Annotated in this window: 183 protein-coding genes, 1 tRNA gene and 2 pseudogenes (2 of these 186 cut by a window edge); 108 read left to right on the top strand and 78 right to left on the bottom strand. The window is 71.7% G+C overall.

Translation table 11 applies throughout. The features are described from left to right. A protein-coding gene (locus MB828_RS01760; protein ID WP_133026253.1) for an adenylosuccinate lyase crosses the window boundary here: on the top strand, positions 1–388 show its 3' portion. It extends 188 nt beyond the left edge of the window; the window shows 388 of its 576 coding nt (coding positions 189–576); its start codon lies beyond the left edge, outside the window; it ends in the stop codon at positions 386–388. Between the two features lie 13 nt (positions 389–401). Here the strand turns inward: MB828_RS01760 and MB828_RS01755 are convergent, their stop codons facing one another. From MB828_RS01755 to MB828_RS01745, 3 genes are all read right to left on the bottom strand, one after another. After that, positions 402–800, bottom strand: coding sequence for a RidA family protein (locus MB828_RS01755; protein WP_301646629.1), 399 nt, complete (start codon positions 798–800; stop codon positions 402–404). 65 nt (positions 801–865) lie between these two features. Beyond that, entirely contained in the window at positions 866–2,431 is a 1,566-nt protein-coding gene (locus MB828_RS01750) for an alpha/beta hydrolase (RefSeq protein ID WP_301646628.1), read from the bottom strand. A gap of 175 nt (positions 2,432–2,606) precedes the next feature. Further along, a complete protein-coding gene (locus MB828_RS01745; RefSeq protein WP_301646627.1) occupies positions 2,607–3,653 on the bottom strand; it encodes an Rv2578c family radical SAM protein in 1,047 nt (348 codons plus the stop codon). Between the two features lie 180 nt (positions 3,654–3,833). On the opposite strand from MB828_RS01745, the gene MB828_RS01740 reads away from it, so the two are divergent. The 10 genes from MB828_RS01740 (at position 3,834) to MB828_RS01695 (ending at position 18,193) form a co-directional block, all read left to right on the top strand. Continuing rightward, positions 3,834–4,277, top strand: coding sequence for an SRPBCC family protein (locus tag MB828_RS01740; protein WP_133026249.1), 444 nt, complete (start codon positions 3,834–3,836; stop codon positions 4,275–4,277). 148 nt (positions 4,278–4,425) lie between these two features. Beyond that, a complete protein-coding gene (locus MB828_RS01735; RefSeq protein ID WP_301646626.1) occupies positions 4,426–6,855 on the top strand; it encodes an MFS transporter in 2,430 nt (809 codons plus the stop codon). Between the two features lie 198 nt (positions 6,856–7,053). Next, positions 7,054–9,540, top strand: a complete 2,487-nt coding sequence (locus MB828_RS01730) for a SpoIIE family protein phosphatase (RefSeq protein WP_301646625.1) — start codon at positions 7,054–7,056, stop codon at positions 9,538–9,540. Between the two features lie 135 nt (positions 9,541–9,675). Then, positions 9,676–10,401, top strand: a complete 726-nt coding sequence (locus MB828_RS01725) for a class I SAM-dependent methyltransferase (protein ID WP_301646624.1) — start codon at positions 9,676–9,678, stop codon at positions 10,399–10,401. A 92-nt stretch (positions 10,402–10,493) separates the two neighbouring features. Then, on the top strand, positions 10,494–11,327 hold the full coding sequence (locus MB828_RS01720) for a M55 family metallopeptidase (RefSeq protein ID WP_301646623.1): 834 nt from the start codon (positions 10,494–10,496) through the stop codon (positions 11,325–11,327). Then, positions 11,320–12,624, top strand: coding sequence for a M20/M25/M40 family metallo-hydrolase (locus MB828_RS01715; protein ID WP_301646622.1), 1,305 nt, complete (start codon positions 11,320–11,322; stop codon positions 12,622–12,624). Before MB828_RS01720 ends, MB828_RS01715 begins: the two co-directional genes overlap by 8 nt. Before the next feature lie 16 nt (positions 12,625–12,640). Next, on the top strand, positions 12,641–14,614 hold the full coding sequence (locus MB828_RS01710) for a prolyl oligopeptidase family serine peptidase (RefSeq protein ID WP_301646621.1): 1,974 nt from the start codon (positions 12,641–12,643) through the stop codon (positions 14,612–14,614). 50 nt (positions 14,615–14,664) lie between these two features. Beyond that, entirely contained in the window at positions 14,665–15,588 is a 924-nt protein-coding gene (locus MB828_RS01705; RefSeq protein ID WP_301646620.1) for a S66 peptidase family protein, read from the top strand. A gap of 40 nt (positions 15,589–15,628) precedes the next feature. Beyond that, entirely contained in the window at positions 15,629–16,183 is a 555-nt protein-coding gene (locus tag MB828_RS01700) for a GNAT family N-acetyltransferase (protein WP_301646619.1), read from the top strand. 60 nt (positions 16,184–16,243) lie between these two features. Continuing rightward, positions 16,244–18,193: a DUF5107 domain-containing protein gene (locus MB828_RS01695; RefSeq protein WP_301646618.1), complete on the top strand. Its 1,950-nt coding sequence runs from the start codon at positions 16,244–16,246 to the stop codon at positions 18,191–18,193. Here the strand turns inward: MB828_RS01695 and MB828_RS01690 are convergent, their stop codons facing one another. Continuing rightward, a complete protein-coding gene (locus tag MB828_RS01690) occupies positions 18,194–18,544 on the bottom strand; it encodes a VOC family protein (protein ID WP_301646617.1) in 351 nt (116 codons plus the stop codon). An 87-nt stretch (positions 18,545–18,631) separates the two neighbouring features. On the opposite strand from MB828_RS01690, the gene MB828_RS01685 reads away from it, so the two are divergent. The 13 genes from MB828_RS01685 (at position 18,632) to MB828_RS01625 (ending at position 27,455) form a co-directional block, all read left to right on the top strand. Further along, positions 18,632–19,066, top strand: a complete 435-nt coding sequence (locus MB828_RS01685; protein WP_301646616.1) for a phage holin family protein — start codon at positions 18,632–18,634, stop codon at positions 19,064–19,066. A 257-nt stretch (positions 19,067–19,323) separates the two neighbouring features. After that, complete coding sequence (locus MB828_RS01680) at positions 19,324–21,171, top strand: transketolase (protein ID WP_301646615.1); 1,848 nt, start codon at positions 19,324–19,326, stop codon at positions 21,169–21,171. Next, positions 21,168–22,124: a non-homologous end-joining DNA ligase gene (ligD, locus tag MB828_RS01675; RefSeq protein ID WP_301646614.1), complete on the top strand. Its 957-nt coding sequence runs from the start codon at positions 21,168–21,170 to the stop codon at positions 22,122–22,124. The genes MB828_RS01680 and ligD overlap by 4 nt, the downstream gene beginning before the upstream one ends. A gap of 51 nt (positions 22,125–22,175) precedes the next feature. Next, positions 22,176–22,532: a gas vesicle protein gene (locus MB828_RS01670; RefSeq protein ID WP_301646613.1), complete on the top strand. Its 357-nt coding sequence runs from the start codon at positions 22,176–22,178 to the stop codon at positions 22,530–22,532. A gap of 53 nt (positions 22,533–22,585) precedes the next feature. Beyond that, positions 22,586–23,014 carry a gas vesicle structural protein GvpA gene (locus tag MB828_RS01665; protein ID WP_046730139.1) on the top strand — a complete coding sequence of 143 codons (429 nt, stop codon included), beginning with the start codon at positions 22,586–22,588 and terminating at the stop codon, positions 23,012–23,014. After that, the gene (locus MB828_RS01660) at positions 23,011–23,784 is read left to right on the top strand and encodes a GvpL/GvpF family gas vesicle protein (protein WP_301646612.1); all 774 of its coding nucleotides are present in this window, start codon (positions 23,011–23,013) and stop codon (positions 23,782–23,784) included. Before MB828_RS01665 ends, MB828_RS01660 begins: the two co-directional genes overlap by 4 nt. A gap of 5 nt (positions 23,785–23,789) precedes the next feature. Continuing rightward, complete coding sequence (locus MB828_RS01655; protein ID WP_133026234.1) at positions 23,790–24,053, top strand: gas vesicle protein GvpG; 264 nt, start codon at positions 23,790–23,792, stop codon at positions 24,051–24,053. Beyond that, a complete protein-coding gene (locus tag MB828_RS01650; protein ID WP_301646611.1) occupies positions 24,050–24,772 on the top strand; it encodes a hypothetical protein in 723 nt (240 codons plus the stop codon). The genes MB828_RS01655 and MB828_RS01650 overlap by 4 nt, the downstream gene beginning before the upstream one ends. Continuing rightward, a complete protein-coding gene (locus tag MB828_RS01645) occupies positions 24,769–25,860 on the top strand; it encodes an SRPBCC family protein (RefSeq protein WP_301646610.1) in 1,092 nt (363 codons plus the stop codon). Before MB828_RS01650 ends, MB828_RS01645 begins: the two co-directional genes overlap by 4 nt. Then, on the top strand, positions 25,857–26,201 hold the full coding sequence (locus MB828_RS01640) for a gas vesicle protein (protein WP_046730144.1): 345 nt from the start codon (positions 25,857–25,859) through the stop codon (positions 26,199–26,201). Before MB828_RS01645 ends, MB828_RS01640 begins: the two co-directional genes overlap by 4 nt. Beyond that, the gene (locus MB828_RS01635; RefSeq protein WP_301646609.1) at positions 26,198–26,989 is read left to right on the top strand and encodes a GvpL/GvpF family gas vesicle protein; all 792 of its coding nucleotides are present in this window, start codon (positions 26,198–26,200) and stop codon (positions 26,987–26,989) included. Before MB828_RS01640 ends, MB828_RS01635 begins: the two co-directional genes overlap by 4 nt. After that, positions 26,986–27,174 carry a gas vesicle protein gene (locus tag MB828_RS01630; RefSeq protein ID WP_046730146.1) on the top strand — a complete coding sequence of 63 codons (189 nt, stop codon included), beginning with the start codon at positions 26,986–26,988 and terminating at the stop codon, positions 27,172–27,174. The genes MB828_RS01635 and MB828_RS01630 overlap by 4 nt, the downstream gene beginning before the upstream one ends. A 17-nt stretch (positions 27,175–27,191) precedes the next feature. Further along, positions 27,192–27,455, top strand: coding sequence for a gas vesicle protein K (locus tag MB828_RS01625; RefSeq protein ID WP_079178772.1), 264 nt, complete (start codon positions 27,192–27,194; stop codon positions 27,453–27,455). Between the two features lie 20 nt (positions 27,456–27,475). Here the strand turns inward: MB828_RS01625 and MB828_RS01620 are convergent, their stop codons facing one another. From MB828_RS01620 to MB828_RS01610, 3 genes are all read right to left on the bottom strand, one after another. After that, positions 27,476–27,646: a hypothetical protein gene (locus MB828_RS01620; protein ID WP_046730148.1), complete on the bottom strand. Its 171-nt coding sequence runs from the start codon at positions 27,644–27,646 to the stop codon at positions 27,476–27,478. A 48-nt stretch (positions 27,647–27,694) separates the two neighbouring features. Continuing rightward, positions 27,695–28,510 (bottom strand): class I SAM-dependent methyltransferase, encoded by an 816-nt coding sequence (locus tag MB828_RS01615; protein WP_301646608.1) that lies wholly within the window; start codon positions 28,508–28,510, stop codon positions 27,695–27,697. Positions 28,511–28,651: 141 nt separating this feature from the next. Beyond that, positions 28,652–30,139 carry a bifunctional phosphatase PAP2/diacylglycerol kinase family protein gene (locus tag MB828_RS01610; RefSeq protein WP_301646607.1) on the bottom strand — a complete coding sequence of 496 codons (1,488 nt, stop codon included), beginning with the start codon at positions 30,137–30,139 and terminating at the stop codon, positions 28,652–28,654. Positions 30,140–30,217: 78 nt separating this feature from the next. Between MB828_RS01610 and MB828_RS01605 the strand changes: the two genes are divergently transcribed. From MB828_RS01605 to MB828_RS01595, 3 genes are all read left to right on the top strand, one after another. Further along, entirely contained in the window at positions 30,218–30,877 is a 660-nt protein-coding gene (locus tag MB828_RS01605) for a histidine phosphatase family protein (RefSeq protein ID WP_301646606.1), read from the top strand. 182 nt (positions 30,878–31,059) lie between these two features. Then, complete coding sequence (locus MB828_RS01600) at positions 31,060–32,679, top strand: ABC-F family ATP-binding cassette domain-containing protein (protein WP_301646605.1); 1,620 nt, start codon at positions 31,060–31,062, stop codon at positions 32,677–32,679. An 81-nt stretch (positions 32,680–32,760) separates the two neighbouring features. After that, entirely contained in the window at positions 32,761–33,018 is a 258-nt protein-coding gene (locus tag MB828_RS01595) for a DUF6158 family protein (protein ID WP_133026226.1), read from the top strand. Between the two features lie 27 nt (positions 33,019–33,045). Here the strand turns inward: MB828_RS01595 and MB828_RS01590 are convergent, their stop codons facing one another. Continuing rightward, positions 33,046–33,597, bottom strand: a complete 552-nt coding sequence (locus tag MB828_RS01590) for a type 1 glutamine amidotransferase domain-containing protein (RefSeq protein ID WP_301646604.1) — start codon at positions 33,595–33,597, stop codon at positions 33,046–33,048. Positions 33,598–33,835: 238 nt separating this feature from the next. Between MB828_RS01590 and MB828_RS01585 the strand changes: the two genes are divergently transcribed. The 3 genes from MB828_RS01585 (at position 33,836) to MB828_RS01575 (ending at position 37,366) form a co-directional block, all read left to right on the top strand. Continuing rightward, positions 33,836–34,693, top strand: coding sequence for a hypothetical protein (locus MB828_RS01585; RefSeq protein WP_301646603.1), 858 nt, complete (start codon positions 33,836–33,838; stop codon positions 34,691–34,693). Between the two features lie 118 nt (positions 34,694–34,811). Beyond that, positions 34,812–36,149, top strand: a complete 1,338-nt coding sequence (locus tag MB828_RS01580) for an aminotransferase class I/II-fold pyridoxal phosphate-dependent enzyme (RefSeq protein WP_301646602.1) — start codon at positions 34,812–34,814, stop codon at positions 36,147–36,149. After that, positions 36,146–37,366: an MBL fold metallo-hydrolase gene (locus MB828_RS01575; RefSeq protein WP_301646601.1), complete on the top strand. Its 1,221-nt coding sequence runs from the start codon at positions 36,146–36,148 to the stop codon at positions 37,364–37,366. Before MB828_RS01580 ends, MB828_RS01575 begins: the two co-directional genes overlap by 4 nt. An 84-nt stretch (positions 37,367–37,450) precedes the next feature. Here the strand turns inward: MB828_RS01575 and MB828_RS01570 are convergent, their stop codons facing one another. Then, the gene (locus MB828_RS01570; protein ID WP_133026497.1) at positions 37,451–38,074 is read right to left on the bottom strand and encodes a DedA family protein; all 624 of its coding nucleotides are present in this window, start codon (positions 38,072–38,074) and stop codon (positions 37,451–37,453) included. A gap of 14 nt (positions 38,075–38,088) precedes the next feature. Continuing rightward, the gene (locus MB828_RS01565; protein ID WP_133026222.1) at positions 38,089–38,862 is read right to left on the bottom strand and encodes an MBL fold metallo-hydrolase; all 774 of its coding nucleotides are present in this window, start codon (positions 38,860–38,862) and stop codon (positions 38,089–38,091) included. An 84-nt stretch (positions 38,863–38,946) separates the two neighbouring features. Between MB828_RS01565 and MB828_RS01560 the strand changes: the two genes are divergently transcribed. Then, positions 38,947–39,378, top strand: a complete 432-nt coding sequence (locus MB828_RS01560) for a hypothetical protein (RefSeq protein WP_133026221.1) — start codon at positions 38,947–38,949, stop codon at positions 39,376–39,378. Positions 39,379–39,418: 40 nt separating this feature from the next. Beyond that, a complete protein-coding gene (locus tag MB828_RS01555) occupies positions 39,419–41,509 on the top strand; it encodes an alkaline phosphatase family protein (protein ID WP_301646600.1) in 2,091 nt (696 codons plus the stop codon). Between the two features lie 33 nt (positions 41,510–41,542). Here MB828_RS01555 and MB828_RS01550 read toward each other — a convergent pair whose 3' ends face one another. Beyond that, the gene (locus MB828_RS01550) at positions 41,543–41,896 is read right to left on the bottom strand and encodes a VOC family protein (protein WP_301646599.1); all 354 of its coding nucleotides are present in this window, start codon (positions 41,894–41,896) and stop codon (positions 41,543–41,545) included. 157 nt (positions 41,897–42,053) lie between these two features. Here MB828_RS01550 and MB828_RS01545 point away from each other — a divergent pair, with 157 nt between their 5' ends. The 4 genes from MB828_RS01545 to dnaK all read left to right on the top strand — a co-directional run bounded on the left by MB828_RS01545 (position 42,054) and on the right by dnaK (position 47,393). Then, complete coding sequence (locus tag MB828_RS01545) at positions 42,054–43,115, top strand: ATP-binding protein (RefSeq protein WP_133026218.1); 1,062 nt, start codon at positions 42,054–42,056, stop codon at positions 43,113–43,115. Further along, positions 43,112–44,926, top strand: coding sequence for a vWA domain-containing protein (locus tag MB828_RS01540; protein WP_301646598.1), 1,815 nt, complete (start codon positions 43,112–43,114; stop codon positions 44,924–44,926). Before MB828_RS01545 ends, MB828_RS01540 begins: the two co-directional genes overlap by 4 nt. Before the next feature lie 57 nt (positions 44,927–44,983). Next, on the top strand, positions 44,984–45,409 hold the full coding sequence (locus MB828_RS01535; protein ID WP_301646597.1) for an OsmC family protein: 426 nt from the start codon (positions 44,984–44,986) through the stop codon (positions 45,407–45,409). A gap of 133 nt (positions 45,410–45,542) precedes the next feature. Continuing rightward, positions 45,543–47,393 (top strand): molecular chaperone DnaK, encoded by a 1,851-nt coding sequence (gene dnaK / locus MB828_RS01530; RefSeq protein ID WP_301646596.1) that lies wholly within the window; start codon positions 45,543–45,545, stop codon positions 47,391–47,393. Positions 47,394–47,475: 82 nt separating this feature from the next. On the opposite strand, the gene MB828_RS01525 is transcribed toward dnaK, so the two are convergent. The 6 genes from MB828_RS01525 to MB828_RS01500 all read right to left on the bottom strand — a co-directional run bounded on the left by MB828_RS01525 (position 47,476) and on the right by MB828_RS01500 (position 55,698). Continuing rightward, positions 47,476–47,973, bottom strand: a complete 498-nt coding sequence (locus tag MB828_RS01525; RefSeq protein WP_301646595.1) for a respiratory nitrate reductase subunit gamma — start codon at positions 47,971–47,973, stop codon at positions 47,476–47,478. Next, complete coding sequence (narJ, locus tag MB828_RS01520) at positions 47,970–48,464, bottom strand: nitrate reductase molybdenum cofactor assembly chaperone (RefSeq protein ID WP_133026214.1); 495 nt, start codon at positions 48,462–48,464, stop codon at positions 47,970–47,972. The genes MB828_RS01525 and narJ overlap by 4 nt, the downstream gene beginning before the upstream one ends. After that, the gene (gene narH / locus MB828_RS01515) at positions 48,464–50,068 is read right to left on the bottom strand and encodes a nitrate reductase subunit beta (protein ID WP_301646594.1); all 1,605 of its coding nucleotides are present in this window, start codon (positions 50,066–50,068) and stop codon (positions 48,464–48,466) included. The genes narJ and narH overlap by 1 nt, the downstream gene beginning before the upstream one ends. Further along, positions 50,068–53,751 carry a nitrate reductase subunit alpha gene (locus tag MB828_RS01510; RefSeq protein ID WP_301646593.1) on the bottom strand — a complete coding sequence of 1,228 codons (3,684 nt, stop codon included), beginning with the start codon at positions 53,749–53,751 and terminating at the stop codon, positions 50,068–50,070. The genes narH and MB828_RS01510 overlap by 1 nt, the downstream gene beginning before the upstream one ends. A 104-nt stretch (positions 53,752–53,855) precedes the next feature. Then, positions 53,856–54,671 (bottom strand): SAM-dependent methyltransferase, encoded by an 816-nt coding sequence (locus MB828_RS01505; protein WP_133026211.1) that lies wholly within the window; start codon positions 54,669–54,671, stop codon positions 53,856–53,858. Positions 54,672–54,834: 163 nt separating this feature from the next. Further along, entirely contained in the window at positions 54,835–55,698 is an 864-nt protein-coding gene (locus tag MB828_RS01500; protein WP_133026210.1) for a helix-turn-helix domain-containing protein, read from the bottom strand. A 267-nt stretch (positions 55,699–55,965) separates the two neighbouring features. Between MB828_RS01500 and MB828_RS01495 the strand changes: the two genes are divergently transcribed. The 3 genes from MB828_RS01495 (at position 55,966) to MB828_RS01485 (ending at position 59,006) form a co-directional block, all read left to right on the top strand. Next, entirely contained in the window at positions 55,966–56,271 is a 306-nt protein-coding gene (locus MB828_RS01495; RefSeq protein ID WP_301646592.1) for a 4a-hydroxytetrahydrobiopterin dehydratase, read from the top strand. A 5-nt stretch (positions 56,272–56,276) separates the two neighbouring features. Then, positions 56,277–57,017: a class I SAM-dependent methyltransferase gene (locus MB828_RS01490; protein ID WP_301646591.1), complete on the top strand. Its 741-nt coding sequence runs from the start codon at positions 56,277–56,279 to the stop codon at positions 57,015–57,017. Positions 57,018–57,131: 114 nt separating this feature from the next. After that, positions 57,132–59,006: a rhamnogalacturonan lyase gene (locus MB828_RS01485; RefSeq protein WP_301646590.1), complete on the top strand. Its 1,875-nt coding sequence runs from the start codon at positions 57,132–57,134 to the stop codon at positions 59,004–59,006. A 56-nt stretch (positions 59,007–59,062) separates the two neighbouring features. Here MB828_RS01485 and MB828_RS01480 read toward each other — a convergent pair whose 3' ends face one another. Both MB828_RS01480 and MB828_RS01475 read right to left on the bottom strand, forming a co-directional pair. Then, entirely contained in the window at positions 59,063–61,726 is a 2,664-nt protein-coding gene (locus tag MB828_RS01480; RefSeq protein ID WP_301646589.1) for a cellulose binding domain-containing protein, read from the bottom strand. Positions 61,727–61,864: 138 nt separating this feature from the next. Then, complete coding sequence (locus tag MB828_RS01475) at positions 61,865–64,807, bottom strand: glycoside hydrolase family 48 protein (RefSeq protein WP_301646588.1); 2,943 nt, start codon at positions 64,805–64,807, stop codon at positions 61,865–61,867. A 261-nt stretch (positions 64,808–65,068) separates the two neighbouring features. Here MB828_RS01475 and MB828_RS01470 point away from each other — a divergent pair, with 261 nt between their 5' ends. Beyond that, positions 65,069–66,544, top strand: coding sequence for a cellulose binding domain-containing protein (locus MB828_RS01470; protein ID WP_301646587.1), 1,476 nt, complete (start codon positions 65,069–65,071; stop codon positions 66,542–66,544). A 101-nt stretch (positions 66,545–66,645) separates the two neighbouring features. Then, on the top strand, positions 66,646–68,367 hold the full coding sequence (locus tag MB828_RS01465; RefSeq protein ID WP_301646586.1) for a glycoside hydrolase family 6 protein: 1,722 nt from the start codon (positions 66,646–66,648) through the stop codon (positions 68,365–68,367). 61 nt (positions 68,368–68,428) lie between these two features. On the opposite strand, the gene MB828_RS01460 is transcribed toward MB828_RS01465, so the two are convergent. After that, on the bottom strand, positions 68,429–69,268 hold the full coding sequence (locus MB828_RS01460; protein WP_301646585.1) for a phytanoyl-CoA dioxygenase family protein: 840 nt from the start codon (positions 69,266–69,268) through the stop codon (positions 68,429–68,431). 87 nt (positions 69,269–69,355) lie between these two features. On the opposite strand from MB828_RS01460, the gene MB828_RS01455 reads away from it, so the two are divergent. After that, positions 69,356–70,285: a class I SAM-dependent methyltransferase gene (locus MB828_RS01455; protein ID WP_301646584.1), complete on the top strand. Its 930-nt coding sequence runs from the start codon at positions 69,356–69,358 to the stop codon at positions 70,283–70,285. An 81-nt stretch (positions 70,286–70,366) separates the two neighbouring features. Here the strand turns inward: MB828_RS01455 and MB828_RS01450 are convergent, their stop codons facing one another. Next, positions 70,367–71,059, bottom strand: coding sequence for a glycoside hydrolase family 75 protein (locus MB828_RS01450; RefSeq protein WP_301646583.1), 693 nt, complete (start codon positions 71,057–71,059; stop codon positions 70,367–70,369). Between the two features lie 226 nt (positions 71,060–71,285). Between MB828_RS01450 and MB828_RS01445 the strand changes: the two genes are divergently transcribed. Continuing rightward, positions 71,286–71,897, top strand: a complete 612-nt coding sequence (locus tag MB828_RS01445; RefSeq protein WP_301646582.1) for a hypothetical protein — start codon at positions 71,286–71,288, stop codon at positions 71,895–71,897. 163 nt (positions 71,898–72,060) lie between these two features. On the opposite strand, the gene MB828_RS01440 is transcribed toward MB828_RS01445, so the two are convergent. Further along, a complete protein-coding gene (locus tag MB828_RS01440; protein WP_301646581.1) occupies positions 72,061–72,897 on the bottom strand; it encodes an aldo/keto reductase in 837 nt (278 codons plus the stop codon). A gap of 623 nt (positions 72,898–73,520) precedes the next feature. Between MB828_RS01440 and MB828_RS01435 the strand changes: the two genes are divergently transcribed. Genes MB828_RS01435 through MB828_RS01415 form a run of 5 tightly spaced genes read left to right on the top strand, consistent with a single transcriptional unit; the run spans position 73,521 to position 82,148 of the window. Beyond that, positions 73,521–74,729, top strand: coding sequence for a glycoside hydrolase family 88/105 protein (locus MB828_RS01435; protein WP_301646580.1), 1,209 nt, complete (start codon positions 73,521–73,523; stop codon positions 74,727–74,729). Beyond that, a complete protein-coding gene (locus MB828_RS01430) occupies positions 74,726–75,514 on the top strand; it encodes a heparin lyase I family protein (RefSeq protein WP_301646579.1) in 789 nt (262 codons plus the stop codon). The genes MB828_RS01435 and MB828_RS01430 overlap by 4 nt, the downstream gene beginning before the upstream one ends. A gap of 12 nt (positions 75,515–75,526) precedes the next feature. Continuing rightward, a complete protein-coding gene (locus MB828_RS01425; RefSeq protein WP_301646578.1) occupies positions 75,527–78,766 on the top strand; it encodes a glycosyl hydrolase family 28 protein in 3,240 nt (1,079 codons plus the stop codon). Then, the gene (locus MB828_RS01420) at positions 78,763–80,121 is read left to right on the top strand and encodes a glycoside hydrolase family 27 protein (protein WP_301646577.1); all 1,359 of its coding nucleotides are present in this window, start codon (positions 78,763–78,765) and stop codon (positions 80,119–80,121) included. The genes MB828_RS01425 and MB828_RS01420 overlap by 4 nt, the downstream gene beginning before the upstream one ends. Further along, on the top strand, positions 80,118–82,148 hold the full coding sequence (locus MB828_RS01415) for a PQQ-dependent sugar dehydrogenase (RefSeq protein WP_301646576.1): 2,031 nt from the start codon (positions 80,118–80,120) through the stop codon (positions 82,146–82,148). Before MB828_RS01420 ends, MB828_RS01415 begins: the two co-directional genes overlap by 4 nt. A gap of 7 nt (positions 82,149–82,155) precedes the next feature. Here the strand turns inward: MB828_RS01415 and MB828_RS01410 are convergent, their stop codons facing one another. Continuing rightward, positions 82,156–83,982: an AMP-dependent synthetase/ligase gene (locus MB828_RS01410; protein ID WP_301646575.1), complete on the bottom strand. Its 1,827-nt coding sequence runs from the start codon at positions 83,980–83,982 to the stop codon at positions 82,156–82,158. Positions 83,983–84,361: 379 nt separating this feature from the next. Here MB828_RS01410 and MB828_RS01405 point away from each other — a divergent pair, with 379 nt between their 5' ends. After that, a complete protein-coding gene (locus tag MB828_RS01405; protein ID WP_301646574.1) occupies positions 84,362–85,342 on the top strand; it encodes an Lrp/AsnC family transcriptional regulator in 981 nt (326 codons plus the stop codon). Positions 85,343–85,387: 45 nt separating this feature from the next. Here MB828_RS01405 and MB828_RS01400 read toward each other — a convergent pair whose 3' ends face one another. Next, the gene (locus tag MB828_RS01400) at positions 85,388–86,251 is read right to left on the bottom strand and encodes a LysR substrate-binding domain-containing protein (RefSeq protein ID WP_133026190.1); all 864 of its coding nucleotides are present in this window, start codon (positions 86,249–86,251) and stop codon (positions 85,388–85,390) included. 185 nt (positions 86,252–86,436) lie between these two features. Here MB828_RS01400 and MB828_RS01395 point away from each other — a divergent pair, with 185 nt between their 5' ends. Further along, positions 86,437–87,459 (top strand): bile acid:sodium symporter family protein, encoded by a 1,023-nt coding sequence (locus MB828_RS01395; protein ID WP_301646687.1) that lies wholly within the window; start codon positions 86,437–86,439, stop codon positions 87,457–87,459. 33 nt (positions 87,460–87,492) lie between these two features. Here the strand turns inward: MB828_RS01395 and MB828_RS01390 are convergent, their stop codons facing one another. After that, positions 87,493–88,410, bottom strand: coding sequence for a quinone oxidoreductase family protein (locus MB828_RS01390; RefSeq protein ID WP_301646573.1), 918 nt, complete (start codon positions 88,408–88,410; stop codon positions 87,493–87,495). A 114-nt stretch (positions 88,411–88,524) separates the two neighbouring features. On the opposite strand from MB828_RS01390, the gene MB828_RS01385 reads away from it, so the two are divergent. Beyond that, a complete protein-coding gene (locus tag MB828_RS01385) occupies positions 88,525–88,965 on the top strand; it encodes a MarR family winged helix-turn-helix transcriptional regulator (protein WP_301646572.1) in 441 nt (146 codons plus the stop codon). Positions 88,966–88,981: 16 nt separating this feature from the next. Continuing rightward, positions 88,982–89,509, top strand: a complete 528-nt coding sequence (locus MB828_RS01380; protein ID WP_301646571.1) for an isochorismatase family protein — start codon at positions 88,982–88,984, stop codon at positions 89,507–89,509. A 4-nt stretch (positions 89,510–89,513) separates the two neighbouring features. Here MB828_RS01380 and MB828_RS01375 read toward each other — a convergent pair whose 3' ends face one another. Continuing rightward, positions 89,514–90,233: an SDR family oxidoreductase gene (locus MB828_RS01375; RefSeq protein WP_301646570.1), complete on the bottom strand. Its 720-nt coding sequence runs from the start codon at positions 90,231–90,233 to the stop codon at positions 89,514–89,516. Positions 90,234–90,437: 204 nt separating this feature from the next. On the opposite strand from MB828_RS01375, the gene MB828_RS01370 reads away from it, so the two are divergent. Next, complete coding sequence (locus MB828_RS01370) at positions 90,438–91,262, top strand: LysR family transcriptional regulator (RefSeq protein WP_301646569.1); 825 nt, start codon at positions 90,438–90,440, stop codon at positions 91,260–91,262. A gap of 71 nt (positions 91,263–91,333) precedes the next feature. Here MB828_RS01370 and fdhD read toward each other — a convergent pair whose 3' ends face one another. Genes fdhD through MB828_RS01345 form a run of 5 tightly spaced genes read right to left on the bottom strand, consistent with a single transcriptional unit; the run spans position 91,334 to position 97,823 of the window. Then, complete coding sequence (fdhD, locus tag MB828_RS01365; RefSeq protein WP_301646568.1) at positions 91,334–92,182, bottom strand: formate dehydrogenase accessory sulfurtransferase FdhD; 849 nt, start codon at positions 92,180–92,182, stop codon at positions 91,334–91,336. A 7-nt stretch (positions 92,183–92,189) separates the two neighbouring features. Then, complete coding sequence (locus MB828_RS01360; protein ID WP_301646567.1) at positions 92,190–93,050, bottom strand: 2Fe-2S iron-sulfur cluster-binding protein; 861 nt, start codon at positions 93,048–93,050, stop codon at positions 92,190–92,192. Continuing rightward, positions 93,047–94,930, bottom strand: a complete 1,884-nt coding sequence (locus MB828_RS01355; protein ID WP_301646686.1) for an NADH-ubiquinone oxidoreductase-F iron-sulfur binding region domain-containing protein — start codon at positions 94,928–94,930, stop codon at positions 93,047–93,049. The genes MB828_RS01360 and MB828_RS01355 overlap by 4 nt, the downstream gene beginning before the upstream one ends. Positions 94,931–94,935: 5 nt before the next feature. Beyond that, positions 94,936–96,855, bottom strand: a complete 1,920-nt coding sequence (locus tag MB828_RS01350; protein WP_301646566.1) for a molybdopterin oxidoreductase family protein — start codon at positions 96,853–96,855, stop codon at positions 94,936–94,938. After that, on the bottom strand, positions 96,852–97,823 hold the full coding sequence (locus MB828_RS01345) for a 2-dehydropantoate 2-reductase (protein ID WP_301646565.1): 972 nt from the start codon (positions 97,821–97,823) through the stop codon (positions 96,852–96,854). The genes MB828_RS01350 and MB828_RS01345 overlap by 4 nt, the downstream gene beginning before the upstream one ends. Positions 97,824–98,028: 205 nt before the next feature. Here MB828_RS01345 and MB828_RS01340 point away from each other — a divergent pair, with 205 nt between their 5' ends. From MB828_RS01340 to MB828_RS01325, 4 genes are all read left to right on the top strand, one after another. After that, positions 98,029–99,357, top strand: a complete 1,329-nt coding sequence (locus tag MB828_RS01340) for an OFA family MFS transporter (protein WP_133026179.1) — start codon at positions 98,029–98,031, stop codon at positions 99,355–99,357. Then, complete coding sequence (locus MB828_RS01335) at positions 99,332–99,466, top strand: MFS transporter small subunit (protein ID WP_268239940.1); 135 nt, start codon at positions 99,332–99,334, stop codon at positions 99,464–99,466. Before MB828_RS01340 ends, MB828_RS01335 begins: the two co-directional genes overlap by 26 nt. A gap of 147 nt (positions 99,467–99,613) precedes the next feature. Next, positions 99,614–100,561 carry a beta-ketoacyl-ACP synthase III gene (locus MB828_RS01330; RefSeq protein WP_301646564.1) on the top strand — a complete coding sequence of 316 codons (948 nt, stop codon included), beginning with the start codon at positions 99,614–99,616 and terminating at the stop codon, positions 100,559–100,561. Positions 100,562–100,700: 139 nt separating this feature from the next. Continuing rightward, positions 100,701–101,378, top strand: a complete 678-nt coding sequence (locus tag MB828_RS01325; protein ID WP_301646563.1) for a GntR family transcriptional regulator — start codon at positions 100,701–100,703, stop codon at positions 101,376–101,378. Positions 101,379–101,462: 84 nt separating this feature from the next. Here MB828_RS01325 and MB828_RS01320 read toward each other — a convergent pair whose 3' ends face one another. The 5 genes from MB828_RS01320 to MB828_RS01300 all read right to left on the bottom strand — a co-directional run bounded on the left by MB828_RS01320 (position 101,463) and on the right by MB828_RS01300 (position 109,458). Next, positions 101,463–102,866 carry an OFA family MFS transporter gene (locus tag MB828_RS01320; protein ID WP_301646562.1) on the bottom strand — a complete coding sequence of 468 codons (1,404 nt, stop codon included), beginning with the start codon at positions 102,864–102,866 and terminating at the stop codon, positions 101,463–101,465. Between the two features lies 1 nt (position 102,867). Next, a complete protein-coding gene (locus tag MB828_RS01315) occupies positions 102,868–104,256 on the bottom strand; it encodes an OFA family MFS transporter (protein ID WP_301646561.1) in 1,389 nt (462 codons plus the stop codon). A gap of 126 nt (positions 104,257–104,382) precedes the next feature. Further along, positions 104,383–106,527 carry an acetate--CoA ligase family protein gene (locus MB828_RS01310; RefSeq protein WP_301646560.1) on the bottom strand — a complete coding sequence of 715 codons (2,145 nt, stop codon included), beginning with the start codon at positions 106,525–106,527 and terminating at the stop codon, positions 104,383–104,385. A gap of 4 nt (positions 106,528–106,531) precedes the next feature. Next, the gene (gene frc / locus MB828_RS01305) at positions 106,532–107,764 is read right to left on the bottom strand and encodes a formyl-CoA transferase (protein WP_301646559.1); all 1,233 of its coding nucleotides are present in this window, start codon (positions 107,762–107,764) and stop codon (positions 106,532–106,534) included. A gap of 11 nt (positions 107,765–107,775) precedes the next feature. Further along, complete coding sequence (locus tag MB828_RS01300; RefSeq protein WP_301646558.1) at positions 107,776–109,458, bottom strand: thiamine pyrophosphate-binding protein; 1,683 nt, start codon at positions 109,456–109,458, stop codon at positions 107,776–107,778. A 143-nt stretch (positions 109,459–109,601) separates the two neighbouring features. Between MB828_RS01300 and sucC the strand changes: the two genes are divergently transcribed. From sucC to MB828_RS01255, 9 genes are all read left to right on the top strand, one after another. Continuing rightward, entirely contained in the window at positions 109,602–110,732 is a 1,131-nt protein-coding gene (sucC, locus tag MB828_RS01295; RefSeq protein WP_301646557.1) for an ADP-forming succinate--CoA ligase subunit beta, read from the top strand. 11 nt (positions 110,733–110,743) lie between these two features. Beyond that, the gene (sucD, locus tag MB828_RS01290; RefSeq protein WP_301646556.1) at positions 110,744–111,634 is read left to right on the top strand and encodes a succinate--CoA ligase subunit alpha; all 891 of its coding nucleotides are present in this window, start codon (positions 110,744–110,746) and stop codon (positions 111,632–111,634) included. After that, positions 111,631–113,166 carry an aldehyde dehydrogenase family protein gene (locus tag MB828_RS01285; RefSeq protein ID WP_301646555.1) on the top strand — a complete coding sequence of 512 codons (1,536 nt, stop codon included), beginning with the start codon at positions 111,631–111,633 and terminating at the stop codon, positions 113,164–113,166. Before sucD ends, MB828_RS01285 begins: the two co-directional genes overlap by 4 nt. A gap of 256 nt (positions 113,167–113,422) precedes the next feature. Further along, positions 113,423–113,507 (top strand) — tRNA-Leu (locus tag MB828_RS01280). A gap of 452 nt (positions 113,508–113,959) precedes the next feature. Beyond that, the gene (locus tag MB828_RS01275) at positions 113,960–115,888 is read left to right on the top strand and encodes a maleylacetate reductase and hydroxyquinol 1,2-dioxygenase domain-containing protein (protein WP_301646554.1); all 1,929 of its coding nucleotides are present in this window, start codon (positions 113,960–113,962) and stop codon (positions 115,886–115,888) included. 17 nt (positions 115,889–115,905) lie between these two features. Beyond that, entirely contained in the window at positions 115,906–117,678 is a 1,773-nt protein-coding gene (locus MB828_RS01270) for an FAD-dependent oxidoreductase (protein ID WP_301646553.1), read from the top strand. Positions 117,679–117,689: 11 nt separating this feature from the next. After that, complete coding sequence (locus tag MB828_RS01265; protein WP_301646552.1) at positions 117,690–118,448, top strand: CoA transferase subunit A; 759 nt, start codon at positions 117,690–117,692, stop codon at positions 118,446–118,448. Continuing rightward, positions 118,445–119,092: a CoA transferase subunit B gene (locus MB828_RS01260; RefSeq protein ID WP_301646551.1), complete on the top strand. Its 648-nt coding sequence runs from the start codon at positions 118,445–118,447 to the stop codon at positions 119,090–119,092. The genes MB828_RS01265 and MB828_RS01260 overlap by 4 nt, the downstream gene beginning before the upstream one ends. Continuing rightward, positions 119,092–120,282: a thiolase family protein gene (locus MB828_RS01255; RefSeq protein WP_301646550.1), complete on the top strand. Its 1,191-nt coding sequence runs from the start codon at positions 119,092–119,094 to the stop codon at positions 120,280–120,282. The genes MB828_RS01260 and MB828_RS01255 overlap by 1 nt, the downstream gene beginning before the upstream one ends. Positions 120,283–120,319: 37 nt before the next feature. Here the strand turns inward: MB828_RS01255 and MB828_RS01250 are convergent, their stop codons facing one another. Together MB828_RS01250 and MB828_RS01245 are read right to left on the bottom strand one after the other, a co-directional pair. Continuing rightward, complete coding sequence (locus tag MB828_RS01250) at positions 120,320–121,189, bottom strand: helix-turn-helix domain-containing protein (RefSeq protein ID WP_301646549.1); 870 nt, start codon at positions 121,187–121,189, stop codon at positions 120,320–120,322. 99 nt (positions 121,190–121,288) lie between these two features. After that, entirely contained in the window at positions 121,289–121,849 is a 561-nt protein-coding gene (locus MB828_RS01245) for a TetR/AcrR family transcriptional regulator (RefSeq protein WP_301646548.1), read from the bottom strand. A gap of 37 nt (positions 121,850–121,886) precedes the next feature. On the opposite strand from MB828_RS01245, the gene MB828_RS01240 reads away from it, so the two are divergent. Beyond that, complete coding sequence (locus MB828_RS01240) at positions 121,887–122,927, top strand: epoxide hydrolase family protein (RefSeq protein ID WP_301646547.1); 1,041 nt, start codon at positions 121,887–121,889, stop codon at positions 122,925–122,927. Between the two features lie 69 nt (positions 122,928–122,996). Here the strand turns inward: MB828_RS01240 and MB828_RS01235 are convergent, their stop codons facing one another. The 7 genes from MB828_RS01235 to MB828_RS01205 all read right to left on the bottom strand — a co-directional run bounded on the left by MB828_RS01235 (position 122,997) and on the right by MB828_RS01205 (position 129,709). Further along, complete coding sequence (locus tag MB828_RS01235) at positions 122,997–123,500, bottom strand: hypothetical protein (RefSeq protein ID WP_301646546.1); 504 nt, start codon at positions 123,498–123,500, stop codon at positions 122,997–122,999. 106 nt (positions 123,501–123,606) lie between these two features. Then, a complete protein-coding gene (locus MB828_RS01230) occupies positions 123,607–124,362 on the bottom strand; it encodes a hypothetical protein (RefSeq protein WP_301646545.1) in 756 nt (251 codons plus the stop codon). Between the two features lie 402 nt (positions 124,363–124,764). Then, positions 124,765–126,006: a cytochrome P450 family protein gene (locus MB828_RS01225; protein ID WP_301646544.1), complete on the bottom strand. Its 1,242-nt coding sequence runs from the start codon at positions 126,004–126,006 to the stop codon at positions 124,765–124,767. Further along, the gene (locus MB828_RS01220) at positions 126,003–126,986 is read right to left on the bottom strand and encodes an amidohydrolase family protein (RefSeq protein ID WP_301646543.1); all 984 of its coding nucleotides are present in this window, start codon (positions 126,984–126,986) and stop codon (positions 126,003–126,005) included. Before MB828_RS01220 ends, MB828_RS01225 begins: the two co-directional genes overlap by 4 nt. Beyond that, positions 126,983–127,870 (bottom strand): NAD(P)-dependent oxidoreductase, encoded by an 888-nt coding sequence (locus MB828_RS01215; RefSeq protein WP_301646542.1) that lies wholly within the window; start codon positions 127,868–127,870, stop codon positions 126,983–126,985. Before MB828_RS01215 ends, MB828_RS01220 begins: the two co-directional genes overlap by 4 nt. Then, a complete protein-coding gene (locus MB828_RS01210; protein WP_301646541.1) occupies positions 127,867–128,205 on the bottom strand; it encodes an antibiotic biosynthesis monooxygenase family protein in 339 nt (112 codons plus the stop codon). Before MB828_RS01210 ends, MB828_RS01215 begins: the two co-directional genes overlap by 4 nt. A gap of 286 nt (positions 128,206–128,491) precedes the next feature. After that, a complete protein-coding gene (locus MB828_RS01205) occupies positions 128,492–129,709 on the bottom strand; it encodes a L,D-transpeptidase (RefSeq protein ID WP_301646685.1) in 1,218 nt (405 codons plus the stop codon). Between the two features lie 465 nt (positions 129,710–130,174). Between MB828_RS01205 and MB828_RS01200 the strand changes: the two genes are divergently transcribed. Further along, on the top strand, positions 130,175–130,810 hold the full coding sequence (locus MB828_RS01200; protein WP_301646540.1) for a ParA family protein: 636 nt from the start codon (positions 130,175–130,177) through the stop codon (positions 130,808–130,810). Then, positions 130,807–131,031: a hypothetical protein gene (locus tag MB828_RS01195; protein ID WP_301646539.1), complete on the top strand. Its 225-nt coding sequence runs from the start codon at positions 130,807–130,809 to the stop codon at positions 131,029–131,031. Before MB828_RS01200 ends, MB828_RS01195 begins: the two co-directional genes overlap by 4 nt. Positions 131,032–131,120: 89 nt before the next feature. On the opposite strand, the gene MB828_RS01190 is transcribed toward MB828_RS01195, so the two are convergent. After that, positions 131,121–131,954 carry a PIG-L family deacetylase gene (locus MB828_RS01190; protein WP_301646538.1) on the bottom strand — a complete coding sequence of 278 codons (834 nt, stop codon included), beginning with the start codon at positions 131,952–131,954 and terminating at the stop codon, positions 131,121–131,123. 317 nt (positions 131,955–132,271) lie between these two features. Here MB828_RS01190 and MB828_RS01185 point away from each other — a divergent pair, with 317 nt between their 5' ends. From MB828_RS01185 to MB828_RS01155, 7 genes are all read left to right on the top strand, one after another. Continuing rightward, positions 132,272–135,832 carry a choice-of-anchor D domain-containing protein gene (locus MB828_RS01185; RefSeq protein WP_301646537.1) on the top strand — a complete coding sequence of 1,187 codons (3,561 nt, stop codon included), beginning with the start codon at positions 132,272–132,274 and terminating at the stop codon, positions 135,830–135,832. A gap of 76 nt (positions 135,833–135,908) precedes the next feature. Continuing rightward, positions 135,909–137,606 carry a discoidin domain-containing protein gene (locus MB828_RS01180; protein WP_301646536.1) on the top strand — a complete coding sequence of 566 codons (1,698 nt, stop codon included), beginning with the start codon at positions 135,909–135,911 and terminating at the stop codon, positions 137,604–137,606. Positions 137,607–137,659: 53 nt separating this feature from the next. Next, entirely contained in the window at positions 137,660–138,265 is a 606-nt protein-coding gene (locus tag MB828_RS01175; protein WP_301646535.1) for a class I SAM-dependent methyltransferase, read from the top strand. Between the two features lie 141 nt (positions 138,266–138,406). After that, positions 138,407–139,390, top strand: a complete 984-nt coding sequence (locus MB828_RS01170; RefSeq protein ID WP_301646534.1) for a hypothetical protein — start codon at positions 138,407–138,409, stop codon at positions 139,388–139,390. Between the two features lie 258 nt (positions 139,391–139,648). Further along, positions 139,649–141,493, top strand: coding sequence for an HSP90 family protein (locus MB828_RS01165; protein WP_301646533.1), 1,845 nt, complete (start codon positions 139,649–139,651; stop codon positions 141,491–141,493). A gap of 2 nt (positions 141,494–141,495) precedes the next feature. After that, complete coding sequence (locus MB828_RS01160; protein ID WP_301646532.1) at positions 141,496–144,432, top strand: hypothetical protein; 2,937 nt, start codon at positions 141,496–141,498, stop codon at positions 144,430–144,432. A 355-nt stretch (positions 144,433–144,787) separates the two neighbouring features. After that, positions 144,788–148,090 carry a lectin gene (locus MB828_RS01155; protein ID WP_301646531.1) on the top strand — a complete coding sequence of 1,101 codons (3,303 nt, stop codon included), beginning with the start codon at positions 144,788–144,790 and terminating at the stop codon, positions 148,088–148,090. A gap of 72 nt (positions 148,091–148,162) precedes the next feature. Here MB828_RS01155 and MB828_RS01150 read toward each other — a convergent pair whose 3' ends face one another. Together MB828_RS01150 and MB828_RS01145 are read right to left on the bottom strand one after the other, a co-directional pair. Next, on the bottom strand, positions 148,163–149,860 hold the full coding sequence (locus MB828_RS01150; RefSeq protein WP_301646530.1) for a carbohydrate binding domain-containing protein: 1,698 nt from the start codon (positions 149,858–149,860) through the stop codon (positions 148,163–148,165). 151 nt (positions 149,861–150,011) lie between these two features. Further along, complete coding sequence (locus MB828_RS01145; protein ID WP_301646529.1) at positions 150,012–151,190, bottom strand: MFS transporter; 1,179 nt, start codon at positions 151,188–151,190, stop codon at positions 150,012–150,014. Between the two features lie 1,007 nt (positions 151,191–152,197). Here MB828_RS01145 and fusA point away from each other — a divergent pair. From fusA to MB828_RS01095, 10 genes are all read left to right on the top strand, one after another. Next, the gene (fusA, locus tag MB828_RS01140; RefSeq protein WP_301646528.1) at positions 152,198–154,252 is read left to right on the top strand and encodes an elongation factor G; all 2,055 of its coding nucleotides are present in this window, start codon (positions 152,198–152,200) and stop codon (positions 154,250–154,252) included. Between the two features lie 586 nt (positions 154,253–154,838). Then, the gene (locus MB828_RS01135) at positions 154,839–156,155 is read left to right on the top strand and encodes an ABC transporter substrate-binding protein (protein WP_301646527.1); all 1,317 of its coding nucleotides are present in this window, start codon (positions 154,839–154,841) and stop codon (positions 156,153–156,155) included. Between the two features lie 5 nt (positions 156,156–156,160). Next, the gene (locus MB828_RS01130) at positions 156,161–157,153 is read left to right on the top strand and encodes a carbohydrate ABC transporter permease (protein ID WP_301646526.1); all 993 of its coding nucleotides are present in this window, start codon (positions 156,161–156,163) and stop codon (positions 157,151–157,153) included. 16 nt (positions 157,154–157,169) lie between these two features. Next, the gene (locus tag MB828_RS01125; protein ID WP_301646684.1) at positions 157,170–158,009 is read left to right on the top strand and encodes a carbohydrate ABC transporter permease; all 840 of its coding nucleotides are present in this window, start codon (positions 157,170–157,172) and stop codon (positions 158,007–158,009) included. A gap of 35 nt (positions 158,010–158,044) precedes the next feature. Further along, entirely contained in the window at positions 158,045–159,403 is a 1,359-nt protein-coding gene (locus MB828_RS01120; protein ID WP_301646525.1) for a GH1 family beta-glucosidase, read from the top strand. Positions 159,404–159,571: 168 nt separating this feature from the next. Next, positions 159,572–161,446 (top strand): discoidin domain-containing protein, encoded by a 1,875-nt coding sequence (locus MB828_RS01115; protein WP_301646524.1) that lies wholly within the window; start codon positions 159,572–159,574, stop codon positions 161,444–161,446. Positions 161,447–161,503: 57 nt separating this feature from the next. Next, complete coding sequence (locus MB828_RS01110) at positions 161,504–162,055, top strand: GNAT family N-acetyltransferase (protein WP_430381314.1); 552 nt, start codon at positions 161,504–161,506, stop codon at positions 162,053–162,055. A gap of 3 nt (positions 162,056–162,058) precedes the next feature. Beyond that, positions 162,059–163,768, top strand: a complete 1,710-nt coding sequence (locus MB828_RS01105) for an ABC transporter permease subunit (protein ID WP_301646522.1) — start codon at positions 162,059–162,061, stop codon at positions 163,766–163,768. 140 nt (positions 163,769–163,908) lie between these two features. Beyond that, positions 163,909–164,529 (top strand): hypothetical protein, encoded by a 621-nt coding sequence (locus MB828_RS01100; RefSeq protein WP_301646521.1) that lies wholly within the window; start codon positions 163,909–163,911, stop codon positions 164,527–164,529. A gap of 60 nt (positions 164,530–164,589) precedes the next feature. Then, on the top strand, positions 164,590–165,315 hold the full coding sequence (locus tag MB828_RS01095; RefSeq protein WP_301646520.1) for a YcnI family protein: 726 nt from the start codon (positions 164,590–164,592) through the stop codon (positions 165,313–165,315). 59 nt (positions 165,316–165,374) lie between these two features. On the opposite strand, the gene MB828_RS01090 is transcribed toward MB828_RS01095, so the two are convergent. Beyond that, positions 165,375–166,229: a CDP-alcohol phosphatidyltransferase family protein gene (locus tag MB828_RS01090; RefSeq protein ID WP_301646519.1), complete on the bottom strand. Its 855-nt coding sequence runs from the start codon at positions 166,227–166,229 to the stop codon at positions 165,375–165,377. A 121-nt stretch (positions 166,230–166,350) separates the two neighbouring features. Between MB828_RS01090 and MB828_RS01085 the strand changes: the two genes are divergently transcribed. The 5 genes and pseudogenes from MB828_RS01085 to MB828_RS01065 form a co-directional block, all read left to right on the top strand. Further along, on the top strand, positions 166,351–167,334 hold the full coding sequence (locus MB828_RS01085) for a zinc-dependent alcohol dehydrogenase (protein ID WP_301646518.1): 984 nt from the start codon (positions 166,351–166,353) through the stop codon (positions 167,332–167,334). 150 nt (positions 167,335–167,484) lie between these two features. After that, a complete protein-coding gene (locus tag MB828_RS01080) occupies positions 167,485–167,883 on the top strand; it encodes a 6-pyruvoyl trahydropterin synthase family protein (RefSeq protein ID WP_046728401.1) in 399 nt (132 codons plus the stop codon). Positions 167,884–167,888: 5 nt separating this feature from the next. Then, a complete protein-coding gene (locus tag MB828_RS01075; protein WP_430381316.1) occupies positions 167,889–169,091 on the top strand; it encodes a glycosyltransferase family 4 protein in 1,203 nt (400 codons plus the stop codon). A 98-nt stretch (positions 169,092–169,189) separates the two neighbouring features. Continuing rightward, positions 169,190–170,137 (top strand): SAM-dependent methyltransferase, encoded by a 948-nt coding sequence (locus MB828_RS01070; protein ID WP_301646516.1) that lies wholly within the window; start codon positions 169,190–169,192, stop codon positions 170,135–170,137. Beyond that, positions 170,134–171,063: pseudogene (locus tag MB828_RS01065) on the top strand (lysylphosphatidylglycerol synthase transmembrane domain-containing protein); the annotation flags it as partial. The gene MB828_RS01070 and the pseudogene MB828_RS01065, both read left to right, overlap by 4 nt. Before the next feature lie 50 nt (positions 171,064–171,113). Here MB828_RS01065 and MB828_RS01060 read toward each other — a convergent pair. Next, on the bottom strand, positions 171,114–171,872 hold the full coding sequence (locus MB828_RS01060; RefSeq protein ID WP_133028450.1) for a creatininase family protein: 759 nt from the start codon (positions 171,870–171,872) through the stop codon (positions 171,114–171,116). A 38-nt stretch (positions 171,873–171,910) separates the two neighbouring features. On the opposite strand from MB828_RS01060, the gene ribA reads away from it, so the two are divergent. Both ribA and MB828_RS01050 read left to right on the top strand, forming a co-directional pair. Beyond that, a complete protein-coding gene (gene ribA, locus MB828_RS01055) occupies positions 171,911–172,570 on the top strand; it encodes a GTP cyclohydrolase II (RefSeq protein ID WP_133028451.1) in 660 nt (219 codons plus the stop codon). 55 nt (positions 172,571–172,625) lie between these two features. Next, a complete protein-coding gene (locus MB828_RS01050; protein ID WP_301646515.1) occupies positions 172,626–173,771 on the top strand; it encodes an NAD(P)/FAD-dependent oxidoreductase in 1,146 nt (381 codons plus the stop codon). A 7-nt stretch (positions 173,772–173,778) separates the two neighbouring features. Here MB828_RS01050 and MB828_RS01045 read toward each other — a convergent pair whose 3' ends face one another. Continuing rightward, positions 173,779–175,002, bottom strand: coding sequence for a serine hydrolase domain-containing protein (locus tag MB828_RS01045; RefSeq protein WP_133028453.1), 1,224 nt, complete (start codon positions 175,000–175,002; stop codon positions 173,779–173,781). A gap of 221 nt (positions 175,003–175,223) precedes the next feature. On the opposite strand from MB828_RS01045, the gene MB828_RS01040 reads away from it, so the two are divergent. Beyond that, positions 175,224–175,649: a PPOX class F420-dependent oxidoreductase gene (locus tag MB828_RS01040; RefSeq protein WP_133028454.1), complete on the top strand. Its 426-nt coding sequence runs from the start codon at positions 175,224–175,226 to the stop codon at positions 175,647–175,649. Between the two features lie 171 nt (positions 175,650–175,820). Beyond that, entirely contained in the window at positions 175,821–176,231 is a 411-nt protein-coding gene (locus MB828_RS01035; protein ID WP_133028455.1) for a VOC family protein, read from the top strand. Here the strand turns inward: MB828_RS01035 and MB828_RS01030 are convergent. From MB828_RS01030 to MB828_RS01020, 3 genes are all read right to left on the bottom strand, one after another. Continuing rightward, positions 176,167–177,372, bottom strand: a complete 1,206-nt coding sequence (locus tag MB828_RS01030) for a glycosyltransferase (RefSeq protein ID WP_301646514.1) — start codon at positions 177,370–177,372, stop codon at positions 176,167–176,169. The two genes, MB828_RS01035 and MB828_RS01030, sit on opposite strands and share 65 nt — an antisense overlap. A gap of 101 nt (positions 177,373–177,473) precedes the next feature. Continuing rightward, on the bottom strand, positions 177,474–178,796 hold the full coding sequence (locus MB828_RS01025; protein WP_133028457.1) for a nucleotide sugar dehydrogenase: 1,323 nt from the start codon (positions 178,794–178,796) through the stop codon (positions 177,474–177,476). A 29-nt stretch (positions 178,797–178,825) separates the two neighbouring features. Beyond that, the gene (locus MB828_RS01020) at positions 178,826–180,247 is read right to left on the bottom strand and encodes a glycosyltransferase family 4 protein (RefSeq protein WP_301646513.1); all 1,422 of its coding nucleotides are present in this window, start codon (positions 180,245–180,247) and stop codon (positions 178,826–178,828) included. Positions 180,248–180,348: 101 nt separating this feature from the next. Here MB828_RS01020 and wecB point away from each other — a divergent pair, with 101 nt between their 5' ends. Genes wecB through MB828_RS01000 form a run of 4 tightly spaced genes read left to right on the top strand, consistent with a single transcriptional unit; the run spans position 180,349 to position 186,167 of the window. Beyond that, positions 180,349–181,437 carry a non-hydrolyzing UDP-N-acetylglucosamine 2-epimerase gene (wecB, locus tag MB828_RS01015; RefSeq protein WP_301646512.1) on the top strand — a complete coding sequence of 363 codons (1,089 nt, stop codon included), beginning with the start codon at positions 180,349–180,351 and terminating at the stop codon, positions 181,435–181,437. Further along, a complete protein-coding gene (locus tag MB828_RS01010; RefSeq protein WP_301646511.1) occupies positions 181,430–182,176 on the top strand; it encodes a class I SAM-dependent methyltransferase in 747 nt (248 codons plus the stop codon). The genes wecB and MB828_RS01010 overlap by 8 nt, the downstream gene beginning before the upstream one ends. Then, complete coding sequence (locus MB828_RS01005; protein WP_301646510.1) at positions 182,176–183,984, top strand: hypothetical protein; 1,809 nt, start codon at positions 182,176–182,178, stop codon at positions 183,982–183,984. Before MB828_RS01010 ends, MB828_RS01005 begins: the two co-directional genes overlap by 1 nt. Beyond that, the gene (locus MB828_RS01000) at positions 183,981–186,167 is read left to right on the top strand and encodes a glycosyltransferase family 1 protein (RefSeq protein ID WP_301646509.1); all 2,187 of its coding nucleotides are present in this window, start codon (positions 183,981–183,983) and stop codon (positions 186,165–186,167) included. Before MB828_RS01005 ends, MB828_RS01000 begins: the two co-directional genes overlap by 4 nt. A 52-nt stretch (positions 186,168–186,219) precedes the next feature. Here the strand turns inward: MB828_RS01000 and MB828_RS00995 are convergent, their stop codons facing one another. Further along, the gene (locus tag MB828_RS00995) at positions 186,220–187,581 is read right to left on the bottom strand and encodes an MFS transporter (RefSeq protein WP_301646508.1); all 1,362 of its coding nucleotides are present in this window, start codon (positions 187,579–187,581) and stop codon (positions 186,220–186,222) included. Between the two features lie 198 nt (positions 187,582–187,779). Continuing rightward, the gene (locus MB828_RS00990; RefSeq protein WP_301646507.1) at positions 187,780–188,445 is read right to left on the bottom strand and encodes a TetR/AcrR family transcriptional regulator; all 666 of its coding nucleotides are present in this window, start codon (positions 188,443–188,445) and stop codon (positions 187,780–187,782) included. 157 nt (positions 188,446–188,602) lie between these two features. Between MB828_RS00990 and MB828_RS00985 the strand changes: the two genes are divergently transcribed. The 3 genes from MB828_RS00985 (at position 188,603) to MB828_RS00975 (ending at position 193,378) form a co-directional block, all read left to right on the top strand. After that, positions 188,603–189,493 (top strand): shikimate dehydrogenase, encoded by an 891-nt coding sequence (locus MB828_RS00985; protein WP_301646506.1) that lies wholly within the window; start codon positions 188,603–188,605, stop codon positions 189,491–189,493. 42 nt (positions 189,494–189,535) lie between these two features. Then, on the top strand, positions 189,536–191,326 hold the full coding sequence (locus tag MB828_RS00980) for a bifunctional sugar phosphate isomerase/epimerase/4-hydroxyphenylpyruvate dioxygenase family protein (RefSeq protein ID WP_301646505.1): 1,791 nt from the start codon (positions 189,536–189,538) through the stop codon (positions 191,324–191,326). A 174-nt stretch (positions 191,327–191,500) separates the two neighbouring features. After that, complete coding sequence (locus MB828_RS00975) at positions 191,501–193,378, top strand: ArnT family glycosyltransferase (protein ID WP_301646504.1); 1,878 nt, start codon at positions 191,501–191,503, stop codon at positions 193,376–193,378. A 61-nt stretch (positions 193,379–193,439) separates the two neighbouring features. On the opposite strand, the gene MB828_RS00970 is transcribed toward MB828_RS00975, so the two are convergent. From MB828_RS00970 to tkt, 13 genes are all read right to left on the bottom strand, one after another. After that, a complete protein-coding gene (locus MB828_RS00970) occupies positions 193,440–196,292 on the bottom strand; it encodes a glycoside hydrolase family 2 TIM barrel-domain containing protein (RefSeq protein ID WP_301646503.1) in 2,853 nt (950 codons plus the stop codon). A 27-nt stretch (positions 196,293–196,319) separates the two neighbouring features. After that, positions 196,320–197,204: a carbohydrate ABC transporter permease gene (locus MB828_RS00965; RefSeq protein ID WP_430381313.1), complete on the bottom strand. Its 885-nt coding sequence runs from the start codon at positions 197,202–197,204 to the stop codon at positions 196,320–196,322. Further along, complete coding sequence (locus MB828_RS00960) at positions 197,201–198,166, bottom strand: carbohydrate ABC transporter permease (protein ID WP_301646502.1); 966 nt, start codon at positions 198,164–198,166, stop codon at positions 197,201–197,203. Before MB828_RS00960 ends, MB828_RS00965 begins: the two co-directional genes overlap by 4 nt. A gap of 20 nt (positions 198,167–198,186) precedes the next feature. Continuing rightward, on the bottom strand, positions 198,187–199,452 hold the full coding sequence (locus MB828_RS00955) for an ABC transporter substrate-binding protein (protein ID WP_301646501.1): 1,266 nt from the start codon (positions 199,450–199,452) through the stop codon (positions 198,187–198,189). Between the two features lie 261 nt (positions 199,453–199,713). After that, on the bottom strand, positions 199,714–201,552 hold the full coding sequence (locus tag MB828_RS00950) for a glycoside hydrolase (RefSeq protein WP_301646500.1): 1,839 nt from the start codon (positions 201,550–201,552) through the stop codon (positions 199,714–199,716). Positions 201,553–201,571: 19 nt separating this feature from the next. After that, complete coding sequence (locus tag MB828_RS00945) at positions 201,572–202,816, bottom strand: ROK family protein (RefSeq protein ID WP_301646499.1); 1,245 nt, start codon at positions 202,814–202,816, stop codon at positions 201,572–201,574. Positions 202,817–203,055: 239 nt separating this feature from the next. After that, a complete protein-coding gene (locus MB828_RS00940; RefSeq protein WP_301646498.1) occupies positions 203,056–203,649 on the bottom strand; it encodes a histidine phosphatase family protein in 594 nt (197 codons plus the stop codon). A gap of 6 nt (positions 203,650–203,655) precedes the next feature. After that, the gene (gene gnd, locus MB828_RS00935) at positions 203,656–204,534 is read right to left on the bottom strand and encodes a phosphogluconate dehydrogenase (NAD(+)-dependent, decarboxylating) (protein ID WP_301646682.1); all 879 of its coding nucleotides are present in this window, start codon (positions 204,532–204,534) and stop codon (positions 203,656–203,658) included. A 14-nt stretch (positions 204,535–204,548) separates the two neighbouring features. Beyond that, positions 204,549–206,189 (bottom strand): glucose-6-phosphate isomerase, encoded by a 1,641-nt coding sequence (pgi, locus tag MB828_RS00930; protein ID WP_301646497.1) that lies wholly within the window; start codon positions 206,187–206,189, stop codon positions 204,549–204,551. Continuing rightward, on the bottom strand, positions 206,182–207,117 hold the full coding sequence (gene opcA / locus MB828_RS00925; protein ID WP_301646496.1) for a glucose-6-phosphate dehydrogenase assembly protein OpcA: 936 nt from the start codon (positions 207,115–207,117) through the stop codon (positions 206,182–206,184). The genes pgi and opcA overlap by 8 nt, the downstream gene beginning before the upstream one ends. Further along, positions 207,114–208,682 (bottom strand): glucose-6-phosphate dehydrogenase, encoded by a 1,569-nt coding sequence (gene zwf, locus MB828_RS00920; protein WP_301646495.1) that lies wholly within the window; start codon positions 208,680–208,682, stop codon positions 207,114–207,116. The genes opcA and zwf overlap by 4 nt, the downstream gene beginning before the upstream one ends. Further along, positions 208,682–209,824 carry a transaldolase gene (gene tal, locus MB828_RS00915; protein WP_301646494.1) on the bottom strand — a complete coding sequence of 381 codons (1,143 nt, stop codon included), beginning with the start codon at positions 209,822–209,824 and terminating at the stop codon, positions 208,682–208,684. The genes zwf and tal overlap by 1 nt, the downstream gene beginning before the upstream one ends. A gap of 32 nt (positions 209,825–209,856) precedes the next feature. Next, on the bottom strand, positions 209,857–211,935 hold the full coding sequence (gene tkt, locus MB828_RS00910; RefSeq protein WP_301646493.1) for a transketolase: 2,079 nt from the start codon (positions 211,933–211,935) through the stop codon (positions 209,857–209,859). Positions 211,936–212,080: 145 nt separating this feature from the next. Here tkt and MB828_RS00905 point away from each other — a divergent pair, with 145 nt between their 5' ends. Beyond that, complete coding sequence (locus MB828_RS00905; protein ID WP_133028480.1) at positions 212,081–212,977, top strand: helix-turn-helix transcriptional regulator; 897 nt, start codon at positions 212,081–212,083, stop codon at positions 212,975–212,977. A 72-nt stretch (positions 212,978–213,049) separates the two neighbouring features. On the opposite strand, the gene MB828_RS00900 is transcribed toward MB828_RS00905, so the two are convergent. Then, on the bottom strand, positions 213,050–214,459 hold the full coding sequence (locus tag MB828_RS00900; protein ID WP_301646492.1) for a glycoside hydrolase family 16 protein: 1,410 nt from the start codon (positions 214,457–214,459) through the stop codon (positions 213,050–213,052). Positions 214,460–214,658: 199 nt separating this feature from the next. Then, positions 214,659–215,906 (bottom strand): L,D-transpeptidase, encoded by a 1,248-nt coding sequence (locus MB828_RS00895; RefSeq protein WP_301646491.1) that lies wholly within the window; start codon positions 215,904–215,906, stop codon positions 214,659–214,661. A 269-nt stretch (positions 215,907–216,175) separates the two neighbouring features. Between MB828_RS00895 and MB828_RS00890 the strand changes: the two genes are divergently transcribed. Beyond that, positions 216,176–218,845, top strand: a complete 2,670-nt coding sequence (locus MB828_RS00890; protein ID WP_301646490.1) for an FAD/NAD(P)-binding protein — start codon at positions 216,176–216,178, stop codon at positions 218,843–218,845. A 312-nt stretch (positions 218,846–219,157) separates the two neighbouring features. Here MB828_RS00890 and MB828_RS00885 read toward each other — a convergent pair whose 3' ends face one another. Together MB828_RS00885 and MB828_RS00880 are read right to left on the bottom strand one after the other, a co-directional pair. Then, positions 219,158–219,928 (bottom strand): IclR family transcriptional regulator, encoded by a 771-nt coding sequence (locus MB828_RS00885; RefSeq protein ID WP_301646489.1) that lies wholly within the window; start codon positions 219,926–219,928, stop codon positions 219,158–219,160. Then, positions 219,925–220,344, bottom strand: coding sequence for a MarR family winged helix-turn-helix transcriptional regulator (locus MB828_RS00880; protein WP_046728547.1), 420 nt, complete (start codon positions 220,342–220,344; stop codon positions 219,925–219,927). Before MB828_RS00880 ends, MB828_RS00885 begins: the two co-directional genes overlap by 4 nt. Positions 220,345–220,558: 214 nt before the next feature. On the opposite strand from MB828_RS00880, the gene MB828_RS00875 reads away from it, so the two are divergent. Genes MB828_RS00875 through MB828_RS00860 form a run of 4 tightly spaced genes read left to right on the top strand, consistent with a single transcriptional unit; the run spans position 220,559 to position 224,337 of the window. Further along, positions 220,559–221,476: an SDR family NAD(P)-dependent oxidoreductase gene (locus tag MB828_RS00875; protein ID WP_301646488.1), complete on the top strand. Its 918-nt coding sequence runs from the start codon at positions 220,559–220,561 to the stop codon at positions 221,474–221,476. Beyond that, on the top strand, positions 221,476–222,351 hold the full coding sequence (locus MB828_RS00870) for an amidohydrolase family protein (RefSeq protein ID WP_301646487.1): 876 nt from the start codon (positions 221,476–221,478) through the stop codon (positions 222,349–222,351). The genes MB828_RS00875 and MB828_RS00870 overlap by 1 nt, the downstream gene beginning before the upstream one ends. 10 nt (positions 222,352–222,361) lie before the next feature. Next, on the top strand, positions 222,362–223,867 hold the full coding sequence (locus MB828_RS00865) for an acyl-CoA synthetase (protein ID WP_301646486.1): 1,506 nt from the start codon (positions 222,362–222,364) through the stop codon (positions 223,865–223,867). A 14-nt stretch (positions 223,868–223,881) separates the two neighbouring features. After that, positions 223,882–224,337: a MaoC family dehydratase gene (locus MB828_RS00860; protein ID WP_301646485.1), complete on the top strand. Its 456-nt coding sequence runs from the start codon at positions 223,882–223,884 to the stop codon at positions 224,335–224,337. Between the two features lie 92 nt (positions 224,338–224,429). Here the strand turns inward: MB828_RS00860 and MB828_RS00855 are convergent. The 5 genes and pseudogenes from MB828_RS00855 to MB828_RS00835 all read right to left on the bottom strand — a co-directional run. After that, a pseudogene (locus tag MB828_RS00855) lies at positions 224,430–224,603 on the bottom strand (histidinol-phosphatase); the annotation flags it as partial. A gap of 120 nt (positions 224,604–224,723) precedes the next feature. Next, positions 224,724–226,574: a LamG-like jellyroll fold domain-containing protein gene (locus MB828_RS00850; RefSeq protein WP_301646484.1), complete on the bottom strand. Its 1,851-nt coding sequence runs from the start codon at positions 226,572–226,574 to the stop codon at positions 224,724–224,726. A 49-nt stretch (positions 226,575–226,623) separates the two neighbouring features. Beyond that, positions 226,624–229,563, bottom strand: a complete 2,940-nt coding sequence (locus MB828_RS00845; RefSeq protein WP_301646483.1) for a glycoside hydrolase family 2 TIM barrel-domain containing protein — start codon at positions 229,561–229,563, stop codon at positions 226,624–226,626. Next, a complete protein-coding gene (locus tag MB828_RS00840) occupies positions 229,560–230,480 on the bottom strand; it encodes an alkaline phosphatase family protein (RefSeq protein ID WP_301646482.1) in 921 nt (306 codons plus the stop codon). The genes MB828_RS00845 and MB828_RS00840 overlap by 4 nt, the downstream gene beginning before the upstream one ends. A 28-nt stretch (positions 230,481–230,508) precedes the next feature. Continuing rightward, on the bottom strand, positions 230,509–230,686 hold the end of the coding sequence (locus MB828_RS00835) for a carbohydrate ABC transporter permease (protein WP_133028491.1). 692 nt of this gene lie beyond the right edge of the window; 178 of the gene's 870 nt are visible here — the last part of the coding sequence; the start codon falls outside the window, past its right edge — the gene reads right to left on this strand; it ends in the stop codon at positions 230,509–230,511.

Raw genomic sequence — 230,686 nt, 5'->3', positions numbered from 1 at the left:
CTTCGAGACCCTGGTCCTCCTCCTCAACCACCGCGACCCGCCCCGCTGCGCCTCCGCCGCGCACGCCCTCGCCCGCCTCCAGGACCCGCGCACCGCCCGCGCGGCCGCCGCCCTCGCCACCAACGAACTGCGCGTGGCCTACGCCCTGCACCCGGTCCGCCTCCTGGTCGAACTGCGCGCCCCGGAGTCGGTCCCCGCTCTCATCACCACCCTGGAGCGCCGGCTGCGCCCCCACGACCCCTACCGCAAGATCGCCCTCGCCTGCGTGGACGGCCTCGGCACCCTCGCCGACCCCCGGGCCGGCCGGGTCCTCAAGGAGGCCCTGGCCCATCCCACCCTCGCCGAGGCGGCGGTCCGGGCCCTGGCCCACATCCCGCGGCCGAGATGACGGCCTCCGCCGGTCAGCCGGCGACCACCGCCAGCGCCTCGACCTCCATCAGGAACTGCGGCGCGACCAGGGCGGCCACCTGTACGGCGGAGGACGCCGGGAGGCGGTCCTCCGGTATGTGGGCGGCGCGGGCCGCGCGGAGGGCCGGCAGGTGGGCCATGTCCGTGACGAAGTAGGTGAGTTTGACGACGTCGTCGAAGCCGGCGCCGGCCGCGGCCAGGCACCGGCGCAGGTTCTCGAAGACCTGCCTCGCCTGGGCGGCCGGGTCGCCCTCGCCGACCAGCTCGCCGTGCTCGTCCAGCGGGAGCTGCCCGGAGACGGCCACGAACCGGCCGGTGCCCGCCACCACGTGCGTGTACTGGGCGGCGGGGGCGACTCCGGCGGGGGCGGGGATGCGGGTCAGATCACTCATGCGTCCATGGTGGACCACGGGTGTGACAACAGCCCCGCCGGACCGGTGCGTTCGGCTCGGCCGGCTCAGCGGCGGAAGCCCAGCAGGCCGTGCAGGGTCGAGCCGCGGGAGGTCGTGGAGGCCGTCTTGGTGGTGAGCGGCTTCGGGTCGGGACTCCTGCGGCAGACCGCGTCGGCCGTCCCGGCGCCGCGCGGGACCGTGCCGTCCGTCAGGTAGGCGGCGAGGTGCTCGTCCAGGCAGGCGTTGCCGCTGAGGCTGATGCCGTGGTTGCCGCCGCCCTCTTCGACCACCAGGCTGGAGCCGGCGAGGAGCCGGTGGGCGGTGACACCGCCCTGGTAGGGGGTGGCCGCGTCGTCCGTGGCCTGGAAGAGGAGCGCCGGCGGGAGCCCGGTGTTGGCGATGTCCGCCGGCTTCAGCGTCTTCGTCGGCCAGTAGGCGCACGTCGCGTTGTACCAGGCGTTGTTCCAGACCATGAACGGCGCCTTCTCGTAGGCCGCCCAGTTGTCCTTGCGCCACTGGTTCCAGTCCCGCGGCCAGGACGAGTCCCGGCACTGGACGGCCGCGTAGACGCTGTAGCCGTTGTCGCCGGACGCGTCGACCGCGCCGAAGTCGTCGTACGCCTCGACCAGCGCGGCCGTCTTCTTCCCGTTGACGTACGCCGAGAACGCCTCGGCCAGGTAGGGCCAGTAGCCGTTGTAGTAGCCGCCGGGGATGAAGGTGTCCTCCAGTTCGGAGGCGCCCACCCTGCCGGCCGCCGGCTTCTTCGCCAGCGCCGCCCGCATGGCGTACCACTTGGCCTCGACCCGCTTCGGGTCGGTGCCGAGCCGGTAGACCTGGTCGTACTTCGCGATCCACGCCATCAGGGCGCGGTGCCGGTCGTCGAACGCCCGGTCCTGGCCGAGGTTGTCGTCGTACCAGACGCCGGTGGGGTCGACGATCGAGTCCAGGACCAGGCGGCGGATCCGGTCCGGGTGCAGCTTGGCGTAGACCGCGCCGAGGTACGTGCCGTACGAGTAGCCGAAGTAGCTGACCTGACGGGCGCCCAGGGCCTGCCGGACCAGGTCCAGGTCCTGCGCGGCGCTGACCGTGTCCAGGTACGGCAGCACGCTCGCGTACTTCCTGCCGCAGGCCGCCGCGAACGACCGCACCCGGTCGAGGTTCGCCCGCTCCAGCGCCGGGGTGGCCGGGACCGAGTCGGGGCGCACCGGCTTGAAGTAGCCGGGCGCGCAGTCGACCGCCGGGCCGCTCCTGCCGACCCCGCGCGGGTCGAAGCCGATGACGTCGTACCGGGCCGCCACCTTCTTCGGCAGTGCGGACGCCACGAAACCCGCCAGGGCCAGCCCGCTGCCGCCGGGGCCGCCGGGGTTGACCAGCAGCGGGCCGAGCGGGGCGGACGCGGTGTGCGGGACCCGGGAGAGGGCGAGCGTGATCTTCTTCCCACCGGGGTTCCGGTGGTCGAGCGGCACCTCGACCGTGCCGCACTCCAGGGTGGGGTAGTCGGTGGTGCCGCACTTCTTCCAGGTCACCGGGGACGTCTGGACGGCGGCCCGGGTGGTGGCGCTCGCGGGCGGGGCGGTGAACGACCCGGCCACGACGGCGGCGGCGCACAGCACGGCTGCGCGTGTTCGCATGGAGCCTCCCAGGACGGAGGGATCGCGGACCGCGCGTGTCACGGCCCTCGCCGCATCGTCCCGGGGCCGGGGCCCGGAAGAACCTGTTCAGATGAGTAATGACCCGATTGGGCCGAGGGTTGCGCTCGAACGCCCTGGGGCTTGACGGGTGCTCACGACAGGGTCGGACGGGTGTTCACAGCAGGGTCAGTTGGGTCGGCTCGGACGGCTCGGCCGCGCCCGTGGGGCCGGCCGCCGGTACCGGCAGCCGGCGGGGCGCGCCCGCGCGGGCCGGGCCGATGCCGTACTCCCGGGCCAGTTCGTGCACCTGACGGGTGATCCGACGCTGGTACCACTTGGGGGCGTAGGCGCCCTCCGCGTACAGCCGCTCGTAGCGCCGCACCAGGTGCGGGTGGTGGACGGCCAGCCAGCTCATGAACCACTCGCGGGCCCCCGGGCGCAGATGCAGCACCAGGGGGGTCACGGAGGTGGCCCCGGCGGCGGCGATGGCCCCTACGGTGGCCCGCAGCTGGGCCGGGTGGTCGCCGAGGAAGGGGATCACCGGCGCCATGAGGACCCCGCAGCCGATGCCCGCCCCGGCCAGGGCGCGTACGACGTCCAGGCGTCGCTCGGGTGCCGGGGTGCCCGGTTCCACGGTCCGCCACAGCTCGGGGTCGACGAAGCCGACGGACACCGATATGCCGACGTCGGTGACGTCCGCCGCCCGGCGCAGCAGGTCGAGGTCGCGCAGGATGAGGGTGCCCTTGGTGAGGATCGAGAACGGGTTCGCGTGCTCGGTGAGGGCCGAGATGATCCCCGGCATCAGCCGGTAGCGGCCCTCGGCGCGCTGGTAGCAGTCGACATTGGTGCCCATGGCGATGTGGTCGCCGAGCCAGCGGCGCGAGCCCAGCTGGCGGCGGAGCAGGTCGGGCGCGTTCACCTTGACCACGATCTGGGTGTCGAAGCCGATCCCGGTGTCGAGGTCCAGGTAGCTGTGGGTCTTGCGGGCGAAGCAGTACACGCACGCGTGCGAGCAGCCCCGGTAGGGGTTCACCGTCCATTCGAACGGCATTCGCGAGGCGCCCGGCACCCGGTTGATGATCGACCGCGCCCGTACCTCGTGGAACGTGATCCCTCTGAACTCGGGTGTGTCGAACGTGCGCGTCGTGACCGCGTCCGCGCCGAACAGCGCGGTGCCGGCCCGGTCGTGTCCGGCCTCCTCGGTGAGGTTCTCCCAGCGCATGACGCCTCCTCGGTAGCACTGGGCACAGAATAGAACATCTGTTCCCATGATCGTGCGGACGATCCGTGAAGACCGTGCGGGTGCCGTTTCCGACCGCTTACGGCCCCCCGATTTGGGCGGCCGGGCGCCGGGGTGGTTGGCTTGGCGCGACCCCGAGAACCCAGGTGCTGGAGGAACGCAATGGCGCAGGTCGAGGCCACCACGGAGCGGATCGTCGCCGCGGACCCGGAGACGGTGTTCGACACCCTCGCCGACTACAGCGGCACGCGCGCGAACCTGCTGACGGAGCACTACAGCGAGTACGAGGTGCGCGAGGGCGGCGACGGCGAGGGCACCCTCGTCCACTGGAAGCTCCAGGCGACCAGCAAGCGCGTCCGCGACTGCCTCCTGGAGGTCACCGAGCCCACCGACGGCGAGCTCGTCGAGAAGGACCGCAACTCCTCCATGGTCACCACCTGGCGCGTCACCCCCGCCGGGGAGGGGAAGTCCAGGGTCGTCGTCCACACCACCTGGCAGGGCGCCGGCGGCATCGGCGGGTTCTTCGAGAAGACCTTCGCCCCCAAGGGCCTCGGCCGGATCTACGACGGGGTCCTCGACCGGCTCGCCGCCCAGGTCGAGAAGTAACCTCCCGGCGGACGGGGGGCGTTGGCCCCCCTCACCGGTTCGAGTGGATCTCCGTGTCCACCCGCTCCGTACCGTAACTCGTCGCGCTTGTTCGTAGTTGTCGCCTTACGGCGGGAATTGCACGCAGGTGCGACGAGGGGAGCGGTACGTGGGCGGAACGACACTGGTGCAGTACGAGGAACCGGCCATGGCGCCTTCGGACGCCCCCGCGCCGGAACCCGCTCCGGCACCCGGACTCGGGCCGCGCCGCACCTGGCTGGTGTTCTGCGGGCTGATGCTCGCCCTGCTCCTCGCCGCGCTGGACCAGATGATCGTCGCCACCGCGCTGCCGAAGATCGTCGGCGAACTGCACGGCCTCGACCGGATGTCCTGGGCGATCACCGCCTATCTGCTCACCGCCACCATCGGACTGCCCGTCTACGGCAAGCTCGGCGACCTCATCGGCCGCAAGGGCGTCTTCCAGTTCGCGATCCTCGTCTTCGCCGTCGGCTCCGCGCTCGCCGGACGGGCCCAGAGCATGGACCAGTTGATCGCCTTCCGGGCCGTACAGGGCGTCGGCGCGGGCGGGTTGATGATCGGCGTACAGGCGATCATCGCGGACATCGTGCCACCCCGGCAGCGCGGCCGGTTCATGGGCCTGATCGGCGCCGCCTTCGGACTCGCCTCCGTCGCGGGGCCGTTGCTCGGCGGCTACTTCACCGACCACCTCTCCTGGCGCTGGTGCTTCTACGTCAACGTCCCCTTCGGGCTGGTCACCCTGGCCGTCGTCACCGCCGTCCTGAAACTGCCGAAGCCCCGCGCCCGGGCCCGTTTCGACGTGCTGGGCGCCCTGTTGCTCGCCGCCGCCTCCACCTGCCTCGTCCTGCTGACCAGTTGGGGCGGGACCGAGTACGCGTGGGGCTCGCGCGTCATCCTCGGGCTGGGCGCCGGTGCGGTGGCCGCCACCGTGCTGTTCCTCGTCGTCGAGCACCACGCCGTCGAACCCCTCATCCCGCTGCGGCTGTTCCGCGACTCCGTCTTCAACGTGTCCGGGCTGGTGGGGCTCGTCGTCGGCGTCGCCCTGTTCGGTGCCGCCAGCTACCTGCCGACCTTCCTGCAGATGGTCGACGGCGCCTCGGCGACCGAGTCCGGACTGCTGATGCTGCCCATGATGGGCGGGATCGTCGGCGCCTCGATCATCACAGGACAGCTCATCAGCCACACCGGGCGCTACCGGATCCACCCGGTCCTGGGCGGCGGCCTGTCGGTCCTCGGGATGTGGCTGCTCTCCCGGCTCGAGGTCGGCACCCCGCGCTGGCAGTACAGCATCTGGATGGCCGTACTCGGCGCGGGCATCGGCATGGTGATGCCGGTCCTCGTGCTCGCCGTGCAGAACTCGGTGCGCCCCACCGACCTGGGCACCGCCACCAGCGCCAACAACTACTTCCGGCAGATCGGCGGCAGCGTCGGCGCCGCCGTCTTCGGCACCCTCTTCGCCGACCGGCTCACCGACGCCCTGCGGCACCGCCTGCCGGCCCGCGCGGGCGCCCGGCTCCCCGACCCCGAGGGACTCACCCCGCAGCTCGTCCACGCGCTGCCCCCGGCGCTGCGCGACGCCTACGTCCGCGCGTACGCCGACGCGATGCCCCGGATCTTCCTGTATCTGGTCCCGGTGCTCGCTCTGGGCCTGCTCATCGCCTGCTTCCTCAAGGAGAAACCGCTGGTGTCCCACCCCACCGCCGAAACGGACCCCCTGACCGTGACCACCTCGATCCCGCAGGCACGCCCCCAGCCCCCGGCCGGAGAGACCCCCACCCCGCTCCGCCCGCCGCACACCGGAGCCGGGATCCCGGTCTGCGGCACGGTCCAGCACCCCGACGGGACCGTGGTGCCCCGCGCGGCCCTGACCCTCATCGACGCCGTCGGCCGGCAGGTCGGCCGCGGCGCCAGCGGCGCGGACGGCCGGTACGCGCTGGCCACCCCCGGCTCCGGGTCGTACGTCCTGATCGCCGCCGCCGGCGGACACCAGCCGCAGGCCGTCACCGTGACCGTCGGCGAGCGGCCCGTCGAACTCGACGTGGTCCTCGGCGGCGCCGGGCGCCTCGCGGGCAGCGTCCTCACCGCCGACGGCACCCCCGTACGGGACGCCACCGTCACCCTCACCAACGTGCACGGCGAGGTGGTCGCCAGCGTCCGCAGCGGCCGTGAGGGCGGCTACGTCATCACCGAGCTGGTGGCCGGCGAGTACACCCTCGCCGGCAGCGCCCCCGCCTTCCGCCCGGCCGCCCTCCCGGTCACCGTGCAGGCCGCCCGGGAGACCCGGCAGGACGTCGAACTCGCCGGCGGCGCCGTCCTGCGGGGCACGGTCCGCGCCGGGGGCGGGCGGCCGGTGGAGGACGCGCGGGTGACCCTGCTCGACGCCGCGGGGAACGTCGTCGACACCCTCACCACCGGAGCCGACGGCACGTTCCGGTTCGTCGACCTGTCCTCGGGCGAGTACACCGTCATCGCCGCCGGCTACCCGCCGGTCGCCACGGTCCTCCAGGTCGCGGGCGGTGGCCGCACCGAACGCGACCTCCAGCTCGGCCACGAGGACTGAGCGGCGGCCCGGCCGCGGGCCCGGCGAGCGGCGCGGTGAAAGCGGTTCGCGCACCGCACGGGGGCGCGGACCTGCGCGCCGGTGCGATCAGGTGGAACCAATTCCAGGATTGCCACACATCGCAACCGCCCGCCACCGTACGGTAGTGGCGGGCGGCACAGATCTTTTGCGGAGCCGTGGGGAGAGAGGGCCTGGTTCATGGACCGTGGCAGCGAGCGGGACGCACCTGCCGGCCTCGGTGCCGGGGACCCGGTGGCGGGCCGCGTCCCGCTGGCCGTGGTCGTCGTCGACCGCGCCGGCCGGGTCTCCCACTGGAGCTCCGGTGCCCGGCGGCTCTTCGGCGCCGCCCGGGAGGACGCGATCGGCCGCTCCGCCCTCGACCTGCTGCCGGTCTCCGGCGCCCTCCCCGAGGACGACGAGCTCACCCCGTACGGCGCCTACGCGGCGTACGACGGACTCGGCCCCGACCTGGAGTCGTCCCTCGACGGACGGCTGAACTTCCCGGCGGCGGGCCGCGCCCGCATCACCGTGTCCGGGCGCGGCGAGACCGGGGAGCCCCCGCCCGCCGGGTGGCGGCCCGACCGCGCCGACGTGCTCTGGTGGGCGTATCCGCTGGTCGGCCCCGGCGAGGAGCGACTGCTCGTCCTGGCCGCCGACGCCGAGGGGCTGCGCCGGGCCGAGCGGGACGAGGGCATCGCCTTCGAGCGGATCGCACCCGGCTTCGCCCTGCACACCGACTTCCCCGGCGCGGAGGAACTCGCCCGCAGGCTCCCCGACATCCTGCCCAGCATGAGCGTCGACGAGAGCGCCCGCATCGTCGCCCAGGTCCTCGAACTCGGCTATCCCATACTCGAGTTCAGTCAGAACGACCGGGTGCCGGTGACCCCTGACTGGGGTGTCGCCCGGCGCACCGAGCGCCAGGCCCGTCGGGAGCGCGCCGCACACGTGGCGGCCCAGGGCCTGCCCGTGCCCGCTGAACTCGCCGACGACGACGGCGATGACCTCGAGTACGCGGCCGTCCGGGAACGCCTCGAGTTCCTCAACGAGGTCAGCGGCAGGATCGGCACCTCACTCGACCTGTCCCGCACCATCGTCGAGGTCAGCAGAGCCGTCGTACCGCGCTTCACCGACGTCGCCGGCACCTATCTGCGCGAACAGGTCGTCGCCGGCGAGGGGTTCCCGGACGGCGTGCCCGACACCACCACCATGTGGCACCGGGTCGCCCTCGAACACACCGACGAACCCGGCCGCTGGGACGACGTCGTACCCGTCGGCGAGGCCATGCCGTTCCCGGCGCACACCCCGTTCTTCCAGTGCATGACCAGCGGCGAACCGGTCCTCGTGCCGCGGATCAGCGAGGAGATGGGCCACGCCATCGCCTCCCAGTTCGAGAAGCGCGACATCCGGCCGCTGATCACCGGCCGTTCGATGCTGGTGGTCCCGCTGAAGGCACGCAACGTGGTGCTCGGCTTCATGATCCTGCTGCGCCACCCCGAGCGCGAGATCTTCAACGACATGGACCGGGTCACCGGCGCCGAACTCGCCGCCCGCGCGGGCCTCGTGCTCGACAACGCCCGCATGTACACCTTCCAGGAGAGCGTCGCGGAGACCCTCCAGGACAGCATGCTGCCGCACATCCCGCCGCGGATGGCGGGCTGCGACATCGCCACCCGCTACCTGCCCGGCACCCTGCTCGGACGGGTCGGCGGCGACTGGTTCGACTCCGTGAAGCTCCCCGGCGCCCGCACCGCCCTGGTCGTCGGCGACGTCATGGGCCACGGTCTCAACTCGGCCGCGATGATGGGTCAGTTGCGCACCGCGGTGCAGACGATGGCGGCGCTCGACCTGCCGCCCGCCCAACTCCTGCGCAACCTCGACGACCTGGCGCAACGCCTCGGCGACAGCTACCTCGCGACCTGCCTCTACGCCGTCTACGACCCGATCGAGGGCGAACTGCACCTCGCCAACGCGGGCCACATCCCGCCGGTGCTGGTCCGCGCCGTCGACGGCCGCAGTGAACTCCTCGACCTGCCCACCGGCGCGCCCATAGGCGTCGGCGGGGTCGCCTTCGAGTCGCTGCGGGTGCGCGTGGAGCCCGGCGACCGGCTGGTGATGTGCACCGACGGGCTCGTCGAGATGCGCGGCGAGGACATCGGCGTCGGCCTCGCCACCCTGTGCGAGTCCGCCGCCCACCCGGCCGCCTCGATGGACGACGCCTGCGACACCATCATCCGTGCCCTCAACACCCGCGGCGGCCGCAAGGACGACGTCGCCCTGCTGATGGCCCGCCTCAACGGCATCGAGCCCGACGACGTCGCCGAATGGCGGTTCGCCCTGGACCCCGCCGAGGTCCCCCGGGCCCGCGCCGCCGTCCGCGAACAACTCCACGACTGGGGCCTCGGACGCCTCGCCGACCAGGCCGAACTCATGGTCAGCGAACTCGTGACCAACGCCGTACGGCACTCCCACAGCCGCCCGGTGCTGCTCCGGCTGGTGCGCGGCGAGACCCTGCTGTGCGAGATCGAGGACGACGACCACACCCTGCCGACCCTGCTCAACGCGCGCCCCGACGCCGACGCCGGACGCGGACTGCGGGTGGTCAGCACCCTGGCCCGGGAGTGGGGCACCAGCCGTACCGCCGCCGGGAAGACCGTCTGGTTCGAACTCACCTCGCGGCGCCGCTGACCCAGGGGGCGCACGTTCGCCGAACGTGTGGTGAAGGAACGCGCCGGGCGCTTGTGGCTGAAACCCGCGCAGGGTAAACCGTACTGGCCCGTCGGTGACGGCGGTCATCTGTGGTTTCACCCTGGGGAGTTGACCATGAGCGTGACGAGTCGGTACCGGCATGCCTGGGAAGGTTTCTGGCGAGAGGCATCCGACGAACCCGGGGCGGTGTTCTGGGACGCCGAACCGGACGTGACCGCCGCGGTCCACGTCGCCCTCCTCGAACCGCACCTCACCGACCCGGGGCTGCCCCTGGTCGACCTCGGCTGCGGCAACGGCACCCAGACCCGTTTCCTCGCCCAGCGCTTCCCGCGCGTCCTGGGCACCGACATATCCGAGGCCGCCCTGGACCACGCCCGGCACGCCGACCCCGCGGGACAGGCCGCCTACCGGCTCCTCGACGCGGTCGAGAAGACCGAGGCACAGGCCCTGCACCACGAGCTGAGCGACGCCAACGTCTACATGAGGGGTGTCCTGCACCAGTGCGAACCGGACGACCGGCAGCCGCTGGCCGACACCATCGCCACCCTCGTCGGCAGCCGCGGCCGGGCCTTCGTCGTGGAACTCTCCGAGGCCGCCCGCCCCGTCCTCGGCGGCCTCGCCCAGAGCCCGGCGGGGCCGCCGCCCAAGCTCGCCCCGATCTTCCGGCACGGGATCGCCCCCGGGGAGGTCGCCGACGCCGCGGTCCCCGGATACCTGCGCAGCGCCGGCCTCACCGTCCTGGCGAGCGGTGAACTTCCGCTGACGACGACCGAGTTCACCCCCGAGGGCGAGCGGATAGTGCTGCCGTCGAAGTGGCTGGTGGCCGGGCGGGAGGGCTGACGGACCACGCGGCGGACCACACACGGCGCGAGGCGGGCGGCAACCCCCCGCCTCCTGGCCCGGCCCCCTCGCGGCGCGTAACGTGACGGACCATGAAGATCCTCATCAGCGCCGACATGGAGGGCGCCACCGGGGTGACCTGGCCCGGGGACGTGCTGCCCGGGACCCCGCAGTGGGAGCGGTGCCGGTCGTTGTTCACCTCCGACGTCAACGCCGCCGTCCTCGGGTTCCACGACGGCGGTGCCGACGAGGTCCTCATCAACGAGGCCCACTGGAGCATGCGCAACCTGCTGCTTGAGCAGCTGGACGAACGCGCCGAGATGATCACCGGCCGTCACAAGACGCTCTCCATGGTCGAGGGCGTCCAGCACGGCGACGTCGACGGCGTCGCCTTCGTCGGCTACCACACCGGCGCCGGCATGGAGGGCGTCCTCGCCCACACCTACCTCGCCAACTCCATCACCGGCGTCTGGCTGAACGACGTCCGCGCCAGCGAGGGCCTGCTCAACGCACACGTGGTCGCCGAGTACGGCGTCCCCGTCATCCTCGTCACCGGCGACGACCTGGCCTGCGAGGACGCCCTCGGCTACGCGCCGGAGGCCCGCAAGGTCGCCGTCAAGGACCACGTGTCCCGGTACGCGGCGGTGTGCCGGACCCCGGCCAGGACCGCCGCCGACATCCGGGCCGCCGCCAAGGACGCGACCCGCCTCGCGGTGCGGCACGGACCGGTGACCGGCGGACCGTTCACGATCGCCCTGGAGTTCGACGCGGAACACCTCGCCCTGTCCGCCACCGTCGTCCCCGGCGTCGAGCGGATCGGCGAGCGCAAGGTGGCGTACACCGAAGGGACCATGTACGACGGCATCCGTACCTTCAAGGCGGTCACCACGATCGTCTCGGCCGCGGTGGAGGAGCAGTATGGCTGACCAGCAGGCACTGGACGAGGTCGTCCGGTTCACCTCCGAGCTGATCCGGATCGACACCAGCAACTTCGGCGGCGGCGACTGCCGGGAGCGGCCCGCCGCCGAGTACGCGGCCGAGCAGCTCGCCGGAGCGGGCCTGGAGCCGATCCTCCTGGAGCGCACCGAGGGCCGTACCAACGTCGTCGCCCGGGTCGAGGGCAGCGACCCGGCCGCCGACGCGCTGCTCGTCCACGGCCACCTCGACGTGGTGCCCGCGCAGGCCGCCGACTGGAGCGTCGACCCCTTCTCCGGAGAGGTCCGCGACGGGGTGGTGTGGGGGCGGGGCGCCGTCGACATGAAGAACATGGACGCGATGATCCTGGCGGTGGTGCGCGGCTGGGCCCGCGAGGGCGTACGGCCCCGCCGGGACATCGTGGTCGCCTTCACCGCCGACGAGGAGGCCAGCGCCGTCGACGGCTCCGGGTTCCTCGCCGACCACCACCCCGAACTGTTCGAGGGCTGCACCGAGGGCGTCGGCGAGTCCGGTGCCTTCACCTTCCACGACGGCGGCGGGCGGCAGCTCTACCCCGTCGCCGCCGGGGAGCGCGGCACCGCCTGGCTCAAGCTCACCGCGCGCGGCCGGGCCGGACACGGTTCCAAGGTGAACAAGGAGAACGCGGTCACCCGGCTCGCCGCCGCCATCGCCCGCATCGGCGAGCACACCTGGCCGCCCCGGCTCACCCCCACGGTCAGCGCGGCCCTCACCGAGATCGCCGCGCTCTACGGCATCGAGCCCGACCTGCACGAGGTCGACCTGCTCCTCGACAAGCTCGGCCCCGCCGCCAAGCTGGTCGAGGCCACCGTCCGCAACAGCGCCAACCCGACCATGCTGAACGCCGGTTACAAGGTCAACGTCATCCCCGGGGAGGCCGTCGCCTTCGTCGACGGACGCTATCTGTACGGCACCGAGGACGAGTTCCGCGCCACCCTCGACAGGCTCACGGGACCCGACGTCGACTGGGAGTTCGAGCACCGCGAGGTCGCCCTCCAGGCGCCGCTGGACGCGCCGGTCTACGCCCGGATGCGGGCCGCCGTCGAGGAGTTCGCGCCCGAGGGGCACGTGGTGCCGTACTGCATGTCCGGCGGCACCGACGCGAAGCAGTTCTCCCGGCTGGGCATCGCCGGCTACGGCTTCGCCCCGCTCAGGCTGCCCGAGGGCCTCGACTACCAGGCCCTCTTCCACGGCGTCGACGAACGCGTGCCCGTCGAGGCCCTGCACTTCGGCGTCCAGGTCCTGGACCGCTTCCTGCGCACGGCCTGACCGCGGAGGAGACAGCGTGGAGACGAAGGCGTACGGCTCATGGAGCTCGCCGGTCGACGCGGCCCTGGCCGCGGCGCACGACGGCACCCCCGACTGGGTCGGGTTCGTCGGCGGCGAACCCTGGTGGACCGAACCCCGGCCGGCCGAGGGCGGCCGCCGGACCCTGGTCCGTGGCGACACCCGGGAGTCCGTGCTGCCCGCGCCGTGGAACGTGCGCAGCCGGGTCATCGAGTACGGCGGACACCCCTGGGACGGTGCCGTACCCGTCGACGGCGGCGGGCCGCTGCTGGTCTTCGTGCACTTCGACGACCAGCGCCTGTACCGCTACGAGCCCGGCGGCGAGCCCCGCCCGCTGACCCCGCCGGGGCCCCGCTGGGCCGAACCGCGGCTGCTCCTGGACCGGGGTGAGGTGTGGTGCGTGCTGGAGGAGTCCACCGGCGACGGCCCCTCCGACGTACGGCGGGTGCCCGCCGCCGTACCCCTGGACGGCTCGGCCGCCGACGACCGGGCCGCGGTACGCGAACTCACCGTCGAACGGCACCGGTTCGTGACCGGGCCGCGGCTCTCGCCCGACGGGCGGCGGGCCGCCTGGCTGGCCTGGGACCACCCGCGGATGCCCTGGGACGGCACCGAACTGCTGGTCGGCGAGGTCGGCGACGACGGCCGGCTGCACGCGGTCCGCACGGTCGCGGGCGGACCGCGGGAGTCCGTCGCCCAGGTGGAGTGGGCGGCGGACGGCCGGCTGCTGTACGCGAGCGACCGCGACGGCTGGTGGAACCTCTACCGGGACGGCGTCTCTCCCCGGCCCTCCGGGCGGGAGGACCCCCGACTCGCTTCGCTCTGCCCGCGTGCGGAGGAGTTCGCCGGACCGCTCTGGAGGCTCGGATCCCGCTGGTTCGCGCCGCTGGCCGACGGGCTGATCGCCGTCGTGCACGGCCGCGGACCGACCGTGCTCGGCGTGCTGGACCCGGAGACCGGCGAGGTGGCCGACACCGCGGGACCCTGGGCCGAGTTCGCGCCCACCCTCGCCGTGCACGGCACCCGGGTCGTCGCGGTCGGCGCCGGGCCGCGCACCGCGCCCGAGGTCGTCGAACTCGACACCGCCTCCGGCCGCGCCCGGGTCGTCGGCACCCCGCACCACGACCCCGTCGACCCGGCCTACTACTCCGAGCCACAGGTCCGCACCTTCGCCGGACCGGGCGGCCGCGAGGTGCACGCCTACGTCCACCCGCCCCGCAACCCCGGCCACACCGCACCCGAGGGCGAGCTGCCCCCGTACGTCATCTGGGCGCACGGCGGGCCGACCAGCAGGGCGCCCCTCGTCCTCGACCTCGCGATCGCCTACTTCACCTCCCGGGGCATCGGGGTCGCCGAGGTCGACTACGGCGGCTCCACCGGGTACGGGCGGGAGTACCGGGAGCGGCTGCGCGAACAGTGGGGCGTGGTCGACGTCGAGGACTGCGCGGCCGTCGCGCTCGCCCTCGCCGAGGAGGGCAGCGCCGACCGCGCCCGGCTCGCGATCCGCGGCGGCAGCGCGGGCGGCTGGACCACCGCCGCCTCCCTGACCGGCACCGGCGTCTATGCCTGCGGCACCATCGCCTACCCGGTCCTCGACCTCGTCGGCTGGGGCGCGGGGGAGACCCACGACTTCGAGTCCCAGTACCTGGAGTCCCTGATCGGGCCGCGGGCCGAGGTGCCCGAGCGCTACGCCGAACGGTCGCCCAGCGAGCAGGTGGACCGGCTCACCGCGCCCTTCCTGCTGCTCCAGGGCCTGGACGACGTGATCTGCCCGCCCGCGCAGTGCGAACGCTTCCTGGCCCGGCTGGACGGCCGGGCGGTGCCGCACGCCTACCTCACCTTCGCGGGCGAGGGCCACGGCTTCCGCCGCGCCGAAACCCTGGTCCGCGCCCTGGAGGCCGAACTCGCCCTCTACGCGCAGGTGTTCGGCCTCGACGTGTCGGGGATCCCCGCACTGGAGCTGGTGAAGTGAGCGACGTGATCGCGGCAACCGCATCGAGGTCAGCGGCCGGAGCGGCCTCGGTGAGCGCCTTGACCAGGCCGCCGCGGCTGACCGCCGGTTCACGGGTCGCGGTCGTGGCGCCCAGCGGGCCGGTCGTGGAGGAGCGGCTCCAGGCCGGGCTCGACATCCTGCGCGGCTGGGACCTCGACCCGGTGGTGGCCCCCCATGTCCTGGCGAAGGACGGGGAGTTGGGGTACCTGGCGGGCACGGACGCCGACCGCGCGGCCGACCTCCAGCGGGCCTGGTGCGACCCGTCCGTCTCCGCCGTGCTCTCGGCACGCGGCGGCTACGGCGCCCAGCGCGTCGTCGACCTGCTCGACTGGGAGGCGATGCGGGCCGCCGGGCCGAAGGTGTTCGTCGGCTTCAGCGACGGGACGGTCCTGCACGATGCGTTCGCCACCCGGCTGGGGCTCGCCACCCTGTACGGGCCGGTGGCCGCGGGCGTGGACTTCGTCAAGAGCACCGGGGCCCAGGAGCATCTGCGGGCCACCCTGTTCGCCCCGGAGACGGTCCGCACGATCACCTCCCGGGGCACCACGCTGGTCCCCGGCCGGGCCACGGGCGTCACCGTCGGCGGCTGCCTGCGGATGCTCGCCACCGGTCTCGGCACCCCGGGCACCCACCCCGGCGTGCGCGGCGGGCTGCTCCTCCTGGAGGACGTGGGCGAGCAGCCGTACAGCCTCGACCGCAGCCTCACCCAGCTGCTGCGGTCCGGCTGGCTCGACGGCGTCGCCGGGATCCTGCTCGGGTCCTGGGACCGCTGCGGGCCGTACGAGAGGGTACGGGCGACACTCGCCGACCGGCTCGGCGGGCTCGGGGTGCCGGTGGCGGAGGAGTTCGGGTTCGGGCACTGCGCGGCCGCCCTGACGGTCCCGCTGGGGGTGACCGCGGAACTCGACGCCGACGCGGGCACCCTGACCCTGGCCGGGCCGGCGCTGTGCTGACCGCCCACCGGACGGCCGGGGCGGCGCGTAGGGTGACGGGATGCCGCACACCGCTTCCCGCTATCTCGCCGAGGGCCCCCGCGTGGGCATCCGCCACTTCAGCTACGAGGACGGCGCCGAGTTCATCGCCCGGGCCCGGGAGAGCAAGGATCTGCACCAGCCCTGGCTGTTCCCGCCCACCACGGACGCCGCCTACGCCGGTTACGCGGGGCGGCTGATCGAGGACCGCACCAAGGCCGGTTTCCTGGTGTGCGAGAAGGACGCCGACGGTGCCATCGCCGGGTTCATCAACATCAACAACATCGTCGAGGGCGGATTCCAGTGCGGTGCCCTCGGCTACGGCGTGTTCGCGCACGCGGCCGGGCGCGGACTGATGCGGGAGGCCATGGGGCTGGTCGTCGACCACGCCTTCGGGGCGATGCGCCTGCACCGCCTCGAGATCAACGCCCAGCCCGGCAACGCCGCGTCCATCGCGCTCGCGCGCGGTGCCGGCTTCCGCCTGGAGGGCTTCTCCCCGAACATGATCTACATCGACGGCGCCTGGCGCGACCACGAACGGTGGGCGATCACGGCGGAGATGCGCACGGACGGCTGACGGCCTTTGCGCAATCCTGACCCGTAGCTCCCCTGGCCGACTCACCGCGGGCCGGGTTCCATGGTGATCGTGACGAGGATCCGACGTGAGGTACTGACCCTGCCGGCGGCGGAGCTGGGCCCGGACAACCCGCTGCCCCCGCTCCGCCTCCTCGAAGACGGGGGCACCGCCCACGCCCTTCAGGCGGTGGGGGACCTCGGCGTCGACGAGCGCGAACCCGACGGCCTGCCAAGGGAGATGGCCCGGGGGATCGGCTACGGACAGCTGCGCAGCCTCCTGCCGGTCCGGATCCGCGACGGCTACGGCAGGACCCGCGAGCCCCGTGCCCTGGACGCCCTCGTGATCGAGAACGACCGGCTGCGCGCCACCGTCCTGCCCGGTCTCGGCGGCCGGGTCGGCTCCCTCGTCCACCTCCCCACGGGCCGCGAACTCCTCTACCGCAACCCGGTGTTCCAGCCCGCCAACCTGGCCCTCAACGGCGCCTGGTACGCCGGCGGGATCGAGTGGAACATCGGCGCCACCGGCCACACCACCCTCTCCTGCGCGCCCCTGCACGCGGCCCGTGTCCCAGCCCCCGACGGCGGTGAGATGCTGCGTCTGTGGGAATGGGAGCGGCTGCGTGACCTGCCCTTCCAGGTCGACCTCTGGCTGCCGGACGGCTCCGACTTCCTGTACGCCGGGGTCCGCGTGCGCAACCCGCACGAGCACCCCGTGCCGCTCTACTGGTGGTCCAGCACGGCCGTCCCCGAGGACCGCCGGATCGCCGTACCGGCCAAGGAGGCCTGGGAGTTCGGACCCGAGCGGCGGCTGCGCCGGGTGCCCGTCCCGTCGTACGACGCCCGGCACCCCTGGGCCACCGACTGGTTCTACGACATCCCGCAGGAGCGGCGCCGCTGGATCGCCGCGCTGGACGCGGACGGACACGGACTGGTGCAGACCTCCACCGACGAACTGCGCGGCCGGAAACAGTTCGTGTGGGGCTCCGGGCCCGGCGGCCGGCGCTGGCAGGAGTGGCTCGGCGCGTCCGGCACCGGCGGCTACCAGGAGATCCAGGCCGGGCTCGCCCGCACCCAGCTGGAACACGTCCGGCTCGACGCGGGCGACGAGGTGTCCTGGCTGGAGGCCTACGGGCCGCTGACGGCCCGCCCCGAGAAAGCCGGGGAGGCGCTGGAGGCCGTCCTGCCGCGCGCCGCACTCGACGCCGCCCGTGCCGCCTGGCAGCCGTACGCCGACGCCGAACCCGGCGAACTCCTCGCCACCGGCTCCGGCTGGGGCGCCCTCGAAGTGCTGCGCGCGGACCGGAAGCTGCCCGGCACGCCGTTCGCCGAGTCGACGCTGGGCGAGGAACAGGAGCCCTGGCACGAGCTGTTGCGCACCGGCACGCTGCCCGAACCCCGCCGGGTACGGCCGCCGGGGCCGACGCTGGTCGCCCCGCACTGGCGGGACATGCTGGAGACGGCCCCCGCCACCCCGCACACCGAGTACCACCTCGGCGTGGCCCAGTGGCACGCCGGGGACCGCGCCCAGGCCGTCCGCAGCTGGGAACGCGGCCTCCAGCTCGCGCCGTCCCTGTGGCCGTTGCTGCGCTGTCTCGCCGTCGCGGACCAGGAGTACGGGCATCACGAGCGGGCCGCCGAGCGGTACGCCGACGCCTTCGACGACCTGTGCCGGGAACGCCGTGACGACGGCGAGACCTGGACGGCGGCCTGCGCGGCGCTCGGCCGCGAGGCCCTGGAAGCGCTGCTGCGGGTACGGCGGGTCGCGGACGCCCGCGCCGTGTGGGAGGCGCTGCTGCCCGCGACCCGGGAGCGGGGCCGGTTCCGGCTCCTGGAGGCGGAGCTGCTGCTCGCGGAGGGACGGCCGCGGGCCGCCCGGGCCGTGTTCGACAGCGGCTTCGAGGTCGCCGACCTGCGGGAGGGCGCGGACGTCGTCGACCGGTTGTGGGCGCGGCTCGGCGACGAGCCGCTGCCCGGCCGGTACGACTTCCGCCTGCGGCCGCCCGGCCCCTGATCAGGCCTGGTGCTGGTCGACGTACTCGAAGATCGAGCCGTCCGGGTGCATCGCGAGCAGGTTGCGGCCGGCCGGTGTCGGCACCGGTCCCGCGATGATCTGCGCGCCGAGGCCGCTGAGCAGCCGGTGCGCCTCCGTGACGTCCTTGACCGCGATGGTCGCGGACACCTTGCGCAGCACCTCCAGCTCCGCCTCCGGGCCGCTCATCAGAAGGAACGAGCCGACCGCGGCGACCTGGACGCCGCCGCGTTCGAACCGGCTGGCCCTGCCGCCGGAGAGACGTTCGTAGAACGGGATCGCGGTATCGAGGTCGTCGACGCAGATGCGCAGGGAGGCGCCCAGAATCTCCATGCGACGAGCCTAGTTGGCGTCGGGCGCGATGGTGCCACCTCCGGTGGTCCCCTGTTACTGCGATTCGGGTCCGGGTACCCGCCCCCCATGGACCACATCGACCATCTGGACCATCTGGACAAGGAGCTCGTCGACGAACTGGCGCAGGTCGCACGCGAGACCGTCCGCGACGAACTGCGCGAACAGGGCCGCAAGCGGCGGCGCACGGCGGCCCTGTACGCGGCCTCCGGCGCGGTCGCCCTGTACGCGGGGGCCGCGGTCGCGCTGGCCGTGGGGCTGGCACTGGCGATCGTGCTGCCCGGCTGGGCCGCGGCGCTGGTCACCGCGGTGCTCCTCGGCGCGGTCGCCGCTCTGCTGCGGGAGGCGGGCCGCCCCAAGGGCCCGCGGGCCCCGCACCCGATGGCGGGCGCCACGACACCCGGGGACCCGCGGAGCGGCACCGGACTGCCGTACCCGCCGATGCCGACCGAGCCGCCGGCCACACCCGGCACGGACGGCGGCACACCGCCGCGGCGCGTCTGACCCGCGCCCGACCCGCCCTGACACAGTGAGCCCGCCCTGACCCAGTGAGACAGGGGGCCGCGGGCCGTTCGGCGGGCGCGGTACGACCGCCCCGCCTACGGTTACGTGGGAGGCCTCGGACCCGGCCCGCACCCCGGGCTGCGCGCCGTGAGCGGCCGGCACCGGACGGTGACCGCCGGGCCGGTTCCGCGCGGGGAGTGCGGACCCGCGGGGGACGGGTACCCGGGTCCGTGCCGGACACCCCCGGAAGGAGCCCCATGAACACCGCCGAACTCGTAGAACTCGCCCAGCAGTTGCGCGTGGACAGCGTACGGGCGGCCGCCGCTGCCGAGTCCGGGCATCCGACCTCGTCGATGTCCGCCGCCGATGTGATGGCGGTCCTGCTCGCCCGCCATCTGCGCTACGACTTCGACCAGCCCACCCACCCCGGCAACGACCGCTTCATCCTCTCCAAGGGACACGCCTCCCCACTGCTCTACGCCGCGTACAAGGCGGCCGGCGCCATCGACGACGCCGAACTGCTCACCTTCCGCAAGCTCGGCAGCCACCTGGAGGGGCACCCCACACCGCGCCGGCTGCCCTGGGTCGAGACGGCCACCGGCTCCCTCGGCCAGGGCCTGCCCGTCGGCGTCGGCATCGCCCTCTCCGGGAAGCGGCTGGAACACGGCCGCTACCGGGTCTGGGTGCTGTGCGGGGACAGCGAGCTGGCGGAGGGCTCCGTCTGGGAGGCCGCCGAGCACGCCGGGTACGAGCATCTCGACAACCTCACCGTGATCGTGGACGTCAACCGGCTCGGCCAGCGCGGCCCCACCCGGCACGGCCACGACCTCGACGCCTACGCGCGCCGCTTCCAGGCCTTCGGCTGGCACACCGTGGAGATCGACGGCCACGACGTGGACGCCGTCGACCGCGCCTGCGGCGAGGCCGCGTCCACCGCGGGCCAGCCCACCGTGATCCTCGCCCGCACCCGCAAGGGCCGGGGGGTCGCCGCCGTCGAGGACCGCGAGGGCATGCACGGCAAGCCGCTGCCGGACGCCGAGGAGGCCATCGCCGAACTGGGCGGTCAGCGTGACCTGCGCGTCCACGTGAAGGAGCCCCCGGCGGCCCGCGCGCCGCACTCCGCGTCCACCGGACCGCTGGAACTGCCGCGCTACGACAAGGGGGACGAGGTCCCCACCCGTGACGCCTTCGGCAAGGCACTCGTCGCGCTCGGCCGCGCCCGCGCCGACGTCGTCGCACTGGACGGCGAGGTCGGCGACTCCACCAGGACCGAGCTCTTCGGCAAGGAACACCCCGACCGCTACTTCGAGTTCTACATCGCCGAACAGCAACTCGTCGCAGGCGCCGTCGGCATGGCCACCCGCGGCTGGGTGCCGTACGCCTCGACCTTCGCCGCCTTCCTCACCCGCGCCCACGACTTCGTGCGGATGGCCTCGATCAGCGGCAGCGGCATCAACCTGGTCGGCTCGCACGCGGGCTCGGCGATCGGGCAGGACGGGCCCTCGCAGATGGGCCTGGAGGACCTGGCGATGTTCCGCTCGGTGTACGGCTCGACCGTGCTGTACCCGTGCGACGCCAACCAGACCGCCAAGCTCGTCGCGACCATGGCGGATCTCGACGGCATCCGCTACCTGCGCACCTCGCGCGGCGCCGCCCCGGTGATCTACGGCCCGGACGAGGAGTTCCCGGTCGGCGGCAGCAAGGTGCTGCGCTCCTCCGACGAGGACCGGCTGACCGTGGTCGCCGCCGGGGTCACCCTGCACGAGGCACTGAAGGCCGCCGACGCGCTCGCCGAGGACGGCATCCGGATCCGGGTCGTCGACCTGTACTCCGTCAAGCCCGTCGACCGGCGCACCCTGTACCGCGCGGCCGAGGAGACCGGCTGTCTGCTCACCGTCGAGGACCACCACGAGGAGGGCGGGCTCGGCGACGCGGTCGCGGAGGCGTTCGGGGACGGCAGGCCGGTGCCGCGCCTGGTCCGGCTCGCCGTACGGACCATGCCGGGGTCGGCCGCGCCCGACCAGCAGCTGCACGCCGCCGGCATCGACGCCGAGGCGATCGCGGCGGCCGGGCGGCTGCTCGTCGAGGAGGCGGTCGTGCGGTGACCGGCGGCGAGCGGCGGCCGGTACGGGCCGGCCGCCGCACCGTGGAGGTGCACCGCCCCGGCAAGGTCCTGTTCCCCGGCGGTGACGGGGCGCCCGAGTACACGAAGGCCGACCTGGTGGAGTACTACAGGTCGGTCGCGCCCTTCCTGCTGCCGCAGCTGCGCGGCCGCCCGCTGATGCTGGAGCGGTACCCGGACGGCCTGGACGGGCCCCGGTTCATGCAGAAGAACACCCCGGACCACTACCCGGAGTGGATCGAGCGGGCCGAGGTCGCCAAGGAGGGCGGCACGGTCACCCATGTGGTCTGCGACGACACCGCCACCCTCGTCTACCTCGCCGACCAGGCCTGTCTCACCCTGCACCGCTGGCTGTCGCGGGCCACGGCACCCGACCGCCCCGACCGCCTGGTGCTGGACCTGGACCCGGCCGGCGAGGACTTCGCCGCGGTACGGGAGACCGCCGGCTGGGCCCGCGACCTGCTGGACCGGCTGGGGCTGCCGTCGGCACCGATGACCACCGGCTCCCGCGGGGTCCACCTCGTCGTGCCGCTGAACGGCCGGCACCACTTCGACGAGGTCCGCGCCTTCGCCCGCGACCTCGCCGAACTGCTCGCCGCCGAGCACCCCGACCGGCTCACCACCGCCGTCCGCAAGGAGGAACGCGGTGACCGGCTCTTCCTGGACATGGGGCGCAACGCCTACGCGCAGACCGCCGTGGCCCCCTACACGGTGCGGGCCAGGCCCGGAGCCCCCGTCGCCGTACCCCTCACCTGGGACCAGCTCGCCGATCCCGCCGTCGACGCCCGCCGCTGGACGATCGCCGACGCCGCCGACCAGGCCCGGACCGGCCCCTGGGCCGAGGTGCCCGGCCGGGGCAGGGCGCTGGGTCCGGCCCGGCGCAGGCTGGACGCGCTACGGAAAGAGGCCGTCCGACCGCGCAGCGTGTCCGGGTGAATGTGAAGGTTTGAGCGGGGTACCTCCGGCCACTCGGACAGAGAGGTGGCCATGACGAACACACACGACACGTCAGAGACACACGATTCACGCCAGGAACGCAACCACGACAAGGAACCCCACGCGGCCGCGCAGAACCGGCCGGGCCCCATGGACGTACTGCGTCAGGCACGCTCCCAGCTCACCGAACTCACCGGCATGGTCGCCGAGTCGGTGTCGTCCTTCGAACAGACGGAGGACGGCTGGGCGTTGGAGGTCGAGGTGCTCGAGCTCCAGAGGGTGCCCGACACGATGAGCCTGATGGCGAGCTACCAGGTCGAACTCGACCCGCAGGGGCAGCTCACCGGGTACCGGCGGGTCCGCCGCTACGAGCGCGGACGTGCCGACGCCAGGCCGGGCGGCCGTTAGGCCGCTTCACCCGCGACCACGGACGGTTCCCACGACAAGGAGGTCGGACAGGCATGACCGTAGTACCCGCACAGCAGACCGGCGGAGGCGGCTCCAGCGGCCTCTACGACGTGCTCGAACTCGTTCTCGACCGAGGACTGGTCATCGACGCGTTCGTGCGGGTCTCTCTCGTCGGCATCGAGATCCTGAAGATCGACGTGCGGGTCGTCGTCGCCAGCGTGGACACCTATCTGCGCTTCGCCGAGGCCTGCAACCGGCTCGACCTGGAGTCGGGCCCCAACAAGAGCCCCGGGCTGCCCGAGATCGTCGGTGAGGTCACCGAGTCCGGCGCCCGCGGAAAGTCCAAGGGCGCGCTGTCCGGCGCCGCGCAGACCATCTCCGACGCCTTCCAGCAGGCCCGCGACGAGCACTCGGGTGAGACCGAGTCCCGGCCGCGTGCGCGCAAGTCGACCGCGTCCCGCCGGAAGGAGGAGCAGGAGTGAGTACGTACGTCTACGGCATCACGGCCGCGGCACACCCCTCCCTGCCCGAGGGCATGGGCGGGGTGGGCGACCCGCCGTGCCCGGTCCGAGTGATCACCGAGGGTGAGCTGTCCGCGGTGGTCAGTGAGGCCCCCGAAGGGCTGCGGCCCAAGCGCCGGGACCTCCTCGCCCATCAGAACGTGCTGGCCGAGGCGGGTGGCGGGGGCTGCGTGCTGCCGATGCGGTTCGGCAGCGTCGCCCCGGACGACCAGACCGTCGCGGGCGTGCTCGCCGAACGCGCCGACCACTATCTGGAACGGCTGCGCACGCTCGACGGCAGGGTCGAGTACAACGTCAAGGCCAGCCACATCGAGGACGCCGTGCTGCATCGCGTGATGTCCGAGAACGCGGACCTGCGCGCCCTCGCCGAGTCCAACCGGCGGTCCGGCGGCGGAAGCTACGAGAGCCGGCTCCAGCTCGGCGAGATGGTGGCGGCCGCCGTCCAGGCCCGGGAGGCCGAGGACGCGGGGGAGCTGGAGCGGGCACTGGCGCCCAAGGCCGCGGCCGTGAGCGTGGGCCCCGAGTCGACGGGCTGGCTCGCCAACCTGTCGTTCCTGGTGGACCGGGACGAGGCCGAGAAGTTCATCGCCGAGGTCGACCGGCTGCGCAGCAGCCATCCGCACCTCGACGTGCGGATCAACGGCCCGCTGCCGCCGTACAGCTTTGTCGAACCCGGGCCCTCCGAGCCCGCGGGCACCATCGCCGGCGGTGCGGAGGGCGGTCAGGAGTAAGGCTCATGGGACTCGTCACGGAGCTGCTGCTCCTGCCGTTCGCGCCGGTGCGGGGCAGCGCCTGGGTCATCGAGCAGGTGGTGAACGAGGCGGAGCGGATCTACTACGACCCCGCAACCGTCCGGGCCGAACTGGGCCGGCTGGAAGAGCGGCTGGAGGCCGGCGAGATCGACGAGGAGGAGTTCGACCGGGCCGAGGACGAACTCCTCGACCGGCTGGAGACCGCCCTGCGCACTGACGCGGGGCACGGCAATGGGACGCATATATGAATCGCATGGGACTGGGCCTCGCGATCGGGGCCGGATATCTCCTGGGCAGGACCAAGAAGCTCAAAATGGCCGTCGCCGTGGGTTCGGTGGTGGCGGGCAAGCGGCTGAACCTGGGCCCGAAGGCCCTGCTGGACCTCGCCAACCAGCAACTGCGGGCCAACCCGCAGTTCAAGGAGATAGGCGACCAGTTGCGCCAGGACCTGCGCGGGGTCGGCAAGGCCGCCTCCGGCGCCATGGTCGAACGCCAGCTGGACGCCTTCACCAACCGGCTGCACGGCCGTACGGAACAGGTGCGCGACCAGCTGGCCGGCGTCGTACCGGACGCCGGTGACGTCGGCCTCGGCGGCGGCCGGTCCGACAAGGACGCCGAGGACGCCGAGGACACCACGGACGAGGACGCCACGGACGCCACGGACGAGGACACCTCGGACGAGGACACCGAGGCGGAGAACGGCAGGTCCGAGGACGACGAGTCCGAGGACGACGGGTCCGAGGACGACGCCGGGGACGGGCGCGGCCGCCAGGACAAGGCGCCCGCGAAGAAGGCGGCGAAGAAGGCTCCGGCCAAGCAGGCCGCGGCGAAGAAGGCGCCCGCCAAGAAGGCGCCCGCCAAGAAGGCTCCGGCCAGGAAGGCGCCCGCCAAGAAGGCCGCACAGGGCCGCGCCGCCGCCAAGAAGACGGCCGGCCGTGCCCGGCCGAAGGGAGGCGGTGACCGATGAACACCGGACCGATCGGCGACACGGCCCGCTCCGAGGCCGTCGAACGCCTGAAGGCGGAAGTGCAGGAGTACCTCGCCGCCCAGGCCCAGCGCCTGCTGGTGGGCGCGGGGACCAAGCTCGGCGAGGCCACGGGCAAGCTCACCGACATCGCCGAGGGCAACAGCCCCGGCTTCGGCAAGCTCGCCCTCGACGCAGGCCGCAAGGTCGCCGAGGGCAAGGGGCCGGTGCGTTCCGCCCTGGAACTCGGCCTCTCCCACGCCAAGGACACCGTCATGGACAAGGTGAAGAACCTGGGGGGCGGTAAGGGCAAGGGGAAGGGCAAGGGCTCGGGGCAGAAGCCGACCGTCATCATCGAATCCGTCGACGTCGGCGTCCCGGTGCGCACGGCCTACGACCAGTGGACCCGCTACCAGGACTTCAGCACCTTCGCCAAGGGCGTCAAGAGCGCCGGCCGGGCCGACGACACCACGTCGGACTGGCAGGGGAAGATCTGGTGGTCCAGCCGCAGCTGGAAGGGGAAGACGCTCGAGCAGGTCCCCGACTACCGCATCCAGTGGTCGTCGGAGGGCGCCAAGGGCACCCACAAGGGCGTCGTGACCTTCCACCGGCTCGACGACAACCTCACCCGCATCCTGCTGGTGATCGAGTACTACCCCAGCGGCTTCTTCGAGAAGACCGCCAACATCTGGCGCGCCTCCGGCCGCCGAGCCCGGCTCGACCTCAAGCACTACGCCCGCCACATCTCCATGAAGGGAGAGGTGGACGACGGCTGGCGCGGCGAGATCCGCGACGGCGAGGTCGTCGTGAGCCACGAGGACGCCCTGGCCGAGGAGGAGAACGCCGAGGACGAGAACGCCGAGGGGCAGGACGAGGAGTCCTACGAGGGCGAGGAACCCTACGACGAGGCGGAGGAGGGCCCGGAGGAGGACGATGAGGAGGAGACCGAAGAGTCCGACGAGTCCGGGGAGCCCGAGGAGTACGAGGCCGAGGACGACGAGGACTACGAGGAGGACGAGGAGGGCGAGGAGGAACCCGAGGACGAGCTGGAGGACGAGGAGGAGTACGCCGAGTCCGGGAGCCGTCGATGACGATGGCCGGTCGGCTGCCCGAGCCGTACGGACGTGACGGCGGCGGGGCGAACCTCGCCGACATCCTGGAGCGCGTCCTCGACAAGGGCATCGTGATCGCCGGCGACATCAGGATCAACCTGCTCGACATCGAACTGCTCACCATCAAGCTTCGCCTGGTCGTCGCCTCCGTCGACCGGGCGAAGGAGATGGGCATCGACTGGTGGGAGCACGACCCGGAGCTGTCCACCCGGGCCCGGAGCGACCAGCTCACCAGGGAGAACCACGAGCTGCGGGAGCGGCTCGCGGCCCTGGAGGCGCTGGAGGCGGGCCGCGGACAGCACCAGAAGGAGGACGGATGACCGCTCAGGGCGGACTCCGCTACGTCTACGCCGTCTGCCGGCCCTTCGAGGCGGCCCTTCAGGCCCAGCTCACCGGCGTGGGCGGCACCCCGCCGGGGCTGCTCAGGCACCACGGCCTGGTCGCCGTCGTCAGTACGGTCCCCGAACGGGACTTCTCCGAGGCGTCGCTGCGCGACCATCTGGAGGACCTGGACTGGCTCGCCGCGACCGCCCGGGCCCACCAGGGCGTGATCGACGCGCTCACCACGGTGACCACCCCGCTGCCGCTCCGGCTCGCCACCGTCTTCCGGGACGACAGCGGCGTACGGACCATGATGGAGAGCCGCGAGGAGGACTTCCTGCATACCCTCGACCGGCTCGAAGGCCGCGTCGAGTGGGGTGTGAAGCTGTACGCCGAGGCGTCGGAGCCCGAGCGGCCGCCGACGCCCGCCGGGCGGCCCGCCAGCGGTCGTGACTACCTGCGGCAGCGGCGGTCACGGACCCGTGAGCACGAGGAGAAATGGCAGGCCGCCGAGGAATTCGCCCGTTCGCTGCACGAGCGTCTCTCCGAGCGTGCCGAGGACTCCCGGCTGCATCCGCCGCAGAACGCCACGCTGTCCGGGGTCTCCGGGCAGAACCTGCTCAACGCCGCTTATCTGGTGCGGCGCGCGGATTCCGAGGAATTCGTGGAACTGGTCGACCGTACGAAGGACGAGGCGCCGGGAATGCGCGTGGAACTCACCGGGCCCTGGGCCGCCTACTCCTTCACCGAACCCGTGGAGGCGACGCGGCGGGAGGAGTCCCGGTGACCGTCGTCGAACGCCGTGAGGTCGCCCTGGTCGACCTGCTCGACCGGCTGCTGGCCGGCGGGGTCGTCATCACCGGCGACATCACCCTGCGCATCGCGGACGTCGACCTCGTCCGCATCGACCTCAACGCGCTGATCAGCTCGGTCAACGCCCAAGTGCCCGCACCCTGGGGGGAGCCGACGTGAGCGAGCAGCGCAACCGGATGGACCTCGACCCGGACACGGTCGAGCGCGATCTGGTGAAACTCGTGCTGACGGTCGTGGAACTGCTGCGCCAGCTGATGGAACGGCAGGCGCTGCGCCGCTTCGACACCGGGGACCTCACCGAGCAGCAGGAGGAGCGGATCGGTCTCACCCTGATGCTCCTGGAGGACCGCATGGCCGAGCTGCGGGACCGGTACGGGCTGCGGCCCGAGGACCTGAATCTGGACCTCGGGCCGCTGGGACCACTACTGCCGCGCCGGTGACCCGGCCGCCGTCGGCGGCATCACCACCTGTACCAGCGGCCCCTGCCGCCGGCGCCGGTGGTGCCACGTACCAGGAATCCGAGCAGCCACACCACCAGGACGGCCAGCGCGATCCACCAGAGCACTTTCACCGCGAATCCGGCGCCGAAGAGAATCAGCACCAGAAGCAGGACCAGCAGAATGGGAACCATAGTCTGAACCTCCTGCGACCCGGGTTTCCGGAAATGCCGGAATCAGGCTCACTTACGGCAGAGAATCTCTCCGTGCAGGACGGCGAACCAGCCGTCCTCCTGTTCCGCCCACTCCCGCCAGGCCGCCGAGATCGCCCGCAGTTCCGCGGTGGTCGCGTGACCGCCCTCCGTGGCCCGCTCCGCATAGGCCGAGGCGACCGTACGGTCCGCCCACAGCCCGCCCCACCACTGCCGTTCCTCCGTCGTGCTGTACGTCCAGGTGCCGGAGGTGGCCGTGATGCCGGTGAGTCCCGCCGCCAGCGCCCACGACTTCAGCCGCCGCCCGGCGTCCGGCTCGCCCCCGTTGGCCCGCGCCACCCGCCGGTACAGGGCCAGCCAGTCGTCCAGGCCGGGTACCGGCGGGTACCAGGTCATCGCCGCGTAGTCCGAGTCGCGTACGGCGATGAGACCGCCCGGCTTGGTGACCCGGCGCATCTCGCGCAGCGCCTGCACCGGGTCACCCACGTGCTGGAGCACCTGGTGGGCGTGGACCACGCAGAAGGTGTCGTCCGGGTAGTCCAGCGCGTGCACGTCGGCTACCGCGAAGTCCACGTTCGCCAGGCCGCGCGCGGCGGCGGTCGCCCGGGCCTGCTCCAGGATGTCCGGCGCCCGGTCGACACCGGTGACCTGCCCGTCCGGGACCAGCTCCGCCAGGTCGGCGGTGATCGTCCCGGGACCGCAGCCGATGTCCAGGATCCGCATGTGCGGCTTCAGTGAGCCGAGCAGGTAGCCGGCGGAGTTGGCGGCGGTGCGCCAGGTGTGGGAACGCAGCACCGACTCGTGGTGCCCGTGCGTGTAGACAGCGGTCTCCTGCGGCTTCGACATGGCCCAACCCCTTCGCGTCACACCGGCGGACGGGGCCGGACGACCCCGTCCCGCGGTGTTCATGACGCTACGCCCGCATGCCGAATGATGAGACCCGCGTTTTACTATGTGGACTGACGGTCCATCAGGACTGCTCGCGGATCAGGGCAGGGGCCGGTACACGGTCAGCGCCTCCGGCAGCTTCTCCACGGTCATCTCGCCGGACACGTCGATCACCTCGCCGTCGTAGGCGAGCGGGGTACCGGCCGCGATGCCGGTCAGGCTCAGCCGCCTGACCCGGGCCTCGGCATGCGCGGGGGAGCGGGTCAGCGGGCCGGCGAGGGCGGCGGAGAGCAGCCGCAGCGCGGGGTGCCGGCCGCCGTGCACCACCCGCACGTCGAGCTGCCCGTCGGCCAGGTCGGTGCGGCGGCCCGGGGCCAGCCCCATCCGGCGGTAGTGACAGTTGCCGACGAACAGCAGCCACAACGGATGTGTCTCGCCGCGCAGTTCGACCTTCAGCGGATGCCGGTCCGTGCGCAGCACCCGCACCGCGGCCAGCACCTCGGCGGGCCAGCTGCCGATCCGGTGCGCCCACAGCTCCCGCTCCCGGACCAGCTCCGGATAGACGCCCAGGCTCAGGGTGTTCAGGAAGATGCCCCGACGCTCACCGGCGGTGAAACGGCCCACGTCCACCCGGACCGCCGCGCCCTCGCGCACCGCCCGGGCGAGACCCCGGCCGTCCTCCACGCTCAGGTCGTAGGCGAAGTGGTTGAGGGTGCCGCCGGGCAGCACCGCGAGCGGCAGTCCGTGGCGCAGGGCGGTGGCGGCGGCCGCGTTCACCGTACCGTCGCCTCCGCACACCCCGAGCGCGCTGGCCCGTACCGCTGCCTTCTCCAACTCGGCCTTCACATCGGCGGGTTCGCACTCCACCAGCTCCGCGTCCGGCAGCTCGTCGCGCAGTGCCTGCACCCGGTCGGAGCTGCCCGAGGCCCGGTTGGCGACGACCACCAGACCCTCCCCGCCGGGCAGCGCCGGGGCCTTCGCGAGCGGCCGGGGCGGCGGGCCGGTCTGCGCCCGGGTCGGCACCAGCGCACGGACGGCGAACGCGGCACCCACACCGAGCGCGGCGCCCGCGAGCACATCGCTCGGGAAGTGCACGCCCGTGTACACCCGGGACATGGCGACGGAGAACGCCACCGGCGCCACCACCGCGCCCCAGCCCGGGGACTCCAGGGCCACACCGGCCGCGAAGGCCGCCGCCGACGCGGCGTGCCCGGACGGGAACGAGGTGGTGATGGGCTGCCGCTTCAGCTGCCGGGCCGCCGGGACCGGGTCGAGCCGCGGCCGCGGCCGGCGCACCGAGCGCTTGCCCAGCGTGTTGATGGTGAGCGAGGCCAGGGAGAGCGAGGCCAGGCCGCGGGCGGCCGCCCGGCGGGCCCGCGGAGTGCGGGACGCGGCCACCGCGGCGGCCGCCGCGAACCACAGCACCCCGTGGTTGGCGCTGCGGCTCAGCCGGGGGAGCACCGGCTCGGCGAACGGCCAGTTCCGCTCGGCGGCCACCTCGAACAGCCGGGAGTCGAGGGCGAGCAGCCGGTCACGCAGCGCGTGCCGGCCGGGCTTCGGGACGGTCAGGTCGACATCTGGGCTCATGGGGGTCCGGTTACCCTGAAGTGGCTGTTTCCTGCCCGCACGCGGTGCGGTCGAGTGAGAAGTGAGAGGAAACCCCGGATGCGCCTGCTCCTCATACGCCACGGGCAGACCCCGGCCAACGTCGACTACCTGCTCGACACCGCGGTTCCGGGGCCCGGTCTGACCGCCCTCGGCGAACGGCAGGCGGCGGCCCTTCCCGCGGCCCTCGCCGACGAGGACATCGAGGCGCTCTACGTCTCCACCCTGACCCGCACCCGGCTCACCGCGGCCCCGCTGGCCGCCGCCCGCGGTCTCGAACCGATCGTCCGCGACGGGATCCGCGAGGTGTCCGCCGGTGACCTGGAGATGCTGCCCGGCCACTCCGGGGCTGGCGAGGAGTACATGCGGACCGTGTTCGCGTGGGCGGCCGGCGACACGGGGCTGCGCATGCCGGGCGGCGAGACCGGCACGGAGGCGCTGGGCCGCTACGACGCGGTGGTCGCGGAGGCGTTCGCGAGCGGGGCCGGTACGGTCGCGATGATCAGCCACGGCGCCGCGATCCGCCTGTGGACGGCGGCCCGCGCGGTCAACGTCGACGTCCCCTACGCCGCGTCCCGGCCCCTCGACAACACCGGCGTGGTGATCCTGGAGGGCTCCCCGGCGGACGGCTGGAAGGCGCTGTCCTGGGAGGGGGCCGTGGTGGAACCGACAGGGGCGAGCGGGCCGACGGGCGAGGTGGTGGGGGGCGTCGCCGAGTGACCCAGGGTGCGGCCCGGTGGGGGCTGGTCGCGCAGTTCCCCGCGCCCCTGAAGGGGCGCCGAGTGGACGCCCCTGAAAGGGGCGCGGGGAACTGCGCGGGCAACCACCGCGCACCCGCACTCGAAGAACCGCCCGGATAACGGTTTGCCCCGCCCCCGGTGGGCCCCGCAGAATCCCTGACCATGGGACATCTGGAAGCCGCGCACCTCGAGTACTACCTCCCCGACGGGAGGGCGCTGCTCGGCGACGTCTCCTTCCGGGTCGGTGAGGGCACCGCCGTCGCCCTGGTCGGCCCCAACGGCGCCGGCAAGACCACCCTGCTCCGGCTGATCTCCGGCGAGCTGAAGCCGCACGCCGGCACGGTCACCGTGAGCGGCGGCCTCGGCGTGATGCGCCAGTTCGTGGGCTCCGTACGCGACGAGACGACTGTGCGCGACCTCCTCGTGTCGGTCGCGCCGCTCGGCATCCAGCAGGCTGCGCGGGCCGTCGACAAGGCCGAGCACGCCATCATGACCGTCGACGACGAGGCCGCCCAGCTGCACTACGCGCAGGCCCTCGCCGACTGGGCCGAGGTACGCGGCTACGAGCACGAGACGCTGTGGGACATGTGCACCACGGCCGCGCTCGGGGTGCCGTACGAGAAGGCGCAGTGGCGGCAGGTCCGTACGCTCTCCGGCGGCGAGCAGAAGCGGCTGGTGCTGGAGGCGCTGTTCCGGGGCGCCGACGAGGTGCTGCTCCTCGACGAACCGGACAACTACCTGGACGTCCCCGGCAAGCGCTGGCTGGAGCAGCAGCTGAAGGAGACCCGCAAGACGGTCCTGTTCGTCTCCCACGACCGCGAACTCCTCTCCCTGGCCGCCGAGAAGATCGTCTCCGTGGAGCCCTCGCCCACCGGAGCCGACGCCTGGGTGCACGGCGCCGGGTTCGCCACCTACCACGAGGCGCGCCGCGAACGCTTCGCCCGTTTCGAGGAGTTGCGCCGCCGCTGGGACGAGAAGCACGCCCAGCTGAAGAAGCTGGTCCTGACCCTCCGTCAGGCGGCCGCGGTCTCCCACGAGATGGCGTCCCGGTACGCGGCGGCGCAGACCCGGCTCCGCAAGTTCGAAGAGGCCGGACCGCCCCCGGAGCCGCCGCGCGAGCAGGACATCAGGATGCGCATCAAGGGCGGCCGTACCGGCGTCCGCGCCGTCACCTGTGAACAGCTCGAACTCACCGGCCTGATGAAGCCGTTCGACCTGGAGGTCTTCTACGGCGAACGGGTCGCCGTGCTCGGTTCCAACGGCTCCGGCAAGTCGCACTTCCTGCGGCTGCTGGCCGGCGAGGACGTGGCGCACACGGGACAGTGGAAGCTGGGCGCCAGGGTGGTGCCCGGTCACTTCGCCCAGACCCACGCCCATCCCGAGCTGGAGGGCCGCACCCTCCTGGACATCCTGTGGACGGAACACTCCCAGGACCGCGGTGCCGCCATGTCCCGGCTGCGCCGCTACGAGCTCACCCAGCAGGCCGAGCAGACCTTCGAGCGCCTGTCGGGCGGCCAGCAGGCCCGGTTCCAGATCCTGCTGCTGGAACTTCAGGGCGTGACCGCGCTGCTCCTCGACGAGCCGACCGACAACCTCGACCTGGAGTCCGCCGAAGCCCTCCAGGAAGGGCTCGAGGCCTTCGACGGCACGGTCCTCGCCGTCACCCACGACCGCTGGTTCGCCCGCTCCTTCGACCGCTACCTGGTCTTCGGCAGCGACGGCCGGGTCCGGGAGGCCACCGAGCCGGTGTGGGACGAGCGCCGGGTGGAGCGCGTGCGGTAGGAGGCCCGCGGGCCCGGATGTTCGTACAGTGGAGGCAGGAATCCGGACCGCCGGGACCCACACGACGAGCGGGGTACCACCATGACCGGAGTCGACCCCAGCCGGCTGGACGACCAGCAGCTCATGAAGGAGCTGGAGACCATCCACCGGACGCGCCACGACACCCTGCTGTACGGCTCCAACGACGCGCTGCGCGCCCACAACGAGCGCATGGCCCAGCTGGAGGGCGAGTACCTGCGCCGCAATCCGCGCCGCCCCGTCGCCGCGGGCCGCACCCGGGAAGGCGCCCGGGAGCGCAGCTGCGCCGAGGCCGCGTCGCCACGGACCCCGGCGAGCTGAGCCCCGCCGCGCCGCCGGGTCCCCGGCTCAGCCGCCGGCCTGGCCGGTCTCGGCGAACACGTCGAGGAAGGCCTCGCAGAACGCCTTGAGGTCGTCCGGCTTACGGCTGGTGACCAGCTTGTTCGGGCCGCCGTCGCAGACCTTGACCTGCTCGTCCACCCAGGTGCCGCCCGCGTTGCGGATGTCGGTCCGCAGGCTCGGCCAGGACGTCAGGGTCCGGCCGCGCACCACGTCGGCCTCGATGAGCGTCCACGGCGCGTGGCAGATGGCGGCGACCGGCCGGCCCGCGTCGAAGAAGCCCTTCACGAACGCGACGGCCTTCTCGTCCGTCCGCAGGAAGTCCGGGTTGGCGACCCCGCCCGGCAGCACGAGCGCCCCGAACGACTCCGCCGACGTCTCACCGACCACCTCGTCCACCGGGAACGTGTCGCCCTTGTCGAGATGCTCGAAGCCCTGGATCGTCCCCGGTGCCGTCGAGACCAGCACCGGCTCGTGCCCGGCGTCGGACGCCGCCTTCCACGGCTCGGTCAGCTCCACCTGCTCGACGCCCTCGGGCGCGGCCAGAAACGCGATCCGCATGATGCTCACTACCTTCCACATGGGGGTGCCGCACGCGTACCCGAGGACAGGGCACCGACACGGGGATTCGGCCGCCGGCTGGTGACCTGCCGGTTCCGGGCGGTCAGGTCACCCGAAAGAGTGCGGGTGTCCCGCGAATGGGGTCCGGCCGCGCGCGGCGCCGGGCGGGGCGGGCTGTGATGGCTGCGGGGGTACGGGCCCCGTGCCCCCGGAGTCGCACGTGCGAGGAGTCACACCCATGCGCCGCACCGCTCGGGCCCTGTCCGTCGCCGTCCTGGCGGGTGCCGCGTTCGGCGTCGCCGGTACGGCCGCAGCCGTGTCCTCCGCCGCCGGGGCGAGCCCCGTGAGCTGCCAGAGCTATACGGAGGGCGCCGGCCCGGCGGGCACCGGCGGCGACGGCGCCCGTACCGCCGACGGGGCCTGCCCGGCGGCCGGCGTCGGCCGGCAGCCGTCCTGGACCCCACCGGCCGCAGCCGACCCGGGCGTCCCCGGTATCCCACCGGCCGACGACGGCACGGGACCGGGAAGCGCCGCGGGCCTGGTCCCGCCCGGGGACGACACCATGGATCCGCAGGGCGGCGAGGCCCTGGTCCCGCCCGGAGCCGACGCCACGGATCCCCAGGGCGGCGGGGGCCGGGTCCCGCCCGGGAAGGAGGCCCCGGCCCCTCACGGGGACGGCGGCGCCGCGGACCCCGGCGGCGACGGCGGAACGGCCGTGCACGGTGACGGCGGTACGGATGGGCACGGCGACGGCGGGACGGCCGTGCACGGTGACGGCGGCACGGGCGGCTGGGAGCAGGGCGGGGAGCGGCCCTGTTCCGGTGGTACGCGGCAGCCGTGCGGAGGCGACGGGCAGGAGTGCGGTGGCGCTCGGGGAGATGACACGGCCTGTGCCCCGGCCGGCGTGCAGCACGGTGTGCAGGCCGGGGACGGCGGCGCCTACAACGGTTCCGTGCCCGCCCTGGCCGCGGGCGCGCTGCTGATCGCGGCCGCCTGCTGCGGCGCGGTGTACCGGGTGTGGGGCGACGGGCCCGGTCGGCTGTGGGGCGCACGGTCCGGTCGGCTGTGGGGTGGACGGTCCGGCGCGGACGGGTGACACGGCCGGAGCCGGGTACCCCGGAGCGACCACTCCGGCACCGTACGCCCCGCCCCGATGGGCGGGGCACGGCCCGGACCGGACAGCACACGGCACCACGGACTGCGCGGAGGCGGACATGCGGCGGACGGACCCCGAGGGCCAGGGACCGGCGCACGGCACGGCCGCCGGGAGCCGGGCGCGGGCGCACGAGCCGGCCGCCGGGGAGGACCTGCCGTCGTCGGCCGTGGGACACGGTCCGGTCCGTTACGGTCCGCCCCTGCCCGACGACGGGCTGCCCGTCCTGCCCGACCTGTCCGCCGTGCTGGCCGCCGCCGCGAGCCGGGGCGCGGAGGAACCCGTCGGCGGCGGACCGGCGCTGCTGGACGCGGCCCGCGGATACTGGGAGCGGCGCGGGCTGCCCGTGACGGCCGGCCGGGTCACCGCCGGGCCGGGTGCCCCCGCCCTGCTGCTCGCGCTCACCGCAGCCCTGGGCGGCGACGTCCTGGTGCCGCGCCCCTGCGCCGCCTGGTGGGCGCCGTACGCCCGGCTGCTCGGCCGGCCCGTCTTCCACGTGGCGACCCCGGCCGAGTCCGGGGGCGCGCCCGACCCCTACGCGCTGCTGGAGACCGTGCGCCGGGTCCGCGACGAGGGCGGCGACCCGCGGCTGCTCGTCCTCTCCGTCGCCGACGACCCGACCGCCACCGTCGCCCCGCCCGAGCTGCTGCACGAGACCGTCGAGGCGGCGGCCGCCGAAGGGCTGCACCTGGTCAGCGACGAGACCTGGCGCGACACCGTGCACGCCCCGGACGCCACCGTGCTGCTCAGCCCCGCCGAGATGCTCCCGGACCGGGTCACCGTCGTGACGGACCTGGCGGGCGCGCTGCTGCCGGCGGGCTGGCCCGCCGCCGTCGCCCGGTTCCCGGCGGGCGACACCGGGGCCGCCCTGCACGCGCGCGTGCTCGACGTCCTCACCGCGATGGGCGCCCGCCTCGCCCGCCCGGTCGCGTTCGCCGCGGGGCACGCGCTGGACGAACCCGAGGCCGTGGTCGTACGCCGGGCGGCCGCCGTACGACTGCACGCGCGCCTGGCCGCCGCCGCGCACACCGCGGTCGTCGCCTGCGGAGCCCTGGCCAGGCCCCCGCAGGCCGGCCGGCACCTGTACGCCGACCTGGAGCCGCTGCGCGCCGGGCTCGCCGGCCAAGGAGTGGGGGACGCACAGGAGTTGGAGGACTTCCTCACCGCGCGGCTCGGCATGCCGGCCCCCGGCGGCCACCGCTTCGGCGACGATCTCGGCGCGCTGCGCGTGCGGTTGGCGACCGGCCCGCTGCTGGGCGGGACGGACGCGGAACGCCTGGAATGCCTCACGTCCCCCGCGCCGTTGGAACTGTCACACGTGCAACGCGCGTTGATGTCCTTGAGGTCGGTACTCGACGATCTCCGCGACGACGCTCAGCGATGGGAGCCTCCTCGATGACGCAGCAGACGCAAGAGTCAGGGTCCGCCACGACGACCGCTGCCACGACAACCGCCGCCACGACGACCGCCGACACGCCGCCTGCCGGCCCGCTCACCGCCACATCGACGACCGCCGTCACAGCGACCAGCGCCGTCACACCGATCACCGCCGCACCGGCCGCCGTGCCGACCCGGAGCTCCGCCGGCCCTACGGCCCCGACGCCCGTCACGCCTCCGTTCCCGCCGCTCGCCGAACCCCGTGCGCTGGGTGAACTCCGGGTCTGGCCGCGGACGTTCCACGACCGCCTGACCGCCCCGCTGCCCGGCCTCAAGGCCATGGCCCGGTTCGCCCGCGAGGGCTCGGTCCGCCCCGGCCGCCAAGGGCTCGCCGACATCCCCCGGCTGCCCTACGAACCCGGCCCGCTGCCCCGGGCCGACGTCGGCACGGTCGCCGTCACCTGGGCGGGACACGCCAGTTGGGTCGTCCGGATCGGCGGCCTCACCGTCCTCACCGACCCCGTCTGGTCCCGCCGGATCCTCGGTACCCCGGCCCGGGTGACCCCGGTCGGCGTCCCCTGGGAGACGCTGCCGCCGGTCGACGCGGTCGTCATCAGCCACAACCACTACGACCACCTGGACGCCCCCACCCTGCGCCGGCTGCCGCGCGACACCCCCGTCTTCGTGCCCGCGGGCCTCGGCGGCTGGTTCCGCCGCCGCCGATTCACCACCGTCACCGAGCTGGACTGGTGGGAGGCGGCCCAACTGTCCGGTGTCCGCTTCGACTTCGTGCCGGCCCACCACTGGTCCAAGCGCACCCTCACCGACGCCTGTCACAGCCTCTGGGGCGGCTGGGTCCTCACCGGCCCCGACGGGCAGCGCGTCTACTTCGCCGGCGACACCGGTTACGGCCACTGGTTCGAGCGCATCGGCCGCCGTTACCCCGGCATCGACCTCGCCCTGATGCCGATCGGCGCCTACGACCCCCGCTGGTGGCTCAGTGACGTCCACCTCGACCCGGAGGAGGCGGTCCAGGCCACGCAGGACGTAGGGGCGCGACGGATGGCCCCCATGCACTGGGGCACGTTCATCCTGTCGGCAGAACCGGTCCTGGAGCCACTGACCCGGGTACGGGCGGCCTGGGAGAAGGCCGAACTGGCCCGGGAGAACCTGTGGGACCTGCCGGTGGGCGGATCGAGGATTCTGGAACCGACCTCACTCCGGAGCACCGTCGACTAGGGCGTCTTGGGGGCATCCCCGGCCGAAGGCTGGGGGAGGAACCGCGCGAGCGACCACGACGCGCCCGCGCCCCGCGGCGCACCGTCACACCCCGGATCGGACCCGCCGCCACACCCCCGGCGCCACACTGAGCACCACCGTCAGCGCGACCGCCACCACGACTCCCTCCCACGGCTCCGGGAACAACGACCCGCCCAGAATCCCGATCACCTGATACGTCGCCGCCCACGCCAGGCAGGCGGGCGCGTTGCCCCGCGCGAACCGCCTCAGCGGCCACTCGGCCAGCAGACACGCCAGCATCACCGGTATTCGCCCGGCCGGCACCAGCCGGGACAGCACCAGGACCGCCACCCCGTGCTCGGCCAGCTTCGACTGCGCCTGCTCCAGCCGCTCCTCCGGCGCCCGCGACCGTATCGCCTCCAGCCACCGCGACCCGTTCTTCGACCGCAGCCCGCGCCGCCCCAGCCAGTACAGTGCCGCGTCCCCGAGGAAGGCCGCGAGCGACGCCGTCACGAACACCAGCGCCAGCGCGAACGGTGCCGTCTGGTGGAACGCCACCACCGCCGCCGAACTCACCAATGCCCCCGTCGGCACCACCGGCACCAGCGCCCCGACCAGCACCAGCAGGAACAGCGTCGGATACCCGATCGCCTGCTGTGCGGACTCCACGGACGAGGTGGTCGCCGTGGACCCGGCCGCGGCCGTCACGACCAGCAGCAGTCTCACCGTGCGACCTCCAGCCGCACGCCTTCCCCGTGGCCGAGCTTGTGCACCGCCACCGCCGGCGCGTACTCGGCCGCGAGGCGCACGAACTCGTCACCGGGCGCATGGAACTCATGGGGGCGCACGGCGTCCATGCCGATCGGCCAGTACGTGCCGTAGTGCACCGGCACCGCGCTCCGTGGCGCCAGCCGGGCCAGCGCGCGCGCCGCCCGTCCGGCGTCGAGGTGCCCCTCCCCGAGGTACGGCCCCCAGCCGCCGACCGGCAGCAGCGCCACGTCCACCGGGCCCACCGTCTCGGCCATCTCGTCGAACAGCCCGGTGTCCCCGGCGAAGTACGTCCGGGCCGCGCCCTCGACGACGTACCCGAGGGCCGGCGAGCGGTGCGGGCCGACCGGCAGCCGACGGCCGTCGTGCAGCGCGGGCACGGCCCGCACCACGAGCCGGCCGACGTGTATCTCGTCGCCGACACCGACCTCGGTGACGCGCAGCTGCCGGAGCCGACGGAGCGCGGGCACCGCACGTCGTGCGCCCCGGGGCACAAGCAGGCGCGTGCCCGGGGCGAGCCCGGCGAGCGAGGGGACGTGCAGATGGTCGGCGTGCAGGTGGGAGACGAGCGCGAGGTCCGCGCGGCGGGCCTCGGGCGGGGGCGGGGCGCCCCGGCGCCGGCGCAGATGGGCGAGCCGGCGCGCGAACAGAGGATCGGTGAGCAGTCGTACGCCCGAATCCTCGATCGTGCAGGTGGCGTGGCCCCACCAGGTGATCTCCACCGGCACCCTCTTTGCCTCCTTCGTGCGACTCCCCGAAGCCTACGTGCAGGAGTAGGGTCGGCCGCGAAACCCGGAGGTGAGGGGGACGCCATGGGACAGGTGCGGGGTGCCTCCGGCGGGCTCGCACGGGTGCGGGTGACCGCCATCGCGAGTCTGACACCCCTGGAGGAACTGGAGATCGACCCGTTTCTGGTCGACTCCCGCAGCCAGCACGCGATGTGCGCGCGCTGGGCGGTGGAACACGGGTACGTCATCGCCCGCGAACTCCTGGTCCGCGGTCTGCGGCACGACCACAGCGCCCTGTGGACGGGCGTCCGTCCCGGCCTCGACGTCTTCGTCGCCCCGAGCAGACGGGTCCTGGAGAGCGCGCTGTCGTCGGTCGAGGCCTTCACGGCGGAGTGCGCGCGCCGCGGGGTGCGGGTGGAGACGGTGGGCCGCGCCGAGCCCTGCTACGACGCCCAGATGAAGGCGCACGTCCACCGGCGGCTCTCGATGCCGACGGCGGGGTACGACGGGCGGTAGGGCCGGGGACCGCGGCCCGTATGACAGTCTGGGCCGCAGAATGATCCGCGGCCGGCGCGGGTCTCGGAGCCGAGGTCGGTGGGGCGTGCGGTGGCGGCGGGTCGTCAGTCAGCTCGGACGGAGTGTGGCGGTGTGGGCGGTCTCCACCGTCACCATGCTGGTGCTCGCCGGGATCCTGCCCGACTTCCAGCTGCAGTCCGCGGACGGTGACAGCGCCACCCGGATCGCCGTCACCGCCGCCCTCGGCGCCGGCGCCTTCGGTGTGCTGTCGGCCGTCGTGTGGCCCCTGCTCGTACGACTGCTGCTGCTGGTGCCCGCCCTCGTCCTCGGCCTGCTGGTCTTCTTCCTGAACGGCTCCCTGCTCCTCGTCGCCCTGCGCATCAACCCCTCCGGGCAGAGCGAGGCCGCCCCGGAGACCGCCGTGATCGTGGCCGCCGTGATGTCCGCCGTGGCCTCCGCCACCGGCGGTGCCCTCGCCGTCCGCGACGACGACGCCTACCGGCACCGGCTGTCCCGGCTGGCCACCCGCCGCCGCAGATCCCACCCACCCTGCGCGACCGCCCCGGGCACCGTCTTCCTCCAGCTCGACGGCGTCGGCCACGACGTCCTCACCGCCGCCGTCGCCAAGGGCCTGATGCCCACGGTGGCCGACTGGCTGGGGACCAGCCACCGGCTCACCCCCTGGCGCACCGACTGGTCCAGCCAGACCGGCGCCAGCCAGCTCGGCATCCTGCACGGCTCGAACTTCGACATCCCCGCCTTCCGCTGGTACGAGAAGGACAGCCGGGAGGTGATGGTCTGCAACCGGCCGACCAGTGCCGCCGAGCTCCAGCGCCGCGCCGTCGAGCGCACCGCCGACGGGGGACTGCTCGCCGTCGACGGCGCCAGCCGCGGCAACCTCTTCAGCGGCGGCGCCGAGGAACAGGCCCTGGTGCTGTCCATAGCGACCCGCCGCCGGGGCCGCAAGAACCGCTCCCGCGCCGGATACTTCGCGTACTTCGCCGACCCGGCCAACGCCGTCCGCACCGCGCTCTCCTTCTTCGCCGAGGTCGGCCGGGAGGTGGGCCAGTCCGTCACGGCCCGGCTGCACCGGCGGCGCCCGCGCGTGGGGCGCGGCGGCCTCTACCCCCTCGTCCGCGCCTTCGCGACGGTCGTCGAACGGGACGTCGTGGTCGCCGCGGTCATCGGCGACCTGCTCGGCGGCCGCAGCGCCGTCTACGCCGACCTGGTCGCCTACGACGAGGTCGCCCATCACTCCGGTCCGCACAGCCGGGACGCCGAGAAGGTCCTGCAACGCCTGGACCGCGCCGTCGCCCTGATCGGCAAGGCCGCCGAGCACGCTCCGCGGCCCTACCGGATCGTCGTCCTCTCCGACCACGGGCAGAGCCCAGGTGAGACCTTCCGCACCCGCTACGGGCTCACCCTCGGCGACCTGGTCCGGGCCGGCTGCGGACTGCCCGTGCCGAGACGCGCCGAGCGCACCCACAGCGGCACCGAGGCCCGCGCCGCCGTCCGCGCGGCCCTGCGCAGGCCGGTCGAGGAGGGCGGCGAGAAGCACCGGCCGACCCGGCACTCGGAACCGGTCGTGCTCGCCTCCGGCAACCTCGGCCTGGTCTCCTTCCCGGACGTGCCGCACCGGATGACCAAGGAGGAACTGGACGCCCGCCACCCGGCGCTGCTCACCACCCTCGCCAACCACCCCGGCATCGGGTTCCTGCTGGTCCGCAGCGAGGAACACGGCGGGGTCGTGCTCGGCGCCCACGGCGCGGAGATTCCGCTGGACCGGCTGGACACCCGGCCGGGACCGCTGGCCGCCTTCGGGCCGGGCGCCGCGGACGCCGTCCGGCGGACCCACTCCTTCCCGCACACCGCCGACATCATGGTCAACTCCTGGTACGACCCGGAGGACGGCGAGGTCCTGGCGTTCGAGGAGCAGATCGGCTCGCACGGCGGACTGGGCGGCGCGCAGGGCAGGCCGTTCCTGCTGTCACCGCTCGCCGTGTCCGCGCCGGTGGCCGACGGCGAGGAACTCGTCGGCGCCGAGTCCGTGCACCGGGTGCTGCGGCGCTGGCTCCAGGAGGCGGACGGACCGCAGGTGCCGCTGCCCGAGGAGCAGGAGAAGGCCGCCTGACGCGCCGCGTTCACCGGCCGCCCGGGCACATCCTCAGGCGGGCTGCCACAGTTCGATCCGGTTGCCCTCGGGATCGGTGACCCAGCCGAACCGGCCGACGCCCGCCATCTCCTGCGTCTCCTCGGCCACGTCCGCACCCCTGGCGCGCAGCTGCGCGAGCATCGCGTCCAGGTCGCGGACCCGGAAGTTCAGCATGGTCCGCTGGGACGGGGACCCGAAGTAGTCGGTGCCGGACTCGAAGGTCGCGAACACCGTCGGCCCGGTCTCCTGCCGCCACAGTCCGTGGTCGTCGGCGTCCAGGCCGAGACAGTCGCGGTACCACGCGTTCAGGGCCGCCGGGTCGGCGGCCCGCAGGAAGTACCCGCCGATGCCAAGCACACGTTCCATGCCGCCATCCTGCCAGGGCACCGGCCGGCGGCACCGCCGCCACCGCGGCCGGACCGCCGATAAATCAGCTGCGTCCGGCGCGCTCCCGAACCACACTGTTCCGGAACCACACTGTTCGAGTCGCGGAACCCCTCGAAGCACCCCAAGGAGCAGCCTCTTGCAGGCAGCCGTCACCGTCACGCCCTCCCGTGTCCCCGAACTCCTCCTCGGTCTCGCCACCGTCCGGCCCGTCTTCCTCTGGGGCGCGCCCGGCATCGGGAAGTCCTCCCTGGTACGGGAGTTCGCCGAATCGCTGGGTCTGGAGTGCGTGAGCCTGCTGGGTACGCAGCTCGCCCCCGAGGACCTGATCGGGGTCCCGCAGATCCGCGACGGCCGGTCGGTCTTCTGCCCGCCCGAGGCCATCGCCCGCGACGAGCCGTACTGCCTCTTCCTGGACGAGCTGAACGCGGCCACCCCCGACGTGCAGAAGGCGTTCTACTCGCTGATCCTGGACCGCCGGATCGGGAACTACGAACTGCCCAAGGGGTCGATCGTGATCGGCGCGGGCAACCGGGCCACCGACAACGCCCTCGCCCGGCCCATCGCCTCCGCCCTGGTCAACCGCCTGGCCCACGTCCACCTGGAGGCCTCCGCGCACGACTGGCTGGCCTGGGCCGCCGGGAACGGCATCCACCCGTGGATCCTGGACCACCTCACCGACCGGCCCGACCACCTGTGGTCCAAGCCGCCGAAGACCGAGGAGCCGTTCTCCACCCCCCGCTCCTGGCACATGCTCTCCGACGCCCTGCACTCCTTCGGCCGCGACCTCGACGAGACCACGCTGCGGATCCTCGCCCACGGCACGCTCACCCCCGCGCACGCGACCGCCTTCTGCGGCTACGTCAAGATCGTGCGCAGCCGGTTCGGGATCGAGGCGATCCTCAAGGGCGACGCCGGCTGGCCGCACCGCGTCGAGGACCGCGACCTGCTGTACTACCTCGCCGAGTCCTTCCGCGGCCGGCTGGTGAAGGAACTCCCCGCCGCCAAGGAGCACATGTCGGCGAACGGCCGACAGACCGCCTACCGCGCCAAGTCGCTGCTGGTGCAGCTCGCCGAGATCTCCGTCGAGGTCGCCCAGACCGTCATCGCCTCCGACGCCGACGGCAACCCCGTGCTGCCCGCCTGGTTCCTGATCGAAGCGGCCCGTGACATGCCCCGGCTGGTGGAGGCCCGGCGATGAGCCGGCCCACCGCCCGCAAGGAGCAGCAGAAGCAACAGAAGAAGGACCCGGCGGCGGAGAACTTCGCCGCCGGGGTCGAGCTGCTGCGCGCCAACCCCGCACTGCGCGCGGTGGAGTTCACCATCTGCCGGCACGAGAAGTGCGAACTCGCCCCCCGCGAAGGGCTGGTACGGGCCGACTCCGACGGCGTGCTGCACGCGCACGCCACCCGGCGAGCCGAACCCGAGGCCTGGGCCTGGGCGCTGGCACACTGCACCATCCACCTCGGCTTCGGCCACCTGCCCGCCGCCACCGGCCCGCGCACCCAGCCCGACCGCTACGACCTCGCCGCCCGCTGCACCGTCGTCAACCGTTTCCTGGAGACCTTCCCGGTCGGCGAGGCGCCGGACCACCTGCCGCCGTCGTACCCGGACGGCGACGAGGAGCAGCTGGCCGCCCGCTGGCGTCGCGCGGGCGGTGTCCCGGCCGCCTACGAGCGCGGCGGGACCAACGGCGGCGAACCCGACCAGCTGCTGCTCACCTGGAACCAGTGGGCCGGCCAAGTGCCGGACTGGCAGCTCGGGTTCGCGCACGCGCTGACCCGCACGATGTCCCGTGCGATGGACCTGGCCGGCGGCCGCCGCACCACCATGACCGGCCCGCCGACCCCGCTGCGCCCCTGGGAGCGGGCGCTGAGCTGGTTCGTCTCCTCCTATCCGCTGCTCGGCGGCATCGCGGCCGGGATCAGACTGGTCGCGGACGCCGAACTGGCCCGCGCCCACGACATCGCCGTCGCCGCCGTCGACCCCGGGGCCGGCGAGATCTACGTGAACCCGCTGCGCACGATGGACGACGAGGAGTGGCGGTTCGTCCTCGCCCACGAGATGCTGCACGCCGCCCTGCGCCACGGCGACCGCCAGGGCGGCCGCGACCCGTACCTCTTCAACGTCGCCTGCGACTACGTCATCAACGGCTGGCTGGCCGAGATGCAGGTCGGCACCATGCCCGAGGGGCTGCTGTACGACCCCGCGCTCAAGGACCTCTCGGCGGAGGAGGTGTACGACCGGATCGCCGGCGACCTGCGGCGGCTGCGCCGGCTGGCCACCCTGCGCGGCAAGGGGCGCGGCGACGTGCTGGGCGCGCCCCTCGGGCCGCCCGGCCCCGGTGTCGACCTCGACGAGTTCTACCGCCGGGGCCTCGGCCAGGGCCTCGACCTGCACCGGGCGCAGGGCCGCGGCCTCCTGCCCGGCGGCCTGGTCGAGGAGATCCGCGCGCTCAGCCACCCGCCGCTGCCCTGGGACGCCCGACTCGCCCGCTGGTTCGACGAGTTCGTGCCACGGCCGGTGCCCGTACGGTCGTACGCCCGGCCCTCGCGCCGGCAGTCGTCCACCCCCGACATCCCGCGCGCCGGCCGGTACTTCCCGCCTGAGGAGGTGGCCCGCTGCACCTTCGGCGTGGTCCTCGACACCTCCGGTTCCATGGACCGCACCCTGCTCGGCAAGGCCCTCGGCGCTATCGCCTCCTACGCCGAGTCCCGTGACGTCCCGGCCGCCCGGGTCGTCTTCTGCGACGTGGTGCCCCATGACGCCGGGTACCTCCCGGTCACCGAGATCGCGGGCCGGGTCCGGGTGCACGGGCGCGGCGGCACCGTCCTCCAGCCCGGCATCGACCTGCTGCACCGCGCCGAGGACTTCCCTCCCACCGCCCCGGTCCTCGTCATCACCGACGGCTGGTGCGACGTGCTGCGGGTCCGCCGCGAGCACGCCTACCTGATCCCGCAGGGCGCCCGCCTGCCCTTCGATGCAAGGGGGCCGGTCTTCCGCGTGCGCTGAGCCGGGATGTGATCGGATGGGGTCCCCGAAACCGGTCCACCCCCGAAAGGAACAACCGTGGCTACCACGCGTACCGCACACACCGTCTGGGAAGGCAGCCTCACCGAGGGCAGCGGTGTCATCACCTTCGACTCCTCCAACATCGGCGAGCAGCCGGTGACGTGGGCCGCCCGCTCGCAGGAGGCGAACGGGAAGACCAGCCCGGAGGAGCTGATCGCGGCCGCCCACTCCAGCTGCTTCTCCATGGCCCTGTCGCACGCCCTGACCGGTGCCGGCACCCCGCCCACCAAGCTGGTCACCAACGCCGACGTCACCTTCCAGCCGGGCACCGGCATCACCGGCATCCACCTGACCGTGGAGGGCACCGTCCCCGGGCTCGACGCGGACGGCTTCACCGCCGCCGCCGAGGACGCCAAGAAGAACTGCCCGGTCAGCCAGGCCCTCGCCGGCACCACGATCACCCTGGACGCGAAGCTCGCCTGATCTCCGCCTCCCCTGGATGCCGCGTCCCGCTCCGGGGCGCGGCATCCGTGTTCCCGGGGTACCCGGCATTGACAACGGCCCGCTCAAGTTTTGTGCTGGAGTCGGGGAAGCGCCCGGTTGGAAGGGGACGGACATGGCACGTGCGGTCGGGATCGACCTCGGTACGACGAACTCGGTGGTGGCCCTGCTGGAGGGCGGTGAACCCACCGTCGTCGCCAACGCCGAGGGGGCGCGCACCACCCCGTCGGTCGTGGCCTTCGCGAAGAACGGCGAGGTGCTGGTCGGCGAGGTGGCCAAGCGGCAGGCGGTGACCAACGTGGACCGCACCGCGCGCTCGGTGAAGCGGCACATGGGCGCCGCGGACTGGCGGTTCCCGGAGAGCGGGTCCGTGGACGGCACCCGCTACCGGGCCCAGGAGCTGTCCGCGCGGGTGCTCCAGAAGCTCAAGCGGGACACCGAGGCCTACCTCGGCGAGGACGTCACCGACGCGGTGATCACCGTACCCGCCTACTTCGACGACTCGCAGCGGCAGGCCACCAAGGAGGCCGGGGAGATCGCCGGCCTGAAGGTGCTCAGGATCATCAACGAGCCGACCGCCGCCGCGCTCGCCTACGGCCTCGACCGCGGCGAGGAGCAGACCGTCCTCGTCTTCGACCTCGGGGGCGGCACGTTCGACGTGTCGCTCCTGGAGATCGGCGACGGCGTGATCGAGGTCAAGGCCACCAACGGCGACACGCACCTCGGCGGCGACGACTGGGACCAGCGGGTCGTCGAGCATCTCGTGAAGCGGTTCAAGGGGCAGCAGGGCATCGACCTCGGCAACGACAAGATGGCGTTGCAGCGGCTTCGGGAGGCCGCCGAGAAGGCGAAGATCGAGCTGTCGTCGGCCACCGAGACCTCGATCAACCTGCCGTACGTCACCGCGTCCGAGCAGGGCCCGCTGCACCTGGAGGAGAAGCTCACGCGAGCCCAGTTCCAGGAGCTGACGGCCGACCTGCTTGACCGCTGCAAGAAGCCGTTCCACCAGGCCGTGAAGGACGCGGGCGTGCAGCTGTCCGCGATCGACCACGTCATCCTGGTCGGCGGCTCGACCCGGATGCCCGCCGTCACCGACCTGGTCAAGGAACTCACCGGCAAGGATCCGCACAAGGGCGTCAACCCCGACGAGGTCGTCGCGGTCGGGGCGGCCCTCCAGGCGGGCGTCATCCGCGGTGACGTGAAGGACGTCCTGCTGCTCGACGTCACCCCGCTGTCCCTGGGCATCGAGACCAAGGGCGGCATCATGACCAGGCTCATCGAGCGCAACACGACGATTCCGACGCGCCGTTCGGAGATCTTCACCACCGCCGCCGACAACCAGCCCTCCGTCGGCATCCAGGTCTACCAGGGTGAGCGGGAGATCGCCGCGTACAACAAGAAGCTGGGCGTCTTCGACCTCACGGGTCTGCCACCGGCGCCGCGGGGTGTGCCGCAGATCGAGGTGGCGTTCGACATCGACGCGAACGGGATCATGCACGTCTCGGCGAAGGACCTGGCCACCGGGCGCGAGCAGAAGATGACGGTGACCGGCGGATCGGCCCTTCCCAAGGACGACATCGACCGGATGATGCGGGAGGCCGAGCAGTACGCCGAGGAGGACCGCGGCCGCCGGGAGGCGGCGGAGACCCGGAACCAGGCGGAGCAACTCGTCTACCAGACCGAGAACTTCCTGCGGGAGAACGCGGAACGGGTGCCGGCCGACACGAAGGCCGACGTGGAGGCCGCGATCACCGAGCTGAAGGCACTGCTGGAGCGGGACGCCGGCACGGCGGAGCTGAGGCAGGGCGTGGAGAAGCTGGCGACGGTCAGCCAGCGGGTGGGGCAGGCCATGTACGCGGGTGCCTCCGGCGGTTCGGCCGAGGAGCGGCGGGCGCCGGAAGCCGACGACGAGGAGGGTGTGGTGGACGCGGAGATCGTGGACGACGAGCGGGGCACGGCCGGCTAGGCACCGCCGAAATCCGCCATCGTGGCCGATCACCGCCGCGGCGGGAAGAGGTGCGGGTGATCGTCGTTGCGGCGGGGAGGGGTCAGTGGCGGGGCGATTCCCAAGCGCGGTGGTTCGGGCGGGGGTCCAGTTGTTCTGGGGGCCTGCTGCGGTAGACCACGTACGGGCGGAAGAGGTACTGGAGCGGTGCGCTGAACATGTGGACCAGGCGGGTGCAGGGGACCAGGGCGATCAGGACCATGCCGACGACCGCGTGGACCTGGTAGAGGACCGGGACCCCGGTCATCAGGTCCGTCCTCGGACGCAGCGTGAACAGGCTGCGGGCCCAGGGCGCGATCGTCTGCCGGTAGTCGTAGCCGTCACCGGAGGCATGGGTGAACAGGCCGACGACATGGCCGGCCAGGACGCACAGGATGCCGTAGTGGAAGGCGGGCGAGGCGACGTTCAGCAGCTTCGCCTCGTAGACCTGGGACGAGCGGGTCGTCCAGCCGTACTTGTCGTAGCGGTACCGCCAGACCAGTCCCGTCACCAGGAGCGCGCAGGCGACGTAGGGCAGGGCGCCCCACAGGAGCGTGGTCATCGGCGCGCTCCGGCGGGCGTGGGCGGCAGCGCGGCGCAGACCGCGTCCAGGACACACGCGTAGGGCGTGCCGAAGTCGGTGAGCCGGCACCGGAGCTGGTCCAGGCAGGCACGGTGCTCGGTGAGCAGGTCCGTGTTGCCGGTGCGGGCCGTGAACTCCAGCACCGCGGGCAGGAAGTCCGGCAGTTCCTCGCCCGTGAACTCCATGCCGTACGCCTTGTAGACGTCCTTGAACCGCACCAGGGACATGCCACGGCGGCGGGTGTCGCCGTCCTGCCACCAGCTGAGGTAGAGGCTGTGCCGGTTCTTGAAGTCGAAGACCTGTACGTAGTGCGCGGCCAGCTCCTGCCGTGAGGTCACCGTCGCGTGGTCGGTGAACTCCCGCAGCTGCGGGGCGGCTTCGCGCAGCAGCGGCAGCCGGGCGATGAAGTCGTCGTCCGGGTAGGTCAGACAGAGCGCCGCCGCCTGGTAGAACACCGCGTCCGAGGGCATCAGTCCTCCTTCGCCTCGTCGGGAGTGTCGGCGGTCTGCCGTCTGCGCAGGATGTGGAAGTTCTCCACCGACACCAGAGGGAGCAGTTTGCGTCCCGAGTCCTGGCCGAAGGGCCCGTCGCCGCCCATGCCGGGGCCGCCGTCGTAGTCGAGGCTGCACCCCTGGGGCAGCGCGGACTCCTCCAGGCGGCGGGCGTCGCCGACGGCCGCTGTCGGGATCACGTACCGGTCCTCGTACTTGGCGATCGCCAGCAGCCGGTACATCGTCTCGATCTCCTCCGGGGACATCCCGACGGCCGCGGGGATCCGCGTGTCGGGCTCCTCACCGAGGTTGAGCGAGCGCATGTGGGAGCGCATCGCCGCGAGCCTCTCCAGCGACGCCCGGACCGGGCCGGTGTCACCGGCCGTGAACATCTCGGCCAGGTACTCGAGGGGGATGCGCAGCGTGTCGATCGCGGCGAACAGGTTGCCGGCGTCCTCGCCGTCGTGACCGGTCTCCGACAGCGCGTCCACGACGGGGGACAGCGGCGGGATGTACCAGACCATCGGCATGGTGCGGTACTCCGGGTGCAGGGGCAGGGCGACCCGGTACTCGCTGATCAGCGCGTGGACGGGGGAGCGGCGGGCCGCCTCCATCCAGTCGTACGGGATGCCCGCCGCCTCGCAGGCATGCTGCACGCCGGGATCGTGCGGGTCGAGGAACACCCCCAACTGGGCCTCGTACAGGTCCTTCTCGTCCCTGGTCTCGGCGGCCGCCGTCACCCGGTCCGCGTCGTAGAGGACGACCCCGAGATAGCGCAGCCGCCCCACGCAGGTCTCCGAGCAGACCGTCGGCAGACCGGCCTCGATCCGCGGACAGCACAGCGTGCACTTCTCGGCCTTGCCGGTGGCGTGGTTGAAGTAGACCTTCTTGTAGGGGCATCCGGTCACGCACATCCGCCAGCCCCGGCAGTGGTCCTGGTCGACCAGGACGATGCCGTCCTCGGCCCGCTTGTACATCGCCCCGGACGGGCAGGAGGCCACGCACGACGGGTTGAGGCAGTGCTCGCAGATCCGCGGCAGGTAGAACATGAAGGTCTGCTCGAACTCGAACCGCACCTTGTCGGCGGCCTGCCGGCGGGTGCGTTCGACCATCGGGTCCAGGTCGCCGTGGGCAGGGGCCCCGGCCAGGTCGTCGTCCCAGTTCGAGGACCACTCGATCTTCATCGGTCTGCCGTCGAGCTGCGAGACCGGGCGGGCCACCGGGTAGTCGTCGCCGAGCGGGGCGTCGGTGAGGTTTCGGTACTCGTACGTCCAGGGCTCGTCGTAGTCCTTGATCTCCGGGAGCCTCGGGTCGGAGAAGATCCCGGCGAGCTTGCGCAGCCGCCCGCCCGCCTTCAGCCGCAGCGCCCCGCGCCGGTTCAGCTCCCAGCCACCGCGCCAGGTCTCCTGGTCCTCGTACCGGCGCGGATACCCCTGGCCCGGGCGCGTCTCGACGTTGTTGAACCAGACGTACTCCATGCCCCGCCGGTTGGTCCACGCCTGTTTGCAGGTGACCGAACAGGTGTGACAGCCGATGCACTTGTCGAGGTTCATGACCATCGCGATCTGGGCCATCGGACGCATCAGTACTCGACCTCCTGGGCGCGGCGCCGGATCACCGTCACCTCGTCACGCTGGTTGCCCGTCGGGCCCAGGTAGTTGAAGGCCCAGGACAGCTGGGCGTAGCCGCCGATCAGGTGCGAGGGCTTGAGGATCAGCCGGGTCGGCGAGTTGTGGACGCCGCCCCCCATGCCGGTGGTCTCCGACTTCGGGACGCCCACCGTGCGCTCCTGCGCGTGGTGCATGTAGACCGTGCCGGCCGGCATCCGGTGCGAGACGACCGCCCGGGCCACCACCACGCCGTTGCGGTTGACCGCCTCGACCCAGTCGTCGTCCGCGACCCCGATGGCGTCGGCGTCCTGCGGGGACATCCAGATGTTCTGACCGCCCCGGGAGAGCGCCAGCATGAACAGGTTGTCCTGGTACTCGGAATGGATCGACCACTTGTTGTGCGGGGTGAGGTGACGGACCGTCACCTCCCGCTGCCCGTCCGGGCCGAGCCGTGGCTCGCCGAAGAGCCGGTGCATGTCGAGCGGCGGCCGGTACACCGGCAGCGCCTCGCCCAGCTCGTGCATCCAGTCGTGGTCGAGGAAGAACTGCTGGCGGCCGGTGAGCGTGTGCCAGGGCTTGAGGTGCTCGGTGTTCAGGACAAACGCCGTGTACCTGCGGCCGCCGGACTCGCTGCCGGACCACTCCGGCGAGGTGATCACCGGCACCGGGGCCGCCTGGGTGTCCGCGTAGGTGACCCGCCGGCCCTCGTGCTCGGCGGCCAGGTGCGCCATCTCCTCCCCGGTGCGCTGCTCCAGGGTGCGGAAACCCTGGGTGGCGAGACGGCCGTTGGTGGTGCCGGACAGCGCCAGGATGGCGTTCGCGGCCTTCACCGCGGTGTCGAGCGAGGGACGGCCCTGATGTCCTACGCCGTTCGACTCCCGCAGCCGGTCCACCTCTTGGCCCGGCCGCAGCACGATCCCCTTGGCGGGCAGCCCCAGTTCCTCCACCAGGGGACCGAGCGCCGCGAACCTGGCGCCGATCGCCGTGTAGTCCCGCTCCACCACCGTCAGGCTCGGCATGGTCTCCCCGGGAACCGGCTCGCACTCCCCGCGCTTCCAGTCCCGCACCACCCCGCCGGGCTGGGCGGTCTCGCCCGGCGTGTCGTGCTGGAGCGGTGCGGCCACCAGGTCCCGGCGCACCCCGAGATGTCCCACCGCCAGCTCGCTCAGCCGCTCCGCCAGCGCCTTGAAGGTGTCGAAGTCGGTGCGCGCCTGCCAGGGCGGGTCCACGGCCGGGGTGAAGGCGTGCACGTAGGGATGCATGTCCGTGGACGACAGGTCGTGCTTCTCGTACCAGGTGGCGGCGGGCAGCACGACGTCCGACAGCAGGGTGGAGGTGGTCTGCCGGAAGTCCAGGGAGAGCAGCAGGTCGAGCTTGCCCTCGGGCGCCTCGTCCCGCCACCTCACGTCACGGGGACGCTGGTCCGGGGCCGCCTCCTCGGCGCGCAGCGAGGAGTGCGTGCCGAGGAGGTGCTTGGTGAAGTACTCGGCGCCCTTCGCCGACGAACCGAGGAGATTGGCCCGCCACAGGGTCAGCACCCGCGGCCAGTTCTCCGGCGCGTCCGGGTCCTCGCAGGCGAACTTCAGCGTCCCCGACCGGAGTTCGGCCACCGCTCCGGCCACGGGATCGCCGGACGCCCCGCCCAGTTCCAGAGGATTGCGGTCGAAGGTCGGGTACGACGGCATCCAGCCCACACGGGCCGACAGCGCCAGGCAGTCGGCGCCCGTCACGCCCGCGAACCTGCCCTCACCCAGCGGCGAGGCCAGCACGTCGGCGCCGAACCGGTCGTAGCGCCACTGGTCGGTGTTGAGGAACCAGTACGCGGTGCCGATCATCTGGCGCGGCGGCCGGGACCAGTCGTCGGCCGAGGCCGGCGACGCCCAGCCGGTCACCGGACGGCACTTCTCCTGGCCGACGTAGTGCGCCCAGCCGCCCCCGTTGCGGCCCTGGCAGCCGGTCAGCTGGAGCAGGGCCAGGAAGGCCCGGTAGATGGTCTCGGAGTGGAACCAGTGGTTGGTGCCCGCGCCCATCAGGATCATGCAGCGGCCCTTGGAACGCTCCGCTGTCCGCGCGAACTCCCGGGCGATCCTGACGCACTTGGCGGCCGGGACCGAGGTGTGCCGCACCTGCCAGGCCGGGGTGCCCGGGGTACGGGCGTCCTCGTAGTGGGTGGGCCAGCTGCCGGGCAGACCGGTCCGCCACACCCCGTACTGCGCCAGCAGCAGATCGAAGACGGTGGTCACGAGGGGGCCGCCGGGACCGCCCAGCCGGGTCGCCGGCACCCCGCGGCGCAGCACTTCGCCGCGGCCCTGGCCGTGCTCGCCGCCGTCCGTGTCGAAACGCGGCAGCAGCACCTCGACCCCGGCCGCCACCTCACTGCCGTGCATGGTCAACTGGGGTTCGATCGAGCCCAGTTCGAGATTCCAGCGGCCTTCGCCCGACTCGGTCCAGCGGAAGCCGAGGGAACCGTTCGGGACGACCGCGCGGCCGGCCGCCGCGTCCAGGACGACCGTCTTCCACTCGGCCCCCTCGCCCGCCTGCCCCAGGTCGGTGGCGCGCAGGAACTTGCCCGGCACGTACGCGCCGTCCCGCTCGGTGAGCGTCACCAGGAACGGCAGGTCGGTGAAACGCCGTACGTAGTCCACGAAGAACGGCGTCTCGCGGTCGACGAAGAACTCCTTCAGGATGACGTGGCCCATCGCCAGGGCCAGCGCGCCGTCCGTGCCGGGGTGCGGATGCAGCCACTCGTCCGCGAACTTCGCGTTGTCCGCGTAGTCGGGGGAGACCACCACCACCTTCTGACCCCGGTAGCGGGCCTCCGCCATCCAGTGCGCGTCCGGGGTCCGGGTCACCGGGACGTTCGAACCCCACATCATCAGATAGGCCGCGTCCCACCAGTCACCCGACTCCGGGACGTCCCTCTGGTCGCCGAAGACCTGCGGCGAGGCCACCGGCAGGTCGGCGTACCAGTCGTAGAAGGAGAGCATCGGGGCGCCGATGAGGGAGTGGTACCGGGCGCCGGCCGCGTGCGACACCATCGACATCGCCGGGATGGGGGAGAAACCGGCGATCCGGTCCGGGCCGTACGTCCTGATGGTGTGCACCTGGGCGGCGGCGACGATCTCCACCGCCTCGTCCCAGGTCGCCCGGACGAGACCGCCCTTGCCGCGCGCCCGCTGGTAGCGGCGGCGGCGCTCGGGGTCGCTCTGGATGTCCGCCCAGGCGTCCACCGGATCCGGGAGCCGGGTCTTCGCCTCCCGGTACATCTCGAGGAGCACGCCCCGGACGTACGGGTACCGCACCCGGGTCGGCGAGTACGTGTACCAGGAGAACGCGGCCCCGCGCGGGCAGCTCCGCGGCTCGTACTCGGGGCGGTCGGGACCGGCCGACGGGTAGTCCGTCTCCTGGGTCTCCCAGGTGATGATGCCGTCCTTGACGTACACCTTCCAGCGGCAGGAGCCCGTGCAGTTCACGCCGTGCGTGGAGGTCACGACCTTGTCGTGGCTCCAGCGGTCCCGGTAGAAGGCGTCCGCCTCCCGGCCGCCCGTCAGCGCCACGCTGTGCAGGTCGGGTGCGGGCGTGCCGGGCCGGAAGAACCGGGCGACGCCCAGCAGCGCCGCGCCGGGCTCCTTCGGGGGTGTCTGCGTGTCGGTCACCTGCGCTCCCTTGCCGGCCCCCCGGTCCGACGCTAGGGGCAGGCACGGGAACGCACCCGTTCAGGGCGCCCGGACGGGTCACCGGAGCAGGACGCCCCGACGGGTCAGGCCTTGCGGGCGACCCCGCCGTACACCGGCACGATGCCCTCCTCCTGGAGCGCCACGTCCTCGGGGTCCGGGCGCCAGCCGGAGACCGGGATCACGCCGGGGCCGAGCAGCTCCAGGCCGTCGAAGAAACGCGAGAACTCGGGCAGCGAACGCGGGTGGAAGGGCGTCCCGCTGCGCCGGAAGTTCGCCGCCGCCTGCTCGATGGCCGCCGGGCTGAGGTCCGGGGTGACCTGGGAGAGGATCAGATGGCTGCCCGGGGCGAGCGCGTCGACGTACCGCTTCAGCAGACCGTGCACGTCGTCGCCGTCCGGGTCGTCGCCCAGGTAGTGGGTCAGCGCCACCAGCGACAGCGCGATCGGCTGCCCGAAGTCCAGGGTCTCGGCGGCCTCGGCCAGCAGGGTGTCAGGGTCGCGGACGTCGGCGTGCACGTAGGCGGTGGCACCCTCGGGGGTGCCGCGCAGCAGGGCCTCCGCGTGGCGCAGCACGATCGGGTCGTTGTCGGCGTACACCACCCTCGACTCGGCTGCGACGCCCTGCGCGACCTGGTGCAGGTTGGGTTCGGTGGGGATGCCCGTGCCGATGTCCAGGAACTGGCGGGTGCCCGACTCGGCGACGGTCCGCACCGCCCGCTGCATGAACCGGCGGTTGGCGCGCGCCCCGCGCAGCACGGTGCCGTCCACCGCCAGGATCTTCCGGGCGAGTTCCTCGTCCACCGGGTAGTTGTCCTTGCCGCCCAGCCACCAGTCGTACACCCGCGCCGGATGCGGCCGGCTGGTGTCGACGGCGGGGGGCGCGGGCTCGGATGCGGTCACGGTGTCTGCTCCTCGGAGTTCTTCGCGGTGCTTCGCTCGGGGTGGTGCGCGGTGCTTCGCTCGGGGTGGTGCGCGGTGCTTCGCTCGGGGTGGTGCGCGGTGCTTCGCTCGGGGTCGTGCGCGGTGGGCACGCCGGGGGTGGTGCGCGGTACGTCGGGTCTGCTCAGATCTCGTCGCGGTACTTGCGCAGCAGTTCCTCGGTCCGCTGCGCCGAGGCGGCCCGGGCCGTCATGTGGTCCAGCACCTCCAGGTGCGCCCCGACCTCGTCCCGTGAGTCCAGGTACAGGGCGCCGGTCAGGTACTCGGTGAACACCATGTCCGGCAGTTCGGGCTCGGCGAACCGGAACAGCGTGAACGGCGCGTACGTCCCCGGGTGCGGGCCACTGGCGAACTCGGCGAGCTGAAGGGTGATCCGGTCCCGTTCGACGAGGGCCAGCAGCTTGTCGACCTGCTCGCGCATCACCCCGCGGTCGAAGCTCACCGGGCGGCGCAGCACGGTCTCGTCCATGATCACCCACAGGTGGGGCGGATCGTCCTGCTCCAGCAGCCGCTGCCTGGTCATGCGCAGCGCCACGTGCCGTTCCACGGCCGCGGGGTCGGCATGGCCGATCGTCCCGGCCTCCATCACGGCCCGCGCGTACGCCTCGGTCTGCAACAGGCCGGGGAAGAAGTGCGGTTCGTAGGAGCGGATGACCCGGGCGGCGCCCTCCAGGCTCACGTACAGGCTGAACCAGTCCGGCAGCACGTCGTGGAACCGCTGCCACCAGCCCGGCTGGTTGGCCTCCTCGGCCAGCCGCACGAACGCGCCCTGTTCCTCCTCGGGCACCCCGTACGTCTCCAGCAGCACCTGGACGTACGGGATCTTCAGCGAGACCTCGGCCATCTCCATCCGCCGCACGGTGGCCTGCGCCACCCGCAGTACCCGCGCCGCTTCGTCCCGGCCCAGGCCCGCCGCCTCCCGCAGCTCCTGAAGCCGTTTGCCGAGCACGACCTGACCGACCGTGGGCGCAGCACGCCGCTCACTCACGCCACGCCTCCCCTACGTGCACAAGTACGCGTGCAGTGTGCCACGCGATGCCGCTCTCGCACATGTTGTCGAGGCAGACTCCTGTATCTACGCGCGGAGCCGCCCGTGCGTCAACCCGTCGGCAGACAGCGCCAGTTGACGGCCGGGCCGTCCGGCAGCGGGAACCCGGGGGCGATCACGGTCGCGTCGCGCCCCCCGGCCGTGCCGCCGGCCCGTACGCTCGGGAACCGCGCAAGCCGCCGCAGTCCCAGGGAAGGAAGCCCCACCATGGCCGTCGAACCGCTGTCCCAGCAGGAGATCGAGGACCGGCTGACGGAGCTGCCGGGCTGGTCGGCGGACGACGACCGGCTCGTCCGCGCCTACCGCCTCGACTCGCACTTCGCCGCCGCCGCGCTGGTCGTGCACATCGCCCGCATCCAGGACGAACTCGACCACCACTCCGACCTGACCCTCGGCTACCACACGGTCACCCTCGCGGTGAACACCCACAGCGTGGGCGGCGCGGTCACCGCCAAGGACTTCGAACTCGCCCGCAGGGTGGAGGACATCGCTCCCGGTCACGGCGCACACTGAGCGATGTGCTGGACTACGACAAGGAAGCCGGGGTCTACGACGCGACGCGCGGCGGCGAGCCCCGCGCCGAGGCGGCGGCCGGTGCCGTCCTCGGGCTGATACCCGACCGCCCCGGCCGGCTCCTCGACCTCGCCTGCGGCACCGGCATCGTCACCCGCCGGCTGGCCGCCGCCCGTCCCGCGCTCCGCGTCACCGGCGCCGACCGCGCACCCGGCATGGCACGGATGGCGGCGGCCCGGCTGCCGGGGGCGGTCGTGCTCGCCGACAGCCGCCGCCTCCCCTTCCCGGACGCCACGTTCGACGCGGTCACCACGGTCTGGCTGCTCCACCTCGCACCGGGCCCCGCCGAGGTCCGGGCGATCGTCGCGGAGTGCGCGCGGGTGCTGCGCCCCGGCGGGGTGTACGTCACCACCGTCGACAAGGCCGCCGCGCACGACGTCGGCAGCGACATCGACGCGGTGCTCGCCGACCGCCCGCGCCGCCCGGCCCCGGACGCGGCCGCCGACGTCACGGCGCACGCCCGGGACAGCGGGCTGTCTCCCGCCGGACAGGCCGCCTTCGTCGGCCGCGGCCAGGGCCGCAGTCCCCGCTCCACCATCGCCGACCTGCGCCGCGGCTGGTTCACCCTGCTGCGCGCCGGCGACCCCCGGATCGAGGAGTTAAGCGGCCGGCTGGCGGCCCTGCCCGACCAGGACCGCCCGCGCCCCGACCCGCGCTTCGGCGTCCTGGCGTTCAGCAAGCCCTGAACCGGCCGACCGGCACACCAAGTTGGCGCAAAGCAACGGCAACGAGACGGCAGCCGACGGCGACTGACGGTGCGCGACCACGCAACCCGTCCGTCCTCATCGGAGGTTCGTCCCGTGCAGCACCCGCGCCCGCACCGCAGACACCGCTTCCTGCTCCCGGCGGTCGCCGCCACCGCGGCACTGATCGCCGCCGGTCTCACCGCTCTCTCTCCCACCCCGGCCGCGGCGGCCACCGCCCGTCAGGTCGAAGCGCTCGACCGGGGTGTGGTCAGCGTCCACACCGACGCAGGCAACCTGGTCAGCTGGCGCTGGCTGGGCACCGACCCCGACGACGTCTCCTTCAACGTCTACCGCGCCGGTACGAAGGTCAACCCGGCCCCGGTCACCGGCTCCACGAACTACTTCCACTCCGGCGCCCCGGCCCAGGCCGACTACACGGTCCGCGCCGTCGTGAACGGCGTCGAACAGGCCGACTCGGTGCACGCGATCCAGTTCCGCGCCGGCTACCAGGACGTCCCGATCACCCCGCCCGCCGGCGGTACCACCCCCGACGGCGTCTCCTACACCTACGAGGCGAACGACGCGTCCGTCGGCGACCTCGACGGTGACGGCCGGCTGGACTTCGTCCTCAAGTGGCAGCCGACGAACGCCAAGGACAACTCCCAGTCCGGCTACACCGGCGACACGATCCTGGACGGCATCACCCTCGACGGCACCCGCCTGTGGCGCATCGACCTGGGGAGGAACATCCGCTCCGGCGCCCACTACACCCAGTTCCAGGTGTACGACTACGACGGTGACGGCAAGGCCGAGGTCGCCGTGAAGACGGCGGACGGCACGGTCGACGGCACCGGTACGGTGATCGGCAGCGCCACCGCCGACTACCGCAACTCCAGCGGCTACGTGCTGTCCGGCCCGGAGTACCTGACCATGTTCAACGGGCAGACCGGCAAGGCGATGGGCACGGCCGACTACGTCCCGGCCCGCGGCACGGTCTCCTCGTGGGGCGACTCCTACGGCAACCGGGTCGACCGCTTCCTCGCCGGCACCGCCTACCTGGACGGCTCCCGTCCTTCCCTGATCGAGGCGCGCGGTTACTACACCCGCACGGTGATCGCCGCCTGGGACTGGCGGAACGGCGCCTTCACCCGCCGCTGGACCTTCGACACCAACTCCTCCACCAACTCCGGCAAGGGCTACGACGCCCAGGGCAACCACCAGCTGTCCGTCGCGGACGTCGACGGGGACGGCAAGGACGAGATCGTGTACGGCTCGATGGCCGTCGACGACAACGGCTACGGCCTGTGGACCACGAAGAACGGCCACGGCGACGCCCTGCACGTCGGCGACCTCGACCCGTCCCGTCCCGGTCTGGAGGAGTTCAAGGTGGACGAGGACGGCTCCAAGCCCTCCTCCTGGATGGCCGACGCCAAGACCGGCGAGATCCTCTGGTCCACCGACCCCGACGGGGACAACGGCCGGGGCGTCTCCGGGGACGTCTGGGCGGGCAGCGCGGGCGCCGAGTCCTGGTCGTCCCACGCCGACGGCGTACGCAACCCGCAGGGCACGATCGTCGCCACCCGCAAGCCCTCCAGCACCAACTTCCTCTCCTGGTGGGACGGCGACCCGGTGCGCGAACTCCTCGACGACACCCACATCGACAAGTACGGCACGTCCTCCGACACCCGTCTCCTGACCGGCGCCGGTGTCCACTCGAACAACACCACCAAGGCCACTCCGTCGCTCTCCGGCGACATCCTCGGCGACTGGCGCGAGGAGGTCGTCTGGCCGACGACGGACAACACGGCCCTGCGCATCTACTCCACCCCGTACGAGACGAGCACCCGCATCACCACCCTCCTCCACGACACCCAGTACCGCTCGGCCCTGGCCTGGCAGAACACCGCGTACAACCAACCCCCGCACCCGAGCTTCTTCATCGGCGACAAAATGCCCACGGCACCCCGGCCGTCGGTGTACACGCCCTGAGAACAAGACCTGAGCAAAGAGAGCGCGCGCCCGGTGCGGCGCGCGCCCTCGGTCGGTCAGGCGGCCGTGCAGGGCTGCTCGCCCAGTCGGAAGGCCGTGGGTCCCTCGTTGGAGCCGGTCCAGGTGCCCGTGAAGCCGAAGGACACCGACGAGCCCGCCGCCACCGTGCCGTTCCAGCTGACGTTCCTGGCCGTCACGGCCGCTCCCGACTGACTCCAGTCGGCGTTCCACAGCTGGCCTATGGTCTGGCCGTTCGGGAAGGACCAGCCGAGGGACCAGCCGCTCCAGGCCGCCGAACCGGTGTTGGTGAGCTGGACGTCCGCCTGGAAGCCGCCCGCCCACTGGTTGGTGATCTTGTAGGTGACCGTGCAGGCGCCGGCCGGCGTCGGGCCGGTGCCGCCTCCGCCGTCCCCGCCTCCGCCGGTGTCCGAGGTGTCGCCGTAGATCACACCCCGGCCGTTGGTCGAGACGTAGACCCGGCCGTAGACCCGCGGGTCACCGGTGATGGCCGCACCCGTCCAACCCCATTGGTGGGCGTCGTCGTTGACACGGGTCCAGGTCGCGCCCCGGTCCGTGGAGCGGAAGATGCCGCGGACGCCGCCGATCTTCGCGCTGGTGTAGAGGGTCTGGTACGAGGCTCCGGTCGCCGCCTTCCCGAAGCCGATCGTGTCGGCCTGGTCGACGTTCGAGAGCTTCGTGAAGGCCGCGCCGCCGTCCGTCGAGTGCCACAGACCGTACGCGCCGTCCGTCGCGCCCCCGGCCAGCCACACGTCGCCCTTCGTCCCCGGCAGCGCCTTGAACCGCACGCTGTCCCCGCTCGGCAACCCGGTCGCGGCGGACGCCGTGAAGGTCGCGCCGCCGTCCGTACTGACGTAGAACCTCCCGGACTTGAAGCCGTAGAAGGTCTTCGGGTCGACGCGGTCGGATTCCACGGCCGCGCCCGCCGGGATGCCGCTCGACGCCGACCAGGACGATCCGAAACCCGTCGTGTACTGGACGCCGGTGCCGGCCGGACTCCAGACGAACCGGCTGCCGTCCGGGGCGGCCGCCACCGTGCCGCCGCCGCTCACCCCCGAAGGGTCCGTCCCCGCGAACCAGTTCGCCCCGTTGTCCGTCGAGAACGCGATGTGCGGACCGGAGTCCAGGTCGCCCACGCGGACCACCGTGTCCGGGTTCGACTCGGCGAAGTCCAGGCTCGTGGTCGTCGTGAACGTCGGGGACGTGTACATCATCGAGGGGACCTTGGTGAGGTCCGTGTGCCGGAACCCGCCGATGTCACCGAGCGCGCTGAAGAGCTGGGCGCCGCCCGACGGGGGAGCGGCGAGGTCGTCGACGGCTGTCTCCTCCAGCCCCTGCACCATGGGCTTCACGGTGAACTGGCCCCCGCTGTCCCACCGGGTGAGATTCTCGGTGCCGTAGAGCGTGGCGCCCGTCCCGTACATCATCCGGTCGGAGTCGAACGGGTCGATCTCCAGCGACTCCGTCATCCACCCGAGTTTCGGGCTCTGTTCGGGGGGCGAGGGGTTCGCGCCGAAGGTCAGCCAGGGGGAGGACGACACGTCGATGGTGTAGCGGTTCGAGCGGTTCGGGTACGACGTGTAGTCCCACGCCCTGGTCCAGGTCGCCCCGCTGTCCGTGGAGCGGAAGATCTGGGTGTCCGGCCACCAGGAGCTGTAGGCGGTCGCCATGACGGTGCCGGGGTGCTGCCGGTCGACCGTCAGGCCGCCGAACCCGTAGTAGGTGTCCGCCTCCGCGACCGGGCTGATGTCCGTCCAGGTGCCGGTCGCCGTCGCGTACCGCCAGAGCCGACCCTTGCCGCCGTCGTAGGGGCCGCCCTTGTCGCTGTAGGCGACGTAGAGGTAGCTGTTCTTCGCGTCCAGGACACCCTTGTGGGCGAGGTATCCGGTGGGCTGCCCGGCCAGCCGGGTCCAGGTCGCACCCGCGTCCGTCGAGCGGTACACCGCGTTGTCCTTGTCGGCGACCCCGACGTAGATCGTCTTCGTCGCCGAACCGGCGGTCCCCGTCGACTCGTCGAAGGTGACCCACACGATGCCCTGGTTGTCGGAGGCGTACCCGGTGGTGTCGGTCGGGTCCTGCACGTAGGTGCCGACATCGGGGAAGTCCGTCACCTGCGACCAGGTCACGCCCGAGTCCGTCGACCGCCACAGGCCCTTGCCGCTGGGCGCGCCCAGATACAGCACGCTGTCCTTGTTCGGGTCGATCGCCAGCCGCTCGCCCATGCCCCGGCCGGGCATGTTGCCGCCCAGTTTGAACGGCAGGTCGGTCTTCTGCCAGCTCGCACCCCGGTCGGAGGAGCGCAGCACCGCGCCGTCGGTCGGGTCCCAGCTGTTGGTGTACGTCCCGACGGCCGCGTACACCCTGTCCGGATCGACGGAGTCGGAGGCCAGACTGACCACACCGGTGTGCCCCCACTCGTTCCAGCCGACCGAGTCCAGCAACGGGGTCCAGCTCTTCGTCGACTCCGACCAGCGGTAGGCCCCGCCGATGTCGGTACGGGCGTAGGCGAGGTTCTTCTCGGTGCGGTTGAAGACGATCCCGGGCACGAAACCACCGCCGTCGATACGGGCGTTGTGCCAGGTGTAGCTGTCGGCCGCGAGGGTGACCTGCGAGGTGTCGTGCGCGGCGAGTGCGGGCGGGGTGCCGACGAGTAAGCCGGCGGCGAGGGCGAGCACAGCGGTGAGGATGCGGGTTCTTCGCACGCGAGAAGTCCTCTCCATAAAGGGGAAGGGCGGCCCCCGGCGTGGAGGGGCCGCCCACTGGAGCGCCCCTTCAGGGGCGCGGGGAACTGCGCGACCAGCCACGACGCGGCCGCAGCCGAAGCCACAGCCGCAGCCGAACTACTCCAGCAGCTCCGCGTACGACCCCATCGCCAGCGCGATGTCCGCCTGGGCCCAGAACCGGTGGTACGTGAACACAGGCGCGGCCCCGCCTGCCAAGTAGCTCTGGATCTTCGACCACGCGGGGTCGTCCTTGTAGAAGCTCCGCAGCGACGCGAACGTGGACGAAGAGTTGACCGCGTCCCCGTTCGGCATCTTCCCGGTCCACCCGCTCGGCACGTACACCGTGTCGTCGAACCGGTTGTAGTCGGCCCGCGTCTCCGGCACCGCGATCCCCAGGCTGTCCTGGTAGTTGCCCCACATGCCGTCGAGCAGCGCCTTGGCCGTCGACTTCGCCGTCGCGTCACCGGACCTGGCGGCGTAGTACGTCAACGTCTTGGCGTACGCGGCCGCCACGCCCACGTCGTTCGTGTAGTCGGCGACCGTGACGTGGAGTCCGCTGTTGGAGCCGGGACTCGACGCGTTCCAGGTGTCGGGCTGCCCCGACCACTGGAGCGTCGACGGGATGAGATACGTGCCGTCCGGATTGACCGTGGTCTTGGACAGCGCCCACGCCACCCACTTGTCGAGGACCGCCTTGGCGCTCGCGTTGCCGGTCTGCTGGTAGTACTCGGCGACCCGCTCCATCGACCAGGCCTGGAAACCGAACCACTGGTTGGACGGCGGGTCGTGGTAGACCGGCTCCCAGTCGTAGTACATGCCGTAGAACGTCGGCGTACCCGACGGCGGGCTCGCGTACCGCCCCTGCCAGCTGTTGGTCGCGCCACCGGCGATGGCCCCCTCCGACGACTGCAGCCAGCGGTAGAACTCCAGCTGCCTGGTCAGGGACGTACCCCAGTCCGCCGCTCCCGTCGCCGACTTGGGCTTCAGGTCGGCGTACGAGCTCAGCGCGTACGCGGCCAGCGGGTTCTGGTAACCCCCGTGCACATGGCTCGACCCGATCCGCCAGGCCCAGCCCGCGCTGGTGTCGGTCGCCCCGCCCCACGCGTAGTACCAGGACAGCAGATAGTCCGAGGCGTCCTTGCCGGTGCCGGCCGCGCACGTCGTCGGCCCCACACAGTTGCCGATCTTCTTGAAGTACTTGTCGTACATGGCGTAGCGCAGGTAGTCGCCCATCTTCGCCGCCTTGCCCACGGTGGCGGAGACGTCACCGCCCTTGCCCTGCTCCTTCGCCCACACGTCAGCCCAGTACGCGGCCTGCACGGCACGCGCGTCGGCGTCCGGGGCGTCCGTGTACTTCCACTGCCTGGCGTAGGACGAGTCACCGGTGAACAGGTCCAGGTAGCCGTTGGTCCCGCCGTACTTGAAGGCGTCGCAGGTCGGCTGCGGAACCGTCTCCCAGACCGACTCCTGCGCCCCGCGCTGGAAGGTGTTGATGTACGACGGGCCGTCCGCGGCCGGACCCGCCTCGCACCCGCCGCCCGGGGTGTCACCGTAGCCGTAGACGTTGTCGACGTCCTGGAGCCAGTGCATGCCGTACACGTCGTCCGTGCCGTACGCGCTCTTCAGCTCCGAGGCGATCGGGTCCGAGCCCACCGACACCGTGGTGTCCAGCTTCGCCGGGTACTCGTTCGGGGTGTCCAGCTCGGGTGCGTAGGTGGCCGGTTTGGACGCGTTGTAGAAGGAGTTCGTCGGCTGGTCGGCGTGGGTGGGGATCATGTACTTCTCCATGAGCGCCCACGCGCCGTTGAACTTGGACCAGTCGCCGGTGACCTTGCCGTACATGGCCTGAAGCCAGAGAAGGTAGCTGTACGCCTCGGACGTGGTCTCGTGCCCCTGGTCCGGTGCCTCGACGATCAGCGTCTCGACCGAGTGGTAGGGGATGCCCTCGGGGGAGAAGTAGCCGTTCGCCGGGTTGGTGATCTTCCCGTACAGGTCCAGGAAGCGTGCGTCGTACGCCTTCGAGGCGGCCAGTTCCGTCACCGTCACCGTGGCCCCGGTGTAGCCGGCCGCGGACGCGGTGAAGGTCGCGGTACCGGTGCCGGCGGAGTCCGCGGCCACGGTCACGTTCTGCGCGGTGCTCCAGTTGGACGGCGTGAACGTCAGCGAGGAACCGGCGCTCACCGACAGCCCGGTGTTGCCGGCCGTGCGGGCCACCGCGACCGTCACGCTGGTGCTCGGCTGCTTCGACAGGCTGACCCCGAAGGTGCCGGTCGCGCCCTGCTGGACACCCAGCTGGGTGGGCGAGGCGACCACCGCGGGACCCGAGGCGACCGTGATGCCGACCGGCGTGGAGGAGGCGGACGCGCCGAGGCTGTCGTACGCCTTCGCCACCAGCGAATGACTGCCCACGGTCAAACTTGGGACCGAGAGCGAGTAGGGCGACGAGGTGTCCGTGCCCAGCAGCGTGGTGTCGTCATAGAACTCGATCTTGCTGATCGTCGCGCCGTCGGCCGCCGCCGCGGTCGCCGCCAGCGGGACCGCGTCGCCCTGCGTGTACACCGCGCCGGCGGTGGGGCTGGTCAGCACGGTGACCGGCGGCTGGTGCGCACCGGCGCAGGTGGTGCCGTTGATCGCGAAGCTCGTCGGGGCCGCGTTGCCGCCGGTGTAGGAGAACTGGGCGCCGGTCGACACCGCCGCGCCCGCCGCGATGGTGCCGTTGTACGACGCGTTCTGCACGGTGACCGAGGTGCCGGACTGGGACCAGGTGCCGTTCCAGCCGTTCGACAGCTTCTGGTTGCCCGTGTACGCGTACGTCAGGGTCCAGCCGTTGATCGCGTCCGTACCGCGGTTGGTGATCGTGAGGTCCGCGGTGAAGCCGGTGCCCCAGTCGTTGGTCTTGTAGTCGACGCTGCACTGGACGGTCGCCGCGTGCGCGGGGGTCGTCCCGGTGGCGAGCATCGACAGCGGGAGGGCGAGGGCCGCGGCGACGGCGGTCCACAACCGCCGTACGGCTCTGCGCCGCCTCCCGGGGGCGGGGCCTGAGGGGTGTGCGGGATGCATGTGCTGGTTCCTCCTTGCGCTTGCGGCTCGGGGAGAAGTCAAGGCTTGAACCAGTGGGAGCGCTCCCATAGTGGAGACGTGGCATGGTTCGGTCAAGGCGGTTGAAGAGTCGAAATGATTCGACGGACCACGTTGGCGAAAAGTCAGGCAACTTCTCTGTTCTTCGCCGTCACTTGCCGCTAGCTTCCTTCGCACCAGTGGGAGCGATTCCGTTCAGTCGACGCGTCCGTCACGACGCGCCCGAGCTGCAAGGAGTCGCTCATGCGACACCCCCCGCGTTCAGTTCTTTTAACCGTCACCGGTGCGGCCGCCCTCGTCGGGTCCGCGCTGGTGCCGGTGGTGTCGGCGTCCGGCGCGACACCCGCGTGCACCGTGCAGTACGCGGTCACCGGCCAGTGGGACACCGGCTTCCAGGGCTCCGTGACCATCACCAACAACCATGCCGCCGTCAGCAGTTGGAGCCTGACTTTCGACTTCGCGGGCGGCCAGAAGGTCACCGAGGGCTGGAACGCCAAGTGGTCCCAGGCCGGTACGACGGTCACCGCCGCGAACGAGAGCTGGAACGGCTCCCTCGGCACCGGCGCGAGCGTCAGCGCCGGCTTCCTCGGCTCCTGGTCGGGGAGCAACGCCGTACCGACGGCCTTCAAGCTCAACGGCACGACCTGCAACGTGGATCCGGAACCGACCCCGACTCCGACCCCGACCGAGCCGCCCGCCACCGGGTCGGCCCCGGCTCTGCACGTCTCCGGCAGCAGGCTCGTGGACGCCGCCGGCACGGCCCACCGTCTCCTCGGCGTGAACCGCTCCGGCGGCGAGTTCATGTGCGTGCAGGGCTACGGGATATGGGACGGGCCCGTGGACGACGCGGCGATCAAGGCGATCGCCGACTGGAAGGCCGACGCGGTCCGCATCCCGCTCAACGAGGAGTGCTGGCTGGGCCTGTCCGACATCAAGCCCGAGTACGCGGGCGCCAACTACATCGCCGCGGTCAAGGACCTGGTGGCCCGCGTCGAGTCGTACGGCATGACCCCGATCCTCGAGATGCACTGGTCCTACGGTCAGTACACCGGCAACTCGGCTGGCTGCTCCGACGTCCACGCCACCTGCCAGAAGCCGATGCCGGACGCCCAGTACGCGCCGTCCTTCTGGTCCTCGGTGGCCGGGACCTTCAAGGACGACCCAGCGGCCGTGTTCGACCTGTTCAACGAGCCGTACCCGGACCGGGCGACCTCGACGGCCACCCAGGCCTGGGAGTGCTGGCGGGACGGCGGCACCTGCTCGGGGATCGGCTACCAGGTGGCCGGCATGCAGGACCTGGTGGACGCGGTCCGGGGCGCCGGGGCCGGGAACGTCATCATGATCGGCGGGCTCGCCTACTCCAACGACCTCAGCCAGTGGCTGACGTACAGGCCCACCGACCCGGCCGGCAATCTCGTCGCCGCCTACCACGTCTACAACTTCAACACCTGCTCCACCGAGAGCTGCTGGAACTCCACCCTCGCCCCGGTCGCCGCCCAGGTACCGCTGGTCGCCGGGGAGATCGGTGAGGACACCTGCTCGCACGCCTTCGTCGACCAGGTCATGAAGTGGTTCGACGACCGCGGCCTCTCCTACCTGGGCTGGACCTGGAACACCTGGGACTGCTCCTCCGGGCCGTCCCTGATCTCCGACTACAACGGCACGCCGACCGCGTACGGCGCCGGGCTGCGCGACCACCTCCAGGCCGTCAACCCGTAGGCGCACTGCCGGAGAAGTCCCACCAGGAACCTCCACCGAAGAAGTCCCACCAGTGAAATCCCACCAGTGAAATCCCATTCAAGAAGAAGGAACCCGCACTCATGAGTCGTACCAGAACAGCGGTGTTCGCCGCCCTGGCGCTGGTCGCCGGGGTCTCGGGGCCGGCGGTCGCCGCGGCCCCGGCCGCCCAGGCGGCGATCTCCGCGATCCCCTGCACCGTCGACTACAAGATCCAGAACGACTGGGGCTCCGGCTTCACCGCGGCCGTCACCGTCACCAACAACTCCGCCGCGAAGTCGAGTTGGGCGGTGAAGTGGTCATACGCCGGCAACCAGAAGGTGAGCAGCTACTGGAACGCCAAGGTCAGCCAGAGCGGCACCGCGGTCACCGCGGGCAACGAGACGTACAACGGCACGCTGGCGACCGGCGGTTCGGTCAGCTTCGGGTTCAACGGGACCTACAGCGGGTCGAACGCGGTCCCGACCGCCTTCACGCTCGACGGCGTCACCTGCAATGTCGACGACGGCAGCAGCGGGGGCGGCGGAGGCGACGGAGGCGGCGGCACCGGCACCCGGGTCGACAACCCGTACTCCGGTGCCAAGGTGTACGTGAACCCGGAGTGGTCCGCGAAGGCCGCCGCCGAGACCGGTGGCAGCCGGATCTCCAGCCAGCCCACCGGCGTCTGGCTCGACCGCATCGCCGCGATCAACGGCGTGAACGGCGGCATGGGGCTGCGCGACCACCTGGACGCGGCCCTCGCGCAGAAGGGCAGCGGCGAGGAGGTCGTCCAGCTGGTCGTCTACGACCTGCCCGGGCGGGACTGCGCGGCCCTCGCGTCGAACGGCGAGCTCGGCCCGACGGAGATCGACAAGTACATGACGCAGTTCATCGACCCGATCGCCGCGATCCTCTCCGACAGCAAGTACGCCTCGCTGCGGATCGTCACGACGATCGAGATCGACTCGCTGCCCAACCTGGTCACCAACACCGGCAGCCGGGCCACCGCCACCGCCAACTGCGACACCATGCTCGCCAACGGCAACTACGTGAAGGGCGTCGGCTACGCGCTCGCCAAGCTCGGCGCGATCCCGAACGTCTACAACTACCTGGACGCCGGCCACCACGGCTGGCTCGGCTGGGACGACAACTTCGCCCCGGCGGCCAACGTGTTCAAGCAGGCGGCCACCAGTGAGGGCGCGACCGTCGACGACGTCCAGGGCTTCATCACCAACACGGCCAACTACAGCGCCCTGAAGGAGAACAACTTCACCGTCAACGACTCGGTGAACGGCACCTCCGTCCGCCAGTCCAAGTGGGTCGACTGGAACCGCTACGTCGACGAGCTGTCCTTCGCCCAGGCCTTCCGCACCGAACTGGTCTCGGTCGGCTTCAACTCGGGCATCGGCATGCTGATCGACACCTCCCGCAACGGGTGGGGCGGCAGCGCGCGGCCGGCCGGCCCCGGCCCGACGACCAGCGTGGACGCCTACGTCGACGGTGGCCGCTACGACCGCCGGATCCACGTCGGCAACTGGTGCAACCAGGCCGGAGCGGGCCTCGGTGAACGTCCGCAGGCCAGCCCGGCGGCCGGGATCGACGCCTACGTGTGGATGAAGCCGCCGGGTGAGTCCGACGGCTCCAGCTCCGCCATCCCCAATGACGAGGGCAAGGGCTTCGACCAGATGTGCGACCCGACGTACACGGGCAACGCGCGCAACGGCAACAGCATGTCCGGCGCCCTGCCGAACGCGCCGCTGTCCGGGCACTGGTTCTCCGCGCAGTTCCAGCAGCTGATGGCGAACGCGTATCCGCCGTTGTCATGACGGCCGGTTGAGCCGAGTCCATGGCTGTGGGCCGAGTGCGGCTGGTCGCGCAGTTCCTCCCTCAGCCTTCGGCCGGGGGTACCCCCAGCGCCCCTTCGGGGGCGCGGGACAGGCCTCGGCGGATGGCGATCTCCACCGGTGAGTAGTCCCCGTCCGGCCGCTCCAGTTCGTAGGGGGCGGCCGGCATCAGGGGTGGCTGGGCCATGAAGCGGGGGCGGGTGCCGTGGTGCGGCTGGGCCGCGTGCACCAGGAACGGGTGACAGAGGAAGACGTCACCGGGGCGGCCGGTGGCGTACGCGAGCGGGCGGTGCGCGGAGGCCTCGACCAGCCGAGGGGCGAGCTCCAGACCGGACACGCCGTCCTCCCCGTACGGCTCCAGCAGCTGGGGCACGTCGAGATGCGAGCCGATCCGGATCCGTGTCGGAGCGTCCTCCCGTGTGACCTCGCTGAACAGGAAGAGCATCAGCAGGGCCCGGTCCCGCGAGCGCAGATTGGCGAAGTACCAGCTCTCGCCCTCGGGAAGGTAGCTGCCCTCGATGTGCCAGCCCGCGTCGTCCGGCTCCTCGGCGTGCGGAAAGCGCAGCGGGAAAGTCCCGAGCGAATACCGCGGCGCCCATCGGCCCTCGCCCACCAGCAGGTCGAACGCCCGATGCAGGACGGGAGAGTTGACGGCCGCCGCGAACGGTCCCTGCGCCATCCCCGGCACCCACACCACCGGGTCCCGCCAGGTGCCGGGGTCCTCCGGGTCGTACCCCGTCTCCCGCCACAGCAGCCGGGCGCAGTCCTCGGCGACCCGTGGCGGGAAGGCACCCTCGATCTTCACGAAGCCGTCGGCAAGGAAGCGTTCCACGAGGTCGTCGTCCACCAGGCCATCGTGACCCGCCCGCCTTGCCGTTCGCATCCGGTTTTTTGCCGCATCGGCAACAGGGCTGGCACCCGGGCGGGGCGTCGTCGCACCCTGGCGGCATCCGGACGAGAGGCTGATCCCATGGCGCACGACCACGACCACGACCACGACCACGAGCACGACCACCGGCACCGGGGCACGCACACCCACACGCACGCCCACGCGCACACCGACATCGACTGGGCCGAGATGGCCGAACACCTGGAGTCCCAGGCGGAGCTCTTCGCGCCCCTGTACGACGACGTGCTGAGCTGGCTCGGCAAGGAGGTCACCGAGCCGGGGCTGATCGTCGACGCGGGCAGCGGGCCCGGGGTGGTGTCGTGCCTGTTCGCCGAGGCCTTCCCGGGCGCCCGGGTGCTGGCCGTGGACGGCAGCGCACCGCTCCTCGACCGGGCCCGCGCCCGCGCCGAGCGGCTGGGCGTCGCCGACCGCTTCGACGTACTCGCCGGTGAACTCCCGCGCGTGCTCGACCAGTTGGAATACCCGGCGGACCTCCTGTGGGCCGGGCACAGCCTGCACCACCTCGGTGACCAGCGGGCCGCGCTCACCGCCTTCGCCGAGCGGCTGGCCCCGGGCGGCACCCTGGCGATCCTGGAGGGCGGCCTGCCCAGCCGCTTCCTGCCCCGCGACATCGGCATCGGACGGCCCGGCCTCCAGGCACGGCTGGACGCGGTGCAGGAGGAGTGGTTCGAGCAGATGCGCACCGAACTGCCCGGCGCGGTCGCGGAGGCCGAGGACTGGCCGACGCTGCTGAACTCCGCGGGGCTCAAGCACACCCGCACCCGCAGCTTCCTGATCGACCTGCCCGCGCCGGCCTCCGACCGGGCCCGCGCCTACGCGACGGAGATCCTCTCCCGCTTCCGTGACACGGTCGGCGACGGTCTCGACGCCGACGACCGCGCCACCCTGGACCGCCTCCTCGACCCGGCCGACCCGGCGAGCGTCCACCGCAGGTCCGACGTGTTCGTCCTGGGCGCCCGCACGGTGCACACCGCGGTCCGGCCCCGGTAGCGGAACCCGGACGGCCCGGCACCGTGCGGTACCGGGCCGCTCGCCCACCCCGGGTCCTCGGCGGGCAGGGAGCCGCCTCGGTCAGTTGTTGGCCAGGAACTGTTTCGCCAGCTGGTCACCGAGGGAGACGGCAGCACTGTGGCTCTCGATGGGGGACACGGTGGAGTTCTTGAACAGGATGTAGGTCACGCCGGAGTCGGCACCGCCGGTCGCCGGGTCGGGGTCTATGCCGAGCGCCTTGGCGGTGGCGTACGACGCCTCACCGATGATCTTCGTGGGGCCGGTGTCGCCGACCACGGCGTACTCGACCTTGTTGTTGTAGATCACGGCCACCACGCCGCCGCCCTTGATGCCGGCGCCGGAGTAGTTCCAGATGCTGCTGGAACTCGGGACCACCACGTACGGCAGGGACTCGGCCTTGAGCGGCTTGCCGTCGGACTGGTGGAAGGCGGTGTCGTCCTGGTACCAGGGGTCGCGGTCCTCGTTGCAGTTGGTGGTGCGCTGGCCGTCGCAGTCGATGTCCATGTCGGCCTTCCAGAAGACCGCGCCGTTCTTGCCGCAGACGGGGACCGTGGCCGAGGTCTCGTCGTCGGTCCGGTACTTGCCGTTGGAGATCTGGGAACAGGACGTCACCTTGGCGAGCAGGTCGGCCGCGCTGACCGTGCCCTCCTGGGCGGACCTGGGGGTGGCGCCGGAGGCACTGGTGGGCAGCACACCGGCGGCGAGCAGTGCGGCCCCGGAGGCCGCGGCAAGGGTCAGTGTTCGGATGCGCACTGTGGGGGGTGCCCTTCTGTTAGGAAAGTTTCCTGACCGGGTGCCGTACAAGGTGGACCCGGCTGCATGTCCGCGTCAAGCCCTGGGTGTGAACTCGGCAAATTGTCGCGCATTGCGGTGATATGACCCGCGGGGAACACTGGTGGGGCGGAACATTCCGAATATTTACGCAGGAGCCGTGCGGGGGTGAGCGGTGGCTCCGGTGGCTCCTGGGAGGCGAGGGGTCATGTTCGTACGCGCGGTGTACGTGACCGGCGATCCGGCGAAGGTCGAGGCCGCGATCAGGGCGCTCAACAGCGAGGGGCGCGGTCTCCTGGAGGACCGTCCCGAGTACCGCGGCGCCGACGTCTTCGTCGACCGGGACCTGGGCAAACTGCTCGCGGTCAGCTGGTGGGGCTCCGAGGGGGCCCGGCGCAACAGCGACCAGGTGATGAGTGAGCGGCGCGGGCCGATGCTGGAGCCGTTCGCGGGTACCGTCGCGGTCCAGAACTACGAGGTGGCGGTCTTCCACTCGGTGCAGATGCCGAGGGCGGGCGGGGGTCTGCGCGCCACCAGGGTGGAGTTCGACCCGGCCGACACGGACCTGTTCGTCGAGACGTTCCGTTCCTCGGCCGTGCCCAGGCTCGAGGCGCTGCCCGGCTTCGCGCGGTGCGCCCTGTTCGTCGACCGGCGGTGGGGCCGGGGCATGGCCGGCTCGCTCTTCGTCGACCGGGCCTCGATGGCCGCCTCACGCGCCGCGCAGGCCGCCGCCCGGCACGCGGACGCCGCGAAGGCGCACGTGACCGTGGTCGGCCTGGAGGAGTTCGAGGTCGTCCACGCGGACGTACACCCCGACTGACGCACCCAGAAGGGGAGTTGGAGTCGCGCACGGTCCGGGAACGCGACGGTCCGGGAACGCGACGGTCCGGGAACGCGACGGTCCGGGAACGCGACGGTCCGGGAACGCGAACGGCCGCCCCGCCGGGTCGGTGGCGGGGCGGCCGGTGCGGTACGGGAGCCGGTCAGCTCATGTTGAAGGTGCCCGGGTCGGGGCCGATGCGGCGGTCCTCGTTGAGCGCGCTGATCGCCGCGAGGTCCTCGGTGTCCAGGCTGAAGTCGAACACCTGGATGTTCTCCTTGATCCGGGACGGCGTCACGGACTTCGGGATCACGACGTTGCCGAGCTGGATGTGCCAGCGCAGCACGACCTGGGCCGGGGTGCGGTTGTGCTTCTGCGCGATCGCGACGATCGCCGGCACCTCCAGCAGCCCCTTGCCCTGACCGAGCGGCGACCAGGCCTCGGTGGCGATGCCCTGCTCCTCGTGGAGCTCACGCGAGGCGTGCTGCTGGAGATGCGGGTGCAGCTCGATCTGGTTGACCGCGGGGATGACCGAGGTCTCGGCGATCAGCCGCTCCAGGTGCTCCGGAAGGAAGTTGGAGACGCCGATCGCCTTGACCCGGCCGTCGGCGTACAGCTTCTCGAACGCCTTGTAGGTGTCCAGGTACTTGTCCTGGGCCGGCAGCGGCCAGTGGATGAGGTACAGGTCCAGGTAGTCGAGACCCAGCTTGTCCAGGGACGCGTCGAACGCGCGGAGCGTGGCGTCGTATCCCTGGTCGGCGTTCCAGAGCTTGGTGGTGACGAAGATGTCCGCACGCGGAACGCCGGAGGCGGCGATCGCCTTGCCGGTGCCCTCTTCGTTGCCGTAGATCGCCGCTGTGTCGATGCTGCGGTACCCGGCCTCCAGCGCCGTGGCGACGGCCCGCTCGGCCTCGTCGTCCGGCACCTGCCACACGCCGAAGCCCAGCTGGGGCATCTCGACGCCGTTGTTGAGGATTTTCGGGGGGACCTTGCTGCTCACGAGCTCTCGATCCTTCGGTTGTCGACAGGTGGTACTCCCATCGTCAACGATCACGCGCCCTGATGCATTCCTGACCACGGAATCCGCCGGAACCGACCGCTGAGTCGGCCGTGCGGGCCGAGAATGGCCGGAAATGGATCCGACGTTACGGGTCCGGACCATTGACCGCGGCCCGTAGCTGCCGAGACTCTGGTTCGCGTCATCGGACGTATCGCTGAACCCGGTACAGGGATGTGAACAACCCTGTGGGTTTTCCGGCGAACCCCTGTGAACAGCAGTCTTCTCTCTGCGCTCTGAGACCCCCCAACCTCAGGAAAGCAGGTACACACCCGTGAACGAGACCGCCCGCGAGGGCCGGCAGTGGAACTACGGCCGCCCGCAGACATCCGATGAAAAGGTCCGGCGAAGCCCTGGTCGCCAGGTTGTGGAGACCGCCCGGTAAGTGACCGGACACCCCCTCGGCGCCCGCCGACCCGCACCATGTGCGCCGCCGTCACCGCCCCGCCGACCGCCGACCGCCGGCCCGACCGGCGCGGTCATCGCCCAGGTCTCGTCCGACTGATCAGTCGGTCAGCCGGATCGGGCGTCGGGGACGGGTGCGGAGGCGTTCCGGAAGGAGGATCATGAAACGCCTGCGAGCCGTCGCTCTCGCGGCCGTCGCGCTCACCACGGCCGCCCTCGCCGTGCTCCCCACGGCCGCCGCCCCGCCCGCCACCGCCGCCGCCCGCTCCGCCCCCGCCGTCGCGCCCCGACCGGCCGCCGCTCCCGACTGGTCCACCGCGGTCGTCGACTCCAGCATGGCCCGTTACACCCCGGCCACCATCGGCGGCTGGTCCTACCCGGTCGGCCTCTACCTCTACGGCCAGTACCTCACCTACCGGCGCACCCACGACCCCCGCTACCTCACCTACATCAAGAACTACGTCGACCGGTTCGTGAAGAGCGACGGCTCGATCGGCCAGTCCTTCAACAGCCTGGACAGCATGCAGGCGGGCCGTCTCCTGGTGATCCTGCACCACGAGACGGGCCAGGACCGCTACCGCAAGGCGGCCAAGAAGATCCGCGACCGCCTGGACGGCTACCCGCGCACCGGTGACGGCGGTTTCTGGCACGCCGACACCAGCAGCCGAGCCCATCAACTCTGGGCGGACGGCGTCTACATGGTGAACCCGTTCCTCGTCGAGTACGGCAAGGAATTCGGCGACAGCGCGTACACCGACGACGAGGCGGCCAAACAGCTTGCCGTCTACGGCGGCCACCTCCAGGTCGCGAACGGCCTGCTCAAACACGCCTACGACGAGTCGAAGAGCGCGAGTTGGGCGGATCCACAGACCGGCCTCGCCCCCGAGCACTGGTGCCGGGCCGTCGGCTGGTACGCGATGGCGATCGTCAACGTGCTGGACGCGATCCCGGCGAACCAGCCCCGGCGCCCGCAACTCCTGGGCATCTTCCAGAAGCTGGCGGCCGGCCTGGAGAAGTACCAGGACCCGGCGACCGGGCGCTGGTTCCAGGTGATCGACAAGGGCGGGCGCGGCGACGACTGGACCGAGACCTCCTGCTCCAGCATGTTCACCTACGCCCTCTCGCGCGGCGCCCAGCAGCACTACCTCGACCCGCACTACGCGGACGTCGCCCGCCGCGGCTACCGGGGCGTCCTCGCCGAGCTGTCCGTCGGCGCGGACGGCCGTACCGACCTCGCCGACATCTCGGTCGGCACCAACGTCGGCGACTACGCGTACTACGTCGCCCGTACCCGGGCCGTGAACGACTTCCACGGCCTCGGGGCTTTCCTGATCATGAACGAGCAACTGCGAGGTGATTCAGTGTCATGAGCACAACATCCAGGAGAGCGGTTCTGGGAGCCGCGCTAGCCGGAGCCGCCACGGCCGCCGTCGGGCTGCCCGCGACCACCGCACACGCGGCGTCCTGGCAGCTCAAGTGGCAGCCGTCGGCGAGCGCCGACGGTCTCGGCGCCTTCGAGACCGTCGAGGACGACCGCGCCGACTCCCACCCGGCCGGGCAGCCGCACATCTACGCCACGGGGAACAACTGGCGCTTCAACATGCACACGGTCGACCGCGACACCTCGACCGACCGCCAGCGCCAGGAGGTCACCGGCCTGCGCACGAGTTCCAGCAGCTACCTCAAGTGGAACGAGGGCCAGACCTGGCGGGTCACCTACTCGATGTACATCCCGAGCTCGCTCAAGGCGACCACCACCTTCACCCACATCATGCAGATGAAGCAGCCCGGCACCGGCACCTCGCCGATCGTCGTGCAGTCGCTCAGACGCGTGAACGGCAAGCAGACCATCGAGCTGAACCTCGCCACCGAGGGCGTCATCGTCGGCCGTGCCGACCTCGACCCGCTGCACGACAAGTGGACCGACGTCGACTTCCAGATCAAGGTCGGCAACGGGTCGGCGGGTTCGGTCCGCTGGATCCTCAAGTCAGGCGGCGCCACCGTGATCGACGTCTCGAAGTCCGGCGTGGACACCTTCCTGGCCGACCGGGTCCGCCCGAAGTGGGGCATCTACCGCTCTCTCGGCGACACCTCGGGCTCGCTGCAGGACACCTACCTCATGCTCACCAACCTCCGTGGCTACCAACAGGTGTGAGGAACCGTCACCATGAAACCCCCCACCGCTGAACGGCACAGTGCTGCCGCGATCGTCCTCTTCGTCCTCGCCGTCGTCCTCGGGCTCTCCCACCCCGCGGCCCTCGCCGCCCCACAGACCGCCGCACCACGCGCCGGCGCCGTCTACGACGTGCGTGACTACGGCGCCAAGGGTGACGGCTCCACCAACGACAGCCCGGCCATCGACAAGGCCATCACGGCCGCGAACTCCGCGGGCGGCGGCACCGTCCGCTTCACCGCCGGCACCTACAAGTCCAAGAACACCCTCCACATGAAGAGCCATGTGACGCTCCAGCTCGACAAGGGCGCCACCCTCCAGGGCTCCAGCGCGGACACCTACGACAAGGCCGAGTCCAACCCGTACGACGCCTACCAGGACTACGGCCACAGCCACTTCCACGACGCGATGATCTACGGCGACAAGCTCACCGACATCGGCTTCGTCGGCCAGGGCGTCGTCGACGGCGCGGGCAACCTCATCACCGGCAACCCGAAGACCGGTGAGGCCGACAAGATCATCTCGCTGACCCGGTGCGACGGCCTCCGGATCGGCGACGGACTCACCCTCCGTCGCGGCGGCCACTTCGCGGCCCTCATCAACGGCTGCACCAACGTGACGTCCGACCACCTGACCATCGACACCGCGAGCGACCGTGACGGCTGGAACGTCATCTCCACCACCAACGCCACGATCACCAACGCCCACATCGAGGCCAACGACGACGCGCTGGTCTTCAAGAGCGACTACGCCCTCGGCGCCAAACTGCCCAACGGGCATGTCCGGGTCGCCGATTCGGTGCTCGGTGCCAAGTGCTGCAACGCCCTGATGTTCGGCTCCGAGACCTGCGGCGACTTCTCGGACTACCGGTTCGAGAACATCCGGATCGACGGCGCCGACAAGTCCGGGCTCGGCATGGTCTCCATGGACGGCGCGAAGATCTCCGACGTCCACTACCGCGACATCACGATGACGAACGTGCACTCGCCGATCATGGAGAAGATCGGCACCCGGAAACGCTGCGGGAACAGCCCCGGTGTCGGATCGATCAGCGATGTCACGTACGACGACATCACCGCCACCGGCAACAGCCCGTCCTTCAGCCCGACGCTGTGGGGCGAGAGCGGCCACCGCATCAGCGGGGTCACCTTCGACAACGTCAATGTCACCGTCCCCGGCGGCAACGGCACCATGTCCACCGGAGTGCCGAGCAACGACCCGAAGGACTACAACCCCAAGGCCATCGGCACCCGGCCCGCCTACGGCTGGTACCTGCACGACGCCGACCACGTACAGTTCACCGACAGCAGCGTGAAGTTCGCCGCGAACGACGGCCGGCCCGCGCTGATCGCCAACGCGGTGAGCGACCTCCGCCTCACCCGCTTCACCGCCCAGAAGGGCAGCGGCTCCCCGTACGACGTCGGTCTCCAGGACGTCACAGCGGCCTGCGTGACGGACAGTCACAACACCTCGGGCGGCGCACTGCGGGTCTCCGGCGGCCAGGACTGTTCCGGTACGGCCGTGAAGCCGCTCGACCTGGAGAACCCGCGCCAGGACTTCCTCCGCGCCTCCGTCGGCGGCCTCTTCCTGCACTGGGGCCTGCGCACCGCGCCCGCCCACACCAGCTGCACCGCCTGGGAGAACGACGTCACCGCCGGCGGCTGGACCCCCGACTACTGGGTGAAGGAGGCCCAGAAACTGCACACCCAGTACCTGGTCCTCGCCACCTTCCACAGCCGCCTCGGCTACGCGCGCCCCTGGCCCTCGAAGATCCCCGGCTCCTGTGCCACCAAACGGGACTTCCTCGGCGAGCTGATCACCGCGGCCAAAGCCAAGGGGATGAAGGTCATCCTCTACATGACCAACGACCCGCAGTGGCACGACGAGGGCGGCCACGAGTGGCTGGACTCGGCCGCCTACTCCGCCTACAAGGGCAAGAACGTCGACCTGACCACCAACGACGGCTTCGGACAGTTCAGTTACGACAACTTCTTCGAGGTCATGGACCGCTACCCCGACCTCGGCGGCTTCTGGATCGACAACGACAACGCGTACTGGGAGAGCCACGACCTCTACCAGCAGATCTACGACAGGCGGCCGAACTACACGCTCAGCAACAACAACGAGGACACGCCGATCATGGACATGATCAGCAATGAGCAGAAGACGGGGATGACACCGGCCTACGACTACCCCCAGGCCGTCTACACCGCCCAACCGCGCCTCACCGAGGCCGACTTCAAGCTGCCCTCGACCGGCGCCTGGTGGTACGACGGCTCCGACCCGACCGTCGACAGGATGCTGACCCTCGGCCGCCTCGTCACCAACGCGGGCTCCTCGGTGAAGGCCCTGATGGCCGAGACCGCCCAGGTCAACGGCAAGTTCCCGGCCAACCAGGCCGCCTTCAACAACTTCGCCAACTCCTACCTCGACCCCATCTGGGAGTCCCTGGGTGCCACCGAGGGCGGCGGGTACATGTACGGCGGTCTCAAACCGGGCTTCTGGAACGACGGCGCCCACGGCGTGACGACGGTCGCCAAGGACGATCCGAACCGCCAGTACGTCCACGTCCTGACCCCGCCGTCCACCAGCACCCTGCGGATCCGCGACAACGGCTACCGCATCGCCTCGGTCACCGACCTCCGTACCGGCAAGGCGGTTTCGTGGTCGCAGTCCGGCGGCGTGCTCACCCTGACCGGGCTCGGCGGCTGGGATCCGTACGACACCGTCTTCAAGGTCACCACGGCCGGCCGCCAGGGCATTCTCTCCGGCGTCAAGGTGACCGCGAGCGCCGCCGCGAGCGGGCACGCCGGCTCGGCCGCCGGCGACGGCGACCACCTCACCTACTGGGACAACAACAAGACGCTGCCCGTGAACCTGACCTTCGACCTGGGCTCGGCCAAGAAGGTCCAGTACATCGGCGTCAACCAGCGCGAGGACTCGGTCGCCTACGCCCGTTCCGACACCGAGCAGTCGGCGCGCATCAAGGACTACAAGGTGTACGTCAGCAACGACGGCACCACCTGGGGGAGCGCGGTCAAGTCCGGGCAGTTGCCCAGCCGCCGCGGCATCCAGGGCATCGACCTCACCGCCGCCACCGCCCGCTACGTCCGCCTGGAGGTGGACTCCACCTGGGCCGCCTCGACCGACACCACCCGCTACCGGCGGCTGCGCGTCGACGAGGCGTGGATCGGCACCGCCTACGCCACACCCGTGAACGGAGGACGCCCGTGACCCGGACCAGAACCCTGACGGCGACGGCCGCCGCACTGCTGGCCGCGGCCGCGGTGCCGCTCGTGGGCACCGGCGGGCCGGCCGCCGCCTCCGACAACGGCCAGTCGCTGCGGCCCGCGATGGGCTGGAGCAGCTGGAGCTTCGTCCGCCGGTGGCCCACCCAGGCGAAGATCGAGGCACAGGCCGACGCGCTCGCCGCGAGCGGCCTGAAGGACCACGGCTTCGTCCAGGTCAACCTCGACGACTTCTGGCAGAAGTGCGACTCCAACGGCTTCACCGTCGACTCCTACGGCCGCTGGGCCGTCGACCCGGCCAAGTTCCCCGACGGCATCAAGGCCCTCGCCGACCACATCCACGCCGAGGGCCTGAAGTTCGGCTTCTACGTCACCCCTGGCATCGCCAAGAACGCCGTCACCAGGAACACCCCCATCGAGGGCACGTCGTACCACGCGCAGGACATCGCGGACACCTCGAAGACCGAGAAGAACTACAACTGCAAGAACATGTACTACATCGACTACTCCAAGCCGGGCGCCCAGGATTTCGTGAACTCCTGGGCGAAGCAGTTCGCCTCCTGGGGAGTCGACTACCTGAAGATCGACGGAGTGGGCAGCCAGGACGTCCCCGACGTCCAGGCCTGGTCCAAGGCGCTGCGTGCCACCGGCCGCCCCATCACCTTCGCCCTCTCCAACAACCTCGCCATCGCCGACGCCCCGACCTGGCGCCGGCTCGCCAACAGCTGGCGCACCCAGGGCGACGTCGAGTGCTACTGCGGCCCCGGCGACAACGGCAGCGGCTATCCGCTCACCGACTGGTCGCACGTCTCCGCCCGCTTCAACACGGCGGCGAACTGGCAGCAGTACGCCGGTCCCGGAGGCTGGAACGACCTGGACTCGCTGGAGATCGGCAACGGCGACCAGGTGGGGCTCACCGCCGACCAGCGCCGCTCCCACTTCACCCTGTGGGCGATGGCCGCCGCGCCCCTGCTGCTCGGCACCGACCTCACCCACCTCGACACCGTCGACAAGGCCATGCTCACCAACGACCGGCTGATCGGCGTCGACCAGGACGGGGTGGCCGCGAAGCGGATCGTGAACAGCGGCGTCAAACAGGTCTGGAGCAAGAAGGAGGCCGACGGCCAGTACGTCGTGGCCCTCTTCGACACCGGCACCTCGGGGAACGCCACGGTGAGCGTCGACTGGTCCCAGGTGGGCTTCTCCGGCTCCGGGGACGTCACCGACCTGTGGTCCGGCTCCCACAAGGGCACCGTCGCCGACACCTACAGCGCGACCCTGCGTCCGGGCGAGACCCGGCTGATCCGCGTCCGGCCGCTCGGCCCGGGAGGACCGTCATGACCCCCGGAACCCTGCTGGCCCGCGCCCTGCCACTGGCCCTCGCGGTCCCGCTGGTCACCCTGGCGCCGGGAACCGCCAGGGCGGCCACCGACTACCAGGCCGAGGACGCGACGATCTCCCAGGGCACCGTCGCCACCAACCACACCGGGTACACCGGCACCGGCTTCGTCGACTACACCAACGTCAAGGGTTCGTACGTGGAGTTCACGGTGAGCGCGGCCGCCGCCGGTACCTCCGCGCTCACCGTGCGCTTCGCCAACGGCACCGGCACCGACCGGCCGATGGACTTCTCCGTCAACGGCACGGTCGTCGCCTCCGGCGTCTCCTTCCCGGCCACCGCCGACTGGAACACCTGGGTGACGAAGTCGGTGAACGTCCCGCTGACCGGGGGCAGCAACAGGATCCGCGCCACCGCCACCACCGCGAACGGCGGCCCCAACCTGGACCGGATCAGCATCGGCACGGCGGCCGACACCCAGGCGCCCAGCCGCCCCGGCCGGCCCTCCTGTTCCGACATCGGCGAGGACGCGCTCACCCTCGCCTGGGGAGCGGCCACGGACAACGTGGGTGTGACGGCGTACGACCTCTACGAGCACGGCAACAAGATCGGTGAGGCGGCCGGGAGTTCGACCTCGAAGACCCTCACCGGGCTCACCCCGGACACCACCTACGACCTCACCGTCATCGCCCGCGACGCGGCCGGCAACACCTCGCCGGCCAGTCCCGCCGTCGACTGCACGACCAGGCCGAGCAGCGACGGCACACCGCCCACCACCCCCGGCATCCTGTCCGCGACCGGCATCACCGCGAACACGGCCGACCTCTCCTGGGGTGCGTCCACCGACGACCGGGCCGTCACCGCGTACGACATCCGCAGCGGGAGCACCGTCTACAAGACGGTCACCGACGGCACCGCCACCACCCTCACCGGCCTCGCCTGCGACAGCCCCTACACCCTGGACGTGGTCGCCAGGGACGCGGCCGGGAACGTCTCCCAGCCGAGCAACGCCGTCACCTTCACCACCAAGGCCTGCGCCGGCGACGGCGGTGTCCCGTCCTCCGTCACCACCCTCTCCACCGGCTGGACGATCCCCTGGGGCATCTACTGGATGCCCGACGGCAAGACCGCGCTGGTCACCGAGCGGGACGACTTCCGGGTCTGGAAGGTGACCAAGGACGGCACCCGGACCCAGGTCGGGACCGTCCCGAACGCCGTCACCACCAACGGCGAGGGCGGCCTGCTCGGCGTCGCCGTCGACCCCAAGTGGGAGACCGACCACTACGTCTACTTCATGCACACCGCGGACGAGGGCAACCGGGTCGTGCGCATGACCTACGACGGCACCGGGCTCAGCGACTACAAGATCCTGCTCCAGGGCATCAAGAAGAACCGCTACCACAACGGCGGCCGGCTCCTCTTCGGCCCCGACGGCTATCTCTACGTCTCCACCGGGGAGGCCCAGACGCCCGACCTGGCGCAGGACAAGAACTCCCTCAACGGCAAGATCCTGCGCATGACGACCGACGGGAAGCCGGCCCCCGGCAACCCGTTCGGCAACTACGTCTACAGCCTCGGCCACCGCAACCCGCAGGGCCTCGCCTTCGACCGCAACGGGCGCCTGTGGGAAGCCGAGTTCGGCAACAGCTCCAAGGACGAGCTGAACCTGATCAAGCCGGGCGCCAACTACGGCTGGCCGACCTGCGAGGGCACCTGCTCGGTCGCCGGGATGACCAACCCCAAGGCCACCTGGAACGTCTCCGAGGCCTCCCCGAGCGGCATCGCGATCGTCCGCAACGTCGTCTACATGGCCTCGTTGCGCGGCGAACGGCTCTGGCGCATTCCGATCAACGGCGACACCGAGAACGTCGGCACCCCGACGGCGTACTACGTCGGCACCTACGGACGCCTGCGGACTGTGACCAAAGTGCCGGGCGCCGACCAGCTGTGGCTGTCCACCACCAACTGCGACAACAACGGCAACGAGCCGGACGGATCCGACAAGATCTTCCGGGTCGGCATCGGGTGACGGGGCGTCAGGCCCGGTACAGGGCCTCGACCTCGTTGGCGTAGGCGTTCTCGATCGCCTTGCGCTTCAGCTTCAACGACGGGGTCAGCAAGCCGTGTTCCTCGGTGAACGGCTGCGCGAGGATACGGAACGTACGGATCGACTCGGCCTGCGAGACCAGGGTGTTGGCGGCCACCACCGCGCGCCGCACCTCGGTCTCCAGGTCGGCGTCGCGCACCAGCTGGGCCGCGGACATCTGGGGCTTGCCGCGCATGGTCAGCCAGTGCTCGACCGCCTCGGTGTCCAGGGTGACCAGGGCGGCGATGTAAGGGCGGTCGTTGCCGACGACGATGCACTGGTTGACCAGCGGATGATCCCGGACCCGCTCCTCCAGCACCCCGGGGGAGACGCTCTTGCCGCCGGAGGTCACCAGGATCTCCTTCTTGCGGCCGGTGATGGTCAGGTAGCCGTCCTCGTCGAGGGAGCCCAGGTCGCCGGTGGCCAGCCAGCCGTCGTGCAGGGTGGCGTCGGTGGCCTTCTGGTTGTTCAGATAGCCCTGGAAGACGTTGCCGCCCTTCAGCCAGATCTCGCCGTCGTCCGCGATGTGCACGGTGGTGCCGGGAATGGCCTGACCGACCGTGCCGTAGCGGGTGCGCTCGGGCGGGTTGGCGGTGGCGGCCGCCGTCGACTCGGTGAGGCCGTAACCCTCGTAGACGTGGACGCCCGCGCCGGCGAAGAACAGGCCCAGCCTGCGGTCCATCCCGGAGCCGCCGGACATGGCGTTGCGGATCCGGCCGCCCATCGCCGTCCGCACCTTGGCGTAGACCAGTTTGTCGAACAGCTGGTGCTGCATCCGCAGCCCCGCCGACGGTCCCGGACCGGTGCCCCAGGCCTTCGCCTCGACCGCGTCCGCGTACTTCACCGCGATCTCGACCGCCTTCTCGAACGGCCCGCCCTTGCCCTCCTTCTCCGCCTTCCGCCGCGCCGCGTTGAACACCTTCTCGAAGATGTACGGCACCGCCAGGATGAACGTCGGCCTGAACGCGGCCAGGTCGGGCAGCAGCGCGGCCGCGTGCAGCTGCGGCTGGTGGCCGAAGCGGACGCCGTGCCGGATCGCGGCCACCTCCACCATGCGGCCGAAGACGTGCGCGAGCGGCAGGAAGAGCAGGGTCGAGACCTCCTCGCCCTTCTTGGCGCGGAACACCGACTCCCAGCGGCCGACGACCGTGTCCGCCTCGAACATGAAGTTTCCGTGCGACAGCACACAGCCCTTCGGGCGGCCCGTGGTGCCCGAGGTGTAGATGATCGTGGCGACCGAGTCCGGGGTGACGGCCTGCCGGTGCCGGTGGACGATCTCGTCCTCCAGGTGCGCGCCCGCGTCGTACAGCTCCTGCACCGCGCCGGAGTCCAGCTGCCACAGCTGGCGCAGCTGCGGCAGCCGGTCGATGACCGTGGCGATCGTCATCGCGTGGTCCTCGTGCTCCACGATCGCGGCCGTGCACTCGGCGTCGTACAGCATCCAGAAGCACTGCTCGGCCGACGAGGTCGGGTAGACCGGCACCACCTGAGCGCCGATCGTCCACAGCGCGAAGTCGAACAGGGTCCACTCGTACCGGGTGCGGGACATGATCGCGACCCGGTCGCCGAACCGGATGCCACGCGCCAGCAGCCCCTTGGCGAGCGCCAGGACCTCGTCGCGGAACTCGGCGGAGGTCACGTCACGCCACTGCCCGAGCTCGTCCTTGCGGCCCAGGGCGACGTGGAGCGGGTCCGTCTGGGCATGCTCGAACACACAGTCGGCCAGTCCGCCGACCGGCGGTGCCGACGCCGACGGCGGGTTGGTGAACTCGCGCAAACCCCGCTCCCCGCTTCTCGCTCCACAGTGACGGTAGTGACGCTCCGCACAGCGCCGTGAAAGCTACCCCACCGGAAGACCGCGCGGGAGGGGGTGCGAAAACGAGCATTGCTCGCCTATCGTCGCGTCCCCGGCCAGAAAATACGCTCACATGCGGAAGGGTCGGACAGAAAACCTACGGTGCAGTAGGTATCGCCTCCGTAATCTCCACCGAATCTGTACGACCCGATTACCGCCCCCTTCCGGTTACCGGCCGGTCCGTCGCGGGGTGCTGAAGCGCTCTTTGCGGGGTGCTGAAGCGCTCTCTGAGGACAGCGCCGGGCCGCCCGATTCCGTCACTCCGTAGGGTGGCGGTACGGGGAGACGCGACGGGGGAGCGATGCTGGAACCGGAGTCCGACACGCTGGATCGCCTGGACATGGGGCTGCTGTCCGCGCTGGAGGTCGACGCCCGGGCACCCTTCAGCCGGATCGCCGCCGTGCTCGGTGTCTCCGACCAGACGATCGCCCGCCGCTACCGGCGGCTGTGCGCCGAGGCCGGCCTGCGGGTCGTCGCGGTCCGGGACGCCGAGCGGCTCGGCCAGGACCAGTGGATGCTCCGGCTGCGGTGCGCGCCGGACAGCGCCGCCGTCATCTCCGACGCGCTCGCCAGGCGCCCCGACACGGCCTGGATCGGGCTGGCCTCCGGCGGCACGGAGATCGTCTGCATGACCCGGCCCCGCCGCCCCGGCGACCACGACGAGCTGCTCCTCGGCAAACTGCCGCGCACCCCCAGCGTCGTGGAGATCCGGGCGCAACAGCTGCTGCACCGCTTCTACGGCGGACCGACCGGCTGGGTGCGGAAGTTCCGGGCACTCTCCGAGGAGCAGACGGCGGCGCTGCGGCCGGCGCTCCCGGAAGCCGGCGGTCCCGCCCGGCTGGAGCCCGAGGACGCGCCGTTGCTCGCCGCGCTGGAGCGGGACGGGCGGGCGACGTACCCGGAGTTGCAGCGGGCGACGGGGCGCTCGGAGTCGTCGGTGAAGCGCCGGCTGGCCGCGCTGCTCGCCTCCGGGGCGGTGTACATCGACGTCGAGTACCGGTCGGAGATGCTCGGTTTTCCCACGTCGGCGCTGCTGTGGATCACCACGGCGCCGTCGGCGATGCACTCCGTGGGCCAGGCGCTGGCCGCCCATGACGAGGTGGCGTTCGCCGCGGCCACGGCGGGGCCGTCGCATGTCGTGGTCACCGCCCTGTTCCGGGACACGGCCGATCTGTACCGGTACCTGAGCGGGCCGTTGGGGCGGCTGGAGGGGGTGCGGCATGTGGAGGCCATGCCGTTCTTGCGGAGGGTGAAGCAGCTGACGTACGCGGGGTCGTATTGAGAGTGCGGGTGCGAAGGGGCGCCCCCGGCCGGGGCGTCTGAACGGCTAGGGGCGTCTCAGGCGGGCTCCGCTGGCCAGGATCGCTGCCGCCAGGGCGTCTGCCGCCGTCTGCGCCGCTGTACGTCCGTGACTGTGCACCAGGACGAAGTCGACCTTGTCCAGCTCCGGCAGGCCCGCCCGGTCCGGGACGCGGAACAGGCCCGGTGGGATCAGGCCCCTCGAATGGGCCATCACCCCCAGGCCCGCCCGTGCCGCCGCGATCAGGCCGTTGAGGCTGCCGCTGGTGCAGACGATGCGCCAGTCGCGGCCCTGGCGCTCCAGCGCCTCCAGGGCCAGGGCGCGCGTGATGCCCGGCGGCGGGTAGACGATCAGCGGGACAGGGCGGTCGGGGTCCAGCCGCAGGCGTTCCGCGCCGATCCACACCAGGTCGTCGTGCCAGACCAGCTCGCCCAGCGGGTCCTCCGCGCGCCGCTTGGCCAGCACCAGGTCCAGCTTTCCGGCGGCCAGCTGCTCGTGCAGGGTGCCCGAGAGCTCCACCGTGAGCTCCAGGTCGACCTCGGGGTGGTCGTAGCGGAAGCCCTCCAGGATCTCCGGCAGCCGGGTCAGCACGAAGTCCTCCGACGCGCCGAAGCGGAGCCGGCCGCGCACCCGGGTGCCGGTGAAGAACGCCGCCGCCTGCTCGTGCACCTCCAGGATGCGGCGGGCGAAGCCGAGCATCGCCTCGCCGTCCTCGGTCAGCTCGACGGAGTGCGTGTCACGGGAGAACAGCTGGCGGCCGGCCGCGTCCTCCAGCCGGCGCACGTGCTGGCTGACCGTCGACTGACGCAGTCCCAGACGGCGGGCGGCCTGGGTGAAGCTGAGCGTCTGGGCCACCGCCAGAAAGGTCCGCAGGTGCGTGGGGTCGTACACTCGAACATGTTATCGCGGAACGTGATGGCAGTCAGAGTGGTATACCGGATTCCCGATCACCTGCCGGAGGAGGACGATGGAGGGGGCCCTTCCGGCCCCGGCGAGACCCGGCCGCAGCGGCCGGGCGAGAACCCTGACCGACCCGCAAGTGGAGCACCGTGAAACGCCTGAGCTGGCCCCGTCGGATGCCGATCGACCCGTACGTGCTGCTGCTGCTCGGGACGGTGTGTCTCGCCGCGCTCCTCCCCGCCCGGGGCACGGCCGCCGACGTGGCCTCCGGCGCCTCCACGGCCGCGATCGCCTTCCTCTTCTTCCTCTACGGCGCCCGGCTCTCCACCCGCGAGGCCGTCGACGGGCTGCGCCACTGGCGGCTCCACGTCACGGTCCTGGTCTGCACCTTCGTGGTCTTCCCGGTGCTGGGGCTGGCCGCCCGCGGCCTGGTGCCGGTGCTGCTCACCCATCCGCTCTACCAGGGCCTGCTCTTCCTGACCCTGGTGCCCTCCACCATCCAGTCGTCGATCGCGTTCACCTCGATCGCCCGGGGCAACGTGCCCGCCGCGATCTGCGCCGGTTCCTTCTCCTCGCTCGTCGGCATCGTGCTGACCCCGCTGCTCGCCGCCGCGCTGCTCGGCAACAGCGGCGGCGGGTTCTCCGCGGACTCGATCGTCAAGATCGTGCTCCAGCTGCTGGTGCCGTTCGTCGCCGGGCAGCTGCTGCGCCCCTGGATCGGCGAGTTCGTGAAACGGCACAAGAAGGTCCTCGGTCTGGTGGACCGCGGCTCCATCCTGCTCGTCGTCTACACCGCGTTCAGCGAGGGCATGGTCAAGGGCATCTGGCACCAGGTCAGCGCGGTGCGGCTGGGCGGACTGCTCCTGGTGGAGGCCGTACTGCTCGCGGTGATGCTCCTGCTGACCTGGTACGGCGCCAAGGCGCTCGGCTTCGGGCGCGGGGACCGTATCGCCATCCAGTTCGCCGGGTCGAAGAAGTCCCTCGCCTCGGGGCTGCCCATGGCCAGCGTGCTGTTCGGTGCCCACGCCTCGCTGGCCGTGCTGCCGCTGATGCTCTTCCACCAGATGCAGCTCATGGTGTGCGCGGTCATCGCCAAGCGCCGCGCCCACGACCCGGAGGCCCCGGAGGAGGCCGCACCCCCGGCCGCCCCGACGGCGCGGTCACGGCAGGCGGCCGTCACCGGGCCGCCCGCCCGCTGAATCCCGGTCACGGGCGCAGCCCGCTGAACCCGGTCACGGGCGCAGGACGACCTTGCCCAGGTTGGCCCGTGACTCGATGACCTCGTGGGCCCGCGCCGCGTCCGCCAGCGCGAACTCCGCGTGCACGGCCGGCCGTACCGCTCCCTGCGCGAACAGGCGCCACAGTTCCTGACGCCAGGCCTCGTACCGGGCCGGCTGCTCGCGGGCGATCAGGGCCATCTGGAAACCGGTCACCGACTTGGCGCCGACCAGCAGGTCGTACGCCTGGATCGTGCCGCCGCCCGAGCTGTACGCCACCAGCCGGCCGCCGGGCGCCAGCGCGGCGAGGGCCGGGGTGAGCAGCTCGCCGCCGACCGCGTCGAGGGCGTAGTCGGCCGGGGTGCCCCAGTCCTCGTCGGCGTACGCCACCACCGCGTCGGCGCCCAGGGAGCGGACGAAGGCGGCCTTCGCCGGGTCGGAGACGGCGGCCACGACCCGGCCCGCTCCCCGGGCACGGGCCAGCTGGACGGCGAGGTGGCCGGCCCCGCTCGCGGCGGCCGTGACGAGGGCGGTCTCACCCGGTTCGGGACGGGCCGCGGCGAGCGCGCCGAGGGCGACCAGGCCACCGCGGACCAGGGCGACCGCCTCGACGGCGGACGCGGTCCCGGGCACGGCGGAGGCCATCGCCTCGTGCAGGACGGCGTAGTCGGCGTACCCGTGGCCGAAGCACAGGCCCGTGACCCGGTCACCGGTGCGGAAGCGGGTGACTCCCGGGCCGACGGCCGCCACCGCACCGGCGATCTCGCCGCCCAGTGCGATCGGCTCCGCCGCCTCGGAGACCTTGCGGACCACCGGCAGCGTGACCCCGACCGCCTCGCAGCGGACCAGCAGCTCACCGGGGCCGGGCTCGGGGACCGGGGCCTCCTCCAGGAACAGGGGGCCGCCGGTGGACTCGTACCGGACGCGACGCATCGCACCTCCGTGAAGCAGCAGATTCATGGGGAGTCCCAACGATAGGCGAAGTCGTGGGTGAGTCCAACGATTTTTCGTTGGGAAAGCCAATGGATCCTTGGCTACGCTGCCCCCATGGCCGAAGCCCCCCTCCCCGCCATCCGCGCCCTGCCCAGCTGGCTGCTCGGGCGGGCCGCCGCCCGTGGCCGGGCCCTCGTCGCCGCGGCGCTCGCCGAGCACGGCATGCGGATGTGGCACCACGTGGTCCTCTCCGCCGTACGCGACCTCGCCCCCGTGGCCCAGGCCGACCTCGGCCGGTCCGTCGGACTGGACCCCAAGGACCTGGTCGGCGTCCTGAACGACCTCCAGTCCGCCGCGCTCGTGGTGCGCGCACCCGACCCCGCGGACCGCCGCAAGAACGCGGTCTCCCTCACCGACGAGGGCGGCCGCCTGCTCGCCCGCTGCGAAGAGGCGGCCCGCGCGGCCAACGACACCCTGCTCGCCCCGCTGTCGGCCGCCGAACGTGACCAGTTCACGGGCCTGTTGATCCGGATTTCCGGTACGGACGGCTCATGACGGCTAACGTTCCGTCATGACCGCACCCCTGGCGCTCGACCCGACGCGCACCGCCCTTGTCCTCGTCGACCTGATGGACCGCATCGTCGCGCTGCCCCTGGAGCCCCGCAAGGGCACCGAAGTCCTGCACACCGCCGAGGAGCTGGCCGCCGCCTTCCGCACGGCCGGCGCCCCCGTCGTCCTCATCCGGGTCGAGCGCCCCTCGCTCGCCGAGCAGCCGCCGGGCAGCGCGCTGGTGGCGGGGCTGAGGAAGGAAGGCGACGTGGAGATCGTGAAGCGTACGATCGGCGGCTTCCAGGGCACCGACCTCGACGCCACGCTGCGCCGGCTCGGCATCACCCGGCTGGTGTTCGGCGGTATCGCCACCAACCTCGGTGTCGAGTCCACCGCCCGCGCCGCCGCCGACCTCGGCTACGACCTCGTCTTCGTCGAGGACGCCATGGCCGCCCTCACGGCCCCCGAGCACGACGCGTCCGTGCGGCTCGACTTCCCGCGCCTGGGCACGGTGGTGACCGCCGCCGACGTCCGCCTCACCCGCGACTGACCGCTCAGACCAGCGTCCCGCCGCCGTCCACGACCACCACCGAACCGGTGCTGTACCCGCCGCGCATCAGATACAGGTACGCCTCCGCCACATCCGCCGGCTCGCCGACCCGTCCCACCGGCAGCGATCCGGCGGAGGCCCGGAACAGCCCCTCCCGGTCGGCCTCCGGCAGTTCCCGCCACAGCTCGGTCCGTACGATCCCCGGCGAGACGACGTTCACCCGCAGCGGCGCCAGTTCCACGGCCAGCGCCCGGGTCAGCGACTCCATCGCCCCGCACAGCGCCGACGCCACGCTCGAACCGGGCAGCGGCCTGCGTCCGGCCGTACCCGTGGTCAGCACCACCGACCCGCCGGGGCGGATCGACCCGACGCCGTGCTTCACCGCCGTGTACGCCCCCCACAGCCGGGTGTCCAGGAAACTCCGGGCCGCCGCCAGGTCCGTGGCGGCCACGGTCTCCAGCAGCAGTGCGTCACCCGCCGTGTACACCAGGTGGTCGTAGGGGCCGACGCCCGCGAAGAAGCCGCGTACCGCCTCCTCGTCCCCGGCGTCCAGCACCCCGCCCTCGGCGCCCTCGGGCAGCACCTTCAGCGCCGCGTCCACGTTCTCCTGCCGGCGCGAGGCGACGACCACCCGCGCGCCCTCCCGCGCGGCGCCCTCGGCGACCGCGAGCCCGATGCCCGACGTGCCCCCGACGACGACGACACGCTGTCCCTGCAGATCCATGGCGGATCCCCTCTTCCGAAAACTTCCGGTGCGAACCCGTTCGGTGCGTACCGTTCGGCCCGAACCGTCGGTGCGAGCCGTTGGAGTGAGCCGCTGATGTGCGGTCGGTTCAAGGCTGCGGCCCCACCGCACCGCACGTCCAAGACCTCTTCCGGCGTCGGCGATACCCTGAAGGCATCGCCGGTGTCGCAGAGAGGTGCGGTCATGGACCTGGACCTGCGCAAGGTCCGCTACTTCGTGGCGGTCGCCGAACTCCTCCACTTCGGCCGGGCCGCCGAGCGGCTGCACATCGCCCAGCCCGTCCTCAGCCGCCAGATCCGCGCCCTGGAGAAGGACTTGGGGGCCGAGCTGTTCGTACGCGACAGCCACGGCGTGACGTTGACCGGCGCCGGGAGTCAATTCCTCGAGGACGCCCGGCCCTTGCTGGCCGCCGCCGACGGCGCCCGGCGCCGCGCCGCCCAGGCCGCGCGCGGCAGGCGGCGGCTGGTCGTCGGCTTCCGCGCCGGTGTCGTCGTCACCCGGGCCCTGCGCGCCTTCACCGCCGAGCACCCGGACATCGAGGCCAACGCCCGCCGGGTCGAGTGGGACGACCAGGAGCAGCTGATCCTCGACGGCACCGTCGACATCGCCTACGTACGGCAGCCGATCCGGCCGGACGGACTCGAACTGCGCCCCCTGTACAGCGAGCCCCGGGTCGCCATGCTCCCGGACCGGCACCGGCTCGCCGGGAAACAGGAGATCTCACTCGCCGACCTCGCCGGCGAGCAGTGGATCCGCTACAACGACCCCCGCCCCGGTGACCTGCCGCTGCGCACCATCGAGGAGAAGTTCGAGTGCGTGGCCGCGGGCGTCGCCATCACGATGGTGCCGCGCTCGGCCGCCGAGCAGTACTCCCGCCCGGACATCGTCTACGTCCCCGTCGTCGACGCCGAACCCGACCGGGTGCTGCTGGCCTGGGCGGCGGGCCGCCGCTCCCCGCTGGTCGCCGCGTTCGCCGCGGCCGCGGTGGCCGTCGCGGCGGACGACTGAGGCGGGGCCCCTGCGGCGCAGGGGGCGCTCCCCGCCGGTCGGGGCCCCGCCGCCGTGACGCGGGGAACCGGTCAGCCCTGGGCGGCCGCGGCCCGCAGAGCGATGCGGTCCTCGCCCGCGTACACGTTCATGTTGCTGCCCCGCAGGAAGCCGACCAGGGTCAGACCGGTCTCCGCCGCCAGGTCCACCGCCAGCGACGACGGCGCCGAGACCGCCGCGAGCACCGGGACGCCCGCCATCACGGCCTTCTGCGCCAGCTCGAAGGAGGCCCGCCCGGAGACCAGCAGGATGGTGCGGGACAACGGCAGCTCGCCGTTCTGCAGGGCCCGCCCGACCAGTTTGTCCACCGCGTTGTGCCGGCCCACGTCCTCCCGGACGTCCAGCAGCTCCCCGCCCTCCGTGAACAGGGCCGCCGCGTGCAGCCCCCCGGTCCTGTCGAACACCCGCTGCGCCGCGCGGAGCCGGTCGGGGAGGCTCGCGAGCAGTTCGGGCGCCACCCGGACCGGGGGAGTGTCGGCTATCGGCCAGCGAGTCGTCGTACGCACCGCGTCGAGGCTCGCCTTGCCGCACAGTCCGCAGGACGAGGACGTGTACACGTTCCGTTCGAGCGTGAAGTCGGGGAGTTCGACGCCCGGGGTGGTGCGCACGTCGACCACGTTGTACGTGTTGGAGCCGTCGGCCGTCGCACCCGCGCAGTAGACGATGTTCTGCAGGTCGCCGGCGTCCGCCAGGACACCCTCGCTCACCAGGAAACCGGCCGCCAGCGCGAAGTCGTCGCCGGGCGTGCGCATCGTGATCGCCAGGGGTTTCCCGTTGAGCCTGATCTCCAGCGGTTCCTCGGCGACGAGCGTGTCCGGCCGGGCGGAGACCGCTCCGTCGCGGATCCGGATGACCTTGCGTCGTTCCGTGACTCGTCCCATGTCCTGATCAGCCCCGGTTCTGTACGTGCTGGTAGCCGAAACGGCCCTTGATGCAGAGATTGCCGTGGGTCACCGGGTTGTCGTGCGGCGAGGTGACCTTGACTATCTCATTGTCCTGCACATGGAGCGTGAGGTTGCAGCCCACACCGCAGTACGCGCACACGGTGGTGGTCTCCGTCTGCCGCGACTCGTCCCAGGTACCCGCCGCCCGCATGTCGAACTCCGACTTGGACGACAGCGCCCCGGTGGGGCACACCTCCACGCAGTTCCCGCAGTACACACACGCCGATTCGGTCAGCGGGGCGTCGTGCTCGACGGCGATCCGGGCGTCGAAGCCCCGCCCGGCCACGGAGATGGCGAAACTGTTCTGCCACTGGTCGCCGCAGGCGTCCACACACTTGTAGCAGAGGATGCACTTGCCGTAGTCGCGCACGTACAGCTCGTTGTCGACCCTGGGTTCCTCGTCGACGCGGGCCGCGCCGGGCCCGAAGCGGTCCGGTTTCGCCTCGTACTCCTTGATCCAGTCGGCGACCCGGGGCGTCGTCGACAGGTCCACCGAGGACGCCAGCAGCTCCAGCACGATCCTGCGGCTGTGCCGGACACGTTCGGTGCCGGTCCGGACCACCATCCCCGGCTCCGCCCGGCGCGAGCAGGCGGGCACCAGGGTCCGGGACCCCTCCACCTCCACCACGCACACCCGGCAGGCGTTCTTCGGGCGCAGGGTGTCGCCCTCGCACAGGGTCGGGACGTCCGTCCCGGCCGCCCGGCAGGCGTCCAGGATGGTGGCACCCTCCGGGACCCGCGCCGGCTCCCCGTCGATCGTGAACTCCAGCAGCCGGCGCGGTATCCCCAGCGGTGTGACGGTCATGCGTACGCCCCCAGACGGTCGATGGCGGACTCCACGGCGTTCCAGGCGGTCTGGCCGAGACCGCAGATCGAGGCGTCCCGCATGGCCCGGCCGACCTCGCGCAACAGCGTGATGTCGGAGGCCGCCCCGGCGCCGGTCCGCGCCACGATCCGGTGCAGTGCCTCCTCCTGCCGGACCGTACCGATCCGGCAGGGCACGCACTGTCCGCAGGACTCGTCCCGGAAGAACTCGGCGATGCGCAGCAGCAGCCGGGGGAGCGGCACGCTGCCGTCGAAGGCCATGACCACGCCCGAGCCGAGGGTGGTGCCCGCCTCGCGGGTGCCCTCGAAGGTGAGCGGGATGGCGAGCTCGTCCGGCCGTACGAAGCCGCCGGCCGCCCCGCCCAGCAGGATCGCCCGCAACTCACCCCTGGCCCCGACCAGTTCGAGCAGCTCTCCGAGGGTGGCGCCGAACGGGAGCTCGTAGGCACCGGGCCGGTCGACGCTTCCCGACACGCAGAACAGCTTGGGGCCGGTGGACTTCGCCGTCCCGATCGCCGCGTACGCCGGGGCGCCCATGGTCAGGATCGGCAGGACGTTGACCAGCGTCTCCACGTTGTTCTCGACCGTCGGCCTCCCGAACAGCCCCTTCTCCACCGGGAACGGCGGCTTCGAACGCGGCTCGCCCCGGTACCCCTCGATGGAGTTGAACAGGGCCGTCTCCTCACCGCAGATGTACGCCCCGGCACCGCGCCGGATCTCGATGTCGAAGGCGAAGCCCTGACCGAGGACGTCGTCGCCGAGGAAGCCACGGGCGCGCGCCTGCTCGACCGCGTGCCGGATCCGCCGGGTCGCCCGCGGGTACTCACCGCGGATGTAGAGGAACCCACGGTGCGCGCCGATCGCGTACCCCGCGATCGTCATCGCCTCGACCAGCGCGTACGGGTCGCCCTCCATCAGCACCCGGTCCTTGAAGGTGCCCGGCTCCGATTCGTCGGCGTTGCAGACCAGGTGGTGCGGACGGTCCGGCTGGGCCGCCGTCGCCTGCCACTTGCGGCCGGTGGGGAAGGCGGCACCGCCGCGCCCGACCAGACCGGAGTCGGTCACCTCGCGGATGACCCCGGCGGGGCCGAGGGCGAAGGCGCGGCGCAGGGCCGTGTAGCCGCCGTGGGCGCGGTAGTCGTCGAGGGACGCGGGGTCGACCACGCCCACCCGCCGCAACAGGACCAGGCCCTCCTGTCCGGCCTGGGGTACGGCCGCCGCGGCCCGCGGTTCCTCCGGGGCCGAGTCCGGTGCGGTGGCCGCGAGGACGGCCGTCCCGGGCGTCGCCGGGGCGGACACGGCGGTACGCACCGGATCCCCCGCCCGGATCGCGAGGACGGCCGGGGCCCGCTCGCACAGCCCGAGACAGGGACTGCGCTCGACCCTGACGCCGCCGCCCACTCCCGCGCCGCACCCCTGCCCGCTGTCGCCGCCCTCTCCTGTGCCCGGGTTCTCCTCTGTGCCCAGGTTCTCCTTCGTGCCGGCGAGCAGTTCGGCCGCTCCCGCCGTCGTGCACGCCAGGTCCGTGCAGACGTGCAGGACGGTCGCCGGGCGCGGCTTCACGGAGAACATGGAGTAGAAGGTGGCGACCCCGTACGCCTCGGCCGGCGGGACCGTCAGCCGGCGGCACAGGTAGCCGAGGGCGCCCTCGCTGATCCAGCCGATCCGGTCGTTGAGCGCGTGCAGCCCCGGCAACAGCAGGTCGCGGCGGTCCCGGGCCTCCCGCCCGCCCCGCGCCCACCGCAGGTCCGCGTCCGAGCGGTCCGCGCCCTCCCACGAGGACTCGGGAGGGCCCAGCAGGGCGTCCACGGCGGCCCGTTCGTCGTCGGTCGGCTTGCTGTCGCCGAAGTGCAGGTCCACTTGCGTCACCTCACGATGGTCGCGACCGGGAGCTTGTCGATGCGGATCGCCGACGCCTTGAACTCCGCCGTCCCCGCGATCGGGCAGTTGGCCTCGATGGTCAGCTGGTTGGTGTCCACCTCGTCGGGAAAGTGCATGGTCATGAAGGCGAGGCCGGGCCGCAGCGCGGGGTCGATCCAGACCGGTGCCACCACCGCGCCCCGCCGCGAGGAGACCCGCACCTCCTCGCCGACGGCCACCCCGTACCGCTCGGCGTCCTCCGGGCACAGCTCCAGGTACTCGCCGCGCCGCAACGGGGAGGCGTAACCGCCGCTCTGCACACCGGTGTTGTACGAGTCGAGGCGCCGTCCCGTGGTGAGCCGGAGCGGGTACTCCTCGTCGGTGAGGTCGACCGGCGGGTCGTGCCGGACCAGACCGAAGGGGGCCGGGGCCCCGCGCTCCGCCGGATCCCTCTCCCACAACCTGCCGTGCAGGTAGGGCGGTTCGAGACGGTCGGTGCTGGGGCAGGGCCACTGGATGCCGTGCTGCTCGGTGAGCCGCTGGTACGTCATCCCGTAGTGGTCCGGGGAGACCGACCTCAGTTCGTTCCAGACGGCCTCCGCGTCGGCGTACTTCCAGTCGTGGCCGAGCCGGGCCGCCAGTTCGCAGATGATGTCGATGTCCTCACGGGCCGCGCCGGGCGGGGTCACCGCCCGGCGCACCCGCTGCACCCGGCGCTCGCTGTTGGTCGTGGTGCCCTCGGTCTCCGCCCAGCCGGCGGTCGCGGGCAGGACGACGTCGGCCAGTTCGGCCGTTCGCGTGAGGAAGATGTCCTGGACGACGAGGAAGTCCAGGGCCCGCAGCCGTCGTACCGCCTGCTCGCTGTCGGCCTCCGACTGGGCCGGGTTCTCGCCGATGCAGTAGACCGCCTTCAGCGTGCCCTCCTCCATCGCCTCGAACATCTCGGTGAGGTTCAGCCCGTAGTGCGGCTGGATGACCGTGTCCCAGGCCGACTCGAACTTCAGCCGGACGCCGGGGTCGAGGATGTCCTGGAAGCCGGGCAGGCGGTTCGGGATCGCGCCCATGTCGCCGCCGCCCTGCACGTTGTTCTGGCCGCGCAGCGGCTGCAACCCGGCGCCGTACCGGCCGACCTGGCCGGTGAGGAGGGAGAGGTTGATCAGCGCGCGGACGTTGTCGGTGCCGTTGTGGTGCTCGGTGATGCCGAGCGTCCAGCACAGCTGGGCGCGCTCGGCGCGGGCGTAGGCGTGCGCCAACTCCCGTATCGCACGCGCCGGAACGCCCGTGACCTTCTCCGCGAGCGACAGCGTCCACGGCTCGACGAGCGCCCGGTACTCCGCGAAACCGGTGGTCGCCCGCTCGACGAACGCCTCGTTGACGAGGCCCGCGTGGATGATCTCTCGTCCGATCGCGTGCGCCATCGGGATGTCGGTGCCGACGTTCAGCCCGAGCCAGCTCTCCGCCCACTCGGCGGTGGAGGTGCGGCGCGGGTCGACCGCGTACATCCGGGCGCCGTTCCTGATCCCCTTCAGCACGTGCTGGAAGAAGATCGGGTGCGCGAAGCGGGCGTTGGAGCCCCACATCACGATGACGTCGGTGTGCTCGATCTCCTCGTACGAGGACGTGCCGCCGCCGGAGCCGAAGGCGGCGGAGAGACCGGCGACGCTCGGGGCGTGGCAGGTCCGGTTGCAGGAGTCGACGTTGTTGGTGCCCATCACCACCCGGGCGAACTTCTGTGCCACGTAGTTCATCTCGTTGGTGGCGCGGGCGCAGGAGAACATGCCGAACGCGCCGCGGGCCGCCGCCAGACCGCGGGCCGCCCGGTCCAGGGCCTCCTCCCAGCTCGCCTGCCGGAACGGCTCGTCGCGGGAGTCCCTGATCAGCGGCTGGGTGAGCCGGGTGTACGTCCTGTGCTGCCGTTTCCTCATGCGGCGCTCCTCAGCGCGAGCAGGTCCGAGATGGCGTGCACGGTGCGCAGGGTGGGCACCTGGACGCCGGTGATCTCCGCCAGTTCGACGACGGCCGCGAGCAGCACGTCGAGCTCCAGCGGCTTGCCGCGCTCCAGATCCTGGAGGGTGGAGGTGCGGTGGTCGCCGACCTTCTCGGCGCCCGCGAGCCGGCGTTCGATGGAGACGCCGACCTCGCAGCCGAGCGCCTCGGCGACGTCGAGCGTCTCGCGCATCATGATCTCGATGACCCGCCGGGTGCCGCCGTGCAGGCACATCTGCCGCATGGTGGCGCGGGCCAGCGCGCTGATCGGGTTGAAGGAGATGTTGCCGAGCAGCTTGAGCCAGATGTCGTTGCGCAGGTCCGGCTCCACCGGGCACTTCAGCCCGCCGGCCTGCATGGCCTCGCCGAACCGCAGACAGCGGGCGGACACGGAGCGGTCGGGCTCGCCGATCGAGAACCTGGTGCCCTCCAGGTGCCGTACCACCCCGGGTCCTTCGAGTTCGGTCGCCGCGTAGACCACGCAGCCGACGGCCCGTTCGGGGGCGAGTACGGCGCTGACCGCGCCGCCCGGGTCGACGCTCTCGACGCGGTGGCCGTCGTACGGGCCGCCGTGCCGGTGGAAGTACCACCAGGGGATGCCGTTCTGGGCCGCTACCACCGCCGTGCGTTCGTGCAGCAGCGGCTCGATCAGCGGCCCGCACGCCGCGTACGCGTTGGCCTTCAGGCCCAGGAAGACGTAGTCGACCGGGCCGACCTCGGCCGGGTCGTCGGTGGTGTGGGCGTGCGCGGTGAAGTCGCCGCGCGGGCTCAGCACCCGTACTCCGTACTGCCTCATGGCCGCCAGGTGGGGTCCACGGGCGATGAGGTGCACGTCGGCGCCCGCGCGGTGGAGCGCGGCACCGACATAGGCGCCGATCGCACCGGCGCCGAGGACTGCGACTTTCACGGAACACTCCGTTCGGTTTGAGGGATACCGCGGAGGCGGCCGACGGGCGGCCGAATCGTGTCGACGAAATATTGTCTACAGTATGGACTTCGGGTCGACAAGGGTCCCGACGATGACCGTTCGGCGCATTCTGGATACCGCTCACCGCATACGATCGAACCGTCGGGTTCTCAACCACCGTGCGGGGCCGTACCGTCCGGGTCTCATGAGCAGCCCCCCTGTGGCACCGCCGGGCTGGAGCCGCTGGCTCGTCCCGCCCGCCGCCCTCGCCGTCCACCTCTCCATCGGCCAGGCCTACGCCTGGAGCGTGTTCAAGCCGCCGCTCGAAGCCGCGCTGAACCTGAGCGGCACCGAGAGCGCGCTGCCCTTCCAGCTCGCGATCGTGATGCTCGGGCTGTCGGCCGCGTTCGGCGGCACCCTCGTCGAGCGCAACGGACCGCGCTGGGCCATGACGGTGGCCCTGATCTGCTTCTCCTCCGGTTTCCTGATCTCCGCGCTCGGCGCCGAGACGAAGCAGTTCTGGCTGATCGTCCTCGGCTACGGCTTCGTCGGCGGCATCGGCCTCGGCATCGGCTACATCTCACCCGTCTCCACACTGATCAAGTGGTTCCCGGACCGGCCCGGCATGGCCACCGGCATCGCCATCATGGGCTTCGGCGGCGGCGCGCTGATCGCCTCGCCCTGGTCCGCGCAGATGCTCTCGTCCTTCGGCAGTGACAACGATGGCATCGCGCTGGCCTTCCTGGTGCACGGTCTCTCGTACGCCGTGTTCATGACCCTCGGGGTGCTGCTGATCCGCGTCCCGCGCACCGAGAAGCCCGTCGTGGACGCGCCGAGCGCCTTCGAGGGCGTGCAGGTCTCCGCGAACAACGCGATCCGCACCCCGCAGTTCTGGTGCCTGTGGGTCGTGCTCTGCATGAACGTGACCGCGGGCATCGGCATCCTGGAGAAGGCCGCCCCGATGATCACGGACTTCTTCGCCGAGAGCTCCACCCCGGTGTCGGTCTCCGCGGCGGCCGGGTTCGTCGCGCTGCTGTCCGCCGCCAACATGGCGGGCCGCATCGGCTGGTCGTCCACCTCCGACCTGATCGGCCGCAAGAACATCTACCGCGTCTACCTCGGCGTCGGCGCCCTGATGTACCTGCTCATCGCCCTTTTCGGGGACTCCTCCAAGCCGCTGTTCATCCTCTGCGCGCTGGTGATCCTCTCCTTCTACGGCGGCGGCTTCGCGACCGTCCCCGCCTACCTGAAGGACCTGTTCGGCACCTACCAGGTCGGCGCCATCCACGGCCGGCTGCTCACCGCCTGGTCCACGGCCGGCGTGCTCGGGCCGCTGATCGTCAACTGGATCGCCGACCACCAGAAGGACGCCGGCAAGCACGGCTCCGACCTGTACACCCTGTCCTTCGGCATCATGATCGGGCTGCTCGTCGTCGGCTTCGTCGCCAACGAACTCGTCCGGCCCGTCAACGCCCGCCACCACATCCCCGCACCGAGGGAGGCAGTCGATGTCGAACGACAGCAGCCGGCCTGAGCCCGACCGCCGCTGGCTGATCGCCGTGGCCTGGCTCTGGGTGGGCGCGCCCTTCGCCTACGGCGTGTACGAACTCGTACAGAAGGCGACACAGCTGTTCAACGGCTGAAGCGGAAGCATGTCCGGGCGCCCGGGAGTCTGCAAGAAGCCGACAACTCGGGCGCCCGTTTCCTGTGGCCTTACGTGCCGTCGTACCCGTGAGTCACTGAACAGACTGGTGGGCCCACACCGAGGCAACGAGGGGGACCCACCACCCATGAACGGCTCGCGCATCGCCGCCGTCGGCCACTACCAGCCCGCGAAGGTGCTCACCAACGAGGACCTGGCGGGCATGGTCGACACCAGTGACGAGTGGATCCGCAGCCGGGTGGGCATCGACACCCGGCACATCGCGGGCCCCGACGAACCCGTCGACGAGCTGGCCGCGCACGCTGCGGCCAAGGCCCTCGCCGCCGCCGGCCTCACCCCCGCGGACATCGACCTGGTCCTGGTCGCCACCTCCACCGCGATCGACCGCTCCCCGAACATGGCGGCACGGGTCGCCGCCCGGCTGGGGATCCCGGGGCCCGCCGCGATGGACGTCAACGTGGTCTGCGCCGGCTTCACGCACGCGCTCGCCACCGCCGACCACACGGTCCGGGCGGGCGCCGCGACCCGTGCGCTGGTGATCGGCGCCGACAAGATGTCCGAGGTGACGGACTGGACCGACCGTACGACCTGTGTGCTGGTCGGCGACGGGGCGGGCGCGGCCGTGGTCGAGGCGTGCGGGCCGGGCGAGGAGGCCGGGATCGGGCCGGTGCTGTGGGGATCCGTCCCCGAGATGGGCCACGCCGTGCGCATCGAGGGCACCCCGCCACGGTTCGCCCAGGAGGGCCAGAGCGTCTACCGCTGGGCCACCACCCAGCTGCCGACCATCGCCCGGCGCGCCTGCGAGAAGGCCGGGATCGCCCCCGCCGACCTGGCGGCCGTCGTCCTGCACCAGGCCAACCTGCGGATCATCGAGCCGCTCGCGCAGAAGATCGGAGCGGTGAACGCGGTCGTCGCGCGGGACGTCACCGAGTCCGGCAACACGTCGGCGGCCAGCATCCCGCTGGCCCTTTCCAAGCTGGTCGAACGAGGCAGCGTCTCGGACGGCGACCCCGTCCTGCTGTTCGGCTTCGGCGGCAACCTGTCGTACGCCGGTCAGGTCGTGCGCTGCCCCTGAGGCCCGGCCGAGGGGCGCGCGCCGCTGTGTGAGGCGCCCGACTCCCGCTTCCCCTGGCATTCGCGCACCGTAGACTGTAGACGAAAGACAATCGATACTGAGTGTCCGCGTGTACGGGTGTCTGCCGAAGGGGGACCCGATGTTGTCTGCCGGACTGCCGCAGGGCGCGGTGCCGAAGCTCGAACGCCCCGGCCCGCTCCGCGACCGCGTGTACGAGGCGCTGCTGGAACTCATCACCACCCGCGCCCTCCAGCCCGGCCAGCACCTCGTCGAGAGCGAACTCGCCGGCCACCTGGGCGTCTCCCGGCAGCCGGTGCGCGAGGCGCTGCAACGCCTGAACACCGAGGGCTGGGTCGACCTGCGCCCGGCCCAGGGCGCGTTCGTCCACGAGCCGACAGAGGCGGAGGCCGACCAACTGCTCACCGTCCGCACCCTGTTGGAGGCCGAGGCGGCCCGGCTCGCGGCGGCCGAGGCGGGCAGCGCGGGAGTGGCCGCCCTGGAGTCCCTGTGCGCCGAGGGCGAGCGGGCGGTCGCCGCGGACGACGTGGACACGGCGGTCGCCCTGAACGCCGCGTTCCACGCCAAGATCATGGACCTGGCCGGCAACACGGTCCTCGCCGAACTCGCCGCCCAGGTCGACCGCCGGGTCCGCTGGTACTACACGCCGGTGGCCCGCCAGCGCGGCCGCCAGTCCTGGATCGAACACCGTGCGCTGATCGCGGCGATCACGTCCCGCGACGAACAACTCGCGACCACCCTGATGCGCGAACACACCGAACACACCCGCCGCTCGTACCACGAGCGCGCGAGGTCCTGACCCTGGGCGGCACAGCGGGACGCCCCCTCCGGTGGCCGGCCGGATCCGGTCGCCGGAGGGGTGCGCGTGGAACGGGGGCGGCCCTCAGGTCGCCGTCTGCGGTTGTACTGCCCCCGCCGTCGCGCTCGTGCCCGTTGTCCGGCCCGGCTGGTGGAGCAGCAGGGCCAGTGCCGCCGCCACCATCGACACCCCGCCCGCCAGGGCGTACGCGCCGTCGTAGCCCCAGGCTCCGACGACCATGGAACCGAGGCCGCCGCCGAAGAGGCCGCTGACCAGCTTGCCGCTGTAGACCAGGCCGTAGTTGGTGGCGTTGTAGTTCTCGCCGAAGTAGTCCGGGGTGAGAGCGGCGAAGAGGGGGTAGAAGGCGCCGCCGCCGAAGCCCGAGAGGAACGCGAAGAACAGGAACAGCCACTCGCTCTTCACGTCGCCGGCCCAGATCACGCCGAACTGGGCGAGGCCCAGGACGAGTATCACGAAGACCAGGGTCGGCTTGCGGCCCAGGCGGTCGGAGAGCCAGCCGACCACGCCCCGGCCGACCCCGTTGATCACCGCCATCACGCCCATGGAGGAGGCCGCCACCAGGGGACCGAAGCCGACGTCCTTCGCGAAGTCGACCTGGAAGGAGATCCCGAAGATCGAGACGCCGGCCGTCATGACGATGGAGATCCACATCAGCGGGAGCATGCCGGTGCGGATCGCCTCCTTGGGGGTGAACTGGCGTACCGCGGGCGGGTTCTTGGCGAGCGCCGTCGCGGTCTTCGTGCCGCCCGAGTGCGTGAGCGGGTCGATGTCGGCCGGCCACCAGTTCTTCGGCGGGTCCTTGAAGAAGAACGCGGTGACCAGGACCACGACCATCACATAGGCGCCGATGAGGTCCAGGACCCGGTGGTAGTTCGCCGTGTCGAAGGCGTAGTTGAAGATGAAGATGAAGGGCAGCGAGCCGTAGGCGAACCCGCCGTTCACGAAACCCGTGCGGGCGCCCCGGCGTTCGGGGAACCACTTGCCGACCATGTTGATGCAGGTCGCGTACACCAGGCCGGAGCCGAGGCCGCCGATCACACCGAAACCGATGATCGCCAGCCAGATCTCGCTGATGTGGGAGAGGGCCAGGAAGCCGATCAGGCACATGCCCGAGCCGGTGTACATGGCGCGCCGTGCCGTGAGGATGCCCTTCTCGCGCAGCCAGCCCGCCGGGAAGGCGATGCCGGCCTGGAAGAACACCCAGACGCTCAGGATCCAGAAGGTGTTGGACTGCGTCCAGCCGTGCGCGTGGGACAGGGTGTCCTCGGCGGAGCCGTACGCGTACTCGAAGACGCTGATGGCCATCATGGCGATCCACGGGAGGTACACCATGATGTTCCGGGAGTGGCCGAGGATGTCCCGGTCGGTCTCGCCGATCCGGTAGACGCGGCCGCGGGCGTCCGTGACCTCGCGGTACGGGAGCCGTCCGGTGCCGGTGCTGTTCGTGGCTACAGGGTCTGCCGTCATGTCACGCCATCTCCTCGCCGAGCGGATGCGGGTTGGGGACGATGCGCCGGGCGCTGGGCCTGCCCGGTGCCTTGAGGAAGAGGGCCAGCACTGCGGAGGCCAGGCCGACGGAGCCCGCGAGGACGAACGCGCCGTGGTAGTCCCACTCACCGACGACGACCGCGCCCAGACCGGAGCCCACCAGGCCGGATATCAGCTTGGAGCTGTAGACCATCCCGTAGTTGGTGGCGTTGTTGTTCTCACCGAAGTAGTCCGCCGTCATGGCCGCGAACAGCGGGAAGATCGCCCCGCCGCCGAACCCCGAGACCATGGAGCAGAACAGGAAGAACGGCATGCTGTGCAGCTGGCCGGAGACCAGCACCCCGAACTGGGCCGTGCCGAGGACGACACAGACGATGACGAGGGTGCCGCGGCGGCCGTACCGGTCCGAGATCCAGCCGATGACCCCGCGGCCGGTGCCGTTGACGATGGCCTTCAGGGACATGGCCGTGGCCACGATCCCGCCGGCGAACCCCATGTCCTTGCCGAACGGCACCTGGAAGGCGATGCCGAAGATGTTGATGCCGGCCGTGCAGAGCAGACAGAACCACATCATCCACAGGACGGGGGTACGGGCGGCCTCCTTGGGGGTGTACTGCTTGACCGCGGGCGGGTTCTTCTCCAACGCCCTCCGGACCCGCGGATCCTGAGTGACCCTCAGCGGATCGACGTGCGGCGGCCACCAGTTCTTCGGCGGGTCCTTGAAGAACCAGCCGGCCGACGCCACCACCAGGCACAGTCCGACGCCGACCGCGGACAGGACGGCCTTGTAGTTGCTCAGGTCGAGCACCGAGGTGAAGAGGAAGACGAACGGCACGGACCCGTAGGCGAATCCGCCGTTCACGAAGCCGGTCTTGCCGCCCTTGCGTTCCGGGTACCACTTGCCGACCATGTTCACGCAGGTCGCGTAGACCAGGCCGGCGCCGACACCGCTGCACATGCCGAAGCCGAGGTAGGCGACGACCACGTTCGGCGCGAACGCCAGCGCCAGATAGCCCAGCAGTGTGCCGGCCGCGCCGATCAGCATCGCGGTACGGGCGGGCAGCCGTCCGCTCTCCCGCAGCTGCCCGGCCGGGAAGGCCACGGCCGCCTGGAAGAACACCCAGACGCCCATCAGCCAGAAGATGTGCCCGCTGCTCCACAGATGCGCCTCGTGCAGCGTCTCCTCCGCCGACGTGAACGCGTACTCGGCGGAGCTGATGCCCATCATGCCCACCCAGGGCAGGACGACCATCCACTTCCTCGTCCGGCCCATGAGATCGACGTCGGTCTCGCCGATCCGGTATCTGCGGCCGTTGCGGTCCGTCACCTCCCTGAAGGGGACGGACGCCGTTAGATCGATGGATGACATGCTCGTTCAGCACCCCTTGCGTCGAAAGTTCTGGCCAGCGCCCCCTGTCCAATGCCTTTCGTGCGCGCACGGGTCCCGGGGCCGGCCGGGGACGCGCTCCGCCGGCCGGCCCCTTCCTCGGCTACGTCATGACGCGCCCCCCAGCAGTCCGGCCGCCCGCGCCCAGCGGTACTTGGCGCCCAGCACGGCCACCGGCCGTTCGGTCGTGTACGGGTACGCCACGACCCCCCGCTCGTACAGGTACTGGCAGGCCTCCTCGACCTCGACGTCCCCCGCGAGCGAGGCGACGACCGGCTTCTCGACGCCCCGCTCCCGGAACTCCGCGACCACGCGGGCCGTCAGTTCGGCGAAGACCATCGGCGGGGTGACGATGGTGTGCCAGTAGCCGAGGACGAGGGCGTGGATCCGCGGGTCCTCAAGTCCCAGCCGGATCGTCGCCTCGTACGTGGACGGCGGCTCGCCGCCCGTGATGTCCACCGGGTTGCCGGCGGCGCCGAACGGCGGGATGAAACGCCGGAACGCCTCGTCCAGGTCCGGCGGAATCTCCATCAGGGACAGCCCGTTGTCCGTGACGGCGTCCGACAGCAGCACGCCGCTGCCGCCCGCCCCCGTGATGATCACGATGTTGTCGCCCCGCGGGGTGGGCAGCACCGGCAGGCCACGGGCGTACTCCAGCATGTCGTTCAGGCCCGGCGCGCGGATCACCCCGGCCTGCCGCAGGATGTCGTCGTACACCGCGTCGTCGCCCGCGAGCGCCCCGGTGTGCGAACCGGCCGCCCTGGCACCGGCCGCCGTACGGCCCGCCTTCAGGACCACGACAGGCTTCCTCGGTACGGTGTTCCGCGCCGCGTCGACGAACGCGCGGCCGTCCTTCAGGTCCTCCAGGTGCATCGCGATGCACTCGGTGTGCGGGTCCTCGCCGAACCAGGTCAGCAGGTCGTCCTCGTCCAGGTCCGACTTGTTGCCGAGGCCGACGATCGCCGACACCCCGGTCTTCGTGGTGCGGGCGAAGCCGAGGATCGCCATACCGATCCCGCCCGACTGGGACGTCAGCGCCACCCCGCCCTTCACGTCGTACGGCGTGCAGAACGTGGCGCACAGGTCCTGCCAGGTGGAGTAGTAGCCGTAGATGTTGGGGCCGAGGATCCGGATGCCGTGGCGCTCGCCGATCGCGACGATCTCGTCCTGGAGCTCGTGTTCGCCGGTCTCCGCGAAACCGGAGGGGATCAGGACGGCGTTGGGGATCTTCTTCCGGCCCACCTCCTCCAGCGCCGCCGCGACGAACTTGGCGGGAATGGCGAAGACGGCCACATCCACCTCACCGGGAACGTCCGTGACACTCTTGTACGCCTTGCGGCCCAGAATGTCATCGGCCCTGGGGTTCACCGGATGGATCTCGCCGGCGAACCCGCCGTCGACGAGGTTGCGCATCACCGAATTGCCGATCTTCCCGGCCTCGTTGGAGGCACCGATCACGGCGACCGAGCGCGGCCGCATCAGTCGGCGCATGGTCTCCAGGATCTCGTCACGGGTGTACTTCCGGCGCGGTGGCGGCTGCTTGTCCGCGAGGATGATCCGGATGTCGGCGGCGACCGCGCCCTCCGCGGTGGCGATCACCGGATTCAGGTCCACCTCGGCGATCTCCGGGAAGTCCGCGACGAGTTGGGAGACCCGGCGGATCTGCTCGGCGACCGCCCAACGGTCCACCCCGGCCTGTCCGCGCACCCCGCGCAGCACCTCGGCGGCCTTCACGGAGTCCAGCATGGACAGCGCCTCGTCGGCGGAGACGGGCGCCAGCCGGAAGGTCACGTCCTTCAGCACCTCGACCAGCACGCCGCCGAGCCCGAACGCGACGACCTTCCCGAAGGTCGGGTCGGTGACCGCGCCGACGATCACCTCCGTGCCCTTCGGCAGCAACTCCTGGACCTGGACGCCCTCGATGCGTGCCCCGGCGTCGTAGCCGCGCGCGTTCTCGATGATCCGGTGGAAGGCCGCGCGCACGTCCGCCGCGCCCTCGACGCCGATGACCACCCCGCCCGCGTCGGTCTTGTGCAGGATGTCCGGAGACACGATCTTCATGACCACCGGCCCGCCGAAACGCGCCGCGTACGCCACCGCCTCGTCGACGTCCGTCGCCAGCTCCTCGCCCGGTACGGCGATGCCGTACGCGTCGGCGATCACCTTGCCCTCGGGCGCGGTGAGCGCGCCCCGGCCCTGCGCGCGCACGGAGTCGAGGAGCGCACGGACCCGCAGCTCCCGGTCCTCTGCCATCACGTCAGATCACTCCGTTCGACTTGAGCAGGTGCAGCTCCTCGTCGCCGAGGCCCAGTTCGCCGATGTAGACCTCTTCGTTGTGCTCGCCCAGGAGAGGTGAACTGGTCACGTCCACGGGGGAGTCGGAGAGCTTGAGGGGGCTGCCGACGGTGACGAACTCGCCGCGCTCGGGGTGCGGGACGGTGACCACCATCTCGTTGGCGACCAGCGACTCGTCCTCGATGATCTCCTTGGTGGAGAGGATCGGCCCGCACGGGATGTTGTGGGCGTTGAGCCGTTCCAGCACCTCCCACTTGGGGAGCGTCGAGGACCACTCCTCGATCAGCTGGAACATCTTGCCGAGCTTGGGCAGCCGGGCCTCCGGAGTGGCCCACTCGGGGTCGTCCGCGAGCTCCGGCCGGCCGATGAGCCCGGTGATGGGCTGCCAGCCGACGGGCTGCACGATCACGTAGACGTAGTCGTTGGGACCGCCGGGTGCGCACTTGACCGCCCAGCCGGGCTGGCCGCCGCCGGACGCGTTGCCGGAGCGGGGCACCTCGTCGCCGAAGTCCTCGTTCGGGTACTCCGCGAGCCGGCCGTGGGCGAGCCGCTGCTGGTCGCGGAGCTTGACCCGGCAGAGGTTGAGCACGGCGTGCTGCATGGCGACGTTGACGCGCTGGCCGCGCCCGGTGCGCTCCCGCTGGAGGAGCGCCGCCAGGATCCCGGCGACGGTGTGCACACCGGTGCCCGAGTCACCGATCTGCGCTCCGGTGGCCAGTGGCGGTCCGTCCTCGAAGCCGGTGGTCGACATCGACCCGCCCATCGCCTGGGCGACCACCTCGTACGCCTTGAAGCCGGTGTACGGGCCGTCCCCGAACCCCTTGATGGAGGCGTACACGATCCGCGGGTTGAGCTCCTTGATGCGGTCCCAGGTGAACCCCATCCGGTCGACCGCGCCCGGCCCGAAGTTCTCGACCATGACGTCCGAGCGCCGGATCAGCTCGGCCAGGATCTCCTTGCCGCGTTCGGTCTTGGTGTTGAGGGTGATGCTCCGCTTGTTGCAGTTGAGCATCGTGAAGTAGAGGGAGTCGACGTCCGGGAGGTCCCGCAGCTGCTTGCGGGTGATGTCACCGGTCGGCGCCTCCAGCTTGACGACGTCCGCACCGAGCCAGGCGAGCAGCTGGGTGGCGGACGGGCCCGACTGGACGTGGGTCATGTCGAGGACGCGAATGCCGTCGAGTGCCTTGGTGGTCACGGGCGTTCACCTCACTTGTACATGGTCTGGTTCATGGTTCCGGGGGCGTACGCGTCCGGGTCGACCCAGACGTTGATCAGCGACGGCTTGCCCGACTCACGGGCCCGGCGCAGCGCGGGTCCGATGTCGGCGGGGTCGCGGACCTCCTCGCCGTGACCGCCCAGCAGCTGGGCGAACTTGTCGTAGTGGACGTCCCCGAGGGTGTTGCCGACCCGCTCGCGTTCCTTGCCGTACTTGGCGGCCTGGCCGTAACGGATCTGGTTCATCGAGGAGTTGTTGCCGACGATCCCGACGAAGGGGAGGTCGTAGCGGACCAGGGTCTCGAAGTCCCAGCCGGTGAGCGAGAAGGCGCCGTCGCCGAACAGGGCGACCACCTCCTTGTCGGGGCGGGCCTGCTTGGCGGCGAGCACGAAGGGGACGCCGACGCCGAGGGTGCCGAGGGGGCCCGGGTCCATCCAGTGGCCGGGGGACTTGGGCTGTACCACCTGCCCCGAGAAGGTGACGATGTCACCGCCGTCGCCGATGTAGATCGAGTCCTCGGTGAGGAAGTCGTTGATCTCGCTGACCAGGCGGTACGGGTGGATGGGCGAGGCGTCCGACTTCAGGCTCGGCAGCCGCTTCTCCAGCGCGGTCTGCTCGGCGGCGTGCAGCTCGTCCAGCCACTCCTTGCGCCGGGAGGCCCCGCCGTTCACCCGGCCCGAGGCGGCCTCCGTCACCGACTTCAGGACCAGCCCGGCGTCGCCGACGATCCCGAGGTCGATGTCCCGGTTCTTGCCGACCGTGCGGTAGTCGAGGTCGATCTGCACGACGGTCGCGGTGGGGGACAGGCGCTTGCCGTAGCCCATCCGGAAGTCGAAGGGCGTGCCGACGATCACGATGACGTCGGCGTTGGAGAAGGCGTACCGGCGGGACAGCTGGAAGTGGTGCGGGTCGCCGGGCGGCAGGGTGCCGCGCGCCGCGCCGTTCATGTACGCCGGGACGTTCAGGGTGCGTACGAGGTCGATGGCGGCCGCGGTGCCCCGGGTCGTCCAGACCTGGCTGCCCAGCAGCACGGCCGGTTTCTCGGCGTGCACCAGCAGGTCGGCGAGCCGCTCGATCGCCTCGGGGTCGCCGGCGGAGCGGGTGGAGGCCCGGTAGCCGCCGCCCCTGGGTATGCGTGCCCTGTCCGCCGGGACCTTGGCGTCCAGGACGTCACGGGGGATTTCCAGGAAGGACGGTCCGGGCGCGCCGTGGTAGCACTCGCGGAACGCCATCGACACCATGTCGGCGGCGCGCGCGGTGTCCGGGACGGTGGCCGCGAACTTGGTGATGGGCGCCATCATGTCGACGTGCGGCAGGTCCTGCAGGGAGCCCATCTTGTGCTGGGTGAGCGCTCCCTGGCCGCCGATCAGCAGCATCGGGGACTCCGCGCGGAAGGCGTTGGCCACCCCGGTGACGGCGTCGGTCGTGCCGGGGCCGGCGGTGACGACCGCGCACCCCGGCTTGCCGGTGACGCGCGCGTAGCCGTCGGCGGCGTGGGCGGCCACCTGCTCGTGGCGGACGTCGACGACTTCTATGCCCTCGTCCACGCAGCCGTCGTAGATGTCGATGATGTGGCCGCCGCACAGGGTGTAGATGCGGTCGACCCCCTCGGCCTTCAGCGCCTTCGCAACGAGATGACCACCGGATATGACGTCCTGGGTGTCGTCGGGCATGGCGAAGTCCTGTCCCTTCGTAGGGGGTTGGATGCCGTCTCGGTACATTGCATACAGTCGACGAATACTGTATGAACCTTGTTATCCCGCATCCGGTGGGTGGTGTCCAGGGGGCGTGCGGCACTTTCAAGACAGGAGCCGGAATGGACCTGTACGAACACCAGGCAAGGGAACTCTTCGAGGAACACGGCATCTTGGTCCCGAGGGCCGAGATCACCGACTCGCCCAAGGAAGCGCGGGAGATCGCCCGCCGGCTCGGCGGGCGCGTGGTGGTGAAAGCCCAGGTGAAAACCGGCGGCCGGGGCAAGGCGGGTGGCGTGAAGCTCGCCGCCGACCCGGCCGCCGCGGAGCTGACCGCCCGCCAGATCCTCGGCATGGACATCAAGGGCCACACCGTCGGCAAGGTGATGCTGGCCCAACCCGTCGACATCGAGCGCGAGTTCTACGTCTCCTACGTCCTCGACCGGGCGGCCGGCGGCTTCCTCGCCATCGCCTCCGCCGAGGGCGGCACGGAGATCGAGGAGGTGGCCGCGGCCCGGCCCGAGGCGGTGGCACGCATACCCGTCGACCCCGCCAGGGGCGTCACGTCGGCGAAGGCCGCCGAGATCGCGGCGGCCGCCGGCCTGCCGCCGCAGACGGTCGACGCACTCGTACGACTGTGGGACGTACTCGTCCTCGAGGACGCCCTGCTCGTCGAGGTGAACCCGCTCGTCCGCACCCGGCAGGGGCAGATCCTGGCCCTCGACGGCAAAGTCACCCTTGACGACAACGCCCGCTTCCGACAAGCCCGTTGGGGCGACGAGGACACCGGGCACCCCGATCCGCTGGAGGCGGCCGCCGCCGCGAAGGGCCTCAACTACGTGAAGCTGGACGGCGAGGTCGGCGTGATCGGCAACGGCGCGGGCCTGGTGATGTCCACCCTGGACGCGGTGGCCGGCTGCGGCGCGCGCCCCGCCGACTTCCTGGACATCGGAGGCGGGGCGTCCGCCCGGATCATGGCCGACGGACTCGCCGTGATCCTCTCCGACCCCGACGTGAGGTCCGTCCTCGTCAACGTCTTCGGCGGGATCACGGCGTGCGACGCGGTCGCCGACGGCATCGTCCAGGCCCTCGACACCGTCCGGCTGACCAAGCCCCTGGTGGTCCGCCTCGACGGCAACAACGCGGCGCGCGGCCGGGCGATCCTCGACGCCCGCGCGCATCCCCTGGTCGAACAGGCCACCACCATGGACGGCGCCGCCCGCCGCGCCGCCGAACTCGCCCACAGCGCCTGAGGAGCCGGGACATGGCGATCTATCTCACCAAGGAGAGCAAGGTCCTCGTCCAGGGCATGACCGGCGGCGAGGGCATGAAGCACACCCGGCGGATGCTCGCCGCCGGCACCGACGTCGTCGGGGGCGTCAACCCGCGCAAGGCGGGCCGGACCGTCGAGTTCGACGAGCGGACCGTGCCGGTGTTCGGGTCGGTCGCCGACGGCGCCCGGGCCACCGGCGCCGACGTCACCGTCGTCTTCGTGCCACCGGCCTTCGCCAAGGCCGCGGTGCTGGAGGCCGCCGACGCCGGAATCGGTCTCGCCGTCGTCATCACCGAGGGCATCCCGGTCCATGACTCCGTCACCTTCACCTCGTACGCCCGTGCCCGGGGCACTCGGGTCATCGGGCCCAACTGCCCCGGACTGATCACGCCCGGCCAGTCCGACGCGGGCATCATCCCGGCCGACATCGCCAGGCCGGGCCGGATCGGACTCGTCTCCAAGTCGGGCACGCTGACCTACCAGCTCATGCACGAACTGCGGGACATCGGCTTCAGCACCTGCGTCGGCATCGGCGGTGACCCGGTCGTCGGCACCGGTCACATCGACTGCCTGGCCGCCTTCGAGCAGGACCCGGACACCGAACTCGTCGTGCTCATAGGGGAGATCGGCGGGGACGCGGAGGAGCGGGCCGCCGCCTACATCCGGGAGCACGTCAGCAAGCCGGTCGTCGGCTACATCGCCGGGTTCACCGCGCCGGAGGGCCGGACCATGGGGCACGCCGGAGCGATCGTCTCCGGCTCGACCGGTACCGCACAGGCCAAGAAGGAGGCCCTGGAGGCGGCCGGGGTGCGGGTGGGGAGCACGCCCACCGGGACGGCCCGACTGGTGCTCGAGCTCCTGGAAGTGAGGGGCCGATCATGAATCTGGTCCGCAAGCCCGGCACCGGCTGGGACGACGCCTGGACGCGCTGTCTCGCCGTCGCCCCCGAGGCCTTCCAGGACGACCGGGTCCGCAATCTCTGGGCCGCCGGCTGGCGCCCCGACGGCAGGCCGCTGCCCGCCACGAGTCCCGTGGACGGCAGCCCCGTCGCCGGCGCGCCACGCCTCGACCGGGACACCGCGCGGCGGGCCGTGCGCGCCTGCCTCGACCAGCACCGGGCCTGGCGGCACGTCCCGCTGGCGGAGCGCCGGGCGCGGGTGGCCGCCACCCTGGACGCGCTGGCCGAGCACCGCGAACTGCTCGCCCTGCTCCTGGTCTGGGAGATCGGCAAACCCTGGCGGCTCGCCCAGGCCGACGTGGACCGGGCGGTCGACGGGGTGCGCTGGTACGTCGACGGCATCGAACCGATGCTGGCGGGGCGGGTCCCGCTGGACGGCCCGGTGTCCAACATCGCCAGCTGGAACTACCCGATGAGCGTGCTCGTTCACGCGGTACTGGTCCAGGCTCTGGCGGGCAACGCGGTGGTGGCGAAGACCCCGACCGACGGCGGGGTCGCCTGCCTCACCCTGGCCATGGCGCTGGCCGCCCGGGAGGGCCTGCCGGTCACGCTGCTCAGCGGCAGCGGGGGAGAGCTGTCCGAGGCGCTGGTGCGGGCGCCCGAGATCGGCTGCGTCTCCTTCGTCGGCGGCCGGGACACCGGTGCCGCGGTGGCCACCGCCGTCACCGACCTCGGTAAACGGCACGTACTCGAACAGGAGGGACTCAACACCTGGGGCATCTGGAACCTCACCGACTTCAGCGCGTTCGCCGCCGCCGTCCCACGGCTCTTCGACTACGGCAAGCAGCGCTGCACGGCGTATCCACGGTTCGTCGTCCAGCGCGAGCTGTTCGACGCGTTCCTCACCGCCTACCTGCCGGCGGTCCGCGGCCTGCGCATCGGCCACCCGCTCGCCGTCGCCGACCCCGGGGACCCGCTCCCGGAACTGGACTTCGGGCCGGTGATCAACGCGGCCAAGGCGAAGGACCTCACCGACCAGGTGGCCGAGGCCGTCGACCGCGGCGCCGTCCCGCTGCACCGCGGCAGCCCGGCCGACGCGCACTTCCTGCCCGGCCAGGACACCTCGTCGTACGTCCACCCGGTCACCCTCCTCAACCCGCCCCCGTCCTCACCGCTGCACCACGCGGAACCCTTCGGCCCGGTCGACACGATCGTCCTCGTCGACACGGAGGCGGAGCTGCTGGCCGCCATGAACGCGTCCAACGGCGCGCTGGTCGCCACGCTCTCCACCGACGACGAGGCGACCTTCGCGCGCCTGGCCCCGGGGATCCGCGCCTTCAAGGTCGGCCACGGCAAGCCCCGCTCACGCGGCGACCGCGACGAGCTCTTCGGCGGCTTCGGCGCGTCCTGGCGGGGCGCGTTCGTGGGCGGGGAACTACTGGTCAAGGCGGTGACCCAGGGTCCGGCGGGGGAGCGGCTGCCGGGGAACTTCCCGGAGTACCAGCTCATGCCGTGAGAACGGGCGGCGACCGCGGCGCGGGCCGGGCCCCCGGCGGTCCGCGGGGGGCCGCCGTACGGACGCGACCGCGCCGTACGACGGCCCCGCGTTCCCGGGCCCGGCGCCCCTCGGGTAGCGGACCGGGTACACACCGTGAGGTCCGCGCCCACCTGCGGATATGCCACGGGAAACGCAGGTGAAGGGCACTCCGAAAGCTTGGTATTGTTGTCCATGTCGCCGCGGGGAACACCCCCGGCCAGGCGGCAGACACCTGGTCCGGGTGGCGGAATGGCAGACGCGCTAGCTTGAGGTGCTAGTGCCCTTTATCGGGCGTGGGGGTTCAAGTCCCCCCTCGGACACAACCAGGGACGTTCACGAGATCGTCCCGAAGCGTTCACGAATTACCGGTCGAGTCATGTGACTCACCGGTATTTCGTCGTTTCTGGACATACCTGCGCGACGGCTGGTGTCCGTGGCGGAGGCTCGACCGATGTGGCATTGAGCAGGGTCTGTCCCACGCGTCCGTGTGGCAGGCGGAGCTTGGGATACCCCCTCGGCCGCCGTTCCCGAGTGATCACCTGCCGCGAGAGCGTCTCCCGCGCGGCTTCCAGCTGCCCGGTCGATCCGGCGATCTCCGCCTGGCACTCATCAGCGTTTCGGCGCTTGCCCCAGGTCCGCCCAAGACCCTCCGACACATGCGTGCTTTGTGCAGTGCAACGCGCTGATCGTGCAGGAACTCACCCGGAGGCCCTTCGCATACTCGGTGCCCGAGCCACCCACACAATCCCCGATGACGCGGAGGCCGAGCTCAGTGCGAACATTCGAGTACACATCCCGTCCCTCGCGGGTCGTCTTCGGTTCCGGCACGGTGCGCCGGGTCCGTGACGAGGCCGAGCGGCTCGGCTGCTCCCGGGTACTGCTGCTGTCCAGCCCAGCTCTGCCGGAGGCCTCCGCGCGAGTCCGCCGGACCCTCGGCGACCTGCTGGTGGCGGAATTCGACGGCGCGGCCATGCACACCCCGGTCGAGGTGACGGAGCGGGCGCTCGACGTGCTCACGCAGGCCGCCGCCGACGGCATCGTGGCCGTCGGGGGCGGTTCGACGACAGGCCTGTCAAAGGCGCTCGCCCTGCGCACGGACCTCCCGCAGGTCGTCCTGCCGACCACGTACGCGGGCTCCGAGGTGACCCCCGTGCTCGGCGAGACACGGGACGGGCGCAAGGTCACGCGGTCCTCCGCGGCGATCCTGCCCGAAACCGTCGTCTACGACGTGGACTTCACCCTCACTCTGCCGCTGCCCATGACGGTCACCAGCGGTGTCAACGCACTCGCGCACGCCGTCGAGGCCCTGTACTCCTCCGACGCCAACCCGGTCACCGACCAGCAGGCCCTCGATGCGATCTCCCGCATCGCGCGGGCGCTGCCCCTCCTGACCGCCGACCCTGCCGACCCGGAAGCGCGCGCCGATCTCCTGCATGCGGCCTGGCTCGCCGGGACCTGTCTCGCCACCGTCGGTATGGGCCTGCACCACAAGCTGTGCCACACCCTCGGCGGCAGTTTCGATCTGCCGCATGCCGAGACCCACACGGTCGTCCTGCCGCACGCCATGGCCTACAACGCGCCCGCTGTCCCCGGCGTGATGCGTCGCATCGCCGACGCCCTGGGTGTGCCGGACGCCCCGAGCGGCGTGTACGACCTGGTCGCCTCCCTGGGCGGGCCCACCTCGCTGCGCGAACTCGGCCTGCCGGAGTCGAGCCTCGCCCACGCGGCCGAACTGGCCGTCTCGACGCCCTACCCGAACCCGCGGGAGCTGACCGCCGAGGGCATGGCGGAGTTGCTGACCGGCGCCTGGTACGGGCGCCGCCCCGAAGGCCCCCCGTCCACGGAAGCGGGGCTCGCCCGCCTCACCGAACAGGTGGTGGCCAGCTTCGCGAGGGCGCCCGAGCCCCGGGTCCGTACCCTGCTCAGCGACCTCGTCCGGCACCTGCACACTTTCGTCGCCGCCAACTACGTCACCGACGCCGAATGGCAGTACGCCATCGACTTCCTCACCCGGACGGGACAGCTGTGCAGCCCGACCCGCCAGGAGTTCGTCTTGCTGTCGGACACCCTCGGTGTCTCCAGCGCCGTCGATCTGCTCACCAACTCCCGTACGCCCACCACCACACCGTCCGCAGTGCTCGGCCCCTTCTACGTGGAGGGGCCACCCGAGGCCGCGCACGGAAGCGACATCTCCGGCGGGTTGCCCGGCATCCCGCTCTGGGTGGACGTGCGGATCACCGGCACCGACGGCGAGCCCGTCAAAGACGCGGTCGTGGACGTGTGGCAGTCCAACAAAGAGGGCTTCTACGACGTCCAACTCCCCGATCTGGACGGACCGGTGCTGCGTGCCCGGTTGCGCACCCACGCCGACGGGCGGATCAGGTTCTGGTCCATCCTGCCCTCGGAGTACCCGATCCCCGACGACGGACCGGTCGGGCACATGCTCGAAGCGGTGGAGCGGCATCCCTTCCGGGCACCGCATCTCCACTTCATGATCGGCGCACCCGGCCACCGCCGTCTCGTCACACAGCTGTTCGTGTCAGGCGGCGCCTATCTGGACAGCGACACGGTCTTCGGCGTCAAGGACGAGCTTGTCGTCGACTTCGCGCCGCAGACCGGCCCCACCCCCGACGGCCGTCAGGTCGAGGGGGAGTGGCGCCGCCTCGACTACACCTTCCGCATCGCCCCCCTGGCCGACTGACCGAGGAGCGTCCACCGATGACATCCACCGACGCACACCACACCTACGACACCGACGTCCTCGTCGTCGGCAGCGGCCCCGCCGGCGGCTCGGCCGCCCTGGCGCTGGCCACCTACGGCATCCGCACCCTGCTGGTGACGAAATACGGCTGGCTCGCCAACACCCCGCGGGCACACATCACCAACCAGCGCACCATGGAAGTGCTGCGCGACCTCGGCGTCGAATCCGAGGCACTGACGTTCGGCAGCCCGTCCCACCTCATGGGCGACACGGTGCTGTGCACCTCGCTGACCGGGCAGGAGATCGGCCGCATCCGCAGCTGGGGCACGGGGCCCGCCTCGGCCACCGAATACGCCTCGAAGAGCCCCTGCGAGATGATCGACCTGCCGCAGACCTACCTGGAGCCGATCCTGGTGAGCAACGCGGCGTCCCGCGGCGCCAAGGTCCGCTTCGACACCGAGTTCATCGGCTTCACCCAGGACGCTGATGGCGTCACCGCCTTCCTGCGTGACCGGGTCCGCGGCGACGAGTTCACCGTGCGGGCCCGCTACCTGATCGGCGCGGACGGAGGGCGCAGCACGGTCGCCGAGCAGCTCGGCCTGCCCTTCGACGGGCGCATGGCCAAGGCCGGCAGCATGAACATCGTCTTCAAGGCCGACCTCACCCGCTACTGCGCCCACCGGCCCAGCGTTCTGTACTGGGTGCTGCGGCCCGGGGCGGAGACCGGCGGCATCGGCATGGGCCTGGTCCGTATGGTCCGTCCGTGGAACGAGTGGCTGCTGGTGTGGGGTTACGACATCGAGCAGCCGCCGCCGGAGGTGGACGAGAAGGCGGCGCGGCAGATCGTGCGTGATCTTGTCGGTGACCCCGACCTGCCGGTCGAGATCACATCGACCTCGCTGTGGACGGTCAACCACAGCTATGCCACGGTGTATTCGTCCGGGCGTGTCTTCTGCGCCGGCGACGCCGTGCACCGTCATCCGCCGTCCAACGGGCTCGGCTCCAACACCTCCGTCCAGGACTCCTACAACCTCGCCTGGAAGCTCGCCATGGTGATCCGCGGGGAGGCCGGAGAAGCGCTGCTCGACAGCTACACGGCCGAACGCGCTCCCGTCGGGCGGCAGATCGTCGAGCGGGCCAACCTCAGCCGTGACCAGTTCGGCCCGATCTTCGAGGTGCTGGGCGTCGGCGGCGGCAGCGACGAGCAGGCCATCGCCGAAGGACTCGCGGTGCTCGGGGCGCAGACGCCTGAGGGCAGCAAGAAGCGGCGCCTTCTCGAAGAAGCGATCCAGCTCAAGAACTACGAGTTCAACGCGCACGGCGTGGAGATGAACCAGCGCTACGCCTCCTCGGCGGTGCTGTCCGACGACGGTCCCGCCGAAGTCTCGGAGCAGGACAGCGAGTTGGTGGCCAGGCCGACCACCCGGCCCGGCGCGAAGCTGCCGCACGCCTGGCTCGTCGACGCCCACGGCGAGCGTCTGTCCACGCTGGACGTCGTCGGTGACGGCACCTTCACCGTGCTGACCGGCCTGTCGGGCGGCGTCTGGGACACCGCCGCGACCGCGTGCCAGGCAGAGCTCGGCGTTCCGCTGCGGGTGGTGCGCATCGGCCACGACAACTGCCGTGACATGTACGGCGAATGGAGCCGAGTCAGCGAGATCGCCGAGGACGGCGTGCTGCTGGTGCGTCCCGACGGCTACGTCGCCTGGCGCCGCGCCACCGCATCCGAGAGCGCGCAGTCGGCCCAGGACGAACTGCTCGGCGCGCTGCGCCGGGTGCTGGACCGGTAGGAGAGAGCGGTATGGACAAGGTGATGGCCACGGCCGTGGAGGCCCTGGCGGACGTGACCGACGGACGGTCGTTCGCTGTCGGCGGCTTCGGACTGAGCGGTGTCCCCGAGGTGCTCATCGGCGCCCTGTACGAGAGCGGGGCGAGCGGTCTGACCGTGGTGTCGAACAACTGCGGCGTGGACGGCCGTGGCCTCGGCATCCTGCTGGCAGCGGGCCGCATCGCCCGGGTCACGGGCTCGTACATCGGCGAGAACAAGGAGTTCGCCCGCCAGTACCTCGCGGGCGAGCTGGAGGTCGAACTGACGCCACAGGGCACGCTCGCGGAGCGGCTCAGGGCGGGCGGCTGCGGAATCCCGGCCTTCTACACCCCGGCCGGCATCGGCACGCAGGTCGCGGAGGGCGGGCTGCCGTGGCGGTACGCGCCGGACGGATCCGTAGCCATGGCATCGCCGCCCAAGGAGATACGGACCTTCCATGGCGTCGACCACATCTTGGAACACGCCATCACCACCGACTTCGCGCTGGTCAGGGCCGCGCGCGGAGACCGGCACGGCAACCTCGTCTTCCACCGTGCGGCACGCAACTTCAATCCGCTGGCCGCGATGGCCGGGCGCATCACCGTGGCCGAAGTGGAGGAACTGGTCGAGCCGGGAGCGCTCGACCCCCACGAGATCCATCTGCCCGGGGTGTTCGTCCAGCGTGTCGTGGCGCTGACCCCCGAGCAGGCGGCCGACAAGGCAATCGAGAAGAGGACGGTGCGCGAGCGATGAGCTGGACCAGGGACGAGATGTCAGCGCGCGCTGCGCGCGAGCTGCGGGACGGCGACTACGTCAACCTCGGCATCGGCCTGCCCACCCGCGTGGCCGACCACCTGCCGACAGACATCGACGTCGTCCTGCACTCGGAGAACGGCCTGCTCGGCGTCGGACCGTATCCGTCACCCGACGAGGTCGACGCCGACCTCATCAACGCGGGCAAGGAGACGGTGACCGTGCGGCCGGGGGCGGCCTTCTTCGACTCCTCGCTGTCCTTCGGGATGATCCGCGGCGGTCACATCGACACCGCCGTCCTGGGCGCGCTACAGGTCTCGGTCCGCGGCGACCTGGCCAACTGGGCGGTTCCCGGAAAGATGATCAAGGGCATGGGCGGTGCGATGGACCTCGTCCACGGCGCCCGCAGGGTCGTCGTACTGATGGAACACACCGCCAGGGACGGCAGCCCCAAGATCGTCGAGAACTGCACCTTGCCGCTGACGGGCCGGGCCTGTGTGGACCGGATCATCACCGACCTGTGCGTCCTCGACATCACGCCGACCGGACTCCGGCTCGTGGAAACCGCCCCAGGTGCGACGGCCGACGAAATCGCCGCCCTGACACCGCTGACCTCCCACCCCAGTCCCGCAGGGAGCCACTGATGATCGAGAAACCGCGTGACGTGTACGTCGTCGACGCCGTGCGCACCCCCTTCGGCCGCTATGGCGGTGCCCTGGCGGGCGTACGTCCCGACGATCTCGCCGCCGGTGCGCTGCGCGCCCTCCTGGACCGCAGTCCCGACCTGGATCCGGGGCGCATCGACGACGTGCTGCTCGGAAACGCCAACGGAGCGGGCGAGGAGAACCGCGACGTGGCCCGGATGGCCGCGCTGCTCGCAGGACTCCCGGTCACCGTGCCGGGTGCCACGCTCAACCGGCTGTGCGGATCCGGCATGGAGGCAGTCGTCCAGGCGGCCCGCGCCATCGCGCTCGGCGACGCTTCCATTGCGGTGGCCGGCGGCGTCGAGTCCATGAGCCGCGCGCCGTGGGTGTTGCCGAAGCCGGAGCGTGCCTTCCCGGCGAAGGATCAGCAGCTGTACTCGACGACGCTCGGCTGGCGCATGGTGAACCCGCGGATGCCGGCGGAGTGGACCATCCCCCTTGGCGAGAGCGCGGAACTCGTCGGCGCCAAGTACGCCGTCACACGGGAGGCACAGGACGCGTTCGCCCTGGCCAGCCACCGCAACGCCGCCCGCGCCTGGCGTGAGGGCAGGTATGCGGGAGAGGTCGTCCCCGTCGAGGGGGTGGACCTGCCCCGTGACGAGGGCATCCGGGACGACACCTCCCTGGAGGCCCTCGCCCGGCTCAGGCCGGCCTTCATCGAGGACGGCACGATCACAGCAGGCAACGCCTCGCCACTCAACGACGGAGCGGCCGCGCTGCTGCTCGCCGACGAGGAGGGGCTCGCGGCGATCGGCCGCGAACCACTGGCGCGGGTGCGGGCGGCGGCGGTGACCGGCATCGAGCCGCAGTACTTCGGACTCGGCCCGGTGGAGGCGATCCGCAAGGTGCTCGGGAAGGCGTCGGTCGCTCCTGACGAACTGCACACGATCGAACTCAACGAGGCGTACGCGGCACAGGCTCTGGCCTGCCTGGCCGCGCTGCCCGAACTCGACCCGGAGGTCGTCAACCCGCACGGTGGCGCCATCGCCATCGGCCATCCGCTGGGAGCCTCGGGCGCCCGCATCACCGGCGCGGTCGCGCACCAGTTGGCCGCGGCGGGATCCGGGACCGGGCTGGCGGCTCTGTGCATCGGGGTGGGCCAGGCACTGGCGCTGGTCCTGGAACGCTGAAGCCGCTGCCGTGGGCGCGGGGTGCCCCCTTCACCTCTCAACTCGCGCGACGCAGGGTGGCCGGGGTGGTCCCCAGCCTGGCGCGCATCGCTCGTGTCAGGTGTTCCTGGTGCGAGAAACCGCATTCGACCGCCACCTGCCCGATGGGGACGGAACCCGTGCGCAGCATTCGGCATGCCTGCTCCAGGCGCAGCGCCAGCAGGTACTGGTGCGGCGACTGTCCGGTGCTCGCCCTGAACTGCCGGGTGAACTGGCTGCGGCTCAGTGAGGCGGCGGCGGCCAGATCCGCGATCGGCAGTGCCTCGGCGAGGCGCTCCTCCATGAGTTCCCTGACCGCCACGAGCTGCCGGTCGCTCAGTCCGGACGGGCCGGGAGGCGGCTCGGCGGGCGCGGCAGCGTGCCGCCGTACGAGCTGGGCGGCGAGCATGCCGGCGAGGTGGTCGACATAGGTGCGTGCCGACGGCTGCCAGTCCCGTGCCACCCCCGCCAAGGCCAGGACGAGCTGTTCGGCCAACGGATCGACGGCACCGAGGTCCTCGGACAGCTGGACCGGCCGCCCGTCGTTGGCCTCGCGCAACGCCTCGTCGCTCAGGTAGGCGTGCACGGTGTCGAGCCGGCCGCCGAGTTCCACGGACAGCGTTTGGCCGGCTGGCTGCACGAACAGCCCACCGCGTGGGACGGCCCGCGACCGCGTCGTCGGCCCCTGGCCCCTGCGGACGATCACCGGTCCGCTGAGATGCAGGATCAGCAGGTGGGTGGGGGCCGGTTCGAAGTGAGCGCGGTAGGGCTGTTCCTTCTGGCGGGAGAGGTACAGGTGATCCCAGCCGAGCCCTGCGCTGGTGTGCTGTGGCTCTACGCCGGGCTGCCGCAGGATGCCCAGCGTGTCCGCGAGTCCGAGCTCTGCCACGGTACGACCTCCTTGCGGCACCTCGCCGGAAATTGAATCGTAAACTATATCCCTGGGTCGAGGACAGGTATGGCCGAGTCCGTTTCTTGCTGTCGCGCTTCACCCGTCGGCGAGGCGTTGGATGGTGGTGCTGAGCCATGCCTGGAGGTGGGCGGGGTCGCCGAGCTCGGAACGCAGGACCCGGCGGCGGGTCGAGACGCCGAGTACGAAGGCGTCGATCGCTGCGGCTCGGCTGCTGGCGTTCGCCTCGTCCAGGCCGCTGTTGCGCAGGTAGTGGTAAAGCGGCTCCAGCGAATTGGTGTCGAGGAAGACGGCCAGCGCCTCCGCCGCCTCCGGGCGTTCGCCGGAGGCGCGTTGCAGTACCAGCAGCGGATCCTCCCCGGGTGCACCGAACCAGCGTTGGACGATGCTCGCCGCGAGGCGCGAACCCAGCTCGGAACGGTCACCGTCGAAGGAGTCGGAGACCGGGATCTCCACTCGGGTGGCTGCCAGGAAGAGCCCCTCTTTGCCACCGAAATAACGGGTGATGAGGTTGGGGGACACACCGGCCGCGTCGGCCACGTCCTTGACCGTGACCGCCGCGTAACCGTGCTGGGCGAACAACCGTCGTGCGTGCCCCAGGATCCGCTGCCGGGTGGCGGCCGCATTGCGCAAAGTCATGTGTATCACCGTACACATCATGTGTACGGTGATACACATGAACGAGGAGATGCGGGAACGACTCCGGCGGACGCGGCGCGTCACGACGCCGTGGAGCGACGACGGGAGGCGCGGCATCCGCGGTGCCCGCCTCGATGAACTGCTCGAGCGCTGGGCGAACGGGTACGACTGGGGGGTGCACGAGCGCCGCATCGGCGCGTTCCCCTGGGTTACGGTGCGGACGGGCGACACCGACCTGCGTGTGATCCATCAGCGGTCCGCGGATCCCGGCGCCCCGGTTGTCGTGCTGCTGCACGGCTGGCCGGACTCGGTGCTGCGGTTCGAGCGTGTCCTGCCTCTGCTCGCGGACCTGCATGTGGTGGTCCCCGCACTGCCGGGCTTCCCGTTCGCGGCCCCGTTCACCGGTTCCGGCATGTCGGTCGACCGGATCGCCCGGATCGTCGCTGCCGCTCTGGACCAGCTCGGTTACTCACGGTATACGGTGTCCGGCGGAGATGTGGGTGGCACCGTCGCAGAACTCCTCGCGGCCGAACACCCGGACCGGGTGGCCGCCCTGCACCTCACCAACGTCGCCCCACAGCGTGCGCTCACCGCAGACCCAGCGGAGTTCGAGCCCGACGCGGCGGCCTACCTGGGCCGGTCGGCGCAGTGGTTCCGGGCCGAGGGCGGATACATCGCGGAGCAGTCGACGCGGCCGAACACGCTCGCCGTCGCCCTCGGTGACTCGCCTGCCGGCCTTGCGGCGTGGATCGTCGAGAAACTGGAGTCCTGGTCCGACGAGTCGGCCTTCACGACAGACGAACTCCTGACCTGGGTCACCGCCTATTGGATCACCGGCACGATCGGCACCTCTTTCACCACCTACGCGGAACCGGTCGCCCTCCCCGGCCGGGTCGACACGCCGACCGTGCTCTCGGTGTTCCCGCGTGACATCAAACCGGAGCCGCGAAGCTACGCCGAAGCGTTCCTGAACGTGTGCGATTACGTGGAACACCCTGCCGGCGGCCACTTCGCAGCCTGGGAACAACCAGAGGCTTACGCCAACGACGTACACCGTGCGGTCGGACTGAGCGGCTGAAACAGAACTGCCGCCGACCGCCTCGCCGGTTGGGCCGTTCCTGACACCCCGTCAACGGTGTCCTTCCTGTCAGACCTTCAGCGGCTGTCTTCCGGACGAGTCCGGTGGCTTGTTCCAGTCCGGGGAGATGGCGAACAGCCACAGGCCGTTCTGCTTGAAGACGGTGAAGTTCTGCTGCTGTCCGGTGCGGCGGAAGTGGATCGTGCCGCCTCGGACGTCGTAGGGATCCTCTTCGGTCATGTTGATCGAGACCGGTCCCGCGGCGCCCCCACCATAGCTGCGGATGAACCAGCGGGCGCCGGCTGCCTCGCTGCGGCGGGCGAACCAGGAGTGCCTGGACAGCTCCTCCAGACCGTCTGTGTCACCGTCACGCACGCGCCCTATGAAGAGTCGCATGTAGAGCTTGAGTGTGTCGGGGGCGGTCTTGTCGCCGGTGAAGGTCACCGCGGGCAACCCCGCCCGGCTTGCCTGGCGGTAGTCCCACTGGTCGCGCGGCGCGCCCCAGGCGGCTGTGCCTGCGGCCAGCAGGACAACCAGGGCCAGCGAGGCCCCCAGCACATAGCTGCGTTTCATCTTTACCTCAGTACCAGTGCGGGGTGATGGGGGCGATGCAGACCGTGACGTCCTCGCGGCGCTTCATGATCGCAGAAAGGGTTGTGAGCGGTGCCGTACGACGGCGTCAGCTCCGGCGGCACCGTTCCCGAAGCTCCGCGAGGACCGCCTTCTCACGGGAGTTGACGTCACCGTCCACGGTGGCCACGCGCTCCGCCGCGTCGAGGACGTCGCTGAGATCGCCAAGCTCGGTGTCCACGCGCTTCCACACCTCGGCGGGGTCGATGTCGACGACGTGCGCGAGCTGCTCGTCGACCACCTCGTGCCGCTCCCGGACCAGCCTCACCAGATGCCGCATCAGCAGCGCCTCGTCGTCGGCGATTTTGGCCTTCGCGTTCGCCCTGAGCACGAGCCACGCGACCCACAGCATCAACTGCGGGTGGCGACTGCGCTCGCTGATTGCCTCAGCGATCTCGATCACCCGCGCCTCGTTCCGGAAGACGGCGCGCGCGTGCCGGCCGGCGAGGAGCGTGGTGTAGCGGTTCAGCAGGACGGCGAGGGGGACGCCGACCAGGGGGATGCCGATCTTGATGACGTTGCGCTGGAGGAGGTGCTTCCCGACGACGGGGAGCGCTTTCCCGGCGGTGAGTGCCGATCCGGAGTAGAAGCGCTTGACCAAGGGGCGCACCAGGGCCGGGACCGCCTTGGCCACGCCTTCCCGGGCCGCTTCGCCGCTCTTGATGGTGAAGGCCACGCGGATGAGCTTCCACAGGTCCTCGGGGTCGTGCACGTCGAGCGGGACCCGGTAGAGCACGGAGATGTCGTAGGCCAGGCGAAGCTGGAGCTGGGTGGTGAACGCGACGTCGACCATCATGGTCGCCACGGCCGCGGGGACGGTCGCCGGCGAGGCACCCCCGAGGCTCCCGATGGTGGCGGCGACGGTCGCCGTGTGGTCAGGCGACCGGTGCCGTGACGAGTCACGGGGGTGCGGGTGTACAGGCGGGAGTTGTACAGGGGAGGGCGGACGCTCGTACGCGGTGCGGGCGGCGCGGCGCGCATCTCGGCTGAGCCGGTCCGAGGCCTCCGAGGCACCAGCAGGTCAAGAGGTCGTTCGATCCCGGTGTTTTATCCCGGAATCATCGGGGGTGAACCCCCTTGTGCCGGGCGGGCGTTGAGTGATGGGTGCCGGCGACGGAGTCCTGCACGCTCGCCGCGGTGTCGAGGCCGACAGAGTGGCACCCGCCTGCGACCTCCGTCGCGGCGGGTGCTTTTCGTTGTGCGTCGGTCACCCGACCGGATCGAGCACGACCGGAAGTTCCGCGAGGCCGCGGAAGGCCGGGAAGGGGACCTCCAGCCAGCGTGCTTCGGCGCGGGGGTCGGCCAAGGTCATCCTCGGGAACCGGTCGAACAGGGCGGTGAGCGCCAGCTGCATCTCCAGCCGGGCCAGCGGGGCTCCCAGGCAGTAGTGGCTGCCGTGCCCGAACCCCAGATGCGCGTCCTGCGCATTGCCCGGACGCGTCACGTTCAACTCGTCGGGGGCGTCGAACTTCAGCGGATCGCGGTTGGCCGAACTGAGCGCGACCTGGACCAGGGCGCCCTTGGGGATCCGGGTCCCGCTGTACTCGACGTCCTCGGTCGCGAAACGGAACGTCGCGCTCTCCACGGAGCCGTCGTAGCGCACCAGTTCCTCGACCGCCGCACGCATCAGCTCCCCGTTCTCCCGCACGGCGCGCAGCTGTTCGGGATGGGACAGAAGATGATGCACGGCGTTGCCGATCAGGTACGCGGTCGTCTTGTGACCCGCGAACATCAGCAGGAACGCCGTGGACACCAGCTCGTTCTCGGTCAGCCCGCCGTCGTCGTCCCGGACGGCGGTGAGCGCGGTCAGGAGGTCGTCACCCGGACGCTTCCGCTTGGCGGCGACGAGATCCGAGAAGAACGCGTGCAGGTCCTCCTCCGCCTTCTGCTGGGCCCGCTTGGCCTCCTCGTTGAAGCCGCTCTGAGCCACCGTGGAGGACAGGTTCTGCATCCGCGACCGTTCCTCGGGCGGTACACCGAGCAGATCGCAGATCACGGTGATCGGCAGCGGGAACGCGAAGACCGGCAACAGGTCGAAGGGCTCCCGGGCCGGGCACTCGTCGAGCAGCCCCCGGACGATGTCCTGGATCTTCGGCCGCAGAGCCTCCACCCGCCGTGGGGTGAACGCGGAGTTCACCAGCCTGCGCAGCCGGGTGTGCTTGGGCGCGTCGGAGTTGAGCATGTTGTCGTCCAGCGCGACGGACGAGTCACCGAAGATCCTCCGGTAGGCGTCCATGGCCCCGTACATGTCCTTGCTCAACCGCGGATCCGCCAGGGCGGCCCGCGCGTCCTCGTACCGGGTGATCAGGTACGTCTCGTTGCCGTGCGGCGGTCTCATGGGGCAGACCGGGGCCGTGTCGCGGAGATGGGCGTAGACGGTGTGGGGGTCCCGCCGGAAATCCGGGGTGCAGCGTTCGGCCGCGGTGACGGCCTCTTGCGTGGTGGTCACGGACGACTCCTGAGGTCGAAGAGGGCCTCGGCGTTGCCACCGAGGATGAGCTGCTGCGACGCTCTGTCGACCGGCAGCTTCTCGATCATGCGGATCTGCTCCTCCAGCGGCACGGCCAGCGGTGGTGAGTCGGTACCGAACAGCATCCGCCCGGGCCCCAGCACCTCCGCGTTCAGGCTCAGATGTGCCGGACTGGACGGGCTCGTGTCGACGTACATGCGCATCAGTGCCGCTGCCGGGTCGACCGCCGGCGCCAGGGCCGCCGACGGCGCCGAGGCCGCCCCGGGCCGGCCGGAGGGCGGCGCGCCCCCGGCCCAGTGCCGGGGGCGCGCCGCCGTCCGCAGGCGCTCCGGCAGCAGCGCCATCGCGCCGCCGCCGGTCGCGCCGATCAGCCGTAGCTCCGGGTACTTGTCCAGCCACCCCGCGAAGGCGATCATGGCCATGCCCATGGTGACGTCGCCGAACCGGCCGATCTGCTCGACGAAGCCGGTCTCCTCGACCCGTTCCGTGCCGACCGGTTCGGCCGGGGCGTGTACCAGGACGGGTACGCCCGCCTCCGCGGCCAGCGCGAAGAAGGAGTCCGCCCGCGGGGAGCCGAGCAGCTCCCCGTGGACGCTGGACGTGGTGATCAGCCCGACGAAGGCCGGGTCCGCCAGGGTCTCCCGCACCCCTTCGAGGTGATCGTCGTCGCCGAACGGGTTGGCGTACACGTAACCGCGCAACCGGTCCGGGAACCTGGCGATCAGCCCCGACATCCAGGCGTGGAAACCGCGCAGCCGGTCTCGTGGTTGCGCGTAGTTGTCCACGCCCGGAACCCGCGCCATCGCTCCGGCACCGACGGGGCTGCCGATGATGGTGAGGTCGATGCCGGCCTCGGCGCGAGCGGCGAGCATGCCGTCGACGTCGGTCAGGCTCGGGGGCATGGGGAAGCGTTCGGCCGCCTCCGGCGGGGAGAGATGCCCGTGGATGTCGATGATCACGTGTCGCTACCCGGTTTCGGTGTGAGTGCGCGGGTGACCGCGGCACAGTCCTGGTCGCCCAGTCCCTGCTCGGTGGCACGGACGTGGGTCTCCGCGGCGGCGGTGGTGAGCGGCAGGCTCAGACCGACCGCCGCCGCCTGCTTGGTAGCGAGCATGAGGTCTTTCGCCATCAGCCGCAGCCGGAAGTCCGGCTCCTCGAAGTGGCCGGAACCCAGGCGCCTCGACTTGAACGCCATGACCGGAGAGGCGAAGCCGCTGCCCGCGACGGTCTTGAGGACCGACTGCCGGTCCAGGCCGCAGGCGGTCGCCAGTTCGGTGACCTCGGCCAGGGCCTGCACCTCGATGCCCATCAGGAGGTTGAGGCACAGTTTCATCCGCATGCCGGAACCGAGTGCGCCCAGATGGACGACCTCCTTGCCCAGCACCTCCAGCAGCGGGCGGCAGGCGTCGAACGCCTCTTCCGCACCGCCGACGAAGAGCCGGAGCTCGCCGTCCCGGGCGTGGTCGCGGTTGCCCAGCATGCCCACGTCCACGACCGAGGGGGTGTCCCCGGCGATCTGGACGACCTCTTCCGGAGAGACGGTGCTGGCGCAGACGAGGACCCCGGAGTAGGGGCCCTCGGCCAGGACGCCGTCGGGTCCGCGCAGCACGGAGCCGAGGGCCTCGCCGTCGGCGACGACGCAGATGGCGGCGCTCGTGCCCGCGACGGCGTCGGCGGGGTGTGAGGCGACGACGGCGCCTGCCGCGGCAAGCGGTTCGGCGCGCTCCGGGGTACGGTTCCAGACCCGGACCTGTGTTCCCCGGTCGAGGAGGCGGGCGGCCAGGCCGGAGCCCATCGTGCCGAGCCCGAGTACGGCGACGGGGCCGTTGGCGGTGCGCGTCATGACGCCACCCCCTCGGTCTCCTTGACGACCCGGAACCGCAGCGACTGCGTCGAGTCGACCCACTGGCGCAGCGGAGCCACCAGTGCGCGGTGCTCCGCGCTCTGCTGCCAGGCGAAGAAGTGCTCGGCCGTCTGCCACTCGCTGGTGATGACCCACTGCCGGGAGTCGTCCACGGGTGCGCCCAGCCTCTCGACGATGTGGCCGGGGGTCCGGGCGACGGACTCGCGGAGCTGGTCGTACAGATCCAGGAATCCCTGCTCGCCGCCCTCGATCACTTGGACGGTGAAGACGACGCTCAGCTTGTCGGCCGACTGGCCGTTGTTCCTCGTGCCCATGTCTCCTCCTGAGGGTGAGATCCGGCAGGACACGACTCCAACGGCCTCATGTCCCCCATGCGGACGCAACTCCGAATGGGGGACGGGCCCAGGGGGACAAGGGGTTGACGGAACGTGATTACTCTTTACGGGTGAGTGACGGCGCTGCGTGTCACCGGCCGCCGGGCACGGACGGCCGCACTCGAATGCGGGAAGGTTTCGCCTGGCCGCTTCACCCCTAGCGCGTGTGACGAAGGGCACCTGAGCTGGGGTTATTCCACAGCTCAGGTGCCCTTTCCAGGCCGTGTCAGCCGGTCGCGCTGCCCGAGGCCCATTCCTTCCACGACATGTTCCAGTCGCTGAGGCCGTTGTCCGGGGACAGGGTGGTCTTGTCCGCGGAGTTCTTGACGATCACGACGTCTCCGGTCATCGAGTTGTCGAAGAACCACGCGGCGGGTTGGTTGCCGTCGCCGCCGCCCTTGACGTCGTTCAGGCCTATGCAGCCGTGGCTGGTGTTGACCTTGCCGAAGACCGAGTCGGCACCCCAGTAGTTGCCGTGGATGAACGTGCCCGAGTCGGTCAGGCGCATGGCGTGCGGTACGTCGTCGATGTCGTACGCGGGCTTGCCGTCCTTCATGAGGCCGACGGTCGCACCGTTCATGCGGGTCTGCGTGAACTTCTCCGAGATGACCATCCGACCGTTGTACGTCGGATGCTCGGGGCTGCCGGACGAGACCGGGATGGTCTTGATCGCCTTGCCGTCCCGTACGACGGTCATCTGCTTGGTCCCGGCGTCCACGGTGCTGATCTGGCTCCGGCCGATGGTGAACGTGACCGTCTTCTGGATGCCGTTCCGGGTGAGCTTGACGGTGACGGTGGAGCCGGCCTTCCAGTAGCTCTCGGGGCGGAAGTCCAGGCGGGCGTCGTTGAGCCAGTGGCCGACGACCCGCTGCCCGCTGCTGGAGCTGACCTGGATCTCCGACTGCACGGCGGCCTTGTCGCCGATCGCCTTGTCGAAGGTCACCGTCACCGGCATGCCCACGCCGACGGTCGAGCCGTCCTCGGGGGAGAGGTGCCCGATGAAGTCGTTGGCCGGGGAGACCGTGGTGATCGTGGCGTTCCCGGTGGCGGAGCGTCCCTCGGCGTCCTCGGCCGCTGCGGCGACCTGGTACCTGGTGGCCCGCTCCAGCGGGGTGTTCGGCTTCCAGGACGTGCCGTCCGCGGACAGGGTGCCCGGAATCTCGGTACCGGTCGCGACAGCCGTCATGGTCACCTTGGTGAGCTTGCCGTTGCTGACGGTGACTTCGACGGGGCGGTTGATTCCGACGCCGTAGGCGCCTTGCCCGGGCGTGATCTCTATTCGGGCGTCGGAAGCGTCCTGGGCGCCCGCCCGAGCTGCCTGCGTCTGCGCCTGCGCCTGGGGTTTCGGGCTAGTCCCGGTGTCGTTGCCGCCGGTGGCGGCGTTGCTGGTGCCGCCGAGGGCCGTGAGCGCGAGTATGCCGCCCAGCACGCCGGCCGTGGCCATCAGCCCGGTGGTTCGCTTACGTACCGTGATCAAACGCTTCTCCCGTGACGCCGGTCATCGAATCCCTGGAGCTGGTCACCGGCAGAGTGCGACCAGCCTTGAAGTACTACTTTTATGGATTCATCCGCTCTGAAGATAGGAATTGTGGCGAATTCCACGCGTTGCGAGAGCGTTGCCGACGGGTCCACCACAGCGCGGAAACCGCTGCTGCGGTACCCGACGCAGGTCCGCCCGAGGAGCCTCGCCGGCTGTCGTAGCGACCGGGCCGCGTTCGCCCCTGCACCGGGCGCTGCGCAAGCTGCGCGACCGGACCCCGTGGTCCCCTTGCCGCGGGCGGCCGTCGACCCGCCGGGGCCTGACCGTACTGGCCCATACGAATGATTCACCGGCGCCGCGGGGTGAACGAAGGGCCTTCGCGGCCCGAGTCGACGGCCGGCAGCCGCTCGCGGCCCTACGTTGGCTCGTGTGTCGCTGAGCTACGCCTTCGTGAACCTGAAGCCCGGGGTGGGAAAGACGACCAGCGCGGTCTGGCTGGCCCACGCACTCCACGAGTCGGGCATTCCGCCGCTGCTGGTCGACAGTGACCCCGCTTCCTCCGCGCTGCGCTGGAGCGAACTGGCGGGCGGCTTCCCGTTTCCGGTGGTCGCCCTTCCGGTGGGCGATGTGCACCGGCGCGTGAACGACTTCCTGGGCGACCGGAAGGCCGTCGTGTTCGACGCTCCGCAACTGGAGGACCACGCGCACATCGCCCGCAGCATCATGAGATACGCGAGCGAATGGATCGTGCCCGTCACCCCGGCTCCCATCGAGCTGGACCGCATGGCGCCCATCGGCGGCGAGATGGGCGACGTACAGTCCCTTCGCAACCAGCCCGCCCACGCCGCCGTGCTGCTGAACCGGACGAACCGGGCCGACGCCACGCGCACGGGTCCTGACGCCGACGCCCGCGAAGCTCTCAGCGAGCGGGGTTTCGACGTGCTGTCCACCCACATTCCGCGGCTCGACCTGTACGCCCAGTCATTCGGCAGTCAGGTGCAGGTCAAAGGCACGGCGTACATGGACCTCGCGGACGAACTCATCAAGCGACAGGACACGGCATGAACCAGCGCAAGGACACCTACCGAGCCGCATTGCAGCGCGGGCCGGAAGCGGTCGTACCACGTCCGCTCAAAGTCACCCAACTGCACACCCGTTACGTGCGGTTGACCATCGAGCTCGACACCGGCCTGCCGCGCGACCTCGTGCAATGGGCGAGGTCGCCGGTGTCCGCGCTGGTACGGGCGGGCGCCGCTGCCCTGCGGCCCCCGACCAGCGCCCGTTGAGCCCGCCGAGCGGCCCGTCCGGGAACCGGCCGCCCTTCTCGTTTTGGTGGCGTCCCGGCGCCGGCGCGGTCCCGGGTCCGGCGGGCGGGTCAGCGCAGGCCGGCGAAGAGGTCGCTCTCCGGTAGGGCCGCACCGGTGGTGTCCTGGACCCGCACGAAGGTCTCGACGCCCATCAACTCCGTGAACCTCTCCCGGCCCATCTTGAGGAAGAAGATGTTCTCGCCCTGGCTGGCGTGCGCGGCGAGCGCGTCGAACTTCTGGCCCCCGAACGCGGTGGAGTCCACCCAGGTGGTGATCTCCTCGTCGGGAAGTCCGATCTCCGCCATCGCGGCGGCCTCCGCCGGATCCGGCTCCGGCACGTCCGCACCGAGCTCGCGCAGGGTCTCCCCGAACCGCTGCATCATCGAGCGGGGCGCCGTCGTCCAGTACACCTTCGGCGTCGGTTCGGTCATGGCCAGCGCCGCCATCGTGATGCGGTGGGCCTGGATGTGGTCGGGGTGGCCGTAGAAGCCGTTCTCGTCGTAGGTGACCACCACATCGGGCCGGTAGCGCCGGATGAGTTCCGCGAGCCGGGCGGCGCCCTCCGCCACGGGGGTCCGCCAGAAGGATCCGGGGGCGTCGTTGCTCTCCCAGCCCATCATTCCGGAATCGGCGTAGTCCAGCGTCTCGAGATGGCTGATCTTCAGGACCTCGCAGCTCGCCTCGAGTTCCTGACGCCGCAGCCGGGCGACGGCTGCCGGGTCGTGTCCGGGTTCGCCCGGTTTGACACCCCCCGGTCCGTCACCGCAACCGCCGTCGGTACACGTCACGAGGACGGTGCGGATGCCTTCCGCCGCGTACCGCGCGAGCACACCGCCCGTGCCGGTGGCTTCGTCGTCGGGATGGGCGTGCACCGCCATGAGCGTCAAGGGCCGGTCAGGCATGTAACGGTCCTCCAGGTGTGAAAAGGCCTCGGTCCGAGTTCCCCGCTCGCGCGGTACCGGTCCGTCTGCTGCTGCAACAGTGCCGGCCGGACCGGCTGTTCCCGCCGCCCTCGACGGCCGGACGGAAGCTCCTCCGTGAAAGGAGCGCCGAGTCGCCGGGTCTCCTGCGCCTCGGTCTCGCCGTCACCTGCCCACTCGGGATCTTGCGGGCAGGATTTTTATTGTTGCTAAGTTCTGTCTAGTTCTTGCGCGTTCATATCGCCGATATTACGGTCCCCCTTGCGTCACCCGTGCCCCCCTGACGTAAGGAGTGGTAAGTGCTCCATTCCATCCGAGCTCTGAGACGTGTCCTCGTCTGGGCGGTCAGCACCGCGATGGTGGCTGCCGCAGGTGTCCTCGTGCTGGCCGTCCCACCGGCGTGGGCGGCGGCGGCCGCCACCGGCGGCAGCGGCGCGAGCCTGCCGTACGTCGAGGTGCAGGCAGAGAACTCCGCCACCAACGGCACAGCGATCGGACCGAGTTACACCCAGGGCCAGCTGGCCGACGAGGCGTCGTACCGCAAGGCGACGACGCTGCAGGGCACCGGCGAGTACGTCACGTTCACCACGCCGGTGGCGACCAACTCGATCAACTTCCGGTACAGCATTCCCGACACCTCGGGCGGCTCGGTCTACACCGCCGCGCTGTCCCTGTACATCAACGGCGTCAAGCAGCCCGACTTCACCCTGACCAACGCCTACAGCTGGTACTACGGCAGCTACCCCTTCACCAACACACCTGGCAGCAACCCGCACCACTTCTACGACGAGGCCCACCGCCTGTTCTCCACCACGTATCCGGCGGGCACCACCTTCAAGCTGCAGATCGACCCGGGGGACACCGCCTCCTCCTACACGATCGACTTCGCCGACTTCGAGCAGGTCGGCGCCGCCCTGACGGCACCCGCGGGCTCGGTCTCGGTGACCAGCAAGGGCGCCGACCCGACCGGTGCGACCGACGCGACCAGCGCGTTCAACTCCGCGATCAGTGCGGCCGGCCCCGGCGGCACCGTGTGGATCCCGCCGGGCACCTACAACGTCCCCGGCCACATCAGCGTCAACAACGTCACGATCGCCGGCGCCGGCATGTGGTACTCCACCGTCACCGGCACGGCACCCGGCTTCTACGGCAACTCCGCGCCCTCGGCCAGCACCGGCGTGCACCTGCAGAACTTCGCGATCTTCGGCGACGTGCAGGAGCGCAACGACAGCGCCCAGGTCAACGGCATCGGCGGCGCCATGAGCAACTCGACCGTCGCCAACCTGTGGATCGACCACATGAAGGTCGGCGCCTGGATGGACGGGCCGATGGACGGACTGACGTTCAGCGGCATGCGCATCCGGGACACCACCGCGGACGGCGTCAACTTCCACGGCGCCGTCACCAACTCGAAGGTGACCAACAGCGACATCCGCAACACCGGCGACGACGGAATCGCCACCTGGGCGGACTCCGGCATCGGCGCCGACGCCAACGACACGATCTCCGACAACACGGTGTCCCTCCAGATCCTCGCCAACGGCATCGCGATCTACGGCGGCCACGACAACACCGTCAGCGGCAACCGGGTGGTGGACTCGGGCATCACCCAGGGCGGCGGCATCCACGTGGGGCAGCGCTTCTCGTCGACGCCGGTCGGCACCACGACCATCTCCGGCAACACCCTGGTCCGGGACGGCAGCCTCGACCCGAACTGGCAGTTCGGCGTGGGCGCGTTGTGGTTCGACGGCAGCCAGGGCGCGATCAACGGCCCGGTCAACGTGACCAACGCGCTGATCCAGCAGAGCCCCTACGAAGCCGTCCAGTGGGTCGAGGGCACCATCAGCGGCGTCAACCTCGACAACGTGACCATCGCCGGAACCGGCACCTTCGCCCTCCAGGAACAGACCGGCGGTGCCGCGAAGTTCACCAACGTCACGGCCACCGGCGTCGGCTACTCCTCGCCGGTGTACAGCTGCTCGGCCGGGAGCTTCACGGTGACCGACGGCGGCGGCAACTCCGGCATCGGCGGCACACCGTACTGCGGAGGGTGGCCGGCCCCCGTCTACCCGCCGTACCCGTCCGAAGGCGTGACGGCCACCCCCGGAGCGCTCAACTTCGGTTCGGTTCCGACCGGTTCGACCAGCAACGCGCAGACCGTGACCGTCTCCAACCCGACCAACACCGCCGCATCCGTCTCATCGATCTCCACCAGCGGCGACTACTCCCAGACCAACACCTGCGGTTCGTCGATCGCGGCGAACGGCTCGTGCACCGTCAGCGTGAAGTTCGCGCCGACGGCGACCGGCAGCCGTAGCGGCGCGCTGACCGTCAACGCGGGCGGGATCACCAACACGGTCAGCCTCTCCGGTACCGGCACCGCGCCGGGCCCGGTGCTGAACACCGACCCGGCGAGTCTGTCCTTCGCCGCCACGGTGGTCGGCTCCTCGGCCACCGCGCAGACGGTGAAGGTGACGAACTCGGGCACCACATCGGCAACCGTCTCGGGCGTCGCGGCGACCGGCGACTTCAGCCAGACCAACAACTGTTCCACCCTCGCGGTCGGCGCGTCCTGCACGGTGACCGTCGGCTTCAAGCCCACCACGGGCGGATCCCGCACCGGCAACCTGACCGTCACCAGCAACGCCAACAACAGCCCGACCGTCGTCACCCTGACCGGCAGCGGCATCGACAGCACGACCGACATCGCCGCAGGGCGGCCCGCGTCGGCGAGTTCCAGCAACAGCCCGTACGTCGCCTCGAACCTCACCGACCCGGACGCCGCCACGTACTGGGAGGGCACCAACGGCACCTTCCCGCAGTGGGCCCAGGTCGACCTCGGCCAGAACTACAGCATCGGCAAGGTCGTCCTGAAGCTCCCGCCGGCGACGGCCTGGTCGGCCCGCACGCAGACGCTGTCGGTACAGGGGTCCACGGACGGCGCGGCCTTCTCCACGATCAAGGCGTCGGCCGGGTACACCTTCGACCCGAACACCAACGGCAACACGGCGACCATCACGTTCGGCGCCGCCACGGCACGATACGTGCGGGTGAACATCACCGCCAACACCGGCTGGAACGCGGCCCAGTTGTCGGACCTCGAGGTGTTCCCCAGCGCCGGCGGCTCCTCACCGGCCACCCTCTCGGCCAGCCCGGCCTCACTGTCGTACCCCACCCAGGCACTCAACACCGCCAGCAGTGCGCAGACCATCACGGTGACCAACACCGGCACCGCCGCCGCGACCGTCTCCGGCATCACCGTGACCGGTGACTTCTCGCAGACCAACACCTGCGGGACGTCGATCGCGGCGAACTCCTCCTGCACGGTCGCCGTCACCTTCACACCCACCGCGTCCGGCACCCGCACCGGCGATCTCAGCATCGCCAGCAACGCGTCGAACGGCACGACCACGGTCGCGCTGACCGGCACCGGCGCCGGCACGGTGAGCAGGAACCTGGCAGCCGGCGCGGCCACCACCGAGTCCAGCCACACCGACGTGTACCCGTCCTCCCAGGTGACCGACGGCAACCAGGGCACCTACTGGGAGAGCGCCAACAACGCCTTCCCCCAGTGGGTCCAGGTCGACCTCGGATCCGCGCAGAGCGCGAGCCGTGTCGTCCTCCAGCTCCCCGCGACCTGGGGAACCCGCCACCAGACGCTGACCCTGTCGGGCAGCACCGACGGCTCCTCCTTCACCACCGTCAAGCCGTCGGCCTCGTACACCTTCGACCCCACCACCGGCAACACGGTCACCATCACGTTCACCGCGACCACCCAGCGGTACCTCCGGGTGAACATCACGGCGAACGACGGCTGGCCGGCCGGCCAGATCTCCGAGTTCCAGGTCTGGAACACCTGACCGATCCGCGGATGCCGCCGGACGCGCGCACGTCCGGCGGCACCCCCCACCGAAGACCTCGACCAGAGGAGCCCAGATGGGTGTCACACGCAGAGTCTTCCTGAGGGCCGCGGTCGCGGCCTCCGCGGTGGGCACGGCCGGGGCCACCGAGGCCGTACTCGCCCGGCCTGCGTCGGCGGCCACCACCGCCAGTCCGCCGGGTGACGTGGTCGGCAAGGTCACCGTCGGCTACCAGGGCTGGTTCGCCTGCGCCGGCGACGGCGCGCCCGTCAACGGCTGGTGGCACTGGAGCCAGGACTGGGGCCGGCCACCCTCCCGCACCAACACCAACATCAAGTGCTGGCCCGACGTACGCGACTTCACGAACACCTACCAGACGTCCTACGAGAGCCTCGGCAACGGCCGGCCCGCCGGCCTCTTCTCCTCCTATGACCAGCAGACCGTCAACACCCACTTCCAGTGGATGCAGCAGTACGGCATCGACACCGCCGCCCTGCAACGCTTCGACCCGACCGGCGGCGAGGGCCCCACCCGCGACGCCATGGCGCAGAAGGTGCGCGGTGCCGCCGAGGCGTACGGGCGGAAGTTCTACCTCATGTACGACGTCTCGAACTGGACGAACATGCAGTCCGCGATCAAGACGGACTGGACGAACAAGATGTCGGCGCACACGGCGAGTCCGGCCTACGCGCGGCAGAACGGCAAGCCCGTCGTCTGCGTCTGGGGCTTCGGGTTCAACGACGACAACCACCCCTTCACCGCCGACGCCTGCCTCGACGTCGTCAACTGGTTCAAGAACCAGGGCTGTTACGTCATCGGCGGCGTCCCCCGTGAATGGCGGACGGGCACCGGCGGCTCACGGCCCGGGTTCCTTGGCGTCTACCACGCCTTCCACATGCTCTCGCCGTGGATGGTCGGCGCCATCGGCAATGTCACCGAGGCCGACAACGCCTACACCACGTACACGGTCGGCGACCAGGCCGACTGCACCGCCAACGGCGTCGACTACCAGCCCTGTGTGCTGCCCGGCGACGTCTCCGCCCGCCAGCGCGCCCACGGCGACTTCATGTGGCGGCAGTTCTACAACACGGTCCGCGCCGGCGTGCAGGGCATCTACATCTCCATGTTCGACGAGTACAACGAGGGCAACCAGATCGCCAAGACCGCCGAGACCCAGGCCTGGGTACCCACCGACTCCGGGTTTCTCGCCCTCGACGAGGACGGCACCGCCTGCTCCGCCGACTACTACCTGCGCCTGACCGGCGACGGCGCCCGCATGCTCAAGGGCCAGATCGCCCTGACCGCCACCCGCCCCACCCCGCCGACCGTCACCACCGACCCCCCGCCCGGCACCACGAACCTCGCCCTGCACCGCCCCACCTCGGAGAGCAGCCACACCCAGGTCTACGCCTCGGGCAACGCGACCGACGGCGACCCCAACACCTACTGGGAGTCCGCCAACAACGCCTTCCCGCAGTGGATCCAGGTCGACCTGGGCGCCGCCACCGGCGTCCGGCGCCTCGTCCTCGGCCTTCCCCCGGCGGCCGCCTGGGCGACCCGCACCCAGACCGTCGCCGTCCAGGGCAGCACGGACGGCTCCGCCTTCGCCCAGCTGCTCGCCCCGACGGGCTGCACCTTCGACCCCGCGACCGGCAACACGGCGACCCTCACCCTCCCCTCGGCCGTCACCACCCGTCACGTACGGCTGGCCTTCACCGCCAACAGCGGCTGGCCGGCCGGGCAGCTTTCGGAGCTCCAGGTCTTCGGCGGCTGACACCGGCCCGGGCCCGCCTTCGGACGGCAACCGGCCGTCGTACAGTGGGCCGCATGAGCCGTTGGCAGGAACTGACCGGAGGGACGTCCGGGACCGACTACGCGGCACGGTTCGCGGCGCTGGCCCGGAGCGGCAGGGACGTGCACGGGGAAGCGCGGTTCTGCGCCGCGCTGGTGCCCGCCGGAGCCCGGGTGCTGGACGCCGGGTGCGGCACCGGCCGGGTCATGATCCGGCTCGCGGAGCTCGGGTACGACTGCGTCGGGGTGGATCTCGACGCGTCGATGCTGGCGGTGGCGCGGCGGCAGGCGCCGCAGCTGCCCTGGCTCCAGGCCGATCTCGCCACGTTCGAACCCGGCCCGCTCGGCATCACGGCCGACTTCGATCTCGTGGTCGCCGCGGGCAACATCTTCCCCCTGCTCGCGGCGGGCACCGAGGCCGCGGTGGTCGAACGCCTGGCCGCGGTGCTGCGGCCGGGCGGTCTGCTGGTCGCCGGGTTCGGCCTCGACGAGGCCCATCTGCCGGTGCCGCCCGGCATCACGCTGCCCGAGTACGACGACTGCTGCGCCGCGGCCGGTCTCACCCTCGTCGACCGCTTCGCCACCTGGGACGCCGACCCCTACGACGACGGTGGGTACGCCGTCAGCGTGCACCGCCGCTGAACTCCCTTTCCTGGCCGCCCCGGTGGGGAGGCCGGCGGCGCCGCTTCCCGTGCACCGCCCGTGGAAACCCTGTGGAAGTCGTGTCAGTGGGTCCGCTTATGCTGCACCAGACGATCACGCGGGACCTGGGGAGGGCGCGGCATGTTCGGCAAGCTGTTCGGCAGAGGCGGGGAGAGACCGGCGGCGGATCCGCATGCGCTTCCCGCTCCGCGCAGGCAGAACGGGGTGTACAAGCTCCAGTCCCTCGGGGACACCCGGGTGATGGCGCTGGTGGTGGCGGCTGAGTCGGGCGACTGGGACGCGGTCAAGATGGCGTCCGCCCACTTCGACCTCGGCCGCGACCACCAGGTGCTGGGCGAGTTGTGCGACGTGGACGGGGTGCAGGACTGGATCGGCCGGGCCGTCGAGGAGGACCCGGAACACCGGGCGACCGCCCTGCTCATATCCGGCTCGCGTCACATCATCTGGGGGTGGGAGGCACGCACCTCCGCGCGTGCCTCGGACGTGTCGCGGGACCAGTGGCGCACCTTCTACGAGCGGCTGCGTACCGCCGAGGAGCACCTGCTCGAAGCCGCCGAGCTGCGACCGGAGTGGATCACGCCGTGGCGCCGTCTGCTCACCTCGGGCCGCGGCATGTCGCTCGGCGGCGCCGTCAACGAGGCCCGGCTGGGCGCCGCCCTGCGCCGTGACCCGCTGGACCTGGCGACCCACCTCGAGTGGGTGTCGTATCTCCAGCCGCGCTGGCACGGCGAGCCGGGCGAGGCCCTGGAGTTCGCCCGCAAGGCCTTCGCGGGCGCGCCCGACGGCCATCGCCTCGGCTGCGCCGTCGCCATGGCCCACATCGAGGACTGGGTGGAGTCGGACGCCAAGAACTGCCTCGACACCCCGGAGATCCAGGTCGAGTTGAGGGACGCGGCCAAGCGCAGCATCCTCCACCCGGACTATCAGCGGCGCCCGGGCTGGCAGGAGGACTTCAACATCTTCGCCATGGCCCTGTCGCTGGCCTGCGAGACCGTCGTGGCCCCGCGCGTCTACCACGAACTGGACGGCGCCTTCACCCGCTGGCCCTGGACGTACATGGCGCAGCCGGAGAAGGCGTACGCCCGTTTCCGGCGCCACGCCTGAGCCGCCCGCGTCCGGACGCCGCACCAACCCGGACGCCGCACCAACCCGGACGCCGCACCAACCCGGACGCCGCACCCGTCCCGGGGCCGCTCCCGTCCCGGGGCCGCACCTGTCCCGGAGGCCGCTCCAACCCTGCCCGACGCACTGCCCCGGACGACGCTCCCGCCCCGCCCGACCCACCGCCCCGGACGCCGCACCAGGCCCGTCCGACGCACCGCCCCCACGCCACCGTTCGATCACCCGACCCCGGACTCTGTGATGACTCTGCCCCACCCGCCCGCGAGCACGGCCGGCGCCGACCGCACCTTCCAGGTGGATCTGCGCGGCCTCGTCGACCTCCTCTCCCACCACCTCTACTCCAGCCCCCGCGTCTACCTGCGTGAGCTCCTGCAGAACGCGGTGGACGCGCTGACCGCGCGGCACAGCCTCGAACCGGGCGCCCCCGCCGACGCGTTCGGCATCCGCCTGTACGCGGACGGCTCGGTGGTACGGGTGGAGGACGACGGCGTCGGTCTCACCGAGGCCGACGTGCACACCTTCCTCGCCACCATCGGCCGCAGCAGCAAGCGCGCCGAACAGATAGCCGACCAACGCGCCGACTTCATCGGCCAGTTCGGCATCGGCCTGCTCTCCTGCTTCCTGGTCGCCGACGAGATCCACGTGGTCAGCCGCTCCGCCCGCACCCCCAACGCCCCCGCCGTGGAGTGGCGGGGCCGCGGCGACGGCAGCTACTCCGTCCGCACCCTCCCCGCCACCGCCCGCCCGCGGCCCGGCACCACCGTCACCCTGACGCCCCGCGCCGACACGGACGAATGGACCCGGCCGAGCCAAGTGCACACGCTCGCACAGCACTTCGGCTCCCTGCTGCGCCATCCGGTGACCTTCGACGACGGCCGGGGCGGCGGCGTACCCGTCAACCCCGAACCCGCGCCCTGGGCGCGCACGTACCCCACGCCCGGCGCCCGCTCCCGGGCACTGGCCGCATACGGCGAGGAGGTCTTCGGCTTCGCGCCGCTGGACACCATCGACCTCGACCTGCCGGCCGTGGGCCTGAAGGGCATCGCGTGCATCCTTCCCGAGGCGGTGCCCGCCGGGCGCCGGCACGGCCACCGCGTGCACGTCAAGGGCATGCTGCTGTCCGAGCAGGCCGAGGAGATCCTGCCCGAGTGGGCGTTCTTCGTCCGCTGCGTCCTCGACGCCGAGAGCCTGCGCCCGACGGCGTCCCGCGAGTCCCTGTACGAGGACGACACCCTCGCCGCGGTCCGTGACGCCCTCGCCGACCGGCTGCGCGCCTGGATCGCCCGGACCGCGGCCAGCGACCCGGACCTGCTCGGCCGTTTCCTCCAGGCCCACCATCTGGCCGTGAAGTCCCTCGCCGTGCACGACGACGAGATCCTGCGGATGCTGCTGCCCTGGCTGCCGTTCGAGACCACCGACGGACACGCCACCCTCGACGAGTTCGCCCGCACCCACCGCACCGTGCTCGTCACCTCCAGCGTGGAGGAGTTCCGGCAGGTCGCCGCGATCGCCGCGGCCGCCGGCCTCGGAGTCGTCAACGGCGGCTACACCTACGACCGTGAACTGGTCCACCGGCTGCCGGAGATCAGGCCGGAGGTCAGCGTCGCCGACCTCGACCCGGCCACCCTCACCGCCCACCTCGACCCCGTCGACCGGGAGACGGAACTCGCCGCCTCCGCCTACCTCGCCCTGGCCCGCGACGCCCTCGCCGTCTTCGACTGCGACGTCGCGCTGCGCACCTTCCAGCCCGCCTCCGCGCCCGCCCTGCTCCTCGACAGCCGCGAGGCCCGGCACGAGCGCACCCGCTCCCAACTCGCCCGCGAGCAACAGGGCGGCGTCTGGGGCGACATCCTCGGCCACCTGCGCCAGGAGGCCCCACGGGCCCAGCTGATCCTCAACCAGCTCAACCCGCTGGTCCGCACCGCGGTGACCATCGACGAGCCCGAACTGGCCCGCACCAGCGCCGAAGCCCTCTACGGACAGGCCGCGCTGCTGTCCCGGCGCCCGCTCAGGCCCGCCGAGTCGAGCCTCATCAACCGTTCCTTCCTCGACCTCCTCGCCCACGCCCTCCGCAAGGACAGCTGACGATGCCCACCGCACCCCATCCCCAGAACACGGACGAGCTGTACCAGGCGCTCCAGGAGAACGACCGGCGTCCCTACGGCCGCGCCCGCACCGTCACCGCCGAGGAACTCGTCGACGTCGCCGAGCAGTTCGCGGAGCCCCGCCCGCTCGTGCACGCCCTGCTGGAACTCCAGGAGGCGTACACCTACGGCTCCGAACCCAGGAAGTCGCCGGTCGTCTTCGCCCGTCTGCTCACCCTCTTCGACGAGCAGCCCGACGTGTTCGACGAGCGGCTGCGCCACACCCTGTTCTGGCGGTTCAAGTGGGTGGCCAACGCCCTGGTCGCGCTGCCGGAGATGCCCCTGCCGAGTCTGCGCCAGTGGCTCACCGAGATGCGCGACCGGTACGAGAAGGCCGGTCTCGAACTCCAGCCGTACTACGGCCAGGCCTACCGGCTGGCCGCACACGTCGGCGAGGGCGCCGACCTGGCCTTCGAACTGTGGGCGGGACGGGCCCGCACCCGGCTCAGCGACTGCGAGGCCTGCGAGATCTGCGACCGCGCCCTGTACCACCTCGCCGCGGGCGACGACGAGCGGGCACTGCGCGTCTGGGAGCCCGTGCTGGCCGGCAAGGAATCCTGCCAGGAGGAGCCCGTCCGCTCCATCTCCTACGCGCTGCTTCCGCTGCTGCGCACCGGCCGTACCGACCGGGCCCGCGAACTGCACCTCACCGGCTACCGTGCCTGCCGCCGCAACCCCTCGATGTCCGGCGAGGTCGGCCGGCACCTGGAGTTCTGCGCGCTCACCGGCAACGAGGCCCGCGGCCTGGAACTCCTCGCGGAGAACCGGAACCTGTTCGACGACGTCGACTCGCCGCAGGACCTGCTCGCCTTCCTCACCGGCGTGGAGGTCCTCCTCCAGCGCGTCGAACTCCTCGGCCACGGCGAACTGCCCGCCGCCGGACCCGCTGGCCGCACCTGGACGGTGGCCGGCCTGCGCGCCGAGGTACGCGGCCGGGCCGACGACCTCGCCGCCCGCTTCGACGCCCGCAACGGCACCACCGCCCACACCGACCGGCGGCGCGCCCGCCTCGACCGCGCCCCCCTCCTGGACACGCTGCAACTGACCCTGCGCGCCCGCGACCTCGACGACGTCGCCCCGGCCACGTCGTCCGCCGCACCCGCCCGCACGGCCACCGCCGTCCCCGAGCAGCTGAACGAACTCATCCTTCGAGCACGGGAGTTGGACGAGAAGGGGCATCCGGACGCGACGGTCTGCTGGGCGCGGCTGCGGGCGCTCGTCGCCGCCCCCGGCTACGTGCACCCCGACGACCCCGCCGTGGGCCCGCTCGAACGGCTGCGCGCGGACCTGCTCGACGACGAGGCGAGCCGGGCGGGCCTGCGGGACAGGTTCGACGAGGCCGCCGCCCTGCACGAGGCGGCCGCGAGCCGGTACGACGCGGCCGGAGCGCCGGGACACGCGGTGCTCGCCCGCGCCTGCGCCCTGCTCCCCGCGGCCGAGATCCCCGCGGAGCACGCCGACGGAGCCGAGGCGAAGGCCGCCGCGCTGACCGCCGCCCACGCGGCCCTCGTCCGGCTCCACGAGGAGACGTCCGGCCTCGCCCCCTACCTGGAGGCCCGGCTGCTGCGGCTGCGGGCGACCGCGCTCGGCCTGCGCCTCCAGACGTCGAGGAACGAGGAGCACGCCGCGCCGGTGTTCGCGGAGGTGGACCTGCTGCTCGACTTCGCCACCCGGCACGACATCGCCGGGCAGGTCTCCGGCGCCCTGCTGCTGCGGGCCAGCGCGCACGCCGTCTCCGGTGACCTGCCCGCCGCGGTCAGCGAGATCGACGCCCTCCTCGACCGTTTGAAGGCACACGGCCCCGCCTGGCACCTGCCCCGGACCCTCGGCCTGCGCGGCCGGATCCAGCTCGGTCTCAGGGACGCCCAGGCCGCGTACACGGACCTGGCCGAGAGCCTGCGGCTGGCCGCCGAGTGGCCGTCCGACACCGTCGACACCGCCCGGCTGCACGGCGACCTCGCCGAGGCCGCCCTGCACCTGGGCCGCCCGGACGAGGCACTGCGGCATCTGACGCGCTCCGCGGAGCTGGAACTGCGGCGCGGCAGCCGTTCGGACGCCTACTGCGCCTACAGCAACGCGGCCCGGCTCAGCCTCGACCTGGACCGTGTCGAGGACTGCATCGCGCTGCTCGACTCCGTGTTGGCCGAGCCGGACGTCGTCGCCGGGGAGGTGGACGGCCGGCTCGTCGCCGAGTTGCGCCTGACCCGGGCCCGCGCGCTGCACGCCGGAGCGGACCTCAAGGCCGCCACCGCGGAGTTCGCCGCCCTCGCGGCCGAGTCGGCGGGCTGGGACGACGACCCCGGGAGCCATGCCGGGATCGCCGCCGAGACGGCCGTACTCCTCGGCGAGGGCGGCGCGTTCGGGCCGGCCCGGGAGGCCGCGGACCAGGCTCTCGCCGCCCACGCCCGGGCTCCGCGCTACGAGAAGCTCAGTAATTGCCTGCGTGAACTCGCCCGTCTCCAGGCCCAGCAACAGGGTGCCGACGGCCTGGCCGACGCCCTCGCCTACCTGGCCGACGCGGAGCGGGTCGCCGACGAGGCGCGCGCCGCCGGGTACGAGGCCCACGGCCGCTCCCTGGACAGCGCCCTCGCCTACGAACACGGCCGGGTCAACGCCTACGCCGCCGAGTACGAATCCGCCCTGGCCGCCCTCGACAAGGCCCTCGCCCTGCTCGGCGAACCGGAGGCCGGCGACGACCGAGCCGGTGAATGGGCCGAGTGCGTGCGTCTCGCGGCCGTGGTGGAGGGCAACTACCTGGAGCGTGCCGACGCCGCCCTCGTCCGGCTCGACGGCGCGGTCTCCCGGCTCACCGCACTGGGCCACACCGAGGAGGCCGCGGCGCTGACCTCCCTGGCGGCGCGCCTGCGCGACGAGGAGTGACCCGGCGGCCGCGGTGCCGGGGCGGCCGGCCCGTCCCGGCACCGCGGCCGGCCGGTCCCGCGGTCGTGTCCGGCCGTCGGTGAACTTCGCACTCAGAAAGTCCGGTTGGCCTCGTTGACATGCCACCGGCGCACGCGTTTCACTCGACTCTCGTGCATGGCAACGTTGTCAGGCCGTGGGAGCGACCGGAACCGTTGCCTGTCGCCGGCTTTCCGGTGTTATTCGGCGCGCCGACACCTGATGTGCGAAGCACGAACTGCTGCGGAGGCAACCGATGGTGAGACCCCCACGTTCAGCCGCACCGACCGCCCCGGCCAGATTCCGGCGACGCCTCGCCGTGATCTGCGTCCTGGGCATGGCACTCCTGCCGCTTCCGGCCATCGGAAGTGCCCAGGCGGCGAGCACCGCGACGCCGCCCCTGGTGAAGGACCCCGCGTCCCTCGTCAACCCCCTCATCGGCACCTCCGGTGCGGTGGACACCTTCCCCGGGCCCGACATGCCGGCCGGCATGGTGCAGTGGGGCCCCGACACGACGCCCGACCGGCCCGACGGCGGTGGCTACGAGTACGACGACAAGAAGATCTCCGGCTTCAGCCTCACCCACGTGTCGGGACCCGGCTGTCCCGTCGCGGGGGACCTGCCCGTCCTGCCGGTGACCGGCGCGCTCTCGGGCAACCTCGGCACCACGTCCGTCGGTTTCAGCCACGACGACGAGCGGGCCGGCATCGGGTCCTACAAGGTCACCGACGCGAACGGGGTCAGCACCGAACTGACCGACACCACCCGTGCCGGACTGGGCTCCTTCACCTTCCCCGCGGGACAGCAGGCCAACCTGCTGTTCAAGCTCAGCGGGGGCGCCACCCAGGTGGACGGCACCCGGGTCCAGGTGGTGAACGGCAAGGAGATCAGCGGCGCCGTCGACAGCGGGCACTTCTGCGGCGCCGGCAACAGGTACACGCTGCACTTCGACATCAAGTTCGACCGGGCGTTCACGGCGAGCGGCACCTGGGTCGGCGGCACCATCACCCCCGACGCGACGTCGCTGAAGGCGGGCAAGGTCCGGGGGACCCCGCAGCCCTCCCGGTCGGCGCCGCTGAAGGAGAAGCACTTCACCGTCCCGGCGAAGCCGGCCCCGACGGTCCACGGCAGTGCCGCCGCCAAGGTCTCCGGCACACCCCGGTCGTCCGCCACGGCCCAGGCCGCCCAGCCACCCACGACCGGCGCGAACGGCATGTACCTGACCTTCGACACCGCCACGAACCGCACCGTGAAGGCGAAGGTCGGCATCTCGTACACGAGTGACGCCAACGCGGCCGCCAACCTCGGCAGCGAGATCGGCAACTGGAACACCGCCGCCGTCGAGCAGGCCAACCACGACGCGTGGAACGCCGTACTGAAGAAGATCCAGGTGGGCGGCGGCTCCGCCGACCAGCAGACGCAGTTCTACACCGCGCTCTACCACGCCCTGCTGCACCCGAACGTCTTCTCCGACGCCAACGGCCAGTACATGGGCATGGACAACCAGGTCCACAAGCTGGCCAAGGGACAGAAGGCCCAGTACGCCAACTACTCCGGCTGGGACACCTACCGCTCCCAGACCCAGCTGATGGCCCTGGTCGAGCCGAAGGTCGCCAGTGACGTCGTCACGTCGATGCTCAACGGCTACGACCAGACGGGCCTGCTGCCCAAGTGGGCCTCGAACAACGGCGAGAGCTACGTGATGGTCGGCGACCCGGCCGCCGGCATCATCGCCGACGCGTACGCCTTCGGGGCGACGGACTTCGACACCGCCAAGGCCCTCGCCGCCCTCCAGCACGAGGCCACGGTCCCGAACAACGACCGTCCCGGCGAGTCGGTACGGGACGCCAAGGGCTACCTCCCGCTGGACGAGAACGACTACAACTGCTGCAACTTCTACGGCCCGGTCTCCACCCAACTGGAGTACGACAGCGCCGACTACGCCCTCGCCGCGTTCGCGAAGTCGCTCGGAAGGACGGACGTCTACACGAAGTTCGCCACCCGCGCCCAGGACTGGATGAACGTCTTCAACCCGCAGACCGGCTACATGCAGGGGAAGAACAAGGACGGCCAGTTCGCGGGCGGCTTCACCCCCGGCACCTCCAACGGCTTCGTGGAGGGCACCTCCGCCCAGTACACCCCCATGGTCCCCTTCAACCTGCAACAGCTCATCCAGGCCCGCGGCGGTACCAAGGCGTACTCGGCCTACCTGGACAGCCTCCTCGACGACATCACCAGCCCCGGCGGCACCGACGCCGACCTGAGCAACGAGCCCAGCGTCGAGATCCCCTGGGAGTACGACTACACGGGCCAGCCGTGGAAGACGCAGGCGGCCGTCCGCGCGGCCCAGCAGGGCCTGTACTTCAACGCCCCGGTCGGCTCGTTCGGCAACGACGACCTCGGCGCCATGAGCTCCTGGTACGTCTGGTCCGAGCTCGGCATGTACCCGGAGACCCCGGGCACGGACACCCTGGTGCTCGGCAGCCCGGCGTTCCCGGTCGCCCAGGTGACCCTCGGGAACGGCAGGACGGTACGGATCAACGCACCGCAGGCCGCGCCCGACGCGCCGTACGTGCAGTCCCTGAACGTCAACGGCAAGGCCTGGAACGCCTCCTGGCTGACCTACCAGCAGTTCAAGGGCGCGGGCACGCTCGACTACACGCTCGGCACCCGGCCGAACACCTCCTGGGCGTCCGGCCCGGCGGCGGTGCCGCCCTCGGACACCACGGGCGGCGGCCGGGTGCTGGCAGCCACCGGTCCCAGCAACGGCCTGGTCCTCCAGCCGGGCAAGGGCGAGGACGCCACCCTCGATCTGACCAACCTCGGCAGCAAGGCCGTCACGGTCGACTGGACGGCGACGGTGCCCTCCGGCGTCACGCTGGACACGGCGTCCGGCTCGCTGACGGTGCCCGCCTCGGGCAGCGCCGAAGCCGAGGTCCACGTGACGGCCGGCGCGAGCGAGGGGACGTACCCGGTCACCTTCGCCCTGACCGACCACAGCACGGGTACGGCACTGTCCGGGGCGACCCTCCGGGTGGCTGTCGCCAAGCCCGGCGCGCTGTGGCCGTACGCCACCAACGAGGGCATCTACCCCGACGGCACCACCTATTCGGGCGGCTTCGACGGCGGCGGCTGGGCCTACTCGCAGAACGCGCTGTCGGCGGCCGGCGTCACGAGCGGCGCCACCCTCACCGTCGACGGCATCTCCTACACCTGGCCGACGGTGACGTCCGGTCAGCTCGACAACCTGGAGATGGCCGGTCAGACGATTCCCATGCCGGCCGGCACCTCGGGGTCGTCGCTGGGCCTGCTGGGTGCCGCGGTCAACGCCCCGACCGACGGCAGCGGGGTGTCCGGCACGCTGACCGTCACCTACACCGACGGCACCACCTCCCAGGCGACGGTCGGCTTCTCGGACTGGACGCTCAACGGCGGCCCCAGCAAGCCGCTGCCGAGTGACACGACGGCCGTCACCACCACCTACCGGAACACCGGGAGCGGGGGCCGGGACGGCGTGAAGACCTACGTCTTCGCGACGAAGGTGGCGCTGGATCCGTCCAAGCAGGTGGCGTCGGTGACGCTGCCGGTGACCGGCTCAACGGGCACCGACCACCTGTTCGCCTACGGCTTCGCGCAGTAACAGACCGACAGGGAGGGCCGGTTCCCGGGCTCACGCACGGGAACCGGCCCTGCTGCATGCCGGCGCGGTGGCTCAGGTCAGGCTGAAGTCGTCGGCGTGGACGGCGGACTGGCCGTACCAGCCGTGGACGAAGACGGTGACCGTTCCGCTGCTGCCGGTGGTGAAACCGACCGAGAGCTGGTTCCAGCTCGTGCTGTTCGACCAGGTGCTCGCACTGGCGCCGCCGGAGACTCCGATGTACGCGTACGGGCCCTGCACCCAACCGGAGAGCGTGTACGTGTGGTTGGGGGAGAGGGTGACCGTCTGGTCGCACTCTCCCGTGCCGCTGGAGCTCGGCGTGACCTGCAGAGCGTGGCCGCCGCTGTGGACCGGCGTGGAGACCACCGCGCTGCCGGTCGCGCAGGTCCAGGGGCTCAGCGTGCCGGTCTCGAAGCCCGCGTTGGTCAACGAGCCCCCTCCTCCTCCGCTGCCGGAGGAGGTGACCGTGAGGGTGTAGGTCGCGCTGTGGCTGCCGCTCGCGGCCGTGCCGGTGACGGTGATCGGGTAGGAGCCCGCGGCGACGGACGAGCCGACCGCCGCCGTCAGCGTCGCACTGCTCCCGGAGGTCACGGACGCGGGACTGAAGGAGACGCTGACGCCCGAGGGCGCGCCGGAGGCGGAGAGGCCGACGGACTCGGCGCTGCCGGAGGTGACGGCCGTGGCGACGGTCGCGGTCGCCGAACCGCCCTGGGCGACGGAGGCGGAACCCGGTGTCAGGGACAGGGAGAAGTCGGTGGTGGTGCCGCCGCCCGAACTGCCCTCGTAGGGCACGAACGTGTCGGTGAACGCGAGGCTGTTCTGGCTGATCTCACTGCACGTGGACAGCGAGTTGGCGCTGCCGCTGCACGGCTGGTCCCGGTTGGCCGACCAGAACGACAGCCGCCCGACACCGTTCTGCGCGGCGAAGCTCTCCACCGTCTGCGCGTCCGCGAGCGTGAAGGTGGACCCGTCGTCGTTCTTCCCGATCATCGGGGTGATGCCGAGGTTGGCGTAGGTGTAACCGGAGTCGACGGACTGCATCTGCGCGAGCGTGGCCCGGGCCGCGGAGAGGGCGGCCTGCCCCATCTCGGTGCCGGTGCCGGCGTAGTAGTCCATGGCCATGACGTTGACCACGTCGATCTTGATGCCCGCGTTCTTGGCGGCCTTGAGGATGTTGACGCCGTCGCCGGTCAGGCCGCTGGTCAGCACCGGCAGGGTCATGGAGAACCGCAGGTTCGGGTTGGACGCCTTGAGGTCCTTCATCGCCTGCATCTGACGGGCCGCGGCCGCGGTGTCCGCGACGGCGGCGCCCTCGACGTCGAAGTCCAGCTGGGTCACGCCGTAGTCGTCGATGACGGCCTGGTACCCGGCGTCGATGCTGCTCTGGGTGGCGCAGGTCCAGGCGAGCGGTTCGCCGCTCGCTCCGCCGGAGGAGATGATGACCGACGCGCCCTCGGACCTCGCCCGGGCGATCTCCGGGTCGGTGTAGGAGTCGTTGCCGATGGGGAGCGTGTCGCCCCAGATCTGGGTGCAGCCCACGCCGAGCACGAAGGCCGCCGTGTAGGCCTTGAGTCCGTGCCCGGTGACGGCGGTGTCGAGCAGTCCTTCCTGACTGTTCGACATGTCGACGTAGGGAGCCACGGAGTAGACGCTGCCCGCGGCCGCGTCGCCGGCGGGGGCCAGCGCGACGGCCACGCCGGTGGCGGTGAGCGCGAGGGCACACGCGGAGGCCGCAAATCTCGCCAGGTGCATGACATTGGCCCTTTCGGGATGCCCATCCGGGCGGAGTGGTGGGGGGTGGGCCGGGAGTGATTTGGTACATACCAAAGCGCTGCCGGCCCTCTCCGTCAAGAGGACTAGACCAAGTTGCCAAGGGTGGCGGTGGACGAGCGGCCGCGCGAGGTCAGGCGGAGGGCTCCGTCGCGGCGGGCTCGCGGCGGCGGACCATGACCAGGGCCGCCCATGCCATCGCCACCAATGGGATGACACCCGAGATGATCACCTGTCCCCGGCTGGAGACCAGGTCGTTCGGGGTGCCCAGCAGATAGCCGAGGCCGATGCAGCTGCGGGACAGCGCCTGGAAGCAGGCCCAGGCGCTGCCGTGCACCTCGGCGGGCACCCGGGAGTGGACCGCGTTGCGCAGGCCGACGTTGCAGGCGCCGTTGCCGAAGCCCGCCAGCAGGAACAGCGGGAAGATCACCGCGGCGACCGGGACGAGGCCGGCCACCAGCAGACCCACGGCCATGCCCATGATGCCGCCGACGATCAGCAGCGTGTGCCGGTCCGACCAGTCCTGACGGCCCGCCAACAGCGCGCCCGGGACGGAGCCCAGGGCCCAGGTGGCCAGGAAGAGACCGAACACGGTGTCGTTGCCGTTCACGACGTCCCGCAGGTAGAAGACGCCCGCGACGTTCTCGATGCTGGTGGCCAGCATCGCCGCCGCCAGCGCCGGCATCAGCGTGCCCACGACCGGTGCGTCGCGCAGTGCCCGGTAGCCGTCCGCCAGCCTAGTGGCGGGGCGGCGGCCGAGTGCGACGTCCACCGTGCTCGGCACCGCCAGCACGGTGCAGCCGGCGAGCACGAGGAAGGACACGGCGTCCGCCGCGAGCAGGACCGGCGTGCCCCACAGGGAGTTCAGGAAGCCGGCCAGCGGCGGCCCGATCAGCCCCGCGACGGACAGGCCCGCCGTCAGCAGGCTGTTCGCGCGGCCCGTGTACCGCTCACCGGCCACGGCGGGCAGCATCTTGAACCCGGCCGCCACCGAGGCCACCCCGGCCAGGCACGACAGCGCGATCAGCGCCACCCGCACGTGGAAGCCGCCGACCGCGGTGGCCGCGCCCAGCGACAGCGCCTGGATCAGCAGCGCCCACAGGCACACCGCGCGCGCACTGAACCGGTCCACGACGGACCCGATCAACGGTGCCGCGAGCACGGTGGGGATGAGCTCGGCGAGCATCACCTCGGTCACCCCGAAACGGATGTCCCGGTCCGCCGCGTGCAGCACCAGCCCCAGCGAGGCGAGCGTGTCACCCAGGCGGGAGAACAGCGTCCCCGCGATGAGCACCTGTGCGGCGACCGGCATCGCGGCACCCGGGCGCGCGGCGAATGGTGCTCTCCGCGTCTTTTCCGTGTCCAATCGAGTCCAATCCATCCGCCTGCCGGGCCTATTCAGCCTGCTCACGCATCAGATTAGGCCTGCGCTCCCCGTGGTGGAGCGTTCACCGGCCACCGGGCGAACCGCTTCCCGGCCATTGCGTGCCCCGCCGTAACCCGCGGCGGGATCCCAATTTCTCAGCCACGAAGAGCGCTTCACGGAAGGTCCACACATGTTCCACACCAACTCCCGCACTACCGGGCCGGGAAGTCCGAGTACGCGCGCAGGCCGGGATGATGTGTATCCGGGGCGATCCGGGCGTCCTTTCCCGACGGTCCGGCCGAGGGGCGGCCGGCGGGTTACCGGATGTCCCAATGGGAGCTGTAAAGCGTGTTTTTCGGCCAATCGCTGGAGTTGCGGCGGTCTTGGCCGGTGCGCCGCGCCGCGCTCACCGGGCGAAGCCGAAAGCGCCTTCCGTGTTCCGGGAGTTGCCGATGCCGGCCGGATGAATGTCCGGAAAATGCCGGGCCAACGAGTCGCGCATTCCCCGGGTGCCGGAAAAAGGGAACGAACCGGAATCGGGCGGGGGCGGGGGCAGGGGCGAGGGTGGGGGCGGGCCCGGTCGAAAATCGGGTGCCATGGCACGCACCGGCTGCCTACACTCGCTCCGTTATCACGCACCGTAGCCGCGAAACGTGCTCCCGGTGCTTTGTCGTGACGAGTTCGGACGAATGAGGGGAGAAGGTCATGCGTGAGCGCACGGCTGCCGTCTCTCCGCGTTCCCGCTACGACGTGATCCTCGTGTCCTCGTCACTCCGGTGCCCGCCGCGCGGCCGGTACCGGACTCCGTGACGCACGACTGATCTCCGCAACCACCGGCATATGCCAGCACTTTGACGTGCCGTCAGTCCTGGCCCGGTGCGGTGTGCCGCACGGGGAATTGCGCTGCCCTTCCGCAAGTCATTCCGGGAACCCCATTCGAAAGGCATCGGGCCATGCGCACCGAACTCCGCCCGAACTCCGTCAACCCCCTTGCCGTCGTTCGCAACCTGGGCATCCTCGCCCACGTCGACGCCGGAAAGACCACCGTCACCGAGCGCATCCTCTTCGCGACCGGCACCATCCACAAACGCGGCGAGGTCCACGACGGCACCACCGTCACCGATTTCGACCCTCAGGAACGCGACCGAGGCATCACCATCTTCGCCGCGGCCGTCAGCTGCGCCTGGGACGGCCACCGCGTCAACCTCATCGACACCCCCGGCCACGTCGACTTCGCCGACGAGGTCGAGCGTTCGCTGCGCGTCCTCGACGGGGCGATCGCCGTGTTCGACGCGGTAGCCGGTGTCGAGCCGCAGAGCGAGTCGGTCTGGCGGCAGGCCGACCGGCACGGCGTGCCCAGGATCGCCTTCGTCAACAAACTGGACCGCGCGGGCGCCGACCTCGACAGAGCCGTCGCGTCGATCCGGGACCGGCTGCACCCGGTGCCGCTCGTCGTCCAGCTGCCGATCGGCACGGAGGAGGGTTTCACCGGCGTCGTCGACCTGGTGCGGATGCGCGCGCTGGTCTGGCCGGACGGCGGCACCGCACCGGTGGAGGGGCCGGTGCCCGGTGCACTCGGCGAGGAGGCGCGCCGACGGCGACGGCTGCTGGAGGAGACGGTGGCCGGTCTGCACCCGGCCGCGCTGGAGGAGTTCTGCGCGCCGGGCGGCCGGCTGTCCACCGGCACCCTCGTCACCGCCCTGCGCGACCTCACCCGCGGCGGTGACGCCGTGGTCGTCCTGTGCGGGTCCGCCTACCGCAACCGGGGCATCGAACCGCTGCTGGACGCGGCCGTGGCGTACCTGCCCTCGCCGCTCGACGTGCCCGCCGTGCGCGGCACCCACCAGGGTGACGAACAGCGGCGGACCGCCGACCCCGGCGGGCCGTTCGCGGCGCTCGCGTTCAAGGTGACCGCGACCGCCACCGGACGCCTCACCCATGTCCGCGTCTACTCCGGCACGATCGAGAAGGGAGACACCGTGTGGGACCCGGCAACGCGCCGCACCGAACGCGTCGCACGCATCCTGCGCATCATGGCCGACCGGCACGAGCCCCTGGACCGGGCGGTGGCCGGTGACATCGTCGCCGTCGTCGGGCTGAAGTCGGCCCGTCCCGGCGCCACGTTGTGCGCCCGGGACGCCCCGCTGCTGCTGGAGCCTCCGCGGGTCGCGGACCCGGTGGTGTCCGTCGCCGTCGAGGCCCGCCGGCGTACCGACACCGAACGGCTGGCGCAGGCGCTGGCCCGGCTCGCCGAGGAGGATCCCTCGCTGGTGGTGCGCACCGACGCCGAGACCGGGCAGACCGTGCTGTCCGGGATGGGCGAACTGCACCTGGAGGTGGCGGTGGAGAAGATCCGGCGCGACGGCGGTCCCGAGGTGACGGTGGGCCGGCCGCGGGTCGCCCTCCGGGAGACCGTCGGCCGCGGGGTCACCGGCCATGTCCACCGGCACGTCCACCAGACCGGCGGCGCGGGGCAGTTCGCGCATGTCGTGCTGGACGTCGAACCGCTGGGGGAGGGCGCGGGTTTCGAGTTCCGGTCGGCGGTCGTCGGCGGCCGGGTGCCGCAGGAGTACGTCCGCGCGGTCGAGGCCGGCTGCCGGGACGCGCTCGCCGAGGGGCCCCTCGGCGGTCATCCGGTGACCGGGCTGCGGGTCACCCTGACCGACGGTTCCACGCATGTGAAGGACTCCTCCGACACGGCGTTCCGGGCGGCGGGGCGGTCCGGTCTCCGGGAGGCGCTGCGGGCCTGCGCGATGGTCCTGCTGGAGCCGGTCGCCGAGGTCACGGTCACCGTGCCCGAGGAGGCCGTCGGTGGCGTGCTCGGTGATCTGGCGGCCCGCCGCGGCCGGGTCACCGGGTCCGGGACCCGGGGCGGCGCGGCGGTCCTGACCGCCACCGTGCCGCTGGCCGAACTCTTCGGCTACGCGACCCGCCTGCGGGGCCGTACCCAGGGCCGCGGCACCTTCACCACCCACCCGACCGGCTACGCCCCGACCCCGCCCCGGTAACACCACCGGCCCCGGCCCCGGCCCAGTGACCGACGGGCAGCCGGGGCCCCGGCCCGGTGGCCGAGGGGCAGCCGGGCGCCGGCTCGGTGTCACCGGGCGGCCAGGGCAGGCGGCCGCGGCGGACGTCCGGAGGCCCAGGGTGAAGGCCGGGGGAAACCTCCTCGGCCTTCACCGTCCTACGGTTGGGGGCCGGGAGGAAACCTCCCTCGGCCTTCACCGTCCTACGGTTGGCGGCCGGGGGGAAACCTCGCGGCCCGCACCGTCGTACGGTCACGTGCTGTCGAGACACAACCGTTGTGGAACGGGGCCGGGCCCGCCGCCGCCCGGATCGGGCCGCTTCGGCCCAGGTCACACCCTCGGGCGCGGCCGGCCCCCGCTCCGGAACCGGCCGCTCCCTCGCCCGCCTGCGCCAATACCCGTGCCGGAAACCTTGACGCGCCCCTGATCGGAGTATTAACTCACGTCCTAAATTAAGCCATGAGGGGCTTCGAAGCCGAACGTCGGTCCCGGTCTCCGCACACGCGGGCGCCGGCCTTCGTGAAGCCCTCTCGGGGTTCTCGACTCCCGGAAAGGCACAGCAGGAGCCATGCGCAGCATCCGAGCCGCGGCCGTAGGCGCCGTCACCATGTCTCTCGCCCTCGCGGCCACGGCCTGCGGTGGCGGTTCGTCCGCCGGGGGCGGGTCCAACGACTCCCCGAAGACGCTCACTTACTGGGCCTCCAACCAGGGCGCCAGCATCGAGGTCGACAAGAAGGTGCTCCAGCCGGAGCTCGACAAGTTCCAGAAGCAGACCGGCATCAAGGTCAAGCTGGAGGTCGTGCCCTGGTCGGACCTGCTCAACCGGATCCTGACCGCGACCACTTCGGGCCAGGGCCCCGACGTGCTGAACATCGGCAACACCTGGAGCGCCTCGCTCCAGGCCACCGGCGCGCTGCTGCCCTGGGACGCCAAGAACTTCGGCAAGATCGGCGGCAAGGACCGCTTCGTCGACTCCGCGCTGGGCTCCACCGGTGCCGAGGGCAAGGACCCGGCGGCCGTACCGCTCTACTCGATGGCGTACGCCCTCTACTACAACAAGAAGATCTTCGCCGACGCCGGTATCGCCAAGCCCCCGGCCACCTGGGACGAGTTGATCGCCGACGGCAAGAAGATATCCGCCAAGGGCAAGTCGGTGCTCGGCGCCGAGGGCGGCAACGTCTCGGAGAACATCCACCACGTCTTCGTCTTCGCCAAGCAGCACGGCGCCGACTTCTTCACCTCCGACGGCAAGCCGGACTTCACCAACGACAAGATCGTGGCCGCGGTGCAGCAGTACGTCGACCTGATGGCCAAGGACAAGGTCATTCCGACCGGCGACGCCGAGTACGCGCAGAACCAGTCGGTGAGTGACTTCGCCAAGGGCAAGCAGGCCATGCTGCTGTGGCAGTCGGCGTCCGCCAACCTCAAGTCGCAGGGCATGAGCGACAGCGACTACGGCATCGCCCCGGTGCCCGTGCAGTCCGGCACCCCCGGCACCGGCACCCAGGTCAACTCGATGGTCGCCGGCATCAACCTGGCCGTCTTCAAGAATACCAAGAACCTCGACGGCGCCGCCAAGTTCGTGAAGTTCATGACCAGCGACGACGAGCAGAAGATCCTCAACACCGCCTACAGCTCCATCCCGCCGGTCAAGACCGCCCAGGAGGACCCGGCCTTCAACACCCCCGCCAACTCGGTCCTGAAGAACACCCTCGCCACCAGCGCCGCGGCCCTGCCCCAGGTGGCCTCGGAGTCCCAGTTCGAGACGACCGTCGGTACGGCCGTGAAGAACCTGTTCGCCGACGCGGCCGCCGGCCGCGCCATCACCACCGACTCCGTCAAGGCCGAACTGGAGAAGGCCCAGCAGCAGATGCCGGCGGCCTGAACGAGATGACGACCACCACCACCGCCGTGCGGGAACCGGCGCAGGTGAACTCCCCCGGGGCGGCGGGCGGCTCGGGCCGCCGCCCCGGGCGGATCCGCCGCATCGGACTGCCCTACCTGCTGCTCCTGCCCGCCCTGTTGCTCGAACTCCTCGTCCATCTCGTGCCGATGGTCATCGGCGTCGTGATGAGCTTCAAGGAGCTCACCCAGTTCTACATCCGCGACTGGGGCACGGCCCCCTGGTCCGGGTTCGACAACTACCGGATGTCGGTCGACTTCAACGCGCCGGTCGGCAACGCCCTGCTGCACTCCTTCTTCGTCACCGTCGGCTTCACCCTGCTCTCCGTCGGCCTGTGCTGGCTGATCGGCACGGCGGCGGCGGTGTTCATGCAGGACACCTTCCGGGGCCGGGGCCTGCTGCGCGCCCTGTTCCTCATCCCGTACGCGCTGCCCGTGTACGCGGCCGTCATCACCTGGGTGTTCATGTTCCAGCACGACAACGGCCTGGTGAACCACGTCCTGCACGACCAGCTGCACCTCACCGACAAGCCGTCCTTCTGGCTGATCGGCGACAACAGCTTCTGGGCACTGCTCATCGTGTCGGTGTGGAAGGGCTGGCCGTTCGCCTTCCTGATCGTGATGGCCGGCCTCCAGAACATCCCGCGGGAGCTGTACGAGGCGGCTGCCCTGGACGGCGCCGGCCTGTGGCAGCAGATCCGCCGGATCACCCTGCCGTCGCTGCGCCCGGTCAACCAGGTGCTGGTCCTGGTGCTGTTCCTGTGGACGTTCAACGACTTCAACACGCCGTACGTGCTGTTCGGCAAGTCCGCCCCGGAGGCCGCCGACCTCATCTCGGTCCACATCTACCAGGCCTCCTTCGTCACCTGGAACTTCGGCACCGGCTCGGCCATGTCCGTGCTCCTGCTGCTCTTCCTGCTGGTGGTGACCGGCGTGTACCTGGTGTTCACCTCGCGCGAACGGAGGACCGCCGATGTCTAGCCCGTCCGGCTCGCCGATGGCGCCGCCGCGCTCCTTCCTCTGGTCCCGGCGGATCTTCCTCACGCTGCTCACCGGGTTCGTGCTGGTCCCCGTGTACGTGATGGTCTCCAGCTCGCTGAAGCCCCTCGCGGACGTCACCGGCAAGTTCCGCTGGGTGCCCAGCGGCCTGACCATCCGCCCGTACATCGACATCTGGTCGACGGTCCCGCTCGCGAAGTACTTCGTGAACTCGCTGATCGTGTCGGTCGCGGCGACGGTCTGCTCGGTGGTCGTCGCGGTCTTCGCCGCCTACGCGGTCAGCCGCTACGACTTCCGCGGCAAGCGGGTCTTCACGGTCACCGTGCTCTCCACCCAGATGTTCCCGGGCATCCTCTTCCTGCTCCCGCTGTTCCTGCTGTACGTCAACATCGGCAACGCCACCGGCATCGCCCTGTTCGGCTCGCGCGGCGGCCTGATCCTGACGTACCTGACGTTCTCGCTGCCGTTCTCGATCTGGATGCTGATCGGGTACTTCGACTCGGTTCCGCGGGACCTGGACGAGGCGGCACTGGTGGACGGCTGCGGCCCGCTCGGCGCGCTGTTCCGGATCGTGGTCCCGGCCGCGATCCCGGGCATCGTCGCGGTCGCCGTCTACGCCTTCATGACCGCCTGGGGCGAGGTCCTCTTCGCCTCCGTCATGACCAACGACACCACCCGCACCCTCGCCGTCGGTCTCCAGGGCTACTCCACGCTCAACGACGTGTACTGGAACCAGATCATGGCCGCCTCGCTGGTGGTGAGCGTCCCCGTCGTGGCCGGCTTCCTGCTGCTCCAGCGCTACCTCGTCGCCGGACTGACGGCCGGCGCCGTCAAGTGAATCCGCCTCGAAAAGCCAGTTCCGAAAGGACTTACGTGACCATCGACCTCGCCGCCCTGCCGCACGACTTCCTGTGGGGCACGGCAACCGCGGCGTACCAGATCGAGGGAGCCGTCGACGAGGACGGCCGTGCGCCCTCCATCTGGGACACCTTCTCGCACACCCCGGGGAAGATCGCGAACGACGACAACGGCGACGTCGCCTGCGACCACTACCACCGCTGGCGCGAGGACATCGGCCTGATGCGCCGGCTCGGCACCAACGCCTACCGGCTGTCGGTCGCCTGGCCCCGCGTGCGGCCCGGCGGCGACGGCCCGGTCAACGCCAAGGGCCTCGACTTCTACGACGAGTTGATCGACGGCCTGCTGGACGCGGGCATCACACCGTCCGTCACCCTCTACCACTGGGACCTGCCGCAGGCCCTCCAGGACCGGGGCGGCTGGCCCGAGCGGGCGACCGCCGAGCACTTCGCCGCGTACGCCTCCGTGGTCGCCGACCGGCTCGGCGACCGGGTGCACCACTGGACCACCCTCAACGAGCCGTCCTGCTCGGCCTGGATCGGCCACCTGGAGGGCAAGATGGCCCCCGGCTGGACCGACCTCACGGCCGCCGTCCGCGCCTCCTACCACCTGCTCCTCGGCCACGGCCTGGCCGCGCAGGCGATCCGCGCCGCCGCGCCCGGCGCCCAGGTCGGCATCGTCAACAACCTGTCCACGGTGTTCACGGTGACGGACCGCCCCGAGGACGCGGCCGCCGCCCGCCGCCAGGACGGGCACGTCAACCGCTGGTGGCTGGACCCGGTGCACGGCCGCGGCTTCCCGGCCGACATGGTCGAGACCTACGGTGTCGAACTTCCCGAGCGCCCCGGCGACCTGGAGACCATCGCCACCCCGCTGGACTGGCTGGGCCTGAACTACTACTTCCCCGCGTTCATCGAGGACGACCCGGACGGCCCCGCGCCGTACGCCCGTTCCGTCCACCGCGAGAACGTCCCGCGCACCGGCATGGACTGGGAGATCGACGCGAGCGGTATCGAGACGCTGCTGCTGCGCCTCACGAACGAGTACGGCGCCCGCAAGCTCTACGTCACCGAGAACGGCTCCGCCTACCCGGACGTGGTACGCCCCGACGGGACGATCGACGACCCCGAGCGCCAGGAGTACCTGGCCGGCCACCTCGCCGCCTGCGCCTCAGCGGCCCGCAAGGGCGCCCCGCTGGCCGGCTACTTCGCCTGGTCGCTGCTGGACAACTTCGAGTGGGCGTACGGCTACGACAAGCGCTTCGGCCTGGTCCACGTCGACTACGAGACCCAGGTCCGCACGATCAAGGGCACCGGACGCCGGTACGCGGACATCATCCGCGACCACCGGGGACAGGCCAGCAAGGCGGCCTGACCCGGACCGGGCCGCCGTCCGGCCCGACACGACCGCGGTGGGCGCGGTCCAGGGGAGTTCCGCGCCCACCGCACGCCCGACCGTCATGCGCACGAGCAACAGGCACGGAGATCAATCTGTCATGTCCGCGACACAAGCGAAGGTACCGCCGACGCTCAGGAGACCCGCATGCGATCCCGAATCCCCCGTACCCTCATGGCCGCCCTCGCGACGGCCGCCCTGCTGACCTCGGGCATCAGCGCCCTGGCCGCACCCGCGTCCGCCGCCACCGCCGCCGCCTGGGACACCGACCGGGCCGGCGCCGCCTACGCCGCGAACCCGGCCGCCGTCACCGCCTCCGGCTCCGAGAACGCCGGCACCACACCCGGCCTGGCCTTCGACGGCAACGGCGCGACCCGCTGGTCCAGCAACTTCGCCGACGATGCCTGGATCCGCGTCGACCTCGGCACCACGATCCGCATCGACAGCGTGGTGCTCGACTGGGAGGCCGCGTACGGCAAGAAGTACGTCCTCGAAGCCTCGAAGAACGGCACGGACTGGACGCCCTTCTACACCGAGACCGACGGCACCGGCGGCTCGGTCACCGCGCACACCTACCCGCAGGAGGTCACCGGCCGCTACGTCCGGATGCGCGGCGTCCAGCGCGCCACGCCCTACGGCTACTCGCTCTGGAACCTCAAGGTCTACGGCGGTGAACCCGCCCCGGCGTCCTCGACGGTCACCAACCTCGCCCTGAACCACCCCGCGTACTCCAACTACTACCAGCACGCGGGCAATTCACCGGCGTTCGCCACCGACGGCGGCTGGCCCGCCGACCTGAAGGGCGACTCCACACGCTGGTCGAGCGACTGGAATGCCGACCGCTGGATCTCGGTCGACCTCGGCGCCACCGCGACCGTCTCCTCGGTCGACCTGTACTGGGAGTCGGCATACGCCGTCGACTACCTGCTCCAGGTCTCCGACGACAACACCAACTGGCGTACGGTGTACGAGCCTTCCGCCGCGGACATCGCCGCCCGCCGTGCGAACGTGGCCTCCCCCTCGGACGCGGCGGGCCGTCACGACACCGTCACCCTGCCCTCCCCGGCGACCGGCCGCTACGTCCGCATGCTCGGCAAGGAGCGGCGCAGCTTCTACAACCCGGCCCCCTACACGGCCCAGTTCGGCTACTCCCTCTACGAGTTCCAGGTCTGGGGCACCGGCGGCAGCGCCTCGGCGGCCTATCCGGCGCTGCCGGGTGACCAGTCGGGCACCTACCAGACCACGTTCTTCGACGACTTCACCGGCTCCGCCCTCGACCGCTCCAAGTGGCGGGTGGTCCGCACCGGCACCGAGATGGGCCCGGTCAACGGCGAGTCCCAGGCGTACGTCGACTCCACGGACAACATCCGGACGCAGAACGGGGAGTTGCTGCTGAAGGCGAAGTACTGCAAGGGCTGCACCCAGGCGGGCGGCGGCACCTACGACTTCACCTCCGGCCGCATCGACACCAACACCCACTTCGACTTCACGTACGGCCGTGTGAGCGCGCGCATGAAACTCCCGGTCGGCGACGGGTTCTGGCCCGCCTTCTGGCTGCTCGGCAGCAACGTCGACAACCCGTCGGTCTCCTGGCCGGCCTCGGGCGAGACCGACATCATGGAGAACATCGGCTACAACAACTGGACGAGCACCGCCCTGCACGGCCCCGGCTACTCCGCCGACGGGAACATCGGCGCCCGCCAGACCTTCCCGAACGGCGGCACCATCGACCAGTGGCACACCTACGCCGTCGAATGGACCCCCACGGCGATGCGCTTCTACGTCGACGACGCCCTGGTCCAGGAGACCACCCGCAACAAAGTGGAGTCGACCCGCGGCCAGTGGGTCTACGACCACAACCAGTACGTCATCCTCAACCTCGCCCTGGGCGGCGCCTACCCGGCCGGCTGGAACCAGGTCACCACCCCTTACTGGGGCCTGCCCCAGTCCAGCGTCGACAAGATCGCGGCCGGGGGAGTGCAGGCGGAGGTGGACTGGGTCCGCGTCGAGCAGAAGCGGTGAGGAACCGGACGCGGGGGGAACAGGCCGCCTCGAAGGCTTAATACATATAGTGTGCAGGTGCGTGACTACTGCATCAGAGTGGCGACCCGCGACGACCTCGGCGGCGCGCGGGCCGTCATGCTCGACACCGTCTACCGGGACTTCGGGACCGGGTACGTGCCGCGGTGGCACGGCGACATCGTCGATCCGGCCGGGTACTACCTCGCCTCCCGTCGGCACACGCTCCTGGTCGCCGTCGACGGGGGCGGGCAGGTGGTCGGGACCGGGGCGCTCGACTCGCGGGGGCCCGCTCACCCCCCGAATCCGCGGGAGTTGGCCGAGCGGTACCCGTCGGGGGAGACCGCGCAGGTGCGGCGGCTGTACGTGCGGCCGGAGGGCCGGCGGCGCGGAATCGCCCGTCGACTGGTCGCCGAACTGGTCGACTTCGCGGTCGCCGACGGCGGGTACCGGGCCGTGTATCTGCACACGGACCCCGCCGTGCCCGGCGCCGAGGCGTTCTGGCGCTCGCTCGGCGAGGTCGTGCTCGACGAGCGCGAGGGTCCGGGAGGCGGGCAGGGGATCGTGCACTTCGAGGTGCCGATGAGGCGAGCGGTGACGGCCAGGCGCTGACCCGTGCCGACCCTGCTGTGGCGAGCCGTGCTCGCGGCCGGCCTGGTGTGCGGGATCGGGGTGCTGCCCTGGCTCGCGGATACCGACCCCGCGCTGACCGTCCTCAAGGCGCGCTCCCAGGACCGCGACCCCACGCCCGAGGTGCTCGCCGGCATACGCGACCGACTCGGCCTGGACAAAGGGCCGTTCCACCTCCTCGCCGAATGGGCGGGCGGGCTGCTGCGGGGCGACGCCGGACGGTCGTGGATCTCCGGCGGAGAGGTGACCCCTGCCGTCCTCCAGGCGCTCGGTGCCTCCCTGCTGCTGATGACGGTCGCCCTCGTGATCGCCGTCTGCACCACCGGCCTGGTGTGCGCCCGCACCCTGAGGTCGGGCGGCGCCCGCCGCTCCGGCGGCACCGCGTCCGCGATGCTCGCCGCGCTGCCCGAGTTCCTCACCGCCTCCGTCCTCGCCACCGTCGTCGGCGTCCAGCTCGGCTGGCTGCCCGCCCTCGGCTGGTACGGCCTCCGCTGGACCGTGCTGCCCGCACTCGCCCTCGGCCTGCCCGCCGGCGCCGTCCTCGGCCGGCTCCTCGACGACCTGCTGCCGGGCGCCTTCGCCGAACCCTGGGCACGGGCCGCGGCCGCCCGCGGCCTGCCCCCGCACCGCGTCGCCCGCCAGGCACTGCGGCGCTGCCTCCCCGGCCTCCTGCCCAACGCCGGCCTGTTCGTCGTCGGCCTCACCGGCGGCGCCGTCGCCGTGGAGCAGATCTTCGACATACCGGGACTCGGCCGCACCACCCTCCAGGCCGCCCTCGCCCAGGACCTGCCCGTCCTCCAGGCGGGCACCCTGGCCCTCCTCCTGCTCGCCACGGCCGCCGCGCTCACCGGCCGCGCGCTGGTACGACTGCTCGTCGGCCCCGCCCTGAACGACCGAGCGCTGCCCGCGCCGCCCCGGACCGCCCCGCCCGCCCGCCGGACCACCCCGCTCGTCCTGGCCGCCGTACTGCTCACGGTCGTCGGCACCGGACTGCCCCGCGACCCCCTCGCCCTCGACACCACCGAGCGGCTTCGACCGCCCTCCCCGGCGCACCCGTTCGGCACCGACGCGCTCGGCCGCGACCTGCTCGCCCGGATCGCGCACGGCGCCCTCGACACCCTGCTGCTCGCCCTCGCGATCAGCGCCGCCGCCCTGTTCGCCGGCGTGCTCCTCGGGCTGCTGCCCCGGCTCTCCGGACCGCTCGTCGACACCGTCAACGCCCTGCCGCCGGTACTGGCCGCCCTGCTGGTCACGGCGGTCGCCGGCGGGGGACCGCACACCCCCGCCCTCGCCGTCGCCGCGGTGGCCTGGGCACCCCTGGCCGCCCACACCTCCGCACTGCTCCGGCAGGAACGCGCCACCCTCCACCTCACCGCCACCGCCGCCCTGGGCGCCGGCCGCCGGTACCTGCTCCGCCATGAACTGCTGCCGGCCGTGGTGCCGCCCGTCGTCCGGCACGCACTGCTGCGGCTGCCCGGCGTCGCACTCGCCCTCGCCTCGCTCGGTTTCCTCGGCCTCGGCGCCCAGCCGCCGTCCCCGGAATGGGGCCGGCTCCTCGCCGAGAACCAGCCGTACGCCGAACGCGCCCCCTGGGCGGTCCTCGCCCCCGCTGCCGTACTCGCCCTGCTGGGCGCGCTGGCCGTGACCGCGTCGACCGCGGGCACCGGGCGGACACGGAAACCGAGACCGACGTGAACCCGAGGGGCGCGTCACCGCTTTCCTGCAGGGGGCGCGTCACCGCGTTCCTGAGGGGGCGCGCGTCAGTCCGTTCCCTTCGTGGCTGAACCTGGTGTCCGCGCCACGCGTACCTTCCCAGCGTGGGAGGATCGCTCACCATGAGTGCGTCACCGGCGGTACGGAGCCTGCGGGCCGCGGTGTTCGCCGCGGTGTGCGTGCTGCTGGCCGCCGCCGGGCACGGCCTCGCCATGGGCGACATGCCGCCGCTCTGGGCCGACGCGGCCGGATTCGCCGCGGTCTTCGTCCTCGGCCGCGCCCTCGCCGGACGCGAGCGCGGACTGCCGGAGATCGGCGCCGGCATGCTCCTCACCCAGGCGGGTCTGCACATGGGCTTCGACGCGGCCCGCCGGGTCACGCCGGTCCACACCGCGCGCATGGCCGACATGCCCATGAACATGCCGATGCACGGCCACACCATGGCCGCCGGGACGGCACCGCACGCGCACGCCCTGACCGCGCACGCCACCGTCGCCCACGTCGCCGCCGCCCTGGTCGCCTCCTGGTGGCTGCGGCGCGGCGAGGCGGCGCTGTGGTCGCTGCTGCGCCGCGCGGTCGCCCTCGTCCCCGGACTCGCGGCCTGGTGGGACGACGTCCCGCTGCCCACGCCGGCCGACCGCGGCCTTCCCGCCCTCGCCCGGCCCGTCCGCCCCCGGCTGCTCACCCTGCGGCACGCGGTGAGCCGACGTGGCCCCCCGAGCCCGATCCCGTACACGGTCTGACCTCGCACCAGCCGTCCATACCCTTCCTTTTCCTTCCTTCGTACGGAGATCCACTCAGCCATGTCCGCAACCCGCGCCACCCTGCGCCGCGCCGCCACCGTCACCGCGCTCACCGCAGCCTCCGTCCTGGTCGCCGCCGGAGTCGCCGCCGCGCACGTCACCGTTCACCCCGAGAGCTACGCCAAGGGCGCCACCGACGGGGTGCTGACCTTCCGCGTGCCCAACGAGGAGGACACCGCCGCCACCACCAAGGTGCAGGTCTTCCTGCCCACCGACCACCCGGTCCTCGGCGTCCTCGTCACCCCGCAGGCCGGCTGGACCGCCAAGGTCACCACCACCAAGCTCAAGACGCCCGTGAAGACCGACGACGGCACGATCACCGAGGCCGCCTCCGAGATCACCTGGACCGGCGGCAGGATCGGCGCCGGCCAGTACGTGGACTTCGACGTGGCGTTCGGTCAACTGCCCGAGAACACCGACCAGCTGACGTTCAAGACGCTCCAGACCTACTCCGACGGCAAGGTCGTCCGCTGGATCGAGCAGGCCCAGGGCGGCGACGACGAGCCGGAGAACCCGGCGCCCACGCTCAAGCTGACGGCGGGCGACGACACGGCGGCCTCGGCCGCGCCGACGGCGAAGAGCACCGGCGCCAAGGAGACGTCCGCGTCCGCCGACACCAGCGACTCCACCGCCCGTGGCCTCGGCGTCGCGGGCCTGATCGTCGGCGCCCTGGGCCTCGCGGCGGCCGCGTTCACCTTCGTCCGGACCCGCGGCGCACGGTCGTAGGCAACGACCAGGGGCCCGGACCATCCCCCGGTCCGGGCCCCTGCTCCTGCCGTCCTCGCCTACCGCGCCGCGAGTTCCAGCAGTTCACGTTCCAGCGCGGCCACCGACGTGTCCTCCAGCGCGGCCACCGACGCGTCGGCCTCGTCGGCCGCCCCGGTCCCCGCCGTCGTCGCGGCCCCGGACGTCGTCTCCCGCGCCGCGATCCGCTCGTTGCGCCACAGCCACACCACGTCCCGCCCGAAAGACCACACCAGGGAGCCCAGCGCCAGCAGCACCACGGCCAGGTTGGCGAGGTGGGGCAGCAGGTCCGCGCCCGCCAGCAGCAGGCAGACGCCCTGCATCGCGGCGACCGTCTTGCGGGCCATCGAGTGCGGCAACGGCGCGTTCAGCCAGGGCGCGAACTTCGCCGCCGCGACGAACGCGTAGCGCATGGCGCCGATCAGCAGCACCCACGGCCCGAGCTGCGTCGAGACGTACACGCTCAGCACCAGGATCAGGAACGCGTCGACCTCCATGTCGAAGCGGGCGCCCAGCGCGGTGGACGTCCCCGTCCTGCGGGCCACCTTGCCGTCGACGCCGTCGAGGATCAGGGCCACCGCCGTCAGGCCGACCAGGAGGGTGACCGGCGGGGAGCTCTCGAAGGAGTCGGCGACCAGGGCCGTCACCCCGCCGACGAGGATCGCGCGGCCGAGGGTCACCCGGTTGGCCGGGCCGAAGGAGCGCGGCCGGGCGCGGTGCAGGGCCCTGGAGAGCACCGCCCAGGTGGCTGTCGCGAACGCGAGGCCCGTCAGCCAGCCCGCCGGCCCCATGCCGATGGCGGAGCCCAGCAGCGCCAGCAACAGGATCTGCACGCCCGCTCCCACAGCGGTCTCCTGCTGGACCAGCCTGGCTTCGTAAGTGTTGTTCAGGGCCACCGCACGTCCTCCGGCCGAGTGACAGAGTCGATCAACGCCGCGTACTGTGCGCGGCCTGTGCACTTATCGCTGTGCACACCTCGGTACGTGAACAACTTCCCGATCGTTCAGGAGGATGCCGATGAACCGCTCGGCCCGCGCGTTCTGGCTCCGCTCTCCGGGCCACGGAGAGCTGCGTGACGTCCCCCTCGCGGCGCCCGCCCAGGACGAGGTGCTGGTCCGCGCGCTGTACTCCGGAGTCAGCCGGGGCACCGAGACCCTGGTCTTCCGCGGAGGCGTCCCGGAGAACCAACACGCGGTGATGCGGGCCCCGTTCCAGGAGGGCGAGTTCCCCGGTCCGGTGAAGTACGGCTACCTCAGTGTCGGGATCGTGGAGGAGGGGCCCGATGAGCTGACCGGGCGTACGGTCTTCTGTCTGTATCCGCATCAGACGCGTTACGTCGTTCCGGTGAGCGCGGTGACGGTGGTACCGGAGCGCGTACCCCCGGCGCGCGCGGTGCTCGCGGGCACCGTGGAGACCGCGGTGAACGCCCTCTGGGACGCCGCGCCCCTGGTCGGCGACCGGATCGCGGTGATCGGCGGCGGCATGGTCGGCTGCTCGGTCGCGGCCTTGCTCGCCCGCTTCCCCGGGGTACGGCTCCAGCTGGTCGACGCCGACCCGGCCCGCGCCAAGACCGCCGAGGCCCTGGGCGTCGACTTCGCGGCCCCCGAGGACGCCCTCGGCGGCTGCGACCTGGTCGTGCACGCCAGCGCCACCGAACAGGGCCTGACCCGTGCCCTCGGGCTCCTCGCCGCCGAGGGCACGGTCCTCGAACTCAGCTGGTACGGCGACCGGCGTGTCGCCCTGCCGCTCGGCGAGGCCTTCCACTCCCGCCGCCTCACCGTGCGCAGCAGCCAGGTCGGCACCGTCTCCCCGGCCGCCCGGTCCGGCCGGAGCTACGCCGACCGCCTCGCCCTGGCCCTGGACCTGCTGGCCGACCCGGCGCTGGACGCCCTCATCACAGGCGAAAGCGCGTTCGAGGAGCTGCCGGAGGTCCTCCCGAAGCTGGCCTCCGGGGAGATCCCCGCCCTCTGCCACCGGGTCCGCTACGGCGACACCGGCTGACGCGATGTCCAATGCGCCCCCGCCAAGAGGTCCTGACCTGAGAAAAGAGTGAGAGTGGACTGAACACGGGGAAGTCGAGAGCCGTATTAAGGGGTCCCCCGGCAGGCATCAGCCGGGGGACCAGACGCGCCGCACCTGGAGGGTCGTCCGTTGTTCAGCATCACCGTCCGCGATCACATCATGATCGCCCACAGTTTCCGCGGCGAGGTGTTCGGGCCCGCGCAGCGACTGCACGGCGCCACGTTCCTCGTGGACGCCACCTTCCGCCGTGAGCAGCTGGACGACGACAACATCGTCGTCGACATCGGTCTCGCCACCCAGGAACTCGGCGCCGTGGTCAGCGAGCTGAACTACAGAAACCTCGACAACGAGCCGGACTTCGCCGGGATCAACACCTCCACGGAGTTCCTGGCCAAGGTCATCGCGGACCGGCTCGCCGAGCGCATCGAGAAGGGCGCGCTCGGCGAGGGCGCCAAGGGCCTCGCCGGACTGACCGTCACCCTCCACGAGTCGCACGTCGCCTGGGCGAGTTACGAGCGTGCCCTGTGACCGACATGGCCATCGGCCGCCCGCCGGCCCTCACCTACGTGCCCGCGCAGCGCGCGGCCACCGCCGACCCCTCGGGCCAGAACGCCCCCGCGAACATCGGGATCCTCCCCATGTCCCTGCGCACCGTGCACTTCCTCATGCCGGGCGGCGTCGACGACCCGGCCCAGCCGAGCGGCGGCAACGCCTACGACCGGCGGGTCTGCCTGGACCTGCCCGGCTTCGGCTGGCAGGTCACCCGGCACGTGGTGGCCGGCTTCTGGCCGCGCCCCGAGCAGGCCGCCCGGGACAGCCTCGCCCGGACCCTGCGCGAACTGCCGGACGGCTCGGTGGTCCTCGTGGACGGCCTGGTGGCCTGCGGTGTCCCGGAGATCGTCGTACCCGAGGCCGAACGGCTGCGGCTCGCCGTCCTCGTGCATCTGCCGCTGGGCGACGAGACCGGTCTCGACGCGGCCGTGGCCGCCGACCTGGACGCCCGCGAGCGCGCGGTGCTGCGCGCCGTGCCCGCGGTGATCGCGACCAGCGACTGGGCGGTACGACGGCTGGTCTCGCACCACGGCCTGGCCCCCGACCGGGTCCATGTGGCCGCCCCGGGGGCCGACATCGCCCCCCTGGCCAGTGGCACCGACGGGGTCTCGCACCTGCTGTGCGTGGCCGCCGTCACCCCGCGCAAGGGCCAGCACCGGCTGGTCGAGGCCCTCGCCGCGGTCCGGGACCTGCCGTGGACCTGCACCTGCGTCGGCGGACTCGGCCAGGATCCCGAGTACGTCGCCCACCTGCGGTCGCTGATCGCGCGGCACGGGCTGACCGACCGGCTGCACCTGGCGGGCCCGCGCTCCGGCGCCGACCTGGACGCCAGCTACGCGGCCGCGGACCTGATGGTCCTCACCTCCTACGCCGAGACCTACGGCATGGCGGTCACCGAGGCCCTCGCCCGGGGCATCCCGGTGCTCGCCACCGACGTCGGCGGGCTGCCCGAGGCGGTCGGCCGCGCCCCCGACGGCGGGGTGCCCGGCATCCTGGTGCCGCCGGAGGACCCCGCCGCGCTCGCCGCCGAACTGCGCGGCTGGTTCGGCGAGGCGGACGTACGCCGCCGTCTCAAGGCCGCCGCGCGCGGCCGGCGGGCGGCGCTCGACGGCTGGGCGACCACCGCCCGCAGCCTGGCCGGAGTCCTGCTGAGGCTCCCCGACGAACCGCGGAGGGCGGCATGACCGGCATGACGAGTGAGACGACGACCACTGCTCCGGTCGGAGCGATCCCCGCGCAGCCGGGGCCCGGGGATGTCACGGACGCGGGGACGGTAGACCGAATGGACGCGACGGCTTCCGGCGACCCCACGGGCTCCGAAGTGATCGCGGGCGCCGGCCCCGTCACCCGTCCGGGCGAGCGGGCCACGGTACGACTGCGCGAGACCGACCCCGAGGAGCCGCCGCGGTACGCGCCCGAGTGGCTGCAACTGCGGGAGAGCGCGGACGCGGCGGCCCGGGCGCACGACCTGCTGGACCCGCTGCGGATCCGGCTGGCCAACCTGCCCGGCAAGGCCGGCGGCATCGTCGTCCACGACCTGGGCTGCGGTACCGGCTCCATGGGCCGCTGGCTGGCGCCCCGGCTGGACGGCGCCCAGCACTGGATCCTGCACGACCGCGACCCCTACCTGCTGCACTTCGCGGCCGTCGCCTCGCCCCGGGCCGCCGCCGACGGCAGCCGGGTGACGGTGGAGACCCGGCGCGGTGACGTCGCCCGGCTCACCCCGGACGCGCTCATAGGCGCCTCGCTGGTGACCGCCTCCGCCCTGCTGGACGTCCTCACCCGGGAGGAGGTCGACACGCTCGCCGAGGCCTGCACCGGGGCGGGCTGCCCCGCCCTGCTCACCCTGTCGGTCGCCGGACGCGTGGACCTCTCCCCGTCCCTTCCGCTGGACGCGGAGATAGCCGAGGCGTTCAACGCCCACCAGCGGCGCGGCGGACTCCTCGGTCCGGACGCGATCACCGCGGCCTGCGAGGCGTTCTCCGACCGGGGCGCCACCGTGAAGGTGCACCCCAGCCCCTGGCGGCTCGGTCCCGCCGAGAAGGCGCTCACCGAGCAGTGGCTGCGCGGCTGGGTCGGCGCGGCCGTCGAGGAGCGCCCCGAACTCGCCGGGCGCGCCGAGGCCTACCTGGCCGAGCGGCTCGCCGCGAACGCGGCCGGTGAACTGCGGGTCGTGCTGCACCACAGTGACCTGCTCGCGCTCGCCCGGCCGGCCGGAGGCACCTCATGACCACCCCGACCCTGGTCCGGGAGAGCGCGCCGGTCGCCGCGGTGGCCGTGCCCCGGCGGCTCGGCCTCCGTGCCGTCCGCGCCCACCTGGGCACCCTCGGCGGGGTCGCCATCCTCGCCGTGCTGCTGTGGCGGCTCGGTACCGGCGTCTTCCTCGACGGACTGCGCCGAATCGACACGCCGACCCTCGTGGCCGGCCTGGTGATCGGTGCGGTCACCACCGTACTGAGCGCCTGGCGCTGGCAGTTGGTGGCCCGCAGCCTCGGCCTGCGGCTGCCGCTCGGACCCGCGGTCGGCGCCTACTACCGGGCGCTGTTCCTCAACGCGGCGCTGCCCGGCGGGGTGCTCGGCGATGTGCACCGGGCGGTGCGGCACGGGCAGAGCGAGGGTGACATCGGGCGCGGGGTCCGCGCGGTCGTCCTCGAACGGGCCGCGGGACAACTCGCGTTGACCGTGTTCGGCGCGGGCGCCCTGCTGATCCTGCCGTCGCCGGTCCGCGCCGACGTGCGCAGCTTCGCCCCGCTGGCGGCCGCCGGCGTGGCAGGCGCGTGCGCGATCGTCGTCGCCCTCCGGATGAACCGGGCGCCCGGCAGGCGGGCCGGCGCCCTGCGCTCGGCCCTCGCCGAGGCCCGCCGCGCCCTGCTGTCCCGGCGCAACGGGCCGGGCGTGGCGCTGTCCTCGGCGGTCATCCTCGCCGGGCACGTCGGGATGTTCGTGGTGTCCGCGCGGGTCGCCGGGTCCGCCGCCCCGGTGGCGATGCTGGTCCCGATCTCCGTGCTCGCCCTGGTCGCCATGGGACTGCCGCTGAACGTCGGCGGCTGGGGGCCCCGGGAGGGCGTCACCGCCTGGGCGTTCGCGGCGGCCGGGCTCGGCGCGGACAGCGGGCTCGCCACCGCCGTCGTGTACGGCGTCCTCAGCTTCGTGGCGGCCCTGCCCGGCCTCGTGGTCCTGATCGTCCGCTGGTCCGCCGGGCTGCGCTACTCCGGGCCCGGGGCGAGCAGTTCGAAAACCGCACCGAAGGAATCGGCGAGGGCCGCGAGGAGTTCCTTCCCCTTTTCCGCCGACCCCAGGGAGGGCCGGCCGATCACACCCGACTCGGTATAGGCGGACATTCCCAAGGTGAGGAGATGACGACGGTCGTCAGCGGTGAAATCGGCGGACTCGTAACCAGGGCGGACCAATTCGGGATGAGCGTGCAGCAGAATGGACGTCTCGATTTCCCCGGCATGCATGTCGGTGAGCGCGGAGGTCTCCACCCCGGCCCGCGTCAGCGCCGTCTCCCAGTCCTCCGCGGCCGGGTACAGCGCCAGTCGCTCGCCCCGCGCGGACGCCTCCTGTACGACGTTGCCCAGCACGTAGTTGCCGCCGTGGCCGTTGACCACGACCAGCGCGTCGACGCCCGAGCGGCGCAGCGAGGCGGCGATGTCGTTCACCACCGCGTGCAGGGTGACCGAGGAGATGCTGACGGTCCCCGGCCAGGCCGCGTGCTCGTGCGAGCAGGAGACGGTCACCGGAGGAAGGAGGTGCACCGGGTACGCGGCGGCGATCTCCCGGGCCACGGCACAGGCGACGAGCGTGTCCGTGGCGAGCGGAAGGTAGGGGCCGTGCTGTTCGAAGCTCCCCACGGGAAGGACGGCGACCTGTGTTGAAACGCCCGCCCCCCTGGTCCGTACCTCTTCCGTAGTGTCCGCCGGCAACAGACCGTGTGCCGCCGTACGCGCGCCCGAACCACTCATCTTTTCACGGCCTTTCGTCTCTGCTTAGGAATCAGATCATGACAGAAAACATCGGCGTACTCGGCACGAAGTCCCCACGGCGTTCGGGCGTGGAACGCGTCGTGAATGCACCGCTGCCCACCGTGTACGGGAAATTCCAGGCGATCGGCTACCTGGACCACGACCGCGGTGACGAGCAAGTGGCCCTGGTCTACGGCGACATCGGCAGCGACCGGGTGCTGACCCGGCTGCACTCGGAATGCCTCACCGGGGACGCGTTCGGCTCCCAGCACTGCGAGTGCGGCGACCAACTGGCCGCCGCGCTGCGCGCGGTCGTCTCCGAGGGCAGCGGAATCGTCGTCTACCTGCGCGGCCACGAGGGCCGCGGCATCGGACTGCTCGCCAAGCTGCGCGCGATGGCCCTGCAGGCGGAGGGCCTGGACACCGTCGAGGCGAACCTCGCGCTCGGCCTGCCCGTGGACGCCCGTGACTACGGGGTCGCCGCCGGCATCCTGCGCGACCTCGGGGTGGACTCGGTCCGCCTGATGTCCAACAACCCGCGCAAGCGCGAGTCCCTGGTACAGCACGGCATAGAGGTCGCCGAGACGGTCCCGCTGCTGATCGAGCCGTGCGAGAACAACATCACGTACCTGCGCACCAAGCGGGAGCGCCTGGACCACGTGCTGCCCCACCTGGACGCGGTCGCGCACTGGTCCTGAGGTACCCGGTGGCCTCCCGGGGAAGGATCGGGGGAGACCGACAGGAGGCACACGCGTGAATCTTCGGGCCCAGGCAGTGATCGTCGGCGGCGGGGTGATGGGCACCAGCATCGCCTACCATCTCGCGAGCGCGGGCGTCCGCGACGTCGTCCTCGTCGAACGCGACGAGCTGGCCGCCGGATCCACCTCGAAGGCCGCGGGCGGAGTGCGCGCCCAGTTCTCCGACGAGCTCAACATCCAGCTGGGCGCGCGGAGCCTGGAGGCCTTCGCCCGCTTCGAGGAGGAGACCGGGCACGACATCGGGCTGCGCCGCGTCGGCTACCTCTTCCTCCTGTCCACCCCCGAGGAGGTCGCCTCCTTCGAGGCGAGTGTGCGGCTCCAGAACCACCTCGGTGTGCCCAGCCGGATGCTCACCCCGAAGGAGGCGGCCCGGCTCTCCCCGCTGATCGACACCGACGGACTGCTGGCCGCCGCCTACTCCCCGGACGACGGCCACTGCACCCCCGAGTCCGTCGTGCACGGCTACGCGGCCGTCGCTCGCGCCCACGGCGTCCGGATCCTGCGCCACACCGAGGTCACCGGCATCGAACGGGACGGGCGCTGGGTCACCGCCGTGCACACCAGCCTCGGCCGGATCGCCACGGAGACGGTGATCTGCGCGGCCGGACCCTGGTCCCGGGCGGTCGGCGCGATGGCCGGCGTCGACTTACCGGTGCAGCCGCTGCGCCGCCAGATCGCGGTCACCGAACCGGTCCCGGGCCTGCCGCCGACGCTCCCGATGACCATCGACTTCACCACCAGCCTGTACTTCCACGCCGAGGGCCCGGGGCTGCTGCTCGGCATGTCCGACCCGGACGAGCGGCCGGGCTTCGCCGTCGACGCCCACGACCGCTGGATCCCCCGCCTCTGCGAGGCGATGCGGCGCCGCGCCCCGGCCCTGCTCGACCTGCGCCGCACCGGCGGCTGGGCGGGACTGTACGAGAACACCCCCGACCACAACGCCCTGATCGGCGAGGCGACTTCGGTCTCCCGCTTCCTGTACGCCACCGGCTTCTCCGGCCACGGCTTCCTCCAGGGCCCGGCGGTGGGCGAGGTGATCCGCGACCTGTACCTGGGCCGGGCGCCCTTCCTTGACGTCCGGCCCCTGAGCGCCGGCCGGTTCGCGGCCGACGCCCCGCGCCCGGAGTCCAACCTCGTGTGAGCGGCGCTCAGTCCAGGATCGACTCGTGGACCAGCCGGCGCAGCTCCGGGAAGACCTTCAGGGTCTTCGGGCGTACCTGGGTGTGGAACTGCACGGTCAGGTCGTGCGCCGGGTCCACCCAGAAGGCGGTGGTCGCGGCCCCGGTCCAGCCGTAGGCGCCGGGGCTGCTCGGCGCGAGCGTACGGGAGGGGTCGATCACGACCGAGACGCCGAGTCCGAAGCCGAGGCCGTCGTTGCCGGGCTCCTGGTGCGGGGGAGCGCCGAAGGACCGCAGGTCGGCGCCGCCGGGCAGGTGGTTGCGGGACAGCAGGGCGACCGAGTCGGGGGAGAGCAGCCGGACGCCCGCCAGCTCACCGCCCCGGCGCAGCATCTCCATGAAACGGTGGTAGTCGTACGCCGTCGCCGCGAGACCGCCACTGCCGGACAGCATGCGGGGGCGGCCCCGCAGCGGCAGCCCGGGGATCGCCTCGATGCCGCCGCCCTCCGTCTCCCCGTACAACTCCGAGAGACGGTCGGCCTGTTCGGGGACGATGTGCAGGCCCGCGTCCGGCATGCCGAGCGGGCGGAAGATCCGGTCCGCGAAGAACTCGTCGAGCGGCCGCCCCGAGACCACCTCGACGACCCGGCTGAGCACGTTGAAGCCGACCGAGTAGTTCCACTGCGTGCCCGGCTCGAACTGGAGGGGCATCCGCGCGTACACGGCCGTCGTCTCGGCGAGGTCCGCGCCCGCGGGCACCGAGAACTCCAGGCCCGCCTCCCGGTACCGGGCGTCCACCGGATGCGAGTGGTAGTAGGCGAACGTCAACCCGGCCGTGTGGGTGAGCAGATGGCGGATCAGGACCGGGCCTCCGGCGGGGCGGGTCACCATGTCCTCGCCCGAACCGCTCACGTACACCCGGGGTTCGGCGAACTCCGGCAGGAAGCGGTCGACCGGATCGTCCAGCGACAGCAGGCCTTCCTCGGCCAGCAGCAGCACCGCGACCGCGGTGACCGGCTTGGTCATGGAGTAGACGCGCCAGATGGTGTCCGGCTCGACCGGCAGTCCGGCCGCGCGGTCGCGGTGGCCGTGGCAGGTGAGGTGGGCGACCCGGCCGCCGCGCGCCACGGCCACCAGGTAGCCGGGCAGGCGCCCTTCGTCGACGTAGTGGGCGAAGTGCTGGTCGAGGCGGTCGAGCGCCTTCACGTCCAGCCCGACCTCACTGGGGTCGACTTCCTGTCGCAGCTGTGCCATCGCTCTCCTCCGGTCGTGTCGTCCGCGGTGCGGTCCGACCTCGGACCTCATCGTCGCGCAGGAAGCGGGAAACGGTCCCGCCCATCCGCGTGTGGTGTGACGGACGCTATAGAAGAGGCACCGGGCACCGGACGGGCGAGCGCCACGCCGGGCAGCGCCAGGAACGCCAGTACGACTGCCCGGCGGGAATGCCGGACCCGAGCGGCGCGGTTGCAGCGGATATGACCCAGGACACACTTCTGAAGCTGCTCGCCGAAGGCCACGCCGGGGTGCTGGTCACCCTCAAGAGAGACGGCCGCCCCCAGCTGTCCAACGTCAGCCACGCCTACTACCCCGACGAGCGGACCGTGCGCGTCTCGATCACGGACGACCGCGCCAAGACCCGCAACCTGCGCCGCGACCCCCGTGCCTCCTACCACGTCACCAGCCCCGACCGCTGGGCCTACACGGTCGCCGAGGGCACCGCCGAGCTGTCACCGGTCGCCCAGGACCCGTACGACGAGACGGTCGAGGAGCTCATCCGCCTCTACCGTGACGTCCAGGGCGAGCACCCCGACTGGGACGACTACCGCGCCGCGATGGTCCGCGACCGCCGGCTGGTGCTGCGGCTGCGCGTGGAGCGGGCGTACGGCATCCCGCGCGCGTAGGGTCCAGGTTCGCCCGCCCGCCCGCCCGCCCGGACGGACGGCCGGCGCACCCGGCCTAGGGCCGTGGTCCGGGCGCGGGGACCATGGGCCCAGGACGATCGGCCGATGGCCCGGCGATCACCGGGCACCTAGGCTGCCGGGCAGGTAACGGCAGCTCAGGAAGAGGTCACGATGCCCGTCAACGGCCGCAGCCACATCCGCGTCGCCCGGCCCTCCCGGGACCTGGCGGCGGCCGAGCGGTTCTGGGCGCACGGGCTGGGCCTCGGTGTGCTGTGGCGGGCCGAGGGCGGGCCGGAGCCCGGCGAACACGACCTGCTGATGGTGGGCTGGCCGGACGCCGACTGGCACCTGGAGCTGGTGCACGAGCCCGCCCGGCCCGTGGAGCCCCGGCCCACCGAGGAGGACCTGCTGGTCGTCTACGTCGACGGACCGGTGCCCGCGGAACTCGTCGCCCGGCTGGAGGAGCACGGCGGGCGGCGGGTGCCGTCGCCGAACCCCTACTGGAACCAGTGGGGTGTCACGGTGGAGGACCCGGACGGGTACCGGCTCGTGCTCTGCGAGCGGGGCTGGTCGAACGCGTAGCGGCGAACACCCGCCGCCGCTCCCGTCCGGCGCCGGCCTGCTCCCGGGCCCAGCTCTCCAGGCAGTACGTGAACTCGGCGGCCTTGTCGGCCCAGTTGAAGTGGGTGAGCGCCGCCTCGCGGCCGCGCTGGGCCGCGGTGTGCCGCAGGATCGCGTCGGCACCCAGCCGTCGTATCGCCTCCGCCGCCGCCCGCGGATCCCGGTACGGCACGACGATCCCGCAGCCGTGCCGCTCGACCATCTCGGCCGCCAGCGGGGTGGGCGTGGTGATCACGGGGACCCCGTGGGCCATGTACTCGACGACCTTGGTGGGCCGGGAGTGACGGTAGTTGGGGTGGTCGTGGAGCAGGGAGAGGCCGGCCAGCGCGCCGGAGAACAGGGCCAGCGCACGGTCGTTGGGCAGGAAGCCGTGCCAGCGCAGCACCCCGTCCCGGTCGGCCGCGGTGAGCGCGTCCCGGACGTCGGGGTCCGCCGCGCCCGCCACCTCGACCCGCGGGCCGGGGCCCAGGTGCCGGGCCGTCTCGATCAGGTCCAGCGCCCCGCGGGCCCGGGACAGGTGACCGACGTAGACGACCCGTTCGGTGCCCGGCGGTTCGGGCGCCCTGACCGGCGCGGTGGTGAAGTTCGGCACCACCGGGTGGGTGCGGCGGAAGCGCGCCTGATAGGCGTCCTCGGCGAGCAGCAGCCGCAGATGGCGTTCCGCGAGCCGCTCGGCCGCCCGCACCCCGAACCGCAGCGGCGCCCGCAGCGGCCGCGGTATCCAGCGTTTCGTGGTGAGCGCGGCGGCGGTGTCCTCGTGCACGTCCCAGACGACCACCGGAGCCGTCCCGGACCGCCGCCAGCGACGCAGCGTGCCGGGCAGCGCCAGCAGCAGCTCCGGGTCGTGCAGCAGGACCACGTCCGCCTCGTGACCGCGCTGGGCCAGCAGCGCCCGGGCCGCGCCCACCGCGTCCCGGCGGCTGCGGCCCGCCGCCCTCGGCAGGTCGATGCCTTCGAGGTCGGGCCGGGGGAGCACCTCGCGGGCCGCGAACGGGGCCGCGTACACCACGTGGTGCCCGCGGTCCCGCAGCGCGCCGATCTGCCGGTGCAGGATGCGCGCGTCCTCGGGGTGGTGGACGACGGTGACGACGAGTATCCGCATCTGGGCACCTTTCGAATCCACCTACCGGAGCCTTCGACCCCGGTACGTGGCAGGGGAGTTGCTGCACGAATCGGCTTGCGAGGGTGGGTTCGCCCAGGGAGCTACAGCACCTCGACCCCGGGCCGGAAGATCCGCCCCCGGGTGTCGAAGAGCAGCCGGGCCTCGTCGCCGAGGGCCGGGAGGTCGTACGCGGAGTGGTCCTGGAGCAGGATGGTCAGGTCGTGCGAGCGCGCCGCCGCCATGACGTCGGTGACGCGCGGCACGGCCTGCCCGTCCACGAACCAGGCCGGTACGAACGGGTCGTGGAAGGAGAGCTCGGCCTCCCGCTCCCGCAGCAGCCGGGCCACCGGCACCGCCGGCGCCTCCCGCTGGTCGGCGACGTCGGGCTTGTAGGTGACGCCGAGGAGCAGCACCCGGGAGCCGTGCAGGGCGCGGCCCTCGTGGTTGAGCAGGTCCTGGGCGCGCCGGACGACGTACTCCGGCATGTGGGCGTTGATCTCCCGGGCGAGTTCCACGAACCGGAACTCGTAGCCGATCGAACGCACCTTGTACGAAAGGTAGTTTGGGTCGATCGGGATGCAGTGGCCACCCACCCCGGCGCTGGGCCTGAAGGGCTGGAAGCCGAAGGGCTTGGTACCGGCGCAACGGATCGCGTCCCACACGTCGACCCGCAACTCACGGCACAGGATGGCAAGTTCGTTGACCAGGGCGATGTTGACGTGCCGGTAGGTGTTCTCCAGGAGCTTGGCCATCTCGGCCTCGCGGGTGCCCTTCGCCTGCACGACGGTGTCGACGAGCTTGCCGTAGAAGGCCGCGGCCCGGGCGGCGCACGCCGGGGTGCAGCCGCCGACCACCTTCGGTGTCTCGCGCAGCCCGTGCGTGGTGTTGCCCGGGTCGATGCGCTCCGGGGAGAAGGCCAGCGCGAAGTCCTCGCCGGCCCGCAGTCCGGACTCCTCCAGGAGTGGCTTCACGACCTCCTCGGTGGTGCCGGGATAGGTGGTCGACTCCAGGACGACCAGCTGTCCGCGGCGCAGCCTGCCCGCCACCGCCCGCACGGCGGACCGCACCGCGCCCAGGTCCGGGCCGCCGTCCTCGCCGAGCGGGGTCGGCACACAGATCACGATCGTCTGCGCCCGGGCCAGACACGCGTCGTCCGTGTACGCGGTGAACCCGGCCTGCCGCATCCGGGCGACGTCGTCGTCCGAGACGTCGTCCACATGGGAATGGCCGGCGTTCAGGCCCTCCACGACCCGGGGGTCGAGGTCGAGCCCGGCTACCCGCAGCCCGACCGCCGAGGCCTCCCGCGCGAGCGGAAGGCCGACGTAGCCGAGTCCGATGACGGCCAGTTCCAAGCCGTCGGTCTGTTCCTGATCCCCGAGCGATTCGCTCAATTCCCCGAGCGGTACGGCCTGTTCGACCTGCATAGGGATTCACTCCGCCCTCGACGGGGGCCTCAGACACTTCCAAGGGCGCGATACGCCTCTCGGGTCGTGGCAGCGACCCTTTTCCAGGTGCGTTCACGCGCTACCAGAGCGCGGGCGGACGCTCCCCATTCATGCCGCCGTTTTCGACTGTAGAGCAATACTTCGAGAGCTTCTGCCCAGGCTTGTGGTGATTCAGCGGGAATCAGCTGCCCGTTCACCTCCGGTTCCACCAGCTCTCGGAGCGCCGTGAGATCACTGGCCGCCACGGGAACACCGCTCGCCATCGCCTCGACCGGCTTGAGCGGGGTGACCAGACGGCAGACCCGTTCGTCGGTGCGCGGTACCGCGAAGACGTCCAGAACGGCGTGGTAGGACCGCACTTCGCGATGCGGCACCCGGCCGGTGAACAGCGCCGTGCCGTCGTCCAGACCCAGCCGTGCGGCCAGCGCCTGGAGCGCCCCCCGCTCCGGTCCCTCGCCCACGATCAGCAGCCGCAGCGGGACCCCCCGGCGGCGCAGTTCGGCACCCGCATGGAGCAATGTGCCGATTCCCTCGTGTGGAGTAAGGCTGCTGACGGTGCCCACCACGTAGTCGTCCGCCGCGATGCCGAGCCGGGCGCGCAGTGCCGCCCCGTCCGGCGGCGGAGCGAGGAAGGCGTCGTCCACCGCGTTGGGCACGATCAGGACCCGCTCCTCGGGCACCCCGCGGGCCACGATCTCGGCCTTCATCGCGGACCCCAGCGTCAGCACCAGATCGGCCGCGCGCATGCAGTACGTCTCCAGGGCGCGCCGGGCCCGGTAGGTCCGGTCGGCCGGGCTCCGTCCGGGCGCCTGGGTCAGCCAGGTCTCCTCCAGGAAACCGCGCACCTCGTAGACCACCGGCAGCCGGTAGGTCTCGCGCAGGGCCAGCGCCACCCGCCCGTTGCCGTGGTCGGTGGCCGCGTGCAGCACGGCCGGCCGCAGCCGCTCCACCAGCCGACCGGCGAGCTCGGCGTTCCGGGCGAGCACCGCCCCCTGCCCGTACGGCAGGACGGGCGGCAGCAGCCGGTGCTGCGGCACCCCGTTCACGATCTGCAACGGGCGGGCGTCCAGGACGCCCTGCGCCACCGGGAACCCGACCCGGGTCACCACGTGCGGATCGAGCCCGGCCGCGCGCTGCGCCTCGGCGAGCGCCTGGGTGCGCACGGTGTAACCGGCGTGCTTGAACGGCAGCCCGTTGGTCACCAGATGGAGCACCCGGCCGGGCACGGCCGGCACCGGCCGCCCCGGTGGCGCCGGCACCCGGGCGGCGGACGGGACGGCGGACGGCCCGGCCGTACCGGCCCGGGCGGCCAGCCGCTCCTCGACCGGTCCGAGACCGCGCCGCACCCGCCCCGGCAGCAGCCGGACACCGAGCAGCGCGGCCCGGGCGGGATCGTGCCGCAACTCGCCCCAGGCGACGGATGCGGCCAAGCTGAGTGCACGGGGGATCCGAAGGACACGGCGCGGCACGTGCGGAGACTGACGTCGGGCCATGCCGCCAAGGTAGGCCGACAGAGCGGAGAACGTACGACATGAACGGCCGCGTACTCCATGTCGTAGGGACCAGACCGAACTTCGTGAAGGCCGCGCCCGTCGTCGCCGCCCTGCGTACGACCGGGCACGGCCAGGTCCTGGTGCACACGGGCCAGCATTACGACGAACGGATGTCGCACGTCTTCTTCCGGGAGCTGGGCCTGCCCGCCCCGGACACCGACCTCGGCGTCGGTTCCGGCAGCCACGCCCGGCAGACCGCCGACCTGCTGGTCGCCCTGGAGGGTGAGCTGCTCGCCCGGGCCCCGGCCCTGGTCGTCGTCTACGGCGACGTGAACTCCACCCTGGCCGCGGCCCTGGCCGCCGCCAAGCTGGGCATCCCGGTCGCCCATGTCGAGGCGGGCCTGCGCAGCTTCGACATGGGGATGCCGGAGGAGGTCAACCGGCGCCTGGTCGACCAGCTCGCCGAGCTGCACCTCGTCACCAGCCCCGAGGCCGTCGGCCACCTCGCCCGTGAGGGCGTCGATCCGGCCCGCGTGCACTTCGTCGGGAACCCGATGATCGACACCCTGCTCACCCATCTGGAGCATTTCGACCCGGCCGCCGCCCGCGCCGCCCACGGACTGCCCGAGCGCTACGGCGTGGTCACCCTGCACCGGCCGGCCAACGTCGACGACCCCGAGGCCGCGGCCGCGGCCGCCCGTGCGCTCACCGAGGCCGCCGGCCACCTGGATCTCGCGGTGCCCCTGCACCCGCGCGGCCGGGCGGCGCTGCGCACGGCGGGCCTGGCCGACGCGCCCGGCATCCGGCTGCTCGAACCGCTCGGCTACGTCGAGTTCATGGGCCTGGTCCGGGGCGCCGCCGCCGTGATCACCGACTCGGGCGGGGTCCAGGAGGAGACCACCGTGCTCGGCGTGCCCTGCCTGACCCTGCGCACCACCACCGAACGCCCGGTCACCGTCACCCACGGCACCAACCGCCTGGTGCGCCCCGGCGAACTGGTACCCGCCCTGCGCAAGGTCCTCGACGGCAGGCCGGTGGCCGGCCCCGAAGGGCCCCCGCTGTGGGACGGCAAGGCCGGCCCCCGGATCGCCCGTGTCCTCACCGAGTGGCTGGAGCGCCATGCCTGACGTCACCCGCACCCAGCACGCCGAGCGTTCCCCGGACCCCGTGGCCGCCTCGCGTCCCTCGGACTCCGTGGCCGCCTCGCGTCCCTCGGACTCCGTGGCCGCCTCGCGTTCCCCGGAGGCCACCCGCACCTACTGGGACGCCCGGCACCGTGAGCGTGACGATCTCGCCTCCGGCGGTCACATCGGCCTGGACCGGCCGGGCAACGAGATCTTCTACGCCGTCCGGCTCGGCCAGCTGCTCACCCTCATCGGCGACCTGTCCAGCCCGGCGTCCCCGCTGTTCGTGCTGGACGCGGGCTGCGGCAAGGGGCACTTCGCCCGCTCGCTGGCCCGCTGCGGCCACCACGTCGACGCCTTCGACACCAGCGAGGAGGCCGTCAACCACGCCCGGGCGGAGGGCGGCGGACCGCGGTACGCCCGCGCCGCCCTCGACGAGTGGCGCAGCCCCTGGCTCTACGACGTGGTGCTGTGCGTGGACGTCCTCTTCCACGTCCTCGACGACGCCGAGTGGCGGGCCGGGCTGCGCAACCTGGCCTCGCTGGTCCGGATCACCGGCCGGCTGGTCGTCACCGACGAGAACACCGAGGTGCCCGTGGCACGCGGCGACTACATCCTGCACCGCCCGATCGCCGCCTACCGCGCGGAACTGGAACCCCTCGGCCTGCGCCACACCCTCTTCCGGCCCTACGGCTTCCGCGAGAACCGGGTCGGCTTCCACGTCTTCACGAGGACCAGCTGATGCGCCTGACCGATCTGCTCCACCCGCATCTGGACGACGTGACCTCGGTCGTCGACGCGACGACCGGCGGCCTGCGTCTGGACCCCTATCTGCACCTGCCGCCCGGCACCACCCCGACCAGGCACGAACAGCCCGTCGGCGAGGGGGAGCTGATGCTCCTCTGCTACGGCCCCGACCCGGACCTGCACGGCGGCGAGGCGGACTGTCTCGCCGCCCTGGAGCGGATGCGGCCCGGTGGCCGCGGCCTGATCGTCTTCGGTCACCCCGGCACCGAACTGCCGTACCACCGGCTGCTGGACGCCCTGGTGACCCATCGCTGCCAGGTCCTGCACGCGGCCGCCCTCGGCTACACGCACCTGCACGCCGGCGCGGTGTTCGTGTGCACCGAGGAACTGCTCCCGCCACACGACTGGTTCGGCCGTCCGCTGCCCGCCGACGGCTTCGCCACCGCCCTGCGGATCGCCGACGAGTACGTCCTCGCCGACTTCGTCTCCCGGTCCCAGCGCGCCCGCCTGATCGACCTGGAGCGGGCCGCGGAGGAGACCGCCCGCGCCCTGGCGAACGCCCGCGAGGACGGCCTCGCCGAACGGCTGGCCGCCGCCCTGCGCGACAAGGACCAGCTGGCCGCCGCCCTGCGCGGGGCCCGGGAGCGGACCGGGGTGCTGGAGGCGCGGGTGAGCATGCTGGAGGGCTCCACCTCGCTGCGGGTGGGCAAGGCCCTGGTGTCGGCGGCCCGCTCACCACGGCGCGGCGCGCCCCGGCTGCCCGGCGAACTGTACGGGCTGTGGCGGCAGCGGAAGGCCAAGGGGCGCCCGGCGCGCGCCGCGAGCACCGCCCCCGCCCCCGAGGCACCGGCGGACGACCGCTTCCACCTCTCGCACCGCGCCCTGTCCGTGGCCCCCCGGGACCGGCTGGTGATCACCGGTGTGCTGACCGACCGCACCGCCGCGGACTTCGCGGCCGACGCCGTGGTCAGCCGGGTGCTGCCGCACGACGGCCGGCTGCTCGTGGAGCGCACCGACCCCGATGTCCTCCTGGTCCAGCTGAGCGCCTGCGCGGCCGAGACCGGCCCCTGGGCGCTCACCGGCACCGGGCTCGCCCCCGACCTGGACCGCTCGCTCGCCGAACTCGTCGGCCGGGCACGGGGGCTGGGCCGGGCGGCGGTGCTGTGGCGGGACGGCCCGGCCTCGGCCGCCCCGGGCCTGGCGCAGCTGCCCTGGGACGGCGTCCTGGACGGCGACACCGGGACGGCGCTGCGCCGGCTCGACCCGGTCACCGACGGCCGGGACCGGCTCCGCGAGGTCTTCCAGCAGGACAGCACCCGGGTACGGCTGGCCCGGCTCGCCGCGCTCACCGGCGCCCCCGACCCGCTCGCCGAACGCCGGGTCGCGATCCTCGCCGCACCCCGGGACGCCACCGACGTGGCCCGGCTCGTCGCCCAGACCCTCGGCCAGCTGCACCGGCCGGCCGAGGTGGTCGTCGCCGACCCGGCGGGCCTCGAACTCGGCGAACTCACCGCCGCCTCGGTCACCGTCCACGCCGGGCCGCCCACCGCACCCTGGGTCGCCGACTGGACCGACCTGACCGAGGACCGCCCCGACACCCTGCTGCTGGACCTGCTCTGCGCCCAGGAGTTCTCCGGCGCCGACGCGGTGGGCCACGACCCGGCCGCCGACGACTACGCCTTCGTACCGACGCTGCGCCCGCTGCTCGTGCGCCGCTCGCTGCTCGACGCCGGTACCCCGCCGGACGCCTGGTCGCGCGCCGGGCACCGGTTGTTCGCCGTGCGTGGAAAGGAACCGTCATGACCCGCACCCTCAGGGCGCTCGTCTACGGCGACGTGGACCTCAACCTCATCGACGGCTCCGCCGTCTGGGCCCAGTCGACGGTCCAGGCGCTGTCCCGGGCGGGCTGCCGGACCCGCCTCGTCCTCAAGGCCCCGGTGGAGACCGGCCGGCTGACCGACCCGCTGGCCGGGCTGCCCGGCGTCACCGTGGTCCGGCCCTACGAGGAGCGCCTGGTCCCCGGCCAGGGCGCGCACCCCCTCTCCCCTCACCAGGCCTCGCGGTTGCTGGCCCGCCTCGACGCGGGGGAGCCGTGCGACCTGCTGGTGCTGCGCGGACGCCGGCTGGTCAAGCAGATCGTCGCCGACGGCGCCTTCGACGGCCGGATCTGGGCCTACCTCACCGACATCCCGCAGTCCCCGGCCGAGATGACCGAGGAGGCCCGCGCCGACCTCGTCCGGATCGCCGAAGCCTCCCGTCAACTGCTGTGCCAGACAGAGGAGTTGCGCTGCTTCCTGGAGGCCTGGGTGCCGGAGGCCTGCGGCCGGGCGGTGCTCAGCCCGCCCGCCGTACCCGAGCCCGGCCTCGCGGTGCCGGACCGGGACGGCCCGCACACGCCCGTACGCCTCGTCTACACCGGCAAGTTCGCGCCCCGCTGGAACACCCTGCCCATGACCCGGCTGCCCGCGCTGCTCGCCGAACGCGGTGTCCGGGCCGAACTGCACACCGTGGGCGACAAGATCCACCAGGATGCCGCCCACCCCGGCTTCGACACCGCCATGGCCGAGGCGCTGCGCACCACCCCCGAGGTCGTCCACCACGGCGGGGTACCGCGCGAGGAGGCCATGCGCATCGCCGCCGACTGCGACCTCGGCCTCGGCTGGCGCGACTCCTCCCTCGACGCCAGCCTGGAACTCTCCACCAAGGTCCTGGAGTTCGGCTCCCTCGGGCTGCCCGTCGTACTCAACCGCACGCCCGCCCACGAGGCCCTGCTCGGCGCCGACTACCCGCTGTTCGTGCCGGGCGCCGCCACCCTCACGGACGCCGCGGACGCCGTCCGCACCGCCGTCCAGGACGCGGGAGCCCGGCGGCTCGCCGCCGACCGGTGCACGCGGGCCGCCCGGCAGTACACCATGGAGGCCGCCGCGACCCGCTGGCGCGGCCACCTCGACCGCGCCTTCCCCGCCGCGCCCGCCGCCGTCACCGGCCGAGGGCGCCCGCTGCGGGTCGGGGTCGCGGGCCACGACCTGAAGTTCCTCACCCGGCTCCTCGACCACCTCCGGGCGCTGCCCGGCCTCGACGTCCGGGTGGACGCCTGGCCCGCGCTGGCCCGGCACGACCCGGCCGAGAGCCGCCGGCTCGCCGAGTGGGCCGACGTGGTGGTGGTCGAGTGGTGCGGCCCGGCGGCCGTCTGGTACAGCCGCCACAAGCGGCGCGGCAGCCGGCTGATCGTGCGGCTGCACCGCTTCGAACTCGACGCCGGCTACCCGCAGCAGGTCGACATCGACGCCGTCGACCGGGTGGTGTGCGTCAGCCCCCACTACGCCCGCGCCACCCGGGAGCGCACCGGCTGGCCCGCCTCGAAGATCGTCACGATCGGCAACTGGGTGGACGTCGACCAACTGGACCGGCCCAAGGCGCCCGGCGCCCGCCACCGCCTCGGCATGATCGGCATCGCGCCCAGCCGCAAGCGCCTCGACCTCGGCCTCGACGTCCTCGAAGCGCTGCGCGCCCACGACCGGCGCTGGCACCTCTCGGTCAAGTCCAAGCCGCCGTGGGAGTACTGGTGGATCTGGAACAAGCCCGAGGAACGCGCGCACTACGACGCGGTCCTGCGCCGTATCCAGACCTCGCCGCTGCTCGAAGGGGCCGTCGTCTTCGACCGGTTCGGACCCGACGTGCCGGGCTGGCTGCGCCGCGTCGGGCATGTGCTGTCCACCAGCGACGACGAGAGCTTCCACCTCGCCCCGGCCGAGGGCATGGCCTCCGGCGCCGTACCCGCGCTGCTGCCGTGGCCGGGCGCGGACGAGATCTACGACCGGCGGTGGATCCACCAGGACCCGCAGGCGATGGCCGCGGCCGTCGCCGCCCTTTCCGAACAGGAGGACTGGCAGGACGCCGGGGAGGTGGCACGCGGCCAGGTGCGGGAGGGGTTCTCGCTGGAACGGGTGGCGAAGGACTGGACGGAGCTGCTGGTGTCCGGCTGACACGGAGGCTCCCCCGCGGCCGCCGAGGGCCCGGGGGAGCCGCCGCCGGAACTCAGGCCGACACCCTCTCCGGTCGGACCGCCGCCGACTCCGGCCCCTCGCCGAGCAGTTCGGTCGGCACCCGGTGCGTCTCCCGGGCCGTCAGCGCGGCGATCACCGGAGGCACGCACAGTGCCGCCGTGAACAGGGCGACCGACGACCAGTCGTCGCCGTCCGGACCCGCGATCCGGGCCGCGAAGGTCACCGCGAACCCGGCCACCGCGAACCCGATCTGGGTGCCGATCGCCATGCCCGACAGCCGTACCCGGGTCGAGAACATCTCGCCGTAGAAGGACGGCCAGACGCCGTTCGCCGCGCTGTAGACGACGCCGAAGGCCACGATCCCGAGGAGCATGACCAGCGGGTAGGAGCCGGTGGAGATCGCCCACAGGTAGCCGAACATGGCCACCGCGCTGCCCACCGCGCCGATCAGGTAGACCGGCCGCCGGCCGATCCGGTCCGACAGCGTCGCCCACGCCGGGATCGCGCCCAGCGCCACCAGGTTCGCCAGGGCACCCACCCACAGCATCGACGTCCTGGACATGCCCACCGCGTCGCCCGTCGCGTACGCCAGCGCCCACACCGTGAAGATGGTGCTCACCGACGCGATCAGCGCGCCCCCGATCACCCGCAGCACGTCCGCCCAGTGGTGGCGCAGCAGCGTCACCAGCGGCAGTCGTTCGACGCCCTCGGCGGCCGCCTGGCGCGCGAAGGCCGGGGTCTCCTCCAGTTTGCGCCGGATCACCCAGCCCACCACGGCCACCACCACACTCGCCCAGAACGGCACCCGCCAGCCCCAGGACAGCAACTGGTCGTCGGGCAGCTGTGCGACCGGGATGAAGACGAGGGTGGCGATCAGCTGACCGCCCTGGGTGCCGCTGAGGGTGAAGCTGGTGAAGAAGCCGCGCCGGTCCGGCGGCGCGTGCTCCAGACTCATCGAACTGGCGCTGGCCTGCTCACCGGCGGCCGAGACGCCCTGGAGCACCCGGCACAGCACCAGCAGCACCGGGGCGAGGGACCCGACCTGGGCGCGGCTCGGCAGACAGCCGATGAGGAACGTCGACAGACCCATCAGGACCAGCGTGAAGACCATGATCTTCTTACGGCCGATCCGGTCCCCGAAGTGCCCGAGGAACAGCGCGCCGACCGGCCGGGCCGCGTACGCCACCCCGAACGTGGCCAGCGACAGCAGGGTCGCGTCGGCCGGGTCCGACTCGTCGAAGAAGACCTTCGGGAAGATCAGCGCGGCCGCGCTGCCGTAGATGAAGAAGTCGTAGTACTCCAGGGCGCTGCCGATCCAGGCGGCCAGCGCGGCCTTCCTCGGCTGGCCGCCGGGCGGTACGGCGGTGGCGGCGGGCGGGGCGGGGACGGACACGGCGGTGCTCCTTCGGGGAACTCCAACGTAGGCGGAGTGAGCGGCGGGGGAGAAGGCCGGTTCCCAGGGATGACGGGTTCGGCGGGCCAGGGGGTCGGTGCTAATTAACCCACTGGGTAGTTAGTCGTGATGGGTACGGATGTTGCGCCCGCGTTTCCCCGCTGTCAAGAGGTGGCGCCGGATCCCGGGCCCCGGCGGTCAGCCCGCCGCGCGCTCCGCCGTGAGGTAGGCGATCACCATGTCGCCGAGCATGGCGCGGTAGTGCTCGCGCTGCGCCGGGTCCACCAGGTCGCGGCCGAACAGGGCGCCGAAGGTGGCCCGGTTCGCCACCCGGAAGAAGCAGAACGAGCTGATCATCGCGTGCAGGTCGACGGCGTCGACGTCCGCGGTGAACAGCCCGGACTCCTGGCCCGCGGCGAGGATCCGGCGGATCACCTCCAGGGCGGGGGAGCCGATCCTGCCCAGCTTCTCGGAGGCCGCGATGTGCTCGGCGCCGTGGATGTTCTCGATGCTGACCAGGCGGATGAAGTCGGGGTGCTGCTCGTGGTGGTCGAAGGTCAGCTCCGCGAGCCGGCGGATCGCCGCGACCGGGTCCAGATGCTCCACGTCGAGCTGCTGCTCGGCCTCCCGGATCACGCCGTACGCGCGCTCCAGGACCGCCGTGAACAGCTGCTCCTTGCCGCCGAAGTAGTAGTAGATCATCCGCTTCGTGGTGCGGGTGCGGGCCGCGATCTCGTCCACGCGGGCACCGTCGTAGCCGGCCCGGGCGAACTCCTGGGTGGCCACGTCGAGGATCTCGGCCCGGGTGCGGGCGGCGTCACGGATCCGCCCGTTGGTGGATGCCGGTTCGTCGACGCTGGTCATCGGGTTCCTATCGGGTGCCGTCGGAAGGGGTGGCCGGTGCGGAGATTCTAGAAGCCGCGCCGTGGTCGTCTCCCGAAGGGTCTTCCCCTGTCGTGGCCTCCGGTGTTATAGCTAACGTACTGGTTCGTACATTAGCTATGCCGCTCAGGAGGGCCACGTGGCCAAGGACTCGTATCTCGTCGGACTGATCGGCGCCGGCATCGGCCCGTCCCTCAGCCCGGCCCTGCACGAGCGCGAGGCAGGCCGGCAGGGGCTGCGGTACCTGTACCGGCTGATCGACATCGACGTGCTCGGCGTGCCGCCGGAGGCCGTGGGTGACCTGGTCCGGGCGGCACGTGACCTGGGCTTCGACGGGCTGAACATCACGCATCCGTGCAAACAGCTGGTCATCGAGCACCTGGACGCGCTGACCCCGCAGGCCGAGGCGCTCGGCGCGGTCAACACGGTGGTGTTCGAGGCCGACGGCAGGGCGGTCGGCCACAACACCGACGTGACCGGGTTCGCGGCGTCGTTCGCGCGGGGGCTGCGGGACGCTCCGCTGGAGCGGGTCGTGCAGCTCGGCGCCGGGGGCGCCGGGGCCGCCGTCGCGCATGCCACGCTCACGCTGGGGGCCGAGCGGGTCACCGTCGTGGACGCGCTGGCCGACCGGGCCGTCGATCTCGCGGGGGCCCTGAACCGGTACTTCGGTGCCGGGCGTGCGGTCGCCGCGGGGCCGGAGCGGTTGCCGGAGCTCCTCGCGGGGGCCGACGGGCTGGTGCACGCGACGCCGACCGGGATGGCCGCGCATCCGGGGCTGCCGTTGCCCGCGGGGTCGCTGCGGCCCGGGCTGTGGGTGGCCGAGGTGGTGTACCGGCCACTGGAGACGGAACTGGTGCGGACCGCACGGGAGTTGGGGTGCGCCGTACTGGACGGGGGTGGGATGGCCGTGTTCCAGGCCGCGGACGCGTTTCGCTTGTTCACGGGCAGGGAGGCGGACGCCTCGCGGATGCTGGCCGACATCGGGGAACTGGCGGAGTCGGCGGAGAGGTCGGCGGGGCAGGTCGTGTGACGGGTGCGGGTTCGTGGTGCGGTACACGTCAGGAGAAGGGTCATGCGTACTTCTATTGCCACCGTCTCACTCAGTGGGTCGCTCACCGAGAAGCTGACCGCCGCCTCCCGGGCCGGGTTCGACGGAGTGGAGATCTTCGAGAACGATCTGCTGGCCAGTCCGCTCTCGCCCCGGGAGATACGGGCGCGGTGCGCGGATCTCGGGCTGACCGTCGACCTCTACCAGCCCATGCGGGACATCGAGGCCGTGCCGGAGGACGAGTTCGGCCGGAACCTGCGCCGCGCCCGGCACAAGTTCGAGCTGATGCGGGAGCTGGGCGCCGACACCGTCCTCGTCTGTTCCTCCGTCTCCCCGTCGGCCGTCGACGACGACGCGCTGGCCGCCCGGCAGCTGTCCGAACTGGCCTCGCTCGCCGCCGACTTCGGTGTCCGCGTCGCCTACGAGGCGCTGGCCTGGGGGCGGCACGTCAGTACGTACGACCATGCCTGGCGGATCGTCGAGGCAGCCGGGCATCCCGCGCTCGGGACCTGTCTCGACAGCTTCCACATCCTCTCCCGGGGGTCCGACCCGAAGGGCATCGAAGACATCCCCGGCGAGAAGATCTTCTTCCTCCAGCTGGCCGACGCCCCGCTGCTCGCCATGGACGTGCTCCAGTGGAGCCGCCACTATCGCTGCTTCCCGGGCCAGGGCGGGTTCGACGTGGCCGGGCTCGTGCGCCATGTGCTGCGGACCGGGTACGACGGACCGCTCTCCCTCGAGGTGTTCAACGACGTCTTCCGGCAGGCCGAGGCCGGGCCGACCGCCGTCGACGCGCGGCGTTCCCTGCTGGTGCTCCAGGAAGCCGTCGGCGTGGGGGAGTTGCCCGCGCCGGTCGTGCCGACGGGAGTCGCGTTCGCCGAACTGGTGACCCCGGACGCGGAACCCGTCTCGGCGCTGCTCGGCGCCCTCGGCTTCGCCCGGACCGCGCGTCACCGGAGCAAGCCCGTCGACCTGTGGGAGCTGGGCGAGGCGCGGATCCTGGTCAACACCGGGCCCGCAGCCCGGCGTGACGGCACCGGGCTCGCCGCGATCGGCCTGGAGTCACCGGACCCACGGGCTGCCGCCCGCCGCGCCGAGGCGCTGCTCGCCCCCGTACTGCCCCGCCACCGGGCCCCCGAGGACGTCCCCCTGGACGCGGTCGCGGCACCCGACGGCACGGAACTGTTCTTCTGCGCCACCGGACGCGCCCCCGAACTCCCCGACTGGCGGGCAGACTTCGCCGCCGTGCCGCACGAACCGGCGCCGTCCCCGGCCCGCATCGACCACCTGGCCCTGGTCCAGCCCTGGCACCAGTACGACGAGGCGGCCCTCTTCCACCGTGCCGTCCTCGGCCTGCACGCCCAGGACAGCGTCGATGTCGCCGACCCCTACGGGCTGCTGCGCTCCCGCGCCGTCACCGACGCCTACGGCCACGTCCGGATCGCCCTCGGGGTGGGCGCGGCCCCGGCCGACGACACCCTGCACGCCCAGCACATCGCCCTCGCCGTCGACGACGTGGTGGCCGCCGCCCGTGCCTTCCGGGCGGCCGGCGGCGCGCTGCTGCCCATTCCGGGCAACTACCACGACGACCTGGCCGCCCGGTACGAGTTCCCCGACGGGGAGTTGGAGACGTACCGGGAACTCGGCATCCTCTACGACCGGGACCCGGGCGGGGCCTTCCGGCACTGCTACACCCGGACCGTCGGACGGGTCTTCTTCGAACTGGTCGAACGTGACCCCGGATACCGCGGGTACGGCGCGCAGAACGCGCCGGTGCGGCTCGCGGCCCAGCACGCCGGACGGCCGGCTCGCTGAGACACGGGCGGGATTCAGGGTTCTTACAGCTTCCATGACCGATTCTCACGAACATCCCGAAAGTTCCTTGACGTTCCGGACGTGACGTTCGCCGGGATCCGGTCGTCCTACAGGCCGTAACGGTCCAGGGCCCTCTCGAAGCCCTGGACACCGGAGTCCTGGAGGCCGTCCGCGATGCCGAGCCCTGTCAGCGCCGAGCCGCTCGTCCACGTCGAGGGGGCGCCGCCTCCGCCGACCGGGACGCGGAGCCGAACCCGGCGCTACGAGCGTCCGATCCTCGCCGGCATCGCCACCGTCGCCGCGCTGCTCTTCTTCTGGGGCATCTGGCACAGCGCGTACCACTCCTTCTACGCGAGCGCCGTCCGCAGCATGACCGACAACCCGGTGGCCTTCTTCTACGGCTCCTTCGACCCCGGCGACTCCATCACCCTGGACAAGCTGCCCGGCTTCCTGTGGCCGCAGGCCCTGTCGGCGCTGGTCCTCGGCTTCCACCCGTGGTCCCTGGTGGTCCCGCAGGCCCTGGAGGGCGTGGCCTCGGTGGTCCTGCTGCACGTGGTGGTACGACGCTGGGCCGGCGTGCCCGCCGGACTGCTGGCCGCCGCCTTCCTCACCCTCACCCCGGTGACCGTGGGCCTCGGCCGCTCGGTCACCGAGGACGCGCCGTTCGTCCTGCTGTTGCTGCTGGCCGCCGAGGCCACCCAGCGGGCCACCGCCCACGCCCGGTCGCGCACCCTGGTCCTGGCCGGCGTCTGGGTCGGGGTGGCCTTCCAGTGCAAGATGCTGGAGGCCTGGGCGGTGCTGCCCGCGCTGACCGTGACCTACCTGGTTTCCGCGCCGACCACCCTGCGCCGCCGGCTCCGGGACCTCGCGGCGGCCGGGGCGGTCATGCTGACGGTGTCGCTGTCCTGGATGCTGGCCGCCGGTCTCACCCCGGCCGCCGCCCGCCCCTACCTGGACGGCACGACCGACAACTCGCCGGTCGCCCTGGTCGTCGGCTACAACTTCCTGACCCGCTTCCAGGCGCTGGGTGTCGACGCGGCCGGCACCGGGAGCATCGTCGCCGACCGGGCGCACAGCCGGGCGTCGGCGGGGATGGGGGACAGTGTCTGGAAGATGTTCAGCCCCGGACTCGCCAGTCAGACCGGCTGGCTGTACCCGCTGGCTGCGCTGGGCCTGGCCGCCGGGGTCTACGGGCTGTGGCGCCGCCGCCCGCCGCGCACCGACCCCTTCCTCGCCGGCCTCCTGCTGTGGGGCGGCTGGCTGGTGACGTTCTTCCTGGTCTTCAGCCTCGGCAGCGTGACCGGGCACACCTACTACATGGGCGTGGTGGCGGTCGGCCTGTCGGCCCTGGCGGCGGTGGCCGTGACCCGGGTGCGGCGCCGTGGCGTGCTGTGCGCGGTCCTGGCCGTGAACGTCGGCTGGTGCGCGGCCCTGACCCTGTACTACCCGGGCTTCTTCACCTGGTCGGTCGTGGTCGCCGTGGTCCTGGCCCTGCCGGCGCTGGCCCTGTTCGCCGTCGGCGGGTCGCGTCCGCGTCGGACCGCGCTGGCCGTCGCGCTCGTCGCGGTCCTGGTCGTCCCCGCCGTCTGGTCCGCGTCCGCGATGTCCCTGCGCTACAACCAGCCCGGCGGTTTCGGCCGGATCGGCCCCGGCAGCATCGCCACCCGCAACGGCGCCTCCGCGCTGAACCCGGCCCAGCGGCGGGTCCTCGCCTACCTCACCGCCCACCGCGACGGCGCCCGTTACCTGGCCGCGGTGCCCCGCTGGCAGATGGCGGCGCCGTACATCCTCTCGGACAACGCCGCCATCCTCCCGATCGGCGGCTTCACCGCCCATGTGCCGTACCCCGCGCCCAGCGCCTTCCACCGCCTCGTCGACACCGGCCGGCTCCGCTACGTCCTGCTCTCCGCCGCCGACCTGACGCCCCGCGCCCGGGGGGTGAAGACCCCCGGCCGGGCACTGGTCCGGTGGGCCCTCGGACACTGCACGCCGGTCCACGTCTCCCACTACGTCCTGTACCGCTGCGGGCCCGCCGCCCGGAAGGCAGGCTGAGCAGCCGGAGGGCCCCCGGACCAGGCACGGTCCGGGGGCCCTCCGGGCGGGTGCCCGCGGATCAGCCGACGTCCGCGAACACGAACGTGAACTCGGCCGGTGCCGCATGGAGCTGGTACGGGGGCAGGACACCCGGGCCGCAGGACTGAGAGCCGATGCCGTGCTGGCCGTGGTCCAGGTTGACCCACACGGTGTCACCGGGGGTGAGGTCGGTGCGGTGGGCCGCCGCGTCCAGCTGCTCGGTCGTCCAGCGACGGGCCGTGAACCAGAACTCCGGGTCGCCGTCGATCCGCAGGCCGCCGAGCTCCGCCCAACGGACGTCCGCGCGGGCGCCGTTCTCCTGCGGCCGGACGTAGGGGGTCTGGAGGCCGTCCACCGTCGACTCCCAACGGCTCACCAGCGAGGCAGACCTGGTGTCCGGGTAGGCCTCCTCGGGTCCGCCGCCGAACCACCGCACCCGGTCCGCGGCCGGCAGCCCGAAGCGGATGCCGAGCCGGGGCAGCGGCACCGTCCAGTCACCGTCCGGGGTGACGCGGACGGTCAGCCGGAGACGGTCGCCGTCCGAGGTCCAGCGGTAGCCGGTGGTGAGCCCGAACTCCCAGGCGGCGGGCGCCACCCGGGTCCGCACGGTCAGCGCGTCGCCGTCCGTCTCCACGGCGTCCAGGCGGTGCCGCATGCGGTGCAGGCCGAACTTCCGCCACAGCTCGCCGTAGCGCAGGTCGCTCTGCCAGGCGGCACCGTCGTCGTTGTCGGTCGTCGCCCGCCACACGTCCAGGCGCAGCCCGGTCACGGCCACCGAGCCGACGCTCAGCAGCGCGCCGGTGCGCGCGTCGAAGGTGCCAGGACCGAGCGTGATCCGTCCGCCGCCGGTCACCGGGGCGGCGGTCGCGGCGACCGACGGCGACCGCCGTGCCGAGACCGGGATCTGACCCCAGGCGACGACATGCCCCGCGGGCCCCCAGGAGGTGTCGGCCGCCAGCAGCGCCCGGACCGTCCACCGCGTCTCGCCGCCGTCCGCCGCGGGCGGCTCGGGCAGCTTCGCCTCCGCCGACTCACCGGCCGCGAGCGCCGGCACGGCGAGGCTGCCCGACGCCACCGTCTCGCCGTCCACCTGGTACGACCACTCGAAGGCGAGCGCCGAAAGGTCGGCGAAGTCCTGCTTGTTGGTGACGCGGACGGTGGTCCCGTCACCGTCGATACGGACCGGCTCGATCACCTTCTTGTACTCGAGCAGGCCGGGGGAGGGCCGCCGGTCCGGGAAGACCAGGCCGTCGCAGACGAAGTTCCCGTCGTGCAGTTCCTCGCCGAAGTCACCGCCGTACGCGTAGCCGTACCGCTCGTCCTCGACGCCGTGGTCGATCCACTCCCAGATGAAACCGCCCTGGAGCCGGTCGTACGACTCGAAGATCCGCTGGTAGTCGGCGAGGCCGCCGGGCCCGTTGCCCATGGCGTGGCCGTACTCGCAGAGGATGAAGGGCAGTTGACGACGCCTGTGGGTGCCGCCGTCCAGTCCCCGGCCGATCCGCTCGACCTCCGCGTGGTCGGCGTACATCCGTGAGTACACGTCCGTGTCACGGCAGTCGATGTCACCCTCGTAGTGCACGAGACGGGACGCGTCGCGGCCGTGGATCCACTCGGCCATCGCGGTCAGACCCCGGCCGGTGCCCGCCTCGTTGCCCAGGGACCAGATCACCACCGACGGGTGGTTCTTGTCGCGCTCGACCATCCTGGCGGCCCGGTCCAGCAGGGCCGGGGTCCAGCGGTCGTCGTCCACGGGGTTGTCCCGCCAGGCCTGCTCGGTGAAGCCGTGGGTCTCCAGGTCGCACTCGTCGATCACCCACAGGCCGTACTCGTCGCACAGGTCGAGGAAGGCCGGGTGCGGCGGGTAGTGGGAGGTACGGACGGCGTTGAGGTTGTGCCGTTTCATCAGCAGCACGTCCGCACGCATGGTCTCCAGGTCGAGGGCGCGCCCGAGCCGCGGGTGCCACTCGTGCCGGTTGACGCCCTTGAAGAGGACCGCCTTCCCGTTGACCTTGATCAGACCGTCCGCCAGCTCCACCGTCCGGAAGCCGATCCGCAGCGGCACCCGTTCGCCCTCGGTGGCCAGCAGTCCGTCGTACAGCCGCGGGGTCTCGGCCGTCCACGGCTCGACCGGGACGGTCACGGACTCGCCGGTGGCGATGTCGATGCCGAGGTCCGGCACGGTGACCCGGCCGTCCACGTCGGAGTCGACGCGCAGCGTGCCGGTGCCGCCGACGTGGTCGTAGGAGGCGTGCACGAAGAAGTCGAGGGCACTGCCCGCCGGGCGGTGCAGCAGGGTGACGTCACGGAAGATGCCGGGCAGCCACCACTGGTCCTGGTCCTCCAGGTAGGAGCCGGCCGACCACTGGTGGACCCGGACCGCGAGGACGTTGCCGGCCGGCTCCAGCAGGTGGCCGACCGCGAACTCGTGCGGCAGCCGGGAGCCCTTGAACTCGCCGATGTCCGTGCCGTTCAGCCACACCCGGGCGCAGGACTCGACGCCGTCGAAGCGGAGGACCGCCCCGCCGTTGTCCAGGTCCCAGCCGTCCGGCAGGTCGAAGAAACGCAGGTGGTCACCGGTGGGGTTCTCGGTCGGCACCCGGGGCGGGTCGACCGGGAACGGGTAGAGGTGGTTCGTGTAGACCGGTGCGCCGTGTCCCTGGAGCACCCAGTGGCCCGGGACCGAGACCTCCGCCCAGCCGCCGGCGTCGTACCCCGGCTCGGCGAACGCGTCGTCCTCGGCGTCGGCCGTCGCCGACAGCCGGAAACGCCAGCTGCCGTTCAGCGAGAGCGACGCGGTGTCCGAGCGTGGGTACCAGGCCCGGGGCGGCAGGGCACCCGAGCCCGGGGAGACGTCCTCGACGTAGTCGGTGGCGGAGGTGCGGAAAGACATCGGTCTCCAGGTCGTGAGAGTGCGGTGTCAGCCCTTGATGCCGGTCTGCGCGATCCCCTGGACCAGCCAGCGCTGGAGGAAGAGGAAGACGAACACGAGGGGCAGGATGGAGATGGCGGTGGCCATGAAGATGGTGTGGAAGACGACCGTCTGGTTGGTCATGTACGACGAGAGCACGACCTGGACGGTCCACGCCCCGGGGTCCTGGCCGATGACCAGGGGCCACAGGAAGGCGTTCCAGGCGCCGATGAAGGTGATGGTGGCGATCGCCGCGAAGAAGTTCAGCGAGTTGGGTACGACGACCCGCCAGTACGAGCCCCAGTAGCCCAGCCCGTCCACCCGCGCCGCCTCCTCCAGCTCCTTCGGGAACCCCAGGAAGTACTGCCGGAACAGGAAGCAGGTGAAACCACTGAACAGGCCGGGGATGATCAGACCCCGGTAGGTGTCCACCCAGCCGAGCGAGGAGACCAGCACGAAGCTGGGCACGAAGGTCACCGAGGTCGGGACCATCAGGGTGCCCAGGACGAGGTAGAAGATCTTGTTGGCGTGCTTGTAGGGGATGCGGGCCAGGGCGTAGCCGGCCAGCGAGCACACCAGCAGGATGCCGACGGTCATGGAGACGGCCACGACCAGCGAGTTCCACATCGACCGGGCGAAGTCGACCTGCGGGTCGTCGAACAGCTCCTTGATGTTGCCCCACTCCAGGTGCGTGGGGAAGAACTGCCAGCTCGGCCCGGTGATGGCGGTGTCCGTGGTGAGGGCGTTGCGCAGCAGGATGTAGAACGGGACCAGGAAGAGGAAGGTGGCGACACCGGTGGCGATGTACAGGCCGGTGTTGCCCATCACCCCGCCGCGTCGGCGTCCGGCCTTCGTGGACGTGGTCTTGTTCATGTCGGGCGTGGTGGTGGTCACTTGGACTCCTCCCCCCTTCCGAAGCCCATGATCTTGCCCTGGAACAGGGTGACGACGATGATCAGCAGAGTCAGGATGACGGCGCCCGCGCTGCCCGCGCCGTAGTCCTGTGACGTGCCGAGGGCGGTGGCGTACAGCTCGACCAGCGGCGGCCGGCCCCAGGTGGTCTTGTCGAGCAGGTTGTAGAACTCGTCGAAGGCCTGGTAGGCGGCGATGAGCAGGAGCAGGACCACCGCGGTCGAGGTGGCCCGCAACTGCGGCAGGGTGATGTACCGGAAGGTCTGCCAGCCCCGCTTGGCGCCGTCGATGGCCGCGGCCTCGTACAGCTCGCCCGGGATGTTCTGCAGGGCCGCCAGGAACAGGATCATGTAGAAACCGGATTGCAGCCACAGCCGGAGCGTGACGATGACGAGCCAGTACCAGGGGGGACTGGGGGAGGCCAGCCAGGCGACGCTGTCGACCCCGAACCAGCCGAGGACCGTGTTCAGCAGGCCGAAGCGGACCCCGCTGAAGATGGACATCTTCCAGATCAGCGACGCGGCGACGTAGCTGCACGCGGTCGGCAGGAAGAACACCGACCGGAAGAACGCCCGCATGAACCGGATCCGGTTCACCAGCAGGGCGAGGCCGAGCGACACCGCCCAGGTGGTCGGCACGATGAACGCGGCGAACACGGTGAAGGTGCCGAGCGAGCCGACGAACTTGGGGTCCGTCAGCATGTACGTGTAGTTGTCGAAGCCGACGAACTTGTCCGGCGTGACGGTGAACCGTGCGTCGAAGAAGCTGAGGTAGAGGCTCCAGCCGATCGGCACGTAGACGAAGACGATCAGCCCGATCAGGAAGGGGCTGATGAAGAGCCAGAAGTTGAGGGTGCGGCTGCCCCGCAGGCCCCGCCGCGGCCTGGCCTGACTGGCCTTCGCCGGGGCGGGGTTCGCGAGGTCGCGTGTCGTGGTCGTCGACATGGGTCCGGTCCGTCCGAGACTTATCCGAAGAGCTTCTTCAGCTCGCGGTTGACAGTCGTGTCGCACTGGTCGAGCGCCTTCTCCGGGTCACCGGACTTGCGGACGCAGTTGGCGAGGACGTCCCACGACGCCTGGATCATGGCCTGGGTCCACCCGATGTTGTCGAAGTGCCCGAACTCGTTGAAGAGCTTCACGCCCTCCGCGGGGAGGCCGGACTTGAGCTTGGTGGCCGACGCGGCGATCGACGTGCGCGGCGGGATGTGGAAGCCGTACGACGTCGCGAAGTCCTCCTGGTCCTTCTTCTGGTCGATCCACAGCCACTTGACGTACTCCTTGGCCGCGTCGACGTGGTCGCCCTTGGCGTTGACGAACATCGACCAGCCGCCGTTGTAGACGGACTGCTTGCCGGAGTCGACGGTCTTCGGGAAGGGGAAGATCCCGATGTCGTCGCCGAGCGCCTTCTGGAACTGCGGCATCGCCCACATTCCGCAGAACTGGATGGCACACAGGCCCTGGTTGAGCGCGGACGGGTCCCAGTAGTCGGTCGGGGCACCGAGGAGCAGGTCGCCGCTGGTGAACAGCTTGCGCATCTTCTTCAGGCCCTCGACGACGCCGGGCGTGTGGTAGGCGATCTGGTTCTTGTCGTCCAGGGTGTCGGCTCCCGCGGACCAGATCAGCGGGCTGATGATCGCGTGCAGGTCGTTGCCGAGGTACAGGCCCTTCATCTTGCTGGTGGTGAGCTTGGCCGAGATCTCGATCAGCTCGTCGAGGGTCTCCGGGACCTTCACGCCGGCCTTCTCGAAGAGCGAGGGCCGGTAGAAGAAGAACTGCGGGTCGTCGATCATCCGGACGCCGTAGATCTTGCCGTCGACCGTGTGCGACTTGATGTCGGCCGGGTTGAAGTCGTCCTTGACCGGGTTGATGATGTCGCTCAGGTCGGCGACCTGACCGCTCCTGACCATCTGGATCTGCGGGTGGAACTCGAACACGTCGGGGGCGGACTTGGTGAGCAGCGTGGCGAAGAGCTTGCTCTCGTAGTCGGAGCTGGTGATCCACTGCGTCGTCACGTCGGCGGACTTGTAGGCGGTGGGGTACCGCTTGACCGCCTGCTCGACGCCCGCCTCGCCGTAGGCGTGGAACATCTGGGTGAGGTGGGTGCCCGACCCGCTGCCGCCGCCCCGGCCGTTGTTGCCGCCGCACGCGGCCAGCGTGCCGGCGGCGGCCATGCCCGCGGCCGCCCGGAAGAGGGACCGGCGGGACCAGTTGTTGTTGCTCTGTGCCGACATGCTGACGTCCTTGTCTGTCGAGTGCGGCTGTGGTGCTACGGCCGTGCGGGGCCCTGAACACCTCGCGGGTCAGATGGCTTGAATTGCGTTGCGGAGCGGGACGTTAACCTTCGGCTAACACTTCGGCAAGAGGTTGGACGAAGTCTGCGCGAAACGTTGTACCCGGTTCGGGATGACGAACGGAAGGGAAAGCAGGGGGAGTTGAGGGCCGCCGGGAAACGGGGAGGCCGGCGGCCCTCGGGTCGGGTGGGACGGGGTTCGCTACCGCCTGGTCCAGGCCTCGTTGGCGCCGCTGTTGCAGCTGTAGAGGATCACCTTGCTGCCGTCGGCGGTGGCCTGCCCGCTCACGTCCAGGCACTTGCCGGACGCCTCGCTGAGGATCTGGCCGTCGGCGTTCAGCAGCCAGCGCTGGCTCGCGTCACCGGTCGGTTCGGCGGCGGCGGTCAGGGCCGAACCGGCGGCCGTCAGATAGCCGTTCGCGCCCTTCAGGGTGCCGTCCTCGGCGTACGACCAGGACTGGCCGTCGGCGCCCGTGCAGGTGGCGAGGGCGGCCCCGGCCGCGTCGGCGGTGAGGCACTTGCCGGACTGCCTGCCCACCAGCGCGCCGGTGACGGCCGAACCGCCGTGGCCCTTCTGGTCGAAGACGTACGTCGTGATCGAACGGGCGGCGAGGGTCGCGGAGACCGTGCCCGCGCTCACCGCCGGCTTCGCGACGTCCGCCCAGTCCTCGGTGGCCGAGGTCCGCACCGCCTGCCGGGCCCGCGCCGGCGCCTTGCTGTTGAAGTGCAGACTCAGCGGGGTGTCCGTGGCGTTGTGGTTGTTGACCACGACCACCCACTTGCCGTTCCGGTCGTAGGACGACACCTCGACCCCGTCCGGCGCTCCGGTCACGTTGTGCGCGACCGAGCCCGGCCGGACGAACTTGCTGTACTGGCCGAGCGCGTAGTACCGCTTGGTGAAGTACAGCGTCTGGTTGCCGTCGGCCGCGTAGTCGGGGTCGTAGTAGATCAGGCCGTCGTTCCAGCCGACGTCGTTCTTCTCCGTGGGGGAGGTGCCGTAGCCGCTGGCCAGGGCCACCCACCATTGGAAGGCGGAGTCGTGGGCGCTCGCGAAGTCCTTGTAGACGATCCGGGACAGCAGCAGGGCGTTGTCGATGCCGGGGTCGTACTCCTGGTTCCAGCCGGTCGAGCCCTTGCCGAAGCAGCAGATCTCCGAGGCCCAGGACTTCTGGCCGACCGTCCTCGACGTCTCGTAGACGTTGCCGAGCTGGCCGTCGCTCGGGTTGTTGTACGTGTGGTGCGCGAGCGCCGACACGTACTGCGCGGTGTCCGGCTGCGAGATCCACTGCGGGAGTTCGGAGACGAACTGGGTGGTCTGGCTGGACTCGTCCGCGATGACCGACGTCTTCTGGTGCCGGGCCCGCTGCTCGGCGCCGAGCGCCCGTACGATGTCGTCGCGCTGGTCGACGGTGACCTTCATGCCCTCCTGGCCGCACGAACCGAAGTCGTTGTCCGGCTCGTTGAAGGGGCTGATGTAGTCCAGCCGGACGCCCTGCCGGGCGAAGTGGTCGGTGACGTCGGCGACGTACCTCGCGTAGTCGCCCTCGTGCTCCGTCTTCAGCAGGCCCCCGCAGCTCTGCCCGTTGGTGGTCCACCGGGCCGGCGCGCTGTTGACGAAGCCGATCAGGTCCTTCACACCGTACTTGGCGGCGTACCGCAGGAACGTCCGGCCGCCCTTGTCCCTGCTCCAGTCGTAGGAGCCGTCGGCGTTCAGGAAGTCCTCGGCGGCCCGGGCCGGGGTGGTGACCGCCACCCCGCCGCCGCCGATGTTGTAGCGGTACGCGGACAGGGCCAGGCCCTGCTGGGAGAACAGCAGCTTCGCCACCCTGGCCTGGACCTTGGGGTCGAAGTGCTGGAGGTCGTCGACCCACCAGGCGCCCGAGGCGCCGATGTCGTCGATGGTCTGGGCCGCGTGCGGCGAGACCTCGGCGGCCGCCGCGGCGATGTCGGCGGCGTTCGCGGGCGGGGCGCTGAGCAGGGCGCCGGTCACGGCCAGTGCGGCCGCGGCCGTGGCGAGAACCGGTCTGTCGGTGCGGATCAAAACGGCATCCCTTCCGTCGTCATACGGGCGGTGCGGTACGGCTCCTCACGGGGGTGGTGCGTCTGGGGCTCCGTTGTCCCACCGCCTGCAGGGCGCCCTCCAGTGCGAAGGTGGCGGCGCCCAGGCACACCGGGTCGGTGGGAATGGGGGAGAGGACGATCTCGGTGGCGGCGAACGGCCGCCGCAGCGCGTGCCGCCGGACGGCCTCGCGCACTTCGTCCAGCAGTGGAGCACCGAGTTTCCTGGCGACCCAGCTGCTCAGCACGACCACTTCGGGGTTGTACAGGTTCACCAGGTCCGCGATGCCCGCACCCAGGTAACGGGCGGTGTCCCGGACCACCTTGACGGCCACCGGGTCGTCGGCGGCGACGGCGCGGGTCAGCGCGTCGATGGTCGCGGTCTGGTCCTCGGGGTGCAACAGCGCGCTGCGCGGGCTGAGTTCGCGCAGGTTGAGCATGATGCCGGGGGCGCCGACGTAGGTCTCGACGCAGCCGTGGTTGCCGCAGTGGCACAGCCGGCCGTCCAGCACCAGCGTCGTGTGGCCCCACTCCCCGGCGCTGTTGCTCACCCCCCGGTACAGCCCGCCGGCCAGCACGAGCCCGGCGCCCACCCCGGTCCCCAGGTTCACCACCACGGCGTCCTCGCGGCCGCGCGCGGCCCCGAACCACAGCTCGGCCACCGCGCTCGCCCGCAGCGGGTTGTCCAGGTACAGCGGGTAGGCGATGTGTTCGGAGAGCAGGGCGAGCAACGGCACATCGTGCCAGTCCCAGTTGGGCGCGTACTCGGCGATCCCGGTGTCCCGGTCGACCTGCCCGGGCACGCTCACCCCGACCCCGAGCACCCGCGCGCCCTCGACGCCCGCCTGGGCGACCACCGAGCCGACGGCCGTGGCCACGTGACCGACCGCCTGCTCGGGCCGGTGCTCACCGGGGCGCATGTCCTCCTCGGCCCGGGCCAGCACGTTCAGTCCCAGGTCGAACAGCTCCACCCGGACGTAGGTCTCCGCCATGTCGACGCCGATGAGCGCGCCGCCGGCCGCGTTGACGGCCACCAGCCCGCGGGGGCGGCCGCCGGCGGAGTCCTCGAAGCCGACCTCCGTGATCATCCGCAGGTCGAGCAGCTCCCCGACGAGCGTGGCGACCGTGGCCACGCTCAGCCCGGTGGCGGCGGCCAGCGTCTGCCGGGAGGTGGGGGACCGGGCGATGATCTGGCGCAGCACCTCGTAGCGGTTCGCGGTGCGGATGTCACGCGATGTGCGCTTCACGCGGCTGCCCCTCCCATCCCGTCACGACCGGGCCGGGGCGTACGACGGCACCGGCGCGGCGCAAGGCTATGGGCTTCGCGAGACTTTCGACAAGGGGTTAGGAAAGGGGCCGTAGAAACTCGGCAGACAGCCACTCGGCACGACGCCCCGCTTGGCCGGAGCCCAACGCGTCGAAACGGCCGGAGCCCAACACGTCGAAACGGCCCGCCGGTTGTCGCCGGCGGGCCGTCAGGACAGGGTCAGGGTGTCTTGTTCCACTCCGCGATCACGGGCCAGCCGTGCTCCATGGACAGCCTGCTGACCGTCCCGGTCGCCAGCTGGAACAACCGGCCCTCGGCGGGCGGCAGCCCCAGCCGCCGGGCCGTGAGCACGCGCAGGAAGTGGGCGTGTGCCACCAGGACCACGTCGCCGTGGCCGTCGGCGAGCGCCCTTTCCACCTTGGCGAGCACCCGGTCGGCGCGAGCCCCGATCTGCTCCGGCGACTCCCCGGGGTGCCCGTCAGGACCGGGCGGGACGCCGTCGGTCCACAGGTACCAGTCGGGGCGGGAACGGTGGATCTCCACCGTGGTGATGCCCTCGTAGCCGCCGTAGTCCCACTCGTGCAGGTCGGGATCGGCTACGACCCCGGTGAGGCCCGCCAGTTCGGCCGTGCGTATCGCGCGGTCCAACGGGCTGGCCAGGGTCAGTGCGTAGGTCCGGCCGGCGAGCAGCGGGGCGAGGGACTTGGCCTGTTCCTCGCCGTGCTGGGTGAGGGGCAGGTCGGTCCAGCTGGTGTGCCGGCCCGACAGGCTCCACTCCGTCTCGCCGTGGCGGACCAGAAGGAGGTCCCCCACGGCGCACTACTCCTTGGACTCGACGGCGTGACCGCCGAACTGGTTGCGCAGCGCCGCGACCATCTTCATCTGCGGGGAGTCGTCCTGCCGCGAGGCGAACCGGGCGAACAGGGAGGCGGTGATCGCGGGCAGCGGCACCGCGTTGTCGATGGCGGCCTCCACGGTCCACCGGCCCTCGCCGGAGTCCTGCGCGAAGCCCTTCAGCTTGTCCAGGTGCTCGTCGTCGTCCAGCGCGTTGACCGCGAGGTCGAGCAGCCAGGAACGGATGACCGTGCCCTCCTGCCAGGAGCGGAAGACCTCACGGACGTTGTCCACCGACTTGACCTTCTCCAGGAGCTCCCAGCCCTCGGCGTAGGCCTGCATCATGGCGTACTCGATGCCGTTGTGGACCATCTTGGAGAAGTGCCCGGCGCCCACCCGGCCGGCGTGGACGTAGCCGTACGGGCCCTCCGGCTTGAGCGCCTCGAAGATCGGCTCCAACCGCTCGACGTGCTGCTTGTCGCCGCCGACCATCAGGGCGTAGCCGTTCTGCAGACCCCACACCCCGCCGGAGACACCGGCGTCCACGAAGCCGATGCCCTTGATGCCGAGTTCGGCGGCGTGCTTCTCGTCGTCCGTCCAGCGGGAGTTGCCGCCGTCGACCACCGTGTCGCCCTCGGACAGCAGGTCCTTGAGCTCGTCCACGACGGACTGGGTGGCGGTGCCGGCCGGGACCATCACCCACACCGTGCGCGGCGCGTCGAGCTTCTCGACCAGTTCCGCCAGGGACTTCACGTCGGAGACTTCGGGGTTGCGGTCGTAGCCGATGACGGTGTGGCCGGCGCGGCGGATCCGCTCGCGCATGTTGCCGCCCATCTTGCCGAGACCGATCAGACCCAGCTGCATGGCTGTCATGTCCTTCACTTCCTGAGGGTGCGGTACGTCGAGACGAGGGCGGTGGTGGACGGGTCGAGGCCGGGGACGGCAGCGCCCTCGGTCAGGGCGGGTTCGATGCGCTTGGCGAGCACCTTGCCCAGCTCGACGCCCCACTGGTCGAAGGAGTCGATGTTCCAGACGGCGCCCTGCACGAACACCTTGTGCTCGTAGAGGGCGATCAGCTGGCCGAGGACGGAGGGGGTCAGCTCGCGGGCCAGGATCGTCGTGGTGGGGTGGTTCCCCCGGAAGGTGCGGTGCGGGACCTGCTCCTCGGCGACGCCCTCGGCGCGGACCTCGTCGGCGGTCTTGCCGAAGGCCAGTGCCTGGGTCTGGGCGAAGAAGTTGGCCATCAACAGGTCGTGCTGTGCCTTGAGTTCGCCGCTGAGCTCGGCGACCGGCTCGGCGAAGCCGATGAAGTCCGCCGGGATCAGCTTCGTGCCCTGGTGGATCAACTGGTAGTAGGCGTGCTGGCCGTTGGTGCCGGGCGTGCCCCACACCACGGGACCCGTCTGCCACTTCACCGGCCGGCCCTCCCGGTCCACCGACTTGCCGTTGGACTCCATGTCCAGCTGCTGGAGGTAGGCGGTGAACTTGGAGAGGTAGTGCGAGTACGGGAGCACGGCGTGCGACTGGGCGTCGAAGAAGTTGCCGTACCAGATGCCCAGCAGGCCCAGCAGCAGCGGCGCGTTGGCCTCGGCGGGCGCGGTGCGGAAGTGCTCGTCGACCAGGTGGAAGCCGTCCAGCATCTCGCGGAAGCGGTCCGGGCCGATGGCGATCATCAGGGAGAGGCCGATGGCGGAGTCGTAGCTGTAGCGGCCGCCGACCCAGTCCCAGAACTCGAACATGTTGTCCGGGTCGATGCCGAACTCCGTCACCTTGCCGGCGTTCGTGGACAGCGCCACGAAGTGCCTGGCGACCGCCTTCTCGTCGCCTCCAAGGCCGTCGAGCAGCCAGGTCCGCGCGGAGGTCGCGTTGGTGATCGTCTCGATCGTGGTGAACGTCTTCGAGGCGACGATGAACAGGGTCTCCGCCGGGTCGAGGTCGCGGGTGGCCTCGTGCAGGTCGGCGCCGTCGACGTTGGAGACGAAACGGACCGTCAGCTCGCGGTCCGTGAAGGCGCGCAGGGCCTCGTAGGCCATCGCGGGGCCGAGGTCGGAGCCGCCGATGCCGATGTTGACGACGTTGCGGATGCGCTTGCCGGTGTGGCCGGTCCAGGCACCCGAGCGGACCCGGTCGGCGAAGTCGGCCATCTTGTCGAGGACGGCGTGCACCTGCGGCACCACGTTCTCGCCGTCGACCTCGACCACCGCGTCGCGCGGGGCGCGCAGGGCGGTGTGCAGCACCGCGCGGTTCTCGGTGACGTTGATCTTCTCGCCGCGGAACATGGCGTCCCGCAGCCCGAACACGTCGGTCGCGGTGGCGAGTTCCTGGAGCAGGGCGAGGGTCTCGTCCGTGATCAGGTGCTTGCTGTAGTCGATGTACAGGTCGCCGACCCGTACCACGTACCGCTCCGCGCGCCCCGGGTCGGCCGCGAACAGCTCACGCAGGACCGGCTGTCCCTCGCCGCGGTGGTCCTCCAGGGCGGCCCACTCGGGCCGCCGGGTGAGTTCGGGGGTGTCAGGCATGGGAGACGGTCTCCTTGGTGCCCTCGCCGCGCAGGGCGATGGCGTACATCTCGTCGGCGTCGAGGCGGCGCAGCTCCTCGGCGATCAGTTCGGAGGTGGGGCGGACCTTGAGGGCCAGGGTGCGCGGCGGCTGGCCCGGCAGGGTCAGGCTGGCGAGGGGACCCTCGGGGCGGTCGATGACGATCTCGCCGGTCGCGGTGGCGAGGCGGACGGCCGTGACCACCGGGCCCGCGGAGACCACACGGTCCACCTTGACCTTCAGGCGGGCCTCCAGCCAGCGGGCGAGGAGTTCGGCGCTCGGGTTGTCGGCCTCGGCCTCGACGGCCGCCCCGGTCACGGTGGCCCGGGCCTGGTCGAGGGCGGCGGCCAGCATGGAACGCCACAGGGTGAGCCGGGTCCAGGCGAGGTCGGTGTCGCCGGGCGCGTAGTTGCGGGCCCGGCTGTCCAGGACCTGCATCGGCCGCTCGACCGCGTACAGGTCGGTGATCCGGCGCTGGGCGAGCGCCCCCAGCGGGTCCTTGGAGGGGGTCTCCGGGGCCTCCACCGGCCACCACACCACCACGGGCGCGTCCGGCAGCAGCAGCGGCAGCACCACCGAGTCGGCGTGGTCGGAGACCTCGCCGTAGGTGCGCAGCACGACCGTCTCGCCGGTGCCGGCCTCGGAGCCGACCCGGACCTCCGCGTCCAGGCGGGAGCTGGTGCGGTCGCGCAGGGTGCGGGCGTGCCGCTTGATGACGACCAGGGTGCGCGAGGGGTGCTCGTGCGAGGCCTCCTCGGCCGCCTTGATCGAGTCGTAGGCGTTCTCCTCGTCCGTGACGATCACCATCGTCAGGACCATGCCCACCGCAGGGGTTCCGATGGCGCGGCGACCCTGCACCAGCGCCTTGTTGATCTTGCTTGCCGTGGTGTCGGTCAGGTCGATCTTCATGGCCTGCGCCAGCTCCGTCCGTCTCGTGCGAGCATCTCGTCGGCTTCCTTCGGTCCCCAGCTGCCCGACTCGTACTGCGCGGGCTTGCCATGCTTCGCCCAGTACGTCTCGATCGGGTCGAGGATCTTCCAGGACTCTTCCACTTCCTGGTGACGGGGGAACAAATTGGCGTCGCCGAGCAGCACGTCCAGGATGAGCCGCTCGTACGCCTCCGGGCTGGACTCCGTGAAGGACTCGCCGTACGCGAAGTCCATCGACACGTCCCGGATCTCCATCGAGGTGCCCGGCACCTTGGAGCCGAACCGGACGGTCATGCCCTCGTCGGGCTGGACCCGGATGACGATCGCGTTCTCGCCCAGTTCCTCGGTGGCCGTGGAGTCGAAGGGGGAGTGCGGGGCCCGCTTGAAGACCACCGCGATCTCGGTGACCCGGCGGCCCAGGCGCTTGCCGGTGCGCAGGTAGAAGGGGACACCCGCCCACCGGCGGTTGTCGATGCCCAGCTTGACGGCCGCGAAGGTGTCGGTCTTCGACGAGGGGTCGATACCGTCCTCCTGGAGGTAGCCGATCACCTTCTCGCCGCCCTGCCAGCCCTCGGCGTACTGGCCGCGCACGGTGTGCCGGCCCAGTTCCTCCGGCAGCCGCACCGACTTCAGGACCTTGAGCTTCTCGGTGAGCAGCGCGTCCGCGTCGAACGCGATCGGCTCCTCCATGGCGGTCAGCGCCATCAGCTGGAGCAGGTGGTTCTGGATGACGTCACGGGCCGAGCCGATGCCGTCGTAGTACCCCGCCCGGCCGCCGATGCCGATGTCCTCGGCCATCGTGATCTGCACGTGGTCGACGTACGACCGGTTCCAGATCGGCTCGTACATCTGGTTGGCGAAGCGCAGCGCCAGGATGTTCTGGACGGTCTCCTTGCCCAGGTAGTGGTCGATCCGGAACACCTGGTCCGGGTCGAACACGTCGTGCACGACCGTGTTCAGGTCCTGCGCCGACTTCAGGTCGTGGCCGAACGGCTTCTCGATGACCGCGCGCCGCCACGAACCCTCGGGCGGGGTGGCGAGACCGACCTTCTTCAGCTGCCGTACGACCTTCGGGAAGAACTTCGGCGGCACGGAGAGGTAGAACGCGAAGTTGCCGCCGGTGCCCCGGGACCGGTCCAGCTCGTCGACGGCCGCCTTGAGCTGCTTGAACGCGGTGTCGTCGTCGAAGTCGCCGGGAATGAACCGCATGCCCTCGGCGAGCTGCTGCCAGACCTCCTCGCGGAACGGGGTCCGGGAGTGCTCGCGCACCGCGTCGTGGACGACCTGGGCGAAGTCCTGGTCCTCCCAGTCCCGGCGGGCGAAGCCGACGAGCGAGAAGCCCGGCGGCAGCAGTCCGCGGTTGGCCAGGTCGTAGACGGCCGGCATCAGCTTCTTGCGGGACAGGTCACCGGTCACCCCGAAGATGACCAGGCCCGACGGGCCCGCCACCCTCGGCAGCCGCCGGTCACGCGCGTCGCGCAACGGGTTGTCCCAGTCGGCGGCGGGCGCCACCGGCACCCGCACCTCCTTGGCGGTCTCGCTCATTACGCATCGACTCCCTTGCTGTCCAAGGACTTCGTGACGGCGTCCAGCAGCTCCTGCCAGGCCGCCTCGAACTTGGCGACGCCCTCGTCCTCCAGCTTGCCCACGACCTCGTCGTAGGAGATACCGAGCTTCTCGACGGCCGCCAGGTCGGCGCGGGCCTGCGCGTAACCGCCGGTCACCGTGTCGCCGTGGATGTCGCCGTGGTCGGCGGTGGCGTTCAGGGTGCCCTCGGGCATGGTGTTGACGGTGCCGGGAGCGACCAGCTCGTCGACGTAGAGGGTGTCCTTGTAGGCCGGGTCCTTCACACCGGTGGAGGCCCACAGCGGGCGCTGCCTGTTGGCCTTCGCGCCGGCCAGCGCGGTCCAGCGGTCGCCGCCGAAGACCTCCTCGTACGCCTCGTACGCCAGCCGGGCGTTCGCCAGCGCGGCCCTCCCCTTCAGGGCCAGCGCCTCGTCCGTGCCGAGGACGGTCAGCCGCTTGTCGATCTCGGAGTCGACGCGGGAGACGAAGAAGGAGGCCACGGAGTGGATGGCGGCGAGGTCCAGGCCCTTGGCGGCGGCCTGCTCCAGACCGGCCAGGTAGGCGGCCATGACCTCGCGGTAGCGATCCAGGGAGAAGATCAGCGTGACGTTGACGCTGATGCCCTGGGCGATGACCGCGGTGATCGCGGGCAGCCCCGCCTTCGTCGCCGGGATCTTGATCATCACGTTGGGGCGGTCGACCAGCCAGGCCAGCTGCCGGGCCTCGGCGACCGTGGCCGCCGTGTCGTGGGCGAGGCGCGGGTCGACCTCGATGGAGACCCGGCCGTCCCGGCCGCCGGTCGCGTCGTACACCGGGCGCAGCACGTCGGCGGCGGCCCGCACGTCCTGGGTGGTCATCATCCGCACGGCCTCGTCGACCGTGACGCCCCGTACGGCGAGGTCGGCGAGCTGCTCCTCGTAGCCCTCACCGGAGCCGATGGCGGCCTGGAAGATCGACGGGTTGGTGGTGACGCCCACGACGTTCCTCGTGGCGACCAGCTCGGCGAGGTTGCCGGTGCTGATCCGCTTGCGCGACAGGTCGTCCAGCCAGATCGAGACGCCCTCGTCGGAGAGGCGCTTGAGTGCTCCCGCGGTGGCGGTTGCTTCGGTCACAGTGATCATCTTCCTCTACTGAACTGTTCTTGGCTGGTCGATCAGGCGGTGCGGGCGGCGGCCAGGGACTCGCGGGCCGCGGCCGCCACGTTCTCGGGGGTGAAGCCGAACTCGGCGAACAGGGTCCCGGCGTCGGCGGAGGCACCGAAGTGCTCGAGCGAGACGATCCGCCCCGCGTCGCCGACGAACCGGTACCAGGTCAGGCCGATCCCGGCCTCGACGGCGACCCGCGCGCGCACGGCCGGCGGCAGCACGCTGTCGCGGTACTCGCGGGACTGCTCCTCGAACCACTCCACGGACGGCATCGACACCACGCGGGTGCCGGTCCCCTCGGCCTCCAGGAGGTCGCGGGCCGCGACGGCCAGGTGCACCTCGGAACCGGTGGCGATCAGGACCACCTCCGGGGTCTCGGTCGACGACTCGCGCAGCACATAGCCGCCCTTGGCCGCGTCCGGGTTCGGCGCGTACGTCGGCACGCCCTGGCGGGTCAGCGCGAGCCCGTGCGGGGCCGGGTGCGTGGCGTGCCTCTTCAGGATCTCGGCCCAGGCCGTCGCGGTCTCGTTGGCGTCGGCCGGGCGGACGACGTTCAGGCCCGGGATGGCGCGCAGCGCGGCCAGGTGCTCGACCGGCTGGTGGGTCGGACCGTCCTCGCCGAGCCCGATGGAGTCGTGCGTCCAGACGTAGGTCACCGGGAGCTGCATCAGCGCCGACATGCGGACCGCGTTGCGCATGTAGTCGGAGAACACCAGGAAGGTGCCCCCGTAGATCCGGGTGTTGCCGTGCAGGGCGATGCCGTTCATCTCGGCGGCCATCGAGAACTCGCGGATGCCGAAGTGGACGGTTCGGCCGTACGGGTTCGCCTCGGGCAGCGGGTTGCCCTCGGGCAGGAAGGAGGAGGTCTTGTCGATGGTGGTGTTGTTGGAGCCCGCGAGGTCGGCCGAACCGCCCCACAGCTCGGGCAGCACCGCGCCGAGCGCCTGGAGGACCTTGCCGGAGGCGGCCCGGGTGGCGACCGCCTTGCCCTCCTCGAAGACGGGCAGCTCGGACTCCCAGCCCTCGGGGAGCTGACCGGCCACGACGCGGTCGAAGAGCGCGGCCTGCTCCGGCCGCGCGGTGCGCCACTCGGCGATCCGCTTGTCCCAGGCCGCGTGCGCCTCGGCACCCCGGTCCAGGGCCCGGCGGGCGTGGGCCAGCACCTCGGCGTCGACCTGGAAGGACTGCTCCGGGTCGAACCCGAGCAGGCGCTTGGTGGCGGCGATCTCCTCGGCGCCGAGCGCGGAGCCGTGGGAGGCCTCCGTGTTCCGCGCGTTCGGGGCGGGCCAGGCGATGATCGTGCGCATCGCGATGATGGACGGCCGGCCGGTCTCGGCCTGCGCCGCCTTCAGGGCGGTGTACAGGGCCCGCGGGTCGACGTCGCCCTCCGCGGTGGGCTCGACGCGCTGGGTGTGCCAGCCGTAGGCCTCGTACCGCTTCAGCACGTCCTCGGAGAAGGCGGTCGCGGTGTCGCCCTCGATGGAGATGTGGTTGTCGTCGTAGACGAAGACGAGGTTGCCGAGCCTCTGGTGGCCGGCCAGCGAGGAGGCCTCGGCGGAGACGCCCTCCTCCAGGTCGCCGTCGGAGACGATCGCCCAGATCGTGTGGTCGAAGGGGGAGGCGCCCTCGGGTGCCTCCGGGTCGAAGAGGCCGCGCTCGTAGCGGGCGGCCATCGCCATGCCCACGGCGTTGGCGACGCCCTGGCCGAGCGGTCCGGTGGTGGTCTCGACGCCCGCGGTGTGTCCGTACTCGGGGTGACCGGGGGTCTTCGACCCGTGCGTGCGGAACGCCTTGAGGTCGTCCAGCTCCAGCTCGTACCCGGCGAGGAACAGCTGGGTGTAGAGCGTCAGCGAGGTGTGGCCGGGGGAGAGCACGAAGCGGTCGCGGCCGGTCCACTCCGGATCGGCCGGGTCATGGCGCATCACCTTCTGAAAGATCGTGTACGCGGCCGGGGCCAGGCTCATCGCGGTGCCGGGGTGTCCGTTGCCGACCTGCTGCACGGCGTCGGCCGCGAGGAGGCGGGCGGTGTCCACGGCACGCCGGTCCAGGTCGGTCCACTCGAACCCGTCTGCTGTCTGCGTGCTCATCTTCAAGAAGTCCTCGTTCGAAGCGTTCTGGCTGGCCTGACGCGTTCAAAAGTAAAAGTCTGACTTTTGGGAAGGAAGGTCGGGGTGTGTCAGCCTGTGGTGAAAGTGGGACACGGATCTTCGACAGGGACGGCACGAGAAGGACATGGCGGACAGAACGCCCGGCGCGGCAGGCGACGGTGACGGAATCAGAACCTTCCCCTTCCCGGTGGATCTGAGCGTCGGCGGTGTCGGCATACAGGTCGGCCCGATGGGGACCGAGCGCCTGTGGCACGCGGATGCCCCGCTGGAGCGCGTTCACCGCATCGAGTTCCACGTGGTCATGCTCTTCACCGAGGGCCCCGTCCGACACATGATCGACTTCGCCGAGTACGAGGCCCGGGCCGGCGACCTGCTCTGGATCCGCCCCGGACAGGTGCACCGCTTCTCGCGGACCTGCGAGTACCGCGGAACCGTGCTGACCATGCAGCCCGGTTTCCTGCCGAGGGCGACCGTGGAGGCGACCGGCCTCTACCGGTACGACCTGCCGCCCCTGCTGCGCCCCGACGCACCCCGGCTCGCCGCGCTCCAGGCGTCGCTGGCCAACCTGCGACGCGAGTACGAGGACACCGAGACCCTCCCCCTGAGCCTGCACACCTCGGTGCTGCGGCACTCCCTCACCGCGCTGCTGCTGCGCCTCGCCCATCTCGCGGCCAGCTCGGCGGAGGCGGCCCGCCGCCAGTCCGACACGACGTTCACTCTTTTCAGGGACGCGGTGGAGAGGGACTTCGCCGCCAACCACAGCGTCAGCGCCTATGCCGACGCGCTCGGTTACTCCCGCCGCACCCTGGTCCGCGCGGTCCGCGCCGCGACCGGGGAGACCCCGAAGGGCTTCATCGACAAGCGGGTCGTGCTGGAGGCCAAACGCCTCCTCGCCCACACGGACCTTCCGATCGGCCGGGTCGGCGCGGCCGTCGGCTTCCCGGACGCCGCGAACTTCTCCAAGTTCTTCCAGCTGCACACCGGTCAGACGCCGGTGGCCTTCCGGACGGAACTGCGCTGACACGAAGGCGGCGCCGGGGAGGTCCCGGCGCCGCCGTGTGCCCGACGTACGGGTCAGTGCCCGACGTACGGGTCAGTGCCCGAAGTCGAACCAGTTCAGATTGACGAAGTCCGCCGACTGGCCGCTGCTGAAGGTCAGATACACGTCGTGCGTCCCGGTCACCGCGCTGATGTTCGCCGGGACCGTCGTCCAGGTCTGCCAGCCCCCGGTGCCGGCCACCGCGAAGCTGCCGACGGGGGAGTTCGAGGGACTGTCCAGCCGGACCTGGACCAGGCCGCTCACCCCGGCCGCCGCGCCGCTCGCCACCCGGGCGTAGAACTGGGTGGCCGCGGTGGAGCCGAAGTTGACGCCCTTGTACAGCGCCCAGTCGCCGTTGGCGATGTAGCCGAGGTCCTGGCCACCGCCGGTGTCGGTGGTGGTCTCGGCGGTGACGCCGGACTGGCTGTCGTACGACTCGGCCTGGATCGGGCTGTACGCGTCACGGTTGCCGGTGGGCGGGGTGGTGGTACCGCTCCCACTGGCCGACAGCACCTGGACGTAGTCCACGACCATCGGGTGGCCGGACTCGGTGGCGCTGGTGGGTCCGCCGCCGAACGCGTCCGGGAAGCCGCCGCCCATCGCCACGTTGAGGATGACGAAGAAGCCGTGGTTGGTGGCGTTCGCCCAGGTCGTGGCGTCGACCTGACTGGCCGTCACCGTCTGGTAGTTGACGCCGTCCACGGAGAAGCGGATGGCCTCGGGGCTCACCGAGCGGTCCCACTCCATGGTGTAGGTGTGGAAGCCGGACTGACAGGTGGTGCCGGGGCAGGCGGTCGAATTGCCCAGGCCCGTCGTCTCGTTGCAGGGGCCGCCCGGGTTGGTGCCGCAGTGCATGGTCGCCCAGACCTTGTTCAGGCCCTGCACGTTCTCCATGATGTCCAGCTCGCCGACGCTCGGCCAGTTCTGGTAGTTGCCCCGGTAGGGGGCGCCCAGCATCCAGAACGCCGGCCAGTAGCCGTAGGCGGCGGTCCCGGTGACGTTCGGCATCTGGATCCGCGCCTCGACGCGCAGCTTGCCGCCGGCCGGGGGCTGGAAGTCGGTACGAGTGGTCTCGATCCGGCCCGAGGTCCAGTTCCCGGACGAGTCCCGGACGGGGGTGATCTTCAGGTTGCCGCTGCCGTCGAGGGCGACGTTGGTGGTGGACGAGGTCATCGTCTCGACCTCGCCGGTGCCCCAGTTGGCGGCCCCGCCGGGATACGAGGTCCCGGTGTCGTACTGCCAGTTGGAGGTGTTGACCTCGGTCCCGGCGGTGCCGTTGAAGTCGTCGAGGAAGACCTGGCTCCAGCCGGACGGCACGCTGGGCGCCGAGGCGCTGGCGGGGAGGGTGCCGGCGGTGGCGGCCGTGACCGCCAGGCCTACGGTGGCCAGGGCGGCGAGCAGGGCGCGGCGGACCGAGCGGCGCCGTCTGTGGTCCGCGGGAGGTATACCGGAGGTTTCGCTCATGGGGGTGCCTCTCGGGTACGGAGGGGGGTGCGCGGGTGGGTCTCCGAGAGCGCCGTCATGATCTGAGAGCGCTCTCAAAGTGGGCCCAATGTGCTCTCCGTGCCTGCGGCCGTCAAGAGTTAAAACAAAGAATCACCCTGTTTCTCAACGGAGTTCACGCTTTGAAGCCGGCCGCTCGCTGGACCGCGCCGGCCGTTCGCTAGACGGCGCTGCCCGCCTTCCAGTCCGCCCAGGAGAGGTTCCAGCCGTTGAGGCCGTTGGACGCCTCGACGGTCTTCTCGCCGGAGTTCTTGACGATCACCACGTCGCCGAGCATCGAGCTCTCGTAGAACTTGTAGCCCGCGACCGAGGAGTCGTTCGCGCCCTTGGCGTCGTGCAGGCCGACACAGCCGTGGCTGGTGTTCTGGCTGCCGAAGACCGACGTGGACGCCCAGTAGTTGCCGTGCACGAAGGTGCCGGACGTGGTCAGGCGCTGGGCGTGCGGGACGTCGGAGATGTCGTACTCGTCGCCGAGGCCGACCGTGGAGGACTCCATCCGGGTCTGCTTGAACCGCTCGCTGATGACCATGATCCCGGACCAGGTGGTGTGCTGGGCGTTGCCGCCGGAGACCGGGTAGGTGGCGTGGGTGGCGCCGTCCCGCTTCACCACCATCTTCTTGGTGGCCAGGTCGACCGTGCTGATCTGCTCCCGGCCGATGTGGAAGGTCACGTCCTTCGACTGCACCCCGTAGACGCCGTCCGAGCTCTCCACGTCCTTCAGTCGCAGGCTTAGCGTGATCTTCGTGCCGGACGCCCAGTACGTCTCGGGGCGGAAGTCGAGCCGGGTGTCGCTGAACCAGTGCCCGACCACCTCCACCGCCGGCTCGGCGGTCACGGTGATCGCCTTCTGCACAGCCGCCCGGTCCGTCACCGCGTGCGTGAAGTTGATCGACACCGGCATGCCGACCCCGGACGTCGAGTTCGCCTCGGGCGTGAAGTAGCCGACGAACGTCTCGCCGGGGGACTTCGTGGTGAAGGTCGCCACCGTCTCGTCGGCCGCCCCCTTCGCCTTCGCGGTCACCGTGTACTTGGTGCCGGAGTACGGGTTCCTCGACGACGTCCACTTCGTCCGCGCGTCGTCGAAGGTGCCCGCCAGCGTCGAGCCGTCGTTGCCCGTGACCGTCACGGAGGCCAGCGTGCCGTCGGTCACCGTGACCGAGACGGGGCTGGTGAAGTCGGCCTTCGTGGTGCCCGAGACCGGTGCGACCGTGATCGTGGCCTTCTTCGTCGCGGACTTCACCGAGGCCGTGGCACCCTTGCCGGGCGCGCCGGCCGAGGCGTCCGCCGACGAACTGCATCCGGCCAGAGCCGCGCCCGCGGGCACCGCGCCCAGCGCGGCGAGGATCCCGCGCCGGGACCACTTCCCCGACTGCCGTCCGGACCCGTTCGATATGTGCTGGACGCCCACGACACGCCTTCCTGACTTGTCCACCTGTGCCAGGGCATCCTGCGCTCGTTGTATGGGTGGCGCCTTTGAATCACGGGGGTGGTCCCTGAGATTCCGATGAGGGCGAGTCGGCCGGAACCCGGGTTGTCCCCGGCGGCGTTCGTGAACAGAGTATGAACGCCCGACCGGCGGCCTGAGTTTCCGGTGAGTTCCCCCCTCCCGGGATGGCTTCCCCACCTACCCGATCGGAACAGTAGAGAAGCAGTTCGCCGACCCGCCGGAGGTATTCCGTGACCGACGTCCGCAAGCGGCAGAGCGTGGCCATCGTGGGAGCGGGAGCGGCGGGCACCCTCACCGCCGTCCAGCTCTGCGAGACCGCACACCGCCGCCGGACTCCGCTGGACCTCGTCCTCGTCGACCCGGCCCCGGAGGCGGGCCGGGGCGCGGCCTACGCCACCCGCGACCCCCGGCACCGCCTCAACGTGCCCGCCGGGAACATGAGCGCCTATCCGGACGACCCCGGCCACTTCGTCCGCTGGCTCTGCCGGCACGGCGAACCCGCCGTCACCGGCGCCGACTTCGCCACCCGCTACCGCTACGGCGCCTACCTCGCCGACACCCTCGGCCAGGCCATGGTCCGCGCCCACGGCACGGTCGCGGTACGCCGGCTGCGCACCCGGGCGGAAAGCTGTACCGGCACCCCCGACGGCCGGGTGGAACTCCGCCTCGCCACCGGGGGACCCCTGACGGCGGACGGCGCGGTCCTGGCCACCGGCCCCGCCGGTACCACCGCAGGATGGGCGCCGCCCGCCCTGCGCACCTCGCCCCGCTTCGTCGCCGCCCCGTGGACCCCGGGCGCCCTGGACCCCGTACGGGACAGCCCGGAGGACATCCTGCTGGTCGGCACCGGCCTGACCGCGGTCGACCTCGCCCTCACCCTCGACCGTCCCGGCCGCACCCTGCACGCCCTGTCCCGCAGCGGACTGCTGCCCCAGCCGCACGCCCTCGGCCCGGCCGGAGCGATGCCCGCACCGGACCACCTCGACGACACCTCGCTGGGCCGGCTGCGCCGCGCGGTCTGGCGCCATGTGAGCCGTTCCGTGCGCACCCACGGCGACTGGCGTCCCGCCCTGGACAGCCTCCGCCCGCACACCGCCCGGCTGTGGCGCAGCCTCACCCCCGAGGAGCGCGAGGAGTTCCTGGCCCGTGAGGGTGCCCTGTGGAACACCCACCGGCACCGGATGGCCCCCGCCACCGCCGAACACGTCTCCCGCGCCCGCACCGCCCGCCGCCTGCACGTCCACACCGGCACGGTCACCCGCGTGACCGCGACCGAAACCGGCACGCTCGCGGTCGAACTGTCCAACGGCCATGTGCTGCACGTCGGTTGGGTCGTCGACTGCACCGGACCCGGCCGCCGCCTCGACGACCCGCTGTGGCAGCGGCTGTTCGGCTCCGGTACGGCCGTCCCCGGCCCGCTCGGCATGGGCGCGGCCACCCGGGACGGCCGGCTCCTCGACGCCCGCGGCCGGACCGGGCTGCCCCTGTTCACGCTCGGGGCGCCGCGCCGGGGCGAGCTGTGGGAGACCACCGCGATCCCCGAGATCCGGGTCCAGGCGGCCGAGCTGGCGCAGCGGATCCTGCCGCCCGAGCCGGTGCGCCGGCGGCCCGGACGGCGTCCCCTGGACGGCAACGGACAGCCCCTGTCGACCCGTGCCGAGGCGGCCGCCGCCTACCGCGGCGGTCTCGACCGGGTCCTCAAGGTGCGCGCCGGCGCCGAGGAGGCGTTCGCCCGCGCGGTCGCCCTGGACCCCGGGTTCGCCCTCGGCCACGCGGCCCTGGCCCTGCTCGGCCACGAGTGCGCCGCCGCCGTCGACGTGCCCCGCGCCCTCGCCGACGCCCAGCGCGCGGCCCGCGAACGCGCCGACGAACGCGAGCGGTCCTTCGTGGCCGTGGTGACACGCCGGGTGACCGGTGACGACGGGGACCAGGCCCTCGTACGGCACCTGCGGGAGCATCCGGGGGACGCTCTGGCGCTCGCCGCAGCCGTGCCCACCATCGCGTTCTCCGGGGTGAGCGACCTCCAGGACGCCGACGCCCTGCGGCTGCTCGAACTGACCTCGCCCGCCTACGACGGACACTGGTTCCACACCTCGCTGCTGGCCTTCCTGCGCCAGGAGCAGGGCCGGCTGCACGAGGCGGGGGAGCTGGCGCACCGCGCGCTGGCCGCCGAGCCGGCCTCCGGGCACGCGGTGCACGCCCTCGCCCACGTCCACTACGAGTCCGGGGCGCACGAGGCGGGCCGGGACTGGCTCGACGGCTGGGTGTCCGGGCGCGGCCGGGGCGCGGTGCACCGGGCGCACTTCTCCTGGCACATCGCCCTGCACGAACTCGCCCTCGACGATCCGGGTGCCGTGCGCCGCCGCTGGTTCACCCAGCTGGCGCCGGGCCGGGTACGCGGGGTGCGGGCGCTGGTGGACTCCGGGTCGCTGCTGTGGCGGGCCCGGCTCAGCGACAGCTGGGACGGCGACCTGCCGACGGCGGACGTGCTCGACTCGGTGGCCCGTGAGGTGCTGGAGCGGCCCGCCACCGCGTTCACCGCCCTGCACGTCGCCGTCGCCCTCACGGCCGCCGGGGACCTGCCCGCGCTGCACCGGCTCCGGGACCACGCGGCCGGCGCCGATCCGGTGCAGCGGGAGGTGATCGCACCGCTGTGCGAGGCGTTCGCGGCACTGGTCGAGGAGCGGTTCCACGAGGCGGCCCGGGGGCTCGACGCCCTGCTGCCGGTGCTGGCCAGGGTGGGCGGCAGCGCGGCCCAGCGAGAGGTGGTCGAGGAGACGCTGCTGTATGCGCTCGTCGCGGACGGCCGCTGCGACGCGGCCCGGCGCCTGCTGGACGCCCGCCTGGACCGCAAACCGGCACCCCGCGACCGACGCCTGCGAGCGGCCCTGCTCCCCTGACACGGAACACCGGCCCGGCCGGTCCCGCGGTTCACCCGGTCCGGCGGCTCGTCCGTCCGGCGGCTTGGCCTGCGCGGTGGTGCGGCCTGTCCGGCGGCCCGTCCGTCCGGCGGCTTGGCCTGCGCGGTGGTGCGGCTTGTCCGGCGGCCCGTCCGTCCGGCGGCTTGGCCTGCGCGGTGGTGCGGCTTGTCCGGCGGCCCGTCCGTCCGGCGGCTTGGCCTGCGCGGTGGTGCGGCCTGTCCGATGGCCTGGTCCCTCCGGTGGCCTGGTCCGTCCGGTGGCCTGGTGCGTCCGGCGGGTCGGCCCGCTCGGTCAGGCGGTCTGGGTGGGGTGTTCCGGCTGCCAGCCCAGGGCCCGGGAGATGCCGCGGGCCGCCAGTCGTACCGCCGGGACCAGGGCCGGTACCTGGGCGTCGGACTGGGGCACCACCACCGAGACGGCCGCGGCCACCTGGCCCGTCGTCCCGCGCACCGCGGCCGCCACCGACAGCGCGTCGTCGGTGACCTGACGGCTGCTCACCGCCACCCCGGTGCGCCGTACTTCGGCGAGCGAGCGGCGCAGCCGGACCGGATCCGTGATCGTGTACGGCGTGAACGCGGCCAACGGCCCGGCGCAGTAGTCCTGTTGGAAGGCCGGGGTCTCGTGCGCGAGCAGCGCCAGCCCCACGCCCGTCGCGTGCAGCGGCCAGCGGGCGCCCACCCGGATGTGCACACCCACCGCCGAACGCCCCGACAGCCACTCGATGTAGACGACCTCGGTACCGTCCCGCACCGCCAACTGGACGTTCTCGTGGGTCGCTTCGTACAGGTCCTCCAGGTACGGCAGCGCGACCTGGCGCAGTGCGAGACCCCGGGGTGCCAGGGCGGCCAGCTCCCACAGGCGCAGCCCCACGTGGTAGAGGCCGTCCGTGTCCCGTTCCAGCGCACCCCACGCGGTGAGCGCGCCGACCAGCCGGTGCGCGGTGGTCAGGGAGAGCCCGGCCCGGCGGCTGACGTCGGTCAGGCTCAGCGCGGGATGCGCGTGGTCGAACGCGGCCAGGACCGCCAGCAGCCGGTCGGGCGCGGAGCGGCCGCCGTCGGTCATGGCCGGTCGGCGACGCGCAGCAGCAGGGCGTGCAGGGTCTCCCGCTCGGCGGGATCGAGCGGGGCCAGTAGGTCGTTCGTCACGCGCAGACCGGCCTCGTCGGTGTCGCGCAGGAAGGTCCGGCCCCGCTCGGTGAGGACGACGATCCGGCTGCGCCGGTCGTCGGGGGAGGGGCGCCGCTCGGCGAGGTCCTGCTTCTCCAGGTCGTCGACCAGGCCGACGATCGCGCTCGGGTCGTAGCCGAGCCGGGTGCTCAGCTCCCGCTGGAGGGCGCCCTCGGAGGTGGCGAGGTAGCGCAGTACCGCGTAGTGGCGCAGCCGTACGCCCGACTCCTGAAGGAACGTGTTGAAGGCCTGGCCCGAGCGCAGGCCCAGGCGGTACAGCAGGTACCCCGTGTCCGCGTGCAGCCCGCGCATCCACGGCTCGTCGGCGTCGATGGGGGACGGGTTCTCGGTCTGCTGGCGGGCGATGGCGGGCTCCCTGGTACGGGCCCCGGCGGCGGGGCGGTCGGTGGCACGCATTCCAGCATGACGCACCCGTGGGTAGGCAACAACTATTGACGTCAACAATTATTGCTTTTAGCTTCGATCTCGCAGCCGCACCCATGCGACCCACGTGAAGGGACCAGCCGTGCCCACCATCGATCTCACCGGCAAGGCCGCCGTCGTCACCGGCAGCGGCCGGGGACTCGGCCTCGCCTACGCCCATGCCCTCGCCGCCCACGGGGCCTCCGTGGTCGTCAACGACGTGGACGAGGCCGTCGCCGCACAGGCCGTGAAGTCCATCGCCGAGGCCGGCGGCACCGCCGTCGCCGAGGTGGTCCCGGTCGGCACCGCCGAGGCCGCCGACCGGCTCGTGAACCGGGCCGTCGAGGAGTTCGGCCGCCTGGACGTGCTGGTCACCAACGCGGGCATCCTGCGCGACAAGGTGCTCTGGAAGATGACCGACGACGACTTCGACGCCGTCGTCACCACCCACCTCAAGGGCACCTTCACCTGCGCCCGCGCCGCCGCCGTCCGGATGCGCGAGCAGGGCGAGGGCGGCACGCTGATCCTGGTCGGCTCCCCGGCCGGGCAGCGCGGCAACTTCGGCCAGACCAACTACGCCGCCGCCAAGGCCGGCATCGCCGCCATGGCCCGTACCTGGTCGATGGAGCTGGGCCGGGCGGGCATCACGGTCAACGCGATCGTCCCGGTGGCCGCCACCGCGATGACCGAGACCATCCCCGCCTTCGCCCCCTACGTCGAGGCGATGAAGAACGGCGAGCCGCTTCCGGACTTCCTGCGCAAGGGCGAGGGCTTCGGCACCCCCGAGGACTGCGCCGCCCTCGTCCCCTTCCTCGCCTCCGCGGCCGCCCGGGGGATCACGGGTCAGGCCATCGGCATCGGCGGTGACAAGGTGGCACTCTGGTCGCACCCCCAGGAGGTGCGGGCGGCCTACGCCGACGGCGGCTGGACCCCGGACACCCTGGCCGACGCCTTCCCCACCTCGGTCGGCGCCGAACTCCAGACCGTGGGCATCCCCGCGCCCAAGCTGCCGGAGGCGTGATGGACATCGAGGCACTCACCGCGATCGACGTCCACACCCACGCCGAGGTCTCCTCCCGCGGCCACTCCTCCCTCGACGACGACCTGCACGACGCCTCCTCCGCCTACTTCAAGGTCGAGGGCAAGCGGAAGCCGACGCTCGAGGAGACCGCCGCCCACTACCGCGAGCGGAACATGGCCGCCGTGATCTTCACGGTGGACGCCGAGTCCGCGACCGGTACCGCACCGGTGCCCAACGAGGAGGTCGCGGAAGCCGCGGCCGCCAACTCCGACGTGCTGATCCCCTTCGCCTCCGTCGACCCCTTCCGCGGCAAGGCCGGCATCCGGCAGGCCCGGCGCCTGGTCGAGGAGTACGGGGTGAAGGGCTTCAAGTTCCACCCCAGCATCCAGGGCTTCTTCCCGAACGACCGCGCGGTGGCCTACGGCCTCTACGAGGTCATCGAGGAGACCGGCACCATCGCCCTCTTCCACACCGGCCAGACCGGCATCGGCGCCGGCGTCCCGGGCGGCGGCGGCATCCGCCTGAAGTACTCGAACCCGCTGCACGTGGACGACGTGGCCGCCGACTTCCCGCACCTGAAGATCATCCTGGCGCACCCGTCCTTCCCCTGGCAGGACGAGGCCCTCGCCGTCGCCACCCACAAGCCGGGCGTGCACATCGACCTGTCCGGCTGGTCGCCGAAGTACTTCCCGCCGCAGCTGATGCAGTACGCCAACACGCTGCTCAAGGACAAGGTCCTGTTCGGCTCCGACTTCCCCGTCCTCACCCCGGACCGGTGGCTCGCCGACTTCGCGAAGCTGCCGATCAAGGACGAGGTCCGGCCGAAGATCCTCAAGGAGAACGCCGCCCGTCTGCTCGGGCTGACCAAGCCATAAGGGGCCGCAGATGCGCAACGAGGGACTGGGTTCGTGGCCCGCGCGCCGGGCCCGCAAGACCCCGCACCGTACGGCGCTGGTGCACGACGGCCGCACGGCCGACTACCGCACCCTGCACGACCGCACCACCCGCCTCGCCCACGCCCTGCGCGCCCGGGGCGTCCGCCGCGGCGACCGCATCGCCTACCTCGGCCCCAACCACCCCGCCTACCTGGAGACGCTGTTCGCGGCCGGCACCCTCGGCGCGGTCTTCGTCCCGCTCAACACCCGCCTGGCGGGCCCCGAGATCGCCTACCAGCTCTCCGACTCCGGCGCCAAGGCGCTGCTGTACGGCCCCTCGCACGCCGGTCTGGTCGCCGGGCTCCCCGGCAGCAGCGACGTCCGGACGTACGTGGAAGTCGGCGCCGAGTACGAGGAGTTGCTGGCGACGGCGGCCGACGACCCGATCGACGAGCCGGTCGCCCCCGACGACACCTGCGTCATCATGTACACCTCGGGTACGACCGGCCGTCCCAAGGGCGCGATGCTCAGCCACGGGAACCTGACCTGGAACGCGCTCAACGTCCTGGTGGACACCGATCTGATCGCCGACGAACGCGCCCTGGTATCCGCCCCGTTGTTCCACACGGCGGGCCTCAACATGCTCACCCTGCCGGTCCTCCTGAAGGGCGGCACCTGCGTGCTGGTGGAGTCCTTCGACCCGGCGGCCACCCTGGACCTCATCGAACACCACCGGATCACCTTCATGTTCGGGGTGCCGACCATGTTCGACCAGGTGGCCCGCCAGCCGCGCTGGCCGCACGCCGACCTCTCCTCCCTGCGCATCCTCACCTGCGGCGGCTCACCGGTCCCCACCCCGCTGATCGCCGCGTACCAGGAGCGGGGCCTGACCTTCCTCCAGGGCTACGGCATGACGGAGGCCTCGCCCGGCACCCTCTTCCTCGACGCCGAGCACGCGATCGGCAAGGCGGGCTCGGCGGGCGTGCCGCACTTCTTCAGCGACGTACGGGTGGTACGGCCCGACCTGACCCCGGTGGACGTCGGCGAGCCCGGCGAGGTCGTGGTCCGCGGCCCGCATGTCATGTCCGGCTACTGGGGGCTGCCGGAGGAGACGGCGGCCTCCTTCGCGGACGGCTGGTTCCGCAGCGGGGACGCGGCCCGGGTCGACGAGGACGGTTACGTCTTCATCGTGGACCGCCTCAAGGACATGATCATCTCGGGCGGGGAGAACATCTACCCGGCCGAGATCGAGGACCTGCTCCTCGCCCACCCCGACATCGTGGAGTGCGCGGTCATCGGGGTGCCGGACGACAAGTGGGGCGAGGTGCCGCGCGCGGTGGTGGTCCCCCGCGAGGGCGCCCGCCTCGACCCCGACGAGGTGCTGGCCTCGCTGTCCGGCCGGCTGGCCAAGTACAAGCTCCCCAAATCGGTGGTGCTCGCGGACGAACTCCCGCGCACCGCCTCCGGAAAGCTCCTCAAGTCCCGGGTGCGCAAGCGCTACGGCACCAACTCGTGAGTAAGGAAAGCGACATGAGCGTCACCGTCAACGGCCTCGACGAACTGAAGAAGCTCGCCGGCGGCGACCTGGGCACCAGTGACTGGATCGAGGTCACCCAGGAACGCATCGACACCTTCGCCGACGCGACCGGCGACCACCAGTGGATCCACGTCGACCCCGAGCGGGCGGCCGAGGGCCCCTTCGGCGCCCCCATCGCCCACGGCTACCTCACCCTGTCGTTGTTCATCCCGCTGTTCACCGAACTGCTGGACGTCCAGGGCGTCACCACGAAGGTCAACTACGGCCTGAACAAGGTGCGTTTCCCGTCGCCGGTGAAGGTCGGCTCGCGCATTCGGCTGGCCGCCCGGCTCGCGGAGGTCGAGGACGTGCCGGGCGGGGTGCAGATCGCCGTCGACGGGACGATCGAGATCGAGGGCGGGACCAAGCCCGCGGCTGTGCTGCAGAGCCTTTCGCGGTTCTACGCGTAGGGGCTGGGCCGGTGGGCGCTGACAACGCGCCCCGTCAGGGGCGCGGGGAACTGCGCGATCAGCCCCCACCGGCCCGCAGCCGAACGGAGCGCTCAGTTCACCACGCCCACGAAGATCGGGTTCGAGTAGAACCAGGTGTCCGCCCACGGGTCACCGTTGCCCGGCTCGTGCGGGATCGGGCCGTACGGGTCGACCGAGGCGCCGAGGTAGCCCGTGCCGCCCCGCTTGCCGTCGCTGCCGCGCAGCCGGACGTAGCAGCGCGCGTCGGTGTTGTGGCGACGCGGGGCCCCGTCAACGGTCCCTGCCCCACCACCGCACCAGCGGGGTGGGGCTGGACGCAAACGCAGCGCTACAGCCAGTGGCTCCCGTTGTGCAAGCCCGGTGCTTCAGCGCCGGGTAGTTGACTGGGTCATGAAGGAGGACACGGGCAGCGCCCGGGAGACGATCCGGACGTCGCCGAGGCGGCCGTGGAGGATCTGGTCGATCTTGTCGGCGTAGGTGTAGCCGCCGAGCAGCCAGGGCTCGCCGACCGTGGTGATGCCCACCGCGGCGGCCTTCGGGTTGCGCACGACCGGGCAGCCGTCGACGTACAGGGTCGTGTGCCTGCCGTCGTTGACGACGGCGAGGTGGCACCAGGTCTCCAGCGGTGTCTCCTGGCCCCAGTTGGTGGCGATGCCCTCCTGGTTGAGCGGGCGCATCGCCCACTGCGGCTCACGGTCGTTGGACAGCGAGAGGGTGGCCACCGGCTCGTCCGGGTCGTCGCCGGTCTTGCCGGCGGCGCCCCCGGTGCCCCGGCGGCTGACGACACCGGCCCACGCGTTGTGGCCGGGGTCCCAGTCGGCGGGCAGACGGAAGAACGCCTCGATGGTGTAACCGTCCTCGAACGTGGCCGAGTTGATCGGGGCGCCGGGGACCGTCTGGAGATAGGCGCCCGTCAGCGGCGACTTGTACCCGGTGAACTCCAGGCTGCCGTGGCCCGGCTGGTCCGGGTGGTGGTCCGCCGACCAGCCGAGGGTGCCGCCGCCCACCGTGACCACGGTGAGGTCGTTGCCGTTGCCGGACTGGTCGCGGACCGTGCCGGAGACCGCCGTGTCGAACCGCCAGTAGGCGGCCGTGCCCCGGACCAGCAGCTGCGACGCGGGCCGGGCCGTGCGGGCGGGCACCGGGTCGAAGCCGGCGAAGCGGTCCGCGAAGTCGATGTCCACGGAGAACCGGTCGGCGTCACCGCTGAGTTCGATCTCCTGCCGCTCCAGCTCGTTCAGGCCCTTCCTGGCCCGGCCGAGGATCCACGGCGAGACCGTCTCCACGTCGATGACGTTCCGGTCCAGGTCGAAGTGGTAGAGGCGGATCATCGCCGCGCCGCCGAAGTACCGGTTCTGGTAGTTCGTCAGGTGCAGGTGCACCTCGTTGCCCGCCGCGTTCCTGCGGGTGGCGCGGCCGGCGGGCCAGTAGTGGCCGTTCAGGGTGAGGAAGATCTGGTCGTGCTCGTCGACCAGCTGGTCCCACAGCTGCTGCCCGTACGAGGACAACGTGGAGTCGTCCACGACGAGTTCGTGCGTGGTGAGGACGACCGGCGTCCTCGGGTGGGCGGCGGTGACGTCCCTGGCCCAGGCGTAGCCCTTCGCCGACAGCCGCCAGTCCAGCGCCAGCACCAGCCACTCGCGCCCGGCCGCCCGGAACAGGTGGTAGGTGTTGTAGCCGTCGGGGGAGGCCCCGCCGAACGTCGGCCTGCCCCTGAACCGCTGCGGGCCGAACGTGTCCAGGTAGGGCGACGCGCCACGCTGGTCGTCCGTGGACGACTTGATGTCGTGGTTGCCGGCCAGCACGCTGTAGCCGACCCCGCGCCGGTCGAGGATCCCGAACGCCTCGCTGATCGCGGTGAACTCCTCGACGGCCCCGTTCTGGGTCAGGTCGCCCAGGTGGGACAGGAAGACGATGTTGTCCTCCTCGGCCTGGTCCAGCAGGTAGCGCAGCGACGCCTCGACCGGCGCCGCGTCGATGCTGGGCCCGTCGAAGAGGTACTGGGTGTCGGGCATCACCGCGAGGGTGAAGCGACGGCTCTCGGGGTCGGGCCGCCGGCCGGCGCCGGCGGACGCCTCGGCGGCGTCCGCGACGGCCGGCAGCGCGACCCCGGCGGTGGCGGCGGCACCGAGCAGCGCGGTGGCCCTCAGGAAGTTGCGTCGTCCGGCTCCGGCCTGCGCGGCCTCGCCCTGGGCATGGTCATGCGACGTACACACGTGTGCTCCGTGAGCAATCAGAAGTGTCGGGGAGGGGCGTGGGGGGATCTCAGAGGGCGCGCAGGGTCCAGCTCCAGCGGTGGATGCCCGGTGCGACGAGGTAGGAGGGGAAGGTGTCGGGACCGCACGAGGCCGTGCCCAGGCCCCGGTGCGCGGCGTCGAGGTGGACCACGCAGCCGGCCCGCGGCACGAGTTCGTCGTGGTGCGTGACGGCGGTGAGGTCCTCGGCGCGGTAGCGGCTGACGGAGACCTGGCGGGGTTCGTCCAGCTCGACCGCGAGTCCGGTGGCGTCCGGTGCCGACAGCGTGAACCGCCGTACGCCGTGCCGGCCGCCGCTCTCCTGGGGCCGCAGGTACGGGGTGAACAGCGCGTCCACCGGCAGCCGGTGGTGGCCGACGGGGGCGCCGGCGGCGCGGTCGGGGTACGACTCCCAGGGACCCTGACCGAACCAGTCCAGCACGTCGAGCCCGGCCACCGTCTCGAAGACCGAGCCGACCCGCGCCACGTCGTCGAACTCCGCGGGCAGCTCGGCCGACTCCTCGACCAGGATGCCGCCCTCGACCGGTGTGAACTCCTGCCGGTGCCGTACCACCCCCACGGTGCCGGCGTACTCCGCGACCACCGTCACCAGGTCGCCGTCCCGGCGGACCGAGACCACCTTGCGTACCAGCCGGTCAAGTCCCCAGGCCCGCCAGCGCGGTGCCATGCCGCCGAGTTCGTCGTTGTCGGTGGGCGCCCGCCACAGGGAGAGCGTCGGCGCGGCCGTGAGCAGCGGATGCCGCAACAGGCCCTCGCCGTCCACCTCGACGGCGGGACCCGTCGGCACCGGCTTCCCCGGCGCGTCCGCCGCCCGGATCCTGATCCCCGGGGCGCACACCTCCGTGCCGGCCGGCGCCCACGCCTGGTCCTCGGCGACCGTGACCCGCAGCGTCAGCCAGGCCTCCCCGCCGTCCGCCGGCACCGCGAACGGCAGCGGTACGGCCGCCGTCTCGCCCGGCCGCAGCGCCGGGAGTTCCGCCGGGCCGGTCAGGGTACGGCCGTCGGCCAGCGCCAGCTCCCAGGTGCCCGTCAGCCAGTCCAGACCGCGGAAGTGCTGGTGGTTGGCGAGCACGACGCCCTCGTGCCGGAAGCACCGGATGCGGACCGGCGCGGCGATCTCCCGGTGCTCGTACATCGCGGGCTTGGGGGTGCGGTCGGGGAAGACGATCCCGTCCGCGACGAACGCCCCGTCGTGCGGGCTCTCGCCGAAGTCGCCGCCGTACGCCCAGCGGTGGCCGGGCGCGGCGACACCGTTGTCATACAGTCCGGCGCCCGTGCGCCCGGCCGGTCTTCCGTCGCTCACCCGCTGGAGGATTCCGTGGTCCCAGAACTCCCAGATGAACCCGCCCTGAAGCCCTGGAGTGGACTCGATGGCGGCCCAGTGGTCGGCGAGCGTGCCGTTGCTGTTCCCCATCGCGTGCGAGTACTCGCACTGGATCAGCGGCTTCGTCTGCTCCCCGGACAGCGCGTGCGCCACGCAGTCCTCCAGCGGCGCGTACATCGGGCAGGCGATGTCGGAGGCCACGTCCGGGTCGGCCCAGCCGCGCTTGGCGGCGCCCTCGTACTGGACCGGCCGGGTCGGGTCGTGCCGCCGTACCCAGCCCGCCGCCGCGTCGTGGTTGGCGCCGTAGTCGGACTCGTTGCCCAGCGACCAGATGATGACCGAGGGGTGGTTCTTGTCGCGCAGCACCATCCGTGAGACCCGGTCCACGAAGGCGTTCAGGTAGCGCGGGTCGTCCGCGATCTCGTGCGCGTGGTCGTGGGACTCGATGTCCGCCTCGTCCACCACGTAGAAACCCAGTTCGTCGGCGAGGTCGTACAGCGCCGGGTCGTTCGGGTAGTGCGAGGTGCGGATCGCGTTGAACCCGAACCGCTTCAGCACCACGAGGTCGGCCCGCATGTCGTCGTACGACACCGTGCGTCCGGTCAGCGGGTGGAAGTCGTGCCGGTTGACGCCCCGGACGAACACCCGTTCGCCGTTGACCAGCAGGTCCCGCCCGGTGATCTCGACGTCCCGGAAGCCGACGCGGTGGTACGACGTGTCGGCGACCGTGCCGTCCGCGCGGTGCAGCCGGACGGTCAGCCCGTACAGTTCGGGCTCCTCCGCGTTCCAGGTGCGGACCTCGGGCACCACGGCGTTGATACGGGCCTCGCCCAGGAAGTCGGAGACCCGGTCGTCCTCGGTGTTCAGCCGGTCGAACTCGGCGTCCTGGGCGAGGGGTCGGCCGTCCAGGTCGCCGGTGACGTACCAGCCGTCGGGCAGGGCCCCGCCGGCGTCGCGCACGAGGCAGTCCACCCGCAGCACGCCGTCCCGCCGGGCCCGCACGGTGACGTCCGCGAGCCGGAGCGGGTCGGTCGCGTACAACAGCACCGACCGGGTGATCCCGCCGTGCCACCACTGGTCCTGGTCCTCGAGGTGCGTGGCGTCCGACCACTTGACGACGGTCAGCCGCAGCACCGAACGCTCCCCGGGACGGACGGCACCCGTCAGGTCGAACTCGGCCGCCAGGTGCGAGTCCTTGGAGACGCCGACCGGCCGTCCGTCGACGTGCACGAGGAGCACGCTCTCGGCCGCGCCCACCTGGAGCACGATCCGGCGTCCGGCCCACTCGGCGGGGACGTCCAGCTCACGCTCGTAGACCCCCGTCGGGTTCACGGCGGGGGAGTGCGGCGGGAACTCGGGGAACGGCGTCCGCACGTTCGTGTACTGCGGCAGGTCGTCGGTGTCCTGCACGGTCCAGGCGCCGGGCACGTGCGCCGTCGACCACGCACCGCCGACCGGCGCGTCCGGAGCCGGCAGCAACTGGAAGCGCCAGTCGCCGTCCAGGGGGAGCGCTCCGGAGCGCCGGTCGACGGCGTTCATGGGCAGCCGCCCCCAGGAGGTCACCTCGGGTGCCTCCCAGGGGCGCAGTGCCGTCAGGGTGTCGGGCAGCGGATGCGTGTCGGTCATGACCATTCCGAAGTCGGTGCGGGCGGCGGCAGGACGCGGCCCGGCAGGTTCCAGGCGGGGTCGGCGGGGATGCCGAGGCGGTTCAGCACGGTGGGCGCGATGTCGATGAGCCGGGGTGAGTCGAGGCGGTGCCGGGCGGGTGGTTCGGGCTCGGCGAGGATGACGAAGACCTCCCGTTCGGCGCGGGTGTCGCCGCCGTGGCCGCCGGTGTCGAGATGACCGTGGTCGGTGGTGACGAGGACGGTCCACCGCTCCTCGGCCGGGCGGGCGTCGAGCGCGCCGAGGAGCCGCCCGAGATGGGCGTCCTGGGCGCGGAGGGCTTCGTCGTAGGCGGCGGAGAACGGACCGGTGGCGTGCGCGGCCTCGTCGGTGGAGCCGAAGTACACGAACAGGACGTCCGGGGCGTCCTCGGTGAGCAGGCGCGCCGCGGTACCGGCGACCAGGCGGTCGGCTGTGGTGTAGCCGTCGCTCTCACCGTCGTACTGCACGAGTTGTCCGACGGCCGTGCCGAGGGTGCCGCGGCGGACCAGCTCCGGCCAGGACACCACGGCGGCGGCGCGCAGCCCGGGGCGGGCGGTGACGGCACGGCTCAGGAAGTCGGGGTGACGGGTGTAGTCGGCGCCGGTGAAGTCGTTGCCGGTCACTCCGTGGCGGTCGGGCCACACCCCGGTCAGCACGCTCGACCAGCCGGGCCCGGAGTCGGTGTAGGCCATGCTGGTGGACGGCCCGCCCGGGGCCTGGCCGTCCGCCTCGCCGTACGGCAGCAGACTGGTGCCGTGGGCGCCCTTCGCCATCAGCGCGTGCAGCACGGGCGCCGTGACCGGCGCGAGGGACAGCCGGTCGAAGCGCAGTCCGTCCATGCCCACCACCAGCACCCGGCCCTGGCCGGACCGCGCCGCACCGGCGTCGTACGTCATCACCCGCCCCTTCCGTCGTGATCCCGGTTCAGGTGCCCTGGACCGCTCCCTCGGTGGCCCCGGCGATGAACCCGCGGGCGAAGACCGCGAAGACGACGACCAGCGGCAGCGCGGCCATCAGCACCCCGGCCATGACCATGCTGTAGTCGGTGGTGTGGCCGACGTTGAGCTGGGCGAGTTCCACCTGGAGCGTCACATGGGCGGGG

Origin of the sequence: Streptomyces arenae, assembly GCF_022343545.1 — a bacterium.
GTDB classification, from domain to species: Bacteria; Actinomycetota; Actinomycetes; order Streptomycetales; family Streptomycetaceae; genus Streptomyces; species Streptomyces humi.
Note: the sequence above shows the minus strand (reverse complement) of the source record. Positions and strands in the feature narration are given on the sequence as shown.

Bases quoted from the DNA above. Each gene is read 5' to 3' on its own strand.
- MB828_RS01755 (WP_301646629.1), bottom strand. From the start codon at position 800: ATGAGTGATCTGACCCGCATCCCCGCCCCCGCCGGAGTCGCCCCCGCC.
- MB828_RS01750 (WP_301646628.1), bottom strand. From the start codon at position 2,431: ATGCGAACACGCGCAGCCGTGCTGTGCGCCGCCGCCGTCGTGGCCGGG.
- MB828_RS01745 (WP_301646627.1), bottom strand. From the start codon at position 3,653: ATGCGCTGGGAGAACCTCACCGAGGAGGCCGGACACGACCGGGCCGGC.
- MB828_RS01740 (WP_133026249.1), top strand. From the start codon at position 3,834: ATGGCGCAGGTCGAGGCCACCACGGAGCGGATCGTCGCCGCGGACCCG.
- MB828_RS01730 (WP_301646625.1), top strand. From the start codon at position 7,054: ATGGACCGTGGCAGCGAGCGGGACGCACCTGCCGGCCTCGGTGCCGGG.
- MB828_RS01725 (WP_301646624.1), top strand. From the start codon at position 9,676: ATGAGCGTGACGAGTCGGTACCGGCATGCCTGGGAAGGTTTCTGGCGA.
- MB828_RS01720 (WP_301646623.1), top strand. From the start codon at position 10,494: ATGAAGATCCTCATCAGCGCCGACATGGAGGGCGCCACCGGGGTGACC.
- MB828_RS01715 (WP_301646622.1), top strand. From the start codon at position 11,320: ATGGCTGACCAGCAGGCACTGGACGAGGTCGTCCGGTTCACCTCCGAG.
- MB828_RS01700 (WP_301646619.1), top strand. From the start codon at position 15,629: ATGCCGCACACCGCTTCCCGCTATCTCGCCGAGGGCCCCCGCGTGGGC.
- MB828_RS01695 (WP_301646618.1), top strand. From the start codon at position 16,244: ATGGTGATCGTGACGAGGATCCGACGTGAGGTACTGACCCTGCCGGCG.
- MB828_RS01690 (WP_301646617.1), bottom strand. From the start codon at position 18,544: ATGGAGATTCTGGGCGCCTCCCTGCGCATCTGCGTCGACGACCTCGAT.
- MB828_RS01685 (WP_301646616.1), top strand. From the start codon at position 18,632: ATGGACCACATCGACCATCTGGACCATCTGGACAAGGAGCTCGTCGAC.
- MB828_RS01680 (WP_301646615.1), top strand. From the start codon at position 19,324: ATGAACACCGCCGAACTCGTAGAACTCGCCCAGCAGTTGCGCGTGGAC.
- MB828_RS01670 (WP_301646613.1), top strand. From the start codon at position 22,176: ATGACGAACACACACGACACGTCAGAGACACACGATTCACGCCAGGAA.
- MB828_RS01665 (WP_046730139.1), top strand. From the start codon at position 22,586: ATGACCGTAGTACCCGCACAGCAGACCGGCGGAGGCGGCTCCAGCGGC.
- MB828_RS01655 (WP_133026234.1), top strand. From the start codon at position 23,790: ATGGGACTCGTCACGGAGCTGCTGCTCCTGCCGTTCGCGCCGGTGCGG.
- MB828_RS01650 (WP_301646611.1), top strand. From the start codon at position 24,050: ATGAATCGCATGGGACTGGGCCTCGCGATCGGGGCCGGATATCTCCTG.
- MB828_RS01645 (WP_301646610.1), top strand. From the start codon at position 24,769: ATGAACACCGGACCGATCGGCGACACGGCCCGCTCCGAGGCCGTCGAA.
- MB828_RS01640 (WP_046730144.1), top strand. From the start codon at position 25,857: ATGACGATGGCCGGTCGGCTGCCCGAGCCGTACGGACGTGACGGCGGC.
- MB828_RS01635 (WP_301646609.1), top strand. From the start codon at position 26,198: ATGACCGCTCAGGGCGGACTCCGCTACGTCTACGCCGTCTGCCGGCCC.
- MB828_RS01625 (WP_079178772.1), top strand. From the start codon at position 27,192: ATGGACCTCGACCCGGACACGGTCGAGCGCGATCTGGTGAAACTCGTG.
- MB828_RS01620 (WP_046730148.1), bottom strand. From the start codon at position 27,646: ATGGTTCCCATTCTGCTGGTCCTGCTTCTGGTGCTGATTCTCTTCGGC.
- MB828_RS01615 (WP_301646608.1), bottom strand. From the start codon at position 28,510: ATGTCGAAGCCGCAGGAGACCGCTGTCTACACGCACGGGCACCACGAG.
- MB828_RS01610 (WP_301646607.1), bottom strand. From the start codon at position 30,139: ATGAGCCCAGATGTCGACCTGACCGTCCCGAAGCCCGGCCGGCACGCG.
- MB828_RS01605 (WP_301646606.1), top strand. From the start codon at position 30,218: ATGCGCCTGCTCCTCATACGCCACGGGCAGACCCCGGCCAACGTCGAC.
- MB828_RS01600 (WP_301646605.1), top strand. From the start codon at position 31,060: ATGGGACATCTGGAAGCCGCGCACCTCGAGTACTACCTCCCCGACGGG.
- MB828_RS01595 (WP_133026226.1), top strand. From the start codon at position 32,761: ATGACCGGAGTCGACCCCAGCCGGCTGGACGACCAGCAGCTCATGAAG.
- MB828_RS01590 (WP_301646604.1), bottom strand. From the start codon at position 33,597: ATGCGGATCGCGTTTCTGGCCGCGCCCGAGGGCGTCGAGCAGGTGGAG.
- MB828_RS01585 (WP_301646603.1), top strand. From the start codon at position 33,836: ATGCGCCGCACCGCTCGGGCCCTGTCCGTCGCCGTCCTGGCGGGTGCC.
- MB828_RS01580 (WP_301646602.1), top strand. From the start codon at position 34,812: ATGCGGCGGACGGACCCCGAGGGCCAGGGACCGGCGCACGGCACGGCC.
- MB828_RS01575 (WP_301646601.1), top strand. From the start codon at position 36,146: ATGACGCAGCAGACGCAAGAGTCAGGGTCCGCCACGACGACCGCTGCC.
- MB828_RS01560 (WP_133026221.1), top strand. From the start codon at position 38,947: ATGGGACAGGTGCGGGGTGCCTCCGGCGGGCTCGCACGGGTGCGGGTG.
- MB828_RS01555 (WP_301646600.1), top strand. From the start codon at position 39,419: ATGATCCGCGGCCGGCGCGGGTCTCGGAGCCGAGGTCGGTGGGGCGTG.
- MB828_RS01550 (WP_301646599.1), bottom strand. From the start codon at position 41,896: ATGGAACGTGTGCTTGGCATCGGCGGGTACTTCCTGCGGGCCGCCGAC.
- MB828_RS01540 (WP_301646598.1), top strand. From the start codon at position 43,112: ATGAGCCGGCCCACCGCCCGCAAGGAGCAGCAGAAGCAACAGAAGAAG.
- dnaK (WP_301646596.1), top strand. From the start codon at position 45,543: ATGGCACGTGCGGTCGGGATCGACCTCGGTACGACGAACTCGGTGGTG.
- MB828_RS01525 (WP_301646595.1), bottom strand. From the start codon at position 47,973: ATGACCACGCTCCTGTGGGGCGCCCTGCCCTACGTCGCCTGCGCGCTC.
- narJ (WP_133026214.1), bottom strand. From the start codon at position 48,464: ATGCCCTCGGACGCGGTGTTCTACCAGGCGGCGGCGCTCTGTCTGACC.
- narH (WP_301646594.1), bottom strand. From the start codon at position 50,068: ATGCGTCCGATGGCCCAGATCGCGATGGTCATGAACCTCGACAAGTGC.
- MB828_RS01495 (WP_301646592.1), top strand. From the start codon at position 55,966: ATGGCCGTCGAACCGCTGTCCCAGCAGGAGATCGAGGACCGGCTGACG.
- MB828_RS01475 (WP_301646588.1), bottom strand. From the start codon at position 64,807: ATGCATCCCGCACACCCCTCAGGCCCCGCCCCCGGGAGGCGGCGCAGA.
- MB828_RS01470 (WP_301646587.1), top strand. From the start codon at position 65,069: ATGCGACACCCCCCGCGTTCAGTTCTTTTAACCGTCACCGGTGCGGCC.
- MB828_RS01465 (WP_301646586.1), top strand. From the start codon at position 66,646: ATGAGTCGTACCAGAACAGCGGTGTTCGCCGCCCTGGCGCTGGTCGCC.
- MB828_RS01460 (WP_301646585.1), bottom strand. From the start codon at position 69,268: ATGCGAACGGCAAGGCGGGCGGGTCACGATGGCCTGGTGGACGACGAC.
- MB828_RS01455 (WP_301646584.1), top strand. From the start codon at position 69,356: ATGGCGCACGACCACGACCACGACCACGACCACGAGCACGACCACCGG.
- MB828_RS01445 (WP_301646582.1), top strand. From the start codon at position 71,286: ATGTTCGTACGCGCGGTGTACGTGACCGGCGATCCGGCGAAGGTCGAG.
- MB828_RS01435 (WP_301646580.1), top strand. From the start codon at position 73,521: ATGAAACGCCTGCGAGCCGTCGCTCTCGCGGCCGTCGCGCTCACCACG.
- MB828_RS01430 (WP_301646579.1), top strand. From the start codon at position 74,726: ATGAGCACAACATCCAGGAGAGCGGTTCTGGGAGCCGCGCTAGCCGGA.
- MB828_RS01425 (WP_301646578.1), top strand. From the start codon at position 75,527: ATGAAACCCCCCACCGCTGAACGGCACAGTGCTGCCGCGATCGTCCTC.
- MB828_RS01415 (WP_301646576.1), top strand. From the start codon at position 80,118: ATGACCCCCGGAACCCTGCTGGCCCGCGCCCTGCCACTGGCCCTCGCG.
- MB828_RS01405 (WP_301646574.1), top strand. From the start codon at position 84,362: ATGCTGGAACCGGAGTCCGACACGCTGGATCGCCTGGACATGGGGCTG.
- MB828_RS01395 (WP_301646687.1), top strand. From the start codon at position 86,437: ATGCCGATCGACCCGTACGTGCTGCTGCTGCTCGGGACGGTGTGTCTC.
- MB828_RS01390 (WP_301646573.1), bottom strand. From the start codon at position 88,410: ATGCGTCGCGTCCGGTACGAGTCCACCGGCGGCCCCCTGTTCCTGGAG.
- MB828_RS01385 (WP_301646572.1), top strand. From the start codon at position 88,525: ATGGCCGAAGCCCCCCTCCCCGCCATCCGCGCCCTGCCCAGCTGGCTG.
- MB828_RS01380 (WP_301646571.1), top strand. From the start codon at position 88,982: ATGACCGCACCCCTGGCGCTCGACCCGACGCGCACCGCCCTTGTCCTC.
- MB828_RS01375 (WP_301646570.1), bottom strand. From the start codon at position 90,233: ATGGATCTGCAGGGACAGCGTGTCGTCGTCGTCGGGGGCACGTCGGGC.
- MB828_RS01370 (WP_301646569.1), top strand. From the start codon at position 90,438: ATGGACCTGGACCTGCGCAAGGTCCGCTACTTCGTGGCGGTCGCCGAA.
- fdhD (WP_301646568.1), bottom strand. From the start codon at position 92,182: ATGGGACGAGTCACGGAACGACGCAAGGTCATCCGGATCCGCGACGGA.
- MB828_RS01360 (WP_301646567.1), bottom strand. From the start codon at position 93,050: ATGACCGTCACACCGCTGGGGATACCGCGCCGGCTGCTGGAGTTCACG.
- MB828_RS01350 (WP_301646566.1), bottom strand. From the start codon at position 96,855: ATGAGGAAACGGCAGCACAGGACGTACACCCGGCTCACCCAGCCGCTG.
- MB828_RS01340 (WP_133026179.1), top strand. From the start codon at position 98,029: ATGAGCAGCCCCCCTGTGGCACCGCCGGGCTGGAGCCGCTGGCTCGTC.
- MB828_RS01335 (WP_268239940.1), top strand. From the start codon at position 99,332: ATGTCGAACGACAGCAGCCGGCCTGAGCCCGACCGCCGCTGGCTGATC.
- MB828_RS01330 (WP_301646564.1), top strand. From the start codon at position 99,614: ATGAACGGCTCGCGCATCGCCGCCGTCGGCCACTACCAGCCCGCGAAG.
- MB828_RS01325 (WP_301646563.1), top strand. From the start codon at position 100,701: ATGTTGTCTGCCGGACTGCCGCAGGGCGCGGTGCCGAAGCTCGAACGC.
- MB828_RS01320 (WP_301646562.1), bottom strand. From the start codon at position 102,866: ATGACGGCAGACCCTGTAGCCACGAACAGCACCGGCACCGGACGGCTC.
- MB828_RS01315 (WP_301646561.1), bottom strand. From the start codon at position 104,256: ATGTCATCCATCGATCTAACGGCGTCCGTCCCCTTCAGGGAGGTGACG.
- MB828_RS01310 (WP_301646560.1), bottom strand. From the start codon at position 106,527: ATGGCAGAGGACCGGGAGCTGCGGGTCCGTGCGCTCCTCGACTCCGTG.
- MB828_RS01300 (WP_301646558.1), bottom strand. From the start codon at position 109,458: ATGCCCGACGACACCCAGGACGTCATATCCGGTGGTCATCTCGTTGCG.
- sucC (WP_301646557.1), top strand. From the start codon at position 109,602: ATGGACCTGTACGAACACCAGGCAAGGGAACTCTTCGAGGAACACGGC.
- sucD (WP_301646556.1), top strand. From the start codon at position 110,744: ATGGCGATCTATCTCACCAAGGAGAGCAAGGTCCTCGTCCAGGGCATG.
- MB828_RS01285 (WP_301646555.1), top strand. From the start codon at position 111,631: ATGAATCTGGTCCGCAAGCCCGGCACCGGCTGGGACGACGCCTGGACG.
- MB828_RS01270 (WP_301646553.1), top strand. From the start codon at position 115,906: ATGACATCCACCGACGCACACCACACCTACGACACCGACGTCCTCGTC.
- MB828_RS01265 (WP_301646552.1), top strand. From the start codon at position 117,690: ATGGACAAGGTGATGGCCACGGCCGTGGAGGCCCTGGCGGACGTGACC.
- MB828_RS01260 (WP_301646551.1), top strand. From the start codon at position 118,445: ATGAGCTGGACCAGGGACGAGATGTCAGCGCGCGCTGCGCGCGAGCTG.
- MB828_RS01255 (WP_301646550.1), top strand. From the start codon at position 119,092: ATGATCGAGAAACCGCGTGACGTGTACGTCGTCGACGCCGTGCGCACC.
- MB828_RS01245 (WP_301646548.1), bottom strand. From the start codon at position 121,849: ATGACTTTGCGCAATGCGGCCGCCACCCGGCAGCGGATCCTGGGGCAC.
- MB828_RS01240 (WP_301646547.1), top strand. From the start codon at position 121,887: ATGAACGAGGAGATGCGGGAACGACTCCGGCGGACGCGGCGCGTCACG.
- MB828_RS01235 (WP_301646546.1), bottom strand. From the start codon at position 123,500: ATGAAACGCAGCTATGTGCTGGGGGCCTCGCTGGCCCTGGTTGTCCTG.
- MB828_RS01215 (WP_301646542.1), bottom strand. From the start codon at position 127,870: ATGACGCGCACCGCCAACGGCCCCGTCGCCGTACTCGGGCTCGGCACG.
- MB828_RS01210 (WP_301646541.1), bottom strand. From the start codon at position 128,205: ATGGGCACGAGGAACAACGGCCAGTCGGCCGACAAGCTGAGCGTCGTC.
- MB828_RS01205 (WP_301646685.1), bottom strand. From the start codon at position 129,709: ATGGCCACGGCCGGCGTGCTGGGCGGCATACTCGCGCTCACGGCCCTC.
- MB828_RS01195 (WP_301646539.1), top strand. From the start codon at position 130,807: ATGAACCAGCGCAAGGACACCTACCGAGCCGCATTGCAGCGCGGGCCG.
- MB828_RS01190 (WP_301646538.1), bottom strand. From the start codon at position 131,954: ATGCCTGACCGGCCCTTGACGCTCATGGCGGTGCACGCCCATCCCGAC.
- MB828_RS01180 (WP_301646536.1), top strand. From the start codon at position 135,909: ATGGGTGTCACACGCAGAGTCTTCCTGAGGGCCGCGGTCGCGGCCTCC.
- MB828_RS01175 (WP_301646535.1), top strand. From the start codon at position 137,660: ATGAGCCGTTGGCAGGAACTGACCGGAGGGACGTCCGGGACCGACTAC.
- MB828_RS01170 (WP_301646534.1), top strand. From the start codon at position 138,407: ATGTTCGGCAAGCTGTTCGGCAGAGGCGGGGAGAGACCGGCGGCGGAT.
- MB828_RS01165 (WP_301646533.1), top strand. From the start codon at position 139,649: ATGACTCTGCCCCACCCGCCCGCGAGCACGGCCGGCGCCGACCGCACC.
- MB828_RS01160 (WP_301646532.1), top strand. From the start codon at position 141,496: ATGCCCACCGCACCCCATCCCCAGAACACGGACGAGCTGTACCAGGCG.
- MB828_RS01155 (WP_301646531.1), top strand. From the start codon at position 144,788: ATGGCACTCCTGCCGCTTCCGGCCATCGGAAGTGCCCAGGCGGCGAGC.
- MB828_RS01150 (WP_301646530.1), bottom strand. From the start codon at position 149,860: ATGCACCTGGCGAGATTTGCGGCCTCCGCGTGTGCCCTCGCGCTCACC.
- MB828_RS01145 (WP_301646529.1), bottom strand. From the start codon at position 151,190: ATGCCGGTCGCCGCACAGGTGCTCATCGCGGGGACGCTGTTCTCCCGC.
- fusA (WP_301646528.1), top strand. From the start codon at position 152,198: ATGCGCACCGAACTCCGCCCGAACTCCGTCAACCCCCTTGCCGTCGTT.
- MB828_RS01135 (WP_301646527.1), top strand. From the start codon at position 154,839: ATGCGCAGCATCCGAGCCGCGGCCGTAGGCGCCGTCACCATGTCTCTC.
- MB828_RS01130 (WP_301646526.1), top strand. From the start codon at position 156,161: ATGACGACCACCACCACCGCCGTGCGGGAACCGGCGCAGGTGAACTCC.
- MB828_RS01125 (WP_301646684.1), top strand. From the start codon at position 157,170: ATGGCGCCGCCGCGCTCCTTCCTCTGGTCCCGGCGGATCTTCCTCACG.
- MB828_RS01115 (WP_301646524.1), top strand. From the start codon at position 159,572: ATGCGATCCCGAATCCCCCGTACCCTCATGGCCGCCCTCGCGACGGCC.
- MB828_RS01100 (WP_301646521.1), top strand. From the start codon at position 163,909: ATGAGTGCGTCACCGGCGGTACGGAGCCTGCGGGCCGCGGTGTTCGCC.
- MB828_RS01095 (WP_301646520.1), top strand. From the start codon at position 164,590: ATGTCCGCAACCCGCGCCACCCTGCGCCGCGCCGCCACCGTCACCGCG.
- MB828_RS01085 (WP_301646518.1), top strand. From the start codon at position 166,351: ATGAACCGCTCGGCCCGCGCGTTCTGGCTCCGCTCTCCGGGCCACGGA.
- MB828_RS01075 (WP_430381316.1), top strand. From the start codon at position 167,889: ATGGCCATCGGCCGCCCGCCGGCCCTCACCTACGTGCCCGCGCAGCGC.
- MB828_RS01070 (WP_301646516.1), top strand. From the start codon at position 169,190: ATGGACGCGACGGCTTCCGGCGACCCCACGGGCTCCGAAGTGATCGCG.
- MB828_RS01060 (WP_133028450.1), bottom strand. From the start codon at position 171,872: ATGAGTGGTTCGGGCGCGCGTACGGCGGCACACGGTCTGTTGCCGGCG.
- ribA (WP_133028451.1), top strand. From the start codon at position 171,911: ATGACAGAAAACATCGGCGTACTCGGCACGAAGTCCCCACGGCGTTCG.
- MB828_RS01045 (WP_133028453.1), bottom strand. From the start codon at position 175,002: ATGGCACAGCTGCGACAGGAAGTCGACCCCAGTGAGGTCGGGCTGGAC.
- MB828_RS01040 (WP_133028454.1), top strand. From the start codon at position 175,224: ATGACCCAGGACACACTTCTGAAGCTGCTCGCCGAAGGCCACGCCGGG.
- MB828_RS01035 (WP_133028455.1), top strand. From the start codon at position 175,821: ATGCCCGTCAACGGCCGCAGCCACATCCGCGTCGCCCGGCCCTCCCGG.
- MB828_RS01030 (WP_301646514.1), bottom strand. From the start codon at position 177,372: ATGCGGATACTCGTCGTCACCGTCGTCCACCACCCCGAGGACGCGCGC.
- MB828_RS01025 (WP_133028457.1), bottom strand. From the start codon at position 178,796: ATGCAGGTCGAACAGGCCGTACCGCTCGGGGAATTGAGCGAATCGCTC.
- wecB (WP_301646512.1), top strand. From the start codon at position 180,349: ATGAACGGCCGCGTACTCCATGTCGTAGGGACCAGACCGAACTTCGTG.
- MB828_RS01010 (WP_301646511.1), top strand. From the start codon at position 181,430: ATGCCTGACGTCACCCGCACCCAGCACGCCGAGCGTTCCCCGGACCCC.
- MB828_RS01005 (WP_301646510.1), top strand. From the start codon at position 182,176: ATGCGCCTGACCGATCTGCTCCACCCGCATCTGGACGACGTGACCTCG.
- MB828_RS01000 (WP_301646509.1), top strand. From the start codon at position 183,981: ATGACCCGCACCCTCAGGGCGCTCGTCTACGGCGACGTGGACCTCAAC.
- MB828_RS00990 (WP_301646507.1), bottom strand. From the start codon at position 188,445: ATGACCAGCGTCGACGAACCGGCATCCACCAACGGGCGGATCCGTGAC.
- MB828_RS00980 (WP_301646505.1), top strand. From the start codon at position 189,536: ATGCGTACTTCTATTGCCACCGTCTCACTCAGTGGGTCGCTCACCGAG.
- MB828_RS00975 (WP_301646504.1), top strand. From the start codon at position 191,501: ATGCCGAGCCCTGTCAGCGCCGAGCCGCTCGTCCACGTCGAGGGGGCG.
- MB828_RS00970 (WP_301646503.1), bottom strand. From the start codon at position 196,292: ATGTCTTTCCGCACCTCCGCCACCGACTACGTCGAGGACGTCTCCCCG.
- MB828_RS00960 (WP_301646502.1), bottom strand. From the start codon at position 198,166: ATGTCGACGACCACGACACGCGACCTCGCGAACCCCGCCCCGGCGAAG.
- MB828_RS00955 (WP_301646501.1), bottom strand. From the start codon at position 199,452: ATGTCGGCACAGAGCAACAACAACTGGTCCCGCCGGTCCCTCTTCCGG.
- gnd (WP_301646682.1), bottom strand. From the start codon at position 204,534: ATGCAGCTGGGTCTGATCGGTCTCGGCAAGATGGGCGGCAACATGCGC.
- pgi (WP_301646497.1), bottom strand. From the start codon at position 206,189: ATGCCTGACACCCCCGAACTCACCCGGCGGCCCGAGTGGGCCGCCCTG.
- opcA (WP_301646496.1), bottom strand. From the start codon at position 207,117: ATGAAGATCGACCTGACCGACACCACGGCAAGCAAGATCAACAAGGCG.
- zwf (WP_301646495.1), bottom strand. From the start codon at position 208,682: ATGAGCGAGACCGCCAAGGAGGTGCGGGTGCCGGTGGCGCCCGCCGCC.
- tal (WP_301646494.1), bottom strand. From the start codon at position 209,824: ATGATCACTGTGACCGAAGCAACCGCCACCGCGGGAGCACTCAAGCGC.
- tkt (WP_301646493.1), bottom strand. From the start codon at position 211,935: ATGAGCACGCAGACAGCAGACGGGTTCGAGTGGACCGACCTGGACCGG.
- MB828_RS00905 (WP_133028480.1), top strand. From the start codon at position 212,081: ATGGCGGACAGAACGCCCGGCGCGGCAGGCGACGGTGACGGAATCAGA.
- MB828_RS00900 (WP_301646492.1), bottom strand. From the start codon at position 214,459: ATGAGCGAAACCTCCGGTATACCTCCCGCGGACCACAGACGGCGCCGC.
- MB828_RS00885 (WP_301646489.1), bottom strand. From the start codon at position 219,928: ATGACCGACGGCGGCCGCTCCGCGCCCGACCGGCTGCTGGCGGTCCTG.
- MB828_RS00880 (WP_046728547.1), bottom strand. From the start codon at position 220,344: ATGCGCGGGCTGCACGCGGACACGGGGTACCTGCTGTACCGCCTGGGC.
- MB828_RS00870 (WP_301646487.1), top strand. From the start codon at position 221,476: ATGGACATCGAGGCACTCACCGCGATCGACGTCCACACCCACGCCGAG.
- MB828_RS00865 (WP_301646486.1), top strand. From the start codon at position 222,362: ATGCGCAACGAGGGACTGGGTTCGTGGCCCGCGCGCCGGGCCCGCAAG.
- MB828_RS00860 (WP_301646485.1), top strand. From the start codon at position 223,882: ATGAGCGTCACCGTCAACGGCCTCGACGAACTGAAGAAGCTCGCCGGC.
- MB828_RS00845 (WP_301646483.1), bottom strand. From the start codon at position 229,563: ATGACCGACACGCATCCGCTGCCCGACACCCTGACGGCACTGCGCCCC.
- MB828_RS00840 (WP_301646482.1), bottom strand. From the start codon at position 230,480: ATGACGTACGACGCCGGTGCGGCGCGGTCCGGCCAGGGCCGGGTGCTG.